The sequence below is a fragment of the Streptomyces sp. CY-1 genome (assembly GCF_047218265.1).
Classification (GTDB): domain Bacteria; phylum Actinomycetota; class Actinomycetes; order Streptomycetales; family Streptomycetaceae; genus Streptomyces; species Streptomyces niphimycinicus.
The window spans coordinates 3,314,004-3,543,472 of sequence record NZ_CP178393.1 but is presented as its reverse complement, the minus strand read 5'-3'; the positions used below and the strand labels follow the sequence as shown (position 1 = coordinate 3,543,472).

General features: G+C 71.5%; 198 protein-coding genes, 3 pseudogenes and 2 riboswitches (1 of these 203 only partly in view). Of the genes and pseudogenes, 106 read left to right on the top strand and 95 right to left on the bottom strand.

The window, feature by feature from the left end:
- Window positions 1-122 precede the first annotated feature (122 nt).
- The 5 genes from ACK1X7_RS15305 (at window position 123) to ACK1X7_RS15285 (ending at window position 7,206) form a co-directional block, all read left to right on the top strand.
- On the top strand, window positions 123-1,748 hold the full coding sequence (locus ACK1X7_RS15305) for an MFS transporter (protein WP_385138519.1): 1,626 nt from the start codon (window positions 123-125) through the stop codon (window positions 1,746-1,748).
- Window positions 1,745-2,353, top strand: coding sequence for a TetR/AcrR family transcriptional regulator (locus tag ACK1X7_RS15300; RefSeq protein ID WP_385138517.1), 609 nt, complete (start codon window positions 1,745-1,747; stop codon window positions 2,351-2,353). Before ACK1X7_RS15305 ends, ACK1X7_RS15300 begins: the two co-directional genes overlap by 4 nt.
- Before the next feature lie 173 nt (window positions 2,354-2,526).
- Window positions 2,527-3,552: an endonuclease/exonuclease/phosphatase family protein gene (locus tag ACK1X7_RS15295; protein ID WP_385138514.1), complete on the top strand. Its 1,026-nt coding sequence runs from the start codon at window positions 2,527-2,529 to the stop codon at window positions 3,550-3,552.
- 255 nt (window positions 3,553-3,807) lie between these two features.
- Window positions 3,808-5,013 (top strand): MFS transporter, encoded by a 1,206-nt coding sequence (locus tag ACK1X7_RS15290; protein WP_382946368.1) that lies wholly within the window; start codon window positions 3,808-3,810, stop codon window positions 5,011-5,013.
- 1,386 nt (window positions 5,014-6,399) lie between these two features.
- On the top strand, window positions 6,400-7,206 hold the full coding sequence (locus ACK1X7_RS15285; RefSeq protein WP_385138510.1) for an alpha/beta fold hydrolase: 807 nt from the start codon (window positions 6,400-6,402) through the stop codon (window positions 7,204-7,206).
- 16 nt (window positions 7,207-7,222) lie between these two features.
- Here the strand turns inward: ACK1X7_RS15285 and ACK1X7_RS15280 are convergent, their stop codons facing one another.
- Entirely contained in the window at window positions 7,223-8,977 is a 1,755-nt protein-coding gene (locus ACK1X7_RS15280) for an NAD+ synthase (RefSeq protein WP_385138507.1), read from the bottom strand.
- 144 nt (window positions 8,978-9,121) lie between these two features.
- On the bottom strand, window positions 9,122-10,771 hold the full coding sequence (locus ACK1X7_RS15275; RefSeq protein WP_413115189.1) for a multicopper oxidase family protein: 1,650 nt from the start codon (window positions 10,769-10,771) through the stop codon (window positions 9,122-9,124).
- Between the two features lie 428 nt (window positions 10,772-11,199).
- On the opposite strand from ACK1X7_RS15275, the gene glnA (ACK1X7_RS15270) reads away from it, so the two are divergent.
- Window positions 11,200-12,561, top strand: coding sequence for a type I glutamate--ammonia ligase (glnA, locus tag ACK1X7_RS15270; RefSeq protein ID WP_385138501.1), 1,362 nt, complete (start codon window positions 11,200-11,202; stop codon window positions 12,559-12,561).
- Window positions 12,562-12,636: 75 nt separating this feature from the next.
- Here glnA (ACK1X7_RS15270) and ACK1X7_RS15265 read toward each other — a convergent pair whose 3' ends face one another.
- The 21 genes and pseudogenes from ACK1X7_RS15265 to ACK1X7_RS15165 all read right to left on the bottom strand — a co-directional run bounded on the left by ACK1X7_RS15265 (window position 12,637) and on the right by ACK1X7_RS15165 (window position 29,097).
- A complete protein-coding gene (locus ACK1X7_RS15265; RefSeq protein ID WP_413115188.1) occupies window positions 12,637-13,902 on the bottom strand; it encodes a tyrosine-type recombinase/integrase in 1,266 nt (421 codons plus the stop codon).
- Between the two features lie 91 nt (window positions 13,903-13,993).
- On the bottom strand, window positions 13,994-14,239 hold the full coding sequence (locus ACK1X7_RS15260; RefSeq protein WP_413115187.1) for a helix-turn-helix domain-containing protein: 246 nt from the start codon (window positions 14,237-14,239) through the stop codon (window positions 13,994-13,996).
- A gap of 335 nt (window positions 14,240-14,574) precedes the next feature.
- Window positions 14,575-16,114 (bottom strand): annotated as a pseudogene (locus ACK1X7_RS15255) (YfjI family protein).
- Window positions 16,111-16,452 (bottom strand): hypothetical protein, encoded by a 342-nt coding sequence (locus tag ACK1X7_RS15250; RefSeq protein ID WP_413115186.1) that lies wholly within the window; start codon window positions 16,450-16,452, stop codon window positions 16,111-16,113. The pseudogene ACK1X7_RS15255 and the gene ACK1X7_RS15250 overlap by 4 nt, the downstream one beginning before the upstream one ends.
- On the bottom strand, window positions 16,449-17,351 hold the full coding sequence (locus ACK1X7_RS15245; RefSeq protein ID WP_413115185.1) for a DNA primase: 903 nt from the start codon (window positions 17,349-17,351) through the stop codon (window positions 16,449-16,451). The genes ACK1X7_RS15250 and ACK1X7_RS15245 overlap by 4 nt, the downstream gene beginning before the upstream one ends.
- Before the next feature lie 88 nt (window positions 17,352-17,439).
- Window positions 17,440-18,123 (bottom strand): hypothetical protein, encoded by a 684-nt coding sequence (locus tag ACK1X7_RS15240; protein ID WP_413115184.1) that lies wholly within the window; start codon window positions 18,121-18,123, stop codon window positions 17,440-17,442.
- Complete coding sequence (locus ACK1X7_RS15235) at window positions 18,120-18,608, bottom strand: AAA family ATPase (protein ID WP_413115183.1); 489 nt, start codon at window positions 18,606-18,608, stop codon at window positions 18,120-18,122. Before ACK1X7_RS15235 ends, ACK1X7_RS15240 begins: the two co-directional genes overlap by 4 nt.
- Before the next feature lie 11 nt (window positions 18,609-18,619).
- Window positions 18,620-18,934 carry a hypothetical protein gene (locus ACK1X7_RS15230; RefSeq protein ID WP_220047279.1) on the bottom strand — a complete coding sequence of 105 codons (315 nt, stop codon included), beginning with the start codon at window positions 18,932-18,934 and terminating at the stop codon, window positions 18,620-18,622.
- Between the two features lie 44 nt (window positions 18,935-18,978).
- Entirely contained in the window at window positions 18,979-19,170 is a 192-nt protein-coding gene (locus ACK1X7_RS15225; RefSeq protein ID WP_220047280.1) for a hypothetical protein, read from the bottom strand.
- Between the two features lie 238 nt (window positions 19,171-19,408).
- Window positions 19,409-21,760, bottom strand: a complete 2,352-nt coding sequence (locus ACK1X7_RS15220) for a hypothetical protein (protein ID WP_413115182.1) — start codon at window positions 21,758-21,760, stop codon at window positions 19,409-19,411.
- A gap of 75 nt (window positions 21,761-21,835) precedes the next feature.
- A complete protein-coding gene (locus ACK1X7_RS15215) occupies window positions 21,836-23,518 on the bottom strand; it encodes a hypothetical protein (RefSeq protein ID WP_413115181.1) in 1,683 nt (560 codons plus the stop codon).
- 74 nt (window positions 23,519-23,592) lie between these two features.
- The gene (locus ACK1X7_RS15210; RefSeq protein ID WP_220047283.1) at window positions 23,593-23,796 is read right to left on the bottom strand and encodes a hypothetical protein; all 204 of its coding nucleotides are present in this window, start codon (window positions 23,794-23,796) and stop codon (window positions 23,593-23,595) included.
- A 43-nt stretch (window positions 23,797-23,839) separates the two neighbouring features.
- Entirely contained in the window at window positions 23,840-24,133 is a 294-nt protein-coding gene (locus ACK1X7_RS15205) for a hypothetical protein (protein WP_220047284.1), read from the bottom strand.
- 51 nt (window positions 24,134-24,184) lie between these two features.
- Window positions 24,185-24,520 carry an RRQRL motif-containing zinc-binding protein gene (locus ACK1X7_RS15200; RefSeq protein ID WP_413115180.1) on the bottom strand — a complete coding sequence of 112 codons (336 nt, stop codon included), beginning with the start codon at window positions 24,518-24,520 and terminating at the stop codon, window positions 24,185-24,187.
- On the bottom strand, window positions 24,517-26,157 hold the full coding sequence (locus ACK1X7_RS15195; protein ID WP_413115179.1) for a hypothetical protein: 1,641 nt from the start codon (window positions 26,155-26,157) through the stop codon (window positions 24,517-24,519). The genes ACK1X7_RS15200 and ACK1X7_RS15195 overlap by 4 nt, the downstream gene beginning before the upstream one ends.
- Complete coding sequence (locus ACK1X7_RS15190; RefSeq protein ID WP_413115178.1) at window positions 26,138-26,653, bottom strand: hypothetical protein; 516 nt, start codon at window positions 26,651-26,653, stop codon at window positions 26,138-26,140. The genes ACK1X7_RS15195 and ACK1X7_RS15190 overlap by 20 nt, the downstream gene beginning before the upstream one ends.
- Window positions 26,650-27,312, bottom strand: coding sequence for a GGDEF domain-containing protein (locus ACK1X7_RS15185; RefSeq protein ID WP_413115177.1), 663 nt, complete (start codon window positions 27,310-27,312; stop codon window positions 26,650-26,652). Before ACK1X7_RS15185 ends, ACK1X7_RS15190 begins: the two co-directional genes overlap by 4 nt.
- Window positions 27,309-27,680, bottom strand: a complete 372-nt coding sequence (locus ACK1X7_RS15180) for a hypothetical protein (protein ID WP_413115176.1) — start codon at window positions 27,678-27,680, stop codon at window positions 27,309-27,311. The genes ACK1X7_RS15185 and ACK1X7_RS15180 overlap by 4 nt, the downstream gene beginning before the upstream one ends.
- A complete protein-coding gene (locus ACK1X7_RS15175) occupies window positions 27,677-27,979 on the bottom strand; it encodes a hypothetical protein (protein WP_413115175.1) in 303 nt (100 codons plus the stop codon). The genes ACK1X7_RS15180 and ACK1X7_RS15175 overlap by 4 nt, the downstream gene beginning before the upstream one ends.
- Before the next feature lie 96 nt (window positions 27,980-28,075).
- Entirely contained in the window at window positions 28,076-28,849 is a 774-nt protein-coding gene (locus ACK1X7_RS15170) for a DUF4097 family beta strand repeat-containing protein (protein ID WP_413115174.1), read from the bottom strand.
- Window positions 28,850-28,971: 122 nt separating this feature from the next.
- Window positions 28,972-29,097: a hypothetical protein gene (locus ACK1X7_RS15165; RefSeq protein WP_258407644.1), complete on the bottom strand. Its 126-nt coding sequence runs from the start codon at window positions 29,095-29,097 to the stop codon at window positions 28,972-28,974.
- 908 nt (window positions 29,098-30,005) lie between these two features.
- On the opposite strand from ACK1X7_RS15165, the gene ACK1X7_RS15160 reads away from it, so the two are divergent.
- Window positions 30,006-30,392 carry a GntR family transcriptional regulator gene (locus ACK1X7_RS15160; RefSeq protein ID WP_413115173.1) on the top strand — a complete coding sequence of 129 codons (387 nt, stop codon included), beginning with the start codon at window positions 30,006-30,008 and terminating at the stop codon, window positions 30,390-30,392.
- Between the two features lie 216 nt (window positions 30,393-30,608).
- Here ACK1X7_RS15160 and ACK1X7_RS15155 read toward each other — a convergent pair whose 3' ends face one another.
- The 3 genes from ACK1X7_RS15155 to ACK1X7_RS15145 all read right to left on the bottom strand — a co-directional run bounded on the left by ACK1X7_RS15155 (window position 30,609) and on the right by ACK1X7_RS15145 (window position 33,988).
- Entirely contained in the window at window positions 30,609-31,187 is a 579-nt protein-coding gene (locus ACK1X7_RS15155; protein WP_413115172.1) for a flavoprotein, read from the bottom strand.
- Window positions 31,169-32,404, bottom strand: coding sequence for a helix-turn-helix domain-containing protein (locus ACK1X7_RS15150; protein WP_413115171.1), 1,236 nt, complete (start codon window positions 32,402-32,404; stop codon window positions 31,169-31,171). Before ACK1X7_RS15150 ends, ACK1X7_RS15155 begins: the two co-directional genes overlap by 19 nt.
- Before the next feature lie 228 nt (window positions 32,405-32,632).
- Window positions 32,633-33,988: a hypothetical protein gene (locus tag ACK1X7_RS15145; RefSeq protein WP_413115170.1), complete on the bottom strand. Its 1,356-nt coding sequence runs from the start codon at window positions 33,986-33,988 to the stop codon at window positions 32,633-32,635.
- A 335-nt stretch (window positions 33,989-34,323) separates the two neighbouring features.
- Here ACK1X7_RS15145 and ACK1X7_RS15140 point away from each other — a divergent pair.
- From ACK1X7_RS15140 to ACK1X7_RS15130, 3 genes and pseudogenes are all read left to right on the top strand, one after another.
- A pseudogene (locus tag ACK1X7_RS15140) lies at window positions 34,324-34,410 on the top strand (glutamine synthetase); the annotation flags it as partial.
- A gap of 87 nt (window positions 34,411-34,497) precedes the next feature.
- The gene (locus tag ACK1X7_RS15135; RefSeq protein ID WP_385138432.1) at window positions 34,498-35,124 is read left to right on the top strand and encodes a maleylpyruvate isomerase family mycothiol-dependent enzyme; all 627 of its coding nucleotides are present in this window, start codon (window positions 34,498-34,500) and stop codon (window positions 35,122-35,124) included.
- A 119-nt stretch (window positions 35,125-35,243) separates the two neighbouring features.
- Window positions 35,244-38,480: a bifunctional [glutamine synthetase] adenylyltransferase/[glutamine synthetase]-adenylyl-L-tyrosine phosphorylase gene (locus ACK1X7_RS15130; protein ID WP_385138429.1), complete on the top strand. Its 3,237-nt coding sequence runs from the start codon at window positions 35,244-35,246 to the stop codon at window positions 38,478-38,480.
- Window positions 38,481-38,498: 18 nt separating this feature from the next.
- On the opposite strand, the gene ACK1X7_RS15125 is transcribed toward ACK1X7_RS15130, so the two are convergent.
- The 3 genes from ACK1X7_RS15125 to ACK1X7_RS15115 all read right to left on the bottom strand — a co-directional run bounded on the left by ACK1X7_RS15125 (window position 38,499) and on the right by ACK1X7_RS15115 (window position 41,229).
- Entirely contained in the window at window positions 38,499-39,674 is a 1,176-nt protein-coding gene (locus ACK1X7_RS15125; RefSeq protein WP_398159353.1) for a hypothetical protein, read from the bottom strand.
- The gene (locus ACK1X7_RS15120) at window positions 39,671-40,771 is read right to left on the bottom strand and encodes a hypothetical protein (protein ID WP_385138423.1); all 1,101 of its coding nucleotides are present in this window, start codon (window positions 40,769-40,771) and stop codon (window positions 39,671-39,673) included. The genes ACK1X7_RS15125 and ACK1X7_RS15120 overlap by 4 nt, the downstream gene beginning before the upstream one ends.
- A gap of 95 nt (window positions 40,772-40,866) precedes the next feature.
- On the bottom strand, window positions 40,867-41,229 hold the full coding sequence (locus ACK1X7_RS15115) for a hypothetical protein (RefSeq protein ID WP_385138420.1): 363 nt from the start codon (window positions 41,227-41,229) through the stop codon (window positions 40,867-40,869).
- 451 nt (window positions 41,230-41,680) lie between these two features.
- Between ACK1X7_RS15115 and ACK1X7_RS15110 the strand changes: the two genes are divergently transcribed.
- The gene (locus ACK1X7_RS15110; RefSeq protein ID WP_413115169.1) at window positions 41,681-42,412 is read left to right on the top strand and encodes a hypothetical protein; all 732 of its coding nucleotides are present in this window, start codon (window positions 41,681-41,683) and stop codon (window positions 42,410-42,412) included.
- A complete protein-coding gene (locus tag ACK1X7_RS15105) occupies window positions 42,364-42,813 on the top strand; it encodes a hypothetical protein (protein WP_413115168.1) in 450 nt (149 codons plus the stop codon). Before ACK1X7_RS15110 ends, ACK1X7_RS15105 begins: the two co-directional genes overlap by 49 nt.
- On the opposite strand, the gene ACK1X7_RS15100 is transcribed toward ACK1X7_RS15105, so the two are convergent.
- The 7 genes from ACK1X7_RS15100 to ACK1X7_RS15070 all read right to left on the bottom strand — a co-directional run bounded on the left by ACK1X7_RS15100 (window position 42,810) and on the right by ACK1X7_RS15070 (window position 50,417).
- A complete protein-coding gene (locus ACK1X7_RS15100; RefSeq protein WP_385138411.1) occupies window positions 42,810-43,736 on the bottom strand; it encodes an aminoglycoside phosphotransferase family protein in 927 nt (308 codons plus the stop codon). The two genes, ACK1X7_RS15105 and ACK1X7_RS15100, sit on opposite strands and share 4 nt — an antisense overlap.
- An 18-nt stretch (window positions 43,737-43,754) precedes the next feature.
- Window positions 43,755-44,426 (bottom strand): helix-turn-helix transcriptional regulator, encoded by a 672-nt coding sequence (locus tag ACK1X7_RS15095; RefSeq protein WP_385138408.1) that lies wholly within the window; start codon window positions 44,424-44,426, stop codon window positions 43,755-43,757.
- Window positions 44,423-45,565 carry a threonine synthase gene (locus ACK1X7_RS15090; RefSeq protein ID WP_413115167.1) on the bottom strand — a complete coding sequence of 381 codons (1,143 nt, stop codon included), beginning with the start codon at window positions 45,563-45,565 and terminating at the stop codon, window positions 44,423-44,425. Before ACK1X7_RS15090 ends, ACK1X7_RS15095 begins: the two co-directional genes overlap by 4 nt.
- A gap of 84 nt (window positions 45,566-45,649) precedes the next feature.
- Complete coding sequence (locus ACK1X7_RS15085) at window positions 45,650-46,513, bottom strand: HAD family hydrolase (protein WP_413115166.1); 864 nt, start codon at window positions 46,511-46,513, stop codon at window positions 45,650-45,652.
- A gap of 184 nt (window positions 46,514-46,697) precedes the next feature.
- Window positions 46,698-47,546, bottom strand: a complete 849-nt coding sequence (locus ACK1X7_RS15080) for a phosphatase PAP2 family protein (RefSeq protein WP_216343449.1) — start codon at window positions 47,544-47,546, stop codon at window positions 46,698-46,700.
- Window positions 47,547-47,668: 122 nt separating this feature from the next.
- Window positions 47,669-48,721, bottom strand: a complete 1,053-nt coding sequence (locus ACK1X7_RS15075; protein WP_385110964.1) for a LacI family DNA-binding transcriptional regulator — start codon at window positions 48,719-48,721, stop codon at window positions 47,669-47,671.
- A 25-nt stretch (window positions 48,722-48,746) separates the two neighbouring features.
- The gene (locus ACK1X7_RS15070) at window positions 48,747-50,417 is read right to left on the bottom strand and encodes a glycoside hydrolase family 13 protein (RefSeq protein ID WP_413115165.1); all 1,671 of its coding nucleotides are present in this window, start codon (window positions 50,415-50,417) and stop codon (window positions 48,747-48,749) included.
- Between the two features lie 263 nt (window positions 50,418-50,680).
- On the opposite strand from ACK1X7_RS15070, the gene ACK1X7_RS15065 reads away from it, so the two are divergent.
- The 6 genes from ACK1X7_RS15065 (at window position 50,681) to pulA (ending at window position 59,449) form a co-directional block, all read left to right on the top strand.
- Window positions 50,681-51,958 (top strand): extracellular solute-binding protein, encoded by a 1,278-nt coding sequence (locus tag ACK1X7_RS15065; protein ID WP_385138396.1) that lies wholly within the window; start codon window positions 50,681-50,683, stop codon window positions 51,956-51,958.
- A gap of 11 nt (window positions 51,959-51,969) precedes the next feature.
- Entirely contained in the window at window positions 51,970-52,992 is a 1,023-nt protein-coding gene (locus ACK1X7_RS15060) for a carbohydrate ABC transporter permease (RefSeq protein ID WP_390792890.1), read from the top strand.
- 2 nt (window positions 52,993-52,994) lie between these two features.
- Entirely contained in the window at window positions 52,995-53,825 is an 831-nt protein-coding gene (locus ACK1X7_RS15055) for a sugar ABC transporter permease (RefSeq protein ID WP_385156594.1), read from the top strand.
- Complete coding sequence (locus ACK1X7_RS15050) at window positions 53,822-54,853, top strand: LacI family DNA-binding transcriptional regulator (protein WP_385156591.1); 1,032 nt, start codon at window positions 53,822-53,824, stop codon at window positions 54,851-54,853. The genes ACK1X7_RS15055 and ACK1X7_RS15050 overlap by 4 nt, the downstream gene beginning before the upstream one ends.
- 309 nt (window positions 54,854-55,162) lie before the next feature.
- Window positions 55,163-56,554, top strand: a complete 1,392-nt coding sequence (locus ACK1X7_RS15045) for an alpha-amylase (protein WP_385156589.1) — start codon at window positions 55,163-55,165, stop codon at window positions 56,552-56,554.
- A 246-nt stretch (window positions 56,555-56,800) separates the two neighbouring features.
- Window positions 56,801-59,449, top strand: coding sequence for a pullulanase-type alpha-1,6-glucosidase (gene pulA / locus ACK1X7_RS15040; protein ID WP_413115164.1), 2,649 nt, complete (start codon window positions 56,801-56,803; stop codon window positions 59,447-59,449).
- Between the two features lie 271 nt (window positions 59,450-59,720).
- Here pulA and ACK1X7_RS15035 read toward each other — a convergent pair whose 3' ends face one another.
- The 3 genes from ACK1X7_RS15035 to ACK1X7_RS15025 all read right to left on the bottom strand — a co-directional run bounded on the left by ACK1X7_RS15035 (window position 59,721) and on the right by ACK1X7_RS15025 (window position 66,046).
- Window positions 59,721-61,661: a hypothetical protein gene (locus ACK1X7_RS15035; protein ID WP_398159347.1), complete on the bottom strand. Its 1,941-nt coding sequence runs from the start codon at window positions 61,659-61,661 to the stop codon at window positions 59,721-59,723.
- A gap of 487 nt (window positions 61,662-62,148) precedes the next feature.
- A complete protein-coding gene (locus ACK1X7_RS15030; RefSeq protein WP_413115163.1) occupies window positions 62,149-65,283 on the bottom strand; it encodes an alpha-N-acetylglucosaminidase TIM-barrel domain-containing protein in 3,135 nt (1,044 codons plus the stop codon).
- 115 nt (window positions 65,284-65,398) lie between these two features.
- Entirely contained in the window at window positions 65,399-66,046 is a 648-nt protein-coding gene (locus ACK1X7_RS15025) for a LuxR C-terminal-related transcriptional regulator (RefSeq protein WP_014060135.1), read from the bottom strand.
- 181 nt (window positions 66,047-66,227) lie between these two features.
- Here ACK1X7_RS15025 and ACK1X7_RS15020 point away from each other — a divergent pair, with 181 nt between their 5' ends.
- Window positions 66,228-67,631 (top strand): PT domain-containing protein, encoded by a 1,404-nt coding sequence (locus ACK1X7_RS15020; RefSeq protein ID WP_413115162.1) that lies wholly within the window; start codon window positions 66,228-66,230, stop codon window positions 67,629-67,631.
- Window positions 67,632-67,690: 59 nt separating this feature from the next.
- On the opposite strand, the gene ACK1X7_RS15015 is transcribed toward ACK1X7_RS15020, so the two are convergent.
- Window positions 67,691-68,965: a sensor histidine kinase gene (locus tag ACK1X7_RS15015; RefSeq protein WP_385148417.1), complete on the bottom strand. Its 1,275-nt coding sequence runs from the start codon at window positions 68,963-68,965 to the stop codon at window positions 67,691-67,693.
- Window positions 68,966-69,203: 238 nt separating this feature from the next.
- Here ACK1X7_RS15015 and ACK1X7_RS15010 point away from each other — a divergent pair, with 238 nt between their 5' ends.
- A complete protein-coding gene (locus ACK1X7_RS15010) occupies window positions 69,204-71,399 on the top strand; it encodes an MMPL family transporter (RefSeq protein WP_385148414.1) in 2,196 nt (731 codons plus the stop codon).
- Window positions 71,400-71,525: 126 nt separating this feature from the next.
- Here the strand turns inward: ACK1X7_RS15010 and ACK1X7_RS15005 are convergent, their stop codons facing one another.
- Window positions 71,526-72,125, bottom strand: a complete 600-nt coding sequence (locus ACK1X7_RS15005) for a winged helix-turn-helix domain-containing protein (RefSeq protein ID WP_385148411.1) — start codon at window positions 72,123-72,125, stop codon at window positions 71,526-71,528.
- 394 nt (window positions 72,126-72,519) lie between these two features.
- Between ACK1X7_RS15005 and ACK1X7_RS15000 the strand changes: the two genes are divergently transcribed.
- Window positions 72,520-72,891: a 5-carboxymethyl-2-hydroxymuconate Delta-isomerase gene (locus ACK1X7_RS15000; RefSeq protein ID WP_385148408.1), complete on the top strand. Its 372-nt coding sequence runs from the start codon at window positions 72,520-72,522 to the stop codon at window positions 72,889-72,891.
- A gap of 203 nt (window positions 72,892-73,094) precedes the next feature.
- A complete protein-coding gene (locus ACK1X7_RS14995) occupies window positions 73,095-73,535 on the top strand; it encodes an SPW repeat protein (protein WP_390792897.1) in 441 nt (146 codons plus the stop codon).
- 136 nt (window positions 73,536-73,671) lie between these two features.
- On the opposite strand, the gene ACK1X7_RS14990 is transcribed toward ACK1X7_RS14995, so the two are convergent.
- The gene (locus ACK1X7_RS14990; protein WP_385148402.1) at window positions 73,672-74,385 is read right to left on the bottom strand and encodes a DUF2848 domain-containing protein; all 714 of its coding nucleotides are present in this window, start codon (window positions 74,383-74,385) and stop codon (window positions 73,672-73,674) included.
- A gap of 224 nt (window positions 74,386-74,609) precedes the next feature.
- Between ACK1X7_RS14990 and ACK1X7_RS14985 the strand changes: the two genes are divergently transcribed.
- The 3 genes from ACK1X7_RS14985 to ACK1X7_RS14975 all read left to right on the top strand — a co-directional run bounded on the left by ACK1X7_RS14985 (window position 74,610) and on the right by ACK1X7_RS14975 (window position 77,321).
- On the top strand, window positions 74,610-75,968 hold the full coding sequence (locus ACK1X7_RS14985; RefSeq protein WP_385148399.1) for an MFS transporter: 1,359 nt from the start codon (window positions 74,610-74,612) through the stop codon (window positions 75,966-75,968).
- A gap of 166 nt (window positions 75,969-76,134) precedes the next feature.
- Window positions 76,135-76,944, top strand: a complete 810-nt coding sequence (locus ACK1X7_RS14980; protein ID WP_385148396.1) for a carbon-nitrogen hydrolase family protein — start codon at window positions 76,135-76,137, stop codon at window positions 76,942-76,944.
- Complete coding sequence (locus ACK1X7_RS14975; RefSeq protein ID WP_398159344.1) at window positions 76,941-77,321, top strand: cupin domain-containing protein; 381 nt, start codon at window positions 76,941-76,943, stop codon at window positions 77,319-77,321. Before ACK1X7_RS14980 ends, ACK1X7_RS14975 begins: the two co-directional genes overlap by 4 nt.
- Window positions 77,322-77,403: 82 nt before the next feature.
- On the opposite strand, the gene ACK1X7_RS14970 is transcribed toward ACK1X7_RS14975, so the two are convergent.
- From ACK1X7_RS14970 to ACK1X7_RS14960, 3 genes are read right to left on the bottom strand one after another with little or no spacing between them, the layout of a single operon-like run.
- A complete protein-coding gene (locus ACK1X7_RS14970) occupies window positions 77,404-78,036 on the bottom strand; it encodes a GntR family transcriptional regulator (RefSeq protein ID WP_385148390.1) in 633 nt (210 codons plus the stop codon).
- Between the two features lie 56 nt (window positions 78,037-78,092).
- Entirely contained in the window at window positions 78,093-79,520 is a 1,428-nt protein-coding gene (locus tag ACK1X7_RS14965) for a carotenoid oxygenase family protein (protein ID WP_385148387.1), read from the bottom strand.
- Window positions 79,517-80,572, bottom strand: coding sequence for a medium chain dehydrogenase/reductase family protein (locus ACK1X7_RS14960; protein WP_413115161.1), 1,056 nt, complete (start codon window positions 80,570-80,572; stop codon window positions 79,517-79,519). Before ACK1X7_RS14960 ends, ACK1X7_RS14965 begins: the two co-directional genes overlap by 4 nt.
- Window positions 80,573-80,692: 120 nt before the next feature.
- Here ACK1X7_RS14960 and ACK1X7_RS14955 point away from each other — a divergent pair, with 120 nt between their 5' ends.
- Window positions 80,693-81,403, top strand: a complete 711-nt coding sequence (locus ACK1X7_RS14955) for a TetR/AcrR family transcriptional regulator (protein ID WP_390792902.1) — start codon at window positions 80,693-80,695, stop codon at window positions 81,401-81,403.
- A gap of 83 nt (window positions 81,404-81,486) precedes the next feature.
- Window positions 81,487-81,996 (top strand): inorganic diphosphatase, encoded by a 510-nt coding sequence (locus ACK1X7_RS14950; protein ID WP_390792903.1) that lies wholly within the window; start codon window positions 81,487-81,489, stop codon window positions 81,994-81,996.
- Between the two features lie 65 nt (window positions 81,997-82,061).
- On the opposite strand, the gene ACK1X7_RS14945 is transcribed toward ACK1X7_RS14950, so the two are convergent.
- On the bottom strand, window positions 82,062-83,000 hold the full coding sequence (locus ACK1X7_RS14945; RefSeq protein ID WP_413115160.1) for an alpha/beta fold hydrolase: 939 nt from the start codon (window positions 82,998-83,000) through the stop codon (window positions 82,062-82,064).
- 303 nt (window positions 83,001-83,303) lie between these two features.
- On the opposite strand from ACK1X7_RS14945, the gene ACK1X7_RS14940 reads away from it, so the two are divergent.
- From ACK1X7_RS14940 to ACK1X7_RS14920, 5 genes are all read left to right on the top strand, one after another.
- On the top strand, window positions 83,304-83,894 hold the full coding sequence (locus ACK1X7_RS14940; RefSeq protein ID WP_390792905.1) for a TetR/AcrR family transcriptional regulator: 591 nt from the start codon (window positions 83,304-83,306) through the stop codon (window positions 83,892-83,894).
- Between the two features lie 94 nt (window positions 83,895-83,988).
- On the top strand, window positions 83,989-84,627 hold the full coding sequence (locus ACK1X7_RS14935) for a LysE family translocator (RefSeq protein ID WP_385148369.1): 639 nt from the start codon (window positions 83,989-83,991) through the stop codon (window positions 84,625-84,627).
- A 445-nt stretch (window positions 84,628-85,072) separates the two neighbouring features.
- Window positions 85,073-86,293: an Ig-like domain-containing protein gene (locus tag ACK1X7_RS14930; protein ID WP_413115159.1), complete on the top strand. Its 1,221-nt coding sequence runs from the start codon at window positions 85,073-85,075 to the stop codon at window positions 86,291-86,293.
- Between the two features lie 131 nt (window positions 86,294-86,424).
- Window positions 86,425-87,774: a hypothetical protein gene (locus ACK1X7_RS14925; protein ID WP_413115158.1), complete on the top strand. Its 1,350-nt coding sequence runs from the start codon at window positions 86,425-86,427 to the stop codon at window positions 87,772-87,774.
- A gap of 371 nt (window positions 87,775-88,145) precedes the next feature.
- Window positions 88,146-88,733 (top strand): Ig-like domain-containing protein, encoded by a 588-nt coding sequence (locus ACK1X7_RS14920; protein ID WP_385158356.1) that lies wholly within the window; start codon window positions 88,146-88,148, stop codon window positions 88,731-88,733.
- Between the two features lie 75 nt (window positions 88,734-88,808).
- Here the strand turns inward: ACK1X7_RS14920 and glnA (ACK1X7_RS14915) are convergent, their stop codons facing one another.
- Window positions 88,809-90,218, bottom strand: coding sequence for a type I glutamate--ammonia ligase (glnA, locus tag ACK1X7_RS14915; protein ID WP_078641009.1), 1,410 nt, complete (start codon window positions 90,216-90,218; stop codon window positions 88,809-88,811).
- A 254-nt stretch (window positions 90,219-90,472) separates the two neighbouring features.
- On the opposite strand from glnA (ACK1X7_RS14915), the gene ACK1X7_RS14910 reads away from it, so the two are divergent.
- Window positions 90,473-90,940, top strand: a complete 468-nt coding sequence (locus tag ACK1X7_RS14910; protein ID WP_078641008.1) for an RDD family protein — start codon at window positions 90,473-90,475, stop codon at window positions 90,938-90,940.
- 141 nt (window positions 90,941-91,081) lie between these two features.
- On the opposite strand, the gene ACK1X7_RS14905 is transcribed toward ACK1X7_RS14910, so the two are convergent.
- From ACK1X7_RS14905 to lipB, 4 genes are all read right to left on the bottom strand, one after another.
- Window positions 91,082-91,762, bottom strand: coding sequence for a DUF4191 domain-containing protein (locus ACK1X7_RS14905; RefSeq protein ID WP_216343982.1), 681 nt, complete (start codon window positions 91,760-91,762; stop codon window positions 91,082-91,084).
- Between the two features lie 10 nt (window positions 91,763-91,772).
- Window positions 91,773-91,970: a hypothetical protein gene (locus ACK1X7_RS14900; protein ID WP_216343983.1), complete on the bottom strand. Its 198-nt coding sequence runs from the start codon at window positions 91,968-91,970 to the stop codon at window positions 91,773-91,775.
- 246 nt (window positions 91,971-92,216) lie between these two features.
- Window positions 92,217-93,167 (bottom strand): lipoyl synthase, encoded by a 951-nt coding sequence (gene lipA, locus ACK1X7_RS14895; RefSeq protein ID WP_361502526.1) that lies wholly within the window; start codon window positions 93,165-93,167, stop codon window positions 92,217-92,219.
- A gap of 275 nt (window positions 93,168-93,442) precedes the next feature.
- Window positions 93,443-94,267: a lipoyl(octanoyl) transferase LipB gene (gene lipB / locus ACK1X7_RS14890; protein ID WP_413115157.1), complete on the bottom strand. Its 825-nt coding sequence runs from the start codon at window positions 94,265-94,267 to the stop codon at window positions 93,443-93,445.
- A gap of 204 nt (window positions 94,268-94,471) precedes the next feature.
- On the opposite strand from lipB, the gene ACK1X7_RS14885 reads away from it, so the two are divergent.
- Entirely contained in the window at window positions 94,472-96,127 is a 1,656-nt protein-coding gene (locus ACK1X7_RS14885; protein ID WP_413115156.1) for a regulator, read from the top strand.
- A gap of 593 nt (window positions 96,128-96,720) precedes the next feature.
- Here ACK1X7_RS14885 and ACK1X7_RS14880 read toward each other — a convergent pair.
- Window positions 96,721-97,482, bottom strand: a complete 762-nt coding sequence (locus ACK1X7_RS14880; RefSeq protein ID WP_413115155.1) for an ArsR/SmtB family transcription factor — start codon at window positions 97,480-97,482, stop codon at window positions 96,721-96,723.
- A 742-nt stretch (window positions 97,483-98,224) separates the two neighbouring features.
- Between ACK1X7_RS14880 and ACK1X7_RS14875 the strand changes: the two genes are divergently transcribed.
- Window positions 98,225-99,679, top strand: coding sequence for an MFS transporter (locus ACK1X7_RS14875; RefSeq protein WP_385151475.1), 1,455 nt, complete (start codon window positions 98,225-98,227; stop codon window positions 99,677-99,679).
- A 463-nt stretch (window positions 99,680-100,142) separates the two neighbouring features.
- Here the strand turns inward: ACK1X7_RS14875 and ACK1X7_RS14870 are convergent, their stop codons facing one another.
- Together ACK1X7_RS14870 and ACK1X7_RS14865 are read right to left on the bottom strand one after the other, a co-directional pair.
- Window positions 100,143-101,486, bottom strand: a complete 1,344-nt coding sequence (locus ACK1X7_RS14870; protein ID WP_385151478.1) for an NAD(P)/FAD-dependent oxidoreductase — start codon at window positions 101,484-101,486, stop codon at window positions 100,143-100,145.
- A gap of 285 nt (window positions 101,487-101,771) precedes the next feature.
- Window positions 101,772-102,662, bottom strand: a complete 891-nt coding sequence (locus ACK1X7_RS14865; RefSeq protein ID WP_390792909.1) for a TIGR01777 family oxidoreductase — start codon at window positions 102,660-102,662, stop codon at window positions 101,772-101,774.
- A 67-nt stretch (window positions 102,663-102,729) separates the two neighbouring features.
- On the opposite strand from ACK1X7_RS14865, the gene ACK1X7_RS14860 reads away from it, so the two are divergent.
- Window positions 102,730-103,314, top strand: coding sequence for a GNAT family N-acetyltransferase (locus tag ACK1X7_RS14860; RefSeq protein WP_413115154.1), 585 nt, complete (start codon window positions 102,730-102,732; stop codon window positions 103,312-103,314).
- A 33-nt stretch (window positions 103,315-103,347) separates the two neighbouring features.
- Here the strand turns inward: ACK1X7_RS14860 and ACK1X7_RS14855 are convergent, their stop codons facing one another.
- The gene (locus ACK1X7_RS14855; protein ID WP_385151503.1) at window positions 103,348-103,866 is read right to left on the bottom strand and encodes a DUF4240 domain-containing protein; all 519 of its coding nucleotides are present in this window, start codon (window positions 103,864-103,866) and stop codon (window positions 103,348-103,350) included.
- Window positions 103,867-104,075: 209 nt separating this feature from the next.
- On the opposite strand from ACK1X7_RS14855, the gene ACK1X7_RS14850 reads away from it, so the two are divergent.
- Window positions 104,076-105,002 (top strand): SDR family oxidoreductase, encoded by a 927-nt coding sequence (locus tag ACK1X7_RS14850; RefSeq protein WP_385151487.1) that lies wholly within the window; start codon window positions 104,076-104,078, stop codon window positions 105,000-105,002.
- A gap of 158 nt (window positions 105,003-105,160) precedes the next feature.
- On the opposite strand, the gene ACK1X7_RS14845 is transcribed toward ACK1X7_RS14850, so the two are convergent.
- On the bottom strand, window positions 105,161-105,748 hold the full coding sequence (locus ACK1X7_RS14845) for a TetR/AcrR family transcriptional regulator (RefSeq protein ID WP_413115153.1): 588 nt from the start codon (window positions 105,746-105,748) through the stop codon (window positions 105,161-105,163).
- Between the two features lie 99 nt (window positions 105,749-105,847).
- On the opposite strand from ACK1X7_RS14845, the gene ACK1X7_RS14840 reads away from it, so the two are divergent.
- Complete coding sequence (locus ACK1X7_RS14840; protein ID WP_413115152.1) at window positions 105,848-106,135, top strand: antibiotic biosynthesis monooxygenase; 288 nt, start codon at window positions 105,848-105,850, stop codon at window positions 106,133-106,135.
- 17 nt (window positions 106,136-106,152) lie between these two features.
- A complete protein-coding gene (locus tag ACK1X7_RS14835; RefSeq protein WP_385151497.1) occupies window positions 106,153-106,566 on the top strand; it encodes a hypothetical protein in 414 nt (137 codons plus the stop codon).
- Window positions 106,567-106,679: 113 nt separating this feature from the next.
- On the opposite strand, the gene ACK1X7_RS14830 is transcribed toward ACK1X7_RS14835, so the two are convergent.
- The 6 genes from ACK1X7_RS14830 to ACK1X7_RS14805 form a co-directional block, all read right to left on the bottom strand.
- Window positions 106,680-107,645, bottom strand: a complete 966-nt coding sequence (locus ACK1X7_RS14830) for a helix-turn-helix transcriptional regulator (RefSeq protein ID WP_385151500.1) — start codon at window positions 107,643-107,645, stop codon at window positions 106,680-106,682.
- Window positions 107,646-108,150: 505 nt separating this feature from the next.
- Window positions 108,151-110,826 (bottom strand): pyruvate dehydrogenase (acetyl-transferring), homodimeric type, encoded by a 2,676-nt coding sequence (gene aceE / locus ACK1X7_RS14825; RefSeq protein WP_385157793.1) that lies wholly within the window; start codon window positions 110,824-110,826, stop codon window positions 108,151-108,153.
- Between the two features lie 92 nt (window positions 110,827-110,918).
- The gene (locus ACK1X7_RS14820; protein WP_361500321.1) at window positions 110,919-111,542 is read right to left on the bottom strand and encodes a GntR family transcriptional regulator; all 624 of its coding nucleotides are present in this window, start codon (window positions 111,540-111,542) and stop codon (window positions 110,919-110,921) included.
- A 125-nt stretch (window positions 111,543-111,667) separates the two neighbouring features.
- Window positions 111,668-113,428: a 2-oxoglutarate dehydrogenase, E2 component, dihydrolipoamide succinyltransferase gene (gene sucB, locus ACK1X7_RS14815; protein WP_413115151.1), complete on the bottom strand. Its 1,761-nt coding sequence runs from the start codon at window positions 113,426-113,428 to the stop codon at window positions 111,668-111,670.
- 52 nt (window positions 113,429-113,480) lie between these two features.
- Window positions 113,481-114,869 (bottom strand): dihydrolipoyl dehydrogenase, encoded by a 1,389-nt coding sequence (lpdA, locus tag ACK1X7_RS14810; protein ID WP_361512319.1) that lies wholly within the window; start codon window positions 114,867-114,869, stop codon window positions 113,481-113,483.
- A gap of 346 nt (window positions 114,870-115,215) precedes the next feature.
- Window positions 115,216-116,781: a leucyl aminopeptidase gene (locus tag ACK1X7_RS14805; protein WP_385151908.1), complete on the bottom strand. Its 1,566-nt coding sequence runs from the start codon at window positions 116,779-116,781 to the stop codon at window positions 115,216-115,218.
- A gap of 420 nt (window positions 116,782-117,201) precedes the next feature.
- Here ACK1X7_RS14805 and ACK1X7_RS14800 point away from each other — a divergent pair, with 420 nt between their 5' ends.
- Complete coding sequence (locus tag ACK1X7_RS14800; protein ID WP_385151935.1) at window positions 117,202-117,957, top strand: adenosylcobinamide-GDP ribazoletransferase; 756 nt, start codon at window positions 117,202-117,204, stop codon at window positions 117,955-117,957.
- Between the two features lie 976 nt (window positions 117,958-118,933).
- Here ACK1X7_RS14800 and cobT read toward each other — a convergent pair.
- The gene (cobT, locus tag ACK1X7_RS14795) at window positions 118,934-120,064 is read right to left on the bottom strand and encodes a nicotinate-nucleotide--dimethylbenzimidazole phosphoribosyltransferase (RefSeq protein WP_385151911.1); all 1,131 of its coding nucleotides are present in this window, start codon (window positions 120,062-120,064) and stop codon (window positions 118,934-118,936) included.
- 45 nt (window positions 120,065-120,109) lie between these two features.
- Between cobT and ACK1X7_RS14790 the strand changes: the two genes are divergently transcribed.
- From ACK1X7_RS14790 to ACK1X7_RS14780, 3 genes are read left to right on the top strand one after another with little or no spacing between them, the layout of a single operon-like run.
- Window positions 120,110-120,241, top strand: coding sequence for a hypothetical protein (locus ACK1X7_RS14790; RefSeq protein ID WP_413115150.1), 132 nt, complete (start codon window positions 120,110-120,112; stop codon window positions 120,239-120,241).
- Between the two features lie 53 nt (window positions 120,242-120,294).
- Entirely contained in the window at window positions 120,295-123,669 is a 3,375-nt protein-coding gene (locus ACK1X7_RS14785; RefSeq protein ID WP_413115149.1) for a PQQ-binding-like beta-propeller repeat protein, read from the top strand.
- Window positions 123,670-123,683: 14 nt separating this feature from the next.
- The gene (locus ACK1X7_RS14780) at window positions 123,684-124,970 is read left to right on the top strand and encodes a hypothetical protein (protein WP_413115148.1); all 1,287 of its coding nucleotides are present in this window, start codon (window positions 123,684-123,686) and stop codon (window positions 124,968-124,970) included.
- 19 nt (window positions 124,971-124,989) lie between these two features.
- Here the strand turns inward: ACK1X7_RS14780 and ACK1X7_RS14775 are convergent, their stop codons facing one another.
- Window positions 124,990-126,204, bottom strand: a complete 1,215-nt coding sequence (locus ACK1X7_RS14775) for a bifunctional adenosylcobinamide kinase/adenosylcobinamide-phosphate guanylyltransferase (RefSeq protein ID WP_385151920.1) — start codon at window positions 126,202-126,204, stop codon at window positions 124,990-124,992.
- 140 nt (window positions 126,205-126,344) lie between these two features.
- Between ACK1X7_RS14775 and ACK1X7_RS14770 the strand changes: the two genes are divergently transcribed.
- Window positions 126,345-126,548, top strand: a complete 204-nt coding sequence (locus ACK1X7_RS14770; protein ID WP_059143388.1) for a hypothetical protein — start codon at window positions 126,345-126,347, stop codon at window positions 126,546-126,548.
- Between the two features lie 173 nt (window positions 126,549-126,721).
- On the opposite strand, the gene ACK1X7_RS14765 is transcribed toward ACK1X7_RS14770, so the two are convergent.
- Both ACK1X7_RS14765 and ACK1X7_RS14760 read right to left on the bottom strand, forming a co-directional pair.
- Window positions 126,722-127,432 carry a class I SAM-dependent methyltransferase gene (locus ACK1X7_RS14765; RefSeq protein WP_385151938.1) on the bottom strand — a complete coding sequence of 237 codons (711 nt, stop codon included), beginning with the start codon at window positions 127,430-127,432 and terminating at the stop codon, window positions 126,722-126,724.
- Between the two features lie 83 nt (window positions 127,433-127,515).
- Window positions 127,516-128,112 carry a DUF3043 domain-containing protein gene (locus ACK1X7_RS14760; RefSeq protein WP_385151923.1) on the bottom strand — a complete coding sequence of 199 codons (597 nt, stop codon included), beginning with the start codon at window positions 128,110-128,112 and terminating at the stop codon, window positions 127,516-127,518.
- Between the two features lie 260 nt (window positions 128,113-128,372).
- Between ACK1X7_RS14760 and ACK1X7_RS14755 the strand changes: the two genes are divergently transcribed.
- The 4 genes from ACK1X7_RS14755 to ACK1X7_RS14740 all read left to right on the top strand — a co-directional run bounded on the left by ACK1X7_RS14755 (window position 128,373) and on the right by ACK1X7_RS14740 (window position 131,523).
- On the top strand, window positions 128,373-129,146 hold the full coding sequence (locus tag ACK1X7_RS14755; protein WP_216346424.1) for a PspA/IM30 family protein: 774 nt from the start codon (window positions 128,373-128,375) through the stop codon (window positions 129,144-129,146).
- Window positions 129,147-129,185: 39 nt separating this feature from the next.
- Window positions 129,186-129,464 carry a PspA-associated protein PspAA gene (gene pspAA, locus ACK1X7_RS14750; RefSeq protein ID WP_385151926.1) on the top strand — a complete coding sequence of 93 codons (279 nt, stop codon included), beginning with the start codon at window positions 129,186-129,188 and terminating at the stop codon, window positions 129,462-129,464.
- Between the two features lie 104 nt (window positions 129,465-129,568).
- Window positions 129,569-130,846 (top strand): sensor histidine kinase, encoded by a 1,278-nt coding sequence (locus ACK1X7_RS14745; RefSeq protein WP_385151929.1) that lies wholly within the window; start codon window positions 129,569-129,571, stop codon window positions 130,844-130,846.
- Window positions 130,846-131,523 carry a response regulator gene (locus tag ACK1X7_RS14740; RefSeq protein ID WP_385151932.1) on the top strand — a complete coding sequence of 226 codons (678 nt, stop codon included), beginning with the start codon at window positions 130,846-130,848 and terminating at the stop codon, window positions 131,521-131,523. Before ACK1X7_RS14745 ends, ACK1X7_RS14740 begins: the two co-directional genes overlap by 1 nt.
- 463 nt (window positions 131,524-131,986) lie before the next feature.
- Here ACK1X7_RS14740 and nadA read toward each other — a convergent pair whose 3' ends face one another.
- Entirely contained in the window at window positions 131,987-133,165 is a 1,179-nt protein-coding gene (gene nadA, locus ACK1X7_RS14735) for a quinolinate synthase NadA (protein ID WP_361513306.1), read from the bottom strand.
- A 236-nt stretch (window positions 133,166-133,401) separates the two neighbouring features.
- Here nadA and ACK1X7_RS14730 point away from each other — a divergent pair, with 236 nt between their 5' ends.
- Window positions 133,402-133,755, top strand: coding sequence for a HesB/IscA family protein (locus tag ACK1X7_RS14730; protein WP_020871998.1), 354 nt, complete (start codon window positions 133,402-133,404; stop codon window positions 133,753-133,755).
- 94 nt (window positions 133,756-133,849) lie between these two features.
- Here the strand turns inward: ACK1X7_RS14730 and ACK1X7_RS14725 are convergent, their stop codons facing one another.
- The gene (locus ACK1X7_RS14725) at window positions 133,850-135,352 is read right to left on the bottom strand and encodes a hypothetical protein (RefSeq protein WP_398159332.1); all 1,503 of its coding nucleotides are present in this window, start codon (window positions 135,350-135,352) and stop codon (window positions 133,850-133,852) included.
- Window positions 135,353-135,443: 91 nt separating this feature from the next.
- Window positions 135,444-135,668, bottom strand: coding sequence for a hypothetical protein (locus tag ACK1X7_RS14720; protein WP_385155491.1), 225 nt, complete (start codon window positions 135,666-135,668; stop codon window positions 135,444-135,446).
- A 171-nt stretch (window positions 135,669-135,839) separates the two neighbouring features.
- Between ACK1X7_RS14720 and ACK1X7_RS14715 the strand changes: the two genes are divergently transcribed.
- Window positions 135,840-136,814, top strand: coding sequence for a carbohydrate kinase family protein (locus ACK1X7_RS14715; RefSeq protein WP_385155488.1), 975 nt, complete (start codon window positions 135,840-135,842; stop codon window positions 136,812-136,814).
- Between the two features lie 735 nt (window positions 136,815-137,549).
- On the opposite strand, the gene ACK1X7_RS14710 is transcribed toward ACK1X7_RS14715, so the two are convergent.
- Window positions 137,550-138,965: a cysteine desulfurase/sulfurtransferase TusA family protein gene (locus ACK1X7_RS14710; protein ID WP_385155485.1), complete on the bottom strand. Its 1,416-nt coding sequence runs from the start codon at window positions 138,963-138,965 to the stop codon at window positions 137,550-137,552.
- A 625-nt stretch (window positions 138,966-139,590) separates the two neighbouring features.
- Between ACK1X7_RS14710 and coxB the strand changes: the two genes are divergently transcribed.
- From coxB to ACK1X7_RS14690, 4 genes are all read left to right on the top strand, one after another.
- The gene (coxB, locus tag ACK1X7_RS14705) at window positions 139,591-140,553 is read left to right on the top strand and encodes a cytochrome c oxidase subunit II (RefSeq protein WP_216345742.1); all 963 of its coding nucleotides are present in this window, start codon (window positions 139,591-139,593) and stop codon (window positions 140,551-140,553) included.
- Window positions 140,550-142,289 carry a cytochrome c oxidase subunit I gene (gene ctaD / locus ACK1X7_RS14700; RefSeq protein WP_385155482.1) on the top strand — a complete coding sequence of 580 codons (1,740 nt, stop codon included), beginning with the start codon at window positions 140,550-140,552 and terminating at the stop codon, window positions 142,287-142,289. The genes coxB and ctaD overlap by 4 nt, the downstream gene beginning before the upstream one ends.
- Window positions 142,286-142,684: a cytochrome c oxidase subunit 4 gene (locus tag ACK1X7_RS14695; RefSeq protein WP_385155479.1), complete on the top strand. Its 399-nt coding sequence runs from the start codon at window positions 142,286-142,288 to the stop codon at window positions 142,682-142,684. Before ctaD ends, ACK1X7_RS14695 begins: the two co-directional genes overlap by 4 nt.
- A gap of 178 nt (window positions 142,685-142,862) precedes the next feature.
- A complete protein-coding gene (locus ACK1X7_RS14690) occupies window positions 142,863-144,110 on the top strand; it encodes a L,D-transpeptidase (RefSeq protein ID WP_385157155.1) in 1,248 nt (415 codons plus the stop codon).
- A gap of 21 nt (window positions 144,111-144,131) precedes the next feature.
- Here the strand turns inward: ACK1X7_RS14690 and ACK1X7_RS14685 are convergent, their stop codons facing one another.
- Window positions 144,132-144,533 carry a hypothetical protein gene (locus tag ACK1X7_RS14685; protein WP_014060073.1) on the bottom strand — a complete coding sequence of 134 codons (402 nt, stop codon included), beginning with the start codon at window positions 144,531-144,533 and terminating at the stop codon, window positions 144,132-144,134.
- Window positions 144,534-144,744: 211 nt separating this feature from the next.
- On the opposite strand from ACK1X7_RS14685, the gene ACK1X7_RS14680 reads away from it, so the two are divergent.
- The 6 genes from ACK1X7_RS14680 to ACK1X7_RS14655 all read left to right on the top strand — a co-directional run bounded on the left by ACK1X7_RS14680 (window position 144,745) and on the right by ACK1X7_RS14655 (window position 152,019).
- A complete protein-coding gene (locus tag ACK1X7_RS14680) occupies window positions 144,745-145,365 on the top strand; it encodes a cytochrome c oxidase subunit 3 (protein ID WP_059143403.1) in 621 nt (206 codons plus the stop codon).
- Between the two features lie 69 nt (window positions 145,366-145,434).
- Entirely contained in the window at window positions 145,435-146,244 is an 810-nt protein-coding gene (locus ACK1X7_RS14675) for a c-type cytochrome (RefSeq protein ID WP_385157158.1), read from the top strand.
- Complete coding sequence (locus tag ACK1X7_RS14670; protein WP_385157161.1) at window positions 146,241-147,296, top strand: ubiquinol-cytochrome c reductase iron-sulfur subunit; 1,056 nt, start codon at window positions 146,241-146,243, stop codon at window positions 147,294-147,296. Before ACK1X7_RS14675 ends, ACK1X7_RS14670 begins: the two co-directional genes overlap by 4 nt.
- Entirely contained in the window at window positions 147,293-148,933 is a 1,641-nt protein-coding gene (locus ACK1X7_RS14665) for a cytochrome b (protein WP_385157166.1), read from the top strand. The genes ACK1X7_RS14670 and ACK1X7_RS14665 overlap by 4 nt, the downstream gene beginning before the upstream one ends.
- A gap of 169 nt (window positions 148,934-149,102) precedes the next feature.
- Window positions 149,103-150,176: an anthranilate phosphoribosyltransferase gene (trpD, locus tag ACK1X7_RS14660; protein ID WP_385151826.1), complete on the top strand. Its 1,074-nt coding sequence runs from the start codon at window positions 149,103-149,105 to the stop codon at window positions 150,174-150,176.
- Window positions 150,177-150,290: 114 nt separating this feature from the next.
- Window positions 150,291-150,409, top strand: a riboswitch (SAM riboswitch).
- Between the two features lie 194 nt (window positions 150,410-150,603).
- Window positions 150,604-152,019 carry an aminotransferase class V-fold PLP-dependent enzyme gene (locus tag ACK1X7_RS14655; RefSeq protein ID WP_385151823.1) on the top strand — a complete coding sequence of 472 codons (1,416 nt, stop codon included), beginning with the start codon at window positions 150,604-150,606 and terminating at the stop codon, window positions 152,017-152,019.
- A 101-nt stretch (window positions 152,020-152,120) separates the two neighbouring features.
- On the opposite strand, the gene ACK1X7_RS14650 is transcribed toward ACK1X7_RS14655, so the two are convergent.
- Both ACK1X7_RS14650 and ACK1X7_RS14645 read right to left on the bottom strand, forming a co-directional pair.
- Window positions 152,121-152,402, bottom strand: coding sequence for an Lrp/AsnC family transcriptional regulator (locus ACK1X7_RS14650; protein WP_014060065.1), 282 nt, complete (start codon window positions 152,400-152,402; stop codon window positions 152,121-152,123).
- Window positions 152,399-153,133, bottom strand: coding sequence for a rhomboid family intramembrane serine protease (locus ACK1X7_RS14645; RefSeq protein ID WP_385151820.1), 735 nt, complete (start codon window positions 153,131-153,133; stop codon window positions 152,399-152,401). The genes ACK1X7_RS14650 and ACK1X7_RS14645 overlap by 4 nt, the downstream gene beginning before the upstream one ends.
- Before the next feature lie 153 nt (window positions 153,134-153,286).
- Between ACK1X7_RS14645 and ACK1X7_RS14640 the strand changes: the two genes are divergently transcribed.
- The 6 genes from ACK1X7_RS14640 (at window position 153,287) to ACK1X7_RS14615 (ending at window position 160,186) form a co-directional block, all read left to right on the top strand.
- Window positions 153,287-153,532 carry a hypothetical protein gene (locus ACK1X7_RS14640; protein WP_216345730.1) on the top strand — a complete coding sequence of 82 codons (246 nt, stop codon included), beginning with the start codon at window positions 153,287-153,289 and terminating at the stop codon, window positions 153,530-153,532.
- Between the two features lie 17 nt (window positions 153,533-153,549).
- Window positions 153,550-154,911 carry an NYN domain-containing protein gene (locus tag ACK1X7_RS14635; protein WP_385151817.1) on the top strand — a complete coding sequence of 454 codons (1,362 nt, stop codon included), beginning with the start codon at window positions 153,550-153,552 and terminating at the stop codon, window positions 154,909-154,911.
- Window positions 154,912-155,273: 362 nt separating this feature from the next.
- Complete coding sequence (locus ACK1X7_RS14630; RefSeq protein ID WP_385151814.1) at window positions 155,274-156,299, top strand: NlpC/P60 family protein; 1,026 nt, start codon at window positions 155,274-155,276, stop codon at window positions 156,297-156,299.
- Window positions 156,300-156,530: 231 nt separating this feature from the next.
- Window positions 156,531-157,667, top strand: coding sequence for an NlpC/P60 family protein (locus tag ACK1X7_RS14625; protein WP_390792919.1), 1,137 nt, complete (start codon window positions 156,531-156,533; stop codon window positions 157,665-157,667).
- A gap of 31 nt (window positions 157,668-157,698) precedes the next feature.
- Window positions 157,699-158,973 carry a hypothetical protein gene (locus ACK1X7_RS14620; RefSeq protein WP_390792920.1) on the top strand — a complete coding sequence of 425 codons (1,275 nt, stop codon included), beginning with the start codon at window positions 157,699-157,701 and terminating at the stop codon, window positions 158,971-158,973.
- 70 nt (window positions 158,974-159,043) lie between these two features.
- The gene (locus ACK1X7_RS14615) at window positions 159,044-160,186 is read left to right on the top strand and encodes a glycosyltransferase family 4 protein (RefSeq protein WP_385151805.1); all 1,143 of its coding nucleotides are present in this window, start codon (window positions 159,044-159,046) and stop codon (window positions 160,184-160,186) included.
- A 103-nt stretch (window positions 160,187-160,289) separates the two neighbouring features.
- Here ACK1X7_RS14615 and ACK1X7_RS14610 read toward each other — a convergent pair whose 3' ends face one another.
- Window positions 160,290-162,086, bottom strand: a complete 1,797-nt coding sequence (locus ACK1X7_RS14610) for an AMP-dependent synthetase/ligase (RefSeq protein ID WP_390792922.1) — start codon at window positions 162,084-162,086, stop codon at window positions 160,290-160,292.
- 252 nt (window positions 162,087-162,338) lie between these two features.
- Between ACK1X7_RS14610 and ACK1X7_RS14605 the strand changes: the two genes are divergently transcribed.
- From ACK1X7_RS14605 to ACK1X7_RS14580, 6 genes are all read left to right on the top strand, one after another.
- Window positions 162,339-163,100, top strand: coding sequence for a metallophosphoesterase family protein (locus tag ACK1X7_RS14605; protein WP_390792923.1), 762 nt, complete (start codon window positions 162,339-162,341; stop codon window positions 163,098-163,100).
- Window positions 163,101-163,166: 66 nt separating this feature from the next.
- Window positions 163,167-163,607, top strand: a complete 441-nt coding sequence (locus ACK1X7_RS14600; protein ID WP_385151799.1) for an SRPBCC family protein — start codon at window positions 163,167-163,169, stop codon at window positions 163,605-163,607.
- A gap of 127 nt (window positions 163,608-163,734) precedes the next feature.
- Window positions 163,735-165,060 carry an ArsA family ATPase gene (locus ACK1X7_RS14595; RefSeq protein ID WP_390792924.1) on the top strand — a complete coding sequence of 442 codons (1,326 nt, stop codon included), beginning with the start codon at window positions 163,735-163,737 and terminating at the stop codon, window positions 165,058-165,060.
- 167 nt (window positions 165,061-165,227) lie between these two features.
- Complete coding sequence (locus ACK1X7_RS14590) at window positions 165,228-165,701, top strand: DUF5304 domain-containing protein (RefSeq protein WP_390792925.1); 474 nt, start codon at window positions 165,228-165,230, stop codon at window positions 165,699-165,701.
- A gap of 57 nt (window positions 165,702-165,758) precedes the next feature.
- Window positions 165,759-166,700, top strand: a complete 942-nt coding sequence (locus ACK1X7_RS14585) for an ROK family glucokinase (RefSeq protein ID WP_216344823.1) — start codon at window positions 165,759-165,761, stop codon at window positions 166,698-166,700.
- 23 nt (window positions 166,701-166,723) lie between these two features.
- A complete protein-coding gene (locus ACK1X7_RS14580) occupies window positions 166,724-167,521 on the top strand; it encodes an endonuclease/exonuclease/phosphatase family protein (protein ID WP_385151786.1) in 798 nt (265 codons plus the stop codon).
- An 89-nt stretch (window positions 167,522-167,610) separates the two neighbouring features.
- On the opposite strand, the gene ACK1X7_RS14575 is transcribed toward ACK1X7_RS14580, so the two are convergent.
- Together ACK1X7_RS14575 and ACK1X7_RS14570 are read right to left on the bottom strand one after the other, a co-directional pair.
- Window positions 167,611-168,261, bottom strand: coding sequence for a hypothetical protein (locus ACK1X7_RS14575; protein WP_385156719.1), 651 nt, complete (start codon window positions 168,259-168,261; stop codon window positions 167,611-167,613).
- Window positions 168,254-169,075 carry an alpha/beta hydrolase gene (locus ACK1X7_RS14570; protein WP_382956373.1) on the bottom strand — a complete coding sequence of 274 codons (822 nt, stop codon included), beginning with the start codon at window positions 169,073-169,075 and terminating at the stop codon, window positions 168,254-168,256. The genes ACK1X7_RS14575 and ACK1X7_RS14570 overlap by 8 nt, the downstream gene beginning before the upstream one ends.
- A 126-nt stretch (window positions 169,076-169,201) precedes the next feature.
- Between ACK1X7_RS14570 and ACK1X7_RS14565 the strand changes: the two genes are divergently transcribed.
- The 4 genes from ACK1X7_RS14565 (at window position 169,202) to ACK1X7_RS14550 (ending at window position 173,126) form a co-directional block, all read left to right on the top strand.
- Window positions 169,202-169,927, top strand: coding sequence for a lysophospholipid acyltransferase family protein (locus tag ACK1X7_RS14565; RefSeq protein ID WP_059143424.1), 726 nt, complete (start codon window positions 169,202-169,204; stop codon window positions 169,925-169,927).
- Between the two features lie 78 nt (window positions 169,928-170,005).
- Window positions 170,006-171,241 (top strand): MacS family sensor histidine kinase, encoded by a 1,236-nt coding sequence (macS, locus tag ACK1X7_RS14560; RefSeq protein ID WP_385156722.1) that lies wholly within the window; start codon window positions 170,006-170,008, stop codon window positions 171,239-171,241.
- Window positions 171,238-171,918: a response regulator gene (locus ACK1X7_RS14555; RefSeq protein WP_385156714.1), complete on the top strand. Its 681-nt coding sequence runs from the start codon at window positions 171,238-171,240 to the stop codon at window positions 171,916-171,918. The genes macS and ACK1X7_RS14555 overlap by 4 nt, the downstream gene beginning before the upstream one ends.
- A gap of 179 nt (window positions 171,919-172,097) precedes the next feature.
- Window positions 172,098-173,126, top strand: coding sequence for a 6-phosphofructokinase (locus ACK1X7_RS14550; RefSeq protein WP_361498356.1), 1,029 nt, complete (start codon window positions 172,098-172,100; stop codon window positions 173,124-173,126).
- Between the two features lie 162 nt (window positions 173,127-173,288).
- Here ACK1X7_RS14550 and ACK1X7_RS14545 read toward each other — a convergent pair whose 3' ends face one another.
- The gene (locus tag ACK1X7_RS14545) at window positions 173,289-175,244 is read right to left on the bottom strand and encodes an anthranilate synthase family protein (protein WP_398159329.1); all 1,956 of its coding nucleotides are present in this window, start codon (window positions 175,242-175,244) and stop codon (window positions 173,289-173,291) included.
- Window positions 175,245-175,336: 92 nt separating this feature from the next.
- On the bottom strand, window positions 175,337-175,393 hold the full coding sequence (locus ACK1X7_RS14540) for a trp operon leader peptide (protein WP_107119202.1): 57 nt from the start codon (window positions 175,391-175,393) through the stop codon (window positions 175,337-175,339).
- Window positions 175,394-175,569: 176 nt separating this feature from the next.
- Here ACK1X7_RS14540 and ACK1X7_RS14535 point away from each other — a divergent pair, with 176 nt between their 5' ends.
- The gene (locus ACK1X7_RS14535; protein WP_216344830.1) at window positions 175,570-176,919 is read left to right on the top strand and encodes a class II 3-deoxy-7-phosphoheptulonate synthase; all 1,350 of its coding nucleotides are present in this window, start codon (window positions 175,570-175,572) and stop codon (window positions 176,917-176,919) included.
- A 140-nt stretch (window positions 176,920-177,059) separates the two neighbouring features.
- Window positions 177,060-177,317: a (2Fe-2S)-binding protein gene (locus ACK1X7_RS14530; RefSeq protein WP_413115147.1), complete on the top strand. Its 258-nt coding sequence runs from the start codon at window positions 177,060-177,062 to the stop codon at window positions 177,315-177,317.
- A gap of 43 nt (window positions 177,318-177,360) precedes the next feature.
- Here ACK1X7_RS14530 and bfr read toward each other — a convergent pair whose 3' ends face one another.
- Window positions 177,361-177,876 (bottom strand): bacterioferritin, encoded by a 516-nt coding sequence (bfr, locus tag ACK1X7_RS14525; protein WP_398159328.1) that lies wholly within the window; start codon window positions 177,874-177,876, stop codon window positions 177,361-177,363.
- A gap of 158 nt (window positions 177,877-178,034) precedes the next feature.
- Between bfr and ACK1X7_RS14520 the strand changes: the two genes are divergently transcribed.
- On the top strand, window positions 178,035-178,658 hold the full coding sequence (locus tag ACK1X7_RS14520; RefSeq protein ID WP_361498365.1) for a sulfite oxidase-like oxidoreductase: 624 nt from the start codon (window positions 178,035-178,037) through the stop codon (window positions 178,656-178,658).
- Window positions 178,659-178,706: 48 nt separating this feature from the next.
- Here the strand turns inward: ACK1X7_RS14520 and ACK1X7_RS14515 are convergent, their stop codons facing one another.
- Window positions 178,707-179,216: a DUF4396 domain-containing protein gene (locus ACK1X7_RS14515; RefSeq protein ID WP_390792929.1), complete on the bottom strand. Its 510-nt coding sequence runs from the start codon at window positions 179,214-179,216 to the stop codon at window positions 178,707-178,709.
- 81 nt (window positions 179,217-179,297) lie between these two features.
- Window positions 179,298-180,191, bottom strand: a complete 894-nt coding sequence (locus tag ACK1X7_RS14510) for a deoxyribonuclease IV (protein ID WP_413115146.1) — start codon at window positions 180,189-180,191, stop codon at window positions 179,298-179,300.
- A 14-nt stretch (window positions 180,192-180,205) separates the two neighbouring features.
- On the opposite strand from ACK1X7_RS14510, the pseudogene ACK1X7_RS14505 reads away from it, so the two are divergent.
- A pseudogene (locus ACK1X7_RS14505) lies at window positions 180,206-180,484 on the top strand (hypothetical protein); the annotation flags it as partial.
- 117 nt (window positions 180,485-180,601) lie between these two features.
- Here the strand turns inward: ACK1X7_RS14505 and pknB are convergent.
- From pknB to thiO, 5 genes are all read right to left on the bottom strand, one after another.
- A complete protein-coding gene (gene pknB, locus ACK1X7_RS14500) occupies window positions 180,602-182,542 on the bottom strand; it encodes a Stk1 family PASTA domain-containing Ser/Thr kinase (RefSeq protein ID WP_398159326.1) in 1,941 nt (646 codons plus the stop codon).
- Window positions 182,543-182,629: 87 nt separating this feature from the next.
- Window positions 182,630-183,088, bottom strand: a complete 459-nt coding sequence (locus ACK1X7_RS14495) for an SRPBCC domain-containing protein (RefSeq protein ID WP_361498371.1) — start codon at window positions 183,086-183,088, stop codon at window positions 182,630-182,632.
- Window positions 183,089-183,641: 553 nt separating this feature from the next.
- Window positions 183,642-184,532 carry a thiazole synthase gene (locus ACK1X7_RS14490; protein ID WP_413115145.1) on the bottom strand — a complete coding sequence of 297 codons (891 nt, stop codon included), beginning with the start codon at window positions 184,530-184,532 and terminating at the stop codon, window positions 183,642-183,644.
- Between the two features lie 8 nt (window positions 184,533-184,540).
- Window positions 184,541-184,741 (bottom strand): sulfur carrier protein ThiS, encoded by a 201-nt coding sequence (gene thiS / locus ACK1X7_RS14485; RefSeq protein WP_014060033.1) that lies wholly within the window; start codon window positions 184,739-184,741, stop codon window positions 184,541-184,543.
- Window positions 184,738-185,925, bottom strand: a complete 1,188-nt coding sequence (gene thiO / locus ACK1X7_RS14480) for a glycine oxidase ThiO (RefSeq protein WP_385153914.1) — start codon at window positions 185,923-185,925, stop codon at window positions 184,738-184,740. The genes thiS and thiO overlap by 4 nt, the downstream gene beginning before the upstream one ends.
- Window positions 185,926-185,982: 57 nt before the next feature.
- Window positions 185,983-186,096, bottom strand: a riboswitch (TPP riboswitch).
- A gap of 629 nt (window positions 186,097-186,725) precedes the next feature.
- Between thiO and ACK1X7_RS14475 the strand changes: the two genes are divergently transcribed.
- From ACK1X7_RS14475 to ACK1X7_RS14455, 5 genes are all read left to right on the top strand, one after another.
- Window positions 186,726-187,907 (top strand): NAD(P)/FAD-dependent oxidoreductase, encoded by a 1,182-nt coding sequence (locus tag ACK1X7_RS14475; protein ID WP_385153917.1) that lies wholly within the window; start codon window positions 186,726-186,728, stop codon window positions 187,905-187,907.
- A gap of 102 nt (window positions 187,908-188,009) precedes the next feature.
- Window positions 188,010-188,375: an Rv2175c family DNA-binding protein gene (locus ACK1X7_RS14470; protein ID WP_014060030.1), complete on the top strand. Its 366-nt coding sequence runs from the start codon at window positions 188,010-188,012 to the stop codon at window positions 188,373-188,375.
- Window positions 188,376-188,644: 269 nt separating this feature from the next.
- Entirely contained in the window at window positions 188,645-189,298 is a 654-nt protein-coding gene (gene thiE / locus ACK1X7_RS14465; protein ID WP_385157786.1) for a thiamine phosphate synthase, read from the top strand.
- A gap of 221 nt (window positions 189,299-189,519) precedes the next feature.
- Window positions 189,520-190,437 (top strand): methylenetetrahydrofolate reductase [NAD(P)H], encoded by a 918-nt coding sequence (gene metF, locus ACK1X7_RS14460; protein WP_385157783.1) that lies wholly within the window; start codon window positions 189,520-189,522, stop codon window positions 190,435-190,437.
- Between the two features lie 46 nt (window positions 190,438-190,483).
- Window positions 190,484-191,497 (top strand): hypothetical protein, encoded by a 1,014-nt coding sequence (locus tag ACK1X7_RS14455; protein WP_413115144.1) that lies wholly within the window; start codon window positions 190,484-190,486, stop codon window positions 191,495-191,497.
- 129 nt (window positions 191,498-191,626) lie between these two features.
- Here ACK1X7_RS14455 and ACK1X7_RS14450 read toward each other — a convergent pair whose 3' ends face one another.
- The 4 genes from ACK1X7_RS14450 to ACK1X7_RS14435 all read right to left on the bottom strand — a co-directional run bounded on the left by ACK1X7_RS14450 (window position 191,627) and on the right by ACK1X7_RS14435 (window position 197,165).
- The gene (locus ACK1X7_RS14450) at window positions 191,627-193,183 is read right to left on the bottom strand and encodes a phytoene desaturase family protein (protein ID WP_385157777.1); all 1,557 of its coding nucleotides are present in this window, start codon (window positions 193,181-193,183) and stop codon (window positions 191,627-191,629) included.
- 412 nt (window positions 193,184-193,595) lie between these two features.
- On the bottom strand, window positions 193,596-194,216 hold the full coding sequence (locus tag ACK1X7_RS14445; RefSeq protein WP_059143443.1) for a TetR/AcrR family transcriptional regulator: 621 nt from the start codon (window positions 194,214-194,216) through the stop codon (window positions 193,596-193,598).
- A gap of 35 nt (window positions 194,217-194,251) precedes the next feature.
- Window positions 194,252-196,336 carry a YhgE/Pip family protein gene (locus ACK1X7_RS14440; protein WP_413115143.1) on the bottom strand — a complete coding sequence of 695 codons (2,085 nt, stop codon included), beginning with the start codon at window positions 196,334-196,336 and terminating at the stop codon, window positions 194,252-194,254.
- Window positions 196,308-197,165 (bottom strand): ATP-binding cassette domain-containing protein, encoded by an 858-nt coding sequence (locus tag ACK1X7_RS14435; protein ID WP_390792937.1) that lies wholly within the window; start codon window positions 197,163-197,165, stop codon window positions 196,308-196,310. The genes ACK1X7_RS14440 and ACK1X7_RS14435 overlap by 29 nt, the downstream gene beginning before the upstream one ends.
- Window positions 197,166-197,356: 191 nt before the next feature.
- Between ACK1X7_RS14435 and ACK1X7_RS14430 the strand changes: the two genes are divergently transcribed.
- The 3 genes from ACK1X7_RS14430 (at window position 197,357) to ACK1X7_RS14420 (ending at window position 199,505) form a co-directional block, all read left to right on the top strand.
- Window positions 197,357-197,890 (top strand): SAV_6107 family HEPN domain-containing protein, encoded by a 534-nt coding sequence (locus ACK1X7_RS14430; protein ID WP_385111134.1) that lies wholly within the window; start codon window positions 197,357-197,359, stop codon window positions 197,888-197,890.
- A 167-nt stretch (window positions 197,891-198,057) separates the two neighbouring features.
- Complete coding sequence (locus ACK1X7_RS14425; RefSeq protein ID WP_385157315.1) at window positions 198,058-198,840, top strand: methyltransferase; 783 nt, start codon at window positions 198,058-198,060, stop codon at window positions 198,838-198,840.
- A gap of 272 nt (window positions 198,841-199,112) precedes the next feature.
- Entirely contained in the window at window positions 199,113-199,505 is a 393-nt protein-coding gene (locus ACK1X7_RS14420) for a DUF3040 domain-containing protein (RefSeq protein ID WP_078640935.1), read from the top strand.
- Window positions 199,506-199,846: 341 nt separating this feature from the next.
- On the opposite strand, the gene ACK1X7_RS14415 is transcribed toward ACK1X7_RS14420, so the two are convergent.
- The 4 genes from ACK1X7_RS14415 to ACK1X7_RS14400 all read right to left on the bottom strand — a co-directional run bounded on the left by ACK1X7_RS14415 (window position 199,847) and on the right by ACK1X7_RS14400 (window position 205,500).
- On the bottom strand, window positions 199,847-202,276 hold the full coding sequence (locus tag ACK1X7_RS14415; protein ID WP_385148942.1) for a transglutaminaseTgpA domain-containing protein: 2,430 nt from the start codon (window positions 202,274-202,276) through the stop codon (window positions 199,847-199,849).
- Window positions 202,273-203,661, bottom strand: a complete 1,389-nt coding sequence (locus tag ACK1X7_RS14410) for a DUF58 domain-containing protein (RefSeq protein WP_385148940.1) — start codon at window positions 203,659-203,661, stop codon at window positions 202,273-202,275. Before ACK1X7_RS14410 ends, ACK1X7_RS14415 begins: the two co-directional genes overlap by 4 nt.
- Window positions 203,661-204,716, bottom strand: coding sequence for an AAA family ATPase (locus tag ACK1X7_RS14405; RefSeq protein ID WP_216347298.1), 1,056 nt, complete (start codon window positions 204,714-204,716; stop codon window positions 203,661-203,663). The genes ACK1X7_RS14410 and ACK1X7_RS14405 overlap by 1 nt, the downstream gene beginning before the upstream one ends.
- Before the next feature lie 229 nt (window positions 204,717-204,945).
- Window positions 204,946-205,500 carry a beta-class carbonic anhydrase gene (locus tag ACK1X7_RS14400; RefSeq protein WP_385148937.1) on the bottom strand — a complete coding sequence of 185 codons (555 nt, stop codon included), beginning with the start codon at window positions 205,498-205,500 and terminating at the stop codon, window positions 204,946-204,948.
- Window positions 205,501-205,908: 408 nt separating this feature from the next.
- Between ACK1X7_RS14400 and rsmH the strand changes: the two genes are divergently transcribed.
- The 16 genes from rsmH (at window position 205,909) to ACK1X7_RS14320 (ending at window position 224,148) form a co-directional block, all read left to right on the top strand.
- Complete coding sequence (rsmH, locus tag ACK1X7_RS14395) at window positions 205,909-206,871, top strand: 16S rRNA (cytosine(1402)-N(4))-methyltransferase RsmH (protein ID WP_390792938.1); 963 nt, start codon at window positions 205,909-205,911, stop codon at window positions 206,869-206,871.
- A complete protein-coding gene (locus ACK1X7_RS14390; RefSeq protein ID WP_385148931.1) occupies window positions 206,868-207,452 on the top strand; it encodes a septum formation initiator family protein in 585 nt (194 codons plus the stop codon). Before rsmH ends, ACK1X7_RS14390 begins: the two co-directional genes overlap by 4 nt.
- Before the next feature lie 103 nt (window positions 207,453-207,555).
- On the top strand, window positions 207,556-209,565 hold the full coding sequence (locus tag ACK1X7_RS14385) for a peptidoglycan D,D-transpeptidase FtsI family protein (RefSeq protein ID WP_413115142.1): 2,010 nt from the start codon (window positions 207,556-207,558) through the stop codon (window positions 209,563-209,565).
- A gap of 12 nt (window positions 209,566-209,577) precedes the next feature.
- Window positions 209,578-211,335: a UDP-N-acetylmuramoyl-L-alanyl-D-glutamate--2,6-diaminopimelate ligase gene (locus ACK1X7_RS14380; RefSeq protein WP_390792940.1), complete on the top strand. Its 1,758-nt coding sequence runs from the start codon at window positions 209,578-209,580 to the stop codon at window positions 211,333-211,335.
- 62 nt (window positions 211,336-211,397) lie between these two features.
- The gene (locus tag ACK1X7_RS14375; RefSeq protein WP_385148923.1) at window positions 211,398-212,822 is read left to right on the top strand and encodes a UDP-N-acetylmuramoyl-tripeptide--D-alanyl-D-alanine ligase; all 1,425 of its coding nucleotides are present in this window, start codon (window positions 211,398-211,400) and stop codon (window positions 212,820-212,822) included.
- A gap of 8 nt (window positions 212,823-212,830) precedes the next feature.
- Window positions 212,831-213,898 carry a phospho-N-acetylmuramoyl-pentapeptide-transferase gene (mraY, locus tag ACK1X7_RS14370; RefSeq protein ID WP_385148921.1) on the top strand — a complete coding sequence of 356 codons (1,068 nt, stop codon included), beginning with the start codon at window positions 212,831-212,833 and terminating at the stop codon, window positions 213,896-213,898.
- Window positions 213,895-215,346, top strand: coding sequence for a UDP-N-acetylmuramoyl-L-alanine--D-glutamate ligase (gene murD, locus ACK1X7_RS14365; protein ID WP_413115141.1), 1,452 nt, complete (start codon window positions 213,895-213,897; stop codon window positions 215,344-215,346). The genes mraY and murD overlap by 4 nt, the downstream gene beginning before the upstream one ends.
- Before the next feature lie 56 nt (window positions 215,347-215,402).
- The gene (gene ftsW / locus ACK1X7_RS14360) at window positions 215,403-216,854 is read left to right on the top strand and encodes a putative lipid II flippase FtsW (RefSeq protein ID WP_413115140.1); all 1,452 of its coding nucleotides are present in this window, start codon (window positions 215,403-215,405) and stop codon (window positions 216,852-216,854) included.
- A gap of 6 nt (window positions 216,855-216,860) precedes the next feature.
- Window positions 216,861-217,955, top strand: coding sequence for an undecaprenyldiphospho-muramoylpentapeptide beta-N-acetylglucosaminyltransferase (gene murG / locus ACK1X7_RS14355; protein WP_216342994.1), 1,095 nt, complete (start codon window positions 216,861-216,863; stop codon window positions 217,953-217,955).
- Window positions 217,956-217,968: 13 nt separating this feature from the next.
- Window positions 217,969-218,766 carry a cell division protein FtsQ/DivIB gene (locus tag ACK1X7_RS14350; RefSeq protein ID WP_390792942.1) on the top strand — a complete coding sequence of 266 codons (798 nt, stop codon included), beginning with the start codon at window positions 217,969-217,971 and terminating at the stop codon, window positions 218,764-218,766.
- Between the two features lie 276 nt (window positions 218,767-219,042).
- Window positions 219,043-220,278 carry a cell division protein FtsZ gene (gene ftsZ / locus ACK1X7_RS14345; RefSeq protein ID WP_385148910.1) on the top strand — a complete coding sequence of 412 codons (1,236 nt, stop codon included), beginning with the start codon at window positions 219,043-219,045 and terminating at the stop codon, window positions 220,276-220,278.
- A gap of 43 nt (window positions 220,279-220,321) precedes the next feature.
- Window positions 220,322-221,062, top strand: coding sequence for a peptidoglycan editing factor PgeF (pgeF, locus tag ACK1X7_RS14340; protein ID WP_385148907.1), 741 nt, complete (start codon window positions 220,322-220,324; stop codon window positions 221,060-221,062).
- 3 nt (window positions 221,063-221,065) lie between these two features.
- Window positions 221,066-221,785: a YggS family pyridoxal phosphate-dependent enzyme gene (locus tag ACK1X7_RS14335; protein ID WP_385148904.1), complete on the top strand. Its 720-nt coding sequence runs from the start codon at window positions 221,066-221,068 to the stop codon at window positions 221,783-221,785.
- Window positions 221,786-221,908: 123 nt separating this feature from the next.
- The gene (locus ACK1X7_RS14330) at window positions 221,909-222,529 is read left to right on the top strand and encodes a cell division protein SepF (RefSeq protein WP_014060002.1); all 621 of its coding nucleotides are present in this window, start codon (window positions 221,909-221,911) and stop codon (window positions 222,527-222,529) included.
- Window positions 222,530-222,611: 82 nt separating this feature from the next.
- Window positions 222,612-222,908, top strand: coding sequence for a YggT family protein (locus ACK1X7_RS14325; RefSeq protein ID WP_014060001.1), 297 nt, complete (start codon window positions 222,612-222,614; stop codon window positions 222,906-222,908).
- 49 nt (window positions 222,909-222,957) lie between these two features.
- The gene (locus ACK1X7_RS14320) at window positions 222,958-224,148 is read left to right on the top strand and encodes a DivIVA domain-containing protein (RefSeq protein WP_078640920.1); all 1,191 of its coding nucleotides are present in this window, start codon (window positions 222,958-222,960) and stop codon (window positions 224,146-224,148) included.
- A 288-nt stretch (window positions 224,149-224,436) separates the two neighbouring features.
- Here ACK1X7_RS14320 and ileS read toward each other — a convergent pair whose 3' ends face one another.
- Window positions 224,437-227,574 carry an isoleucine--tRNA ligase gene (gene ileS, locus ACK1X7_RS14315; RefSeq protein ID WP_385154168.1) on the bottom strand — a complete coding sequence of 1,046 codons (3,138 nt, stop codon included), beginning with the start codon at window positions 227,572-227,574 and terminating at the stop codon, window positions 224,437-224,439.
- Between the two features lie 598 nt (window positions 227,575-228,172).
- Here ileS and ACK1X7_RS14310 point away from each other — a divergent pair.
- Both ACK1X7_RS14310 and lspA read left to right on the top strand, forming a co-directional pair.
- Entirely contained in the window at window positions 228,173-229,012 is an 840-nt protein-coding gene (locus ACK1X7_RS14310) for a TraR/DksA family transcriptional regulator (RefSeq protein WP_385154171.1), read from the top strand.
- A 71-nt stretch (window positions 229,013-229,083) separates the two neighbouring features.
- Window positions 229,084-229,469, top strand: partial view of a signal peptidase II gene (gene lspA / locus ACK1X7_RS14305; RefSeq protein ID WP_385154174.1) — the 5' portion only. The gene runs 202 nt beyond the window's last position; only the first 386 of its 588 coding nucleotides appear in the window; the start codon lies at window positions 229,084-229,086; the stop codon falls past the right edge of the window.

Genomic DNA, 229,469 nt, shown 5'->3' with positions numbered 1-229,469 from the left:
CCCCCGGGCGGTGGCCTTGACCACCTTTTCGCGGGGCCCGTTCCGGGCCGTCGGCCAAAAGCCTCGCAAAGATCTTCCAATACGATACGGTCTCGTATCGTAAGTCGCTTAGCCTGGGCGGCATGGCCTCTCCATCCAGCACCCAGGGCGCCCCGGACGGGTCCGGCGTCCCCGAGGCGATCTACCGCAGACGCTGGGCGATCCTCGTCGTCCTGATGTTCAGCGTCCTGGTCGTCGTCCTCGACAACTCGATACTCAACGTGGCGATGAAGACGATCGCCTCGCCGAAGCCCACCGGACTCGGGGCCACCCAGAGCCAGCTCGAATGGGCGATCAACTCCTACACGCTGGTCTTCGCCGGGCTGCTGTTCACCGCGGGCATCCTCGGCGACCGGATCGGCCGTAAGAAGGTCCTGCTCGGCGGGATGGTGGTGTTCGGCGCGGGCTCGGTGCTCGCCGCCTTCTCCGGTTCGCCCGGTGAACTCATCGGCTTCCGCGCGCTCATGGGGCTTGGCGCCGCCTTTGTGATGCCCGCGACCCTCGCCATCCTGGTCAATGTCTTCGAACGCGAGGAACAGGCCAAGGCGATCGGCATCTGGGTCGCCGCGGTGGGGCTGGCCATCGCCATCGGCCCGATCACCGGCGGACTGCTGCTGGAGCACTTCTGGTGGGGCTCGGTCTTCTTCGTCAATGTGCCGATCGTGATCGTCGGACTGATCGCGATGGTGGTGCTCGTCCCCGACTCCAGGGACCCGGCGCCCGGCCGGGTCGACCCGCCGGGCGTGCTGCTGTCCGTCGTCGGGCTCGTGCTGCTGGTCTACGGCATCATCAAGGGCGGCCAGCTCGCCGACTTCACCGACGCCCAGGTGCTGGGCTCCATCGGCGCCGGGCTCGCCGTCCTGGTGCTGTTCGTACTGCACGAGAAGCGCAGCCACCACCCGGCCATCGACATCGGCTACTTTCGCAACCCGGCCTTCTCCGCCGCCATCGCCGCCGTCGCCCTGGTCTTCTTCGCCCTCATGGGCGTGACCTTCTTCATGGTCTTCTACACCCAGAGCGTGCGCGGCTACAGCGCGCTGGAATCCGGGCTGCTGATCCTGCCGCTCGCCGTCGCGCAGTTGATCTTCGCCCCGCGCGCCCGGCTGGTCGTCGAGCGGTTCGGCGCCCGTGCGGTGTGCACCGGCGGCATGCTGCTGGTGGCCGCCACCATGTCGGGTTTCCTGCTGCTGGGCGTGGACACCCCGATCGTCGTGCTGGAGCTGCTGTTCTTCGCCCAGGGCGCCGGAATGGCGCATATCATGCCGCCGGTGACCACCGCGATCATGCAGGCGCTGCCGCGCCAGAAGGCCGGCTCCGGCTCGGCGCTCAACAACACCTTCCGGCAGGTCGGCGGCGCGCTCGGGGTCGCCGTGCTCGGCTCGGTGCTCTCCTCCACCTACCGCGAGGGCATCCGGGACACCCTGGCCGCCGTGCCCGGACTGCCCGACTCCGTACAGCACTCGGCGGGCGAGTCCGTCGAGGCCACCCTGGCGGTCGCCGAGAAGCTGGGGCCCAGGGGCCAGGAGCTGGTGGGCCCCGCGCAGGACGCCTTCGTCCACGCCATGCATGTCACCGCCCTCGGCTCGGCGGGCGTCGCCCTCTTCGGCGCGCTGGTCGTGCTGGCCTTCCTGCCCGGCAAGGGCGCCTCCGGCCAGGCCCCCGGCGGCGGGCGGCCGCACCCGCGGAAGGAGGCGTCGGCCGACCGATGACCGCACCGGAGAGCTCCGCGCCCAGACTCCGCGGCCGGCCCCGCAGCCCCGCCACCGACGCCGCGATCATCGAGGCCGCGCTGCGGCTGCTGGAGGAGGGCGCCTCGGTCGGCGGGCTGTCGATCGAGGGGATCGCCCGCGAGGCGGGCGTCGGCAAGGCCACCGTGTACCGCCGCTGGCCCGGCAAGGACGCGCTGATGCTCGATGTGCTGCGCTCCCTGGAGGAGCCCAGCCCCGAGCCGGCCGGGCTCTCGGTGCGCGACGACCTCGTCACCGTCCTGGAGTTCATGCGCCGCCGCGGGCTCGCCAAGCGCCACTCCGCCCTGCTGCGCAGCGTCATCACCCAGATGCACGCGCACAAGGAGCTGTGGCGGGCCTACGACGAGAACGTCATCGCGGCCCGCCGCGCGACCCTGCGCGCCGTGCTGCGGCGGGGGCGGGAGAGCGGTGAGATCCGCGCCGATGTGGATCTGGAGCTGCTCGCCGACCTCTTCACCGGCCCGATGCTGGCCCGCGCCATGCTCCACGAGTGGAAGGAACTCCCCGACGGGCTGGCCGAGCGGATCGTCGACACGGTCCTGGAGGGGGTCTCCCCACGCCGCTGAGCGGTTTGTGCCTGTTGTGTCACAACACCCCCTCCCGGGCCGGGATGTGGAACTCACGACCGCCGACCCTACGTCCTCGGACGGGAGAGGCCCCCGGGGGCGTCCGGAAAAGCCCTGGTCATCACCTAGGGTCGTAGCCAAGGCGCGGCAGTTGAGGCAGTGAGGGACGACGAATGACGCAGGCGTACACACAGGAGACACGACAGCTCGGGGACGCGCCCGGGCGATCGGGCTCCCGGATCGGCCGCCTGTTCCACCGGCTCCGGGACGATCGCGGCATCTGGCGGCGCGGACTGGTACTGGCGGCGATCGCGATCCTGCTCGCGCTGGTCATGATCTTCCACGCCGAGATCCCCAACCGGGTCGGCAACCTCGGCTCCCTGCTGGAGACCTTCCTGCCGTGGCTGGGCCTGGCCCTTCCGGTGCTGCTGGTGCTCGGCCTGGTGCGGCGGTCGGCGAGCGCCGTGCTCGCGCTGGTGCTGCCCGTCGCCGTCTGGCTGAACCTCTTCGGCGGGGCGATGTTCTCCGACAAGTCCGGCAGCGGCGGCGAGCTGACCGTCGTCACCCACAACGTCAACGCGGAGAACGCCGACCCGACGGGCACCGCCGAGGACGTGGCCGGATCGGGCGCCGATGTGGTGGCGCTGGAGGAGCTGACGGGCGATGCCGTGCCCACGTACGAGCGGGCCCTGGCGGGCACTTACCGCTACCACACCGTGCAGGGCACGGTGGGGCTGTGGAGCAAGTACCCGCTGTCCGGCACCAAGCCGGTGGACATCAAGCTCGGCTGGACCCGGGCGCTGCGCACCACCGTGGCCACACCGCACGGCGAGGTCGGTGTCTATGTGGCCCATCTGCCCTCGGTGCGGGTGAAGTTCAACGCGGGCTTCACCGCCGGGCAGCGCGACGCCAGCGCCGAGGTGCTGGGCCAGGCCATCTCCCGGGAGCCGCTCCGCAAGGTGATCCTGCTCGGCGATCTGAACGGCACCATGAACGACCGGGCGCTCGCCCCCGTCACCGCGCAGATGCGGTCCGCCCAGGGCGCGGCGGGCGACGGCTTCGGCTTTAGCTGGCCCGCCTCGTTCCCGATGGCGCGGATCGACCAGATCATGGTGCGGGGGATGGATCCGGTCGCGGCGTGGGCGCTGCCCAAGACCGGCAGCGATCATCTGCCGCTGGCGGCGTCGTTCGACTTCTGAACCCCGGCGGATGGACCCGGGTGGATGGACCCGGGCGGATGGACCCGGGTGGATGGACCCGGGTGGATGGACCCGGGCGGGGGAGCCCCCGCCTGGTGAACCTTGGCGGGTGACTCAGCTCACGGTCCGTCCGGCGAGATCTTACGTCCTGTTCATCTTGGGGATCTCCTCGGGAACATCCGGCGTGAGAGACTTTGTTCAGCTAGAGAACATACGCATCCTGTGCACGTTTCTCCTTCGTTTGAAAGGTCTCTCATGCCCCTGGCCCTGCTCGCCCTTGCTGTGAGCGCCTTCGGCATTGGTACTACCGAGTTCGTGATGATGGGCCTGCTGCCCAATGTCGCGAACGATCTCCACACCTCGGTGCCCACGGCCGGATACCTCGTCTCCGCCTATGCCATCGGCGTCGTGGTGGGCGCTCCGCTGCTGACCGCCCTCGGTTCCCGGATCCCGCGCAAGCGGATGCTCGTGTTGCTCATGGCGCTCTTCACGGTGGGCAACCTCGCCTCCGCCCTCGCCCCCAACTTCGGGCTGCTGATCGCGGGTCGGGTGCTCGCCGGGCTGCCCCACGGCGCGTTCTTCGGCGTCGGCGCGGTGGTCGCCTCGCGGCTGGTGTCCGAGGACCGGCGGGCCCGCGCGGTCGCCACCATGTTCCTCGGGCTGACCATAGCCAATATCGTCGGCGTCCCCGTGGCCACCCTGCTCGGCCAGAACCTCGGCTGGCGCGCGACCTTCCTGGTGGTCTCCGCGATCGGCGTGGTCGCGATGGGCGCGCTCGCCCGGCTCGTCCCGCAGGTCTCCCTCGAGCAGCACGGCGGCCTGCGCCAGGAGCTCGGCGCGCTGCGCGACCGGCAGGTCATCCTGGGACTGCTCACCGCCGTCTTCGGCTTCGCCGGCGTCTTCGCCGTCTACAGCTACCTCGCCTCGATGATGACCGAGGTCACCGGCTTCGGTGAGTCGACGGTCACCCTGGTGCTGGCGCTGTTCGGCATCGGCATGACGCTGGGCGCCCTGATCGCCGGTCCGCTGACCGACCGGGCGCTGCGGCCCACGCTCTACGGCTCGCTGGCGGCGCTGGCGGTCACGCTCGTGGCCTTCGACTTCACGGTGCATGTGAAGTGGGCGGCGCTGCTGTCGGTCGTGGTGCTCGGCGCGGTCGGCTTCATGACCACCACCCCGTTGCAGATGCTGGTGATGAACAAGGCCCAGCACGCCCCGACGCTGGCCTCCGCCTCCAACCACTCCGCGTTCAACCTGGCCAACGCGGGTGGCGCGTGGCTCGGCGGCGTCGCCATCGCGGCGGGCTGGGGCTGGACGTCCCCGACGCTGGTCGGCGCGGTGCTCGCGGTGATCGGGCTGGCGATCGCGTTGATCGCGGGGCGGAGTGACCGGGCTCCGGGGGGCGGGTCGCGGGTTGTTGCGAGCAGTGAGTCGATGCCGCACTTGTCCGAGGTGGGCTGAGCTACGAGGGTCCGGCGGGTCTGTCCCCTACCCGCCCCTTCCCGAAACCGGGGCCCGGCCCCGGCCCCCGCCGGGGCTCCGCCCCAGACCCCGGCCGGGCTCTGCCCCAGACCTCGGTTCCGGGGCTCTGCCCCAGACCTCGGTTCCGGGGCTCTGCCCCAGACCTCGGTTCCGGGGCTCTGCCCCAGACCTCGGTTCCGGGGCTCTGCCCCAGACCTCGGTTCCGGGGCTCTGCCCCAGACCTCGGTTCCGGGGCTCTGCCCCAGACCTCGGTTCCGGGGCTCTGCCCCAGACCTCGGTTCCGGGGCTCTGCCCCAGACCTCGGTTCCGGGGCTCTGCCCCAGACCTCGGTTCCGGGGCTCTGCCCCAGACCTCGGTTCCGGGGCTCTGCCCCAGACCTCGGTTCCGGGGCTCTGCCCCAGACCTCGGTTCCGGGGCTCTGCCCCAGACCTCGGTTCCGGGGCTCTGCCCCAGACCTCGGTTCCGGGGCTCTGCCCCAGACCTCGGTTCCGGGGCTCTGCCCCAGACCTCGGTTCCGGGGCTCTGCCCCAGACCTCGGTTCCGGGGCTCTGCCCCAGACCTCGGTTCCGGGGCTCTGCCCCAGACCTCGGTTCCGGGGCTCTGCCCCAGACCTCGGTTCCGGGGCTCTGCCCCAGACCTCGGTTCCGGGGCTCTGCCCCAGACCTCGGTTCCGGGGCTCTGCCCCAGACCTCGGTTCCGGGGCTCTGCCCCAGACCTCGGTTCCGGGGCTCTGCCCCAGACCTCGGTTCCGGGGCTCTGCCCCAGACCTCGGTTCCGGGGCTCCGCCTCAGACCTCGGTTCCGGGGCTCCGCTCCAGTCCCTGGCCGGGGCTTCGCTCCAGACCCGGTCTGGGACTCCGCCCTGGACTCCGATCGGGGCTCGGCCCAGACCTTGGTTCCGGGGCTCTGCCCCAGACCCGGAACCGGGGCTCCGCCACAGACCTCGGCCGGGGCTCCGCCGTAACCTCCGATCGGGGCTCGGCCCGGTCCCCGGAACTGGGGCTTCGCTCCAGACTCCGGCCGGGGCTCCGCCCCAGACCCGGAACCGGGGCTTCGCTCTAGACCTTGGCCGGGGCTCGGCCCGGACCCCGGAACCGGGGCTCCGCCCCAGGCCCCGTTACCAGGGGCTCCCCGACCCGGGGCCCGGGGGAAAGCCCCTGCCACGCGGCGGAGCCAATCCAGCCCCTCCGGCGTTTGAGGAGCGGGGTCCAGGGGCGGAGCCCCGGTCGGGGGCTGGGGCGGAGTCCCAGTTGTGGGAAGGGGCGGGGAGGGGAACAGCCCGCTCCGGACCCGGTGCGCTTGACTTTGACACCGATGTGAGGCTTTAGCGTCCCCGTCATCAGCCGCAAGACGAAGGACACCACTGATGACCAGCACCTCACCCCTGGGCCCCCTGGGACCCCTGGCCCGCATCGTCCGGGGCGCCGGCCCCGGGCTGCTGCTCGCCCACGGCGGGACCGGCTCCATCGACGGAAACTACGGCCCGATCCTGGACGGCCTCGCCGAGCGCCACCGCGTGGTCGGCCCCGACTACCCCGGCTCCGGCCGCACCCCGCGCGCCAGCGGGCCGTTGGACCTGGACACCCTCGCCGACCAGTTGGTGGCGGCCGCCGTCGAGGAGGGTCTGGACACCTTCGCCATCGCCGGATACTCCCTCGGCGGCCCGGTCGCCCTGCGCGCCGCCACCCGCCATCCGGAGCGGGTCACCGCCCTGGTCCTGACCGCGACCTTCGCCCACCCCAGCGCCCGGATGCGGCTCCTGGTCGAGGACTGGCTGCGCCATCTGCGCTCGGACGACCAGGCGGCGGCGGCCCGCTGGGCGGCCCTCATCGGCGCGGGCGCGCCCTATCTGGACCGGATGACGCCCGAGCAGCTCGCCATGGTGATCGAGGGTGCCCGGGCCTCCGTACCGCCCGGCGCGATCGATCAGGTCGAACTGGTCGGCCGCATCGACGTCCGCGAGGACCTGGGCCGGATCCGGGTGCCCACCCTGGTGATCTCCACGACGCTGGACACGATGGCGACGCCGTACCATCACCGCCAGGTCGCGGACGCGATCTCCGGCGCCCGCTTCGCCGAACTGGAGTCGGGCCACCTGCCGTTCGTGGAGGCGCCCGCTGAGTGGCTGGGCCTGATCAGGACGTTCCTGGACGCCCAGTACGCCCAGGCGTAGCCAAAGAGCCCCAGGTTCAGGTGCGCTCGCGCCAGCGGTTGGTGATGGGCAGCCGCCGGTCCTTGCCGAAGCCCTTCGCGGAGATCTTCGTGCCCGGCGGGTACTGCCGGCGCTTGTACTCGGCGGTGTCCACGAGCCGCAGGATCCGGGTCACCAGGCCATCGTCGTATCCCGCCGCCACGATGTCCTTACGCCCCTGGTCACGGTCGACGTACAGCTCCAGGATCCGGTCGAGGATCTCGTAGTCGGGGAGCGAGTCGGTGTCGACCTGGCCGGGGCGCAGCTCGGCGCTCGGCGGCTTGGTGATCGAGTTCTCGGGGATGGGCGGGGTCTGACCCCGTTCTTCCGCCGCCCGGTTACGCCATTTCGCCAGGCGGAAGACGGAGGTCTTGTAGACGTCCTTGATCGGGCCGTACGCGCCGACCGAGTCCCCGTAGAGCGTGGAGTAGCCGCAGGCCAGCTCGGACTTGTTGCCCGGGGCGAGGACGATATGGCCCTCCTGGTTGGAGATCGCCATCAGCATCGTGCCGCGCAGCCGCGACTGTAGGTTCTCCTCGGCCAGCCCGGTGAGCTGGAGGGACTCCATATAGGCGTCGAACATCGGGGCGATCGAGACCGTGCGGAAGTTGAGCCCGGTGCGGCGCGCCAGCTCGGTGGCGTCGGCGACGGAGTGCTCGGAGGAGTAGCGCGAGGGCATCGCGACGCCGTACACGTTCTGCGCGCCGACCGCGTCACAGGCGAGGGCGGCCACCAGCGCGGAGTCGATCCCGCCGGAGAGCCCGATCAGCACACTGCGGAAGCCGTTCTTCGCCGCATAGGCCCGCAGCCCCACGACCAGCGCCGTGTAGACCTCCTCGTCGTCGCCGAGCCGCTCGGCCTCGCCGCCCGCGAGCTCCGGCTCGTAACCAGGCAGCGGGTCGGCGGAGAGGGTGACATGGTCGATGCGCAGCCCGTCGTCCACGATCCCCTCGGGGACGGAGTCCGGGTCGGCGGCGGGCAGCTCGAGGTCGAGCAGTACACAGCCCTCGGCGAACTGCGGGGCGCGCGCGATGACTTCGCCGTCCCGGTCCACGACGATCGAGTCGCCGTCGAAGACCAGCTCGTCCTGGCCGCCGATCATCGCCAGATACGCGGTGGTGCAGCCCGCCTCCTGGGCCCGCTTGCGCACCAGGTCCAGCCGGGTGTCGTCCTTCTCCCGCTCGTACGGCGAGGCGTTGATCGACAGCAGCAGCCCGGCCCCGGCCGAGCAGCTCGCCGGCACCCGGCCGCCGTCCTGCCACAGGTCCTCGCAGATGGCGAGCGCGACGTCGATGCCGTGGACGCGCACCATGGGCAGGGTGTCGCCGGGCACGAAGTAGCGGAACTCGTCGAAGACGCCGTAGTTCGGCAGATGGTGCTTGGCGAAGGTCAGCGCGACCGTGCCCCGGTGCAGCACCGCGCCCGCGTTCTGCGGGGAGCCGGCCGGCTGGCCGTAGCGCCGGGCGCGCTCGCTGCGGTCGAGGTAGCCGACGACCACCGGCAGCTCGCCCAGCCCCTCGGCGTTCAGCCGCTCGGCGAGCGAGTGCAGGGCCGCACGCGACGCCTCGACGAAGGACGAGCGCAGCGCCAGGTCCTCGACGGGGTAGCCGGTCAGCACCATCTCGGGGAACGCCACCAGATGGGCGCCCTGCTCGGCGGAGTGCCGGGTCCAGTGGAGTATCGACTCGGTGTTGCCGTCGAGGTCTCCGACGGTCGAGTCGATCTGGTTCAGAGCGAGGCGAAGTTGAGGCACGCGCCCAGTGTAATCGTCTGTCTGACGCGATAGCCGGGGGTGTCTGCCTTCTCACGCCGGACGGCGGCGCCGGGGCGGAACCCGCCCGGCCCCTTCGCCTCCGGGGGCCGGGGGCCGGGGACCGGGCCTCCCCGGGCGCCGCGGCTACTTCTGGTAGCCGAGGATGGTCATCATCCCGGACTCCGAGTGGTAGACGTTGTGGCAGTGGACCATCCACAGCCCCGGATTGTCCGCGTCGAGGTCCACGTTCACCTTGTGGTGCGGCCGCAGGATCGTGGTGTCCTTGCGGGGGCCGCCGTCCGGCAGTCCGAAGGTGTGGCCGTGCAGATGCATCGGATGCCACATGTCGGTGCCGTTGATGAAGGTGATCCGCACCCGCTCACCGGCCCGCACCGGATAGCGCTGGGCGGGGTCGTACGGCCGGCCGTTGATCGCCCAGTCCCAGCGCCGCATCGAGCCCGTGAGCCGCATCCGGATGATCCGGTCGGGCTCCTTGGGCGTCAGGCGTACGTCCTCCGCCGCCTTCAGCCGGTCCGCGGTGAGCAGCTCGCCGTCCAGCTCCTTGGGACGCGGGAACTTCACGGGGCTCTTGCCGCGGGTGCGCAGCACCGCCATCGCGGAGCGCCCCTTGCCCTCGGCCAGGACGGCGAGCGGGAAGACCCCGTCCTTGACGGTCACCAGCACGTCGTAGCGCTCGCCCATGCCCAGCAGCAGCGCGTCCGTCTTGGCCGGTACGACGGGGTAGCCGTCGGTGTGGGTGACGGTCATCCGGTGGCCGCCGAGGGCGACGCGGAAGGCGGTGTCGCCGCCCGCGTTGATGAGGCGGATGCGGATCCGGTCGCCGCGCTTGGCGCGGAAGACCTGCGGGGACTCCGGGCTGCGCCCGTTGACCAGGTAGTAGGGGTAGGTGACATCGCCCGCGTGGCCGCCCAGCAGCTCGCTCTCCATAGGTGCGGCGGGCGCGGCCTTCTTCGGCGCCGCGGGCCGGGCCGCGCCGCGCTTCGCGGCGCCCTTGGCAGCTCGTTTGCTCTTGTTCCCCATGGAACCGTCCCCCATGGAGCCGTCCCCCATGGAGTGGCCGCCCTTGCCGCCGCCCAGCCGTTCGAGCTCCGCGTCCGGGGTGCGGCCGCCCACCCCGTCGAGCCAGTCGTCGAGGACGACGACCCACTCCTTGTCGTACTTCAGCGGCTCCTTCGGATCCTCCACGATCAGCGGTGCGTACAGCCCCCGGTCCAGTTGGACGCCCGAGTGCGGATGGACCCAGTAGGTGCCCGGGTAGTACGCGGTGAAGCGGTAGTCGAAGGCGGCGCCGGTCTTGACCGGCCGCTGGGTCACCCCCGGGACGCCGTCCATGTCGTTGCGCAGCCGGATGCCGTGCCAGTGCAGCGTGGTGGGCTGCGGCAGGTTGTTGGCGAGGGTGAGGGCGATCGTGTCGCCCGCGGTCACCCGGATCTCCTGGCCCGGCACCTGGTCCTCGTACGCCCAGGACGCCACCTTGCGGGCGCCGATGTCCAGGGTGGTGGCGGTGGCGGTGAGCCGGAACGTCCGCACCGGGCCGGGGCCCCGCCGCTGCTCGGTAGCGGCGACCTCCGGGCCGTGCGGGGAGACATACTCCGGCGGGTCGTCCTCCGCGGGCGCGCCGGCCCGGGCGGGGGCGCCCATCGTGTTGCTTTCCATACCGTTGTGGCCCGCGGCCCGGGGGTGGGGGCCGGGGGAGCCACAGGCCGTGAGCAGACCGCTGCCCGCGGCGGCGATGCCCGTGCCGAGCACGGCACGGCGAGTCTTTTCGTGCATGAGTCGGTACCCCAATGCTGATGTGTGCCGGATGCGTGAGGGGCGGCGCGTCCGCCGCCCCGCCGGAAGGGCGGGCGGCCGACGCGCCGCTCTATGCGACGCGGCATCAGCGGTCGGCTGTGGGGTGAGGGGCTCTGGTGCACTGCCGCCTCCATCTGACCGTTCAGATCATCTGACTGTTTGATCATCGTGATAGTCGGCACCCTACCCCCAAGGGGTATGGAGCTCCCGCAGGCGCCACGGTGCGCGCGGAACGCCCGGGGCCGGGACCGGCCGGGTGAAAGTACGATGCACACATCGAGGTGAGCTGAGGGGAGACCGGGAGAGCCCGGACGAAACCTCCGTGAAATCCCACCGCGTGATACTGGGCTGCGGAAGGTGCCCCGCGCCCGCGAAAAGAGCCGTTTGACCTGCAAGGATAGGGGACCATGGATAAGCAGCAGGAGTTCGTGCTCCGCACGCTCGAAGAGCGCGACATCCGGTTCGTGCGGCTCTGGTTCACCGATGTGCTCGGCTTCCTGAAGTCCGTGGCCGTCGCGCCGGCCGAACTCGAGGGAGCCTTCGACGAAGGCATCGGCTTCGACGGCTCCGCGATCGAGGGCTTCGCCCGGGTCTACGAATCCGACATGATCGCCAAGCCGGACCCCGGGACGTTCCAGATCCTGCCCTGGCGCGCCGAGGCCCCCGGGACCGCCCGGATGTTCTGCGACATCCTGATGCCGGACGGCTCACCGTCCTTCGCCGATCCCCGCTTCGTCCTCAAGCGCATCCTCGCCAAGACCTCCGACCTCGGCTTCACCTTCTACACCCACCCCGAGATCGAGTTCTTCCTGCTCAACCAGAAGCCGGTGGACGGCAGCCGCCCGGTGCCCGCCGACTCCTCCGGCTACTTCGACCACACCCCGCAGAACATCGGCATGGACTTCCGCCGCCAGGCGATCACCATGCTCGAATCGATGGGCATCTCGGTCGAGTTCTCCCATCACGAGGGCGCCCCCGGCCAGCAGGAGATCGATCTGCGCTACGCCGACGCGCTCTCCACCGCCGACAACATCATGACCTTCCGCCTGGTCATGAAGCAGGTCGCGCTGGAGCAGGGCGTACAGGCCACGTTCATGCCCAAGCCGTTCTCCGAATTCCCCGGCTCGGGCATGCACACCCACCTCTCCCTCTTCGAGGGCGACCGCAACGCCTTCTACGAGTCCGGCTCCGAGTTCCAGCTCTCCAAGGTGGGCCGCTCCTTCATCGCGGGGCTGCTCCGCCACGCCGGGGAGATCTCCGCCGTGACCAACCAGTGGGTCAACTCCTACAAGCGCATCTGGGGCGGCTCCAAGCGCACCGCCGGCGCGGGCGGCGAGGCCCCCTCCTATATCTGCTGGGGCCACAACAACCGCTCCGCCCTCGTCCGCGTCCCCCTCTACAAGCCCGGCAAGACCGGCTCCACCCGCATCGAGGTCCGCTCCCTGGACACCGGCGCCAACCCCTACCTGGCCTACGCGGTACTCCTCGCGGCCGGGCTCAAGGGCATCGAGGGCGGCTATGAACTCCCGGCCGGCGCCGACGACGACGTCTGGGCCCTCTCCGACGCCGAGCGCCGCTCCCTCGGCATCGAACCGCTGCCGCAGAACCTGGGCGAGGCCATCGATCTGATGGAGCGCAGCGAACTGGTCGCGGAGACGCTCGGGGAGCATGTCTTCGACTTCTTCCTCCGCAACAAGAAGCAGGAGTGGGAGGAGTACCGCTCCGAGGTCACCCCGTTCGAGCTGCGGAAGAACCTGCCGGTGCTGTAAGCGCAGGTCAGCGAGTATGTACCGCTAGACCGATGGTCCGGGCCAGCGTCGTCGCGACGCTGGCCCGGAGTCGTCTCATTCCTCCTGGGCCGTCTGTGGGCCGTCCGGCGCGGATTCGGCCCCCTCGTACAGCCGGTCCACGGCTTTCCGGGTACGCCCCTCACTGCTGGGCATCAGGTGCGTGTACGTCCGGAGAGTGAAGCCGGGATCAGTATGGCCGAGGTAGCCGCTCAGAGCCTTGATGTTCTCCCCGGCGTCCAGCAGGACCGAGGCGTAGAAGTGACGGAGCGCGTGCATGCCGTGCTCGCGGGCCGCCTCGTGCCGCTCACCCTTCTCGGGCTCGGGTATCACCCCGGCCGCGACGAGTGCGGGCTTCCACACCCGGGTGTTGAAGTCGGTCCGGCGGACCGCGCCGCCCCCTGAGAGGGAGAACAGCAGGCTCTTGGTTATGAGCGGGCCGTCCGGCCGCAGCCAGGGCAGCGTCACCTTCACGGGCGGGAAGTGCTTCCGGTGCTCCTTGAGCACGCGACCTACGCGCTCCGGCAGCGGCACGTCCCGTTCCTTGCCGCGTTTCGGCGGCGCGAAGACCAGGTGCCCGTTGACCACCTTCACCTGATAGGCGACGTGGAGCCATCCGGCTTCGCAGTCCACCTCATCATCCGGCAGGCCGAAGATTTCGCCCTGCCTGAGACCACAACCGCCCCCGATGTCGACCATTGCCTGATAGCGCTCGGGGAGCGCGGCCCGGACAGCGAAGACGCGTTCGGCGGGCCACGGACGTACGCGAGGGGCCCCGCGCTCAGGCGCACGAACTGAGCGAGCCTTGCACGGATTCTTGAGCAGCAGACTGTCGTCCACGGCAGCGTTCAGGACAGACGAGACGTTCGCGAAGATCACCCGGCGGTATGACGATGCCGGCACTGCTCGCTCCAACTCGGCCAGCCACTCTCGGATGTGTCCGGGTTGAAACGAGTCCAGTGGGCGTGAGCCTATGTACGGGAATGCGTGAAGCCTGAGCTGTACGCCCACCGGGACCCGCGTGTTTGGGTCTGTGGTCTGCGCGGCGAGCCACTTCTCACCGTACTCGCGGAAGGTGATCCGTCCGGCGCGTGGGTCGATGTACTGCCCGCGCGACATGTCGGCTTCGGTATGGGCCAGCCACTGGTCGGCGAGTCGCTTCTGTTTGTCGGGGAATGATTTGCTCTTCTCGGTTCCGTCCGGGCCGATGTACCGGGCCCGGTAGCGCATGCCGGTGCCGTAGCGGTCGGTCTTGACGCGGCGCCTTTTTCCGTCGGCGCCGATCTCGTTCTTGTACCAGCGGTCTTGGATGTGACCTGCCATTGAGGCTGTGGTCCCTTCGTGCATGCATGAGAGCGGGGCGGGACCATGTGGTCCCGCCCCGCTGTGTCGGGTGCTGGTTTGGTGGATGTTGTCAGGCGGCTGCGGTGTCGGCCTTGCGGCCCTTGACGTACTGCTGGACGTCGGAGGGGTCGTAGCGCAGGTACTTGCCGATACGGAAGCCGGGCGGGCCGACGCGCTTCTTACGCCACTGGTAGACGGTCTCCAGGGGGACCTCGAAGAGTTCGGCGATGTCGTCGGGGGTGAGGTAGCGGTCCGGGAGTCCGGCCCGAAGGGTGGTGCGGGGGTCGGGGGTCTGGACGGCTGTGGTTGGGCTCACCTGGCTCTCCTGGTGGGTGTGGGGATGGGCGGAGTAGGGCGGCGGGCTGTCCTTGGTCGGGGCCGCTGCCCTGGGTTTCGGTGACAGAACTGACAGAACCCGGGTGGTAGCGTTCTGACCTGCTGTTTTGGGCTCAGAGTCGGCTGTGACAGAACTCGCGAAAACTCTGACAGAACCTCCTGGCAGGGGGTTCTGTCACAGACGGCCCTTCCGGGTCGGTTGGGTTCTGTCAGAGTTTCCGGAGGTTTTGTCACGGGCGCCGATCCGGGTGTTTCTGCAGGTCAGGGGGTTCTGGGTGGGGTTCTGTCAGTTCTGTCGGTGGGTTGGGGGTTGTGTCAGCTTCGGGTGAGGCGGGGGTGGGTGTCGTAGCGGGGGGGAGGGGGGCCGGCCGCCGCGTCCGGAGCGTGGGGGCTGGGGCTGCTGGCGGATCCAGCCGTGTTCCTCCAGCAGGGCCAGGGCAGGGTCGAGGTCGGCGATGGCGGGGAAGTCGCCCCGGGGCAGGCCGCGGAAGAGGTCGCGTTTGGTGAAGCCGGTGAGGCGGGCGTCGGTGAGGTGGGTGAGAACCTGGTGGGCTGCTTCCTGGGCGGGGTCGGCGCCCATGGCGTCGAAGACGTGCTGCGCGTGGACGGTGAAGTAGTCCCCGAGGCGGGTGGCGGCGGCTAGCGTCGCGGCCTCGATGGGCCGGGTCCATCCGTGGTCGGGGTGGGTGGCCAGGTGGAGCAGCCCGGCGATGCGGGCCACGGCTCCGTCCCGCTTGCTGGCCCACTTCACGATCCCGGCCAGGGAACCGCCCTTGCCGATCCGGGATTCGGTGACCTTCTGGTAGGCGAGCATCACCTGGTCGGCCTCGGGGGTGAGGGTGAGGACGGCGGGGTCGGTCCATCCGGCCATGGCCAGCGCCAGGCCGCCGAGCCGCTGGGCGTAGGTATCGGCGACGTGGTCGGGGATGAGGTCGGGGGTGAGGTTGCGGCGGCCGACGAGGGATTCGGGCTGGGCGTACAGGAAGCGGGCGAGGAGCCCGCGGCCGTCGGCGCCCTTGATCTGGCCGATGGACTCCAGGACTTCGGGCTGGACGGCCAGGCCCATGGTGACGGCGGGGTGTTCGATGTGCTGGGCGTCTCGGCCCTGCCGGTTGACCCGCACCATGTCCCCGGCATGGCCCTTGAGGAAGACCTCCATGTTGGGGGTACCGCTGTAGCGCCCGGCGATGATGTCGAAGATGCCGCCCTCCGGGGAGAGGACCGAGATGCGGCCCTCCTGCTCAGCCAGGAGAGTGGCCAGGTTCTCCGGGGTCACGTCGTCGGCGACGAGCTGCGGCTTGCAGGGGACCTTGATGTCCTCGGCGGCCTGGGCAAGTTCGACGGCCTCGGCGGTGAGCTGGTCGCGCAGGCCGGGCTCGGCGTTCGCGGCTTTGGCGGCTGCCTTGTCGGCGGCGGCCTTGGCCAGGCGCGCGGTGGTCTCGGCCTCGGCGCGGGCCGGGCCGGAGAGTTCCACGAGCGTCTTCTCGGCTGCCATGAGGGGCTCGGTCATCAGGGCGAAGACGGCGGACTTGCGGTTGCCGGGGTCGAGGGCGACGGCGGTGTAGAGGTTGACCGGCTCGCGCCAGCGTCCCCGCACGCAGACCGTGGCCCGGCCGCCGGCCGCTGTGGCGATGACGGACAGAGCCAGGCATCCAGCCAGGTCGGCGGGGGTCTGGGTCTCCTCGGCGACGGCGTTGACCATGTCGGCCAGCCAGCCGGGCAGGGCGTCCACGGGGAACGTCGGAAGCGCACGGTGCGGGGCCAGGGGGACCGGTTCGTCCCACACGGGCCCGGTGACGGCCTCGGCCGCCAGTGGGTCGAAGCCCGCCCACAGATCGGTCTCGGGGGTGGTCATGCGGCGTTCTTCTCTTCCTGGGAGCTGCGGAGCGGGCAGACGGTCTTGTGGGCTTCGTGGTCGGCGATCAGGGCGAGCACCCGGCGGCGGCCGACCGCGCTGCGGTCGCGTCCGCACGCGCATGTCGAGGTGCCGGTGGGCGTGGCCTGCCAGTCCGGTGGTGCGGTGATGTGGAGCCACGCGATGGGGTACCGCCCGTCTCCCCGCTGTCCGTCAGAGCCAGGGACAGAAGGGACGCCCTGACGGGCGGCGCCTGCCGGGGCGCCTACGGCCGTCTTGGGCGGGGCCTGTACGGCGTCCTGGGGCCGGATTCCGGTGGTGTGGGGGCGGGAGGTCACTCGGCTGCCCCCATGCCGTTGAGGCCGTTGGTGACGGCTCGTTCCGCGTACGCCTCGGGGACGCCGACGGAGACGGCGGCAGCGATGATCTGCCGCCCGATGGCGTCCAGCCCGCACGGTCCGGGGCACGTGGCGTGCTGGGCTGCCAGGAATCGGGCCACCCCGAATGCCTGCGATCCGGCGCCCGATTCGGTGTGGGAGCGCACCATGGCCAGACCGCGCTGCAGCCCGGTGCGGATGTACCGCTCGGTGTGCCTGCACCCGGTGGCCACGGTCCGGTCCCACTCGGCGCGGCCGGGGGACGAAGAGACCACGGCCCCGCGGGCGGGGGTGGTCTCTTCCCTGCCCAAGAGCGCGCGGACGGCGGACGGCAGGTCGGCCAGGGGGCCGGTGCCGGGGCCGAGCCAGCGGGCGTAGGACATGCGCGACTTGATGTCCACACCGGGCCGGACCTGGTTGGCCGAGGGCATCACTCCCTGGTAGATCCAGTGCTCGCCGCGCGTGGTCGGCACGGTTCTGGTCGCGGGGAGGGTCTGGCGCGCCCATGCGACGGCGGCGGCGTTGTCCAGGTCCACGACGGTGAGCCCGGCGCCCCCCGGGTGGTACGCGACGGCTACGGCATGGCGCCATGCGAGGGCCCATGCGGGGGAGGCGAGCACGGCGGGGTCGATGGTAGCGGCGGCCCAGGCGTGGCAGACGGCGGGGCACTGGCAGGGGCCCGGGGTCTTCATGTTGGGCCTGCCGCCGCAGGCGAGGCCCGCACAGGTGCGGCAGTTCCCGAAGGGGACCTTGCCCTTGCGCAGGGGCAGTGTCGGCATGCCGACCTTGGCCAGCTCGAGCGCGGTCTGCAGGTGGGTGCGGGCGGGGCGGTCTCGCCGGGGAGGAGTGGGTTGGTGCATGCTGGGGGTCTCCTGTTCCGTTGTGGATGGGCAGGGGAAGCCGGGGCGGCGGGCTGTCCTTGGTCGGAGGCCGCCGCCCCGGGCCTAGCTATCGAGCCGACTGCTGACGGGCGTGCTGGGCCCGGGGCTCCAGCAGCGCGAAGCGCAACGCGGATTCGGCGAGCTGGCCATAGGCGTACGCGGCGTCCGGGACTCCGGTCGCGGTGTCGATGGCCTCGTGTAGTTCCCCGGCTTCGTGGTCGGAGAGCTGGGGCTGTTCGTCCAGGTACTCGGCGAACAGGCCCGCTTCCTCGCAGATGGCCCACCGGGCATGGGCGTGGACGAGCTTGTTGTAACCGTTCCAGCGCTCCAGGCCCGGCATCAGCGGCGGGAGCGGGGACAGCTCACCGGGGATGACGTAGAACCCTTCCCGGCTCCGGCCGAGCTGGACGGCATCGGGCTGCTGGCCCTCCAGGACACGCAGGATGGCCCACGCGGTGCCGTAGGCGTAGCCCTCGGCGGCCTGGGAGTAGAGCTTGCGCAGCTTGTGCGCCTGGTCCATGAGGACATCGCCGATGGTGAACAGGGCGGCGTCGTGCGGGCGGAACGGCACTCCGCCCGGGGCCCGGCCGTCGAGGCGGACCTCACCGTCCACCGGCCGAAGCCGGTCGAGGTCGTAGGCGTCGCGGGCGAGTTCGGCGGTGCGGGCGGCGCGCTGGGCTTCGCGGGCGGCGGCGCCGAGGGCGTACACGCTGTCGGTGAGGGTTTCGAACCAGGGCATGGGGCTGGTCATGGTGTAGTGCTCCCTTTGCAGGTCGGGTGGATGGTTCGGATGGTGGTGAATCCCTCGGCGGCCAACTGCTCGGCCGAAGGGGTCATCTGGTGCAGCTTGCGCACCACGTCCTGCGGGACTTGGCGGGTGCGGGCGGTGTTGCGTTTCTGGCAGATGTCCAGCGGCAGCTGGAAGAGGACGGCCACGGTGGGGCGCTGGTAGTAGCGGGCGCGGGCGAGGAGTCCGGCGCGGACGTGGGGCAGGACGTTGGTGCTGTCCACGACGGTGGTGAGGCCGCGGGCGAGCCGGGCCTCCAGCAGGAGGTTTTGGATCTGGGCTGCTGTGGGGGTGGCGGACTGGTCGGCGGCGTCGTCGGTCGCCATCTGGCGGAAGTCGTCCAGGCACAGGCGGCCGGTCGGGAAGTGACGGCGGGCGTAGGTGGACTTGCCCGCGCCGGGTGAGCCGACCAGGACGATGAGGCTTCCCGGGGTGTATGAGGCTTCCATGCGGGGCTTCCTCACTTGTTCTTGGACTGGAAGAGCTTCAGGGAGAGGCCGAGGCCGATGGGGCCGGTGGTGGAGCCGATGAAGGCGGCGGTGCGCGCGGCGTAGTCGAAGACCGCGACGGCGGCGGCGACCAGGCCGAGGACGCCGGCGGCTCCGGCGAGCCCGATGGCCAGCGGTATGGCCCACTTCCGTATGGAGCGGGTCGGGGCCGGGGCGGGGGTCTGGATGATGACGACGGGGCGGCTGTCTAACTGCCGGTACAGGTCGGCAGGGAGGTGTGGGGCGATGGTGCCGGGGATGGTGTGGCGGGGGTCGGGTTGCTGCATAGCTGCCTCCGGGGCCGGTTGGTGGGCGGGCGGTCGGGCGTGTGTCAGCCGATGCGGCCGAGGGAGTCCGCGAGGGACTGCAGGGCGTCGTTGATCGCGGGGGCGGCGCCGGTGGAGGCGAGGCAGAAGCCGAAGAGGGCGGCGACGGTGGCACCGCCGACGCCGAGGTTGCGGTTGCGGAGCATGAGACCCAGAACGGCTCCGAGGAGGAGCACGGTGGACAGGGAGACGATCACGGCAGGTCCTTACTGAACGTGACGAGTGAGGGTGTGCGGGTGTGGGGGTCCCACGGGATGTGGGGGAGGGAGTTGATGCCGCCTGAAACCGTCTGAGGGGCGGATTTGTGGGGGCCTGTGTGGGACTCCCACAGCCCCCACATACAGGTCACAGGCCCCCACAGGGTGTGGGACCCCCACAGGGCCTGTGGGGGTCGTTGTGGGGGGTGTGGGGGGCTGCGTGTGGGAGGGGTGCCGGTTACCGTGCGTCGCGGTAGCGGTGGATGGCTTCGGCGAGAGTCTCGGCGAGGTAGCCGGTGCGCGGCTCGCTCTTGCCCACCCGGACGGTGCCTTTGCCGGGGCGTTCGACGCCGACCGCGCGCAGGATGCGGCCCAGTTCGGTGCCCAGCTCGGTGGCACCGAGGCCGAGCTGCTCGGCGAGGTCGGCGGTGTGCATGCGCCCGCCCGCGGCCGTCACCGCTTCGTACGCGCGCTGCAGAAGGGGCGGTACGCGGTCGGGCCCGTCGCCGTCCTCGGGGGCGTCGTTGGTCTCCTGGGGCTCGGTGCGGCTGTAGGAGAGGTTGAGGCCGCGGGGCCGCTGGTGGTCGGTGCGGCGGGTGTGGTCGGGTTCCTCGGTGGTGCCGTAGGTCTGATCGATCTCGGCGAGGAACCGGGCAGCGAGTTCATCCGGGTCTTCCTCGGCCCGGCGTTGGTAGGACAGGTTCAGTGACCTGTGCCGATGCCCGCTGTCGTTACCACTTGCGGACGGTTCGGGTTTGTCCAGGACAGCGGTCGCTGTGACGGCCGTATCGGGGGCTTGGTCGTCGTCGGGGGTGTCGCCGTTCCTGGCGGCCTCGGCCGCTGTGGCCAGCCAGCCCGCTCGCTGCGGGCTCCACCGCTCACGGTAGTCCGCGCCCGCGGCCTCCACCGAGACCTGGTCCAGGGTGGGGCGGCGGTCGTTGGTGGCGAGCACGACGCGGCGGACCATGGAGGGCAGGGATTTCCAGCCCTTGAACTCGGTGGGGGCGAAGCCGTTGGCGCCGCTGTCGCCAATGATGCCGGCGCCCTTCTCGTTGAGCTGGGTGCTGTCGATGCGTGCCTTGGGGAAGAGCTTGCCGACGTTGTGGCCGGAGTTCTCGCCGGAGGTCAGCGCGAGGGACAGCGGGGAGAACCGCTTGACCACGGTGTCGCCGATGGTGTTGAGGTTGCCGTCCACGGCGGTGAGGACCTTGCGGATACCCATGGCGCGGGTGGTGCGCATGACTTCCTTGATGAGTTCGGCCAGCTCCCGCTTCTCCGGCTCGCGCCGGTTGTTGGCGTGCGCCAGGGCCTCGGCACCCTCGTCGATGACAATCTCGATCTGCGGCAGCTCCGGGGAGATGGGCAGCAGGGTCGTGTCCTGCTGTCGCATCAGCTTCTGGTAGCGGAGCTGGCGCGCCTTGTTGATGCGCAGCGCGGCTTTGAGCATCCGGATCGCTTCCTTCGGGGTGGCCGCGAGCCAGTCCACTCCGGGGCGGGTGCCGGCCGGGGCGGGGTGGTCGGGGTCGTCGGGCTCGATGAGGCCCTGTGCTTCCAGCCAGGGGGTGACCCAGGGGATGCCGATGGCGCCCTGTTTGAGGTCGATGACCCAGACCAGGACGTCGGTGCAGCGGGCGAATCCGGCGAGGATGACGTCCATGAACGTGGACTTGCCCGAGCCGGGCGGGCCGAGCAGCAGCGCGCACGCCTCCCTCAGGAAGACGCGGATTTCCTCGCCGTTGGGCCGCAGGCACCAGGGAATTCCGGTGAGGATCGACAGGGGGCTGTAGTCCTCGGGGTAGAGCCTCTCCTCCCGCATGATGTTCTTGGTCATCACGTCCAGAACGACCAGGCCCTGAGCGGCGCCCTCCTCGACATGGACGGTGCAGCCGAGCGGAAGGCGGGCGTCGGCGGCCAGAGCGCGGGAGCGGGAGCTGACGCGGTCCCAGGTCACCCCGCCGCCGGGCAGCTCGGCCTCGACCGAGAGTCCGGCGCCGGTCTCCCAGAACTCCACCGCGATGACCTTGACGTCCACCCCGCAGACCCGGCGGATGCGGTCCTGCCACTCGGCGGCGATCGCGCGTCGGCGGCCGTCCATCTCAGCGGCGGCGGCCCGCGCCTCGGCGGTGAACCGCTCCTCTTCGGCCACTTCTTCCCAGGCGGCGGTGTGGGCGGCGGCGGACCCGATGCCCACACCGAGGGCGGCCAGCGATCCGGCCGCTGCCCACGACAGCGGCCCATGGGCCATCGCCCAGGCGGTCCAGCCCCCGGCCACCAGCCAGGACGCGGCACGGGCGACGGCGGTGCGCACGGTGAGTTTGCGGCGGATGCTGTGGCCGATGCCGTGACCCGCGGCTCCGGCAGCGCCGATCAGCAGCGGCCAGCCCTCGGGCATCCCGGTCGCGGTGCCCAGCAGTGCGACCGCCGCCGCGCCAGTCGTCGCCGACAGGGCCCCGGTGATGGGGCCGTGGCTGCGGGCCCAGTCCAGCGGGGGCAGCGTGCTGCTCGCGCCCGGGGCCTTGGTCTTCTTGGTGCTGTTGAGGTTGAGTTCCTTGGGGCTGCGGCGTTCTCGGCTCATCGCTTCCTGCGTCATGTCCGGCTCCAGGCGGGAAAGAGGCCGGGCCCGCACACCAGCGGCGTGCGGGCCCGTGCGGGGATGGTGGCGGGGCTACTGGTTGTTGGTGGTGTCCCAGCCCTCCTCGGCGTTGTTGCGGGGGTCCTCGTGGCGCCGGATGTCCTGCTCGTGGACGACGCGGAAGGTCTTGAACGCCTCCTCGGCCTCATCGATGGCCAGCTGCAGCGCCTGGTAGATCGCGTCCAGTGAGGTGCCGACTTCCGGCTCCAGCGGGAACTCCTCGTCCGACTTCCGGGCGAGGATCGCGAAGGTGTTCGCCACGCTCGCCAGCGCTTCGGGGAAGCCCTTGATGGTGTCGTGGACGTGCATCATCCCGGCGGGGTCGTAGCTCTTCGCCGCGGCCTCCATCTCGGATGCCGACTCGTTGAACAGGAAGCCGGGCCCGGCGGGGGTGGACATGGTCGTGGAACCTCCTGTGCTGGTGCCTGCATAAGCGTGGTGACTGCGGGGAGCGCGGCGGACCGTGGACGCGATCGGCTCGCCCTCGTCAGCGGCTTCGAGCGTGGCCTTGTACTCGTCGCGGATGTAGGCGTCGCGGTTCTCCCGGGCCCGCCTCGCGGCTGCGGCCAACCGGGCGTACACGCGCTGGCCCGGCCACATCAACCAGCGCCAGCCGAACCGGACCCCGATCGGATGGGTGATCATCCCGATGGCGAAGAACGGCACGCTGATGGCCGCCGCCGCCATCGTGCGCCCGTAGTAGCGCAGCGCGGAGACCGTCAGCCGCCGCCACAGCCGCCACCGGGCCTGCGCCCGTTTCCGCTGCTCCCGCATTCCGGCCAGCTGTCGCGCGGTGCGCTCATCCTTAGCTGCACGCACGCGAGAGCGCAGCCGTCGCATCGCCTGCCGTACCCGCTCCCGAGCGGTACCGCCCCAAGCCCTGATGTCCCCGCCCCTGGCGCGTTGGCCACGGCCGCCAGCCGTCATCGACTTCGGGGACTTGGACAAGTCCAACCGCTTGCCGCCCGACCCCATCCGGCCGCTGGAGCCTTTGCCTTGGGCGGCCCGCTGCTCGGCTTTCCGGGCGGCCTTGGCTGCACGCCGGGCATCACTCAGGTTCCGCCGGTCGGCGGTGTCCTGACGGCGCCGCTCGGCGCGTGTGGGGGCAGCCGCTTGACGCTCCGCGCGGGCCGCCTTGACCGTGCTCAGAGTGCCCCTGACGCCTTTGCTCTTGGGGCTGCGGTCGGCCTCGGCCGCCCGGAGCTTGGCCGCCTGACCTGCGGCGCGCAGCGACCGGGCCCCACTTCGGCCCGCGCTTCCCGGAGCCGTACGGGCGGCGCTGCCTCGGCCCTGGCCTCCGGCTCGGCGAGTACCGGCGTGGCCCGTGCTGGAGCCATGACGGGTGCTGCTCGCTCTGAAGCCGGTACGACCGGCGCGAGGGCCGCCGGGGTGTCTACCGGCCCGGTTGGCGTCCTGCTTGGCCGTTGACCGTCGGCGCAGTGCTGCGGCACCGGCCGCGGTCGCCGCGATGCCGGCGGCGGCCAGGCCCGTGACCGGGGCTCCGGCGGTCAGGACGGAAGCGGATACGGCGGCAACGGTGCTGTTGGCGCCGATGACCGTCAGCGGAACAGCAGGAAGACCGCCCGGCGTATGCGCCAGCCCACTACCCGGAACGTCCGGCTCGGCCGCCGGGACGTGGTCGGGTGGGGGAGTGACGTCGGGGATCTCTTCGGCATCGATCGCGGTCTCGTCGGCGGTCAGGATGGTGTCGGACACTGGTCACACTCCTTTCCAGGAGCAAGGGGCGGCCCCGGCCGGGCCTGGACAGCGGGCCGGGGCCGCCTGGTGCGTCACTTCGAGTCGTTGAGGTAGGCCGCCAGGGCCAGGAGCGCGGTCGCCAGCTGCGTTTCGGCGGTCAGCGTGGCGGGGTCGTGGCTCTGGTGGGCGATCTGCGCGCTTTGGATGTGGTCGTACGCCTGAGCGGCCAGCTCATCGGGCCGCAGACGCTTCAGCTCGCGGACGGAGGTACGGCCGGAGAACAGCCGAGCAATCACCGCAGGGTCCTTCCCGTCAACAGGGCTGGTGGGGAACTGGAGATCAGGTGTGGCTGGGGTGGGCGGCGACGATCTCCTGCCACCGCCGGTTCTCGACCGCGTCAGCGCGGGTCAGGCGGACGGTGAACGCGCAGCCGGGGACCGGGCAGCGGTGCGTGACCGTGTGGGGCGCCTGCCTGAGCTGGTGCAGGCTCTCGCGGAAGGCGATGTACAGCGCCAGAGCGCAGGCCATGACGAGCAGCAGCGGGACGTCGTAGGTGGTGAGCTGGTACCCCAGGTAGCCGGCCATCGCTCCGGCGATGGCCTCGGCGAGCAGGGGGGAAAGACGCTGCATCATGAATGCCTCCCAAGGCATGAACAGGGTTCGGGAAATGGGGTGATCGCGGGGTCAGACAGCGAGACCGAGCGGATAGGCGCAGGTCACGCACGCCCCGAGTGAGGTCGGGATGACGTATCCGGCATCGCGTCGGCAGGTGGGGCAGGTGCGGCGGGCGGTGTTCGCCTTGGCCAGCGCTGCCCACTTCGCCGGGGTCATGGGCCGGACGGGCTTGGCCCGGTCGATGCGGTACAGATACGCGACTAGCGGCCCGCGCCCGCGTCTGGGCCGCTGGAGTTCCGCGACGACGTCCTGGCCGCCGGGGCGCAGGTTCATCGCGCGGAGCTGCCGGCGTGTAGCCAGTCCGTCCGGCGCCAGGTGCCACCGGTAGACCGGCAGGGCGGTCATGAGCGGTTCGTGCCGTTGACACCGGCCAGGGCGCGCGGCTGGCGCGCGGTGAGCTGCGCGGCACGCGCGGCACGGAAGTCCCTCAGCCAGTTCCTCGCGTTGCCCGGGTCCACCGAGCACCGCTCGGCCAGCTCCGCGGCGCTCGGCTCGGCCCCGTTGCCGGTGGTGACCGAGTCGAGGTAGAGCTGCCATCCGGCTTGCTTGGCCTCGGACTTGAACACCGGGTCCGGGTCGCTCGCGGCGTGCTCGGCGACATCACCCAGCAGCCGGTCCCGCAGCGTGGCAGCTTCCTCGATCTGGTCGCTGACCTGCTTCAACGTGGCCTGACCGGCTTGCCGCGCCGCGTCGAGGTCCTTCACCTGCTGGGTGAGGGTGTCGAGCAGGGCCTGCTGGTCGGCGACCTTCTGCTGGGCGTCCTTGAGGATCTCCTCCGCGCGCTGCCGCGCGGTCTCTTCCTCCTTCCGCGCGTCGTCCGCGCGCTGCCGCGCGGCCCGCTCCTCCTGCCGCGCGGCATCCACCTGCCCGGCCGCATCCTGGCGGCCCGCCAGCAGCTCGGCATGCTCGCGCCGGGCCTCTTCCAGTTCCTCCCGCGCGGCAGTCAGGGCCTCCTCCGCGCGCTGCCGCGCGCTCTCGGCCTCGGCCCGCGCGGCTTCCGCGCGCTGCCGCGCGGCCTGCGCCTGCTCGGCGAGCGCGGAGGCTTCCAACCGCTCCACCCCGGGGGTGACCGCCAGGTCCTCCATGAACGCCACCACGGCGGGGGTGTCGGAGTAGTCGAGCCGGGCGACGTCCTCCACCCGGGTCAGCTCGGCCATCCGCCGTCCCAGCGCGAGCGACTGCCCGCTGTCGATCGCCACATCCGCCCGCGCCAGCGCCTTCTGCGCCCGGCCGCGCAGCCGCTCGACCTGCCGCCGCGACCGGCGTAGCGAACGCGGCCGGTCTGCGGCGTCTTTGGCTTCCAGGGCCAGGCGGAGCCGGTAGACCCGCAGCGCGGCCCGCTGCGCGAGCGCGGCACGGGCGATCGCCGAGGACGACGTCCGCGCGTCCAGGCCCAGTACGGCGAAGAGGGCGGCCCAGGCGTGCTGCCACAGCAGCACCAGCAGCCGGACCGGCCCCGGCCGCCCACCCGCCTCGTCCTGGTCGGGCCGCTCGTGGTGGAGCTTGCTGCGCAGCTGCAGCTCGATCAGCCAGGCGGCCAGACCGGGGATGGCGGCCAGGACCGGGCGTGACCACCAGTTCGGGGCGTGGACGGCGTTCATCGCGGCCGAGAAGCCCACGAGCAGCCAGGCGGTGCGGTGCATCAGCCGCAGCTCCGGCGTCCACCCCTGCTCGGGGTCGGCCGCGCGGTACATCATCACCAGCAGGGTCATCTCGGCCGCGTCGAAGACGGCGATGAACGCCACCGCCAACGGGGCGGGCAGCCCGGCCGTCTCGGTGGCGAACCCCCACAGGCCGTACACGCTGACCGCGACACCGCCCAGCGCCACAACAGCCTGAGGCCCGATGCCGGACAGCCATGCCGACTTCCGCAACCGGGACAGGACCCACAGGGTGACTGCGAGAGCGGACACGGCGACCGCCACCGGCAGCGCCCAGGCCCATGTCCCGCTGGCCGGGAGGTCAGGGAGCCATGAAGTCATTGCGCCCCTCCTCCGCGGTGAAGACCAGGAGCCGCCAGGACAGCTCACAGACCGGCCGGTCATCCGTCGGCCCCCAGCCGTCCCGTGGGACACCACGCGTGGCCGCGTAGTCCTTGGCGGCTTCCAGGGTGTGGTGGATGCTGTGCGGCTCGCCGAAGTGCAGCAGCAGCACCAAAGACCGGCCCTCGAGCCGGGCGGCCTGCAGCTCCTTGCCCAGCACCGCGATCTGATCCGCGCGGTCCGCCAGCTCGGCGCGCGCCTGGTCCAGCTGTGCCGCCGCCTCGTTCACGGCGGCTTCGAGCCGGACGGCTTCCTCACGGATGATCGCGGCGTCGCTCTCGGCCTCTTCAGCCCGCGCGGTCACCTCGCTCAGCTGGCGGATGTAGCCGGAGTACGCCTGATCGGCCCGCTCCTGCACCTCTCGGGCGTGGGCCTGTGCCTGCTCGCACTGCGTGCTCAGCTTGCGCAGTCGGCGGCTTGTCACCAAGCGGATCACGACTCATCTCCTTGGGCGTCGAGGTCGGTGCCGCGGCGGCCGTCGCGGCGGCCGTTGACGGTCCGGTAGGCGGGGGTGGGGGTGTGGGTGATGCCCCAGCCGCCGCCGGTCTGCTTGACCCCGTACATCGCCTCGTCCGCCACCCGCAGCGCCGCCGACAGATCGACGGTCCCGGGACCGGGAGTGTGAGGGTAGGCGCCGATGGAGACGCCCAGGGGCAGCGGCAGCCCGTCGTAGGTGACCGGGGAGCACAGCCATTGGTGCAGGTGGGTCAGCTCTCCGCGCAGGGTGTCGGGGTCGGGGCAGCGGATGACGGCGGCGAATTCGTCCCCGCCCAGCCGTGCCACGGTGCCCAGGGGCTCGGCCCACTGGGCCAGGCGCCGGCCGGTCTCGCGGATCGCGGTGTCACCGGCCGCGTGCCCGTGGATGTCGTTGACCTGCTTGAAGCCGTCCAGGTCGATGACCAGGACCGCCACGACATCCCGCCCCGTTCGGCGCAGCATTCGGGCGGCGTTCTTCTCGAACGCGGCACGGCGCGGCAGGCCGGTCAACTCGTCGCGTTCGGCGCGGTCGATCAGGCGGTGCTGCCACAGGCCGTGAACGGTCCACGCGGCGGCCAGTGGGGCGGCGGTGGACAGGGCGGCGAGGGTGTGGCTCATGACCGGCTCCTGTTCTCCCGCCAGGCGGCGGCTTCGGCCTCGGACAGGACGCGGCAGTGCCAGACATGCACCCGGATGCCGTCGATCACCGTGTCGACGTCGGTGTGCCGGAAGGGGCCGTATCCGGGGTCGGCGGTGTGCTCGGTGACCTCGGCGTCCAGACGGGCCGCCCACGCCCTCACGTCCTCAGCCGTGGGGGCGTTCAGGTGGATCTGGCTGCCGTACTTCAGGCGGGCCCCGGTCAGGGGGAGGTCGGCGTGCCGGGCAAGGAGTTCCCGGGCGAGGTCGCCGATGCGCAGCAGGGCCCGCTCGTCAGCGGCGATCATCTCCAGCAGCGACTGGCTGGCTGTGGTGTTGGTCGTGTTCACGCTGCCGCCTTCGGCGCGGTCGCGCTACGGCCGGTGCTGTGGGCCGGGCGGGAGAGGCGGCTGAGGCCGTGGAAGAGCATCGGGGCGTGGGTCTCGATGGCCTCGGCGGCGATCCGGGTCACGCTGTCGATCAGCTCGGGGTTGTCGGTGAGGATGTCACGGGCCGCGTCCAGACGGGCCGCGCGCTCCTCGTCGCTCTCCCCCTCCTCGCCGAGCCACAGCTCGAGCGGGGTACCGAGGGCGAGTTCGAGGTAATCGGTGTCCGTGGCCACCTGGTGGTGGCCGATGAAGCTCTTCATGGGGAAGCTCCGAAGTCGCGGATGGGCAGGGGAAAAGCCGGGGCGGCGGGCTGTCGTTGGTCGGAGGCCGCCGCCCCGGGGCGTGGTGTGAAGGGGTCAGCGGGTGTAGACGTCGCCGCTGACGCTGTGCGCGCTCACGCGCAGGTTGCGGCTGCCGCCGACGCGGACGTCGCCGGAGACCGTCTGCGCCCGCAGGAAGCCGGAGGCGGCATCCGCGGCACGGACCAGGACGTCACCGGACGTGGTGTTCAGGTCGGCGTCACTGCCGCTGTAGAGGTCCACGGAGATGTCACCCGAGACGGTGCGGGCGGTGAGCCGGTCGGTGACGCGGACGATGCTCAGGTCACCGGAGGTGGTCTGCGCCCGCAGTTCGCGGGCGCCGTTGAGGTGCAGGTCGCCGGAGACGGAGCGGAACTCCATCCGGTCCACGTAGCCGTTGACCACGGCGTCGGCGGACCGGGAGACCACCGCGAGCGAGGAATGCGACGGCAGGAGCACCCGGGCCCGGAGTTCGCTCACCACCGGGCCCTGGAGACCGCCGCCGTGGATGACGCGGCCGTTGACGATGGTCACGCTGGTCATGGACCCGCTGACCACGCTCATGTGCTGCACGATCCGGTTGCCCCGGATGGTCTGCGTCATCACGTTGCCGGGGAGCTCGGGGACTTCGACGGCCAGGGTCTGCCCGTCCTGGCGGGCGTGGGCCCGGTGGATGGCGTCGGCGGCCGGGCCGGTGCTGTCCTGGGTGCTCAGGACCACCGAAGCGGTGGTGAGGCTGTCGATGACCTGGGCGTCAACGCTGCCCATCGGCAGGTGAAGGCCCAGCACCACCGGGCCGGGCAGGGTCATCTGAAACGTACGTTCCGTCATGCCGGAACTCCTTGGAAGAAGACGAAGGGGAAGCAAAGAAGGGAGCCGGGGCGGCGGGCTGTCCCTTGGTCGGAGGCCGCCGCCCCGGCGAGCAAGGTTCGCGGAGCGGGGGGAGCGGGGTTCTACTGCTGCCCGCTGCCGCCGCAGGAACCGCAGGGCTGGCGGGTCTGCGAACCGTTGCCGGTGATGACCCACTGGCCTTCACCGGTGCCGTTGCAGGTGGTGCAGCGGATCGGGATGTCGCCCATCACTTGACCCCGCTTCCGCCGCAGGAGCCGCAGGTCCGCCACGTCTGGCGGGTGACCCCGCCTTCCGAGGTGTCCTCGGTCCGACCGCCGGCGCCCCCGCAGGAGCCACACGTGGCCGCCATCAGCGTCCACCCCCCGACCGGACGCGCCGCAGCGCCTCGTCCATGTCCGGGTCGCTGTCACCGGGGTTCGCAGCGAGTAAGCCGCATGTCATGCTGGTGATCACAGGTTGCCTCTCATCCAGGTGCCTGTACGCGGTCCCCGGGGTGCCTCCCGGGGACCGCACTCGTGTTCTCATCAAGCAGACAGGCAGGCCGACGGCTCTGGGCCAGGTGCGACGTCCTGTCTGCATGACGAGCGGCAGTCGTGGTGGGGACATCACCCCCGGGCTGCCTCTCGCAGGTGCGGCATCCAGACAGGCCCTCTCCAGGTGCCCATGTGCCGCCCTTAGCGCGTGCGCGCGGTCGGCTGCCTCGGTCATCGCGCCCGTCTGCCCGGTGCCGGGTACGGGGATGATCCGCTCGCTCAGCGCAGCCGCCCCGGTGTCACCCAAGACGGCCACCGGCCGCACGTCCGGGGATGTTCCGGCCTCCCCGGCCGCCGTTCTGACCTGCCCTGCTCGCCCCGGACTCGACCTAGCGGGTCCGCGGACTCAGCCGCTGTCACCTCCCGGATCACTTCCGGGGTCGTCACCAGCGAGTCGCAACAGGTCTTCAGTTCTCAAGCAACGGGCGCTGCCCTTGGGCCCGTTTCACAGGGCCCTCTGGGCGCGTTTGTGCAGGTCAAACAGCACTTCCGGCCCTTGGCGCTTGGGCCGTCGCGAAGTGATTACAGATTGACCTAGGTCAATCTGTAAGTCAAGCCGGTCCACCGATCTCGGATTGACCTAGGACAGCTACGCTCGTGACATGGAGCTAAGCCCCGATGTGCCCAAGCCGACGGCCAAGGAGATTGCCGCGAAGTTCCGCGAGGACATCGCGAACGAGGTCTACGGGCCGGGGGACCGGCTGCCTGCGGCCCGTGGGCTCGCGAAGCAGCTCGGTGTCCAGCTCATGACCGTGCAGAGTGCTTACGGACAGCTCCGGACCGAGGGGCTGGTCATCACCCAGCAGGGGCGCGGAACGTTCGTTCGCGATCCTGCTGTGCCACTCGGCACCGAATCCGGCAGTAGCCCCGCGTTCACCGCGTTGGCGTCGGAACTCAGCACGATTCACGAGACGCTCCGACAGCTTGGTGACCGGCTTGACCGCCTGGAGCGGCTTGTCGAGGGCAACGGGTCTCCGCCCGCTCAATGAGCGTGTCGGCGCGGCTCAGCAGATTTTCCGCTGTCGCTCGCGCTGTGCGCAGACTCGCTTTGATCAAGGCGAATTCGGCGGCGGACATACCCAGTTCAGTGGTGCGGTGCTCGTTGCTCCCTGACATGTCAACGAGCATGTGGGTGCCAACGAAAGAGGACCCGGACAGACTGTCCGGGTCCTCTTTCGTTGCAGGTCAGGCGGGTTGACGAGGTCTCAGGTAGCGGTATCGTCCACCGCGTCCAGCACGGCCGTCCAGGGCAGCTCACGGCCGGACGGCGCCTCACGCGGCTCGTACAGCGGCCAGACGTCCGGTCCATACACGAGCCGTACGCCTGCCTCGCGGAGCGTGGCGAGGTGCCCACGCCAGGCGGGATGCCGGGCGTGCGCCGCGTTGACGCGGGGGAAGACGACGACCGAAAGGCCGGCGGTGCCGATCGCCTCGCAGACCTGCGTGAGCGCCTGATTGTCGGCGATGCCGGTCGCCAGCTTGGCCACGGTGTTCGCGCTCGCAGGGGCCACCACGTAACAGTCCACCTGGGGGTGTGGCCGAGCCTCGCCCGGTAGCCGGGGAGTGTCCCGTACGGGCAGCCCGGTCACCTTCTCCAGCCGCTCAACTTCGCCGATGGACCGCAGCCACTCACCCGCGGTCGGCGTCAGCGTCACGGCCACCTGCCAGCCGCGTGTCAGGGCGGGCTCGACCAGCCCCGTGCGCAGCGACTCCACCCCGCCGGCACCCGTGCCGACGACTCCGAGGACTCCGCGTCCTTCCGTACTCACTGCACCGCCTTGCATCGCTGGGCCATCGCGAACAGCTCGGACGAGCGAGCGCCCCCGGTGACCGGGGCCTGTTTGATCAGGTCTCGCAGCGTCTCCCGCACACGAGGATTGTTGCGCACGAGCTGCGGCGACGTGCCTTCGGCGGCCCGCAACTCGGTGAAGGCGTCGTCCCCCTTGCCCGCCAGCGTGAGCGCGCGGGCGAAGTCGATGCGGTGGGACACGCCGCGTTCCGGCGGCATGTGGTCCACGTCGATGTTTCCGCGCTCGACGACGTAGGAGACGTTCTCAAGGTCCAGTTCTGCCGACAGCCTGTGCAGCACGACGTTCGTCGGCCCGAAGCTGGTCTGCCAGTGGTTCTCATCCGAGCCCAGCCGGTTGGCCAGTGTCTCGGCCCGGCCGAGCAGGTTCATCGCGGTCGCTCGGTCCTGGTGCCGCGCTGCCGCGATGGCTGCCCGCAGGTGGATCATCCCCAGCAGACTCAACGCGGCCGGGTCGTCCTCCTCTATGCGTGACGACAGCCACACCGCCGTGGTCTCGCCGAGCTCCATGGCGTCGTCGTATCGGCCGTTGGCCAACAGCGCATGTGTACCCGATCGGGCCGCAGACGCCAGCACGAGGGGATCACCCGACTCGTCCGCTGCCCGCATGGCCCGCTCGGCCGCGAGCCACGAGATATCGGATTCGCCGATCTTCGCGAGCGTCGTCGCGGCGAGGTGGTGAGTGCGGGCGGAGACCGCCCAGCAGTTGCGCCGCTCTTCCGGTGAGCGCGCGGCCCGGTCCTCCAGCTCCTGGGCGGTCTGGAGGAGACCAGGGAGCGCGGCCACCACCTTCCCGAGGTGACCGGTCTGGTAGTCGTTCCAGTGCTGCTCCACGATCGGGACGACGGGGCCCGGCACCGGTAGCTGTGCCTCGGCTTCTGGGCCGAACAGCAGTCGAGAGAGACGGCGCGGGCTCATGAGCGCGTCGCGCACGGCGGGGACGTCGTCCTGCTGCTTCTCGTCCTCCAGCAGCGTGGGCTGCCCGATCAGGTCTCCGAGCGGCACCCGCAGGACGCGCGCCAGCTCGCCGAGCTTGTCGATGCGGGGCGGCTTTCGGCGGCCCCGCTCCACCTTGGCCAGCCAGTCGGTGCTGTGGCCGACCAGCCCGGCCAAGACCTCTTGGGTGTAGCCGCGGCGGTTGCGGTAGAAGGCGATCCGTTCCCCGATGCTGAGGTGATCTCCAAGACCACGCATTGCGTGCTGCCTCCTGGCGTCTAAGGCTTCCCTCACGGTACCGATCCGCCTACGGGATCTACGGGATCGGACAGGGCGTTCTTCGGTGTGGGCTTAGCATGAGCGGTCCGTTGGTCAGAGAGCCGGACAGTCCGTCCGGGTCCTTGCAAGCCCACCTGTTGCATGGCAGATATGACCGTGATGTGCTCATTTGCCGGAGCGGGCAGGGAGGTGAGCCAACCGGCGAATTTAGTCCTGAGTGTCGATGATGGTTTCGAGCGCCAAGAAACGAGCGAGGAGGATATCTGGATCCAGGGAATTTGCTTCGATGCTGCGAGGCAGCAGTTGAGGTGTGTCCGAGTATTTTGGGTCATCTTTGGCATGGACAATGCGGTTGCGCAAAGCGTAAACTCTCTTAGCCACTTGAACCGCAATAGTCTCATTGGTGGCGTTTAGGTTGATTGCGGGCACGCCCCCGATTGGGCCTTTGCGCGAGAAGTGCTGTGTGGAGGTTTCTGACCTCAAAAACTCGATTAGTCTGTCCTCTCGCACGCAGTCGCGCACCAGTATTTTAAGTGCCTCTTCCTCGCTGAGTCCTTTCGCCCTCTCGGCTGCGTTCAGGACCCTCAGTACGGAAGTGTCGTCGGAAATGTCAAATGAGAAGTCGCGAATCTCGCGACGTATGCGCTTCAAGGCATCTCGTCGCGACGTTAGCGGCATGTAGTACTCAAGTATCTGATAGTAGGAGAGGAATGCGAATGGAGGATTTTCTGTTGCCTCGGCGGCGAACGAAAACAGGGCTGCTACCTCGCGTGGCAGGATTGTAGAGGGAAAGGAAATGGTTTGTTTCAGGCGCCGAGACACCTTCTTCTCCGTGGTGCGCCGGTACTCGCGCGGGATAAGGTTTAGTGTGATGCCGCGTTTGGCATCTAGTTCAAACAGTATGCCGTCTGCTATCTGTTGCGCGGTTTTTATGTTCGCGTCAAATGTTCCTGGTGACGTAAGCATCACTTTAAAGGTGTACTCAGTGTAGTCCGAAGGTGAGTGCCTCCCGCCGAGGAGTATCAAGAACTTCGCAATCGCGCTAATTTCCGATAGCTCGATGCAGGCGTGCCCTCTCGGGGATTCGAGGTGAAATCCTGTTTTATATTCCCTTGAGCGTATCTTGATCGTCCGCGGGTTGAAAACGTGATCACATGTCGGCTCTTGGTAGTCCCACTCTCGACGTTCAATGGCTCGTCCAGATCGAGACAGGGACCCGGGTGCCTGAAGCAAGAACTCGACGTATGCGCCGTCTTTTGTGGTGACGCCACTATATTCTTCGTGCTCTTGGTGAGTTTCCAGGCCGGAGGCTACGGATTGTAGGTCGGCAACGCCTACCGTGAAGCGCCTATGGGGTGACTCCTTGGGCTTCCCTGCTCTATCTCGCGTCTCCGCAAAACGCAAAATGTCGTCGAAATGTCCAATTTGACGAAACCCTGCAGATTGAATCGTCCTGACGGCGGCCTCCTGGGCCTCCGTCAAGGTAGTCGGCTCTACCTCCAGGTCTGGATAAAGAGTTGCTGGGGCTTCTTCTAACTCGAAATCATCCTCATCTTTAGTCACTGGCTGGCACTCCTCTCCGCCGTTGCCCTCTAATCCATCGTTTGAGTGGGGGAAACACATGACGTATAGCAGAATTCGTAATTCGGTATATCTTCTCGTTTCCTCGTTGGCTTGCGCCGCGTGTGCTGAGGGTTGGGAGCCAGAGGCCCACTATAGGGCTGTTGTCGGGGTGTCAGGCGGGCAGAGGACACTGGGCTCGCGTGTGCGTGACGGGCCGTCTGTGGGCCGTCCGAGGGTGCCCAAGGATGACCAACGACGACCAACGACGACCGCGCCGCCCCTGCTAAGAAGCGGCGCCGGAAGGGTCTCTCGGGGTGGCGCATCCGCCGCATGACTTCCTCCGCAACAAGAAGCAGGAGTGGGAGGAGTACCGCTCCGAGGTCACCCCCTTCGAGCTGCGGAAGATGCTGCCCGTTCTCTGATCTCCCCACCTCCGATAACTGTCGCTTCTGGTTGCGAGAACCATGAGCTCTTGGACTTATGGCAGGACAGCCGAAACCCTTGAGCTCATGGATCTCGTGGACATCAGAAGAGCGATCGCGGCCGAACGCCGGGAGCTGGCGGACCTGTTGGACACTCTGACGGCCGAGCAGTGGGACGCGCCCAGCCTGTGTGCGGGGTGGCGGGTGCGGGAGGTCGCGGCGCATATGTCCATGGGGTTCCGGTATCCGCTCCCCGCGGTGCTGTGGGAGCTGACCAAGGCGCGCGGCGGCCTTCACCGGATGACCGACCGGCTCGCCCGTAGGGACGCGGCCACCGCCTCGACCAGCGAACTGGCCGCGTTCCTCAGGGACCACGCCGACCACCCTTGGAAGCCGCCGGTCGGCGGGATCGAGGCGGCGCTGGGCCACGATGTGATTCACGGCCTGGACATCACCGTCGCGCTCGGGATCGACCGCCGGGTCCCCGAGGAGCGGCTTCGCGTCCTGCTGGGGACGGTCAACCCCAAGAGCCTGAAGTTCTTCGGGGCCGACCTCGACGGGGTCCGGCTCCGCGCCGACGACCTCGACTGGTCCTACGGCGCCGGCGCCGAGCTGACCGGAGCCGCCCAGGACCTTCTCCTGGTCGCCTACGGCCGCAGGCTCCCGACGGGCCGTCTCCACGGTGAGCCGCGGGCCCGTTTCGTCGTCGCCTGACCCCGCCCGGACCTGCCGCTTCGCCCTCGGGGTCGCTTAGGCTCATCAGCGGCGCCTGTGATCACCGGTGTGTGCGTGGTCGAACGGCGCGGAGTCGACCAGGGACGGGAGGCGGCGGGATGTCCGTACCGCAGGGACGCAGGAGCAGCAATGTCACCCGGCTGCTGCGGCACGGTTTCACCGACGCCACGGCCGCCCAGCGGCTGCTGGACGCGCCCGAGCTGGCCGCGGTGCGCAGCGATTCGGTGCTGCTCGAGGCGCTCGGGGCGACCGCCGACCCGGATCTGGCGCTGCTCGGGCTCGTACGGCTGGTCGAGGCGCTGCCGGAGGACGAGGGGGAGGCGGGGGAGCCGAACGGCGGGCAGCGGGCCGGTTCGCGGCAGGCGCTGCTGGACACGCTCGTCACCGCCAAACCGCTGCGCGACCGGCTGCTCGGGGTGCTCGGCGCGTCCGAGGCGCTGGGTGACCACCTCGCCCGCCATCCGGGGGACTGGCACGCCCTGGTGACCTATGAGTCGGCCGATCTGCACCCGGCCACCCCCGAGTTCGAGCGGGCCCTGGCCGAGGGCGTCTGGGGCGCGCCCGGGGCCGGGCTGTCCCGGGCCGACGCGCTGCGCGTCGCCTATCGCCGGGCGCTGCTGGCCATCGCGGCCCGCGATGTGTGCGGCACCATCGACATCACCCAGACGGCCGCCGAACTCGCCGACCTGGCGACCGCCACGGTGCGGGCCGCGCTGGAGATCGCCGCCGAGGAGCAGCCGCAGGACGCCGCCGCCTGCAAGCTGGCCGTGATCGGCATGGGCAAATGCGGTGGCCGCGAGCTCAATTACGTCTCCGATGTGGACGTGATCTTCGTGGCGGAGGCGGTCGATGGGGTCCAGGAGGACGAGGCGGTGCGGGCCGCCACCCGGCTCGCCTCCCGGCTGATGCGCGTCTGCTCCGATGTCACCGTCGAGGGCACCATCTGGCCCGTGGACGCCAACCTCCGCCCCGAGGGGCGCAACGGCCCGCTGGTGCGGACCCTCTCCAGCCATCTGGCGTACTACCAGCGCTGGGCCAAGACCTGGGAGTTCCAGGCGCTGCTGAAGGCCCGTCCGATGGCGGGCGACGCCGCGCTCGGCCAGGCGTATGTGGACGCCCTCGCGCCCATGGTCTGGCAGGCCGTCGAGCGCGAGAACTTCATCCCCGATGTGCAGCAGATGCGCCGCCGGGTGGTCGAGAACATCCCCGTCGCCGAGATCGACCGCGAGCTCAAGCTGGGCCCCGGGGGGCTGCGCGACGTCGAGTTCGCCGTCCAGTTGCTCCAGTTGGTGCACGGACGGTCCGATGAGTCGCTGCGCAGCGGTACGACGCTGGACGCGCTCGCGGCGCTGGCCGCCGGCGGCTATGTGGGGCGCACCGACGCCGCCGCGCTGGATGCCGCGTACCGCTTTCTGCGCACCATGGAGCACCGCCTCCAGCTCTACCGGCTGCGCCGCACCCATCTGATGCCCGAGGGCGAGGCCGACCAGCGCCGCCTCGGCCGGTCGCTGGGATTCCGCACCGAGCCGGTGACCGAACTGGGCACCGCCTGGCGGCGGCACGCCCGCGAAGTGCGGCGGCTGCACGAGAAGCTCTTCTACCGGCCGCTGCTGGACGCCGTCGCCCAGCTCCAGCCAGGCGAGATCCGGCTCAGCCCCAAGGCGGCCGGTCAGCGCCTCACCGCCCTGGGGTACGCGGACCCGGCCGGTGCGCTACGCCATCTGGAGGCCCTGGCCTCCGGTGTGACCCGCAAAGCCGCGATTCAGCGTACGTTGCTGCCTGTGCTGCTGGGCTGGTTCGCCGATTCCGCCGACCCGGATGCCGGGCTGCTGGGCTTCCGCAAGGTCTCCGACGCGCTCGGCAAGACGCCCTGGTATCTGCGGCTGCTGCGCGACGAGGGCGCCGCCGCCGAGAACCTGGCCCGGGTGCTCTCCGCCGGGCGGCTCGCCCCCGATCTGCTGCTGCGCGCCCCCGAGGCGGTCGCCCTGCTCGGCGACCCCGAGGGGCTGCGCCCGCGCGGCCGGGCCCATCTGGAGCAGGAGGTGCTGGCCGCAGTGGGCCGCGCCGACGGCGCCGAACAGGCGGTCGCGGTGGCCCGCGGGGTGCGGCGGCGCGAGATGTTCCGTACGGCGGCCGCGGACGTCATCGAAAGCGCCCGGCTGGCCAACGGCGAGGTGCGCCCCACCGTGAGCTGGCCGCTGTCGGACGAGCGGACGCCGGGCCGGGCCACGGGATCGACGGTCACGGCGCCCGCCCCCGCGCCGGGCAGGACCCCCGAGGTCCCCAGCGCCCTGCGGGAATCCGAACCCCATATGCCGGCCCGGCCCGCCGTCCCCGCCGCCGAACCGCCCGTGGACGCCGCCGCGCTGATCGACATGGTCGGCGACGCCCTCTCCGATCTGAACGCCGCGACCCTCGCCGGCGCCCTGCGCGCCGCCGTCCGCGACACCTGGGGCGATGAGCTGCCCACCCGCTTCGCCGTCATCGGCCTCGGCCGCTTCGGCGGCCATGAGCTCAGCTACGGCTCCGACGCGGATGTGCTCTTCGTCCATGAGCCGCGCGAGGGGGCCGACGACCAGGAGGCCGCCCGTGCCGCCTTCGCCGTGGCCAACGAGATGCGCCGGCTGCTCCAGCTTCCCACCGCCGACCCGCCCCTGCTCATCGACGCCGATCTGCGCCCCGAGGGCAAGTCCGGGCCACTGGTGCGCACGCTGGGCTCCTACGCCGCCTACTACCGCCGCTGGTCGCTGGTGTGGGAGAGCCAGGCGCTGCTGCGCGCCGAGCCGGTGGCGGGCGACCCCGGGCTCGGCCGGCGGTTCATCGAGCTGATCGATCCGCTGCGGTATCCGGCCGAGGGGCTGGGCGAGGACGCGATCCGCGAGATCCGGCGGCTCAAGGCCCGGATGGAGTCCGAGCGGCTGCCGCGCGGTGCCGACCCCACCACCCACGCCAAGCTGGGCCGGGGCGGTCTCAGCGATGTCGAGTGGACCGTCCAACTGCTCCAGATGCGGCACGGCTGGGCCGAACCCGGGCTGCGCACCACCCGCACCCGCGAGGCCCTGGCCGCCGCCCACGCCGCCGAGCTGATCTCCACCGAGGACGCCCAGACCCTGGATGAGGCATGGGTCCTCGCCAGCCGCGTCCGCAACGCCGTCATGCTGGTCCGCGGCCGCGCGGGCGACACCTTCCCGACGGACGTCCGCGAACTGGCCGCCGTGGGCCGCTACCTGGGCTACGGCCCCGGCCACGTCGGCGAGATGCTGGACGACTACCGCCGCACCACCCGCCGGGCGCGGGCGGTGGTGGAGCGGCTCTTCTACGACTACGAGAGCTGACGACGGTGAGGCGGTGCCTCAGCCGTCCGCGGGCACCGTGATGTGCAGGGGCCCGCAGCCGATGCGATCCGCCTCCGCCGCGACAAAGCGGGGGAGGAGCGTACGGATGTCGGCGGGGCGCCGGGCGCTGTCCGCCCGGATCAGGAAGGTGACCGGGCCGGTCTGGCACTCGGCCTGGAACAGCCCCATGTCGTCGCGGACGAAGCCGTATCCGTCCTGGTCACCGGCCTTGACCAGTTCCTTGGCGCCGTCCCTGGACAGCCGTTCGTAGAGCATCGCGAGCCGGGGATCCTCGACCGTCATCAGCCGCAGTTCGGGATGGTGGAAGAGCACCCGGCGGTCGCAGGTGCGCACCGGCCCCGCGCCCCTGGTCACCAGGGTGCGGCCCAGCGAGTCACGCCCGTACCCGCGGGGGAGCGGCAGCCCCTTGACGCCGCACATGGCGTCCTTCCGCTCGTCCAGGAATCGCGGCGGCTCCGGCATCCGGCCGGTCGGATCGGCGATGGTGCCCGTGCACCCCTTCTCGGTCATGTAGTGGTTGACCAGCCTGACCACGGCACGCGCCAGTCGATCGCGGGACTCCGTGCTGACCTCGTCGTCGTAGATCGTCCAGCCGGTCGCCACGTCGATCACGGTCGGACCGCCGTTGACGTCCGCGTCATCCGGCCGGCCGATGCAGCCGTCGGGCACCGCGAGCCAGGCCCGGGTGTCGGAGGCCATGCCCAGCAGTCCGCCGCCCAGCGGGGTGAGCCGCGCGGACAGGAACTCATCGGCCCACTGATCGCCCGCGCCGCCGAACCGGGTGTCCAACTGATGCGCCTGGACGGTGATCCGCGAGCCGTCCGAGGTCAGCAGGCATTGGCCGGACGAGCCCGCGGCGCCGGTGCGATCGCTGGTGATGGGCACCTCGGAGCTTTCGACGTCGGCCTTGCCACCGGTTCTGCCCTCGAACAGCGCCGCCGCATCGCCTTGGCCGAAGGCCCCCCAGCAGGCCCGGTCGTCCGCGAACGGACCCGCCTCGGCCTGCCAGGCCATGGCCGCGCCACCGAGCAGCGCCCCGGCGACAACCCCGATGACGCCCGTGGTCACGGCCAGCCGCGGCCGACTGCCGGTCAGACGCTGCCAGTGCCACCAGGGGCGGCGCCGCTCGTGCAGGGGCACGGAAGTCTCGTTCTCGTTCTCGGAGTCGGTCATCGGCCGGAACCCCCAGGTGCGACGGGTGCGCAACCGACGCGTCGCGCAACGGCGTTGGCGAAGGCGGCGAAGTACGGTCTCGTCTCGTGCAGCGACGGGGCGAGCATCAGCACGGTGAACGGGCGCCCCGCGCAGTCGGCCCGTACGACCTTGTAGGTGTCGGCGAAGACCCCCGTACCGCGCCAGCCGCGCGCGGGCGCCTTGCTGCCGGTGGCCCCGTCGAACAGCGCGGAGAGCCGTGGCTCGGCGATCATCAGGGCGTCGAAGTACCGCCCGTCACCGCGTACCTGCCGCACCGAGCAGGACTGGAGATCGCGGGTGACCGGGCCGACCTGGTAGGCGAGATCCTCCGCCTCCTTGCCCAGCTCCAGCCCCCTGATCCGGCAGGCGCGGGTGAAGAACGTTTCACGGCTCTCGGGCAGCGTGAGCACGGGCGAGTCGACTTTGAGCGGTTTATCCGGGGCGCAACCCGCCTTCTCCATCGCGTGGTTGGCGGCCGCGACGAGCAGCCGGGCCACCGATGGGGAGCCGCCGAGCCCGGCGTCGCCGGGCATGGTGGAGTCGCTGTAGACGCTCTCCGCCGCCGAGTCGAGCGTGACCGCGGTCGGCCGCCCGTCGTGGGTGTCGCACCCCTTGGGCAGCACCAGCAGCCCGCTTCGGCCGTCGCTGACGCCCGGCAGCGAGTCGGGCAGCGGCATCGCCCGGTCGCCGAGATATCCGCCGATCCACTCCATACGCCGCGCGGCGCTCTCCGGCGCGGGGCCGTAGTCGACCGTGACCTCGGTCTTCTCGACGACCTTGTCGCCATCGCTGCTGAAACGCTCGGAGCGGAGCGCCACGGTGCACCGCCCGCGTGGCTGCCGCGGTGTCGGCGCGGTCTCCTTGGACGTACGGCTCGCGTTGTCCTCGTCCAGCGCCTCGCCGCTCAGGAACTCCGGACCGCTGTCCTCTTTCCAGGCGCCCCAGCAGTAGCTGTCCTTCCCGTCGAACGGCCAGGTGTCCGTGGCCCAAGTGCCGAACCCGGCCGCCACCAGCACCACGACGGCGCCCCCGACCAGAGCCGCCCGGCGGCGCGCGCCGCCCAACAACTTCTTCATTGATGCCCTTCCCCCGTGTGGCCGTCGATCCTACTCAGCGGCTCCGCACGCGGTGTGAAGGGGCCATGGCAATTCCGCAGACGTCAGCGGCCGTTCTACGCGGGCGGCCCGTCGAGCCGCACCGTGATGGTGACGCGCCCCTTCCCATCGACCCGAGCAACCCCGTGCCCGGCCCGCTCGCCCCCGTCCAGATCCAGCGCCATCGGCCCGCCCTCACCGGTGAAGTTCCGCCACCACAGCTTCCGTTCGGGCATGGCGACGCGGATCGTGACGACATCGGCGGCACGCTCATAGGCGACCGGCGTACTGAAACTGCGCCCCGACCGGCGCCCCGTATACGTCACCACCGTCAGCCGCCCACTCACCCACCGCCCCCACCGCGGAGAGGACCGCAGCCCGACCATCCAGGCATTGAACCGGCCGGTGACCCGCTTCGGAAGCGGCCCTTTGTACCGCACACAAACCTCCAGGTGCCGAGGGACAGGGCAACGTGGCGTCACCGTAGCCCCGCGGACGGCGCACACCCCCGAAGTGAGACAGCCGAGCGCCGAACCCTCTCGGAACCACACCGCCTTCCCGGGCCCCGGGCCGTGGTGGCGGGACCCGGCGGCGGGTCCTGTGGCCCTGAGTTGAGACCCGTCCGGACTGACGGCCCCTCCGGGTACCCCTTCCGAAAACGCTTGATCTGAAGCAACTAATGTGTCAAACGTTTTCCGGGGGGGTACCCCACCCCCCCGGCGGTCCGGCATTGGGGATCCCAGCAGTTCTCGCCGAAAAAACAACGCTAGCCGTGCGGCATCGCCTGATCTGGGCTGATTTCCGGAGAAACGGCCCGAGGGCCTTGGAAGGCTCGATAGCGTCACGAGTCGGGGACTCAGTTGGGATGTAACGACTTAAGGGGTTCAGGGCATGGCGACAGATGTCCTCGACGGATCGGTTCCGGCAGCAGCCGAACGCGGGCAGCGTGTCCTCGACCTCCTGGACAAGGCAATCGCCGGCCAGAGCCCACTGGCGCGCAAGAACATCGCCCGGGCCCGCGAGAGGAACCCAGAGGCGACACCGGCGCAGGTGATCCGCAATCTGGAGCGGATGCACGTCAGAGCCTTGACCGGGACGGGTGCCGCAGTTGGAGGAGTGGCGGCCGCGCCCGGCGTCGGCACGGGAGTCGCACTGGCACTGTCGGCAGGCGGGACTCTCTCATCTCTTGAACTGGGTGCCCTCTTCGCGCTCTCGATCGCCGAAGTCCACGGAGTCTCCATCGACGAGATCGAGCGTCGCCGAACGATCGTGATGGGAATCATGCTCGGCGGGTCCGGCTCCGCCACCATTGGCAAGGTCGCCGAGCGTACGGGGCAACACTGGGGACGTCAGGCGGTCGCCAAGGTGCCTGCCGAGACGTTGCGTCAGATCAACAGGATCTTGGGGAAGAACTTCGTCACGAAGTACGGGACCAAGCAGGGAATCATCGTTCTCGGTCGAGTGGCACCGTTCGGTATCGGCGCTGTGATTGGTGGTGGAGCCAACGCTGCCCTCGCCACTCTGGCAGTGAGGGCCGGTCGTCGCGCATTTGGTCCACCCCCGACGTCGTGGCCATGGCTGACGCACAGCGCATCGCCAGCGTCCGAGAACTCGCACGGCTGAACCTTGGTGCACTGAAGCCCGGCGCGGGAGCCGTCACCGGCCCTGCCGCTCACGGCCCGCCGCCCGGCGACGAAATCACGAGCCCGGCACCGCCGGACCCATTCTTGCGTATCCCCCTCGCACCAGATGTGCAAGGGGCGGACTGGGACATATTCGGCGAACTCGACCGGATTCGCGTCCCCACCCTCGTGCTGGGCGGGGAATTCGACGAATGCGTTCCCGCGCACCTCGCCGATATCGCCGACCGCATACCGGACGCCGAACATATGACCCAGCCCGGGGCGGCTCATATGGGATATCTGGAGGAACCACCTCTGCGCCGTGCCTATGTCGGATTGATCCGGGACTACATGGCACGCGTCGAAGCCCGGACGCACCAGAGTCCGCCGGAATCCGCCTAACGGTGGTTCAGCAGGGCCGTGGCGATGGTGACCTGGGCCGGTTCCAGAGTGGTCTTGCCGTCCTCGATGTCCCAGAGGGCGTTCTGGAGGACGCGGCCGAGGGTCCAGCCGGTGGCCCGCCGCCGGTCCAGGCCGAGGGCCTCGGTCAGCAGATCGAAGCGCCGGAGCACCGCGCGGGTGGGGTCGGCGGTGGCCAGGATCTCGTCCCAGCGGTTGTCCAGCGCCGGCAGGAGCTCGAAGCCGGGGTCGCCGGTGAGCGGTTCGGGGTCGATGGCCAGCCAGGGCTCGCGTTCACCGGCGAGGATGTTGTCGTAGTGGAGGTCCCAGTGCAGTAGCCGGTCGCCCGGTTCGTCGAGGAGTTCGGCCACGGCGGAGGCACAGACGCGGACCAGCCGCTGTTCGGCCGGGTCGCGCAGGGCCGGTACGGCGTCGGGCGTCTGCTCGAGCATGGCGGTGGCGATGTCGGACAGCCGGCGCAGGCCGCCGGGGGCGGGTACCGAGGTCAGGCGGGCCAGGAGGTCGGCCAGGATGCGCATCGCGGCGGTGTCGTCGGGCACCGAGGAGAGCGGACGGGTCGCGTCCAGCCGTTCCAGCAGCATGGTGCCGGTGTCCGGGTCGTGGTCGAGCAGGAGCGCTACGCCGTTGCCGTTCCAGGTCCGCAGGCCCAGCGGAACGCCTTCGGTCTCCTCCCTGACCTGCTGGAGCTTGAGGACCGCCGGGGTTCCGTCCGCGTCGGTCACCGGGAGGACGAGCGAGGCCATGCCATGTGCGGCGGGACCGGCCGGGCGCAGTCCCCAGCGGTCGAGGAACTCCGCGGCCAGGCGGGGGAGCGCGGCGAGCCAGGCGCGGCCGGTGGCGTCGTGCTCGCCGAACGACGCGGCGAAGGCGTCGGGGATGTCGATGCGGCGGATCGGTGGGGTCATCGGGGGAGGTCTTCCTTGTCAGGGCGAGCGCAGGTAGTTGTAGACCGTGGCCCGTGAGACGCCGAGCAGTTCGGTGACCACCTGGACGGAGTGCTTCACCTGGAGGAAGCCGCTGGTCTTGAGGGTGCGGACGAGTTCCTTCTTGGCGGGGGTGCCCAGGCTGCGCGGGGTCTGGCCGCGGGCGGCGGCGAATTCCTCGATGACGGTGCGCAGCTCCGCTGCGCTGCGCGCGCGGAGGGTTTCGGTGAGCGGCTGCTGCTGCTCATCGGTCCGGACGAGGTTGTTGAGACTGCGGGCGACGCTTCCGAAGAGGGAGACGTCCAGGTTGAGGCAGATGGCGGCGACGTACTGGCCCGCGCCGTTCTTGATGCCGATCGAGGTGCTCTTGGCCGGGCGGCCGTCCGGGAAGCGGTTGGCATAGTTCTGGACGATGTCGGGGAAGCCGGGGTCCTGGATCCGGGCCAGGCCCAGCTCGGTGGTGGGCTGGCCCACCTCGCGGCCGGAGAGATTGCTCTCGATGGCGCGGATGGACTGGTCGGGGTTGCGCAGATCGTGCAGGACCACCTCGCACAGCCCGGGGAACATCCGGCCGATGGCGACCACGATCTTCTCGGCCTCGCGGAGCAGCAGCTCGTCCTCGGGCGTTCCCGTCGTCTCCTGACGCTTCTTCTCGGCCATCCGATCGGTCATCCGAACAGCTCCGTCATCGTCGGCGTCGCCTTCAGCCCCGACCCGGTCAGCAGCACCACCGTGGTCTCCCCGGGGCGGATCGCGCCCCGCGCCCGGAAGACCTCGATCGCCGCGGCGGCCGTCGCGCTGGTCGGCTCCGCGTACAGCCCCGTCGCGGCCAGCCGGCGGACCGCCGCGGCGATCGCGTCCTCCGGGATGGCCGCCATGTCGCCGTCCGAGCGGCGGATGGCACGCAGCACCTCGGGGAAGCGGACGGGCTCCCGGATGGCCGTGCCCTCGGCGATGGTCGGGGCGTGGTCGAACGGCACCGGGGCCTCCGTGCCCGCGCGGAACGCGGCGTGGAGCGGTGCGCAGTGGGCGGGCTGGGCCACGAGCAGCCGGGGGCGGCAGGCGATCTGGCCCGCGGCGAGCAGCTCGGAGAAGCCGAGGTCGCAGCCGAGTACGGTGCTGCCCGCGCCCGCCACGGTCACCACGGCGTCCGGTGCGGTGAAGCCCAGGTCCTCCCACAGCTCGTACGCCAGGGTCTTGGTGCCCTGGAGGAAGAAGGGGTGCCAGTTGTGGCTGGCGTAGTACGTATGGGCCGACTGGCGCAGGGCCTCCGCCGCCGTGGCGTCCCGGTCGCCGGGCACCAGCTCGACCTCGGCGCCGTACGCCCGGCTCTGGAGGATCTTCGCGGGGGAGGTGGTGGCGGGGGCGAGGATCCTGGCCCGGATGCCGGCCGCGGCGCAGTACGCCGAGACGGAGGCCCCGCCGTTGCCGGAGCTGTCCTCGATGACCTCCCGTACGCCCCGTTGGGCGAGGAGCGAGATCATCACGCTGGTGCCGCGGTCCTTGAAGCTGCCGGTGGGGCTGAACCACTCCAGCTTGAAGAGAATCCGATCCTCCCCCCAGTCCTTCTCGACCAGCGGGGTGCACCCTTCACCCAGTGACACCGGGGCGTCGATGCGCACCGGGAGGGCCGCTCGGTAGCGCCAGAGTGACCGGGCCCCGGTGTCCACCTGCTCGCGGGTGATGCCGGGCAGAGCGGAGACGGTGAGGGGAGCCCCGTCGTCACCGCACCAGCGGGGATCGTCGATGGAGTAGGTGGCTCCGGAGCGCTCGTCGACGTAGTGGGCTTCGGATCGTGGTTCAGCTCGCACCTTGGATATTTTGTTTAGTTCTATATGCTCAGTCAAGGAGTGACGGGCGGCTCCAGCGGGTCGCGAGTGGGGTGCGAGAGCCGCTCAAGGGTGGGCGAACAGCCGTTCAAGCACCACCGCGACCCCGTCCTCTTCATGGGACGGCGCCACCTCATCGGCTATCGCCATCAGCTCCGGATGCGCGTTGCCCATCGCGACCCCGTATCCGGCCCAGCCCAGCAGCGGGATGTCATTGGGCATGTCGCCGAAGGCGATCGTCTCCGCGGGGGTGAACCCCATCCGGTCGGCGGCCAGTTGCAGCCCCACCGCCTTGTCCGTCCCGGCCGGGAGCACCTCGATCATGCCCTTCTCGGAGTGGGTCACCGCCACCTCGCCCGCGCCCACCCGCTCCGCGGCCTCGGCGACCAGCCCGTCCGCCACCGTCCGGTGGCGCATCAGCACCTTCTCGATCGGCGCCGCCCACAGCTCCTCCCGCTCGGCCAGCCCCCACTCCGGGCGCTTCCGGTCGGTGAAGTGAGCGGTGACGACGAAGCGGTTCTCGGGCGCCGCCGTCACCACGGCCAGCTCCAGCGGCCCCGCGCCCAGCGCCTCCTCCGTGCGCTCCACCACCGACCGGGCCAGCTCCCGGTCCAGCGACGCCGAGACCAGCAGCCGGTCCGCGGAGGCGTCGTACAACTGCGCGCCCTGTCCGCACACCGCGAGCCCCCGGTAGCCGATCGCGACCAGGAACTCCCGGCAGGACGCGGCCGGCCGCCCGGTGGCCACCAGATGCCGCGCCCCGGCCGCCCGGACGAGGGCGAGCGCCTCACGGGTGCGGGGCGAGACCGTCAGATCCTTGCGCAGCAGGGTGCCGTCGAGGTCGGTGGCCACCAGCGGGAAGCGCGGCCGCCCGGCGGTACGGGGCCGGGGGAGCAGCACGCCCGGCGCGGCGATGGCCCCGGTGCGCATGGAGGGGGGTACAGAAGCGTCAGCGGTATCGGCGGTGTGCACGGTGGCCGGTGGTCCCTTTCGTCACGCTCATCGTGCTCATTCCGCGTCGATCAGCGCGACACATGGAGCCCCTGAACTCATGTCGACCCTTGACCTCATGTCGACCTTGCGGAACAGAGAATGGCGGCTCCGCCGGGGACGATCAAGCCGTGCAGATCACGGCCACCTGCTTCGGCAGCCGGTACGGCAGCGAGCCGTACCACGCGCACGACAGCACGAAACCGAAGGAGAGACAGACGACCCCGCCGACCGCGTCCATCCAGAAGTGGTTGGCGGTGGCGACGATCACCAGCAGCGTGGCCGAGGGGTAGAGCAGCCCCAGCACCTTCACCCACACCGGACGGGCCAGCGTGGCGATGGTCAGACCGCACCACAGCGACCAGCCGATGTGCATCGAGGGCATCGCCGCGTACTGGTTCGACATATCGGCGAGGTTTCCCGAGGCCATCGAGCCCCAGGTGTTGTGCGCCACCACGGTGTCGATGAAATGGCCGCCGCTCATCAGCCGGGGCGGGGCCAGCGGAAAGAAGTAGTAGCCGAGCAGGGCCACGCCCGTGGTCGCGAAGAGCGCCAGCCGGGTGGCGGCGTAACGGCCCGGATGCCAGTGGTAGAGCCACACCAGCACGCCGAGCGTCACGATGAAGTGGAGCGTCGCGTAGTAGTAGTTCATGCCCACGATCAGCCAGCTCACCGAGTCGATCGCATGGTTGACGCCCCGTTCGAAGGCCAAGCCGAGCCGGTGCTCCCACTCCCAGATCCAGCCCGCGTTGCGCAGCGCCTCCGGCCGCTGCTCCGGGACGGCGTTGCGAATCAGCGAATACGTCCAGTAACTGACGGCGATGAGGACGATCTCGAACCAGAGCCGGGGTCTTCTGGGCGTACGCAACCGGTCCATCAGGGTGTGGTGCGGCGCCCGTGCCGCATCGGTGTCCGCGAGAGGTGCCGGGGTGGCCATTCGGCCCGCCGTCGTCCTGATAGTCGCTCCACCCATAGGGCAACAGTCTGCCAGACGACGTCCACCCGCAGATCAACCGCGGCATCGGGTCTTGATTGCTTATGTCCTGGTCCGGGGGTCCTCTATGGGGCGTATATACGCCTACGTCCCCGGGCCGGCTAGGCCGCGCCCCCGGCCGCCCGGCCCCGCGCCTCCACCCCATGGGCCGACGCCGTGGAGCCGCGCACCACCAGTTCGGGGAGGAAGACGAACTCGCTGGGCGGGGCCGGAGTGCCGCCGATCTCCTCCAGCAGCGCCCGCACCGCCGCCTGCCCCATCGACTGCACCGGCTTACGGATCGTGGTCAGCGGCGGATCGGTGAAGGCGATCAGCGGGGAGTCGTCGAAGCCGACCACCGAGACGTTCTGCGGGACCCCCAGGCCCCGCTGCCGGGCCGCCCGGATGGCGCCCAGCGCCATCATGTCGCTCGCGCAGACCACCGCCGTACAGCCCCGGTCGATCAGCGCGCTCGCCGCCGCCTGGCCGCCCTCCAGGGTGTACAGCGAATGCTGGATCAGTTGCTCGGACTCCTCCGGGGAGAGCCCCAGCCGATCCCGCATCGCCTGCTGGAAGCCTTCGATCTTGCGCAGTACGGGAACGAATCGCTTCGGCCCGAGCGCGAGACCGATCCGGGTGTGCCCGAGCGAGACCAGATGGGTGACCGCCAGCCCCATCGCCGCCCGGTCGTCGGGGGAGATGAACGGCGCCCGCACCTTCGGCGAGAAGCCGTCCACCAGCACGAACGGCACACCTTGGCCGCGCAACTGGTCATAGCGCTGCATATCGGCCGAGGTGTCCGCGTGCAGCCCCGAGACGAAGATGATCCCGGCCACGCCCCGGTCCACCAGCATCTCGGTCAGCTCGTCCTCCGTCGAGCCGCCGGGAGTCTGGGTGGCCAGCACCGGGGTGTAGCCCTGCCGGGTGAGTGCCTGCCCGATGACCTGGGCCAGCGCGGGGAAGATCGGGTTCTCCAGCTCGGGGGTGATCAGTCCCACCAGCCCGGCGCTGCGCTGCCGCAACCGCACGGGCCGTTCATAGCCGAGGACGTCCAGGGCGGCGAGGACGGACTCGCGGGTGGCCGTGGCCACCCCCGGCCTGCCGTTGAGGACGCGGCTGACGGTGGCTTCGCTGACCCCCGCCTGGGCTGCGATGTCAGCAAGCCGTGCGGTCATGGAGTGGGACTGTACCGGTCGCGTGTCAGATTGCCCACCACGCGCACGAATCAGGCGGAATGCGTACGGTTCCGGCCCCGTGCGAAAGCGGCGCCGACGACAGCAGGGCACGCCCCGGGACCGGCAGTTCGACCTCCTCCGCGAGCGTGTTGAGGGTGCACACCAGGCCCGGCCGGGACAGCGCGAGCACCCCCGCCGGGGCCTCCAGCCAGCTCATCGGCCCGTCCCCCAGACCCGGCAGCTCACGGCGGAGCGCGAGCGCGCCGCGGTACAGCTCCAGCGTGGAGCCGGGGTCGCCGGTCTGCGCCTCCACCGACAGCCCGGACCAGCCGTCCGGCTGGGGCAGCCAGCTCCCACCTGGGCCGAAGCCGTAGCTCTCGCCGGAGCGGGTCCAGGGCAACGGCACCCGGCAGCCGTCGCGGAAGCCGTCCTGCCCGCTCTGGCCGTCCTGCCCGTCGGGGGAGGTGCGGAAGAAGGCCGGGTCCTGGCGCAGCTCGTCCGGCAGGTCGGTCACCTCGGGGAGGCCCAGCTCCTCGCCCTGGTAGAGATAGGACGAGCCGGGCAGCGCGAGGGTGAGCAGGGCCGCGGCGCGGGCGCGGGCGAGCCCCTGCTCCGGGCCGCCGTCGGCTCCGTCGGCGTAACGGGTGGTGTGCCGGACCACGTCGTGGTTGGAGAGCACCCAGGTGGTGGGGGCGCCGACGGAGCCGGTCGCGGCCAGCGACTCGTCGATCACCTCGCGCATCGCGGCCGCGTCCCACGGGCACTTGAGGAACTGGAAGTTGAACGCCTGGTGCAGCTCGTCGGGGCGTACGTAGAGGGCCAGCCGCTCGGCGGTGGGCGCCCATGCCTCGGCGACGCCGATCCGGTCACCGGGGTAGGAGTCCAGCAGCCGGCGCCAGGAGCGGTGGATCTCGTGCACCCCGTCCTGGTCGAAGAACGGCAGCACCTGGGAGCCGATCAGCTTGGCCTGTTCGGTACGGCCGATGTCGGGCAGCCCGGCGGCCTTGACCATGCCGTGCGCGACATCGATCCGGAAGCCGTCCACGCCCAGGTCCAGCCAGAAGCGCAGCACCGAGTCGAATTCGGCACGCACCTCGGGGGAGTCCCAGTTGAGGTCGGGCTGCTCGGGGGCGAAGAGATGCAGATACCACTCACCGGGGGTGCCGTCCGGATCGGTGGTACGGGTCCAGGCGGGGCCGCCGAAGACCGACTCCCAGTCGTTCGGCGGCAGTTCGCCGTGCGCACCGCGGCCGCGGCGGAAGTGGTACCGGGTGCGGGCCGCGCCGCCGGGCCGGTCGGCGAGCGCCTCGCGGAACCATGGGTGCTGGTTGGAGCTGTGGTTCGGGACGATGTCCACGATCACCCGCAGCCCCAGCTCATGGGCGGTCCGCACCAGGTCGTCGGCATCGCCGAGGGTGCCGAAGAGCGGGTCCACGGTGCGATAGTCGGCCACGTCGTAGCCGCCGTCGGCCTGCGGGGAGGCGTAGAAGGGGGTCAGCCAGACGGCGTCCACACCCAGCCCGGCGAGGTGCGGCAGCCGCTCCCGCGCTCCGCGCAGATCGCCGATCCCGTCGCCGTCGCTGTCGGCGAAGGACCGTACGTACACCTGGTAGATGACGGCGTCGCGCCACCATCCGGGGCTCTCGGCCGGTCGCACCGGCTCGGTGGGAAGGGAGGTCGTGAGCTCCTGGGTCATGGCGGGAACGTAACAGCTCTGCAATGCCTTGCGGAAGAGCTTGCAGGGCGTGCTGGTGCCCTTGAAGGGGGCTCCGGTCGTGTTGTGGGCGCATGTCAAGCGGCTGAAGGGAAGCGGAGCGGCTACCGCGGGGACACGCGGACGTAACGATGCCGAGCGCCTTGCAGAAATTTGCCGCAAGCTCTTTCGGCGGGCTTGCGGCCCTGTTACGTTCCTCCGCAACCCGGGGCCGCGACGGAGCGGCCGGCTTTGGAGGAGTTCAGATGCGACGTGGCATAGCGGCCACCGCACTCGTCGCGGCCATGGCGCTCGCGGCGACGGCATGCGGCGGTGACGACGGCGGCAGCGGCGACAAGAAGTCCGGCGGCAAGCTCTCCGGCACCGTGACCTACTGGGACACGTCGAACGAGGCGGAGAAGGGCACCTACAAGGAGCTCGCCCTCGGCTTCGCCAAGAAGCACCCCGACGTCAAGGTCAACTACGTCAATGTGCCCTTCGGCGAGGCCCTGGCCAAGTTCAAGAACGCCGCGGGCTCCGGCGGCTCCGGCGCGCCCGATGTGCTGCGCACCGAGGTCGCCTGGACCCAGGACCTCGCCAACATCGGCTATCTCGCGCCGCTGGACGGCACCCCCGCCCTCGCGAACCAGTCCGACTATCTGCCCAAGGCCCTGGCCGGCGCCAAGTTCAAGGGCAAGACCTACGCCGTACCGCAGGTCATCGACACCCTCGGCCTCTTCTACAACAAGAAGATGCTGAAGGACGCCGGGGTCCAGCCGCCCAAGGACTGGACCGAGCTGAAGGCCGCCGCCAAGAAGATCAAGGAGAAGACCGGCAAGACGGGTCTGTATCTGCGCGGCGACGACGCCTACTGGTACCTGCCCTTCATCTACGGCGAGGGCGGCGATCTCCTCGACACCGGCGCCAAGAAGGTCACCATCGACGACGAGCCCGGCGTCAAGGCGTTCGCGGCCGCCCGGGACCTGGTCACCTCCAAGGCGGCGGAGACCGACGCCACCGACGGCTGGGACAATATGCAGAACGCCATCAAGAACGGCGACGTCGCGATGACGATCAACGGGCCGTGGGCGATCGAGGACACCCTGGCGGGCAAGGCGTTCAAGGACAAGTCCAACCTCGGTGTGGTCCCCGTCCCGGCCGGCAGCAAGGGCCAGGGCGCCCCGCAGGGCGGCCAGAACCTCACCGTCTACGCCGGATCGAAGAACCTGGCCGCCTCCTACGCCTTCGCCCAGTACATGAGCTCGGCCGAGGTCCAGGCCAAGACCACCGAGAAGCTCTCCCTGCTGCCCACCCGCACCTCCGTCTACTCCGACAAGTCGGTGGCCGCGAACCCCAATGTGAAGTTCTTCAAGGCCGCCGTCGACAAGGCCGTCGAGCGCCCCTGGATCCCCGAGGGCAACAGCCTCTTCCAGGCGATCCTGGTGCAGTTCCCGAACGTGCTCACCGGCAAGACCTCACCCGAGAAGGCCGCGAAGTCGGCCGGTGACGCGTACCGCAAGCTCCTCAAGGGCGACTGGAAGTAGGGCCGGCGACGATGGCTGTCGACACCAGCCGGCCGCTGGACCCGGCCGCGGGCGCGAAGGGCGCCCGCGGCCGGGGCGGCCGGGTTCACAAGGATGGCACCCCGCCGCGGAGCCGGATCCGCAACGCACTGGCCCGCCACTGGTACGCCTGGGCCATGGTCGCGCCCGTCGTGATCGTCATCGGGCTGATCATCGGCTATCCGCTGGGCCGCGGCCTGTATCTGTCGCTGACCGACGCCAACGAGGCCAACGTCGAGCGCACCATCGGGATCAACCACATCCCCGCCACCTACCAGACGGTCGGCCTCGACAACTTCAAGGCCATCCTGGAGGACCAGGTCTTCTGGGACCGGCTCGGCTGGACCGTCACCTGGACCGTCTGCTGTGTGGCGCTCACCTTCTCGATCGGCCTGGGCCTGGCCGTACTGCTCAACCGGCGGTTCGCCGGGCGCACCCTCTACCGGTCGCTGCTGATCCTGCCCTGGGCCGTCCCCGCCTTCGTCTCCGTCTTCGCCTGGCGGCTGCTCTACAACGAGAAGAACGGCATCCTCAACAAGGTGCTGGACGGCGGCGGAATCGACGCGGTGCCCTGGCTCAACGACCCCACCATGGCCAAGGCGTCGGTGATCGCCGTGAACATCTGGCTCGGGGTGCCGTTCATGCTGGTCGCGCTGCTCGGCGGATTGCAGTCCATCCCCGGTGAGCTGTACGAGGCCGCCGAGATGGACGGGGCGAGCCCCTGGCAGCGGTTCCGCCACATCACCCTGCCCGGGCTGCGCTCGGTCAGCTCCACCGTGATCCTGCTGTCCACCATCTGGACGTTCAACATGTTCCCGGTGATCTTCCTGCTGACCCGCGGCGGACCCGGCGACGCCACCGAGATCCTGGTGACGTACGCCTACCGGCTCTCCTTCGTCAACAGCCCGCGCGACTTCGCCGGCGCCTCGGCCTGGGGTGTGCTGATCCTGCTCATCCTGATGCTCTTCGCGGTGGTCTACCGCCGTTCGCTCCGCAAGCAGGGAGAGGTGTGGTAGCCATGCGCGACCAACGACGCGGCCCGCTCGCCTCCGTCGGGCTGCATACGACGCTCGTCATCGCCTCCGCGATCGCGGTCTTCCCGCCGCTGTGGCTGGTGGTGACCTCGTTCAAGCCCAAGAGCGAGGCGTTCAGCACCGATGTGGTGAAGAACCCGACGCTGCGGAACTATCAACACGTCCTGGGCGACACCGAGTTCCTGACCTGGTTCGGCAACTCGCTGTTCATCGTGGTCATCACCACGATCCTGGGCGTCTTCGTCGCGGCCACCACCGGGTACGCCGTCAGCCGCTTCCGCTTCCCCGGGATGCGCCCGCTGATGTGGCTGCTGCTGATCACCCAGATGTTCCCGGTGGCCATCCTCATCGTGCCGCTCTACAACATCATGTCGACGCTGGGCTGGCTCAACCAGCCGATCTCGCTCATCGTCACCTACCTCACCGTGGCCGTGCCGTTCTGCGCCTGGATGATGAAGGGCTTCTTCGACACCATCCCGGTGGAGATCGACGAATCGGGCCGGGTCGACGGCCTCAACCCGTTCGGCACCTTCTGGCGCCTCGTCGTCCCGCTGGCCAAGCCGGGACTCGCGGTGACCGCGTTCTACACCTTCATCACCGCCTGGGCCGAGGTGGCCTACGCCTCCGCCTTCATGACGGGCGAGGACAACCTCACCCTCGCCGCCGGACTCCAGACCTTCGTCAACCAGTACACCTCCGACTGGGGCTCCATGACGGCCGCGGCCGTCATGATCGCCATCCCGGCGGCGCTGGTGTTCTCCTGGGCCCAGCGGCATCTGGTCGCGGGGCTCACTGCCGGAGCGACCAAGTCGTGACGAGCCCACCCGCGGCAGGGCCGCGGCTTGCCGATATCGCCGTACAGGCCAAGGTCAGCGAGGCCACCGTCAGCCGGGTGCTCAACGGCAAGGCGGGGGTGGCGGATGCCACCCGGCAGCGGGTGCTCGCCGCCCTCGACATCCTCGGCTACGAGCGGCCGGTGCGGCTGCGGCGGCGCAGCGCCGGGCTGGTCGGCCTGGTGATCCCGGAGCTGACCAACCCGGTCTTCCCCGCCTTCGCGCAGATCATCGAGCAGGTGCTGGCCGGGCATGGGTACACCCCGATCCTGTGCACCCAGATGCCCGGCGGCGCCACCGAGGACGAGCTGGTGGAGCAGTTGGAGGAGCGCGATGTGGCGGGCATCGTCTTCATGTCAGGACTGCACGCCGACACCACGGCCGACCCCGCCCGCTATGCCCGGCTGGCCGGCCGCAGGGTGCCGTTCGTGCTGATCAACGGCTATAACGAGCACATCCAGGCCACCTTCGTCTCACCCGATGACCGGGCGGCGGCGCGGATGGCCGTCCGCCATCTGTCCGCGCTCGGCCACCACCGCATCGGCCTCGCGGTGGGGCCCGCCCGCTACGTCCCCGCGCAGCGCAAGGTCGAGGGGTTCCTCGCGGCGAGCACCGAGCTGCTCGGCCGATCGCCCGGCGAGGCGGGGGAGTTGGTGCGGCATACACTCTTCAGTGTCGAGGGCGGGCAGGTGGCGGCGGCCACCCTGCTGGACCAGGGCTGTACGGGCATCGTGTGCGGCAGCGATCTGATGGCGCTCGGGGTGATCCGGGAGGCGGCCCGGCGCGGGCTGCGGGTGCCGCACGAGGTGTCCGTGGTCGGCTTCGACGACTCCCCGCTGATCGCCTTCACCGATCCACCGCTGACCACCGTGCGGCAGCCGGTGCAGTCGATGGCGACGGCGGCGGTGGGGGCGCTGCTGGAGGAGATGGCCGGAAACCCGGTGCAGCACACGGAGTTCGTCTTCCAGCCGGACCTGGTCGTCCGCGGCTCGACGGCCAGACTGCGCTAGCGGTGCGCGACGGCCTGGCAGCGGGAAGAGGGGAAAGGTCCGCGGACACCCCGGGGAAGGCCGATCCGACCGGCCGGGCGCGTGAGGCCCGTCGAACGGGCCCCCGGCCGATCGGACCGTGACCGGGAACGTAACACCGCCGCAATCGCTTGCGAAAGGTCTTGCAACGAGGAGAACTCGCGAGTACGGTCCGGTCACCACCCCAGGACTGACGTCTTGCAGCAAGAACCTTCAACTGGCCTTACGGGCATGGCGCGTTGCCGCATGAGGCTCAATCGTCACCCCAGCTCTTCCCCCCACGGAGGAACGATGGCCGGCAACCGCACCTTCCTTGCCACCGCACTCGCCCTCGCGGCAGGCTCGGTGGCCCTTCTCGCGCTGCCCCCGCAGACGGCTCAGGCGACACCGCCCGGCACCAAGGACGTCACCGCCGAACTCTTCGAGTGGCGTTACGACTCCGTCGCCAAGGAGTGCACCAGCACCCTCGGCCCCGCCGGATACGGCTATGTCGAGGTGTCACCTGCCACCGAGCACATCCAGGGCGGCCAGTGGTGGACCTCCTACCAGCCCGTCAGCTACAAGATCGCCGGACGGCTCGGCGACCGCACCGCCTTCAAGAACATGATCGACACCTGTCACTCGGCGGGCGTCAAGGTGGTCGCCGACGCCGTCATCAACCACATGTCCGCCGGATCCGGCACCGGCACCGGCGGCTCCTCGTACACCAAGTACGACTATCCCGGGATCTACCAGGCCCAGGACATGGACGACTGCACCTCGCAGATCAGCAACTACCAGGACCGCTGGAATGTGCAGCACTGCGAGCTGGTGGGCCTCGCCGACCTGGACACCGGCGAGAGTTACGTCCGCACCCGGCTCGCGCAGTACCTGAACGACCTGCTCTCGCTCGGTGTGGACGGCTTCCGCGTCGACGGCGCCAAGCACATCCCGGCCGAGGACCTGGCCGCCATCAAGAGCCAGTTGAGCGACCCCGGCGTCTACTGGAAGCAGGAGGTCATCCACGGCGAGGGCGAGGCGGTCTCCCCGACGGAGTATCTGGGCAACGGCGATGTGCAGGAGTTCCGCTACGGCCGTGACCTCAAGCGGGTGTTCCAGGGCGAGAAGCTGGCGTATCTGAAGAACTTCGGCGAGGGCTGGGGCTATATGGCGAGCGGCCAGTCCGGTGTCTTCGTCGACAACTGGGACACCGAGCGCAACGGCTCCACGCTGACGTACAAGAACGGCGCCGACTACACCCTCGCCAACGTCTTCATGCTGGCCTGGCCCTACGGCTCCCCGGACGTCCACTCCGGCTACGAGTTCAGCGACAACGACGCGGGCCCGCCGAACGGCGGCGCGGTGGGCGCCTGTTACCAGGACGGCTGGAAGTGCCAGCACAAGTGGCCCGAGATCATGAGCATGGTCGCCCTCCGCAACACCGCCCGCGGCGCATCGGTGACCAATTGGTGGGACAACGGCAACAACGCCATCGCCTTCGGACGCGGCGACAAGGCGTACGTGGCCATCAACCACGAAAGCGGCTCCCTCACCCAGACCTTCCAGACCTCGCTCCCGGCCGGCGGCTACTGCGATGTGCAGAGCGGCAAGTCCGTGACGGTCGACTCCGCGGGGAAGTTCACGGCCACGCTGGGCGCGAATACGGCGGTGGCACTGCATGTGGGCGCTCGTAACTGCGGGTAGGCCGCTGCCCGCACCGGCGGGCCCGGAGGCAAGGGGCTCCGCCCCCGCCCCGGGTCCGGGGTCCCGGTTTCGGCCCTGGGTTCCGCCCCTGCCTAGGGCTCGGGGCTCGCCTCGGGCTCCGCCCCTGCCCGGGCATCGCCCCGCAGTCCTCCCCGCTACGCGGGCGGGCCGGGGCGGCCTCGGTCCCGCCCGGGGACGTGGGCGCGGCGCCCACATCCACACACACTTCAAGGAGCCACCAGCCCCGTGAAACCCCCGAGAGTCCCCCTGTTCCGTACGGCCGCCGCGCTCGCCGCCCTGGCGCTGGGCGCGGCGGCCGTGCCCGCCGTCTCGCAGACCGCCCGGGCCACGGCAGCGACCGCTGCCACCGCCGAGGCGCAGTGGATCGACCGCGCCACCGTCGTCTGGCAGGCCGAGCACACCGCCGCGACCGTCGAGGAGCTGAGCTACGCCGACGGCGGCACCCTGCGGCTGACCCCGGCCGCCCTGACCGACGCCCAGAAGGCCGCCTACCCCCATCTGGCCGGGCGCCCCGCCTATCGCCTCGACCCGCGCGACCGCGACAAGGCCGCCATCGCGCTGCGCGGCCCGCTCGCCGCCGTTCAGCGTGCGGCCGACGACCACGGCCAGGTACTGCACCGCACCGGGGTGCAGATCCCCGGCGTCCTGGACGACCTCTACGCCGATCGGGCGCGCCGGGCCCGACTCGGCCCGGTCTTCCACGGGGACCGCCCCACCCTCTCCGTCTGGGCGCCGACCGCCCGGTCCGTGTCGCTCGACCTCGCCGGGCACACCGTCGCCATGCGGCGGGACCCCGGCAGCGGAGTGTGGAGCGTGACCGGCGGCCCCGACTGGCGGGACAAGCCCTACCGCTACCGGGTCGAGGTCTGGGCGCCGAGCGTCGGGAAGACCGTCACCAACGAGGTCACCGACCCCTACTCGACCGCCCTGACCGCCGACTCCGCCCGCAGCCTGGTCACCGACCTGGCCGACCCCCGGCTCGCCCCCGCCGGCTGGGCGTCGCTGAAGAAACCCGCGGCCGTCCCGCTGCGCGACGCCCGCATCCAGGAGCTGCACATCCGCGACTTCTCGATCGCGGACCCCACCAGCGCCCACCCCGGCCAGTACCTCGCCTTCACCGACCGCGACTCGGACGGGATGCGGCACCTCGGGCGGCTGGCCCGGTCCGGCACCTCGTACGTCCATCTGCTGCCCGCCTTCGACTTCGGCACCGTCCCGGAGCGGCGGTCCGACCAGGCCCGGCCCGGCTGCGAGCTGGCCGCCCTGCCCGCCGACTCCGACCGCCAGCAGAAGTGCGTGGCCGAGACGGCCGCGAAGGACGGCTTCAACTGGGGCTACGACCCGCTGCACTACACGGTGCCGGAGGGGTCCTACGCGAGCGACCCGGACGGCCCGGCCCGCACCCGCGAGTTCCGGCAGATGGTGCGGGGCCTGGCCCACGCCGGGCTGCGCACCGTCATGGACGTGGTCTACAACCACACCGTGGCCGCCGGACAGGACGGGAAGTCGGTGCTCGACCGGATCGTGCCCGGCTACTACCAGCGGCTGCTGGACGACGGCAGTGTGGCCACCTCCACCTGCTGCCCCGGCACCGCACCCGAGCACGCGATGATGGGCAAGCTGGTGGTGGACTCGATCGTCACCTGGGCCAGGCAGTACAAGGTCGACGGCTTCCGCTTCGACCTCATGGGCCACCACCCCAAGGCCAACATCCTGGCCGTACGCAAGGCCCTCGACGCACTGACCCCCGCCAAGGACGGGGTGGACGGCAAGTCGATCATCCTCTACGGCGAGGGCTGGAACTTCGGCGAAGTGGCCGACGACGCCCGCTTCGTCCAGGCCACCCAGCGCAATATGGCCGGCACCGGCATCGCCACCTTCAGCGACCGGGCGCGGGACGCGGTGCGCGGCGGCGGGCCGTTCGACGAGGACCCCCGCGTCCAGGGCTTCGCCTCCGGGCTCTTCACCGACCCCAACGGGTCGCCCGCCAACGGGAGCCCGGACGAGCAGCGGGCCCGGCTGCTGCACGCCCAGGACCTGATCAAGGTCGGGCTCTCCGGCAACCTCGCCGACTACGCCTTCACCGACACCGGCGGACGCAAGGTCAAGGGCTCCGAGGTCGACTACAACGGCTCCCCGGCCGGTTACGCCGCCGCCCCCGGCGACGCGCTCGCCTACGCCGACGCCCATGACAACGAGACCCTCTACGACGCGCTCGCCTACAAGCTCCCCGCCGCCACCTCGGCCGCCGACCGGGCCCGGGCGCAGGTACTGGCCCTGGCCACCGCCACCCTCTCCCAGGGCCCGGCGCTCAGCCAGGCCGGGACCGACCTGCTGCGCTCGAAGTCCCTGGACCGCAACTCCTTCGACAGCGGCGACTGGTTCAACGCCATCCACTGGGACTGCGCGTCCGGCAACGGCTTCGGGCGCGGACTGCCCCCGGCGGCGGACAACCAGCCCAAGTGGCCTTACGCCAAGCCCCTGTTGACCAATCCCGCGGCACGCCCCGGCTGCCCCGAGATCACGGGCGCCTCGGCGGCCTACCGGGACCTGCTGCGGATCCGCACCACGGAGGCGGCGTTCAGCCAGGGCACGGCGGAGGGGGTGCAGAGGGCGCTGTCCTTCCCGCTGTCCGGGACCGGGGAGACGCCGGGGGTCATCACCATGCGGCTCGGTGGGTTGGTCGTGGTCTTCAACGCGACCCCGTCCCGGCAGTCGCAGACCGTCCCCGGCCTGGCCGGGAGCCCGTACGCCCTCCACCCGGTCCAGGCGCATGGCGCCGACGCCACGGTGAGGACGTCCCGGTACGAGCGCGCGACCGGCACCTTCGCGGTGCCCGGGCGTACGGTGGCCGTCTTCGCGGGCGGGGGCTAGCGGCCGGGGGCTGGGCGGGGCGCCCGGCGGACCACGCGGGCGCGCCGCATAGCGATGCTTTCCCCTCCCCGCCCCTTCCCGATACCAGAGGCCCCGCCCCCGGCCCCCCCGCCGGGGCCCCGCCCCGGACCCCGCTCCTCAAGCGCCGGAGGGGCTGGATTGGCGTGGGCCCCGCCCCCGGAGTTCGGGGTCCAGGGGCGAAGCCCTTGGTATCGGGAAGGGGCGGGGAGGGGAACAGCCCGCCGCAGGCGTCAAGCCTGCCGGACACCCCCTAGCGCAATGGGCTCAGACGGCCGCCATCCGCCAGCCGGGCCCTGAGGTCGGCGCGGGCGCCCGCCTTCGCGGGGAGGGTCAGGCCGCGGCCGTAACCGCGGCCCCGGACGCCGCCGGTGGCGACGATCCCGGTGACCTGGCGGCTTCCGGCGGCCAGCAGATACCACCGGCCGGACCGCGCCTTCCACAGCACCCCCGCCAGGACCCGCGGCTCGCGCGGGCCGCAGGCGGGGGAGTTGTCGGCGCTGGAGACGACCGCGCCCGTCGCGCCCCGGCGGGTGTCCCACGGCTGGAACTGGGCCAGGACCTTGCTGCCCGTGTCCCGCCAGGTGTCGGCGCGGGTGCACAGCCAGGCCGCGTGGCCGCCCGCCTCCGGCAGGGCCTGGGCGGCGAACCGCCAGGCGTTGACCGAGCGCACCCCCCGCCCGCGCATCATCGCCAGCCGGCACCCGGTCCTGGCCCAGCTCGCACGGGCCGCCCGCCCCGCCACATCGCGGACACCGGCACCGGGGGTGCCGTACGTGAGCCGGGCCGGGGCCAGTTCGCCCAGGTCGGCGACGAGCCGGGAGCCGAACTGTAGGGCGGGCCAGCCACGGCAGGGCCGCAGTTGCGGAACGGTGCGCACCGGGTCGGTCACCCCGTGCCCGGTGCGGTGCAGCGGACGTGGCGCCCCGGCCGGGTGGAGCAGATCCCGCACCCAGGCATGGCGCACCCAAGGGGCGGTCAGATAGCGGACGTTGCCGTCCGTGCGGCTGAGGACCAGCGCGGTCGAGGTGGCCGCGTCGGCCGCGTCCAGCCGGGCGAAGTCCAGCGCGGCGGCACTGCCCTCGCCCGCCTCCGCGTACCGCGCCACCCGCAGTCCGTCGTACAGCAGCACCACCGTGGCCTGGTCCACCTCGCCCGCGAACAGCAGTTGCGGCGGCCCCGAGGGCGGCCCGGACTGCGTGCCCAGGGTGGCCGACACCCGCACCGAACGGCCCGGCCGCGCCCACACGGCCAGCGCGCGGCGCAGCAGCGCGGTGTCCCGTACGCGGTCGCCGCGCGCGGGCCAGGAGGAGAACCCGGCGCGGGACGCGTTGCGCCAGGCGTCGGGCGCGGCCCGCGTCAACCGAGCCGGATCCAGGGCCCGTTCGGAGGACGGATTACGGGCGTACGAGGGCGCGGCCGCACCGGTCGGCCCCCAGCCCCGCCCCGGCACACCCAGCAGCGTTCCGCACACCACCAGCGCCACCACGGCCACCAGCACCGCCCGCACATGCTGACGGCGGCGCATCAGATCGGTGGGCCGCGCCTGGAGCGAACACGGGTCGAACTCCGCGGACTCCAGCAGCGATTCGTCCCGGCTGCCGGCCTGCTCCGGCACCGAATCCGCCTCGTCCAGCGCGGCCCGCGCGTCGTCGACCCCCGCGGCGCGCAGCAGGGTGCGCGCCTCGTGCTCACCGAGCCGCTCCAGCTCCCGCAGTACGTACGCGGCGCGGCCGGGGCCGGACAGCTCCGACAGGGCTCGCTCCAGGGCGAGTTCATCGGCCCCGCCGGAGCGCGGGAACAGCCGCAGCCCGAACACCTGCGGCAGCGCCGGGGGCCGCTGCCACCAGCGCCGCGGCCGGGCGGCGCGCAGCGCCAGGCGCAGCACCCGCAGCCGCACATAGGCATAGCCGGTGTCGGCCCCCGGGCCCTTCGTCCCGCGCTGCCAGGGCAGTTCGACATCGGGGTGCGGGTCCGGGCCCGTGCCGTAGCCGCGGTTGCGCGGCAGCGCGCGCTGGGCGAGGGCATGCGCCGCGAGCACCCGGCGGGTGCGCCCGATGCCCGGCGGCAGGATGAGATACGCGAGCCGCACCAGCCGCGGATAGTGCTCGACGATGGCGGCCTCGGCCTGCTCGACGTCGATCAGGCCGGTGGTTTCGTCGTCGGGGGCGACTGTCGCCTGGTGCTGGTCCACGTGTCGTGAACGAGTGGCGGGCCGGGTAGGTCACCTACGGGTGTCCGGCGGGACTCGGCGCCTGCGGCGGGCTGCTTTCCCCTCCCCGCCCCTTCCCACAACTGGGGCTCCGCCCCAGACCCCGGCGTCCAGGGGGCCGCGGCGGAGCCCCACCACGCGGCGGAGCCGCAAATCGATGCTTTCCCGTCCCCGCCCCTTCCCGCGGCATCGGTATGTGCTCCGGCACGTGGCAGGGGCTCCGCCCCTGGCCCCTCGCGTCGACGAGCCGACCGTCGCCGCCGTGAACTCCCGCACCGGCGGGCTGATCGCGGTCGGCACGCCGACGCGGCGGATGACCGGGCGGACGCCCGTGCACATCCGGGTCGTCCGGCCGGGGCCTGGGGCGGAGCCCCAGTTGAGGGAAGGGGCGGGGAGGGGAACAGCCCGCCGCAGGCGTCACCACCCGCCGGACACCCCCGAGCCCCGCCCCGCCACCGGCGCCACCCCGCTACGGCGTACCGCTCTTCCAGCCGCTGAACTCGACCGTCCCCCGCACCCCCGTGCCTCCGTTCGCCGCCGTCATGAAGATTCCGGCGTCCTGCGCGGCCGCCCCGCCCGGTGCCGTGACCGTGGCCACCTTCCGCCAGGTCGCACCGTCGTCGGTGGACAGCTCGCCGGTGTAGGAGGTGGCCGCGGTGCGGGTCAGCCGGAGCAGGACGGGTGCCTTGACGCCGGTGATCCGCTGGTAGGTGTCCAGCGTGCCGTCGCCGCTCGAGTCGTAGGACAGGACGACCCCGTTGGCCGGGGTGACGGAGAGGTTCACAAAGCCGGGGGAGCCCGCCGTGGCGAGGTCGTCGCGGACGATGATCCCGGCCCGCGCCCAGGGCCCGGTGGCCGCCTGGGCGGTCACCTTCACGGTGATGGCCGTGCCCACCGTGAGGACGCCATCGCGGTAGACGGAGCCGAATTCGGCGGTGCCCTTCCACAGGTCCTGGCCCGCGCCGTCGATCGCGAACCGCTCGTCCAACTGCCCGAAGACCGCACCGCTGTTGGTGACCGTCCGCAGGCCGTCCGCCAGCGGTCCGGCGATCCACAGCGTCCCGGTGCGCACGGCCCGCACCCGGTCCTCGCCCCGTGGCCCGTAGGTGACGCCCAGCTCGTACGGCAGCGGCTTGAGCGGGTGCTCCAGCGGCTCGTTTGGCGCGGTCGCGCGCCAGCGGACCTCGCCCGTGCCGCCCGCGGGGACGCCGGGCAGCCGGGTCGGCCCGTCCGGGGCCGGGTCCAGGCCGGTCACGGTGAGGTCGAAGTCGACGCGGCCGGTGGGACGCAGCCCGTTGACGTTGCGCAGGGCGGCGGTGAGGGACGCGGTGCCGCCGGGCGGCAGGGCGGCGGGCTCGGCGGTGACGGTCAGTGTGCCCTGGTAGGGGGCCTTGGCCAGCGCCTCGTACACCCGCTGGGCGGTGCGATGGGCGTCCGCCGTCGGCCGCACGGGATAGCTTGTGCGCTCCCGGGTCCACGGCTGCTCGACGGCGAACCAGTCGAAGGAGCGCGGGGGGCGGTTCTCGGCCAGCGCGTCCTCCAGCTCGTCCAGATAGGACTGCCACTGGGGGAGGTGGAAGTCGGCGATGAGGCCGCTCCAGTCGCGGTTGGCGTAGTTGGCCAGCTTGCCGCCGTCCGCCGTGGCGCGGTCCGCCCAGGTGGTGATGAGGGTGCGCGCGGCCCGCTCCAGTTGGGCCGACTCCTCCTCGCCCGACGCCATCCGCTTGGCGTCCTCGAGCCACGGGCCCAGCAGGAACCGCCGGTGGGCGCCGGTCATGTCGTCGCTGAGCCGCATCAGTTTGAGCCACAGCCGGGCCAGCGTCCGGAAGGCCGTGCGGTCCTTACGGCCGTAGGCGTCCTGGAGTTGGGGGATGAGCTGCCAGGAGCGGTTGGCGAGCGCCTGCCGGGCGATGTCGGTGAGGTCATGGCGGTAGGCGTCGCTGTCGCGCAGCCCGGTCCGTACGCCCAGCAGCGCCGCGAAGGCCACATCGAAACCGGCCGGGTCGAAGGCGGGGGTGTGGGTCGCGTAGTTGGTGCCCGAACGTGCGGTCAGGGAGGGGCGGGCGGCGAAGACCGAGTCATGCGGGCGGCCGTCCTTGCTGCTGATCTCGTACGCGGTGTCGCGCAGCGCGGCGAACGCCTCCCGGGCCTTGCCGTCCCGTCCGCCGTAGCGCACATCGGCGTACGAGCGGAACCACTCGGCCCGGTCCACCGCCTCCTCCCGCCACGCCAGCTCGCTGAACAGCTCGAACGCGGCCGGATCCCGCTCGGCCGCCTCCGGCATATAGGCCGTGCCGACCAGCTTGCTGCCCGGCTTGTCGCGCCATACGGTGAACCGCTTCGTCCACATATGGGTCTTGGCGCCGATCGTGGTGCGGCCGCCGAAGTTGGGGATGGTGCCGAACGCGTACGGCACCGCGCCCCAGTCCTTCTCCCGGTCGGTGACGGTGTCCAGGTCCGAAAGACCGTCCACCACGAGCATCCGGTCGTGGTCGACGGCGTCCAGCAGATCGCGGCGGGGGTTCTCCTGCCAGCCGAGGATCACCCAGATGGCGCCGGGGCGGGCGGTCCGCAGCGCGGTCTCCACCGCGCGGGCGGCGTCGGGCACCGGGACGTCGCCGGGGTCGCCGCCCTCGTGCAGCAGATCCATCTTGAACAGCTCGGCCTCGCCGAACAGTTCGCGCTGATGGTGGTAGAAGGCGGCGGCCACCTTCCGGAAGGACTCGGTGCGCGGATCGAGCCAGTCGGGCCGCCTGAGCCCGTTCCAGTCGCCCTGCGGGACCGTACGGGCCTCCGGGTTGTGGTCCGCGAAGCCGTCGGGGACGGTGCCGAAGTAGCCGGGGAACACCGGCCGCATGCCCAGCTCCCGCAGCCGGTCGGCGATCCGCCGCCCCAGCTCGGTGCGCTTGGCCAGGAGCGCGGTGGAGACCGGGCCGCCGTATTCGCTCATGTTCTGAAGCAGCCACCACGGCTGGTGGGAGGGGGCGGGAAGCCAGGTGCGCGCCTCGGTCTCGGTGTAGCCGAACTCCTGGAGCAGCCGGTGGTAGACGGCCTCCTGACCGGCGGTGACCAGCAGTTCGTTGCAGCCGTGCAGGGCCGCGACGTCGATCAGGTGCTCCCAGCGGTCCCAGTCGGCGAACGGCGCGGTGTAGCCGTCATGCGTGTCGTTGAACGCGAAGCGGTGCGGCAGCGCGGTGGAGTGGGTGAGACGCCGGGCGGGCGCGGGCAGCTTCTCCGGCAGGTTGAGCTGATCGCCGGACCAGGTGAGCTGGGCGTGGCAGGTGTACTTGAGATACCAGTGCACGCCCGTGAGCAGCACCGCCGGGCTGGTGCCGGAGACGGTCACCCGCCCCGCGGACCCGTCGACCTCGAACCGCTCCTCATCGCCCCGCTTGGTCAGCGCCACCAGCCGGAACTGCCCGGCGTGGGCCGGAAGCAGCCGTCGCAGGGCGGCCCGTGCGGGGGCGGTGTCGAATGCGGTCACGGCGGTGTCCTGTGCGTTGTGCGGCTCATCGGCCACCGCGGGGATGCGGCTCCCCAGCGTGGCCCCGGCCCCGAGTGCTCCGGCGGTTCCGATCAGCGTGCGTCTGCTCAGGTCGCTCATGCGCCCCCCATCGGACAACGGCCAATGCGTCGTATGAAGAAGGCACTTAACCAGCGTTATGGGGTGGGAGCAATGGGGCGCACGGGAAGGTGCCGGTTCCCGGGGCCATGGACCATCAGCCCCGGTCCAGGTAGGCCAGCACCGCCAGCACCCGGCGGTTGTTGTCGTCCGACGGCGGCAGCCCGAGCTTTCCGAAGATGTTGGAGGTGTGCTTGGCCACCGCCCGCTCGGTGACGAAGAGCTGCGCCGCGATCGCCGTATTCGACCGCCCCTCCGCCATCAGCTCCATCACCTCCAGCTCCCGCGGCGTCAGCCGTCCCAGCGGCTTGTCCTGGGCGCGCCGGTCCAGCAACTGCGAGATCACCTGCGGATCCATCGCCGTACCCCCGGCGGCGACCCGCCGCACCGCGTCGATGAACTGATCGGCGTCGAAGACCCGGTCCTTGAGCAGATATCCGATGCCGCCGCTGCCGTCCGCGAGCAGCTCCCGCGCGTACAACTGCTCCACATGCTGGGACAGCACCAGCACCGGCAACCCCGGCCGCGCCCGCCGGGCCTGTAGCGCGCACTGGAGCCCCTCATCGCTGAACGACGGCGGCAGCCGCACATCCACCACCGCGACATCCGGCTCCAGCTCCGCCAGCGCCTTGCTCAGCTCGGGCCCGCTCTCCACGGCCGCCACGACCTCGAAGTCGTACGCCTCCAGCATGCGGACCAGTCCGTCCCGCAGGAGGAAGAGGTCTTCGGCGAGGACAACGCGCACGGCGGCTCCAAGACTTCGTCGGGCCCCTGGGGTGGGGGACGTGACCGAATCCGACGAATGTACCGCTGTGCCGTGAGCGGGAGGGGATCAGCGGCCCGGGCGGGGAACCGGTCTGCCGGATTCTGCGTAATGTCCTCTTGACACGCTGCCGGCTGGTGGCGGGCGAACGAAGGGGGAGCCGGTGCTGGGTCGGGTGCGGGTGATGGTGGGCGTGGCGGTGTCGCTTTCGGTGGCGCTGGTGGCGTGCGGGCCGGAGAAGGAGAAGGAGTGGACGGGGGCGGCGCCTTCGAAGGGGTCCGCGGCCGAGGCCGCGCGGTTCGCGCCGTTGGTGCGGCTGGCCAAGGGGGAGTCGCTGTTGCCGATGGACGCGACGCGGTTCATCGGGCGGTCCGCGCTGCGCTTCGACCACGACGGCTTCTGCCGTGACGAGGGACCGGTGGCCGATCCGCCCGACCCGCGGCGGTTGGGGAGTAAGGACAGTCCCTACAAGCACGCGGACGTGCAGCCGGGGAAGTCCTCGTCCAAGCCGGTGTCCTGCCCCGGACACGGGGACAAGTGGCACACCTCGACCGAGGCCGACGGCGGTTTCTATCTCGACCCGCCGAAGGAGGTGCGGAAGGGCGAGGGCACCGACGCGCCGGTCTACTGGGAGTACCACAACCACAAGACCGACCCCAAGCGCGCGGCGTACGTCTACTGGTTCTTCTACGCCTACAACAGCCTGACCCCGGGCAACCGGCACGAGGGCGACTGGGAGCGCGTCGCGGTCCAGATGCGCGACGGCAAGCCGGAGGCGGTGACGTTCGCGAAGCACGGCAAGGACACGTGCAGCGTGAAGTGGTCGGAACTGGATCCGCGGGACGGGCATCCGACGGTGTACTCGGCGCGTGGTTCACACGGCTCCTATCCGACCGATAAGAACCAGTGGGTGAACGGCACGCTCGATCGGCCCTCGAAGGGCGGCGCCGAGTGGCGCACTTGGGAGCACGCCCGCCCTGTCGACCGCGAGCCCTGGTGGGGGTACGCCGGGTGGTGGGGGTCGCAGCAGCATGTGAGCGGGTTCAACGGGCCGATGGGCCCGCGCCCGGGGCGTCTGCTGTCGGGCATCTTCACCAACGACAGTTGCGGGCCCGCCGACAAGAAGCCGACGGATCCGCCCAAGGACCAGCCCACGGAACAGCCCACGGGCCGGCCCACGGGTCAGCCCACGGAACAGCCCACGGACCAGGCCGCGCCCAGGACGAAGGAGGGGGCGATCCGGCGGTACGAGGAGTATCTGCACGCCGTGGGCCGGGAGGACATCAAGACGGTCTGCGAGGTGGCCGGGCCCGCGGCGAAGCAGGCGGAGGACCAGGGGTTCGGTCCGTGCACGTCCACGTTCCTCGTCACGTTCCAGATGATCTCGCCTACGCAGAAGAAGGCTCTGCGGACCGCGACGGTCGACCCGCAGAAGGTCGCCGTACGAAGCCCCGCCAAGATCGACATTCCGGCCGATGCGGTCAAGGCCACCGTCACCTTCTCCGAAAGCGAGATCGGCACCAGCACCCTGGAGTACATGAAGGACGACTGGTACATCACTGACTGAGTGCGCGCGGCGCTCCGGATTCCCCCCGCCCGAGCGCCCCTCGTGATCCGCGCGGCGGGTCACCTGGTGGCGCCCTGCGCCGAGAGTGCGCAGGGGATCTCCATCGTCACCATGGTCGGCCCGCCGCTCGGGCTGCTGACCGCGAGGACCCCGTCGAAGGTGCCCAGCCGCCGCTCGACCCCGCTCAGCCCGCCCTCCGGGGTGATCTGGGCGCCGCCGCGGCCGTCGTCGGTCACGGTGATGCGCAGCATGCCTTCCGCGTGGTGCACATCCAGCCACATCCGCGAGGCGCCCGCGTGCTTCGCCGCGTTGGTCAGCACCTCGCTGACCGCGAAGTAGGCGGCCGACTCGACCGGTTCATCGGCCCGGCCCGCCAGCTCCACGTCCACCTCCACGGGCACCGCCATCCGCAGCGCCAGTGCGCGCACCGCGTCCCCCAGGCCACGCTCGGCCAGGACGGGCGGATGGATGCCGCGGACCAGGTCGCGCAGCTCGGCCAGGGCCTCGGCGGAGTTCGTACGGGCCGCGGCGAGCAGTTCCTTGGCCTTGGCCGGGTCCTTCTCGATCAGGGCCTCCACGGTGCCCAGGCTCATGCCCATGGCGACGAGCCGGGCCTGGGCGCCGTCGTGCAGATCGCGCTCGATGCGGCGCAGTTCGGCGGCGGAGGTGTCCACGGCGTCATGCCGGGTCTCGGTGAGCCGCCGTACCCGCTGCTCGAGCGCCATCTGCGGGGTCGGGTCCAGGAAGGCGCGCGCCAGCAGGAAGTGGCCGCGCAGCAGGAGGGGGGAGACGGTGGCCCCGAGCGCCATGAAGCCGATGCCGAGCGGTACGGCGAGGAGGGCCGTCCCCTGGGAGTCGATGGGGAGGAACGCGTACCAGTAGGTGCCGCCCGCGTCCACGATCGGCTGCCACACCCCGGCGGCCAGGACGAACCCCTCGATCCCGTACGGCACGAGGGCGAAGGCCAGCAGCGAGATGGCGTATCCGGCCGTCATGTCGACCTGAAGCCACAGCAGATCGCGCCAGGTGGCCGGGTCCTTCAGCAGGAAGGTGCACAGCTCCACCTGCCCGGTGATCCCGGCGCGCCGGTCGGTGGGCAGCGGGCGGTACGGCGCCCGGATGGTGACGCCGGACCAGGTGGCGGCCAGGAGCCGGCGCCGGTTGGCGTGTGCGCGCACCGCCTTGATCAGGGGAGGGGTGGTGAGGACGCCCAGGCCCAGCGTGATGAAGGCGATCGACACGATCGTCAGCACGGACAGGATGATCGACACCAGCGCGAGCCAGGAGACGGCGAACCCCCGTGCGCAGGCCGTCAGCGCTCTGCGTCCGTTCATCCTGAGTCCCCCTCGCTGGTCGGATCCTCGTGCCCGTGTCGTCGGGCCACCTCAGTGTGTCAGCGCCCCGCGGCCCGGACACGGGGGCAGGGCTCCGTCCCGGGGTGTACCTGGCACCACCTCCCTGCCTCGCCCTATGGCTCGGCGACTGGGTGGCTGCCCGGCTGGGGCGCGGACCTGCGGTTTTCTAGCTTCGTGGCATGACCTGTTCCGTCCGTACCGCACGGGGAGAGACGCCATGAGCGCAACGAGGAAGGGCCTGGCCGTGCGGCTGGGTGGGTGGAGCACTCGCCACCGCAAGACCGCGATCGTCGGATGGCTGCTGTTCGTCGTGGTCGTCGCCGTGGTCGGCGGAATGTCGGGGTCCCGGCAGATGACCAACTCCGAGAACGGTACGGGCGATTCCGCACGTGCGGAGAAGATCCTGGAGGACGCCGGCCTCCAGACCCCGGCCGGGGAGATGGTGATGCTGCGCGGCGACCGCCCGGACGGCTGGCGGGACGCGGCCCGCGACCTTGTGGCGCGACTGGAGCGGACGGGTGAGGCGGTGCGCATCCAGCCGCCGGTGCGCTCGGAGAGCGGACGGGAGGCCCTGATCAGTTTTGAGATGAAGGGCGACCCGGACACCGCCGGGAAGCGGGTGGAGCCGGTCGTCGAGGCGGTGCAGAAGACCGAGTCGGCCCATCGGGGCATCGTGGTCCACGAGTTCGGCGACGCCACCGCCCAGCACCGGCTCGACGACATGCTCACCAACGACTTCAAGAAGGCGGAACTGACCGCCGTGCCGCTGGCGCTGGGCATTCTGCTGGTGGTCTTCGGGGCGCTGGTGGCCGCCCTGCTGCCGGTGCTGCTCGCGGTGACCGCCTGCGTCGGCACCTTCGGACTGCTCGCCCTCGTCAGCCACAAGCTGCCCATGTTCGACTCCACCACCTCGGTGATGTTCCTGGTGGGCCTGGCCGTCGGCGTCGACTACTCGCTGTTCTATCTGCGGCGGGAGCGCGATGAGCGGGCCGCGGGCCGGGACGCGGAGACCGCGCTGCGGATCGCGGCCGCCACCAGCGGCCGGGCGGTGCTGATCTCCGGGGTCACGGTCATGCTGGCGATGTCCGGGATGTTCCTGTCCGGGCTGCTGCTGTTCCACGGCTTCGCGGTCGCCACCATCCTGGTCGTCCTGATGGCGATGCTCGGCTCGGTGACCGTACTGCCCGCGATGCTGTCCTGGCTGGGCGACCGGATCGACGCCGGGCGGGTGCCGCTGCTGAACCGCCGCCGGAAGAAGGGCGTGCACAGCAGCGGTGGCGTCACCGTCAAGCTGATGCGGCCCGTCCTGGCCAGGCCGAAGCTGTTCGCCGTCGTATCGGGCGCGCTGCTGCTGGCGCTGTCCGCGCCCGCCCTCGGGATGAAGACCGAACAGCTCGGCATGGACAAGCAGTTCGGCTCCGACGCCCCGATCACCGTGGCCTACCAGGAGATCACCGGCGCCTTCCCCGGCGGCCCCGCCCCGGCCGAGGTGGTGCTGCGCTCCGACGAGATCGCCTCGCCCCGCTTCGAGACGGCCGTCGCGGACTTCAAGAAGGAACTCGCCGCCTCCGGGCGGTTCGGCAGGACGGTCGACGTCGAGGCGCACCGTACGAAGGGGGTGGCCCGGATCGAGGTGCCGCTGGCCGGGGACGGTCAGGACGCCACTTCCCGGCGCGCCCTGGACACCCTCCGGGACGATCTGGTGCCGAAGATCCTCGGACCGGTCTCCGACCAGGTGTATGTGAGCGGTGAACTCGCCGGGAGCCGCGACTTCAACGACCAGCTCAAGACCGATATCGCACCGGTCTTCCTCTTCATCGCCGCCGTGACCTTCGTTCTGATGCTGCTCTGCTTCCGGTCGTTGCCGATCGCCCTCGTCTCGATCGTGCTCAACCTGCTGTCGGTGGGCGCCGCGTACGGCACCATGACCGCCGTCTTCCAGCACGGTTGGGGCGCGGAGCTGCTGGGGATGGAGCCGGCCGGGGCGATCGAATCGTGGATGCCGCTGTTCGTCCTCGTCATCCTCTTCGGGCTGTCGATGGACTACCACGTCTTCGTGGTCTCGCGGATCCGGGAGGCCCATGAACGGGGCCTCGCCACCCGGGACGCGATCCGCGAGGGCATCCGGACGACGGCGGGCTCGGTCACCGGGGCGGCCACCATCATGGTCGCCGTGTTCGCGGTCTTCGCGCTGCTGCGGATGCAGGACATGCAGCAGATGGGTGTCGGGCTCGCGGTCGCGGTGCTGGTGGACGCCACGCTGGTGCGGATGGTGCTGCTGCCCTCGGTGATGGCGCTGCTGGGGGAGCGCAACTGGTATCTGCCGCGCGCCCTGCGGTGGCTGCCGAGCATCGACCACGGCGAGGAGCCGGTGGAGCGGCCGCGGCCGCCGCTGGTGGGGGCGGGCCGCTGAGCGGGGGTCCGCATCCGGGTCCGCATCCGGGTACGGATCCGGGTATGCGTCCGGATACGCGTCCGCCGTGCCGGACAGGCTTCTGGTCTGTCCGGCACGGCGGGCGTCATGGGTTCATGGATACGGTCAGACGGTGGGCACGTACTTGTACCCCACCCGCCGCACCGTCACGATCGTCCCCCGGTGCTCGGGGCCCATCTTGCGGCGCAGCCGGGCCACATGGACATCGACGGTCCGGCCGTCGCCGACATGGCCGTACCCCCACACCGTGGTCACGAGCTGATCGCGGGAGTGCACCCGGTGCGGATGGGCGACGAGATGGCTCAGCAGCTCGAACTCGAGGTAGGTCAGCTCCAGCGGCCGCCCCGCGACCTCGGCGGTCCGGTGGTCGGGGTCGATCCGGATCAGCTCGTCACCCGTCTCGCCCGTCTCGCTCGTTTCGCCCGTCACCGCCGGTATTCCCTCCGGGGGCGGCCCCGCCGCCTGGGACCGCTGTCGGTCGGCCGGGACCAGCACCAGATAGCCGACCATCGGCGGATGGCCGGGGAGCGTGGGCAGGGTGTGCGGGGGAGCGGGCAGCCAGGTGGCGCCGGGGTGCAGCAGATCGGCGACCGGCGGCACCTCGTCCGGTGCGACGGCTCGCAGCCGCTGGCGGTTCGCCGGAGCGGACGTTGCCGAAGGGGTGGCGGGAGCGGAGGCGGACGACAGGCTACGGAGGTTCGTCATGAGGTCGGCTCTTTCGCGCGAGAAGGCGTCAATGGACGTCGTGCGCGCGGGCTGGGCGGCCGGGCGGAGAGGTCAGCGGCCGAGCGAGCGGGCCCGCGCATCGGATGCGCGGCAACACTCGCGGTCGAAGTGGTGCGCCTGCCGGGACGGCCAGAACGGCTCGAGGTCGTAACGACCCGTCGCGGTGTCATGGAGGCTGGCCATGGGCCTATTGAAGCAGATACCGGGGTCGGGGCTGAAGTGGAACCGAGGCGGATACGGGGCTGGGGCCGAAGCGGATGGCGGGCCCGGGGTGCTCGGCCGTGGAGTGGGAAGAGGTGCGACGATGCCCGCGTAAGAGGCCCCACGCGGCAGCGCCACCGGCCGCCGCGTACCCCTGGAGGAGCGCAAGCCCATGCCGCACATCATCGTCGAATACTCCGACACCCTGACCGACGCGTTCGACCGCCCCGGCTTCGGTGCCGCCCTGCATCCGGTGGTCGCCAAGACCGTCGACACGGCGGTGGCGGGCTGCAAGACCCGCTTCCGGCGGATAGAGGAGGCCCATCTCGCGGACGGCGCCGCGGACCTCGCCATGATCCATATCGAGGTGTCCATCCTGTCCGGGCGCGACGCCGGGACCAAGCGGGAGCTGTCCGCCGCCGTGCTGGAGGTGGCCCGTGCCCATATGGCGCCCGTGCCGGGGCTGACCGTGCAGACCACCGTCGATGTCCGCGACCTCGACCGTGACTGCTACGAGAAGCACGAGGCGGTCCATCCGGCCTGACGCTCCCCCTGCCTCCCGCCGCGGCCCCCTGCCTGCCGTGCCTCCCGTGCGACGCATGTCGTACGGCGGCCGATCGCGAACTGTACGTCATTCGATGCGAATCCGACATCTACCTATATAGCAACGCGAGGCGCACAATGGGGGTGCGGTGTTTTTACCGCACTGCGCGGTCGGACTTGCATGGATCGAAGGAGGCGAGTCGCATGGCCGACGTCTCACGTGCGAAAGGTGATCTTACGGGCCACCCCGACGTGTCCGAGATGCGGGAGCGCTACGCGCGCATGATGGACGCTCGGGATGTTGTCTTCCTCGACGGGCCGGTGCTTCTCGCCGGTCTGTACTTCGCCATATCTCCCTGGGTGGTGCACTTCTCGGGCACCAGCCCCAACCTCATGGTCAACAACCTCGTCCTCGGTATCGCGATCGCCCTGCTGGGCATCGGCCTCACCACGGCGCCGAGGAGGATGTACAGCCTGTGCTGGGCCATGTCCGCGATCGGTGTATGGATGATCATCTCCCCCTGGGTGGTGGCCCGGGGTCCCGATATCGGAATGATCGTGAACAATGTCGTCGTGGGTGCCGTCACCTGCCTGTTCGGCCTGATCGCAGCCGGCATGGTGATGCGGAAGGGCAGGGAGACCTGACCGGACGCTGAATCACTGAACGGTCTGCGTATCGGCGAAGGCCGTCCACCGCACGCCTCTCGGGGTCGTGCGGTGGGCGGCCTTCGCGCGTTACCGGTGCTTTTCGCGCGTTGCCGGTGACCGGGGGCGGGCCGTCTCAGCCGATCGGCTCGGGCAGCGGGACCACGTTGTAGGAGCAGTCGATGGTCCGGCCGGTGGCCGGGTCGCCCAGCTCCACCCGCCAGCGCCCGGCGAACTGGTCCACGTCCTCGGCCATCGGGATGGTGCCGGAGATCAGCACGGTGCCGGGCACCAGGTCGCCGCGTTCGCGCAGCACCTCGACCCAGTAGGACGGCGGCAGCAGCTCGGCCAGGGTGCCGCTCTGCACCTCGGTCTCCTCACCGTCGTGAGTGACCCAGGCACGGAGCGTCAGATCGTCCAGGCGGGACTCCACATCGGAGAGCCGCCAGGCGCGGGTGGCCAGCACATCGGGGGCCGCGTTCTTGCTCCAGGCCACGCCGTGCACCTCCAGCGCCCGGTCGGTGTGGTCACAGGCCGCCGTCAGCAGCAGCTCCCCGTCCGCGGCCACGACCAGCGCCCACTCGGCCTCGCCCGAGGTGCGGGCGTGCTGGACGCTGACCTGGCCGGTCTGCTGGGCGAGGTAGGGGGAGACGGGGTAGAGGGCGGGCGTCACGGAGGGGGCGGGTACGCCCAGCTCGGCGAGCTCGGCGACATGGGCGGCCACATCGTCCTGGCTGCGTCCCGCGTAGCCCGCGTTGAGCACCTGGACGACCTCCACATGGTGGAGGGAGCCATCGGGGAGTTCGAAGGTGAGCGAGGACCGGGCGGGCTGGGTGGGCTGCGACGTCATGGGCTGTGCTCTCCAAGGCGCGGTGGGGCGATGTGCTCTTCGGCGATCTGCTGTTTCTGCGATTTCGAAGCGGTTAACTTCCCCCGGAGGGGTTGCGCATACGCTTGGTATACAACAAGTATGCCGGAAGGTCGACCCACGCACACCCCCGACCATCTCATCGCACCACCGTGCAAACGCCACGTACCATCACGTAAGCCTCACGCACCATTCGAGGACGGAACATGCAGCCCACCGCATCGAGCGCACCGCCCCGGGCCGACCGGTCCGGGGTCCGCCGCGCCTTCGTCGCCAGCCTCACCGGCACCGCCCTGGAGTGGTATGACTTCGCCGTCTACTCCGCCGCCGCGGCCCTGGTCTTCGGCGACCTCTTCTTCCCCTCCAAGGACCCCTTCACCGGGACCCTGCTGGCGTTCTCCACCTACGCCGTCGGCTATGTGTCCCGGCCGCTCGGCGGCTTTGTCTTCGGCCGCCTCGGCGATGTCATCGGCCGCAAAAAGGTGCTCATCGCGACGCTCGTGCTCATCGGCAGCGCCACGCTGCTGATCGGGCTGCTGCCCACCTATGCCACGGTCGGCGTCGCGGCCCCCGCCGCGCTGGTGCTGCTGCGCTTCGCCCAGGGCGTCGGCGTCGGCGGTGAGTGGGGCGGTGCGGTGCTGCTGTCCAGCGAGTTCGGCGATCCGCGGCGACGCGGCTTCTACGCCTCCGCCGCGCAGGTCGGCCCTCCGGCGGGCAATCTGCTGGCCAACGGCGTCCTGGCCGCGCTGGGCGCGCTGCTGACGGAGGACCAGTTCCTGAACTGGGGCTGGCGGGTGGCGTTCCTGCTCTCCGGCGCCCTGGTGGGATTCGGCCTGTGGGTCCGCGCCAAGCTGGAGGAAACCCCGGTCTTCAAGGCGATGGAGGCCGCGCAGGACCGCCCGGAGGCGCCGGTGCGCGAGGTGTTCACCACCCAGCCGAGGGCGCTGACCGCCGCGATCCTCTGCCGGGTCGCCCCCGATGTGCTGTACGCGATGTTCACCGTCTTCGTGCTCACCTACGCCACCGAGGAACTCGACATGTCACGCGGCTCGGCGCTCACCGCCGTGCTGATCGGCTCCTCGCTACAGATCGTGCTCATCCCGCTGGCCGGGGCGCTCTCGGACCGCGTCAACCGGCGGTGGCTGTACGCGGGCTCCGCCGTCGCCGCCGGTGTCTGGCCGTTTCTGTTCTTCCCGCTGGTCGCGGACGGCAGTTGGGCGCTGCTCACCCTCGGGGTCGTCGGCGCGCTGGTGATCCACTCGCTGATGTACGGGCCGCAGGCGGCCTTCGTCGCCGAGCAGTTCTCCCCGCGGCTGCGCTACACCGGCTCCTCGCTCGCCTACACCCTCGCCGGGATCATCGGCGGCGCGGTCGCGCCACTGCTCTTCACCGCGCTGCTGGGGACCTATCACACCTGGGTGCCGCTGGCCGTCTACATCGCGCTCACCGCCGCGGTCACGGTGACGGGTCTCTGGCTGGGCCGGGACCCCTCCGCCGCCGAAGAGGAGGAGCCGGAGCCGCTTCCCGTCGGCCGCGCCACCTCCTCCACCACCACCGTGTCCTGACTGTTCCGTCCTGTCCTGTCCGTCCCTCCGTGGAGCTGTAAAGCGAGCCGTGCCGGGGAAGGGGCGGGATGGGATCACATACGCGGGACGGACCGCGTATCCCCGCCACCCCGGTACCCCGCCTACACTCCGACCCTCCCGACCAGGAAATGAGGCAGCACCCGCCATGCCCCTCCGCATCGCACTGAGCCAGCTCACCACGGGCCCGGACCCGGCCTCGAACCTCGCCCTGCTGCGCCAGGAGACACGGCGGGCGGCGGAGGCCGGGGCGCGGCTGGTCGTCTTCCCGGAGGCGGCCATGGCCTGCTTCGGCACCCAGCTCGGCCCGATCGCCGAACCGCTGGACGGGCCCTGGGCCACCGAGGTCCGGCAGCTCGCGAAGGACGCCGGGCTGGTGATCGTGGCCGGGATGTTCACCCCGGCGCCCGATGGCCGGGTGACCAACACCCTGCTGGCCACCGGCCCGGGGGTGGAGACCTCCTACGACAAGATCCATCTCTATGACGCCTTCGGCTTCGCCGAGTCCAAGACCGTGGCACCGGGCTCCGAGGTGGTGACCTTCGACCTCGACGGCGTCCGGATCGGCCTGGCCACCTGCTACGACGTACGGTTCCCCGAGCTCTTCCGGGCCCACGCCGACGCGGGCGCGGTGCTCTCCGTGCTGCCCGCCTCCTGGGGCGCGGGTCCCGGCAAGCGCGAGCAGTGGGAGCTGCTGACCCGCGCGCGGGCGCTCGACGCCACCATCTGGCTGGCGGCCGTGGGCCAGGCCGACCCGGCGGCGTCCGGCGTGACCCCTGCGGCCTCCGCCCCCACCGGGATCGGCCACAGCGCCCTGATCGGCCCCGACGGCACCGTACGGGAGCGGCTGGACGCGGGGCCCGGGATGCTGGTGGGGGACGTGGACACCGATGAGGTCACGGCGGTGCGCCGCACGGTGTCCGTGCTGGCCAACCGCAGGCTGGGGGTAAACCCGTGAGCGGCGCCAACGAGGCCGAAGGGGCCAAACCGGAGCTCGAATTCCATCTGCCCTCCGGGCCCTGGCAGCGGCCGCCGGGCGCGGGCGCGGGGGTCAGCGAACAGATCCTGGCCGTGGACGGGAGCGGCACCCACGCCACCGCCCTGGTGCGCTGGGAGCCGGGAACGGACACCTCCCCGTCCGGGGTCGCCCGCCACGACGGCTGGGAGGAGGTCTATCTCCTGGAGGGCAGCATGCGCGATCTGACCCTGGGGAAGACCTTCTCGCGCGGCTTCTACGCCTGTCGCCCCCCGGGGATGCCGCATGGCCCCTGGATCTCCGAGGAGGGCGTCACCATGCTGGTGATCACCTATCCGGAGGCCCCCGCCGAGCGGTGACGCACCGGTCCGGGCGCCGGGCGGTGACTTACCCGTCCGGCCGCCGGGCGGTGGCTCACTCGTCCGGCCGCCGGGCCGGGAGTCACCCGGTGAGCAGCACCTTCAGGGTCGACTCCAGATGGGCGCTGATCGCCGTGCGGGCCGCCTGCATGTCCCCGGAGGCCACCGCGTCCAGGATCGCCCGGTGCTCGCCGAGCACCTCCTCCTGGCGGCCGGTCTGGTTGTACAGGGCCACCACTCCGGCCCGGATCTGGCGGCTGCGCAGCCCCTCGTAGTGCCGGCTGAGGAGTTCATTGCCCACCGCGGCGACCATGGTCGCGTGGAAGAGGTGGTCGATGGCGATGAACTCCTTGGCCTGGTCCGGCCCCATCAGCTCGCGCTGCCGGTCCAGCAGCTCCACCAGCTTCGCGACCGGCACCGTGCCCGCCTCGATGGTGTGCTCGGCGGCGTAGCGCTCGACGATCCCGCGCAGCTCCATCAGCTCGGTGATCTCCCGGCCGGAGAGCGGGGCGATATGCGCACCCCGCTTGGGGACGAGCTGGACCAGGTCCTCGGCCGCCAGCAGGAGCAGGGCCTCACGGATCGGGGTCCGGGAGATGCCGATCCGGTCGGCGATCTCCTGCTCGGTGAGGAATCGGCCCTGCATGTCAGGATCGGTCAGCACGGTTTCCTTGAGGAACGCGTACGCCTTTTCTCGTCCGGACTGCGCTGGCACTGGGCCCCCATGCTGCTTCGCAAACAACTTCGCATACAACTCGTATACGAAAATTATCACGGACCGGTGGCCGGGTCGGGGATCCAGGAGCCGTGGATCCCCGCGGGGACGCGGTGGGGCAGCTCCACGGTGGCGACGGGGGCGGCCGTGATGTCCCGGGCGTCCAGGACGATCAGTTCGGAGGCGTCCCGGCGGAGGTCGCTGACGAGGGTCAGAAGATAGCCGTCGTCCTCGCCTCCTCCTCCGCCCACTCCGCCGCCCCCATCCGCGGGCACGAACACCGCCTCCCCGGGCATCCGGCCCGGTCCGGTCGGCGCTATCTGCCGGGCTCCGGTGGCCGCGTCGTACTTGACCAGGGCGTACTCCTCCAGTCCGCTGCCGGGGAAGGCGACGGCGTAGCCATAGCGGCTGGGCCGCCCCAGCACACCGTCGTTGATCGTGGGGAACTCGGTGACCAGGTCGTCCAGCGGCTCCTCCCGTGCCGTGCCCGAGGAGGGGTCGAGGATCCAGCGGTGGTGCAGGGAGCCGACCAGCGGGACCGCGGCGTGGCCCGGGGCGCCGGTCCACCACTTCCAGGAGGTCTGCCAGGCGGCCCGGTCATAGCGCGGCCCCTCGACGACGATGCGGCCCGCCGGATCCTCATAGGCGTTGGCGATATGCAGCAGGGCGCCGGGCTCCACCTCGCACCAGGTGACATGGGGCGGCCCGGTGCGCGGCATGAGCCCGATGCGCGGCCGGTAGCCATCGGACCAGCGGTAGGGGATCCCGGAGCGCTCGGCGGGGTCGAAGACCACCGGCAGATCCAGCCACACCACATAGCGCTCGGTCAGCCCGAAGTCGTGCATCAGCGAGGGCCCCGCGCCCTCGATGGTCTCCTCGCGGACGATATGGCCGTCGGGGGACGCGACGTAATAGACGAGATGGGGCGCTGACGGGGAGTACGAGAAGAAGTGCAGCTCCCCGCTGACCGGATCCTCCTTGGGGTGCGCCGTCATGGCCCGGGTCAGCCTTCCCCCGAAGTCGTAGGCGCCGACCGTGGCCAGCTCGGCGGTCAACTCATAGGGGAGATTGGCCTCCTGGAGGGCCAGCACCCGGCCCGCGTGCTCGATCACATGGGTGCCGGCGACGCTGGCGATGAGATCCGCCGCGCCGTCCGCCCCTTCGCCGCCCGAGTCCATTCCCTCGCCGCCGGGGGCGGCCCCTTCGCCGCCCGTGGCCGTCTCCATGGCGCTGTGCAGGGCCGGTGTCCGCACCCAGCGATTGCGGTACCACTCCGCTCTTCCGTCGCGCAGCCGCAGCCCATGGACCATGCCGCTGCCCTTGAACCAGTGTGACGGCACCACCCCGGGCGGGGGGTTATGGCCGTTGCGCAGATAGCGGCCGGTCAGCTCGGGAGGCAGGGAGCCGTGGACGGTGAGGCCCCAGACGGTCGACTCCACCGCCATCGGGGCGTAGTGACCGCTGACATAGGGCTTGCCGCTCATCGCGTGCCCTCCTCGCCGCCCCGGCGGGCGTCCTGGTCCGCGACCAGGACGACCTTTCCGGTGACGGTGCCGGACTCGGCCAGCCGCATCGCCTCCGCGGCATCGGAGAGCGGTATCCGCGCCGCCACCAGTGCGGTGAACTCACCGCTCGCCAGCAGCGCCAGCACCTGCCCCAGATCGGCGCGGATCCGCGCCTGGTAGGCGGCCGGCCGCCGCCGTCCGGCCCAGAGGTTGTAGAAGTGCGCCCCCCGTCCGTTGGGCAGCAGATTCCACAGGGCCAGCCGGGCGAACAGCTTGAGCACCGGGGTCCGGGACGATCCGGGGACGTCCCGGGTGGCCGCCGTGCCGTAGGAGACCAGCGTGCCGCCGCGGGCGAGCAGCCGGTAGGAGTCGACGATGCCCTCGCCGCCGATGTGGTCGAAGACCGCGTCGACCCCGCCCGGCGCCAGCGCGCGCACCCGGCCGGGCAGATCCGGATCGCGGTAGTCGAGCGGGGTGGCGCCGAGGGCGCGCACCGCGTCGTGATGGCGGGGCGAGGCGGTGCCGATGACCTTGACGCCCGCATGGCGGGCGAGCTGGACCAGTGTGGTGCCCACTCCGCCGTTGGCCCCGTGGACCAGCACGGTTGCCCCGGGGCGCACCTTGGCCACACGGTGGAGCATCTGCCAGGCGGTGATCCCGTTGACCACCACCGTCTCGGCCTCGGCCGGGTCCACCCCCTCGGGGACCTCCACCAGATCGCCTGCTTCGACGAGGGCGTGGCTGGCCCAGCCGCCGATCTTCGTGAGCGCCGCGAACCGGCGTCCCCGCAGGGCCGGATCCACCCCGGGGCCGGTCGAGACCACCCTGCCCACCAGGTCATAGCCGGGCACGAAGGGGAACGGCGGCTGGTCGTAGTACTTCCCCCGGCGCATCTGCTGCTCGGCGAAGGAGACCCCCGACGCCTCGACGGCCAACAGCGCCTGCCCGGGACCGGGCTCGGGCAGCGGACGGGTGCGGAGCTGGAGCCCCTCCGGCTCCACCTGGCCCGGCAGAACGACTTCGGTGATCATGGCGGATCTCGCTTTCCTGTGAGGCGTTCTCGTTGTTGTGAGAGCTTCTAACCAAACAATGAACCTGTTACTCTCGAAGTGTCAAGTCCGAGATCGACGACCCGTACGAGAGGCCCGCCCATGGCGACACCACGGCGAGAGCGCTACCGCAAACAGACCCGGGAGGAGGCCAAGGCCGTGGCCCTGGCCCAGCTCTCCGAGTCGGGCACCGCCGGCATCTCGGTGAACGCGATCGCGAAGGCGATGGGCATGACCGGCCCCGCGCTCTACCGCTATTTCGCGAGCCGGGACGAGCTGCTGACCGAGCTGATCATCGACGCCTACCGCGATCTGGCCGAGACCCTCGCCCGGGCCGTCGCCGACGCCGTCCCCGCCGACCGCTTCCGCGCCCTGGCCCTCGCCCTGCGCGACTGGGCGAAGCGGCAGCCCGACCGCTATCTGCTCATCTACGGCACCCCGGTGCCCGGTTACCACGCGCCGCCGGAGACCACCGAGATCTCGGCCGGGCTGATGCGGACCATCGTCGACGCCTGCGCCACCGTCGGCGGCGCCGGTGCCGGTGGCGGCGTCGCCGAGGGGAGTGGCGCCGCCATGAGCGGCCGGCAGCCCCTCACCGAGCTCGAGGCCGAGCTGGCTCGCCATCTGGAGGGCGCGGGCCCTTGGACGGTCGGGGAGGAGCCCGGTGGCGAGCTGAAGGGCCGTGCGCTGCGCACCTGGACCCGGCTCCACGGCGTGATCAGCCTTGATGTGCAAGGCCAGTTCACGGGCATGGGCTTCGATCCCTCGGTCCTCTTCGAGGCCGAGATCGACGCCCTCGTGCGGGGTGGCTGAGATGCCCAGGTCCGAGCTGCCCGCCCTGCCGGCCGGGCGCACACTGGAAGGACAGCGGAGCGCACGGGTGACCGGAGGCCGCGATGGAGCACGGTGAGTTCGATGTGGTCGTGGAGATCCCGGAGGGGTCCCGCAACAAGTACGAGATGGACCATGACACCGGCCGGATCCGGCTGGACCGGATGCTGTTCACCTCGACGAAGTACCCGGCCGACTACGGCTTCGTCGACCTCACCCTCGGCCGGGACGGCGATCCGCTGGACGCCCTCGTCACCGTCGCCGAGCCGACCTTCCCCGGCTGTGTCATCCTCTGCCGCGCCATCGGCATGTTCTGCATGAGCGATGAGCAGGGCCCGGACGAGAAGATCCTCTGCGTCCCGGCCCATGACCCGCGCTATGTCGGCGTCCAGGACATCGAGGACGTCCCCGAATTCGACCGGCGGGAGATCACCCACTTCTTCGAGGTCTACAAGGACCTCGAGCCCGGCAAGTCCGTCGAGGGCTCCCACTGGGAGGGCCGTGACCGGGCCTACGCCGAAATAGCCGCCTCCCGCGCCCGCGCCGCCGAAACCGGCTGGTTCCCGAGTCCCTGACCACCAGGACCGGCGTGCCTTCGCGCGGACTGGGGTGGTGTGCGGTCGGGCAGGTCCGACCGGTGTCAGTCGCCGTCGAGGATGAAATCGGCTACAGCGGCAGCGACGGCCTCGGGCTGCTCATCGGGGATGAAGTGGCCGGCGTCGGGCACGACGACTCCGGTGACGTCGTCGGCCCATGGGCCGATGGAGGACGCCATGTCCGGGATGGAGCCGTGGCTGCTGGAGATTCCGAGTATGGGCACGGTCAGGTGCTGTCGCTTGAGCGCCTCGTGGTTCTTGCGCGCCGACTCGGCGGAGTCTCGGTAGTAGGCGAGGGAAGCACGGAGGCCACCGTCGACGGCGACGGCCGCTGCGTAGTGGTCGAGTTCGGCGTCCTCGAACGTGTCGGGAGAGAGGGCCTTCACTTTCAGGAACCAGCCGACGTAGTCCCGTTCGCGGCCGGCAAGCAGGGTCTCGGGCAGGTCGGGCACGAGGTGGAACGCGAAATGCCAGGTCTTCCACGCCCGATCCGGGTCGGTGGGAATCGCCTCGGGGAGGGTGATGCCGGGAATTCCGGCGTCGAGCAAGGCAACCCCGCGCAGTTGGCTTTCGAATTTGAGTGCGAGGGAGAAAGCGACCCAGGCGCCGATGTCGTGGGCGACCAGCCAGTAAGTCGACACTCCGAGAGCCTTCACGGCGGCGTGGACATGCGCGGCGACCGTGTGCGTGTCGTAACTGCGCTCCGGACGCTCGGAGTGGCCCTGACCCGGCAGGTCGATCGCGATGACGTGGAACCGGTCGGTGAGGCTGGGCATGACCTTCCGCCATGACCACCAGGTTTGCGGGAATCCGGCGAGCAGGACAATGGCTGGGCCGGTCGGCCGTCCGACTTCGACGGCATGAAGGCGGACGCCGTCGGCGTCAACCCAGCGGTGAGTGAATCCCGCCAGGTCGTGCAGGGGCAGATCGGGGACAGGGTTGTTTTCGCGGACGTGCCGAGCGCTGGTCGCAGGGTCAGTCACGGGGATCCTCCGTCGGTGTTGGGTGTCCTGGTCCGGAGCTTCGCCCCAGGGTTGGGCCCACGAGTGCGGTGCGGATGCCGGGAACGGCCGGCGCGCTGCTCGACGTCCGGGGCCCGACGGCCTGACCGGTGAGGACCAGTAGCGGGACAGGGGTGACGAGCCCGGGCTGGACGAACAATGTCGCGCTGTGGGCGACGCCCGGCCATGACCGTGCTTGGACGCTAGCACATCTTGAACCGACTGGTTCAAGATAGGATGGTCGACGCAGCACGGAACATCGACACACCGGCAAGGAAGTGCCACGTGGCAGGCAAGAAGCAATTCGACATGGACACGGCACTTGACGCCGCGATGATCCAGTTCTGGCGCGCCGGCTACGCCGATACCTCAGTGGACGATCTGTCCCGGGCGACCGGCCTGAACCGCAGCTCCATCTACTCCTCGCTCGGCGACAAGGACACGCTCTTCCTGCGCTGCCTGGATCGCTATGCCGCGCGCTACGGCGACAAGTACGACGCCGCCCTGTCGTGTGCGGCCTCCGAGCCTCTTACGGCCGTTCGTGCGTTCTTCGACGTCACCCTCGCGCGCATCGCCGATCCCGAACTGCCGGACGGGTGCCTGGTCGCCCAATCGGCCATGGCAATTCCGGTGCTGAGCCAGAGCGTCGCGGCACGCGCGAAGGAGGCGCTGGGCTTCCAGCGCTTGCGTCTGCGCGCCGCACTGAAGGCAGGCCGATTCACCGACCAGGACGCCGAGACCTTCGCTGAACACGTGGCCGCCGTGAACCAGTCTCTCGCCGTCATGAGCAGAGCCGGGGCCGGCCCGGCGCAACTCCTGTCCATCGTGGGGGTAACCATCGACGCGCTCTCACAGGCGTCGCGCACCCGCAAGTAGCGCTGCGGACCGGACCGGACGAGACCTCATCCGGCCTCGGATGACCGGAAAAAGGGCTGGAGTCGCGCCCCGCTCGCGTGCTTCGATGCGCCCTATGGTGTCCACCGACCGGCTGCTCGCCTTCGCCGTCATGTCCTTTCTGCTGATCGTGATCCCCGGCCCCAGCGTGCTCTTCGTGGTCGGCCGGGCACTGGCTCAGGGCCGCCGCGCGGCGCTGACCACGGTCATCGGCAATGCGCTCGGGGCGTATGTGCTGGTCGTAGCCGTGGCGCTGGGCGTCGGCTCCGTGGTGGAGCGCTCGGTCGTCGTCTTCACCACGCTGAAGCTGGTGGGCGCCGCGTATCTGATCCACCTGGGCGTCAAGGCCGTGCGGCAGCGCCGCTCCCTGCACGCCGCCTTCACCGGCGAGGGCCCCACCCGCGGGGGCCTGCGCACCCTGTGGGAGGGGTTCGCGGTCGGTGTGGCCAACCCCAAGACGATCGTGTTCTTCGCCGCCGTACTGCCCCAGTTCGTCGACCGTGACCAGGGGCATGTCGCCCTCCAAATGCTGCTGCTCGGCCTGGTCTTCAACGTCATCGCGGTGGTCTCCGACAGCGTCTGGGGCCTGGCCGCGGCCACCGCCCGCACTTGGTTCGCCCGCTCCCCGCGACGCCTCGCCCTGGTCGGCGGCGTCGGCGGACTCTCCATGATCGGCCTCGGTGTCACCGTCGCCGCGACCGGCCGCACCGACTAGCCGCCGACCAGCCGCACATGGGCTCATCCGTCGTCCGGCGGCGGATCGCCCGTTTCCCCCGTTTTCCCCGGTTCTCTCGTTTTCCCCGGGTCCCTCGCTTTCCCCGTTCCGTATGCTTCGGCGCCACGCGTGCGCGGGGGGCCGGGAGACGGGACGCGCGCCGTGCGCGGGGTGGGGGGTGTGCGCCGAGGGAAGAGGCGAGCGCTGGGCTGTATGGGGTAATTCGGGGTGCTTCCCTGGAGTTTGCGGTGTGTCGCGCGCCTACTGGTGCTACAGACCGGTGGGTTCCCCATCTGCCGGGGGACGGCGACCCGGGAATGTTCCCGTGCGGATCGCCGCAAGTGCGCACCCCCGCACCCCCAGCCTCCGATGCACCGCCCCGCGCGCTCGCAGTCGCGCATGGCGAGTAACGGCCCACCATTCCAACCGCTTTGGAGGGCCCGTCATGGCTACACCCACTGTCACCCTGGTCACGGCGTCACCCAACCCCGCGGTCTCCGGGCAGTCGGTCACGCTCACCGCCACCGTCATCCCGCTCGGCACCGGAACCCCCACCGGCACCGTCACCTTCGTGGTCAGCGGTGGCCCCACCCTGACCGGGACGCTGTCGGGCGGGACCGCCTCGGTCACCGTGAGCGGCCTGAGCGGCGGCACCCACATCGTCACCGCCACCTACAACGGCGACGCCAACTTCACCTCGTCCACCGGCACCACGGCCGTCCTGGTGATCCCGGCGTCGACGACGACCACGGTGACCTCGGCGCCGGACCCCTCGACGCTGGGGCAGCCGGTGACGTTCACCGCCACGGTCACCCCGGTCGCGCCGGGCGCGGGCACCCCGGCCGGCACGGTCACCTTCATCATCGGCGGCAGCGGAGGCGGTACGTTCACCCAGCCGCTGTCCGGCGGCATGGCGACACTCAGCCTCAGCACCCTCGGCGTCGGCACCCACACCGTGGTCGCCCTCTACAACGGCAGCACGGACTTCCTGCCGTCCACCGGCACCGACACCCACACCGTGAACCCCGGCCCCGCGGCCACGACCACCACACTGACGTCCTCGGCCAACCCGTCCGTCTTCGGTCAGCCGGTCACGTACACCGCCACGGTCACGCCGACCCCGCCCGCGACCGGCACCCCGACCGGCACGGTCACCTTCACGATCACCGGCACCGGCGGCGGCACATCCACCCAACCGCTGACGGGCGGCACGGCGACGTTCACCACCAGCGCCCCGGGTACGGGGTCGCACACCGTGACGGCCACCTACAGCGGTGACACCAACTTCGCCACGTCGACATCGGCGCCGCTCACACAGGTGGTGAACTTCGCGAACTCCAGGACCTCGATCAGCTCCAACCCCAACCCGTCCGAGGCGGGCACATCCGTCGACTTCGTCGCCTTCGTGGAAGCCATCCCGCCCGGCGACGGCACCCCGACGGGCCTGGTCACCTTCATCCTCACCAACGGTGTGGACACGATCACCACGATCTCCACCCTGGACGCCAATGGATTCGCCTTCCTCGAACGGGCGCTGACGGCAGGCAACTGGGACGTCAGCGCCGTCTACGAGGGGGACGCCAATTTCGGCGCCTCCGGCGTCTCCGAGTACATCCAGGTCGTCACGGAGCCGGACAGCGGCACAGTGACCACCACCATGAGCTGATCCCCACAGCACTGGGCCCCGCCACCGCCGAAAGGGGCAGTGGCCGGGCTCAGCCACGTACATCGGATGTCGACCCGAGCGGAAAAGCCGGATCCACGCATATCTGAACCTTATGCGGGTAATCGCGAGATGTGTCCGTCAAGACGCCGCGATGGGGCACGCTGCTGCTGGCCGTCCTCGTCGCCCTGACGGCGGTGCTGCTCACCGCCGGGGGCGCGGCTGCCGAAACGGATGTGCACAAGATCGGCAAGGCGCTGCGGAACAGCCCCGTATACGTCGATCCCGGCGCCTCCGACGCACTGAGCGCCGGACAGGCGCGCCGCCTGGTGGCACATATCCGCGACGCGGGCGTGCCCGTCTACGTCGCCGTCCTGCCGGACAATCCCGCGTACGGGGGCGAGCGCGTCTTCGGACGGCTGCGGGCCGCCGTCGACCGTCCCGGCATCTACGCGGTGGCCCTCGGCTCCTCCTTCGGGGCCGCCTCCGACACCTCGGTGCTGCCGGGACGCACCTCGCGGGCGCTGGCGGCGCAGAACCTGCGGCAGCACCCGCGCGACCTCGCGGCGGTCCTGAACGGCTTCGTGACCGACGCGGCCAAGGCGGCCCACGACCAGCGCGGCCAGGGGACCGGCGGCGACCAGGGCGCGCGGGACTCCACCGGTATGTCGGTGGGGGACACCGTGGTGGTGCTGATCATTCTGGCCGCCGTCGGCGGAGGCGGTCTCTACCTGCTGCGGCGCACCCGCAAGCAGCTCCGCGAGCGCGAGCGGGCCGAACTGGAGCAGGTGCGCGGCGCGGTCGAGGAGGACATCACCGCGTACGGCGAGAAGCTCGGCCGGACCGGCTTCGACCCGGCCGACCCCGCGTCCACCCCCGAGATGGCGGACGACTACGGCCGCGCCCTGGACGCCTATGAGGAGGCCAAGGCCAAGTCGGCCGCCGCCCGGCGCCCCGAGGACATACGGCCGGTGACCGAGGCGCTGGAGGAGGGCCGCTTCGCGCTGGCGGTGCTCGATGCCCGCCGCGAGGGCGGGCCGCTGCCCGAGCGCCGCCCGCCGTGCTTCTTCGACCCGCGGCACGGCCCCTCGGTCCGGGACGTCCAATGGGCGCCCCCGGGCGGCACCCAGCGCTCCGTCCCCGCCTGCGCCGCGGACGCCACTCGCATCGACGACGGCCTCGATCCGGACTCCCGCACCGTCCCGGTCGGCGGCGACCGGCGGCGCCCGTACTGGGAGGCCGGTCCGGCCTACGGGCCCTGGGCCGGCGGGTACTTCGGCGAATACGGCTCGATGCTGCTGCCCGGACTGCTGATCGGCACACTGCTGGGCGGGTCCCTCGACCCCGGCTACGACACGGGCGACTTCGGTGGTGGCTTCGGTGACGGCGGGGGCGGCGGTGACGCCGGGGGCGGCGACTTCGGCGGTGGTTTCGGCGACGGCGGTGGCTTCGGCGGTGGCTTCGGGGGCGACTTCGGCGGCTGACCCCGGCCCGACGCGCCCGCGGCAGGCCCCGGCACGGCCCCCGGCACACGCGTATGCGCGGTGCGTACGCGGTGCTCCGACCGTGCGGAACGCGCGCCGCACGAAGCGGATGGTGTGCGCGGGGAAGCCCGTCGAGCGCTGCGCTATCCGGGGTAATTAGGCGGCAACTCTCTGGCGGTGGCGGCGAGTCGCGCGCCTACTGGTGCTACAGACCGGTGGGTTCCACATCTGCCGGGGGACGGCGACGCGGGGATCTTCCCGCGTGGATCGCCGTAAGTGCGCACCCCCTAGCCTCCGATGCACCGCCGCGCCGTGTTCCCGCATGCGTGGCGAGCAGCGGCCCACCACCCCACACCACTTGGAGGGCCACCATGGCTACGCCCACGATCACCCTGGTCACGGTCTCACCCCAACCCGCGACGTCCGGCCAGTCGGTCACGCTCACCGCCACCGTCATCCCGCTCGGCACCGGAACTCCCACCGGCACCGTCACCTTCGTCGTCACCGGCGGCCCGACCCTGACCGGGACGCTGACGGGCGGCACCACCTCGGTCACCGTCCCCAGCTTGAGCGTCGGCGCCTACGCCGTCCTCGCCAACTACAACGGTGACACCAACTTCTCCCCCTCCACCGGCGCCAACGTCATCCTCGTCGTCCAGTCGGCGACCACCACATCGGTGTCCTCGGCGCCGGATCCGTCCACGCTGGGGCAGTCGGTGACGTTCACCGCCACCGTCACCCCGGTCGCACCCGGTGCGGGCGTCCCGACCGGAACGGTCACCTTCATCATCGGCGGCTCCGGCGGCGGCGCCTTCGTCCAGCCCCTGTCGGCGGGCACCGCGACGCTGTCCCTCAACACCCTCGGCGTCGGCACCAACCCCGTGGTCGCCCTCTACAACGGCGACACCGGCTTCCTGCCGTCCTCCGGCACCGACACCCAGACGGTCAACGCCACCTGACCCCTCCGCACAAACGCCGAGCCCCCGCCCCGCCCATCGGGGCGGCGGCGGGGGCTCGGCCGGAGCCGGCACGGATCACACGTCGAAGTAGAGCTCGAACTCGTGCGGGTGCGGGCGGAGCTGGAGCGGGGCGATCTCGTTGGTGCGCTTGTAGTCGATCCAGGTCTCGATCAGGTCGGAGGTGAAGACCCCGCCCTGGAGGAGGAACTCGTGGTCGGCCTCGAGGGAGTCGAGGACGGCCGGGAGGGAGGTCGGGACCTGCGGGACGCCCGCGTGCTCCTCGGGGGCGAGCTCGTAGAGGTCCTTGTCGATCGGCTCGGCCGGCTCGATCTTGTTCTTGATGCCGTCCAGACCCGCGAGGAGCAGGGCGGAGAAGGCCAGGTACGGGTTGCCGGAGGAGTCCGGGGCGCGGAACTCGACGCGCTTGGCCTTCGGGTTGGAGCCGGTGATCGGGATACGCATCGCGGCGGAGCGGTTACGCTGCGAGTACACCAGGTTGACCGGCGCCTCGAAGCCCGGGACCAGGCGGTGGTAGGAGTTCACCGTCGGGTTGGTGAAGGCCAGCAGCGACGGGGCGTGCCGGAGGATGCCGCCGATGTAGTAGCGGGCGGTGTCCGACAGGCCCGCGTAGCCCTGCTCGTCGTAGAAGAGCGGGGAGCCGCCCTGCCACAGCGACTGGTGGACGTGCATGCCCGAGCCGTTGTCACCGAAGATCGGCTTCGGCATGAAGGTCGCGGTCTTGCCGTTCTTCCACGCCACGTTCTTGACGATGTACTTGAACAGCATCAGATCGTCGGCCGCGGCCAGCAGCGTGTTGAACTTGTAGTTGATCTCGGCCTGGCCGGCGGTGCCCACCTCGTGGTGCTGGCGCTCGACCTGGAGACCGGCCTTGTCCAGCTCCAGGCTGATCTCGGCGCGCAGGTCGGCGAAGTGGTCGACCGGCGGGGTCGGGAAGTAGCCGCCCTTGTAGCGGACCTTGTAGCCACGGTTGTCCTGAAGCGCGCCGGTGTTCCAGGCGCCCGCCTCGGAGTCGATGTGGTAGAAGGACTCGTTCGCCTTGGTGTCGAAGCGCACGCTGTCGAAGACGTAGAACTCCGCCTCCGGGCCGAAGTACGCGGTGTCCGCGATGCCGGTGGAGGCGAGGTACGCCTCGGCCTTCTTGGCGATGTTCCGCGGGTCGCGGCTGTACTGCTCACCCGTGATCGGGTCATGGATGAAGAAGTTGATGTTGAGGGTCTTGTCCCGGCGGAACGGGTCGACACGCGCCGTGGAGAGGTCCGCGCGCAGGGCCATGTCCGACTCGTGGATGGCCTGGAAGCCGCGGATCGACGAGCCGTCGAAGGCCAGCTCCTCGTTCGGGTCGAACGCCTCCGCCGGTACGGTGAAGTGCTGCATGACGCCGGGAAGGTCGCAGAAGCGGACGTCGACGAACTTGACGTCCTCGTCCGAGATGTACTTCCGAGCGTCGTCGGCGTTCTGGAACATCCAACTCCTCCTAGCCCGGCCGCGGTGGGACGGGGATTTGTCCGGTCGCGCGGTCCATGTGCGGTGGCGCGCTGTCGCCGACCATAGGCAGACGGGATTTCCCGGGCATGACCCATTTGTTTCACCCAGGTTAACCGGCCCGAGGGGGGTTGCGGGGACCTCGTGGCCTCGGAAAAGGCATCGAACGGCCGGCCCGGAACCAGCGGGCGGGGGCCAGGCCCGGGGAACGTATGCGGTCGCAGTAACGTAGACGGGTGGACAAGAGGCAAGCAATCGGATCGTGGCTTTCCGGGCCCCGCGCGGCCGCCGAGGACATGGGCGTCGACTTCGGCTACCGGGGCCAGGGGCTCGGGCTCCCCGAGAGCGGACCGGGCGCCATAGCGCCGCTGGGACGCCGTTTCGGGGCGCTCTTCATCGACTGGGCCCTGTGCCTGCTCGTCTCCTACGCCCTGCTGTCCGGCCGCGACGCCCAGGCCGCCGGGAACTGGGCGCTGCTGGTCTTCCTGGTGCTGAGCCTGGTCACGGTGGGCACCGTCGGCGCCACCCCCGGCAAGCTGCTGCTGAAGCTGCGGGTCATCGGGGAGGGCGGGGTGCGGCTGAGCCTGCCGAAGGCCGTGCTGCGCAGTGTGCTGGTGGTGCTGGTCATCCCGGCGGTGGTCTGGGACCGCGACACCCGCGGGCTGCACGACCGGCTCTCCCGCGCCGTGCAGATCAGGGTCTGAGCCCCGGGATCACACCGGATGACGCGCGGCGGGTTGATGACGCGCGGCGGATTGCGTACAACGGCGTAACGCACGAAACGGCGGCCCGGACTCCATGTCCGGGCCGCCGTCGCGTATCCGTTCCGGTGGTGCGGGGAGGGCTCAGCGCCCCTTCGGCATCCGCATCCCCTTGGGCATCGGGCCCTTCGGAATCGGCATGTTGCTCATCAGGTCGCCCAGCGCGCGCAGCCGGTCGTTGACCACCGTGACCTGTGCGCCGGGCAGCACCCGCGGAAGCTTCAGCAGCGTGGTGCGGAGCTTCTTGATCTCGACCTGGCCCTCGCCGGAGCCCACGATCACATCGTGGACCGGGACCTCCGCGACGATGCGCGCCATCTTCTTCTTCTCGGCGGCCAGCATGCCCTTGAGCCGGTTCGGGTTGCCCTCGGCGACCAGCACGACGCCCGCCTTGCCCACCGCGCGGTGGATGACGTCCTGGCTCCGGTTCATCGCCACCGCGGGGGTCACCGACCAGCCGCGGCCCACGTTCTCCAGCACCGCCGCCGCCGCGCCCGGCTGGCCCTCCATCTGTCCGAAGGCGGCCCGCTCGGCACGGCGGCCGAAAATGATCGCCATCGCGAGGAACGCCAGGACGAAGCCCAGGATGCCGGTGAAGATCGGGTGACCGATCAGGAAGCCGATCGCGAGAAGGACACCGAAGGTGACAATCCCCACGCCGGCGACGACAAGAGTGACCTTGGGGTCGACCCGTTTGGTCATCTTGTAGGTCAGGGCGATCTGCTTCAGCCGCCCGGGGTTCTCGGATGTTTCCTTCCTCGCCATACAGCGAAGTTTACGTGGCCTGGGAGGCGCTGGTGGACACGGCCTCCAGCACGTGTTCGGCCTCGTCCCGGTCCTTGGCCCGACGGCGGTCCTCGAGCACGGCCGTCCAGGCGTTGCGGCGGGCGGTGCGCTGCCCGCCCCGCAGCAGCAGACCCTCCAGGACGAGGAGCGCGTCGGTGACGGACGGGCGTACGGGCGCAGCCGGCATGGATACCCCTCGGAAGCGGCGGATGATCGCTACGCACAACGTATAAGCAGTGCGTGGCTCAATCGTTACCCATTGGTGTTACCAGTGCGTGACTGGCCGGTCAAACACCGATGAAGCCCTGCTGCGGCCCGCATCCCGCCCTTGACCTGCGGCGTTTTCGGAGCCCTCGGATATGTGTGTGCTCGCAATCACACAGCGTGTTGCTCACACGGCCGATCGGAGCACAGTATGTGACGGAGTGTGAACTCAGACCGCCGGGGAGGCCGCGGCGACATTGCGCCGCTCGATGGCCTGCTGGTACAGCCGGCCGGCCCGGTACGAGGAACGGACCAGCGGGCCGGACATGACGCCCGCGTAGCCGATCTCCTCGGCCTCCTCCTTGAGCTCCACGAACTCCTGGGGCTTGACCCAGCGCTCCACCGGATGGTGCCGGGCGGACGGCCGCAGGTACTGGGTGATGGTGATCAGCTCACAGCCCGCGTCATGGAGGTCCTGGAGCGCCTGGCTGATCTCCTCGCGCTCCTCGCCCATGCCCAGGATCAGGTTGGACTTGGTGACCAGACCCGCCTCGCGCGCCTTGGTGATCACCTCGAGCGAGCGCTCGTAGCGGAAGCCGGGGCGGATGCGCTTGAAGATCCGCGGCACCGTCTCGACGTTGTGCGCGAGCACCTCGGGGCGGGACGAGAAGACCTCGGCGAGCTGCTCGGGGACCGCGTTGAAGTCCGGGATCAGCAGCTCCACACCGGTGTCCGGCATCAGGGAGTGGATCTGGCGGACGGTCTCCGCGTAGAGCCACGCGCCGCCGTCCTCCAGGTCGTCACGGGCCACACCGGTGATGGTCGCGTACTTCAGCTCCATCGTGCGTACGGATTCGGCCACCCGGCGCGGTTCGTCGCGGTCCAGAGGCTCCGGCTTGCCGGTGTCGATCAGGCAGAAGTCACAGCGTCGGGTGCACTGCTCCCCACCGACGAGGAACGTCGCCTCGCGGTCCTCCCAGCACTCGAAGATGTTCGGACAGCCTGCCTCCTGGCACACCGTGTGCAGGCCCTCGCGCTTCACCAGGCCGTGCAGTTCGGTGTACTCGGGGCCCATTTTCGCCCGGGTCTTGATCCACTCGGGCTTGCGCTCGATGGGGGTCTGGCTGTTCCGGACCTCCAGGCGCAGCATCTTGCGTCCGTCGGGTGCGACTGCGGACACGTCCGGCACTCCTCTTTGCTTGGCTCTGCTTGGCGGCTCGGCGTGGCGAGTTTGCCGGCGGGCTTTCGAATCGTCGGCGGTCACCAGAGTACGCCCGTGGTTCGTACGCATTTACGTCCAGGGCAACCGATAGCGGTGAGGGCGCATTCCCGGCAGGGCCGGACCTGGAAGGGCTGGGCTGCTGGGGTCGCCGGGGCCCGGCCGGTGGGCCCGATCGTTGGGCCCGATCGTTGGGTTCGATCGGTGGGCTCGATCGGTGGGCCCGCCCGGGAGGGTCAGACCGCCCGGGGCAGCGGGACGGTGGACTCCAGGACCTCCCGCAGATGCCGCTCGACGACCGGCAGCACCTCGGCGATCGGCACATCCCGGCCCAGCTCCTCCGAGAGCGAGGTCACACCCGCGTCCCGGATCCCGCACGGCACGATCCGGTCGAACCAGGTGTTGTCCGGATTGCAGTTGAGCGAGAAGCCGTGCATCGTCACGCCCTTGGCGATCCGCACCCCGATCGCGGCCAGCTTGCGGTCCTCACGGCGCTGCCCGGCGTTGGACGGGGCGTACTCCGGCCCGTTCAGCCGTGCGTCGAACTCCTCGTCCGCCACCCGCGGGTCGAAGTCCAGCTTCAGCCCGCCGAGCGCGGGGCGCTGGTCCACCGGGTCGCCCAGCACCCACACCCCGCTGCGGCCCTCCACCCGGGTGGTCTCCACGCCGAACTCCGCGCAGGTGCGCAGCAGCGCCTCCTCCAGGCGGCGGACATGCGCGATGACGTCCACCGGGCGCGGCAGCTTGAGGATCGGATAGCCGACGAGCTGGCCCGGGCCATGCCAGGTGATCTTGCCGCCGCGGTCCACGTCCACCACGGGGGTGCCGTCCAGGGGGCGCTCGCTGTCGGCCGTGCGCCGCCCCGCCGTGTAGACCGGGGGGTGCTCCAGCAGCAGGCAGGTGTCGGGGATCTCGTCCGCGAAGCGGGCGGCGTGCACCCGGCGCTGCTCCTGCCACGCCTCCTCGTAGTCCACGGCGTCCGCGCCGAAGCCCAGGTGGACGTAGCGCAGCGCCGGTGAACCGGGGACCGACCCCGGTGAAGCAGTGGTCACGGCGGTCACGGCAAGCTCCTTCTCGGCCCACGTGCGATTGGGGGCGGAGCCTCGCGGCGGCGCCCCCGCCACTGTACGACCGTGTCCCCTTACGTCCTCACCCGGCCCGTTCTCACACGATCGGATGAATGCCGCCCGACGGCCGCGATCAGCCCTCGAGCGGCAGTTACATTCGCGCCGTTCCACAGAGCGATCAGGGAGACCGGCAAGCTGATGACGGAACGACCCCCACAGCGCATTCCCAATCGTCAGCTCGCCGCGCTCATCGCCGAGGCTGGCTTCTCCAACGCTGGGCTGGCCCGGCGGGTGGACCAGCTCGGGCTGGAGCACGGTCTGGACTTGCGGTACGACAAGACATCGGTGACGCGGTGGCTGCGCGGACAGCAGCCACGCGGCACCACCCCGGCGCTGATCGCCGAGGTGTTCACCCGGCGGCTGGGGCGACGGCTGACCGCCCAGGACCTGGGCCTGGACGCCTGTGCGCCCGTCTACGCGGGGCTGGAGTTCGCCGCCACGCCGCAGGAGGCGGTGGACATCGTCAGCGGGCTGTGGCGGAAGGACTCCGGCAGCCATGCGGAGCTGCGGAAGATCGCCTTCACCCCGGCGGGGCTGGTCGTCCCCAGCCGCGACTGGCTGATCGGGCGGCCCGACGACCGGGTGGCGCGCGGTGAGCCACCGGCGGGCGGCGTCCCGGCGGGGGCGGGCGTGGGAGCGGGGACGGGGCCCGGGGGCGGCGCGGCGGGTGCCGGGGCCGGGGCTGGGACCTCGGGTGCGCGGCTGCCCGCGCAGGGTGGCCGGGCGGGTGGCCCTGCGGGCGGCCCGGCGGGGGTGGCCGGGGTGGCACCGGGGCGTGCGGCCCTCCAGGGCGCGCACGGCGCCTATGGCGGCCATGGCGCTCACGGTGCCCAGGGGCGGGCGCCATTGCCCCGTCAGCGTCGGCACGACCGCGACCGGCGCGCCCCGGGCTACCGGGTGACCTCGGGCGACATCGCGGCCCTGCGCTCGGTCGGCGAGCTGTTCGCGGCGCTGGACCAGACGTACGGCGGCGGCCACGCCCGCCAGGCCCTGGTGCGCTATCTCGAGCACGAGGGCGAGCCGATGCTGCGCGGTTCGTACAACGAGGCGACCGGGCGGCGGCTGTTCGGCGCGGTCGCCGATCTGACCCGGCTGGCCGGATGGACCTCGTTCGACATCGCCGCCCACGGTCTGGCACAGCGCTACTTCGTCCAGGCGCTACGGCTGGCACAGGCGGCCGGGGACCGTTCGTACGGCAGCTATGTGCTGGTGACGATGAGCCGCCAGGCCGTCTACCTCGGCCATGGGCGGGAGGCCGTGCAGTTGGCCCGGGTGGCCCAGCAGGGGGTCGGCGGCGGCGCCCCGCCGGTGCTCCAGTCGCTGCTGCACGCGATCGAGGCGCGCGGCCATGGCGTCCTGGGCGAGGTGCGCGCGTGCACCGCCTCGCTCGCCCGCGCCGAGCGGGCGCTGGAGACGGCCCGGCCGGGCGACGAGGCGCCGTACTGGGCGCGGCTCTTCGACGAGGCGCAGTTGGCCGACGAGTTCGGCCACTGCCACCGCGATCTACAGCAGTACCGGGCCGCCGCCCAGCACGCGGAGCGCTCCCTGCAACTGCACGGCGCCGGTTTCGCGCGCAGCCGCCTGTTCTGCCGGGTGGTGCTGGCGAGCGCACGACTGGGCCTGGGCGAGCTGGAACAGGCGTGCCAGCTCGCGGCGGAGGCGGCACAACAGGCTTCGGAGATGCGGTCGGTGCGGGCCGTCGAGTACGTACGGGACTTCGAGCGCCGCCTGGAGCCCTACCGAGACGCGGCCCCGGCCCGGGGCTACCGGGAGCGGGTGGCGGCGCTGGGGTAGGGGCGGGCGTGTGGGCGTGTGGGGCGCCCGGGCGGGACGGTGGCTGCTCGGGTGGCGGGGGCGTGGGGGCGTGGGGGCGCGGGGTCGGCGGGGCGGGGCGGTCGCTGTTCAGGTGGCGGGGGCGCGGGGCGGGCGGTCCGCTGGCCAGGCGGCGGGGGCGCGGGGTGGACGGTCGCTGATCAGGCGGCGGAGCGCGTGCCCAGGCGTCCAGGACGGATGCCGGGGCCGGGTGTGGTCGGGCGTCCAGGAGGGGCGTCCGGGGCGGATGTGGTCACGTCCACGACGGGCGTGCCCGGGGCCGGGTGGTGCCCGGGGCCGGGTTTGGTCGGGCGTCCGGGACGGTGCCGGGGCCGGACGGGGTCGGGCGTCCAGGACGGTTGTGTCCGGGGCCGGGTGGGTCAGGCGTCGACGACGGGTGTGCCCAGGGGCGGACGAGGTCGGGCGTCCACGACGGGCGTGCCCAGGGTCGGGCGGTGTCGAGTGCTGGGGTTGGGCCACTGGGCGTGGTCAGGTGTCCACGATGACGTCGAGGGTGGGCGTGCCCAGGGTCGGGCGGTGTCGAGTGCTGGGGGTGGTTGGGCCACTGGGTGTGGTCAGGCGTCCACGACGACGCCGAAGGTGCGTTCCAGGCCGGTGCGGCCCGCGTCGGTCAGGTGGATCACACGGCGGCGGCTGCCACGGCGGGTCCAGTCCAGCGCGAACAGCCGGTCCGTCAGGGCGGCCCCCAGCGCCCCGGCCAGATGGTGGCGCTGCTCGGTCCAGTCCACGCAGTAGCGGATCAGCGGGCGGCGCGCGGGGAGCCCGTCCGCGTCCACGCCGAACGCCGCCAGCTCCGCGCGCCCCGGGTCCGTCAGCCGGTACGTGGTGTCGTTGCCCGGGGCGGACAGCCGGTCGCTCTCCGCCGCCTCGGGGTGGAAGCGTCCGTCGCCGCCTTCCAGGACGCCGCGTTCCAGCAGCGCCGCCATCAGGGCCACCCCGAGGGCGCCCGCGACGTGGTCGTAACAGGTACGCGCCCGGCGCAGGGCGTGGGCGTGGGTGCTCTGGCGCAGCGAGGTGACCGGCAGCGGCGGGGCGATCCGGGCGAGCGCCTCGAGGGCCTCGCCGACGGCGGGGCCGGTGAGCCGGTAGTAGCGGTGCCGCCCGTGCGGCTCGACCCGCACCACCCCGGCCTCCAGCAACTTGGCCAGATGCCCGCTCACCGTGGAGGCGCTGACCCCGGCCTCGGTGGCCAGCACGCTCGCGGGGAGGGCGCGGCCCTCCAACAGCGCTTGCAGGACGCGGGCACGAGACGGATCGGCGATCGCGGCGGCCGCGCGGGCGATGTCGGCGTCACGGGCGTCCGTGGTGGTGGCCATGCGTCCAGCGTAGGCCGGGGTCGCTTCGGCAGCGGCCGAAGCGTGCGCGGACGCCCGCGCACACCTCGGCGATACGACCCGCAGCGCGGGGCTTGCGCCGCGCGCTGCGGGCGGGGCCGGGAGCCGAGGGCCGGGGGCCGCCCGATGTGGCCCCGGCCCCGCCCGTTCCCCGCATGCCTGGCCCTGTTGGCGGCCGACCCTGGGGCGCCGCGCATTCCAGCCTCCGGCCTGTGGCGCGCCCGCGCCTTGGGCAGAGCGGGGCGGTGCGCGATGTGACCCACGGCCGTGCCCGTTCTGTGCGCGCCACGCCTCGGCCTGCGTGCCTTGCCGCTGCGCGCTTGGGGCTGGATGCCTGGCCCCATGAATCTCCGCCTGCGCCGTGTGCTCCGGCGTGCCGGTGCTTCGGGCTCGGCAAGGCCGGGGCGCGGGGCCAGGGGCCGGAGGCTGTGCGATGTGGTCCGTGGCCTCCGCCCGCGCCCGGTGGGCCTTGCCCCGTTCCCTGCGCGCCCTACGCGCGCCGCGCCTCGGCCCGGGCGCCTTGCGCCGTGTGCTTCGGGCTGGACACCCCGCCGTACGAGCCTCCGGCCGTAGGCCGTAGGCCGTAGGCCGTGTGCCGCGGTGTGCGCACGCGGTTCGGGGCGGGCCCGGAGGCGTCCTCTGCGGTTCGTGGCCCCGCTCCCCGCGCGCCTGGGCGCGCCACGTTTCGGTCTGGGGCGAAGGGATTCGGGGCGAGGGTGGAGGCATGAGGACGTACCGCTCCACGCATCGGATCTCGGAATCCTCGGCTCCGCCCGTGGCGGCCGCCGTGCGGCGGGTGCCGTTGGTCGCCATCTGCCTCGGGTACTTCCTGGTCATCCTCGACGTCACCGTCGTCAATGTGGCCGTGCCCCGTATCGGTGCCGGGCTGGCGGCAGGGCAGGGGGCGCTTCAGTGGGTCGTGGACGGGTACACGCTGGTCTTCGCCGGGCTGCTGCTGTTCTGCGGCGGGCTGGGGGACCGGCTGGGCCATCGGCGGGTGTTTCTCGCCGGGCTCGGGCTGTTCACGGTGGCCTCCGCCGGGTGCGCGCTCGCGCCGACCGCCGCCGTTCTGGTCGGCGCGCGGCTGGCACAGGGGGCCGGGGCCGCGACCATGGTGCCCGCCTCGCTCGCGCTGCTCGGGGCGCTGCACCCCGAACCGGCCGCGCGGGCCAGGGCGTTCGGGGTGTGGGGCGGTATCGCGGGGGTCGCCGCGGCGGCCGGTCCGGTGCTCGGCGGGGTGCTGGTGTGGGGCGTGGGCTGGCGGACCGTGTTCCTCGTCAACGTCCCGCTGGGCGTGCTCGCCGTCCGGCTCACCATCCGTCATGTGCCCGCCGCGCGCCCGCGTCCACGCCCGCGCGGGGAGCGTCCGCCACTGGACCTCGCCGCCCAGCTCACCGGCGTCCTCGCGGTGGCCGCCCTCACGGCCGGGCTGAACGAGGCGGGAGGGCGCGGCTGGACCGATCCGCTGGTGCTCGGCACCCTGGCGGCCGCGCCGCTCGCGGGGGCGCTGTTCCTGTGGCTGGAGCGGCGCGCGGTGGCGCCCGCGCTGCCGCCGCGGCTGCTGACCGGTTTCCGGTTCCCGGCCGCCCTGGCCGTGGGGGTGCTGCTCAACCTCGGCTTCTACGGGCTGCTCTTCCTCACCACCCTCTACTTCCAGCGCCACCGGGGCTGGGACCCGCTCTCCACCGGTCTGGCGCTGCTTCCGATGGGCGCGCTGGTGGCGGTCGCCTCGCCGCTGTCCGGGCGGGTCGCGGCGCGCGTCGGCACCCATGTCCCGGCCGTGGCCGGGCTGCTGACGGGCGCGGTGGGGCTGCTCGGCTGGGCGGCCGTGGGGCCGCATACGCCGTATGCGCTGCTGGTCGTACCGCTGTTGCTGGCCGGGTTCGGCACCTCGTTCACCATGCCGTCGGCGACGATCGCGGCGATGGAGGCCGCGCCGCACGAGGTGCGCGGCGCGGCGTCGGGCGCGTTCAACGCGGCCCGGCAGTTGGGCAGCGCCATCGGCGTGGCGCTGTTCGGAACCCTCGCCGCGGCGTCCGCGAGCTCCGCCTTCTACGCCGGGATGCGGCTGTCCGCCGTGATCGCGGCCGGATGCTTCCTCGGGGGCGCGGCGCTCGCGGCGATCTCAAGGCCCGCCGCAAGCGCGGCGCGCAACCCCTCTGCCACTGATGCCTCTTGATGCGTACGCCAGGGGCGCGGCCGCCGAGGCGCGGGCCGTCGAGCGGCACGCGCTCGTCGGCGCCGCGCCGTGAAAGGCACGGCCCCGGCCCCAGGCCGGGCGGCAGGCGCGGCGGTGGGTGCCGGTTTGTCCCGGGCCGCGAGCCGTACGGGGGCCTGAGCCCTGGCGAGCCCGCCGGGCACCGCAGGATGACGTGGATCAAGCCGCAGTGACGCGGCTGCCGGTCTTCACCGAACCGCGAGCCGTACGGGAGCCTGGGCCTCAGCGGCTGGGCACTGCGGGATGTCGCGCGTCAGGTTGCCGCAGCGGCTGGTGCCCGTTGTCCTGAGCCGTGAGCCGTGAGCCGTGAGCCGTGAGCCGTGAGCCGTGAGCCGTGAGCCGTGAGCCGTGAGCCGTGAGCCGTGAGCCGCGTGACCGGGGCCTGAGCCTCAGCCGCGCCCTGCCCCGGCAGGCATGCCGCTGCTCAAGCCGCCGCCGGGTAGGACCCCGTGCCCGTGTTGCGGGCGTTCGTGTCGGAGCCGGCGTCCGGTGGGGCGCCGAAGTCGCTGAGGACCGCTCGGGCGGCTCGGCGGCCGGAGGCCAGGGCGCCCTGGACCGTGCTGGAGTCGCGGTGGTCGCCGCAGACGTACAGCCCCGACAGCAGCCGCACCGGGCGGCGTGGGTCGTGGGGGGCGGGCATGGCCGGGACCGCGTGCGGGTCGTGGTGTGTGGCCAGCAGCTCCCAGTCCGCGGTCGATGTGCCGTACACCGTCGCCAGTTGGGCCCTGACGGCTCGGTCGAGTTCGGCGGCGGGCAGTGCGGCGGAGGCGCCCAGCACCGTGGAGGTGATCAGCACCCGGCCGGGCGGGGTGCGCGAGGGGTCGACCTCGCTGGCCACCATGGTGTGGGCGACCGGGCCCCGGCCGCCCGCCGCGAGTATCAGCGCGGGCTCGCGCAGTGGCGGCCGGTCGGCGGTGTGGTGTGTCACGGTCACCGGGTGGAAGGCCGGTACCCGCAGCCCGGGCAGGAGTTCGGCCGCGTCATGCGCCCCGGTGGCCACCAGCACCGCACGGCAGCCGATCTCGCCGTGTTCGGCGGTGGCGACGGCGGTGGTGGAGGCCGATACGGCCCGGACGCCCGTACGGACCGTCCCCGGCGGCAGCGCGGCCGCGAGCAGCTCGGGGACGGTGGACGCGCCGCCTGCCGGGAGGCAGAGGCGGCCGCGTGCGTAGCCGCGCAGCGCGAGGTCGGCGCAGCGGCTGGAGGTGGTGAGGTCCGGGTCGCTCAGCAGCGAGACGAGCAGTGGACGCAGCACCCCCTCGACCGTACGAGCAGGTAGGCCCCGCCCCCCCAGGGTCTCGGAGACCGGCCGGTCGGGGCGGGCGAGCAGGCGGTCCGCGGGCAGGGCGGCGAGCCTGCCGAGCGCGGCACCGAGTCGGGCCTGGTCGAGCCCGCTGCCGAGCGGCGCGCGGGCGGCGTTGGCGAGGGCGCGTGCCGTGGTGAATGCGCCCCTCATGCTCCGGGGGGTGTCCACCCGGTGCGTACGCCCCTCGTTGTGGACCAGCACCCCCTGGGCGAAGGGGCGCAGGGCGAGGGCGCCGAGCCCCGGAGTGCGCCGCAACTCCGGGAAGGAGGTGTTCATCAGGTGACCGGTACGGTCCAGCCGGAAGCCGTCGACGGTGTCGGTCGTCATCCGTCCGCCCACGCGGGGCGCGGCCTCGAGCACCGTGACCGCCACTCCCGCGTCGGTCAGCCGATGAGCCGCGGCCAGTCCCGCGAGCCCGGCGCCGACGATGACGACGTCCGTGCGGTGCGCGCGCTTTAGCACGTGTCCTCCCCGAAGTCGGTGCGTCCGTCACGGGGGCTGCTGCCCCGGTCGGCGGCCCGGATGCGTGGGTCCCGCGTGACGGCTCGCGAGACGGTCTTGACAGTACGGACAAAAACGGTCGATGCCAGACGCGCATCGACCGGGCACGGGCGCACACCGGTCGCACACGTCATCGAGCGATGCGCGACCGGGGGAGTGCGAGGGGCGTCAACGGGGCGCCAAGCGGACGCCGGCCAAGCGGACCCAAGTGGATGCCGAGCGGGCGCCGACGGGGCGCCAACTCTCCTACCGCAGCGCCGCCTTGATGGCCTCGTCCACATGCGGGTAGGTGAAGGTGAAGCCGGAGTCCAGGAGGCGGCGGGGGATGGCCCGGACGCTGCCGAGGACGTCGCCGGACATCTCGCCCAGGGCGATCCGGAGCGCGGGGGCGGGGACCGTGAAGAGCGTGGGACGGCGCAGCACACGGCCCATGGCCGCCGTGATCTCACGGTTGGTGGCCGGTGCCGGTGCGGTGAGGTTGACCGGGCCGGTGAGCTCGGGCGTGTCGAGGATATGGCGCAGCGCGGCGATATGGTCCCGCAGCGCGATGAAGCTCCAGTACTGCCGACCGCTGCCCATCCGCCCGCCGAGGCCCAGCTTGAACAACGGGAAGAGCCGTCCCCACGCCCCGCCCTCGGAGGAGATCACCAGCCCGGTCCGGGTGAAGACCGTACGGACGCCCGCCTCCTGCGCCGCGGCCGCCGCCGCCTCCCAGTCCTGGCAGAGATCCGGAAGAAAACCGTGACCGGGGGGCGCACTCTCATCGACCGCGCGCTCCCCGGTGTCACCGTAGAACCCGACCGCGCTTCCGCTCACCAGCACCCGCGGCGGAGTGTCCAGCGAGGCGATCGCCTCGGCGAGGGCGGCGGTGCCCAGCACCCGGCTGTCCCGGATCTCCTTCTTGTACGCGTCGGTCCAGCGCCGGTCGCCCACGCCCGCGCCCGCGAGATGGACCACGGCCGCACAGCCCATCAGCCCCTTCGTGTCCACCCACTCCCGCCGCGGGTCCCACTCCACCTCGTCCTCCGCACGCGGCGGACGCCGCACCAGGCGCACCACCTGGTGGCCGTCCTCGCGCAGCGAGCGGACGAGTGCCGTGCCGATGAGCCCTGAGGAGCCGGTGACCGCGATACGCATGGCCCCATCCTGCCCTCGATCAGGGGAGGGATGTCGGACAACAGGCGGGCGTGGCACAGTGACTCGCATGTCCCAGCCCTCCGACCCGCCCCAGCCCTCCGACCCGCCCCAGCCCTCCGGCCCGCCCCAGCCGTCTGGCCCGCACCGCGCGTCCCGGCAGCCCGAGCTGATCATCCGCCCCGCCGTGCTCGACGACGAGACGGCGCTGGCCGAGCTGGACCGCCGCACCTGGTCGGTGCTGCATTCCGTACAGCCGCGGCCCGAGCCGCCTTACGACCCCTTCTTCACCCAGCACAACCGCGTCGAGCACATCCTCGTGGCCGAGCTCGGCGGATGCCCCGTCGGCTATATACGGCTCGTGCCGTCGACCCCGCTGGCCTGCAACACGCATGTCCGCCAGATCCAGGGGCTCGCGGTGGATGAGCGGACGCGGGGGAAGGGCGTGGCGCGGGCGCTGCTCGGCGCCGCGTGCGAGGAGGCACGGCGGCAGGGCGCGACCCGCATCACGCTGCGGGTGCTGGGCCACAACACCCCGGCACGGCGGCTGTACGCGTCGGAGGGGTTCGCGGTGGAGGGCGTGCTGCCGGGGGAGTTCCTGCTGGCGGGGGAGTACGTGGACGATGTGCTGATGGGGCGCTCGCTGGACCGCTGAGGCGCTGGGGAGGTGCCCGAGGCGTTGTGAGCGTCAGCCCCTGAAGCGCTCCCACAGCCGGGGATACCGCTCCGCCAGCACCGCCTCGCTCTCGAAGTCGAGGGCCTCCCCGATCGGTTCCCGGGGCGCGGGGGCGAGCCCCAGCTCGGGCAGGGGCGCCCCGGTCAGCCGCTCGTACGCCTCGTCCGCCGCGTACCCCAGGTCCTCGCAGTCGCCGTCCACCTGCTCATCGAAGTCCTCGAGCAGGTCGGCGAGCGCGTCCGGATCGTGCAGCGCGCCCTCGAAGATCTCCCGGCCCTGGCCGATCAGCCAGAAGCGGAACGCCTCGAAGGCATCGTCGCTGACCCCGCCGAGCAGCACCCAGGCGGCGCCCCACACATCCCAGCGGTAGGCCCGGTTGGAGCGGGCCTCGAAGTGCCGGGCGAAGTCCAGCACCGCGTCGGGGTCGAGTTGTGAGAGCTGATCGACGAGCAGGTCGGACTGGTCCTCGGGGTCGCCATCCGCGATCTCCCGGGCGCTGTCGACCAGCCCCCAGAACTCCGTTTCGTCCATCATCGCGGGACCTCGTCCATCATCACGGGACCAGGATCGGCCCTCCCGCGCACCCCCGCACGCGGAACGCGCCGGATGCGGCCGCTTCGTAATACCAGACAGCAGGTGTCGGATTTCCCTGCGAAGGTCGACCTGGGTCGACCCGGACCGCCTCGGGCTGACGCGGGTCGACCCAGGTCACCCACACGGCATTCCCACCGGGAGGACATATGGACGTGAGCACACAGGGCGCACTGGCGGGCAGGGTCGCGCTCGTCGCGGGGGCGACGCGCGGCGCGGGCCGGGCGATGGCCGTCGAACTGGGGGCGGCCGGGGCCACCGTCTACGCGACGGGGCGCACCACTCGGGAGCGCGTCAGCGAGGTGGGGCGGGCCACGGAGACCATCGAGGAGACGGCGGAGCTGATCACGGCCGCGGGCGGCACGGGCATCGCGGTGCCGACCGACCACCTTGAGCCCGAGCAGGTCCGGGCGCTGGTGGAGCGGATCGACCGGGAGCAGGGCCGGCTGGACGTCCTGGTCAACGACGTATGGGGCGGTGAGGCGCTGATCGAGTTCGGCAAGAAGACCTGGGAGACCGATCTGGCGGGCGGGCTGCGGATGCTCCGGCTCGGCGTCGAGACCCACCTCATCACCAGCTACTACGCGCTGCCGCTGCTGATCCGGCACCCGGGCGGACTGGTGGTCGAGGTGACCGACGGCAACGAGGAGTTCAACAAGACCTACCGCGAGAACCTCTTCTTCGACCTCACCAAGAACGCCCCGATCCGGACGGCCTTCGGGCTCGCGGAGGAGCTCAAGGAGTTCGACGGCACGGCGGTGAGCATCTCGCCGGGCTTTCTGCGCTCCGAGCAGATGCTGGACCACTTCGGGGTGACGGAGGAGAACTGGCGCGACGCGGTGGAGAAGGAGCCGCACTTCGCCATCGCCGAGTCGCCGTACTTCGTCGGACGGGCGGTCGCCGCGCTCGCCGCCGACCCGGACCGGGCGCGCTGGAACGGGAAGTCCGTCTTCAGCGGCGATCTGGCCAAGATCTACGGCTTCACCGACCGGGACGGCTCCCGGCCCGATGTCCTCGGTTACTTCCGGGACGTGGTCTTCGGCGGCAAGGCGGGCACGGCCGCCGACTATCGGTAGGGCGCGCCGCCTTACCGGCGGAGCTCTGCCGTCACGGGCGGGGCTCCGCGGCCACCGGCAGCGGCCTTGGGCCACCGGCAGCGGCCTTGGTGCCGGTGAGCTCGTGTATTCGACTGTGGCCGGTTTCCTGGGGAGCCCGGCCGGCTGGTGACCGTGTCTCAGGGGCCTGAGGAGGGGCCGTCCGCCGGGCTGTCATGCGGGAGGCCGAGGATGAGGTCGGCGGCGCGGGCGTGGACGTCGGCGCGGGCGCGGCCAGGGTGCTCGGCGGCCAGGAAGTGGTGGCCGATGGCCAGGCAGAAGGCGAGCAGGCTGCGGGCCTCGACCTCGTCGGGGTCGGAGCAGAACGTGCCGATCATCTCCCGCGCCAGATGCATCCGCTGGTTGTCGACCCGGCGCAGGCGTTCGGCGACTCCCTCGTCGCGCCGGGCCCAGTCGCGGATCGCCAGCTCGATGAGCAGGCGGTCGTCGGAGAAGGTCAGCCGCCCGGCCAGCCGGATCCGGTCCCGGGCATCGCCGCCGACGTGCTCGACCTGTTGCAGCACCGCGTCGATACTTTCGTGCTCCCAGGTGTCGAGCATGTTCTCCAGCAGTGCGTTGCGGTCGGCGAAATAGCCGTAGAAGCCGCCCTTGGTCACCCCCAGCGCCTTGGCCAGTGCTTCGACCCGCACGGCGTCCACACCGCCTGCGGACAGCGCCCGCAATCCCTCCTCGATCCACTTCTCCCGCGGTGTGCGCAAGGCACCCATCTGTGGCCCACCTCATCTTCGTTATCGACTATACGGTGCCGTACAACACGTCTAGCCTCGACTTATACGGCAGCGTATAAAACGAGAGGGGACACCGCCATGTCATTCGGCTTCATCGCCTTCCACTACCCGGCCCCCGAGCACGTCGAGGAGTTCGTCGACCGGTGCCACCACGTCGCCGAGGCGACGCGGACGCAGCCGGGCTTCCTGTCCGTCGGGGTCTGGGCCACCCCGGACGGCGCGGCCGTCGTCACCACCGGCGCGTTCGAGTCCGAGGAGACTTTCCGGGCGGCGGCCGACGTCGCCCGCGGGCTGGGCGCGACGCCCGACGGTTTGAGCGATCTGGAGGTCAGGCCCCGCGAGGTCCACTTCCTTCTGTCGCGATAGGAAGGGGGGAGACTCAGATGATCAAATGGGCTGGCCGGCTCATGGTGTTCTTCGGGGCCGCGCACACGATCGGCGCCCTGACGGTGGAGGGCGCCGCGCACCATGCGGGGGCGTGGTTCAGCGGGGCGTTGTGGGATGACGACCTGGCCGCGATGGGCCCGGCGAACAGCGCGTACTGGCTGAGTCTGGCCAGCTTCGGCGTGCCGCTCACCGTGGTCGGCCTGATGGTGCTGTGGCTGGACCGCCGCGGCATCGTGCCGCCGACGTTCATCGCGTGGATGCTGGGGATCTGGATCATGGTCGGCGCCGTGGTCCTCGTATTCACGCCCTGGCCGATCCTCCTGCTCGCGAACGTCCTGCTGCTGGTCGGAACCCGACGCGCGGCCCGTACGGCACCCCTGCGCCCCACGCCGACAACGCGGACTCCGTAAGGGCTCGCGGGCCCTCCGGCACGGCTACGGTCCGTTCGTGAGGCCGGGTGTCCTAAGACGTACCCGCCCGGAACGGCCGACCTACTCGGCGGCCACCCGCATCGGCTCCCCCGTCACTCGTAGCGTTCCGCCGTGCGGCGTGCCGTCTCGGCGAAGAGCGCTCGCAGCTCCGGCGGCTCCAGCACCTCCGCCTCCGGGCCGAGGGCGAGCAACTGGGCGAGGGCGACCTCGTACGACTCGATGGGCAGGGTGACGGTGAGCCGCCCGTGCCCGTCGGGCTCCCCGGCCTCGCGTATGGCCTCCTCGGCCGCCGTACGGTCCGTGACATGCGGCAGCCCCCGGGCACCGGCCGGGGTCAGCCGTACGACGGCCTTCTCCCGCAGGATCGAGCGGGCGAACTGATCGGCCCGCTCCCCCCAGAAGCCGGGCAGGTCGAAGTCCTCGTCCCGGGTGAAGTGGGTGCCGTCCGGCTCCACGGCCGTGAAGCGGTCCACCCGGTAGACCCGGAAGCCGCCCTCCGCGCGGGCCGCGAGATACCAGACGCCCGCCTTGAGGACGAGCCCGTACGGTTCGAGCTCGCGCCGGACCTCCGCGTCCCGGCGCCGGTAGCGCACGGTGATCCGCAGATCGTCCCAGACCGCGTCGGCGATCCTCGGCAGCAGCTCCGGCGTCTCCGGCTCCCGCCACCAGCCCGGGGCGTCGAGATGGAACCGCTGGGCCACCGTGTGCGAGGCGTCCCGCAGCTCGGGGAGCAGCGCGGCGGACACCTTCAGCCGGGCGGCGGAGGCGGCGTCCGCGAGCCCCATCTCGCGCAGCGCGGAGGGGACGCCGGACAGGAACAGCGCCTCGGCCTCGGTCCGCCCGAGGCCGGTCAGCCGGGTGCGGTAGCCGCCGATGAGCCGGTAGCCCCCGGCCCGGCCCCGGTCCGCGTAGACCGGGATCCCCGCCTCGGAGAGCGCGGCGGCGTCCCGGGTCACGGTGCGCTCCGAGACCTCCAGCTCCCGCGCCAGCTCGGCCCCCGTGATCGAGGGCCGGGCCTGGAGCAGAAGCACCATCTTGATGAGCCGGGCAGCACGCACCGCCCCATGATGCCGTGCTCTTTGGGCGAGCGGCGGATCGTGGCGGGTTCGGGCCGGAGCGCGCCCGGCCGCTCCGGGGGCGGGGCTCCGGCCTTGGGCGGCCCGGCGGCAATGCCGCCAGGGAGTGGCGCGGCTCGGAAGCGGGGCGGGCTATGGGGTGTGCGGCGCTTTCCCCTACCCGCCCCTTCCCGAAACCGGGGGCCGCGCCCCCGGCCCCCGCCGGGGCTCCGCCCCTGGACCCCGCTCCTCAAACGCCGGAGGGGCTGGGATCGCATCGATATGCGGCTCCGCCGCGTGGCAGGGGCTCCGCCCCTGGACCCCGGGGTCTGGGACGGAGCTCCGCACACGCGGAGCCCGCACGCGGCGGAGCCGCATATCGTCAGGTGCCGGGTAGGGGCGGGGAGGGAAGCGGCTCGCCGCAGGCGTCGCCGGGCCTCCGCGACCGGGCGACGGCAGAGCGCGCAGTGGCCCGGGCCACGCGGCCCGGGCCACTGCGCCGGCGTCGTCAGATGCCGTACCGCTCCGCGGCCTCCTTGGGCGCGGTGGCCCGTACCGCGCCCTGCCGGGCCAGCCGGGACAGCGCGGCCACCACGATGGCCGGGGCGTCCACGCCGAAGTGGCGGCGGGCGGCCTCGCGGGTGTCGGAGAGGCCGAAGCCGTCGGTGCCCAGCGAGTACCAGTCCTGCTCGACCCACTGGCTGATCTGGTCGGGGACGGCCCGCATCCAGTCGCTGACGGCGAGGACCGGGCCCGGTGCGCCTGCCAGGGCACGGGTGACGTACGGGACCCGGTCTTCGCCACTGAGCTGCGCCGCGTCACAGGACAGGGCGTCACGGCGCAGCTCGCTCCAGGAGGTGGCGGACCACACGTCGGCGGCCACGCCCCACTCGTCGGCGAGGAGTTTCTGGGCCTCCAGCACCCAGTGGATGGCGGTGCCGGAGGCGAGAAGCTGGATACGGGGGGAGTCCGCGGCCGGGGCCGTGGCCTCCTGGTAGCGGTACAGGCCCTTGAGGATGCCCTCCTCGACGCCTTCGCCCGCGGGCATCGGCGGTTGGACCTTGGTCTCGTTGTAGACGGTCAGGTAGTAGAAGACGTCCTCGGCCTCGGGGCCGTACATCCGCCGCAGCCCGTCCCGCACGATCACGCCGATCTCGTACGCGAAGGCCGGGTCGTAGGCGAGCGCCGCCGGGTTGGTGGAGGCGATCAGCGGGGAGTGGCCGTCGGCGTGCTGTAGGCCCTCGCCGGTCATCGTCGTACGGCCGGCGGTGGCGCCGATGAGGAAGCCGCGGCCGAGCTGGTCGGCGAGCGCCCACATCTGGTCGGCGGTGCGCTGCCAGCCGAACATCGAGTAGAAGATGTAGAAGGGGATCATCGGCTCGCCGTGGGTCGCGTACGACGTCGCGGCGGCGGTGAAGTCGGCCATCGAACCGGCCTCGGTGATCCCCTCGTTGAGGATCTGACCGTTCTGGGCTTCCTTGTAGTACAGGAGCTGATCGCGATCGACCGGGTCGTAGGTCTGGCCGAGCGGGGAGTAGATCCCGGCGGTGGGGAAGAGCGACTCCATGCCGAAGGTCCGCGCCTCGTCCGGCACGATCGGCACCCAGCGCCGCCCGGTCTCCTTGTCCCGCATCAGGTCCTTGACCAGCCGGACGAACGCCATGGTGGTGGCGATCTCCTGGCTGCCGGAGCCCTTGGCGAGCGTCTCGAACGGCTTCGCGGACGGCTCGGGCAGGGCCACCGCGTGGACCTTGCGGGCCGGGGCGGGGCCGCCGAGGGCCGCGCGGCGCTCCTGGAGGTAGCGGACCTCGGGGGAGTCGGGGCCGGGGTGGACGTAGGGGACGAGGCCGTCGTCCAGCTTGCTGTCCGGGATGGGGAGTTCGAGGAGGTCCCGCATGGCGCGGAACTCCTTGCCGGTCAGCTTCTTCATCTGGTGGTTGGCGTTGCGCGACTCGAAGCCGGGGCCCAGCGTCCAGCCCTTGACGGTCTGGGCGAGCACGACGGTCGGGGCGCCCTTGTGCGCCATGGCCGCGCGGTAGGCCGCGTACACCTTGCGCGGCTCATGGCCCGCGCGCGAGGTGTGGAAGCACTCGGTGAGCTTGGCGTCCGTGAGCTGCTGGGCCAGCCGGGCCAGCTCCGGCTCGGCGCCGAAGAAGTGCTCGCGGATGTAGGCCGCGTCGCGGGTCGCGTACGTCTGGAACTGGCCGTCCGGGACCTCGCGCAGCCGGCGGACCAGCGCACCCGAGGTGTCCAGCGCGAACAGCTCGTCCCAGGCGGAGCCCCACAGCGACTTGACCACGTTCCAGCCCGCCGCGCGGAACTGGGCCTCCAGCTCCTGCACGATCTTGAAGTTGGCGCGCACCGGGCCGTCGAGCCGCTGGAGATTGCAGTTGATGACGAAGGTGAGGTTGTCCAGGCCCTCGCGCCCGGCCAGCGCCAGCGCGGCCGTCGACTCCGGCTCGTCCATCTCGCCGTCGCCGAGGAAGGCCCAGACGTGGGAGTCGGCGGTGTCCTTGATGCCGCGCGCCGCCAGATAGCGGTTGAAGCGCGCCTGGTAGATCGCGGAGATCGGGCCGAGACCCATCGAGACGGTGGGGAACTCCCACAGCCACGGCATCCGCCGCGGATGCGGATAGGACGGCAGACCCGCACCGCCCGCCTCGCGGCGGAAGTGGTCCAGGTGGTGCTCGGTCAGCCGACCGTCGAGGAAGGCGCGGGCGTAGATACCGGGGGAGGCATGGCCCTGGATGTAGAGCTGGTCGCCGGATCCGTCCGCTTCCTTGCCGCGGAAGAAGTGCTGGAAGCCCGTCTCGTAGAGCCAGGCGGCGGAGGCGAAGGTGGCGATGTGGCCGCCGAGGCCGTCACGGCTGCCGCGGGTGACCATCGCCGCCGCGTTCCACCGGTTCCAGGCGGTGATGCGGCTCTCCATGGCCTCGTCGCCCGGAAACGCGGGCTCGGCGGCGGTCGGGATGGTGTTGACGTAGTCCGACTCCAGCAGGGGCGGCAGGGCGAGCCCGGTGCTCTCGGCGCGCTCCAGGGTGCGGCGCATGAGGTACGAGGCGCGGTGGGACCCGGCCGCCTGTGCGACGGCGTCCAGGGAGGCGCCCCATTCGGCGGTCTCCTCGGGGTCACGATCGGGAAGCTGGTCGAGCGCACTCGGCCGCGTGCGTGCGAGATCGGTCATGAAACCGACTGTAAGTCTGATCGATGATCGATCAAAGATCTGCCAAGGAAAAAGTGCTCCGTAAGGCGAAATTGGCATTCCGTGCCGCGAAACTAGGCACGCGGTGCACAGCCGAGGACATGTTCCTTGACCAGTTCGCCGACCCTCGGATCCCGCCGCTTGAAGGCGTCCACCACCGCCTGGTGCTCCTCGGCGTACGACTCCTGGACGGTGCCCAGCCAGCGGATCGACAGCGTCGTCCAGATCTCGATGCCCAGCGACTCCCAGGTGTGCAGCAGCACGCTGTTCCCCGACGCCCGCACCAGCTCGCGGTGGAACGCCACGGTGTGCCGGACCTGCGCCTCCGCGTCGGCCTTGCGGTCCGCCTCGTACAGCCCCCGCACCTCGGGCTCCAGGGCGGAGGTGTCCTCGGCCAGCACGGGCGCGGCCAGCTCCGCCGCGATCTGCTCCAGCCCGGCCCGCACCGGATAGATCTCCTCCAGGTCGGAGGCGGTCAGATTCCGCACCCGGACGCCCTTGTTGGGGGCCGACTCGATCAGCCGCAGCGACTCCAGCTCCCGCAGCGCCTCCCGTACGGGCGTCTGGCTGACCTCCAGCTCCGTGGCGATCCTGCGCTCCACGATCCGCTCGCCCGGCTTCCAGCGGCCGCTGACGATGCCCTCCACGATGTGCTCGCGGATCTGCTCGCGCAGCGAGTGGACGACGGGCGGGGCCATGGGGAGCTCCTTAGAACCAGCGGTGAACAGTAGCCATTATCCCGGTACTGCGGTAACGAAAACCGCGCCCCGCACGGAAAGCCCGTGCGGGGCGCGGCAATGCCTCGGAGGATTCCTCGGAAGGCTCAGAGACCGAGGTCCACCTCGAACTCACCGGTCTCAAGGATCTCCTTGACGGCCGTCAGGTAGCGGGCCGCGTCGGCACCGTCCACCAGGCGGTGGTCGTAGGAGAGCGCCACATACGTCATGTTGCGCACCGCGATGGTCTCGCCCAGCTCCGGGTGGTCGATGACCACCGGGCGCTTGACGGTCGCGCCGATGCCCAGGATGGCGACCTGGTTCGGGGGCACGATGATCGTGTCGAACAGCGCACCGCGCGAGCCGGTGTTGCTGATCGTGAAGGTGGCGCCGGACACCTCGTCCGGGGTGATCTTGCTGGAGCGGACCTTGCCCGCCAGCTCCGCCGTCTTCTTGGCGATACCGGCGATGTTGAGGTCGCCCGCGTTCTTGATGACCGGGGTCATCAGGCCCTTCTCGGCGTCCACCGCGATGCCGACGTTCTCCACGTCGAAGTACGTGATGGTGCCGTCGTCGTTGATCCGGGCGTTGACGGCCGGGTGGGCCTTCAGCGCCTGGACGGCGGCCTTCACGAAGAACGGCATCGGCGAGAGCTTGACGCCCTCGCGCTGTGCGAACGCCTCCTTGGCCTGCGCGCGCAGCCGCATGACCTTGGTGACATCCACCTCGATCACGCTGGTGAGCTGCGCCTGCTCGTGCAGGGCCTTCATCATGTTGTCGCCGATGACCTTGCGCATCCGCGGCATCTTGACGGTCTGGCCACGCAGCGGGGACACCGCCTGCGGGGCGGCCTTCGGCGCGGCGGCGGCCGGGGCGGCCTGGGCCTGGGCGGCGGCCTTGGCGGCCTCGGCGGCGGCGATGACGTCCTGCTTGCGGACGCGGCCGCCGACGCCGGTGCCCTTGACCGTGGACAGGTCCACGTTGTTCTCGGCCGCCAGCTTGCGCACCAGCGGGGTGACGTAGGCGCCCTCGGCCTCGGGGGCCGCGGGAGCGGGGATGGCCGGGGCCGGGGCCGCCGCGGCCGGAGCCGGGGCGGGGGCCGGGGCCGGGGCCGGGGCGGGCGCCGGAGCGGCCGGGGCCGGAGCGGGGGCGGGGGCGACCGGCTCCGGGGCCGGGGCGGGGGCGGGGGCGGGGGCCTCCTGGACCGGCGCGGGGGCCGGGGCGGGCGCGGCGGCCGGAGCGGCGGCACCCTGACTGGCCGTACCGATCACGGCCAGCTTGGCGCCGACCTCGGCGGTCTCGTCCTCGCCGACCAGGATCTCCAGCAGAGTGCCCGCGGTCGGGGCCGGGATCTCGGTGTCGACCTTGTCGGTGGAGACCTCGAGCAGCGGCTCATCGGCCTCGACGGACTCGCCGACCTCCTTGAGCCAGCGGGTCACGGTGCCCTCGGTCACCGACTCGCCCAGCGCGGGCAGGACCACATCGGTGCCCTGGGCGCCACCGGCCGGAGCGGCGGCGGCAGGGGCGGGTGCGGGGGCAGGGGCCTCGGCGGCGGGCGCCGGGGCGGGCTCGGGCTGAGCCGCCGGAGCGGGCTCGGCCGCGGGGGCGGGGGCCTCGGCCGGAGCCGCGCCACCGTCGTCGATAACGGCCAGCTCGGCGCCGACCTCGACCGTCTCGTCCTCGGCCACCTTGATGGACGTCAGCACACCGGCCGAAGGGGCCGGGATCTCGGTGTCGACCTTGTCGGTCGACACCTCGAGCAGGGGCTCGTCGGCCTCGACGCGCTCACCTTCGGCCTTGAGCCAGCGGGTGACGGTGCCCTCGGTCACGCTCTCGCCGAGCGCCGGCAGGGTTACGGAAACCGCCATGGTGTTCGGTTGCTCCTTAACGATCTTTGCGGATGGTTCGCGCTCGGGATGATCAGTCGTGGGAGTGCAGCGGCTTGCCGGCCAGGGCCAGGTGGGCCTCGCCGAGCGCCTCGTTCTGAGTGGGGTGGGCGTGGACGAGCTGCGCGACCTCGGCGGGCAGCGCCTCCCAGTTGTAGATGAGCTGAGCCTCGCCGACCTGCTCGCCCATCCGGTCACCGACCATGTGGACGCCGACGACGGCACCGTCCCGGACCTGCACGAGCTTGATCTCGCCCGCGGTCTTGAGGATCTTGCTCTTGCCGTTGCCCGCGAGGTTGTACTTCAGGGCGACGACCTTGTCCGCACCGTACAGCTCCTTGGCCTTGGCCTCGGTGATGCCGACGGAGGCGACCTCGGGGTGGCAGTAGGTGACCCGCGGCACGCCGTCGTAGTCGATCGGAACGGGGTTCTGGCCCGCCAGCCGCTCGGCCACCAGCATGCCCTCGGCAAAGCCTACGTGGGCGAGCTGGAGGGTGGGGACCAGGTCGCCCACGGCGGAGATGGTCGGCACGTTGGTCCGCATGTACTCGTCGACCAGGACATAGCCGCGGTCCATGGCGACCCCGGCCTCCTCGTAGCCCAGGCCCTGCGAGACCGGGCCACGGCCGACGGCCACCAGCAGCAGCTCGGCCTCGAAGGTCTTGCCGTTCTCCAGCGAGACCTTGACGCCGTCGGCGGTGTACTCGACGCCGGAGAAGCGGGAGCCGAGGGAGAAGTTGATGCCGCGCTTGCGGAAGGCGCGCTCCAGCAGCTTGGAGCTGCTCTCGTCCTCGACCGGGACGAGGTGGGGAAGCGCCTCGACGATGGTGATGTCGGCCCCGAAGGACTTCCACGCGGAGGCGAACTCGACGCCGATGACGCCGCCGCCCAGTACGACCGCGGACTTCGGCACGCGGTCCAGCACCAGGGCGTGGTCGGAGGAGATGACGCGGTTGCCGTCGATCTCCAGGCCGGGCAGGGACTTGGGCACCGAACCGGTGGCCAGCAGGATGTGGCGGCCGGTGTAGCGCTCGCCGTTCACATCGACAGAGGTCGGGGAGGACAGCCGGCCCTCACCCGTCACATAGGTGACCTTGCGGGAGGCGACCAGACCCTGGAGACCCTTGTACAGGCCCGAGATCACGCCGTCCTTGTACTTGTGCACACCCTCGATGTCGATGCCCTCGAAGGTGGTCTTCACGCCGAATTCCGAGCCCTCGCGGGCCTGATCGGCGAGCTCACCGGCGTGCAGCAGAGCCTTGGTGGGGATGCAGCCACGGTGCAGACAGGTGCCGCCCAGCTTGTCCTTCTCGATCAGGGCGACGTCCAGACCGAGCTGCGCCCCGCGCAGGGCAGCGGCGTAACCGCCGCTACCGCCTCCGAGGATCACTAGGTCGAAAACGGTGCTGGCGTCGTTCGCCACGTCACGTCCTCCATGCATGGTGCGCCGGGGCCGGCCTTGGTCGGCCGGGCGGCGGCGTGTGTTCGGCCGCTTCTTACGTCGGCGGCCCTGGTGTCGGGGGCCCTGTCCTGCCGGGACAACATCTTCGCACTTGTTGGAAGGAGACGGGACGCGGGGCCGCTGTGTGAGAAATCTCCAGACCCCAGTTCAGGGGTTACTCCTGCGTATCCGGAACGCGGAGCCCCGTCGATTTCGTTGAGGGCGAAATCGACGGGACTTTCGGCCCTATGGGCCGGCGGTCGCGATGCGTTGTCGCGGGGCGCCGCTGCGTTGCGGTGCTGCGTCGTGCCGCCGCGCTGCGCTCGGCTCAGCCGAGATCGCCGTCGGCGGCGCGCTCGGCCAGCCGCACCAGGGTGCGGACCGCGGCGCCCGTGCCGCCCTTGGGGGTGTAGCCGAACGGACCGGACTCGTTGAAGGCCGGACCCGCGATGTCCAGGTGGCCCCAGGTGATCCCGTCCGCCACGAACTCCTTCAGGAAGATGCCGGCCACCAGACCGCCGCCCATGCGCTCACCCATGTTCGCGAGATCCGCGACCGGGGAGTCGATGCCCTTGCGGAGGTGGGTGGGCAGCGGCATCGGCCAGGACTGCTCACCGGCCTCCTCCGCGATCTCGTGCAGCGAGGTGCGGAACGCCTCGTCGTTCGTCATGATCCCGAACGTGCGGTTGCCCAGCGCGAGAACCATGGCGCCGGTCAGCGTCGCCACGTCCACGATCGCGTCCGGCTTCTCCTCACCGGCGCGGGTGATCGCGTCGGCGAGCACCAGCCGGCCCTCGGCGTCGGTGTTCAGCACCTCGACGGTCTTGCCGCCGTACATCGACAGCACATCGCCGGGGCGGGTGGCCGAACCCGACGGCATGTTCTCGGCCAGCGCCAGCCAGCCCGTGAGGTTGACCCGCAGGCCCAGCCTGGCGGCGGCGACGACGGTGGCGAACACGGCGGCGGCACCGCTCATGTCGCACTTCATCGTCTCGTTGTGACCGGCCGGCTTGAGGGAGATACCGCCCGAGTCATAGGTGATGCCCTTGCCGACCAGGGCGAGCGTCTTCTCCGCCTTGGGGTGGGTGTACGCGATCCGCACCAGCCGCGGCGGGGCGTCCGAGCCCTGGCCCACGCCGAGGATGCCGCCGTACCCGCCCTTCTTGAGCGCCTTCTCGTCCAGCACCTCGGTCTTGAGACCGTGCTCCTTGGCGGCCGCGACCGCCTCGGCCGCGAAGTCGGCCGGGTTGAGGAGGTTGGACGGGGTGTTGATCAGGTCGCGGGCGCGGTTGATCTCCTCGACCAGGGCGGTGGCGCGCTCGACGGCCGCCTTGTACGCCTTGTCGCGCGGCTTGCCGCCGACCAGGGCGACCTCGGCGAGCGGGCCGTTGTTCTTCTTGTCGGTGTTCGCGGCGTTCTTGGCGCTCTTGGCGCTCTTGCCGTCCTTGGCGCCGCCGTTGCCGTTGCCCTTGTCGTACGTGTACGCCCCGAGCAGTGCGCCCTCGGCCACGGCGGCGGCGCCCGCCACGTCCTCGATCGGCAGCGCGAAGGCGCCCTTCTTCGAACCGGACAGCGCGCGGGAGGCCGCGCCCGCGGCCCGGCGCAGCGTCTCGGCGTCATAGCCGTCGTCCTTGGCCGGGACATCGCCCAGCCCGACCGCCAGCACGACCGGGGCCTTGAGGCCGGACGCGGCGGGCAGCTTGGTCACCTCGCCCTCGGCGCCGGTCGCGCCGAGCGTCTCCAGAACGTCGGCCAGCTTTCCGCCGAACGCCTTGTCCACGGCCTCGGCGCCGGTGGCGACGACGGGGCCCTTGGCCCCCTTCGCCACGCCGACGACGACGGCGTCCGCGCGCAGTGCCGCGGCGGACGAGGTGCTGAGAGTCAGAGCAGTCACAGTGGTCGGGTCCCTCTTCCGATAGTTCGTCGGCCGATATGGGTTGTAGGCCGCGCCCCTCCGCATCGTATGCCTAGGCCCCATTTGGGGCTCGGTTCTCCCCCGGCTAACGCTGGGAGGTGCCCAACAGGGGTGTGCCCTCGGGCTTACCGGATGGAGGTGGCCGGGATAGCCTTCCGCGCGATGGACACCACGCCGGAGCCGCCGCAGCCGCGATCGCAGCCGTCCGCAAGCCCGCCGGAGGCCGAACCCGAGTGCGCGGAGAGCACGGAGAGCAGGGAGAGCGCGGAAAGCCCCGAGCCTTCCGCCCCCTCCGGGTCCTCCGAGGGGTCGGAGCGCCCGGAACGGCCCGAGCATCCGCCGCGCCCCGCCTACGATCCGCCGCCCGCACACGCTCCGCGTGCCCCCTGGGCCGACGGGATCCGCTTCGCCTTCGGCACGCTCACGGTGCTGCCCGTACGGGGCACGCGCTGGGACCGGGAGGCGGCGCACACGGGGATGCTGTGCGCGCCGTTGGCCGGGCTGACGGTGGGGCTGTGCGCGGCCGCGGTGGGTGGGGTGTTGCTGTTCCTGGGCGGTGGCGCGCTGCTGGCGGCCGTCGCCACCGCCGCGATACCCGCCGTACTGACCCGCGGCCTCCATCTCGACGGACTCGCCGACACCGCGGACGGGCTCGGCAGCGGCAAACCCGCCGAGGACGCGCTGCGCATCATGAAGCGGTCGGACATCGGGCCGTTCGGCGTGATCACGCTGCTGTTCGTCCTGCTCGGCCAAGTGGCGGCGCTGGCCCAGTTGTACGGGCAGAGCTGGGCGCACGGCGCGGTCGGGGCGGCCGTGGCCGGTGTCACCGCGCGCTGCGCCCTGACACTCGCGGCCCGCGTGGGCGTTCCGGCCGCCCGTCCGGAGGGGCTGGGCGCGGCGGTCGCGGGCGCCGTGCCGTGGCGTTCCGCCGGTGTGGTGGCGGCGGTGGTGGTGCTCGGCTGCGCGGCGGCGGCCATCCCCTTCGGCCCGTACGCCGTCGTCCGCCACGCCTTCGCGGCCCTGGCCGCGCTGGCGGCGGCCGAACTCCTGCTGCACCACTGCCGCCGCCGTCTCGGCGGGGTGACCGGCGATGTCTTCGGCGCGCTGGCGGAGACGGCCGCGACGATGGCCCTGGTGGTCCTGACCTTCGGGTAGGGCCCTGCGGCTAGGGGATGCCGACGGACCGTGACGCCTGCGGCGGGCTGTCCCCTCCCCGCCCCTTCCCACAACTGGGGCTCAGCCCCAGCCCCCGGGCTCCAAGGGCGAGCCCCTGACAACGGTCGCGCGGGCAGGCCGCACGCTTCCTCGCGGCATGGAGTGCGGTTCGGCCGTGTGGTGGGGCTCTGCCCCAGGCCCCGGGCTCCGGGGGCGGAGCTCCTGGCGACGGGTGCGGGTGGGCTGTTCCCTTCCCCGTCCCTTCCCGCAGCATCGATATGCGGCTTCGCCGTGTGGTGGGGCTCTGCCCCAGACCCCGGGTTCGGGGGCGGAGCCTCTGGTGACGGGCGTGGGCGGGCGGGCCGCTCGCTTCCCTGTGCCTTCTCGCGGCATGGAGTGCGGTTCGGCCGTGTGGTGGGGCTCTGCCCCAGGCCCCGGGCTCCGGGGGCGGAGCTCCTGGCGACGGGTGCGGGTGGGCTGTTCCCTTCCCCGTCCCTTCCCGCAGCATCGATATGCGGCTTCGCCGTGTGGTGGGGCTCTGCCCCAGACCCCGGGTTCGGGGGCGGAGCCTCTGGTGACGGGCGTGGGCGGGCGGGCCGCTCGCTTCCCTGTGCCTTCTCGCGGCATGGAGTGCGGTTCGGCCGTGTGGTGGGGCTCTGCCCCAGGCCCCGGGCTCCGGGGGCGGAGCTCCTGGCGACGGGTGCGGGTGGGCTGTTCCCTTCCCCGTCCCTTCCCGCAGCATCGATATGCGGCTTCGCCGTGTGGTGGGGCTCTGCCCCAGACCCCGGGTCCGGGGGCGAAGCCCCTGGTAGCGGGCCGAGCTGGCGGGCTGCTCGTCTCCCGTGCCTTCCGGCAGCGGTGTGCGGCTTCGTCGCGTGGTGGGGCGGAGTCCAGGGGCGGAGCCTCTGCCATGTGGCGGAGCCGCACACCGCTGCTGCGGGAAGGGGCGGGGTGGGGGAAGATCCGCCGGGGGGTCCTAGCCGTTGGGCTCCGGGTTCTCCGGGTTCTCCGGGTCCTCGGACGTCGCCGGGTGGTCCGAGGGCCCCGCGCCCTCGGAGTCCTCCGGGCGCTCCGGGAGTTCCGCGTGCAGCGCCGCCGCCGCCTGTACCAGCGGCAGCGCGAGCAGCGCCCCCGTGCCCTCGCCCACCGTGACGCCGTGGTCCAGCAGCGGCGTGAGGGCGATGCGGTCGAGGGCCTTTTCCTGGCCGGGTTCGCCGCTGGCCTGACCGGCCAGCCACCAGTCGGGGGCGCGGAACGCCACCCGCTGGGCGACCAGTGCGCAGGCCGCCGAGACGACGCCGTCGAGGATCACGGGGGTGCGGCGTACGGCGCTCTGTAGCAGGAAGCCGGTGATCGCGGCGAGGTCGGCGCCGCCGACCGTGGCCAGCAACTGGAGCTGATCGCCGAGCACCGGGCGGGCCCGGCGCAGCCCGTCGCGGATCGCGGCGCATTTGCGCATCCAGGCGAGGTCGTCGATGGCGGCCCCGCCGCGGCCGGTGACCACGGACGCGTCCGTACCGCACAGCGCGGCGATCAGCGTGGCGGCGGCCGTGGTGCCGCCGACGCTGAGGTCACCGAGGACGAGCAGGTCGGTGCCGGAGTCCACTTCCTCGTCGGCGATGGCCATCCCGGTGCGGAAGGCCCGTTCGGCCTCGTCCAGGGTGAGCGCGTCCTCGACGTCGAGCCGGCCGGAGCCGCGGCGTACGCGGTGGCGGGTGACCTCCGCCGGGAGGTCCTCGGGATCGCAGTCCAGCGCCATGTCGATGACGCGGACGGACGCGCCGAGGCGGGCGGCGAGGATGGCGGCCGGGCTCTCGCCGTCGAGCACGGCGCGGACCAGGCGGTGGGCGCTCCTGGCGGGGCGGGCGGAGACGCCGAGGTCGGCGATGCCGTGGTCGCCCGCGAAGAGGATGACCCGGGGCCGTTCGATGGGCTTGACCGGCACCCGCTGCTGCGCGGCGGACAGCCATTCGCCCAGTTCGTCCAGCCGCCCGAGCGCGCCCGGCGGCAACGCGAGCCGCTCACGGCGCTCCTCGGCGTCACGCCGGATGCCCCCGTCGGGGCGTTCGATCAGGTCGACGAAGTCATCGAGATTCAGGCCGCTCACGGGCGGAACCCTACCGGGCGAAGCCGCATCTGGATGAGCGAGGCCATGGGCGAGGTCGTGGTCGGGGCCATGAGCGAGGTCGTGGTCGAGGTCATGATCGCGGTCGTGATCGAGGTCATCGGAATGCCGGTGGCCGGGCGACGCTTCGTTGCTGAACTCTTGGGGTCCACTGGCTGAAGTCCACCCGATCTTGGCTGAAAGCAGATGGGTGCCGCTTAGCGTCCGTCCTTATGAAAAACATACGTGCGGTGATCGGGCTCTGTCTCGCACTGCTCTTCCTTGTGCTGGGCATCGGCGCCCAGCCCGCTGCGGCGCATGTTTCGCGCCAACATGCCGAACTGGTCGTCGCCACAGGCGACAAGGCCACAAGTGGCCGTCTGATAGTCCATCGCGACCTGGTGTCCCCGGAGCGGGCCGGCGCCTGGGCCACCGGGCTGCTGTCGGCCGGCTGCCCGGCCACCGGCTCCGGCGTTCCCGGTGACGACGGCGGGGTGCCCGGCGGGGTCGTCATCGAGCTGGCGTGGAGCTGCCACGTCAACTCGCTCGACCTGAGGCCGCTGCTCCAGCAGGGCGGACTGACCCAGGTCGTCGTCGAGTTCGACGGCACCGCGGTCGACGCCTCCGCCGATGCGCCGCTCGTCGACGCCAAGGGCGCGCACGCCCTGCCCGGCTTCCCCTGGCTCACCGTCATCCTCGCCTCGGCGGCCGGTCTGGTGCTCGTACTGGCCGCACTGCGACTGCCCACCCTGCTGCGGGTGTCGCGACGGCTGCTGCGCACCGGCCGCAGGTGGCGGATCGCCGCCGCGAGCGCGGTCGCGGTCTCCTTCCTCGTGCCCCAGGCCGCCCTCGCCGACGACCCGGCGCCGGAGAGCGCCACCGTCAAGGGCACCGTCTTCAAGGACGGCAACGGCAACGGCGAGCGGGACCAGGGGGAGCGGGCCATGGCCGGCGTCGATGTCACCGACGGCGCCGTGTGGACCACGACCGGCGCGGACGGTTCGTACTCGCTCACCATCGATCCGAACCGGCGCGAGACCGACATCGTCAGCATCGTCTCGCCCGATGGCTATACGCCGGTGCTGCGCAAGGACTACATCCCCGAGTTCTTCCACAAGGTCCCCGAGACCGGCGGCAGCGGCGTCGACTTCGCGCTGGTGCCGGACCGCCACGCCGCCGATCCGACCGAGACCTGGGTCATGAACTCCGACCCCGAGGTCGGCAACCGCACCGACGACGAGGCGCGTACGGCGCTGCCCCAGTGGACGGGGCAGGTCCAGGCGATGTCCGAGGTCGACGGCGCCACGATGCAGATCTCGACCGGCGACCTGACGGTCACCGACTACGCGGACGAGCCGCGCAGGCAGGGCGCGTACGACCTGTTCAGCAAGGGGCTGGAGCAGGGGCGGCTCGGCCACCCCTTCTATCCGGTCATGGGCAACCACGACTTCGGCGGCACGGCCACCTCCCAGGGCTACGCCGGCAGCATGGAGTACTACCGCCGCAACCTGGCTCCCGAGTGGTACAGCTTCGACCGCAACGGCCGCCATGTCGTCGTGCTCGAGGACAACTACGACGCGAGCGGGCTGAAGCCGCAGTTGGACTGGCTGCGCAGGGACCTGGCCCAGCACGCGGTCGGCAAGCAGGTGCTCGTCTTCGCGCACCGCTCGCTGTTCACCCAGTGGGGCCCCGGCGCGGGCATGCAGCCGACCATCGACGAGCTGGCCAAGTACGACGTGCGGATGGTCGCCGCGGGCCACAACCAGCAGGCGGAATACCGCCGTGGCGCGTTCAGGCGCTCCGTCGAGATCAACAACCAGGGCACCTACGGAATCGACGGAGCCCACCCCGACTACAAGGTGCTCGACTTCAGCGGCATCACCGATGATCCGCACACCCGCCGCAACGAGGACACCGGCCAGGTGACCGGCATCCACCGGCAGTTCGACATCGACGACGACAGCGCGCTGGTCAGCCCCGCGCAGGGCAGTGTGCACGGCTCGGCCGCCGGAGTCCCCGTCGAGGTGTACGCCGAGGACGACGGCCGCACCCCCAGCCGGGCCTCGCTGACCGTACGGGACAGCCGCGGACATGTGGTGCGGCGCACGGGCTTGCGCTTCGGAGCCGGAGCCGCCAAGCCCGGCATCGAGAACTGCTACACCCCGCCGGGGGGCAAGCCCGAACCATGCCCCGACGCACGCGGGGCATGGACCCGGGCGAGTGGCGCGCTGAACGGGCTGCGGCCCGGCACCTACACCGCCGAGACAAAGGTGGACGACACCCGGGGCAAGGCGTTCCCCGCGCTCCCCGCGCTGAAGAGCACCTTCAAGGTCGTACCGGATTCCGAGCTTCCGCAGCCGAGGGCCGGGCACAACTGGCTGCGGCAGGGCGGCGACGAGGCCGGGCGGTCCGCGAGCCCCGACGAGCCGGGCGCCCAGCTCGACCTGAAGTGGGTCCGGCACACCGGCGAGCAGTTCAACCTGAACGGCTCGGTGGTCACGGACGGCAAGCTGATCGTCTCGTCCCGCGCCTTCGACTCGCCGTACAGCATGATGCTCGCCTACGACATCGCCTCCGGGCGGGAGATCTGGCGCACCTATCTGGACGGCGACGCCGAATCGGTGCCGACGCTCCATGACGGACGGGTGTATCTGACCACCGGCGTCGGCCGGATCTACGCCCTGGACACCGGGAACGGCCAGATCGCCTGGGAGTCGATCGACCGCGAGGAGAAGCACGGCGAGACGGTGCGCCGCTACGGCCGCGCGGGCGGACCGGTCAGTGTCTTCGCGCTCACCGGACAGGACCGTTCGGTCGCCGTCTACCAGGACTGGGACACCATCCGCTGCCGTGACGCGAAGACCGGCACCCCGCTGCCCGGCGGCTTCGGCGCCGCGGCCTCCTGGGGGCAGTCCCACAGCACGGCGGTGCGCGAGCCCGGCTCCAACACCGCCTATCTGCACTCCTCGTCGAGCAACACGGTCATCGCCATGGACCTGGCGAGCTGCAAGCAGCTCTGGGTGAAGGACACCGGCGGCGGCATCGACAGCCACTCCTCGCCCGTGCTCACCGACCCCGCGTCGGGCCCGGCCAAGCTGGTGACCTTCACCGCCGCCGGAGCCCGCGGGCACGACCCGAAGACGGGCGAGGTGACCTGGGAGTCCAAGCTCGGCGGCAGCGGCACCTGCGAGCCGGGACCGGCCCCGCTCACCAGCCCGGCCGTCCGGGGCGACATCGCCTATATCGCGGGACGTGACGGTGTCGTCCGTGCCTACGACACGAGCGCGGCCGATCCCTCGAAGCCGGTGTGGGAGTCGAAGTCCGGCTATCTGCCGGGGAAGAGCCCGCTGGACGACAAGTGGCGGGTCGCCATGGGCTGCAAGGCCGGTGCGGGCTCGCCGACGATGCATCCGCTGGTGACCAAGACCCTCGTCTACGTGGGGACCTGGGACGGGCGGCTGCTCGTCCTCGACCGTGCCACCGGTCGGCAGTCGGCCGCGTACAACCTTGGCGCGGGCGTCGCGTCGGCCCTCTCCGTCAGCGGTGACCGGATCTTCGTCCTCACGGACGACGGCACGGTCCACACGCTGGCCGCGCGCCGGGACTGAGAGGAAGCACCACCGTGCGAACACTCCGCACCGGGGTGCTGCTCGTGCTGGCCGCCGTGTCCGCGCTGCTCTTCGGCAGCGCGGGCACGGCCCAGGCGCACCCCTTCGGCGCACCACCGGTCGTCAGGGTCGAAGCGGCGGGCTCCGCCGTGGAGACGACCTGGTCCGCGCAGCGGGACGACGTCGCCGCCCTGCGCGAGAAGGCCGACGGCGATGTGGCGGGCTATCTGCGCGCGCATATCGCCGTACGCCAGGACGGCGGCCCGTGCCGGGCGGACCGGGCCGACGGCATGACGCTCCACTTCGTCTGCCCGCGCCCGGTGGACCGGATCACCCTTACGGTCACCGTGTTGACGGACGTCCACCCCGCCTACCGGACGCTGTCGGTGACCGATCAGGGCGGCGGGGGGCTGCACACGGCGAAGGAGCCGACCCGTACGCTCGCGCTGACCGCGGCGGCAGCGGCCAACTCGCCGTCCTCGCGGGGCGGCTGGACCAGTTGGACCACCGATCTGGTCTCGCTGCTGGACCACGGGGCCGCCGTCCCGGTGGCACTGCTCGTGGCGGCGGCCGTGGGCGCGCTGCACGCCTGTGCTCCCGGGCATGGCAAATCGCTGGCCGCCGGGTATCTGGTGGGCGGCCGGGGCAGGCCGCGGGACGCGGTGTGGCTGGGCGGCATCGTCGCCGTGATGCATACGCTCTCGGTCGCGGTCCTCGCGGTCGGCTGGTGGCTGGCGGCGAAGAACGCGCCGGACATGAAGCTGCTGACGGGGTGGCTGCAACTGGTCGCGGCGCTGGTGGTGGCGGGGGTGGGGGTGAGCCTGCTGTGGCGGCATCTGCGGCACCGCGGGCACCAGCACCCGCACCACCACGGTCACGGTCACTCGCACCACGGTCATTCGCATCCCGATCACTCGCATCACGGTCACGGCCACGGGCATAGCCACCACATCCCCGACGCACCCTCGCTGCTCACCTGGCGAGGTCTGGTCGTGCTCGGCACCTCCGGCGGTCTGCTGCCCTCGCCATCCGCCTTCCTGGTGCTGCTCACCGGGCTGCTCACCGGCAGAACCGGCATCGCCCTGGCGATGGTGGCCGCCTTCGGCGCAGGCATGGCGCTCACCCTCATGAGCGTCGGCCTGATCGTGCTGCGCGGGCGTGACGCGCTGCTGGACCGGGCCTCCCGGTCCGCGCTGCTGCGCACCTGGGTGCCGAGGATTCCGCTGTTCGCCGCCTCGGCGGTGGCGGCCGGAGGCGCGGTGGCGGCGGCGCTCGCCGCGGGACAGCTCCTGGCACCGTAGAGGGAGGGCCGGGGCGCGCTCAGCCCCGGAGGGGGAGGGCCTGCCCGGCCACCACCAGCAGCACCTGCTCGCACTCCTCGGCGAACATCGCGTTCAACCGGCCCAGTTCATCGCGGAAGCGGCGGCCGGAGGCGGTCGCGGGGACGACGCCGGAGCCGACCTCGTTGCTCACCGCGACCACCGTACGGCTGGTGGCGCGGACCCCGGCGACGAGGGCGGACACCCGCTCGCGGAGGGCGCGTTCACCGCCGTTCGCCCACTTCTCGTCGTCCCAGGCGTTCACGGAGTCCAGCGCGTCGGTGAGCCACAGCGCCAGGCAGTCGATGAGCAGCGGTGGGCCGTCCTCGGCGAGCAGCGGTGTCAGATCGCAGGTCTCGGCGGTGCGCCAGGAGCCGGGGCGGCGCTCGCGGTGGGCGGCGACGCGGGCGGCCCATTCGGGGTCGCCTTCGCGGGTGCCGCCCGTGGCGACGTACAGGACGTCGGGGAAGGCGGCCAGCCGCCGTTCCGCCTCCAGGGACTTGCCGGACCTGGCGCCGCCCAGCACCAGCGTGCGGCGCGGCAGATCCGGTACCGCGGAGTACTCGCCGACGATCAGCGTCCGCCCGTCCGGCACCGTACGCGCGCCCGCCGCGGCGAGGCGGCGGTGCAGCTCCCGGCCGGGCGGGGTGGCGTGGTCGAGGTGGACGGCCAGGACGTCGGTGGTGGCGCCCACGGCGCCCGAGGCGCGCAGGGCGGCCAGGGCGTCGGGGCGGCCCAGCACATCGAGCAGCACCATGTCGTACGGCTCGGCCGGGTCGGGGAGGTCCGCGGTGGCGAGGCCCGCGGCGGCGGCGCCCGGCGGGAGGTACAGCAGCCGGGTGCCGTCGGGGCCGGTGACCTCGTAGCCGGTACCGGGGGAGTCCAGCGCGACCGCCCGCACCCGGTGGCCGCTGATCAGGGACAGCGTGCGGCCGTCCGGCACCCGCCCCGGCGCCGGTAGTCCGGCCGGGAACTCGACGGCCGGGCCCGCGTGCGGATGGGAGAGCAGCACCTGCCGGACGCCCGCCAGCGAGTGGCCGGCCCGTGCGGCGGCGAAGGCGGCCCCCGGGGTGAGGTCGATCAGCAGCGCGCCGTCGATCAGCAGCGAGGTGGCGGCCCGTGCCTCCTCGCCGACGGCGGCGGCACAGGAGGCGCAGGGACAGCCGTGGCGCGGCAGCCCGTCGGGGGCTCCGGTGCCCAGAAGAGTGAGTTCCACGCCCCGATCGTCTCGCGTCCGATCCCACGGGTCGCGCGGGGCCACCCCGTACGGAGTGATCAGTCACCTAGGCTGCGGGCAGACATCACCTGTGGACCGGCGGGTATCACCTGTGGGCCGGCGGGATGGAGGAGGCTGGAATGGCGTGGACATGGCGGTTCGAGAAGTCCGACGGGGCGGAGACGAAGCCCGCGGTGCAGCCGGAGGAGTTCCCGACCCAGGGGGACGCGGAGTCATGGATCGGTGAGGAGTGGCGGGCGCTCCTCGAAGGAGGCGCGGAGCAGGTGACCCTCTTCGAGGACGGTACGAAGATCTACGGTCCGATGAGCCTGCGCGGCGAGTAGCCAAGGCGCCTGACGGACCACCGCGCCTGACGGGCCGGCGGGCCGAGGTGCGGGCCGGCGGGCCGAGGTGCGGGCCGGCGGGCCGAGGTGCGGGCCGGCGGGCCGAAGTGCGGACGGGCGCGCCGGGCAGGACCCGCGCGGGGTGGCGGTCACACCGCCACCCCGTCGCCGGATCAGCCGCGTACCCCGCACAGATGGAGCAGCGCCGCCACCGCGCGGTACGGATCGGTGCGCCCGGCCCGCTCCTCGGCGGCCAGCAGCCGTTCCCACTCCGGGGAGCCGGGCGGCTCCGCGTCGTCCGGGGCGAGGTCGGTGAAGACCCGCACGCCGTACCAGACGCGCAGCGGCGCGCCGATCGCGGTCAGGGTCTCGGTCAGCTCCTCGCGCCGGTCGGCGCGGACCGGCAGCCCGATCCGGTTGGTGTACGAGGGGGTGTCGAAGGCGGTCAGCGCCGTGTCCCAGTCCCCGGCCAGCCCCGGCCGCAGCGCCAGCGCGTCACCGTTGCGCACCAGCAGGGAGAGCAGACCGCCGGGGGCCAGCACCCGGGCCAGCCCGGCGAGCAGCGGATCCGGTTCGGGCAGATACATCAGCACCCCGTGGCACAGCACCACGTCGAAGGCGCCGGGCAGGAAGTGTGCCCCGGTCTCCCGGCCGTCGCCCTCGAGGAGCCGTACGCGTCTGCGGATGCCCTCGGGCTCGTCGGCGAGCGCGGTGCGGGCCGTCTCCAGCATGGTGGGGTCGGACTCCAGCCCGGTGACCTCATGGCCCGCGCGGGCCAACCGCAGGGCCTGGGTGCCCTGGCCGACGCCCACGTCGAGCACCCGCAGCCGCTGTCCCACCGGGAAGCGGGCGGTGATCTGCTCATCGAGCTGGCGGGCGACCAGCGCCTGCCGGACGGTGTTCCGCAGGCCCCCGAGGTGGCTCAGCCAGCCGGGCGCCCCGCCGGTGAAGCCGGAGGGTCTGCCGCTCAGGGCCGCTCTCCGCGCTTGACCTGCGGCTTGGGCAGCCGCAGCCGACGCATCTGGAGGGTGCGCATCAGGGCGTACGCCACCGCGCCGCGCAGATTCTCGTCCGGGAAGCGCCGGCGGAGCTGCCGCTTGAGCTGGAAGCCGAAGAAGATGGAGTTGATCACGATCAGGACGATGACCACCATCCACAGCAGCAGCACATAGCTCTGCATGGCCCCGGCCTGGATCATGCTCAGGATCAGGATGACCACCGCGAGCGGCAGGAAGTACTCGGCGACGGAGAACCGCGAGTCCACGAAGTCGCGGGCGAAGCGCCGCACCGGACCCTTGTCGCGGGCCGGCAGATACCGCTCGTCGCCCCCGGCCAGCGCCTCGCGCTGCTTGGCCAGATCGGCGCGGCGGGCCTCGCGGGCACGCTTGGAGGCGTCCTTGCGGTTGGCCGGCGTCTTCGCCAGGCTGCGGCGCTGCGACTGGGCCTCGCTCCGCTTGGGAGTGGGGCGGCCCTTGGGCGCCTGCGGGTCACGGGTCTGCTGCGGCTGGTCCGCGGTCACCTTGGTGGTTGCGGCCTGCTCATCCTTGGAACGGCTTCGGAACACAAGGCCCAAGGGTACGGGTTGCGGAGTGTGCGCCCCAGCCTCAGAGGGAACGATCAGGCAACGGAGTCCCGCCGTATCGGGACACAGGGGACACACTCCTCCTTGCGCCGGAGGCTCCGGCGCTCCGATCGTCCTGGAGGAGGAGCGCGAGCGGGCTCGAACAGTGCGGTAATGGAAGCAGGGCCCGTAGGCTGGGTCTGTTGGAGTGCCGGAGTCACACGTCCGTCAGAAGGGGGCGCGCGAGGCCCATGAGCGGTGTCATGAAGCGTATGGGGATGATCTTCCGCGCGAAGGCCAACAAGGCCCTGGACCGGGCCGAGGACCCGCGCGAGACCCTTGACTACTCGTACCAGAAACAGCTTGAGCTGCTCCAGAAGGTGCGGCGCGGCGTTGCCGACGTGGCGACCTCGCGCAAGCGCCTCGAGCTCCAGCTCAACCAGTTGCAGGGGCAGTCCACCAAGCTGGAGGACCAGGGGCGCAAGGCGCTCGCGCTCGGCCGCGAGGACCTGGCCCGTGAGGCGCTCTCCCGCCGCGCCGCGCTTCAGCAGCAGGTCACCGACCTGGAGACGCAGCACCAGACGCTCCAGGGCGAGGAGGAGAAGCTGACCCTGGCCGCCCAGCGGCTCCAGGCCAAGGTCGACGCCTTCCGCACGCGTAAGGAGACCATCAAGGCCACCTACACCGCGGCCCAGGCGCAGACCCGGATCGGCGAGGCGTTCTCCGGCATCTCCGAGGAGATGGGCGACGTCGGCATGGCGATCCAGCGTGCCGAGGACAAGACGGCGCAGCTCCAGGCCCGCGCGGGCGCGATCGACGAGCTGCTGGCCTCCGGCGCCCTGGACGACCAGTCCGGTATGGCCAAGGACGACATCGCGGCCGAGCTCGACCGGATCTCCGGCGGTACGGACGTGGAGCTGGAGCTCCAGCGGATGAAGGCCGAGCTGGCCGGCGGCAGCCCGCAGCAGGCGATCGAGGGCGGCAAGACGGACCAGGGCCAGCAGTCCCAGACCCCGCACAAGTTCGACAAGCAGTAGCCCGCGCCCCGCCTGGGCGAGGTCTCCAAGGAGGTCGTCATGATCGTACGGATCATGGGGGAGGGCCAGGTGCGGGTGGCCGAAAGCCATCTGCCCGGACTGAACAGGCTGGACGACGAGCTGCTCACCGAGATCGAGGGCGGCGATCACGAGGGCTTCCGGAAGACCCTGGGCGCGCTGCTGGACGCGGTGCGCTCGGCCGGTGAGCCCCTGCCCGACGACGCGCTCCAGCCGTCCGAGCTGATCCTCCCCGCGGCCGGCGCGACCCTCGAGGAAGTCAAGGCGATGCTCAAGGACGACGGCCTCATTCCGGGCTAGTGCGGCGCACCCCCGGACCACACTCCAACACAGGTCCTGCCTCCCCTCACCGGCCGGGCACGGGCCGCCCATCGAGCCCGGGCGGCCCGCGGCGGCCCCTACCGTTGGATTCCGTGACTCCCCTCGCCGTCGGGCCGGGTCTGGCCCGTCCGCACCGCTGGCTGTGTGCCCACCCCCGCGCCCTGGACACCCTGGTGGCGATCGGGGTCCTCGCGCTGATCCTGATCGGCGCCGTGGCCAGTCCGCGCATGCGCCACCAGCCGCTGGGCCCCTTCTTCGTACTGCTGGCCGTGCTCGCCGCCGCCTCGCTGGTGTTCCGCCGCGATCTGCCCCGCGGGGTGCTCGCCTTCACCGTCGCCCTCACCCTCGTCGAGATCGTCACCAATGACGAGGGCCCGCCGCGCACCTCGATCGTGTTCGGGGTCGTGGTGGCGCTCTACACCGCCGCCACCCGCACCGACCGGCCCACCACCTGGCGGCTCGGCGCCGCCACGGCCGTGCTGCTCACCGGGGCCGGGATGCTCTTCGCGCTCAACCCCTGGTACTCGCAGGAGAACTGGGGCCTGTTCGCCTGGGCCGGGCTGGCCGCGGCCACCGGCGACGCGGTGCGCAGCCGGCGCGCCTATGTCGCCGCCATCGAGGAGCGGGCGGTGCGCGCCGAGCGCACCCGGGAGGAGGAGGCGCGCCGCCGGGTCGCCGAGGAGCGGCTGCGGATCGCCCGTGAGCTGCACGATGTCGTGGCCCATCACATCGCGCTGGTCAATGTCCAGGCCGGGGTCGCCTCCCATGTCATGGACAACCGCCCGGACCAGGCCAAGGAGGCGCTCGCCCACGTACGGCAGGCGAGCCGCTCGGCACTGGAGGAGCTGCGCGCCACGGTCGGCCTGCTGCGGCAGTACGGCGACCCCGCCGCCCCCACCGAACCGGCCCCCGGCCTCGCCGTCCTGGACCAGCTCGTGGACGGCTTCGTACGGGCCGGGATGCGGGTCCGGGTCCGGGCGGCGCCGCCCGAGGCGCTGGGCCCGCTGCCGGGCTCGGTGGACCTCACGGCGTACCGGGTCGTCCAGGAGGCGCTGACCAATGTGCACAAGCACGCCGGGCCCGGGGCCACCGCCGAGATCCGCATCGCCCGTGTCGGGGGCGCCGCCGGGAGCGCCCTGGAGGTCACGGTCGAGGACGACGGGGCGGGGACGCGGCCCGAGGGGCCGGAGGGGGAGCCCCCGGCGCCCGGGGAGGAGACCGGCGGCGGCGGACACGGCCTGCTGGGCATGCGTGAGCGGGTGTCCGCGCTGCGCGGCAGTTGCGAGGCGGCCCCCCTGCCCGAGGGCGGTTTCCGGGTGCGGGTGAGACTTCCTCTTCAGCCGCGTAGGGGAGGGGACTGATGACGATCAAGGTACTGCTCGCGGACGATCAGGCGCTGCTGCGCAGCGCGTTCCGCGTCCTGGTGGACTCCGAGGCGGATATGGAGGTGGTGGGGGAGGCGTCCGACGGTGCGCAGGCGGTGGAGATCGCCCGGGCCCGGGGCGCCGATGTCGTCCTGATGGACATCCGGATGCCCGGTACGGACGGGCTGGCCGCGACCCGCATGATCACCGAGGATCCGCAGCTCGCGGACGTCCGGGTGGTCATGCTGACGACCTTCGAGGTCGACGAGTACGTGGTGGACTCGCTGCGGGCGGGGGCCAGCGGCTTCCTCGGCAAGGGCGCCGAACCCGATGAGCTGCTCGCGGCGATCCGCATCGCGGCCGCGGGCGAGGCGCTGCTGTCCCCGACCGCGACCAAGGGGCTGATCGCCCGCTTCCTGGCCCAGGGCGACGGGAGCGGCGACGAGGGCGCCTATGACGCCTCCCGGCTGGACGCCCTCACCGTCCGCGAGCGCGAGGTCCTGGTCCAGGTCGGGGGCGGGCTGTCCAACGACGAGATCGCCGCCCGGCTGGAGGTCAGCCCGCTCACGGTCAAGACGCATGTCAACCGCGCGATGGCCAAGCTGGGCGCCCGCGATCGGGCCCAGCTCGTGGTGATCGCCTACGAGACGGGGCTGGTCCGCGCGGGCGCGTAGGGCTGTCCGGCAGGTGCTGTTCCCCTCCCCGCCCCTTCCCAAAACTGGGGCTGGTCCCAGACCCCGCGGGGCGCGTAGGGGGTTCTGTCCGGCAGGTCCGGGGGTTCCCTCCCCCGCCCCTCAGGCCCCGGACTGGGGGTTCTCTGCCCCAGACGGGGGTTCTGCCTCAGGCCCCGGACCGGGGCTCTGCCCGGGGTCCCGGTCTGGGGGTCTGTCCCGGGCCCCGGACGGGGGTTCTGCCTCAGACTCCGGACCGGGGCTCTGCCCGGGGTCCCGGTCCGGGGGTCTGTCCCAGACCCCGGACGGGGGGCTCTGCCTCAGACTCCGGACCGGGCTCCGCCCCAGACCCCAGACCCCGGGGGCTGGGGCGGAGCCCCAGTTGTGGGAAGGGGCGGGGAGGGGAAAGCAGCCCGCCGCGGGCGCCACGATCGTGCGCCCCGCCCCCATCGCCGAACAACGCCGCCTACGGCAGCGCCAGCATCCGCTCCAGGGCCAGCTTGGCGAAGTGCTCGGTCTCCTGGTCGACCTGGATGCGGTTGACCACCTTGCCGGCCGCCAGCGACTCCAGCGCCCAGACCAGATGCGGCAGATCGATCCGGTTCATGGTCGAGCAGAAGCAGACCGTCTTGTCGAGGAAGACGATCTCCTTGCCCTGGTCGGCGAAACGATTGGCCAGGCGACGTACGAGGTTCAGCTCGGTGCCGATCGCCCACTTCGAACCGGCGGGGGCGGCCTCCAGGGCCTTGATGATGTACTCGGTCGAGCCCACGTAGTCGGCCGCGGCCACGACCTCGTGCTTGCACTCGGGGTGCACCAGCACGTTCACACCCGGTATCCGTTCGCGCACATCGTTGACCGAGTCCAGCGAGAAGCGGCCGTGCACCGAGCAGTGGCCGCGCCACAGGATCATCGTCGCGGCGCGGAGCTGCTCGGGGGTGAGCCCGCCGTTCGGCTTGTGCGGGTTGTAGACGACGCAGTCCTCCAGCGACATGCCCATGTCGCGGACCGCCGTATTGCGCCCGAGATGCTGATCGGGCAGGAACAGCACCTTCTGCCCCTGCTGGAACGCCCACTCCAGGGCCCGCTCGGCATTGGAGGAGGTGCAGATCGTGCCGCCGTGCTTGCCGGTGAACGCCTTGATGTCGGCCGAGGAGTTCATGTACGAGACCGGCACCGTGGCCTCCGCGACGCCCGCCTCGGTCAGCACCTCCCAGCACTCGGCGACCTGCTCGGCCGTGGCCATGTCGGCCATCGAGCAGCCGGCCGCCAGATCGGGGAGGACGACCTGCTGGGCCTCGGTGGTGAGGATGTCGGCGGACTCGGCCATGAAGTGCACACCGCAGAAGACGATGTACTCGGCGTCCGGCCGCGCGGCCGCGTCCCGGGCCAGCTTGAAGGAGTCACCGGTGACATCGGCGAACTCGATGACCTCGTCGCGCTGGTAGTGGTGGCCGAGGACGAAGACCTTGTCCCCGAGCTTCTCCTTGGCCGCGCGGGCGCGGGCCACCAGATCCGGGTCGGAGGGCGCCGGAAGGTCTCCCGGGCACTCCACGCCGCGCTCGCTGCGGGGGTCGGCCTCCCGGCCGAGAAGCAGCAGAGCGAGCGGGGTCGGCTGCACATCGAGGGGCTGGGCGGTGGTCACGTCACGCACCCTTCTTTCTTCACTGGGAACCCTAATCGTCAGAATGACGCTATCTATCATAGCCGCTTCACGTCACTTTGACGAGAGACATTGTGTCGATGTGACGCATTCCGGTGTGTCCAGCCGTATGCGAGCATGAAGGGCAACAAGAGATAAACGCTGGGCCCGGAATGAATCCGGGGCGCCGTTGGTTGGTTCCAACGGCAAGTAGTCCGTACGACCCGGGAGAGAAGCAGATGACCGTTCAGGACGAGACCACCGCGAGCGAGGGCATCATCCTGTCCGACGCCGCCGCGTCGAAGGTCAAGAGCCTGCTGGAGCAGGAGGGCCGCGACGACCTCGCGCTGCGCGTCGCCGTCCAGCCCGGCGGCTGCTCCGGCCTGCGCTACCAGCTCTTCTTCGACGAGCGCTCGCTCGACGGCGACGTCGTCAAGGACTTCGGCGGCGTCAAGGTCGTGACCGACCGCATGAGCGCCCCGTACCTGGGCGGTGCCTCGATCGACTTCGTCGACACCATCGAGAAGCAGGGCTTCACCATCGACAACCCGAACGCCACGGGCTCCTGCGCCTGCGGCGACTCCTTTAGCTGAGCCCTGGGCACGGCGGAAGACAGCGAAACGGAAGGGGGCGGGCCCACCGGGCCCGCCCCCTTCCGCATGTCCCGCCGCGGCTCCCGCGGCCCGCTCACTTCCGCAGCGGCACCGTCTCACCGGTGGATCCGTCCACGACCTTCCGGCCGTCCAGCGGCTCCTTCAGCGTCACCTTCCGGTCCAACTGCTTGGCGATGAGGATGCAGGCCCGCCCCGGATGCTTCGGCTTGCTCTCGAGCTCCAGCGTCACCTGCTTCGAGGTCTCCTTCGCGGAGACCGAATAGGTGTTGCAGACACCGCCCCAGAAGCGCAGCGTCAGGGTCTTGCCGTCCACGCTGTACGAGGTGATGTCATCCGGCTTGGAGGTCTGCTCCCCCTTGCCCGGCCGGGTCGACGGGGAGTGGCCCGGCTCCTTGGCCTTCTTGATGAACTCCGGCTTCACCGCGGGGTAGGGCAGGGTGACCGCCACCCGGTTGGTCCCGGTCGGCTTGGTCTCGAAGATCCACGACGGCACCAGCGCCCGCCGGCCGTCCACCATGTGCGAGGCCAGGCCGAACGTCACCTTGCGCACGTCCACCTTGCCCGAGGGGCCATCGCCCTTGGCCGACGTCGAGTTGAGCCGCTCCAGCGCCTGCTCCGCGCTGAGCAGCGGATAGCTGTCGTCCTCCTTGGGCTTGGCCAGTGTGCCGCTGCCGCCGACCAACTGGCCGTCGGCGCCGACCTGGAGACTGGTCCCCCAGCCGTAGGTGGGCAGATCGCCCACCTTCGGATCGGCGTTCACCATCCGCACGGCGCCGTAGAGGCCACTCGCGTCCAGCTTCGCGTCCGACAGCCCGAGTGCCTCGAGCACCGGCTCGGCGGCGCGCTGGGCCTTCTCCTCGGATACGGCCTTGTCGCGGCCCTCGGTGGCGCCGTTGTCACCGCGCTTGTCGCCGTCGCGGTAGGACGGGCAGCTCTTGTCGGGCTTCTCCGCCCCATCGCCCTTGTCGGTCCGCACGGTCTTCTTCGCGTCCGGTTTCCCGTCCGGCTTTCCGTCCGGTTTCCCGTCCGGGTGGACGCAGGACGTACCGCCCGGCGACCCATAGCGCGAATACGACCAGCTTCCCGGTCCGGTCCGGCTCACCCGCAGCGTCGGGCCGCTCGCGTCCGGGGTGCCGCCGACCTTCCAATACCCGTGGTCGGCGCGCGGGCTGCCGGAGACGTCCAGCGCCTTCGCCAGCCGCGCCACATCGGCCTTGGTGACCTTCGGATCGGTCAGATAGACCGGGGCCTCCTTCGGCCCGTCCGGCAGCTTGCCCGTGACGACGTAGCGGCCGCCATGTGGATCGGGCTCACCGGGCGCGATGCCCTCATTCCCGCCTCGCTCACCGCCCGGGGTGGCGTAGGCGTCCAGCGCGAGGGGCTTGGGCGCTCCGTCCTCGCCCGCCGCGCCCGGACCGCGGGTCCCGCCGTCCGCCGCGGTGGAGGCCCAGTAGGCGCCGCCACCACCGGCGACCAGCACCGCGGCCGCCACCGAAACGACGGCCAGCGGCGAGCGCCGGCGCGGCCGGGGAGTGTCGTCGGGGGTCTGCGGGGTGTCGGTGTCCTCGGTGCTCACCGTTTCGCTCCTTTGGCTCCGCTCACGTTCTACGGTCCCATCCCTCGCGAGGAGATGCCGATGAGACGGAGCCGGGGCGCGCCCGGTTCCTTCAGTCGCCGTAGTCCGACATGCCGGCCAGCAGATCGGCCGATGCCGGAGGCACCGTGATCCCCCGGATGCGGGAGTGGGCGACCGGTGAAACATGCCTGGCCGTAGGCGATACGGTGGCCGCCCAGTGCGGCGCCATCCGGGCCCCGTCGCCGCGCAGCTCCTCCAGATACTCGGGCTCGATGGCTCCGGTGGCGGGAAGGGCGGGGCTGAGGTGCTGGGGCATGATGCCTCCTGGTCCATGGGGGTCGCCGACGCGTACCCCCGTGCACGCACCGTATTCAGCGGGTGTCGGTGAAGAAAGCCCTACTATTGGGTAGTTTCTTCCGTTCGTATGGGCCGGGCTGAGCAGATAGCGTGAAGCGTCCGATCTCTCCGCCCCCGCAGGAGCGACTCCGTGCGTATTGCCGTAACCGGCTCCATCGCCACCGACCATCTGATGTCCTTCCCCGGCCGTTTCGCCGATCAGCTCGTCGCCGATCAGCTTCATACGGTCTCCCTCTCCTTCCTGGTGGACACCCTCGATGTCCGCCGTGGAGGAGTCGGCCCCAACATCTGTTTCGGCATGGGCGTGCTCGGCCTGAGCCCGATCCTGGTCGGCGCGGCCGGTGAGGACTTCGCCGACTACCGCGCCTGGCTGGACCGGCACGGTGTGGACACCGCGTCCGTCCATATCTCCGAGGTCAAGCACACCGCGCGCTTCGTCTGCACCACCGACGCCGATCACAACCAGATCGCGTCCTTCTACACCGGCGCCATGAGCGAGGCCCGCCAGATCGAGCTCCAGCCGATCGCGGAGCGCGCCGGCGGCCTCGACCTCGTGCTGATCAGCGCGGACGACCCGGAGGCCATGGTCCGCCACACCGAGGAGTGCCGCTCGCGCAGCATCCCCTTCGCGGCCGACCCCTCCCAGCAGCTCGCCCGCATGGAGGGGGAGGACATCCGGCTGCTGATCGGCGGCGCGGAATACCTCTTCACCAATGAGTACGAGGCCGCGCTGATCGAGACCAAGACCGGCTGGACCGCGGACCAGATCCTCGCCAAGATCGGCACCCGGGTCACCACGCTGGGCGCGCAGGGCGTGCGCATCGACCGCGAGGGCGAGGAGCCCGTCGTCGTCGGCTGCCCGGAGGAGGACCAGAAGGCCGACCCGACCGGCGTCGGCGACGCCTTCCGCGCGGGCTTCCTCTCCGGTCTGTCCTGGAACCTCTCGCTCGAGCGCGCCGCCCAGGTGGGCTGCATGCTGGCGACGCTGGTCATCGAGACGATCGGCACCCAGGAGTACGAGCTGCGCCGGGGCCACTTCATGGAGCGCTTCGCCAAGGCGTACGGACATGAGGCCGCGGGCGAGATCGCACCCCACCTCCCCTGAACCCCACCGGGCGCCCAGGGGGCAGCCGCCCCCTGGGCCCCGCCGCGACGGTGACTCCGCGCGGCTCCGGCTGTGGTCCTTGGACCCCGCGTGGCTGCCCGCGGCTTGGCCGTAGCCCCTGGTGGCAAGCCACGCGCGTCCCACTGCCCCTGATCCCGCTGGGCGCCCGGGGGGCTCCCGGCCCCCTGGGGTCCGCCGCGACCGCGGCTCCGCTGTGATCCCATGGGCCCCGCCTGGCTGCCCGCGGCTGTGCCGTAGCGCGGCTCCGTTGCAGTCGCCCGAGCCCCGCCGTGGCTCCCCGCGACTTCGCCGTGGCTCCCCCCGGCTCCGTGCAGTTCCCTGGGCCCTGCCCGCCTGGCTGCCCGCGATTCCGCTGTAGTCGCCTGGGCCCGCTGGTGCCCAAGGGGCCCCGCTGGTGCCCAAGGGGCCCCGCTGGGGCCTAGGCGCGGCGGCGGATCCGGTAGGCCATGACCACCCCACCTCCCCTGGACCCCGAAGGGCGCCGAGGGGCCTGCCGCTCCCTAGGGCCTGCCGCTCCCTAGGGCCCGCCGCGGCCGTGGCTCCTACGGATCCGCCGTAGCCCTTGGGCCCCGCCTGGCTCCCTTGCGACTTCGCCGTAGCTCCTGAATCCCGACTGGCTCCCGCGGCTTCGCCGTAGCTCTGTGGGCCCCGCCAGGCTACCCGCGGCTCCGCCGTGGTCGCCTGGGCCCACCAGTGCTCAAGGGCCCCCGGGGCCTAGGCGCGGCGGCGGATCCGATAGGCCGTGCCTCGGTCGGCCGGTCGCTCGCCCTCGTAGGTCTGGCCTCGCATCTCGCACCAGGCCGGGATGTCCAGCCGGGCCGCCTCGTCGTCGGACAGCACCACCACCACACCGCCCACGGGCACCTCGCCGATCACCTTGGCCAGTTCGATCACCGGGATCGGGCACCGCTTGCCGAGCGAGTCGACCACCAGCTCGACCTCGGGCTCGCGTTCGGGCTCGGGGTCCGGGGCGACGGCGGCCCCGGAAGGCGTCGGCGCGCCCAAGCCCTCCCGCACCCGCGCCACTACCCCCGGCAGTACCTCCAGGAACCGGTCCACCTCCGCCTCGGCCGTACCGCGCGGAAGCGAGACCCGGACATTGCCCTCGGACAGCACCCCCATGGCCCGCAGCACATGGCTCGGGGTCAGCGTGGACGAGGTGCAGGAGGAGCCGGACGAGACCGAGAACTCCGCGCGGTCCAGCTCATGGAGAAGCGCCTCTCCGTCGACATAGAGACAGGAGAAGGTCACCAGATGCGGCAGCCGCCGCTCCGGATCGCCGACCACCTCGACGTCCGGCACCAGCTCCGGCACCCGCGCCCGGATCCGGTCCACCAGCCCCCGCAGCCGCTCCGCCTCCGCGGCGGCCTCCGCCCGGACGGCCCGCAGCGAGGCGGCCGCGGCGACGATGGCGGGGAGGTTCTCGAACCCGGGGGAGCGACCCGACTCCCGCTCGTCGGTGGGCGGGACCGTACGGAAGCGCACCCCCTTGCGCACCGCGAGCAGTCCCACTCCCGCAGGGCCGCCCCATTTGTGGGCACTTGCCGTCAAGAGCGACCAATTGCCCTCCGTGGGGCCCCAGCCGAGCGACTGCGCCGCGTCCACCAGCAGCGGTACGCCCGCCGCCGCGCACTCCTCGGCCGCTTCGGCGACCGGCTGCCGGGTGCCGACCTCGTGGTTGGCGGACTGTAGACAGGCCAGGGCCACCCCGTCCGGGGCCTCCCGCAGGGCCGCCCTGTACGCACCCGGCGCGACCCGCCCCGTACGGTCCACCGGGACCTCGGTGACCGTGCCTCCGTCCGCCTCGTGCGCGGCCGCCGTGTGCAGCACCGAGGAGTGCTCCACGGCGGAGACGACCAGACGGCGTCCCGCGCGCCGCCGGCCCGCGAGCGCCCCCGCGATGCCGTCGTACACCGCGCGTGTCCCCGAAGAAGTGAAGACCAGCTCGTCCGGGCGGCACCCGACGGCCTCGGCCGCCGCCTCCCGCGCGGCGTCCAGCAGCAGCCGGGCCCGCCGCCCTTCCCGGTAGAGACGTGCGGGGTCGGCCCACCCCTCGTCGAGCGCGGCGAGGAGCGCCTGCCGGGCGACGGGGTGCAGAGGAGCGGACGAGGCCATGTCGAAGTAGGGCACATACGGAACGCTAGTCGCCGCGACAACCAAACGGACGGGCACGCCCCACGAGGGGCGCCTCCGGCGCCGCAACGGGGTCCGCACCGTCGCCCGGAGCGTGGGTCGCGCCGCGACCGAGACCGCACCGCGCCCGGAGCCACGTCCGCACCGCGGCCGGAGCCGAGGTCGCACCGTCGCGCCCGGAGCGGGGTCCGCGCCGCCACCGGAACCGAGACCGCACCGCGCCCGGGGCCAGGACCGCACCGCGACCAGACCCGAGGTCGCACCGGGGCCGGACCAGGGACCACACCCGGCGGCAGCCGGGCCCGTAGCCGGACCCGCAACCGGGGCCGGAGCAGGGGGCACCCCCGGCCGCGGTCGGGCCCGTGGTCGGGCCCGCGGGCAGGCCCCCAACCAGGGCCGGAGTTCGGGGTGACACCGCACCGGAAATCGTGGCCGGAGCCCGGGATTCCACCCCTTCGTGGAGCGCCCCGGCGCGTTGGGCACCCTCCCCGCGCGACCCCAAATGGCGTCCAGTAGGGTTTGGTCCGCATAAACATCCAAACCCCTGCCCGCACTGGGCCGGCGACCGACCAGAAGACGGCCGCGGCCGACCGCGCGGGCGAGACTCTCGGGAAGGCGCTACGTGAGTCCCAACGGCTCCGACCGCTCGTCGCGGCGCCCGGTGCGGCGGAAGCTGCTGCAGGCGCTGGCCGCGGGCTTGGTCCTGGCGACCGCCACCGGTTGCACATCAAAGGACTTCCCCCGCCTCGGAATGCCTACCCCCGTCACGGAGGAGGCGCCGCGGATCCTCTCCCTGTGGCAGGGCTCGTGGGCGGCGGCGCTCGCCACGGGCGTCCTGGTCTGGGGCCTGATCATCTGGGCGGTCATCTTCCACCGTCGCAGCAGGACCAAGATCGAGGTTCCCGCGCAGACCCGGTACAACATGCCGATCGAGGCGCTGTACACCGTGGTCCCGATCATCATCGTCTCGGTGTTGTTCTACTTCACCGCACGCGATGAGAACGCGCTGCTCAAGACCTCCAAGAAGCCCGACCACGTGGTCAACGTGGTGGGCTATCAGTGGAGCTGGGGCTTCAACTACATGGAGAACGTGGACGGGAGCACCGCCAGTCCGAAGCAGGAAGCCAAGGAGATCTCCTCGATCCCCAAGCGCATGCTCAAGGCCGTCCCCAAGGGCGCCGAGGGCGTCTACGAGGCCGGCACCCCCGGTGAGCGGAACCCGCAGACCGGCAACCCGGGTCCGACCCTGTGGCTGCCCAAGGGCGAGTCGGTCCAGTTCATCCTGACGTCCCGCGATGTCATCCACTCGTTCTGGGTGATCCCCTTCCTGATGAAGATGGACGTCATCCCGGGGCACACCAACCGTTTCGAGGTCACCCCGAACCGCGAGGGCACCTTCATGGGCAAGTGCGCCGAGCTGTGCGGCGTCGACCACTCCCGGATGCTCTTCAACGTCAAGGTCGTGTCGCCGGAGCGTTACCAGCAGCACCTCAAGGACCTGGCGAAGAAGGGCCAGACCGGCTACATCCCGGCGGGCATTGCGCAGACGGACGCCGCCAAGAACGCGGAGACCAAGATCCAGTGAGCATCCTCAACGAACCCCAGGGTGCCGGTACTACCGCCTCGCAAGAGCGGGAGATTCCGGTGCGTCGGAAGCAGCCGGGCAATGTCGTCGTCAAGTGGCTGACCACCACCGACCACAAGACGATCGGCACGCTCTACCTCGTCACGTCGTTCGCGTTCTTCTGCATCGGCGGCCTGATGGCGCTCTTCATGCGCGCCGAGCTGGCCCGTCCGGGCACGCAGATCATGTCGAACGAGCAGTTCAACCAGGCGTTCACCATGCATGGCACGATCATGCTGCTGATGTTCGCCACCCCGCTGTTCGCGGGCTTCACGAACTGGATCATGCCGCTTCAGATCGGTGCGCCCGATGTGGCGTTCCCGCGGCTGAACATGTTCGCGTACTGGCTGTATCTCTTCGGCTCGCTGATCGCGGTGGGCGGGTTCCTGACCCCGCAGGGCGCGGCCGACTTCGGCTGGTTCGCCTACTCCCCGCTGTCGGACGCGGTCCGTTCGCCGGGTGTGGGCGCGGACATGTGGATCATGGGTCTGGCCCTCTCCGGCTTCGGCACGATCCTCGGTGCGGTCAACTTCATCACCACGATCATCTGCATGCGCGCTCCGGGCATGACGATGTTCCGCATGCCGATCTTCACCTGGAACGTGCTGCTGACCGCGGTGCTGGTGCTGCTCGCCTTCCCGGTGCTGGCCGCCGCGCTGTTCGCCCTGGAGGCGGACCGAAAATTCGGGGCACATGTCTTCGACGCGGCCAATGGCGGCGCGTTGCTCTGGCAACACCTCTTCTGGTTCTTCGGCCATCCAGAGGTGTACATCATCGCGCTACCGTTCTTCGGCATCATTTCCGAGGTCATTCCGGTCTTCTCCCGGAAGCCGATGTTCGGTTACATCTCCCTGATCGCCGCGACGATTTCGATCGCCGGTCTCTCGGTGACGGTGTGGGCCCACCACATGTATGTCACCGGCGGAGTGCTGTTGCCGTTCTTCTCGTTCATGACGTTCCTCATCGCGGTGCCGACCGGAATCAAGTTCTTCAACTGGATCGGCACGATGTGGAAGGGGTCGCTGAGCTTCGAGACCCCGATGCTCTGGGCGATCGGCTTCCTGATCACCTTCACCTTCGGTGGTCTGACCGGTGTGATCCTGGCGTCGCCGCCGATGGACTTCCACGTCTCGGACACCTACTTCGTGGTGGCCCACTTCCACTACGTGGTGTTCGGCACCGTGGTCTTCGCGATGTTCGCCGGATTCCACTTCTGGTGGCCCAAGTTCACCGGCAAGATGCTGGACGAGCGGCTCGGCAAGATCACCTTCTGGACGCTGTTCGTGGGCTTCCACGGCACGTTCCTGGTGCAGCACTGGCTGGGCGCCGAGGGCATGCCCCGCCGGTACGCCGACTACCTGGCGGCCGACGGCATCACCACGCTGAACACCATCTCGACCATCAGCTCCTTCCTGCTGGGCCTGTCGATCCTGCCGTTCCTCTACAACGTCTGGAAGACCGCCAAGTACGGCAAGAAGGTCGAGGTCGACGACCCCTGGGGCTACGGCCGTTCGCTGGAGTGGGCGACCTCCTGCCCGCCCCCGCGGCACAACTTCCTCACCCTGCCGCGGATCCGCTCCGAATCCCCGGCGTTCGACCTGCACCACCCGGAGATCGCGGCGCTCGACCAGCTCCAGAACCACGGTGCGCCCGACGAGGACAAGGCCCTCGCGGGTGGTAAGGAGGCCGGCAAGTGAAGGTCCAAGGCCGGATGTTCGTCTGGCTGGCCGTCTTCATCCTCGTCATGGCGATCGTCTATGGCGTGTGGTCGAAGGAGCCGGCCGGCACCACCGCGCTCTTCCTGGCCTTCGGGCTGAGCATCATGATCGGCTTCTACCTGGCCTTCACGGCACGCCGGGTGGATGTCGGAGCGCAGGACAACAAGGACGCGGATGTCGCGGACGACGCCGGCGAGCTGGGATTCTTCTCCCCGCATAGCTGGCAGCCGCTCTCCCTGGGCGTCGGTGGCGCCCTGGCCTTCCTGGGCGTCATCTTCGGCTGGTGGCTGCTCTTCTTCTCGGCCCCGATCATCATGGTCGGTCTCTTCGGCTGGGTCTTCGAGTACTACCGCGGCGAGAACGCCAACCAGTAACCGGCCAGTCGGCCGACGCGACCGGCGAAACGAGCGGGGCCCGGACACCTCCCCAGGTGTCCGGGCCCCGCTCGGCGTCCCGGGCCGGGCGCCGGGCCGTGGCCCCCGGTGGGCCGCCGGTTCACCCCGCTGCCTCACTCCGCGCGCCGTTCATGGACGCCGTTCTTAGGTTGGCTCCATGAGCCACACACCTCGATCACTCCGAAGCCGGGCGGTGCTGACCTGCGCCCTGCTGGTGGCGCCGCTGATAGCGGGTGTGAGCGGATGCGCGGGATCTCCCGACCCCCTGTCCGCCAAGCCGTACGACGCCGCCGACCAGATCTCGTTCAGCGGTGACGGCGACGGCCGCAAGGCCGATCCGGACAAGCCGCTCGAAGTCACCGCCAAGGGCGACGACAGCCGGATCACGGACGTCACGGCCACCGACGCGGCGGGCCGCTACGTCCGCGGCGAGCTGGCGGATGACGGCAGGCACTGGCGCAGTACCGTGCCGCTGGCCGCGGGCGCCCACTACACGCTGAAGGTGTCCACAGAGGACTCCAACGGCGCTCCTGGCCGCCGTACCGTCGACTTCACCACCAGCTCCGCCCGCCGGCTGCTGAAGGTCACCTTCGGCCCCAAGGCGGGGGAGTACGGGGTGGGGCAGCCCATCACGGCCAAGCTGAGCCGGCCCGTCAAGGACCCCTCGGCCCGCGCCGTGATCGAGCGTGCCCTGAAGGTGGACTCACGGCCCGCCGTGGAGGGCGTCTGGCACTGGGTGGACAGCCGCAACCTGCACTACCGCCCGCAGGAGTACTGGCCCGCCCACGCCACCATCACGGCCCACTCCAACCTCAAGGGCATCAGGATCGGCGGTGGGCTCTACGGCGGCGATGCCAAGTCGCTGCGGCTGACCACCGGCGACCGCCTGGAGGCGCTCACCGACTCCGGCACCCACCAGATGACGGTGAAGCGCAACGGGGTCCCGATCCGGACCATCCCGATCACCACCGGTATGCCCGGATTCGACACTCGGAACGGCATCAAGGTGGTGCTGGCCAAGGAATCCGCCGTACGGATGACGGGCGCCAGCATCGGGCTCGGCGCCGGCTCCTACGACCTGATGGTCTACTGGGCCGCCCGGGTGACCAAGAGCGGCGAATACGTCCATGCCGCGCCCTGGTCCACCGGTTCGCAGGGCTACGCCAACGTCAGCCACGGCTGTACGGGTATGAGCACGGCGAACGCCGAGTGGTTCTTCAACACCGTGCGCCTGGGCGACATCGTCCAGGTCGTACACAGCAACGGAGACGATATGGCGCCGTTCAGCAACGGCTACGGCGACTGGAACATGGCCTGGGCGGACTGGCGCAAGGGCAGCGCCGTCTCCGGCGGCCAGTCCGACGCCACGACCGCCGACTCCGCCCGGCTCCGCCCCCAGGTCTGAGCAGGGGTGCGGACGGTGCGGTCAGGCGCCCACGGAGAGCCGCCGGCGGAGCAGCCCGGCCAGTGCGTCCGCCAGGGCCACCGGGTCCACCGGATGCGTGACGGCGGCCTCCGCGCGGCTCCAGGTGGCCAGCCAGGCGTCCTGCGGGCGGCCGATGAGCAGCAGCACCGGCGGGCACTGGAAGATCTCGTCCTTGATCTGCCGGCAGACGCCCATCCCGCCCGCGGGCGCCGTCTCACCGTCGAGCACACAGGCGTCGATGCCGCCCTCCTCCAGCGCCGAGAGAACGGCCGGGAGGGTGGCGCACTCCAGAAATTCCACCGGTGGCACATCGGCGGCGGGCCGCCGCCCGGCCGCGAGGCGCACCTGTTCGCGGGTGCTCGCGTCATCGCTGTAGACCAGCACCGTTGCGATCGGCCGCATCATGACCTCCGGGCGAAGTAAGTGATCTGCCGGGCTCCTGTGGCGGATGCTACTCCCGTACAGCCGTCCGGAGGAGGGGGCGTACGGATCTCTCCCTCCTTCGGGGGACGGTCCCGAACAACCCCGACGAGCAGGGTCGATGCCCCCGCCACGGTCCTTGACACTCCGAACGGGACCCCCGGGAGTGAGCGCTGGATAAGCGACCGACATAATGTCGGTCGTGGCGACAGCAACAGCAGTAGAAACCGGGCACGCGCACCCGTCGGTCAACCGGCCGAACCTCACCAGCGTCGGAACCATCATCTGGCTGAGTTCCGAGCTGATGTTCTTCGCGGCCCTCTTCGCGATGTACTTCACCCTGCGATCGGTGACCGGAGCCGAGCACTGGAAGGAAATGGCGTCCGCGCTGAACTTCCCGTTCTCCGCGACGAACACCACGATCCTGGTGCTCTCCTCCCTCACCTGCCAGCTCGGCGTCTTCGCCGCCGAGCGCGGCGACGTGAAGAAGCTGCGCACCTGGTTCGTGATCACCTTCATCATGGGCGCGATCTTCATCGGCGGTCAGATCTTCGAATACACCGAGCTGGTCAAGAAGGATGGGCTCTCGCTCTCCTCCGACCCGTACGGCTCGGTGTTCTACCTGACCACCGGCTTCCACGGCATGCATGTGACGGGCGGCCTGATCGCCTTCCTGTTTGTCCTGGGCAGGACGTACGCGGCCAAGAGGTTCACCCACCAGCAGGCGACGGCGGCCATCGTCGTGTCCTACTACTGGCACTTCGTCGATGTCGTCTGGATCGGCCTCTTCGCCACGATCTACATGATCAAGTAAGCCGGTCACCGCACCGGAACCACGTCCTTAACAGCATCGACGCAGAAGATCCTGACACCGGGGTAATCCGTGAAAAAGCTCTCCGCACGACGGCGCCATCCGCTGGCTGCGCTCGTCGTCCTACTCTTCGCGCTGGCGGTCACTGGGGGGCTGTACGCCGCGTTTTCGCCGAGCGAGGCGAAGGCCGACGACAGCTCCGCCCAGTCCCTCGCCATCGAGGAGGGCAAGAAGCTCTATGCCGTCGGCTGCGCAAGCTGCCATGGCACGGGCGGTCAGGGGACCTCTGACGGCCCGAGCCTGGTCGGCGTCGGCTCCGCCGCCGTGGACTTCCAGGTCGGCACCGGCCGGATGCCCGCGCAGCAGCCGGGCGCTCAGGTGCCGAAGAAGAAGAAGATCTACTCGGACGCCGAGATCGAGCAGCTCGCCGCCTACATCGCCTCGCTCGGTGCGGGTCCGGTGACGCCCACCAAGAGCGAGTACAGCCCGGAAGGCGCGGATGTCGCGAAGGGCGGGGAGCTCTTCCGTACGAACTGCGCGCAGTGCCACAACTTCGCCGGTAAGGGTGGTGCCCTCACCAACGGCAAGTACGCACCGGGTCTGGACGGGGTCAGCCCCAAGCACCTCTACGAGGCCATGCAGACCGGCCCGCAGAACATGCCCAACTTCCCCGACACCGTGATGCCGGCGAAGAACAAGCAGGACATCATCGCCTACCTCGACACGGTCAACAGCGACAAGAGCAAGACCCCCGGTGGCCTCGAGCTCGGCGGGCTCGGCCCGGTGAGCGAGGGTCTGTTCGGCTGGGTCTTCGGTATGGGCGCGATGATCGTCCTCACCATCTGGGTCGCCGCCCGGACCGCAAAGGCCAAGAAGTCATGAGTAGCCACGAGATTTCAGAAGCAGAAGACAAGCTGCCGGAAGAGCGAGGGACCGAGAGCGCCGTAAGGCCGGTCGAGGACCCGTTCGCCGACCCGGGGCTGCCCCCGCACGAGCACCGTGTGCAGGACATCGACGAGCGGGCCGCACGGCGTTCCGAGCGCACCGTCGCCCTGCTCTTCACGGTCTCGATGGTGGCCACGATCGCCTTCATCGCCGCGTATGTGGCGCTCCCGGTCGACAAGTACATCTATGTCTTCCCGATCGGGCACATCAGCGCGCTCAACTTCGCGCTCGGTGTGACGCTCGGCATCGCGCTGTTCTCCATCGGCGCGGGCGCGGTCCACTGGGCCCGCACCCTGATGTCCGACGAGGAGATCGCCGACGAGCGGCACCCCATCGAGGCCAGCCCCGAGGTGAAGTCGAAGGTCCTCGAGGACTTCGCGGCCGGTGCCAAGGAGTCCGGCTTCGGCCGGCGCAAGCTGGCCCGCAACACCCTCTTCGGCGCGCTCGCGCTGGTGCCGCTCTCCGGCGTCGTGCTGCTGCGCGACCTCGGTCCGCTGCCGGGCACCAAGCTGCGGCACACCAAGTGGGCCAAGGGCAAGCGGCTGATGAACTACAACACCATGCAGCCGCTGCGCCCCGAGGACATCTCCGTCGGTTCGCTCACCTTCGCCATGCCCGAGGGCATGAGCGAGGACCAGCACGACTTCCAGACGGAGATCGCCAAGGCGGCCCTGATGCTGGTCCGGCTTCAGCCGGAGAACATCAAGGACAAGCGCGAGCTGGACTGGTCGCACGAGGGCATCGTCGCGTTCTCCAAGGTCTGCACCCACGTCGGCTGCCCGATCAACCTCTATGAGCAGCAGACGCACCACGTCCTGTGCCCCTGCCACCAGTCGACCTTCGACCTCTCCGACGGTGGCCGAGTGATCTTCGGTCCGGCCGGTCACGCGCTGCCGCAGTTGCGGATCCGGGCCAACGACCAGGGGTACCTCGAAGCCATGGGCGACTTCCCGGAGCCCGTCGGTCCTGCTTACTGGGAGCGCGGATGAGTACTACAAGCGACAGCGGTGCGCAGCAGCGCCGCGGCAAAGCGCCCGCGGGCGAGCGTGTCGCCGACTGGGCCGATGGCCGGCTGGGCGTCTACAGCCTGGCCAAGGCCAATATGCGCAAGATCTTCCCGGACCACTGGTCCTTCATGCTGGGCGAGGTCTGCCTCTACAGCTTCATCATCATCATCCTCACGGGTGTGTATCTGACGCTGTTCTTCCACCCCAGCATGGAAGAGGTCGTGTACCACGGCCCGTACGTCCCGATGCAGGGCGTGCGGATGTCCGAGGCGTTCGCCTCGACGCTGGACATCAGCTTCGAGGTGCGGGGCGGTCTGCTGATCCGGCAGATCCACCACTGGGCCGCGCTGGTCTTCCTGTGCGGCATGTTCACGCACATGATGCGCGTGTTCTTCACCGGTGCGTTCCGCAAGCCGCGTGAGATCAACTGGCTCTTCGGCTTCCTGCTGTTCTTCCTCGGCATGCTGACCGGCTTCACCGGCTACTCGCTCCCCGACGACCTGCTCTCCGGCACCGGTCTGCGGTTCATCGAGGGCGTGTTCCTGTCGATCCCGGTGGTCGGCACCTACATCTCGATGTTCGTCTTCGGCGGCGAGTTCCCCGGGATGGACCTCATCCCGAGGCTCTACCCGGTCCACGTCCTGCTGCTGCCGGGCATCATGCTCGGCCTGCTGGTGGCGCACCTGATCCTGGTCTTCTACCACAAGCACACGCAGTACCCCGGGGCCGGAAAGACCGAGAAGAACGTCGTCGGCATGCCCCTGCTGCCGGTCTACATGGCCAAGGCGGGCGGCTTCTTCTTCCTGGTCTTCGGTGTGATCGCGGTCCTGTCCGCGGTCGCGACCATCAACCCGGTGTGGACCATCGGTCCCTACCGGCCCGACCAGGTGTCCACCGGCGCCCAGCCCGACTGGTACATGGGCTTCGCCGAGGGTCTGGTCCGGGTGATGCCCGGCTGGGAGATCACCGCCTGGGGCCACACGCTCGTCCTGGGCGTGTTCATCCCGATCGTGCTCTTCCCGCTGGTCCTCTTCGCGATCGGGCTCTACCCGTTCATCGAGTCCTGGATCACCGGCGACAAGCGCGAGCACCACATCCTGGACCGCCCGCGCAACGCCCCGACCCGTACGGCCTTCGGCGTCGCCTGGCTGACCGCGTACTTCGTGATGCTGATCGGTGGCGGTAACGACCTGTGGGCCACCCACTTCCACCTGTCGATCAACTCGATCACGTGGTTCGTGCGGATCGGCTTCTTCGCCGGCCCGGTCCTGGCCTTCATCGCCACCAAGCGGATCTGCCTCGGCCTCCAGCGGCGCGACCGCGACAAGGTGCTGCACGGCCGTGAGACCGGCATCATCAAGCGGCTGCCGCACGGTGAGTTCGTCGAGGTCCACGAGCCGCTCGCGCCGGAGCAGTTGCACATGCTGACCCAGCACGAGCAGCCCGAGCCCTATGAGATCGGCCCCGAGACCGACGAGAACGGGGTCAAGCGGAAGGTGACGCCCGCGCAGCGGATCCGTTCCAAGCTCTCCAAGGGCTACTACGGCGAGGACAACGTCATTCCGAAGCCGACCCGCGAGGAGTACCACGAGATCACCAGCGGCCACGGCCACCACTGATCTCCGCCGTACCGCTCTCGCACGCAAGCTGAACGCCACAGACCAGGGCCCCGGCCCGGACCACACGGTCCGGCCGGGGCCCTGGCCGTGCTCCCGATAGGCTGGCGGCGGGCCGCTGACGTGCGCGGCCCCTTCCCTGCCCACCCCCCCACGGATCCAGGAGCGGACCATGGACGTTGTGACCCCCGCCGGAGGCGACAGCACCGCGACGGCCCGCACCTGGCCGGACGTACTCAGCTCGCTGATCGCCGGCCTGGACCTCGACGCCGACGACACCGCCTGGGCCATGGACCGGATCATGCGGGGCGAGGCCACCGACGCCCAGATCGCCGGTTTCGCGATCGCGCTGCGCGCCAAGGGCGAGACGGTCTCCGAGGTGGCCGGTCTGGTGCGGGCCATGTACGAGCACGCCAAGGTGATCGAGGTGCCCGGGGCGACCGTGGACATCGTCGGCACCGGCGGCGACCGCGCCAGGACCGTCAATATCTCCACCATGTCCGCGCTGGTCGTCGCCGGTACCGGCGCGCGGGTCGTCAAGCACGGCAACCGCGCCTCGTCCTCCGCCAGCGGCGCCTCCGACGTACTGGAGAAGCTCGGCGTCAACCTGGACATCACCCCGGAGCGGGTGGTCGAGGTCGCGGAGGAGGCGGGGATCACCTTCTGCTTCGCGGTGAAGTTCCACCCGTCGCTGCGGCATGTCGCCTCGGCCCGCCGCGAGCTGGGCGTGGCCACCCCGTTCAACCTGCTCGGCCCGCTGACCAACCCGGCGCGGGTGAAGTGCCAGGCGACCGGGGTCGCGGATGCCCGGATGGCGCCCATCATCGCCGGGGTGCTGGCCGAGCGGGGCTCCTCCGCGCTGGTCGTACGCGGCGACGACGGGCTGGACGAGCTCACCGTGACCACGACCTCCCAGGTGTGGGAGGTCCGGGGCGGCGCCGTGCGCCAGGAGACCCTCGACCCGCGGGACGTGGGCATCGAGCGGGCCCCTGTGGAGGCCCTGCGCGGCGCGGACGCCTCGTACAACGCCGATGTGGCCCGCCGGCTGCTGGCGGGCGAGCGGGGCCCGGTCCGGGACGCGGTGCTGCTGAACTCGGCGGCGGCGCTGGTGGCGCTCGAGCCGGAGCCGGGGGACAAGCCCCTGGCGGACCGGATCGCGGCGGGTGTCGCGCGGGCCGCCGAGTCCATCGACTCGGGCGCGGCGCGCGACGTCCTGGAGCGGTGGGTACGGGCCACCCACGCCTAGGCGTCGCGCTTACGGTTGGGCGTTGCCCTTACGGCGCCCATGTTCCGTCCGTGTCCTGTCCGGGATGCGGACAGGACATGGGCGTCGGCGTCCGGCATGGCATACTCCTGACCAGGTCACGAGTGACAGCGACTACGGCCCCGGCCCGCTGTCCGGCAACCCTCCGTCCGTGGCGGGGTGCCCCGGGTGATGACCAGGCCGCCAGGCAGCGAGGCCGGCGGCAAGCGCGGACCCCTCGCACTAGGGGTCCTGGTGGTCGAGGGAGTTCTTCCGTGATGCAGCGAATGCGCTAGGGCCGAGCGGCCCGTTTCCCCGCCAGTGCTCCGCGCGGTGCCGCCGTGCGTCGAGCGACTTTCCGCGCCCTGATGGCCGCCTTACCGCCGTCTTTGTGCGCGTCACGCCTTCGACCCTCCCGGGAGACTTCGCCATGTCCGCGCGCCCTGCTGCCACCACCTCCGCTGCCTCCGCTGCCGATTCCGCCGCCTCCGCCGATTCCTCCGTCGCCGCCTGTGCGCCGCTGCCCGTGCTGGGCGGCGATGTCCTGGTGCCCCTGGTCACCGGGGGCGAGGTGACCTACGCGGCGCTCGACTACGCCGCCAGCGCCCCCGCGCTGCGGCGGGTCTGGGACGACATCGCCGCCTACGCGCCGTACTACGGCAGCGTGCACCGCGGGGCGGGCTACCTCTCGCAGCTCTCCACCGACCTCTTCGAGAACAGCCGTAAGGACGTCGCCGCCTTCCTCGGCTGCCGCGCGGACGACCAGGTCGTCTTCACCCGCTCCACCACCGATTCGCTCAACCTCCTGGCCGCCGTGGCGCCGCGCGGCACCGAGGTCTTCGTCTTCGAGACCGAGCACCACGCCTCGCTGCTGCCGTGGGAGCAGCGGGAGGACGTCACCGTCCGCTACCTCAGCGCCCCGCGCTCCCCGCGGCAGGCGGTGGAGACGCTGGAGAAGGCGCTCGCGGGGCGCGCCGAGGGCCCGGCGCTGGTCTGCGTGACCGGCGCGTCCAATGTGACCGGTGAGCTGTGGCCGGTGCGCGAGCTGGCCGCCGCCGCGCACGCCCACGGCGCCCGTATCGTCCTGGACGCCGCGCAGCTTGCCCCGCACCACCCGGTGGACATCGCGGAGGCGGACGTCGACTGGGTGGCCTTCTCCGGGCACAAGCTGTACGCGCCCTTCGGCGCCGGTGTGCTGGCCGGGCGGGCGGACTGGCTGCGCGAGGCCCGGCCGTATCTGGCGGGCGGTGGCGCCAGCCGTAAGGTGACGCGCAGGGACGACGGCGGTGTCGACGTGGAGTGGCACACCACCGCCGCCCGGCACGAGGCGGGCTCGCCGAACGTCATCGGCGTCTACGCGATCGCGTCGGCGTGCAGGGCGCTGACCGAGGCCGGTTTCGAGGGCCTGGTCGCCCGTGAGCGGGAGCTGATCGAGAAGGTGCGGGCGGGGCTGGCCGAGGTGCCCGAGGTGCGGGTGCTCTCGCTGTTCGGCGACGACGCCCCCCGGGTCGGTGTGCTGTCGTTCGTGGTGGAGGGATGGAACAGCTCCCACTTCGCGGCGGCGCTCTCCGCGGAGTACGGCATCGGCGTACGGGACGGGCTCTTCTGCGCGCATCCGCTGGTCCGCACCCTGCTGGACAGCGAGCCCGACGAGCCGGGCGAATGCGGTGCGCCGGAGGCCGCGCCGGGGGAGCGCTCGCTGAACGCGATCCGGGTCAGCTTCGGGGCGGGCACCCCGGATGAGCATGTGGAGCGGTTCGTCGGGGCGGTGAAGGAGCTGGTGCGCGAGGGCGCGCGCTGGAGCTACCGCACCGAGGACGGCCGCTGCGTCCCGGACCGTGGCTGAGCCCCTGGGCCCGGGGCTCAGCCCCTGGGCCCAGGGCGTCGGGGGCCGAGGGAGCCTCTGGGCCCAGGAAGTGCCGGGGCCCGGGGCCCCGGGGCGTGGTGCTAGCCGTCCAGGCCGATCGCGAACGCCGCCTCGAGGTCGTGCTGCGAGTATGTCCGGAAGGCGATGTGCGTCTCGGTGGAGGCCACCCCGGGCAGCTTGCTGATCTGGCCGGTGATGATGTCCGCGAGGTCGTCGTGCCGGGCCACCCGCACCATCGCGATCAGATCGTGCGCGCCGGTGACCGAGTAGACCTCGCTCACGTTCTCCAGCGCGGCGATCTTCTCGGCGGTCTCCGGAATCCGGTCCACGCTGGTCTTGATGAGCACGATCGAAGTGATCACGGCTGGCTTTCTCCCTCACTGGCCCTGGCTGCGCCGCCCACTCTAGTCGCCCGCCCGAACCGCCCCCACGCGTAGAGAAAGCCGAGAGTGAAGCCCACGAGATGGGCGAGATAGGCGACACCGGGGCTGTCGTCGGCCTGCCGGGCGGCCAGCCACTGGAGGGCCACCCAGAAGATCAGCACCGCCCAGGCCGGAAAGCGCAGCGGCAGAAAGAACAGAAACGGAAAGAGACTGGTCACCCGGGCACGGGGAAACAGCCACAAGAAGGCGCCGAGCACACCGGAAATGGACCCGGAGGCGCCCACCAGGGTCTGGGCCGAGTCGGCGTGCGCGGCGGCGTAGCCGAGCAGCGCCAGATAGCCCGTGACGAGGTAGAAGACGGCGAACTGGACTCGTCCCATCCGCTCCTCGGTCATCGCCCCGAAGACGTAGAGAAACAGCATGTTGCCGAGCAGATGCAGCCAGTTTCCGTGTACGAACAGCGCGGTCAGCGGGGCGAGCGGCTGATCGGGGGCGCCGCTCCACAGAGCGCTGGGCACCACTCCCCAGCGCTCGAAGTACGTGGACTGGGCCTCCACCAGCCGCCCGCCCGTGCCATAGCCGGGGTTGAGCCCCGAGGCCGGTCCGATGACGAAGAGCAGGCAGCAGCTCACGATCAGGCCGTATGTCACCCACGGGCGGCCGGGCCCCGCCATCCAGGGGCGGCCGCGCCCCGACGACGTCTCGATCATGGTCAGATCATTCCGTACCGGGCGCAACCTCCACAGAGCGCCTCGCCGCGCTGCCGCCCGGGACGCGGGCGGGACGGGCCCGGCGCGGGGCAAGGCTCAGGCCGTAGGGTTACAGGACGCCGCCGACGAGCCGAGAAGCGAGGACCCGCAACCATGGCCGTGCCCCTGCCGACCGACCGGACCCGCTGGCGTTGCACACTGTGCGGCAACCTCACCCGGTTCGATGTGACCCGCGCGACCAGAGCCGTGGAGTATGTGCATCTCGACTTGGCCGGGGAACCCAGTGTCGAGGAACGCGAGGTGCTCAGTGAGACCATTGAGTCAGTGCGCTGCCGCTGGTGCAACGCGGTCGACCAGGTTGAACTCGTGGACCGTCCGAGCACCGGCCTGAGCGCCTGAGAACGGAGCGATGACAGGTGGTGGAGCGGACCGGCGACCCCGGGGCGGCCGGTGACGCCGAGGGCGTCACCGAGGCGCTGGACCGCCCGCTGCCGGAAGGGGTGCGGCGGCGGGTGGTGGCGCTGGTCGCGGACGCCTTCGGCGGCCTGACGGTCACCGAGCTGCCCACCCAGTTGCGGCAGTACGCCCGTTTCACCCCGACCCGCCGCGCCAAGTTCGCGGGCAACGCGATGGCCGTCGCGGTGGAGAGCGACCCCGTCTTCCGGCAGCGGATCGCGGGACGGCTGCGGGAGACCCAGCGGGAGCTGGCCGAGGCCATCGAGGGCGGATCGCCGCCCGCCGCGGCCGATCCGGTGGATGTGGCGGCGGTGGCGTATGTGCTGCGGCCGGTGGGCTGGGTCAAGCTGGTCGAGGCGGCGGGCGAGGAGGCCCAGCGGGCCTCCGCCGAGCGGGCCGGTGAGGAGGCGGCGCGCGAGCTTCAGCGGCTGCGCGACGAACTCGCCGAGGCCAAGGCGGCCACCAAGCATGAGACGGAGCGGACGCGCGGCGAGCTGGAGGCGGCCCGCAAGGAGAACGACGGGCTGCACCGCAAGCTGCGCAGCGCGCAGAGCGATGTGCGGCGGGGCGCGGCCGCGGTGCGCAAGGCCGAGGCGGAGCTGGAGTCCGTACGGGCGGAGGCGGCGGCCCGTCAGGCCACCGCGGACAGCGAGGCGCGGCGGCTGCGGGCCCGGCTCGCGGAGGCGGAGTCGGCGCTGGAGGCCAGCCGGCGGGCGGTGCGCGAGGGGCGCAGCGTGGAGGACATGCGGCTGCGGCTGCTGCTGGACACGGTGCTGGACGCGGCGCAGGGGCTGCGGCGCGAACTGGCCCTGCCGCCCGCGTCGATGCGCCCGGCGGACATGGTGGACGCCGTGGAGCCGGGGAAGATGACGCCGAAGGACATAGCGACCAGGGCGCTGTCGGAGATGGACCCGGCCCTGCTGGACCAGTTGCTCGCGCTGCCGCAGGCGCATCTGGTGGTGGACGGCTACAACGTCACCAAGACCGGCTATCCCACGATGCCGTTGGAGAAGCAGCGGCTGCGGCTGCTGGGCGGTCTCGCGGTGCTCGCGGCCCAGACGGGCGCGGAGATGACCTGTGTCTTCGACGGGGCCGAGCTGGCCGCGCCGGTGCTGCTCGCGCCGCCGCGCGGGGTGCGGGTGCTGTTCAGCAAGCCGGGGGTGACGGCGGACGAGTTGATCCGCCAGATCGTGCGCGCGGAGCCGCCGGGCCGGCCGGTGGTGGTGGTGTCCACCGACCGCGAGGTGGCCGACGGGGTGGCGCGCGCCGGAGCGCGCCCCGTGGCATCCGCGTTGCTGCTGAAGCGACTTGCCCGTACCTGAGGCGTCGTAGCCGGTATCTCCGTTATTCCCGTCTCCACGGATTCCGCGTTTCTGTGGGCTCCGTGTGCGAACTCTCTTCAGAGGTCGGCCTCGAACCGCTTCTGATGTCAGCGGAGCGTCGATCGACCATCACTGCCCGTGTGAGATTCGTAAAAGATGCGCTTCCGGAGCGACTTTTTTGCCGTTGGGATTTGAACGGATCACGGCGGGGTCACTAAGGTCGGCTCGAACCTTCGCGCGGTTGATCACCCATCCGGGGTGACAGCGGAGGTACCGCCGAGTCCGCGCCCTGTCGCGGAGCCGGGGCTTCACAACCCCACCAACTCCCGGTAGGCGGCTGGAGGAAGAAGGAGCTCGCCTTCGTGGCGTCCCACCGTCGACCCAAGCAGCCGAGCCGCACTCGGGTAACCGTCCTCACCGCGACCGCGGCCGCCGCCGTCGCTCTCACTTCCCAGGCCGCCCAGGCCGCTCCGAAGCAGGACAAGAAGGACGTCAAGGAGCAGGTCGACAAGCTCTACGAAGAGGCGGAGCAGGCGACCGAGAAGTACAACGGCGCCAAGGAGAAGCAGCAGAAGCTGGAGAAGCAGGTCGGAGATCTCCAGGACAAGGTGGCGCGCGGCCAGGAGGACCTGAACAAGCTGCGCAACGGCCTGGGTTCGATGGCCACCGCCCAGTACCGCTCCGGCGGCATCGACCCCTCGGTGCAGCTCCTCCTCTCCTCCGACCCGGACACCTACCTCGAGAAGGCGTCCACCCTCAGCCAGTTGAGCGGCAAGCAGGCCGAGTCCCTGCGGAAGATCGCCGACAAGCAGCGCACCCTCAAGCAGCAGCGCGAGGAGGCGTCCACCAAGCTTCAGGACCTGGCGGACACCCGTAAGGCGCTCGGCAAGAAGAAGGACGAGATCCAGGGCAAGCTGTCCAAGGCCCGGAACCTCCTCAACACCCTGACCGCCAAGGAGCGGGCCAAGATGGCCGCCCAGGACGCGGAGCGCGCCAACCGCTCCAGCAGCCGGGTCGACCTGGGCAACGAGGTGCCGGAGTCGGGGCGTGCCGCGGCCGCGCTCGCCGCCGCCAAGACGAAGATCGGCCTCCCGTACGTCTGGGGCGCGACCGGTCCGTCCTCCTTCGACTGCTCCGGACTCACCGGCTGGGCCTACCAGCAGGCCGGGGTGCAGTTGCCGCGCATCTCCCAGGACCAGGCGAACGCCGGCAGCCGCATCGGCCGCGGTGAGCTCAAGCCGGGCGACCTGGTGCTCTTCTACGGCGACCTGCACCACATAGGTCTCTACGCGGGCAACGGCCAGGTGCTGCACGCGCCCAAGCCCGGTGCCGGTGTGCGCTACGAGTCGATGGACAACATGCCGTTCCAGTTCGGCGTCCGGGTCTGACCCGGAAGGTCCGATCAGAAACTGGAAAACGGGTCTCAAACCGCCCCAAGAGCCATCCTTTAGGGCGAATCTCCAGCGCGCTCGCTGATCCCCCGCCCCGCCGGTGACCTGCGTCACTCGGCGGGGCGTCAGTTTCTCCGCACCTCACGGCCGTTGGACCGTGGGTAGCCCCACGGCTACTGTCTGCCCGCAGTTCTCAGCCCGACACTGCGGAAGGGAGTGCGGCTACCCATGGCGTCCTGTCGTCGCGTCGCGAAACCCGGGTCCGGCCGGGCCGCCGTCAAGGCCGCCGCCTCGGCGGCCGCGGTGGCCTCCGTCGCCGCGCTGTCCGCCGTGGCGGCCGGCGCCGAACCGCATGACCCGGCGGGCCGTCCGGCCGCCCGGTCCGCCGGCGACCGGGTCGCCACGCTCTACGCCCAGGCGGAGCGGGCCACCGAGCGCTACAACGCGGCGCAGACGCGCACCCGGACCCTGCGCCGCGAGGTCGACCGGATCCAGGACCGGGTCGCCCGCGGCCAGGGGCGGGTCAACCGGATGCGGGTGGCGCTCGGCGCCCTCGCGGGCGGGCAGTACCGCACCGGCGGGATCGACCCCGGCCTCGCCCTGCTGCTGTCCGGCGACCCGGCCCAGTACCTCGACCGGGCCGCCACCCTGGAGCGGATCACCAGCCGTCAGGCCGCACAGTTGCGGGTGGTGCAGAGCGCCCAGCGCACCCTGCGGCAGGAGCGCGCGGAGGCCGCGGCCAAGCTGGTGAAGCTGGAGCACAGCCGCCGGGCCGTGGCCCGCCACAAGCGGGCGGTCCAGCACCGGTTGGCCACCGCGCGGCGGCTGGTGAACGCGCTGCCGCCCAGGGAGCGGCAGACCTATGGGCAGCACCGCGCCTCGCGGGCGGGCGGCCGGGAGCCCGGCGTCCTCGCTGGGCTGCCGCCGGGCACCCTTCCCGGCACCGGAATCGGCACCGGAACCGGCCCCGGTGAGCTTCCCGGTGGCCGCACCGTCGGGCGGCATGCCGCGCCGTTCTCGGGGCGGGCCGCCGCGGCGTTCGGTGCGGCACGGGCGGCCCTCGGGCTGCCGTACGCCTGGGGCCACGCCGGCCCCACCGCCTTCGACTGCTCCGGGCTGACCCAATGGGCCTACGCCCACGCCGGGGTGGCCATTCCGCGCACCTCACAGGCCCAGGCGCACGCCGGGCAGCCGGTGCCGCTGTCCCAGGCCCGCCCCGGCGATCTGGTGGTCTACCGCTCGGATGCCAGCCATGTCGCCATGTACGCGGGCAACGGACAGGTGATCCACGCCCCCTACCCCGGGGCGCGGGTCCGCTACGACCCCGTGGACATGTTGCCGATCTCTTCCATCACTCGCGTCTGAAGCCGGCGCGCGGGCTCGTACGATCTAAGACGTGGCGGGTCGGTGGAGATCGGGCGGATGGCGGGCGCTGTTGTGCCTGCCGCTGGTGGGCACGTTCACCCTGACCGCGCTGGGCGGCTGCGCCCCCGCCCCCGCGCCCGACGACCCCGAGGGGCGCGACGGCCGGGCCGTGCAGCGCCTGCTGGACCAGCGGGCCGCCGCGGTCCGGGAGCGGGACGCGGACGCCTTCCTCGCCACCGTGGACCGCGGCTCCGCCCGCTATGTGGCCGAGCAGCGGCGGGTGTTCCGGCAGATGTCCGCCGTACCGCTGCGCTCCTGGACCTACCGGCTGGTGCGCACCGGCGGTTTCGCCCCCGCGCCGGTCGGCGGCCGCAGCCTCGCCGCACAGGTCGAACTCCGGTACCGGCTGACGGGATACGACACCGCGCCGGTCGTCTCCGCCCAGTACCTGACCCTCGCCCGGCGCGACGGGCGGTGGTACGTGGCCTCCGACGACGGCGTGGTGGACGGCAAGCGCGGTACGGAACAGCTCTGGGACCAGGGCACGGTCGACGTCGTCCGCGGCGCCCACAGCCTCGTCCTGGGCGTCGGCCAGGACCGGCGGGTGCTGCGCGCGGTCGCCGGTATCGCGGACCGGGCGGTGCCCGTCCTCGGCCGGGTCTGGCCCCATGAGTGGGCCGGACGCGTGGTGGTCGAGGTCCCCGGCTCCCTGGACCGGATGGCGGCCCTGCTCGGCGCCTCCGCGGACGGCTACCGCGGGATCGCCGCCGTCACCACGGGCGAGGTCGGCGGGGCCGGTGACGAGGCGCCCGCCGACCGGGTGATCGTCAACCCCGAGGCGTACCAGGTCCTCGGCGACTTCGGCCGGCGCGTCGTGATCACCCATGAGACGGCCCATGTCGCCACCCGCACCGCCACCAGCGCCGCCACCCCGCTGTGGCTCTCCGAGGGCTTCGCCGACTGGGTGGGCTACCGCACCCCGGGCCGCACCCCCCGCCAGGTCGCCCCCGAACTCACCGACGCCGTCGTCGCCGGGCATCTGCCCACCTCGCTGCCGCGCGACGACGACTTCCGCTTCGGCAGTGACCCCGACCGCCTCTCCCGCGCCTATGAACAGGGCTGGCTCGCCTGCCGCCTGATCGCGGACCGGTGGGGCGAGAAGAAGCTGGTCGACTTCTACCGCGCGGTGGGCCGGGCCCCCGAGCGCTCGGGGGCGGTGGAGTCGGCGCTGCGGAAGGTGCTGGGGGTGAGCCTGACGGAGTTCACGGAGCTGTGGCGGAAGTACGTGGCGACCGAGCTGGGCTGAGCGCCGCCCCGGCCCCCGGCCCGGGTGGGCCGCGGCGGGCCCGCCGCGGCACCCGGTACTGTCGGCCACGATGGACAAGACCCTGCTCGTGACCAACGACTTTCCGCCCCGCCCCGGCGGCATCCAGGCGTTTCTGCACAACATCGCGCTGCGCCTCGACCCGGACCGGATCGTCGTCTACGCCTCCACCTGGAAGCGCGGCCAGGAGGGCGCCGAGGCCACCGCACGCTTCGACGCCGAGCAGCCGTACCAGGTCGTCCGCGACCGGACGACCATGCTGCTGCCCACCCCGAGGGTCACCCGCCGCGCGACCGCGCTGCTGCGGGAGCACGGCTGCACCGCGGTGTGGTTCGGCGCCGCCGCGCCGCTCGGGCTGATGGCCCCCGCGCTGCGCGCCGCGGGGGCGCGGCGGCTGGTGGCCACGACGCACGGCCACGAGGCGGCCTGGGCGCAGTTGCCCGCCGCCCGGCGGCTGCTGCGGCGGATCGGCGGGTCCACGGACACCATCACCTATCTCGGTGAGTACACCCGCTCCCGTATCGCCGCCGCGCTCGACCCCCGGGACGCCGCCCGGATGGTGCAACTGCCGCCCGGTGTGGACGAGAAGACCTTCCACCCCGGCTCGGGCGGCGACGAGATCCGGGCCCGCCTCGGCCTCGCCGAGCGGCCCGTCGTGGTGTGCGTCTCCCGGCTGGTGCCGCGCAAGGGGCAGGACACGCTGATCCGGGCCATGCCGCGGATCCTGAAGCGGGTGCCGGACGCGGTGCTGCTGATCGTCGGCGGCGGGCCGTACGCGAAGGATCTGCGCCGGCTCGCGGAGACCGAGGGCGTGGCCGACTCCGTACGGTTCACCGGCCCCGTGCCCTGGGAGGAGCTGCCCGCCCACTACGGCGCGGGCGACGTCTTCGCCATGCCCTGCCGCACCCGGCGCGGCGGGCTGGACGTCGAGGGCCTCGGCATCGTCTATCTGGAGGCGTCCGCGACCGGGCTGCCGGTCGTCGCCGGGGACTCGGGCGGGGCGCCGGACGCGGTGCTGGACGGGGAGACCGGGTGGGTGGTCCGGGGCGACTCGGCCGAGCAGAGCGCCGAGCGCGTCGTGACCCTGCTGGAGGACGCCGCGCTGCGCCGCCGCATGGGCGAGCGGGGCCGGGCCTGGGTGGAGGAGCGCTGGCGCTGGGACCTGCTGGCCGACCGCCTGAAGTCGCTGCTGTGACCGGCCCCTACGGCGTGCTGTCACGGTCCCCGACGCCGCGCCGTGCCGGTCCCTGAAGTCGTGACGGTCCGGGCCCGGGGCATCGCCCCGGGCCCCGGCGTCGTCAGCCGCGGTAGATGGCCTCGATCTCGGACGCGAAGTCCTTCGCCACCACGTTCCGCTTCAGCTTCAGCGAGGGGGTCACATGCCCGGAGTCCTCGGTGAACTGTGTCGCGAGGACGCGGAACTTGCGCACCGACTCCGCCTTGGACACCGCCGCGTTGCCGTCCTCCACCGCCTGCTGGATCTCGGCCAGCAGCTCCGGGTCCTCGCGCAGCTCGGCCACCGTCACGCCCTCGGGCTTGCCGTGCTCGGCCGCCCAGCGCGGCAGGAACTCCTCGTCCACCGTGATCAGCGCGCCCACGAAGGGACGACCGTCGCCGACGACCATGCACTCGGCGACCAGGGCATGGGCGCGGATCCGGTCCTCGATCACCGCCGGGGCGACGTTCTTGCCGCCCGCGGTGACGATGATCTCCTTCTTGCGGCCCGTGATGGTGAGGTAGCCGTCCTCGTCGAGGGTGCCCACGTCCCCGGTGTGGAACCAGCCGTCCGACAGCGCGTCCGCGGTGGCCGTCTCGTTGTTCCAGTACTCGGTGAAGAGGTGCTCACCGTGCAGCAGCACCTCGCCGTCGTCGGCGATGCGCACCACCGTGCCCGGCATCGGCTGCCCGACCGAGCCGATCTTCTGCCGGTCCCAGGGGTTGAAGGTGGTCGCCGCGCAGGACTCCGTCAGGCCGTACCCCTCCAGCACCGTGAAGCCGATGCCCCGGTAGAAGTGGCCCAGCCGCGCGCCCAGCGGCGCACCGCCGGAGATGGCGTGGGTGGCCCGGCCGCCCAGCACGGCCCGCAGCTTGCTGTAGACCAGCCGGTCGAAGACCTTGTGCTTGAACCGGAGCCCGAAGGACGGCCCGCCCGGGGCGTCCAGCGCCTGGCTGTACTCGATGGCGGTGTCGGCCGCCTTGTCGAAGATCTTGCCCTTGCCCTCGGACTGGGCCTTCGCCCGCGCCGAGTTGTAGACCTTCTCGAAGACGCGCGGCACGCCCAGCACCAAGGTGGGCCGGAACGCGGCCAGTTCCTCGGTCAGGGACTTCACATCGGGCACATGGCCGAGCTTGATCGGCGCCAGCACCGCCGCGATCTCCACCAGCCGCCCGAAGACATGGGCCTCGGGGAGGAACAGCAGCACCGACGACTCACCGGTGTGGAAGATCGGCTTGAGCCGCGCCACCGCGTTGCCGCATTCGGCGAAGAAGCTGCGGTGGGAGAGCACACAGCCCTTGGGGCGGCCCGTGGTGCCCGAGGTGTAGACGATGGTGGCGGGGGAGTCGGCGTTGGCGATCGAGGAGCGCTCGTCCACCTTCTCCTCGGGCACGTCCGCGCCCAGCTTCCGCAGCGTCCCGATGGCATCGCCCTCGATCCGCCAGACCTGCTTCAGGTTGGGCAGGGTGTCCCGTACGGCCTCGACGGCGGCCTCGTGGATCCCGGTCTCGACCAGCGCGGCCACCGCGCCCGAATCGCTGAGGATCCACTGGATCTGCTCCGGTGAACTCGTCTCGTACACCGGCACGGTGATCCCGCCGGCGCTCCAGATGGCGAAGTCCAGCAGCGTCCATTCGTAGCGGGTCCGCGACATCAGGCCGACCCGGTCGCCCGGTTCGACCCCGGCCGCGATCAGGCCCTTGGCGGCGGCCCGCACTTCGGCCAGGAACGCGGTCGCGGTCACGTCCTCCCACTGGCCGTCGACCTTGCGGCCGACCACGGCGACATCGGGATGCTGTGCGGCATTGCGGCGGATGAGATCCGTCAGATTGCCGTCGGCCGGAACCTCGTACAGGGCCGGAAGGCTGAACTCGCGCAAGACTGCTGCTCCTCATGGGGCGCCGGCGCCGCTACAGGGCATGGGGGGTGGTGGACGGCCCGGACGTTACCCATCGGTACGCTTCCGGGATAGGGGTTCCTGCCCAGATGTTTGATGCGTCACACACCGCCTTCATGCTGCCCGCACACTAGTCGACGGACGCCGCGGCCGCTGAGGAACCGCAGGTGGACGCGGGTCGCTACGGGCAGAACACCTTACGAGCAGGGGTCCTTACCTCTTAGGGTGACATGCATGCGAGTCCACGTGGTGAGTGACGTGCACGGCAACAGTGAGGACCTCGAGAAGGCCGGTGCCGGGGCGGACGCCCTGATCTGCCTCGGCGACCTCGTGCTCTTCCTCGACTACGCCGATCACGCCCGTGGCATCTTCCCCGACCTCTTCGGGGTCGAGAACGCCGACCGCCTCGTCGAGCTGCGCACCGCCCGCCGGTTCGAGGAGGCCCGGGTCTTCGGCGACCGGCTGTGGGCGGGGATCGACCGCCATACGGCGATAGAGTCCGCGGTCCGCCGCCAGTACGCCGAGCTCTTCGCCGCGTTCCCCACCCCGACGTACGCCACCTACGGAAATGTCGACATGCCGTCACTGTGGCCGGAGTACGCCCAGTCCGGTACCACCGTCCTCGACGGCGAGCGCGCCGAGATCGGCGGACTGGTCTTCGGCTTCGTGGGCGGCGGGCTGCGCACTCCGATGCGCACCCCCTACGAGGTCGACGACGAGACCTACGCGGCGAAGATCGCGGCGCTCGGCGAGGTGGATGTGCTCTGCACCCACATCCCGCCGGAGGTGCCCGACCTCTGCTACGACACCGTCGCCCGCCGCTTCGAGCGCGGCAGCACCGCCCTGCTGGAGGCGATCCACACCGTCCGCCCCAAGTACTCCCTGTTCGGCCATGTCCATCAGCCGCTCGTCCGCCGTATGCGGATCGGCGCCACCGAGTGCGTCAATGTCGGACACTTCGCCTCTTCCGGCACCCCCTGGGCCCTGGAGTGGTGACGCGCGCGCGGTAGCCTTCAGCGGCAGAGAGCTCATGCGGCGGACCGGTACGGAGGAGCCACGGCGATGGCGGAACACACCAGCTCGAGCATCACGATCGAGGCGGCCCCGGCCGACGTGATGGAGGTGATCGCCGACTTCGACCGCTACCCGGAGTGGTCCGGTGAGGTGAAGGAGGCCGACATCCTCACCAAGGACGACCGGGGGCGCGCCGAGCAGGTGCGGATGCTGCTCGACGCCGGGGCGATCAAGGACGACTACACCCTCCAGTACTCCTGGACCGGCGACGACCAGGTCAACTGGTCCCTGGTCAAGTCCCAGATGCTGCGCACCCTTGACGGCTCCTACCGGCTCTCGGCGCGCGACGGCGGCAAGAGCACCGAGGTGACGTACCAGCTCACGGTCGACGTCAAGATCCCCATGCTGGGCATGATCAAGCGCAAGGCCGAGAAGGTCATCATCGACCGCGCGCTCGCGGGCCTGAAGAAGCGCGTCGAGGGCGCCTGACCCGGGCGGACCAGCCCGGGCCCCGACGGTGCCCGGGGTGGTCCGCGGCGCGGGGTACGCTCCGGCCGGGCGGATCATCCAACCCGCGCCGCGCATCTGACGCACCACCCTGCCGGAGGCTCCCTTCATGCGTACGGTCCTCGTCACCGGTACCGGCGGCGCGGGCCGCACCACCGTGGCCGCCGCGACCGCCCTCGCCGCCGCCCGTGAGGGGCAGCGGACGCTGCTGCTCACCGCCGACCCGGACGGCACCCCCGAGGCACTGCTCGGCATCCGCTCGCTGCGGTCCGCCCCCGGGCGGTCGGCGGACCGGCTGCCGTGGTCCGTGCCCGTCGAGTTCGCCCCCGGGGTGTGGGCCGCGCGGATCATCACCGACGAGTGGTTCCGCGGTGAGCTTTCCGCCTTGCAGGACCGCGGCCACGGCCTGCTCGACCTGCTCGGCGCCACCCCGCTGGACGGCGAGGAGCTGACCGCCCTCCCCGGAGTGGAGTCCATCGCGCTGCTGCGCGCCCTGCGCGCCGCCCAGACCGCCCCGCCCGGCACCGGCTGGGACGTCCTCGTCGTCGATATGCCGCCCGCGCCGGACACCGTCGCGCTGCTCGCGCTGCCCGAGCAGTTGCGGCGCTATCTGCGACGGCTGCTGCCCGCCGAACGGCAGGCGGCCCGCGCGCTGCGGCCGATGCTGGCCCAGTTGGCGGGGGTGCCGATGCCCGCACAGAAGCTGTACGAGACGGCCGAGCGCTGGGAGCGGGAGCTGGCCGCCGTCCAGGGGGTGGTCGAGTCCGAGGCCACGACGGTACGGCTGGTCGTGGAGCCCGGGCCGCTCGCCGACCGGGCGCTGCGCACCGCCCGCGCCGGGCTGGCGCTGCACGGCTGCCGGGTGGAGGCGGTGATCGCGAACCGGCTGCTGCCCACCGGCACCTCCGACCCGTGGCTCGCCGCGCTCTCCGGCCAGCAGCAGGACGCGCTCAAGGAGCTGTACGAGCAGTGGGCGCCCGCCGTCCCGGTCCGTGAGCTGCCGCATCTGGGCCGCGATCCGCATGGCGTCGGCGACCCGCGGGGCGCGGAGCCGCGGCCCGGTGCGGACGGCGAGGACGGTGTGGACGGTGTGGACGGCCGGCGCGCCCCGGCCGGGCTCGCCGCGCTCGCCGGGGCCGTCGGGGCCCCCGCGGCGCGGCCCGACCGGCCCGCCCCCGACCCCTGGACCGTCGAGGACCGGCTGGCCGACGACGGGGTGCTGCTGTGGCGGCTGCCGCTGCCCGGTGCCGACCGCGACGGGCTCGGGCTGGTGCGCCGGGGCGACGAACTGATCGTCAGCGTCGGCCCGTTCCACCGGGTGCTGCCGCTGCCGTCCGCCCTGCGCCGCTGCACCGTCTCCGGCGCCGGGCTGCGCGACGGATGGCTCCAGGTGCGCTTCACCCCCGACCCCGATCTATGGCCGAAGCGGCTCTGAACCCGGCTCCGGACCGGGGCGGTCCGGGGCTCGGTCGCCGGCCGGTCCCCGGCTCCGGTCCTGGCCGGTCCCGGGCTCTGACCCCGCCCCCCTCCTTCGGGTAACGTCGGTCACAAGCCCGGATGAACGTCACCGGGCAGTCAGCATCCCCGCCGCAGGAGTTCGCCATGAGCGATGCCACCGAGCGCCCCGCAGAGCCTCCGCTCACCGATGTACCGGTCACCGAGATGGACCCCGACGCCTGGGAGCGGGCGTGTGCCGAGGACCTCGCCGCCGAGCGGGCCAGGCGGCGGACCCGGCAGACCGCCGAGGAGCCGGGCAGCGTCGCCGAGGAGTTCCGCAAGCTGGCCGACGCGCTCGCCGACAAGGTCGCCGGTCTCCAGGCGCCGCTCGCCGGGACGGCGGTTCAGGGGGCCGTACAACAATTGATCGAACAGGCGAAGGCCGCCGCGGAACCGGTCATAGAGCGCAATCCCGATGTTTTCGAACACCTCGCCAGTGCCGGATCCGAGCTGCTCGCCGCCTATCGCGCCGCCGTGACCGGCCAGGAGCGGCGCTGGAGCCAGGGCGCCGAGGGCAGCCCGAAGGATCGCGGCGAGCAATCGGAGAGTTCGAGTAGTGAACACATCGACCTCGACTGAGCGCCACCTCCGGTACCGTTAGCGTCGGCGGGGTTCGACCAAATAACTGAGGGACTCATGGGACTCACCATCGGCGTCGACATCGGCGGTACGAAGATCGCGGCCGGCGTGGTCGACGAAGAGGGCTCGATTCTCGAGACGAGCCAGGTTTCGACCCCGCAGACTCCCGAGGGAGTCGTCGACGCCATCGCGGACGCGGTGCGCATCGTCAGCGAGGGACACGAGATCGAGGCCGTCGGCATCGGCGCGGCCGGATATGTGGACGACAAGCGCGCCACCGTGCTCTTCGCACCCAACATCAACTGGCGGCACGAGGCGCTCAAGGACAAGGTCGAGCAGCGTGTCGGCCTGCCCGTGGTGGTGGAGAACGACGCCAACGCCGCGGCCTGGGGCGAATACCGCTTCGGCGCCGGGGTCGGCCATGACGACGTCGTATGCATCACCCTCGGCACCGGCCTCGGCGGCGGCATCATCATCGGCGGCAGGCTGCACCGCGGGCGCTTCGGCGTCGCGGCCGAGTTCGGCCACATAAGGGTCGTCCCCGACGGCCTGCTGTGCGGCTGCGGCAGCCAGGGCTGCTGGGAGCAGTACGCCTCCGGCCGTGCGCTGGTCCGCTACGCCAGGCAGCGCGCCGCCGCCACCCCGGAGAACGCCACGATCCTCCTGGGCCTCGGCGACGGCACCTCCGAGGGCATCGAGGGCAAGCACATCAGCGACGCCGCCCGCCAGGGCGACCCGGTGGCCATCGACTCCTTCCGTGAGCTGGCCCGCTGGGCCGGGGCCGGGCTGGCCGACCTCGCCTCGCTCTTCGACCCCTCGGCGTTCATCGTCGGCGGCGGGGTCTCCGACGAGGGCGATCTGGTCCTGGAGCCGATCCGCAAGTCCTTCCGGCGCTGGCTGGTCGGCAATCAGTGGCGTCCGCACGCCCAGGTGCTCGCCGCCCGGCTCGGCGGCAAGGCCGGGCTCGTCGGCGCCGCCGACCTGGCCCGCCAGGGCTGAGCGGCGAGGGGGGAACCGTCATCGTGCCGCTCGCGGACCTGCCCGGATCCACCACCGGCCCGGACGCGGCCGTGGTGCGGGTGCTCAGCTACAACATCCGCTCGATGCGTGACGACCGCGAGGCGCTGGCCCGGGTGATCCGGGCCTGCTCCCCCGATGTCGTCTGCGTCCAGGAGGCGCCGCGCTTCTTCCGCTGGCGCAAGGCCGCCGCCTGGCTGGCCCGGGAGACCGGCCTCGTCTACACCACGGGCGGGGCCACCGCCGCCGGCCCGATGATCCTCACCTCGCTGCGCGCCCATGTGGAGCACGCCGAGGACACCCTGCTGCCCCGTGTGCCCGGGCTGCACCGGCGCGGTTTCGCGACCGCCGTGCTGCGCTTCGGCGGCGGCCACCGCGACCCCGGCGGCCGGGAGGGCGGCGACGGCGTCCGGCTCGGCGTGGTCAGTTGCCATCTGAGCCTCGCGGAGGCCGAGCGCTACGAGCAGGCCGGGCTGCTGCTGGACCATCTGGCCGCGCTGGACGTCCCGTACGCCATCGCGGCCGGAGACATCAACGACCGGCCGGACGGCCTCGCCTTCCGCCGGATCGCGGGCAAGCTGCGGGACGGCTGGGCCACCGAGCCCTGGGGGAGCGAGGCCACCTCGAACCCCAAGGACCCGCATCAGCGCATCGACGCCGTCTTCGCCTCCGAGGGCGTCGAGATCATCGGCTGTGGCGTTCCGGCCGGGCTGCCCGGTGTCACCGACGCGGACCTCCTGGCGGCCACCGACCACCTTCCGGTCCTGGCCGCGCTCCGGCTGCCCCGCGTCGCCCCGGCCTGAGGCCGATCGCCCCCGTGCGGAGCCGGAGCCGGAACGTCCGGCTCCGGAGCGCCGGGGGCGTCTGACGGCCTCAGGCCGCAGACCCCGGGTCAGACGACGGCGCCGCGCCCCGGGTCCTCGTCCTCTTCCTCGTCGTCGTCCTTCATCCGCATCACCAGCGTGACGAAGCCGCCCAGGAAGCCCCCGACGCCCAGCGTCGCGATCCACCAGACCATCTCCACCTGGAACAGCACCACACCGAGCAGCAGCAGTGGCCCGCCCAGCACACCCAGCCAGGCGAAGCGGGAGGTGGTGTCGGACTCGGGGAGCGGCGGCGGCTCGGGCGGGACGAAATGGCCCTCGTCGGTCTCGTCGAAGTCGTCCTCGGACGGTTCCTCGGGCTCCCAGTCGCGGGGGCCGACCCCCGGGGCGTAGACGATGAAGCCGCCCACCGGCTTCCCGGTCTTGTCGGTCTTGGTCAGCCCGCCCGTCGCCGCCCCGCCGACGGCCTCGCCGTCACCGGGGCCGTCGCGGTCGGTATCGGTGACGGTGTCGGTGTCGGAGCCGGTGTCGTCGTCCGCCGCGGAGGGGCGGTCCTGGTCCCGCTCCCGCTCCTCGTCGAGGTTCTCGGCGGCGGGCCATCGCTCGGCGCCCGGGGGGTCCTGCGGCTCCTCCCCGTACGCGGCGACGATGGCGGCGAAGGCGGCGTCGTCATCGCGCCGCGCGTCCGCCTCGTTCTCATTCGAGTCGCGCTCAGCCACTGGCCGCCGCCCCCTCCTTCCCGCTTCCCTTCCCGAGGTCGGTCCGGGTGTCGGTGTCCTCACCCATACCCGCCGTCAGCCGGGTGATGAACGTGTCCGTCTCCTCGAAGATGAACTCGGCGTCATGGTCCAGGGTCGCCACGTGGAAGCTGCGCTCCAGCAGCCGCTCGGTGACGTCCCGCGAGGACACCTGGCTCAGGATGCGCTCGGAGTCGGCCGGCGGCACCACATGGTCCTGGGGGCTGTGCATCACCAGCAGCGGCTGGGTCACCTGGGGCAGTTCGGCGTCGACCACCCGGTAGAGGCGGCGCATCGAGTGCACGGCGTGCAGCGGCATCCGGTCGTAGCCCGACTCCCGCGCCCCCGGCTTGGCGATATCGCTCGCGATGCCCTTCACCGAGGGCACCAGATGACGCAGCACCGGAAGGGCCACGGCCAGCGGATCGTGGATGCGGTTGGCCGGATTCACCAGGGCCAGGCCGCTGATGGCCGCGCCGTGCTGGGCGGCCAGCCGCAGCGCGAGCGCCCCGCCCATCGAAAGACCGCAGACGAACACCCGCTCACAGGCGCGGCTCAGCGACCGCAGCTCGCGGTCCACCTCCGCGTACCAGTCCTGCCAGCCGGTGACCGCGAGGTCCTGCCAGCGGGTGCCATGGCCGGGCAGCAGCGGTAGTGAGACGGTCAGACCACGGGCCGCGAGATGGTCGGCCCAGGGCCGCACGGACTGCGGGGAACCGGTGAAGCCGTGACAGACGAGGACGCCGATCTCTCCGCCGTCATGGCGGAACGGCTCGGCTCCGGGCAGGAGCGGCACCACGGATCTCCGTTCACTGGGGAAGCGGGTATCGAGGTCCTCAGCGTACGCGGCGCGCCGCATAGGGGGTAGGCAGGTTAAGGTCTCCTCGTCGGATACAGGAGGTCCCGGTTGTTCTACGGCGCTATGAAGCTGTCGGTGGGTGGCGCGTTGAAGCTCACCTTCCGGCCCTGGGTCGAGGGGTTGGAGAACGTCCCCGCCGAGGGGCCGGCCATCCTCGCGAGCAACCACCTCTCCTTCTCCGATTCCTTCTTCCTGCCCGCGATGCTCGACCGGAAGGTCACCTTCATCGCCAAGCAGGAGTACTTCACCACCCCCGGGGTCAAGGGGCGGCTGACGGCGGCCTTCTTCAAGGGCGTCGGTCAACTCCCGGTGGACCGCTCGGGTTCGCGCGGCGCGGGCGAGGCCGCCATCAAGGCGGGCATCGAGGTGATCAAGCGGGGTGAGCTCTTCGGCATCTACCCCGAGGGCACCCGCTCGCCCGACGGACGGCTCTACCGGGGCAAGCCGGGCGGCCTGGCCCGGGTCGCGCTCGCGACCGGTGCGCCGGTGCTCCCCGTGGCGATGATCGACACCGAGAAGATCCAGCCCCCCGGCAAGGTCATGCCCAAGCTGATGCGGCCCGGTATCCGGATCGGCAAGCCGCTGGACTTCAGCCGCTACCACGGCATGGACGGCGACCGCTTCATCCTGCGCTCGGTGACCGACGAGGTCATGTACGAGATCATGAAGCTCTCCGGCCAGGAGTACGTGGACGTCTACGCGACCGCCGCCAAGCGGCAGATCGCGGATGCCGAAGCGGCCCGTAAGGCGGCCGAGAAGGAGAAGGACAAACACAAGTCCGGCGCCTAGCCGCGCCGCACCGGGGGGTGGGGGACGTTGACGGAGCGGTCCAGAGGTGAGCGCGCCGGGGGCGAGCGCGTGGTGCGGATGTCCGTCGAGCAGCCGCTGTGGCAGGCGCTGACCGCCTACCGGGTGCTCACCCTGCTCTACGCGCTCGGCCTGTGCGTCTACTCCTTCGACGACTACGACCACCCGCTCGGCGCCGTCGTCTATCTGGCGGTGCTCACGCTGTGGACGGCGCTCACCTTCCGGATGGTCGCCTCGGCCGAGCGCTGCACCCGGCAGTTCCTCGTCGGCGACCTCGGCATCGCGGTGACCGGCATTCTGCTCACCCCGCTCGTGGACAGCCACGACCGGATCGCCGACGGCACGCCCACCCTGCCCTCCATATGGACGATGGGCGCGGTCCTCGGCTTCGCGATCAAGGGCGGCTGGCGCTGGGGCGCCTCGGCCTCCACCGTGGTCTGCGCCGCCAATGTGATCGAGCGCGGCGGCTTCGCCCAGGACACCGTCCATATGCTGTCGTTGGTGTGGGTGGCGAGCGTGGGCATCGGCTACGTCGTCGAGGTGGCCCGCGCCAGTGAGCGCACCCTCGCGCGGGCGCTGCGCATCGAGGCGGCGACCCGGGAGCGGGAGCGGCTGGCCCGCGACATCCACGACAGCGTCCTCCAGGTGCTCGCCATGGTGCAGCGGCGCGGCGCCGCGATCGGTGGCGAGGCGGCCGAACTGGGGCGGATGGCGGGGGAGCAGGAGATCGCGCTGCGCACCCTGGTCTCCACCGGTCTGGTGACCCCGCCGCGCGGGGCGGACGCCGCACCCGACCCGGACGGCCCGACGGACGAGGCGGGCCCGCCGGCCCCGCCCTGTCCGCCCGACCCCGAGCGCTCCGACGGCGGCCCCTGCGATCTGCGGGCCCTGCTGGCGCCGCACGCGGGATCCCGGGTCACCTTCTCCGAACCGGGCGCCCCGGTGCTCCTCCCGGCGGGTGTCGCCGGGGAGTTGGCCGCCGCCGTGGGCGCCGCCCTGGACAACGTGCGGGTCCACGCCGGGGAGGACGCCCACGCCTGGATCCTGCTGGAGGACGAGCCGGACGCGGTGATGGTGACCGTACGGGACGACGGCCCCGGCATCCCCGAGGGGCGGCTGGCGGACGCGGAGGCGGAGGGCCGTCTGGGGGTGGCCCTGTCGATCCGGGGACGGCTGCGCGACCTCGGCGGCACCGCCGCGTGGATCTCGGCGCCGGGGCAGGGCACCGAGGTGGAGTTGACGGTTCCGAAGGCGCCTGCGAAGAAGGCGAAGGCAAAGGGGGAAGCGGCACGATGACCGCTCAGCACGACGGCCGCCCGATGACGGTGATGGTGGTCGACGACCATCCGATGTGGCGCGACGCGGTGGCCCGGGACCTGGCCGAGGCCGGGTTCGACGTGGTGGCCACGGCCGGGGACGGACCGCAGGCGGTCCGCCGGGCCAAGGCCGCCGGGCCCGATGTCCTGGTGCTCGACCTCAACCTGCCCGGGCTGCCGGGGGTCGAGGTGTGCAAGGAGGTCCTCGCCGACCGCCCCGAGCTGCGGGTGCTGGTGCTCTCCGCGAGCGGTGAGCACGGGGACGTCCTGGAGGCGGTCAAGTCCGGGGCCACCGGCTATCTGCTGAAGTCGGCCAGCACCGAGGAGCTGCTGGACGCGGTGCGCCGTACGGCGTCCGGCGACCCGGTGTTCACCCCCGGCCTCGCGGGCCTGGTGCTCGGCGAGTACCGGCGGCTCGCGGGCGAGCCCGCCCCCACCGCCGCCGACCAGCCGGCCGTCCCGCAGCTCACCGAGCGTGAGACGGAGGTGCTGCGGCTGGTGGCCAAGGGGCTGTCGTACAAGCAGATCGCCGAGCGGCTGGTCATCTCGCATCGCACGGTGCAGAACCACGTCCAGAACACCCTCGGCAAACTCCAGTTGCACAACCGCGTGGAGCTGGTCCGCTACGCCATCGAGCGCGGCCTGGACGACGCCTGAGGCCGTCCGACTGACCCCGTAGCGCCGCCGCACCCCTCGTACGGGTGAAGTTCAAAACCAACTCCCCTGATCCGCACGGGAATCGACTGACGCCCCATCCCGTGTGACCTGGATCACCGTTAGCGTGGCTCTCCGTACCGGGCCCAATCACGGGATTCCATGGGAGAAGGGAAGAAACGATGCGGGTCGGAGTGCTGACCGGCGGCGGTGACTGCCCCGGGCTCAACGCGGTCATCCGCGCCGTCGTGCGCAAGGGCGTACAGGAATACGGCTATGACTTCATCGGCTTCCGGGACGGCTGGCGCGGCCCTCTCGAGAACGACACCGTTCCCCTCGACATCCGCGCGGTGCGCGGCATCCTGCCGCGCGGCGGCACCATCCTCGGCTCCTCCCGCACCAACCCCCTCAAGAGCGAGGACGGCATCCGACGGGTCAAGGAGACCCTGGTCAAGCAGGAGGTCGACGCGCTGATCGCGATCGGCGGCGAGGACACCCTCGGCGTCGCCGCCCGGCTCTCCGGCGAATACGGGATCGCCTGCGTCGGCGTCCCCAAGACCATCGACAACGACCTGTCCGCCACCGACTACACCTTCGGCTTCGACACCGCCGTCAACATCGCCACCGAGGCCATCGACCGGCTCCACACCACCGCCGAATCGCATATGCGCGTGCTCGTCGTCGAGGTGATGGGCCGTCACGCCGGATGGATCGCCCTGCACTCGGGGCTCGCCGGTGGCGCCAATGTCATCCTCCTCCCCGAACAGCGCTTCGACGTCGACCAGGTCTGCGCCTGGGTCGAATCCCGCTTCAAGATCCGCTACGCCCCGATCGTGGTCATCGCCGAGGGCGCCATGCCCAAGGACGGCGACGCGGTCCTCAAGGACGACTCGACGGACTCCTTCGGGCATGTCCGGCTCTCCGGGGTCGGCGAATGGCTGGCCAAGGAGATCGAGAAGCGCACCGGCAAGGAGGCCCGCACCACCGTCCTCGGCCATGTCCAGCGCGGAGGCACGCCCAGCGCCTTCGACCGCTGGCTGGCCACCCGCTTCGGGCTGCACGCCATCGACGCGGTACGGGACGAGGACTTCGGGAAGATGGTGGCGCTGCGCGGCACCGATATCGTCCGGGTTCCGCTTGCCGAGGCGACCGCACGGCTCAAGACCGTCGATCCCTCGCTCTACGCCGAGGCCGAGGTCTTCTTCGGCTGAGGCCGTCTGGGTGCAGTACGGCGATGGGCCGGGCGCGTTCACCGCACCCGGCCCATCGTCACGCCCATCGTCATGCCGCCAGGACGGGCGGGCCGTCCGGATCAGCAGCCTCGCGGGCCGGTGGGCCGTCCGGATCAGCAGCCTCGCGGACCCGTGGGCCCTTCAGACCAGCACGGCCGCCAGCAGCTCCGCCACCAGCGCCGCCCCGTCCCGCGACAGCACCGACTCCGGGTGGAACTGCACCCCGGCGAAGCCCGGTCCGCGCAGCGCGTGCACCTCGCCGGTCACCGGATCCCGGCTCAGCTCCACGCGGTGCATGGCCAGCTCCGTCTCCGCCGCCTCGTCGCAGCGCGCCGTGAAGGTGTTGTAGAAGCCGACGGTCTCCTCGCGCCCGAAGAAGTCGATCCGCTCCTGCGCGCCCTGGAACGGCACGTCCTTGCGCACGATCTCCAGCCCCAGCTCGGCCGCGATCAGCTCGTTCCCCAGGCACACCCCCAGCAGCCCGTGCCGGTGCCCGGCCACCAGCTCGGCGGTCAGCGACCGCAGGAACCGCATCTTGGGGTCGGCCGCATCGCCGGGGTCGCCCGGCCCCGGGCCGAGCACCACGGGCCCCCGATGCGCCAGCGCCGCCTCCCGCACCCCCGGCTCGTCGTACCGCCGCACGGTCACGGTCAGCCCCGAGGTGCGCAGCAGATGCGCGAGCATCGCGGTGAAGGTGTCCTCGGCGTCGATCACCAGGGCATGCCCGGACAGCCCCCCGGCCGCGGGCCCGTCCGCCGGCGGCGGGGTCTGCTGCATCCGCAGCCAGAACGGCGCCAGGTCGGCCCGCCGCGCGTCCAGCGCCGCCCGCACCCGCGGATCGTCCGCGAGCCGGGGCCGCGGGCCCTGCCCCTGCGGCCGTACGGGCGCCGGCCGCGCGCCCAGCGCGGTCAGCACCCCGGCCGCCTTGGCATGCGTCTCGGCCACTTCGCCGTGCGGGTCCGAGTGGCGGACGAGCGTCGCGCCGACCGCCACCTTCAGCGATCCCCCGGGGTCGATATCGGCGGTGCGGATCAGGATCGGCGAGTCCAGGGTCTGCGCGCCGCCGCCGTCCCGTCCGATCAGCGCGAGCGCCCCGGCGTAGTAGCCGCGCCCGGCCCCGTCCGGCCCGAGGGGCTCATAGCGCTCGATCACCCGGCAGGCGTTCTGCACCGGCGACCCGGTGACCGTCGCGGCGAACATCGTCTCGCGGAGCACCTCCCGGACGTCGAGCGAGGAACGGCCGCGCAACTCGTACTCGGTGTGCGCGAGATGCGCCATCTCCCTGAGCCGGGGCCCGATCACCGTCCCGCCCATGTCGCCGACGGTGCACATCATCTTCAGCTCCTCGTCCACGACCATGGACAGCTCCTCCACCTCCTTGCGGTCGTGCAGGAACTCCAGCAGCCCCTCCGCGCTCGCCCCGCTCTCGGGGTAGCGGTACGTCCCGCTGATCGGGTTCATCACGACCGTCCCCCCGGACATCCGCACATGCACCTCGGGGCTGGCCCCCACCAGCGTCCGCCCGTCCGCCAGCCGCACCACATACGTCCAGTAGGCGCCCCGCTCACCGGCCAGCAGCCGCCGGAAGAGCGCGAGCGCGTCGCCGCGGCCGAAGCCCGGGATCTCGCCCCGGAACGTCCGCCGGATGACGAAGTTGGCGCCCTCGCCGGTGCCGATCTCGTCCTCGAGGACCCGGCTCACGATCGACGCGTACGCCTCGTCGTCCACGTCGAACGCCCCGTCCTCGACCCGCACCCGGTGCGCGGGCAGCGCCTCAAGCGCCTCGGCGAGCGGCAGCTCGTAGCTCTCCCGGGGGCGCAGCACGGCCAGCGGCGTCCCGTCGTCGCGCACCTCGAACCCCCGCTCGCGGATCTGCCGGAACGGCACCAGCGCGAGGGCGTCCGCCACCGGCGCGCCGTCCTCCGGCGCGCCGGTCGGCAGCGGGATGTCGGTCAGCCGCGCCACCTCGCCGACCGGGCCGAGCAGCACCTCGACGGTGTCGGGTGCCCGGCCCGGGGTGCGTCGGTGCAGCAGGGCGAAGGGCGGCGCGTCGTCGGCGAGCAGCCGGGCGACGACGGCCTCAGCGGTGTGGTGCATGGCGGATGGTTCCTTCCGAAATGAGGAACGACCCGCGGAAACGCCGAAGGCCGCCCCTCGGGCGGCCTTCGCGAGATCTTGGAGTGCGCGATTCAGCGGGCCGCCGGATGAGCGGTCCACCACCAGGTCATGGTCAGTCGCGCGAACATGCGGTGGACTTTACCTCAGCGACGGGGCACGGGGTCAGCCGGCGCGGCCGAGCCGAGGTTTTCGAATGCGGTGGGACGAGGGCGGGGGCGCGGGTCGCGTCCATGGCGTGGTGGAAGATGTCTCACCCTGTGGGCAACCGGCTGGACGCCCGTGGAGACCCCGTAACCTTGTGCGGGTGACCGTGAACGCTGAAACCCACGCCGGTGGCCACACCTGGCAGTCTCTTCCCGCGGCGCAGCAGCCCGACTGGCCGGACCGAGCGGCTCTGCGCGATGTGATCGCTGAGCTTGAGTCCTATCCGCCGCTCGTCTTCGCGGGCGAGTGCGACGCGCTGCGGCACCGCCTGGGGGCCGTGGCGCGGGGCGAGGCGTTTCTGCTCCAGGGCGGGGACTGCGCCGAGGCATTCGACGGCGTGGGCGCCGACCAGATCCGTAACAAGCTGAAGACCCTCCTCCAGATGGGCGCCGTGCTGACCTACGCCGGGTCCGTCCCGGTGGTGAAGGTGGGCCGGATCGCCGGGCAGTACAGCAAGCCGCGCTCGAAGCCGACCGAGACCCGCGACGGGGTGACCCTGCCCACATACCGTGGCGACTCCGTCAATGGCTTCGAGTTCACCCCCGAGGCGCGGATCCCGGATCCGCAGCGGCTGAAGCGGATGTACCAGGCGTCGGCCTCGACGCTGAACCTGGTGCGTGCCTTCACCACCGGCGGCTATGCCGACCTGCGCCAGGTGCACGCCTGGAACCAGGACTTCGTGAAGTCGTCGCCGTCGGGCCAGCGCTACGAGGCGCTGGCGCGCGAGATCGACCGGGCGCTGTCCTTCATGAACGCCTGCGGGGTGGACCCGGAGGAGTTCAAGACCGTCGAGTTCTTCTCCTCGCACGAGGCGCTGATCCTGGACTACGAGACGGCGCTGACCCGCACCGACTCCCGCACCGGTGAGCTGTACGACGTGTCCGGCCATATGGTCTGGATCGGTGAGCGCACCCGGCAGCTCGACGGGGCGCATATCGAGTTCGCCTCGAAGGTCCGCAACCCGGTGGGCGTGAAGCTGGGCCCGACGACCACGCCGGAAGAGGCGCTGTCGCTGATCGAGCGGATCGACCCGGACCGCGAGCCGGGCCGGCTGACCTTCATCACCCGGATGGGCGCGGACAAGGTCCGCGACAAGCTGCCCAACCTGGTGGAGAAGGTGACCGCCTCCGGTGCCCAGGTCGTCTGGGTCTGCGACCCGATGCACGGCAACACCTTCGAGGCGGCCTCCGGGCACAAGACCCGCCGCTTCGACGATGTGCTGGACGAGGTCAAGGGCTTCTTCGAGGTCCACAAGGAGCTCGGCACCCACCCGGGCGGCATCCATGTGGAGCTGACCGGCGACGATGTCACCGAGTGCGTGGGTGGCGGCGACGAGATCTTCGTCGACGATCTGCACCAGCGCTACGAGACGGCGTGCGACCCGCGGCTCAACCGCAGCCAGTCGCTGGACCTGGCGTTCCTGGTGGCGGAGATGTACCGGGACCAGTGAGGGCCATCCGGTAGAGATCATAAAGACGCAGGTGGGGCGCGGATCACAACGATTCGCGCCCCTTGTCCGTTGTGGGGCTCCGGTGCGACAGGTAAGGTAAGGGTTACCTCACTGATCAACGCCACCGCTGGAGAGAGCCCGTGTACGTCTGCTCATGCTTCGGCATCACCGAGCAGCAGGTGCGTCAGCACGCGGAAACGGGCGCGTGCACCCCGCGCCAGATCGCCGGTGCCTGCAAGGCGGGCACGGACTGCGGATCGTGCGTGCGGAAGATCCAGGCGCTGCTGGGCCGCGGCGCGTGCCCCCGGCGCGAGGCGCTGGACCCGGTCGTCCTGACGACGGCCGCGGCGAAGGCTGCCGCTTCCGTCCCGGCGCCTACGGCGGCCGAGGCGGCCTGACCAACGGCCCGGCCCGGTCGCTCCGGGCTCAGTGGTTCCGGGCTCAGTGGCCCTTCCCGGAGTAGTTGCCCTCGCCGTGACCGTCGCTGGGCTGCTCGATCTGCTGGGCGATATAGAGGGCCTCACCGAGCTTTTCGATCAGTTCGAGCTGGGTGTCGAGATAGTCGATGTGGAGTTCCTCGTCGGCGAGGATGTACTCGAAGAGATTGGCCGAGGTGATGTCGCCCTTGGACCGCATCAGCTCGATGCCCCGCTTGAGGCGATCGATCGCCTCGACCTCCACCTGCCGGTCGGCCTGGAACATCTCGGTCGCCGTCTGGCCCACCCGGACATGGAAGAGCCGCTGGTAATTGGGCAGGCCATCGAGGAGGAGGATCCGGTCGGTGAGAAGCTCCGCATGCTTCATCTCATCGAAGGACTCCGACCGGGTGTATTTGGCAAGCCGAGTCCAGCCAAAGTGGTCCTGCATCTTGGAGTGCAGAAAGTACTGATTGATCGCGGTCAGCTCGCCGGTTAGCTGCTCGTTGAGGAACTCGAGGACCTCGGGGTCACCCTGCATCGGAGGGGCTCCTTCCAATCCGATCGGGAACGGCAGGTTCCGCGCATCGTGTCACCGCGCCTGTTGGGGCGTCCAGTAAGTGCACGCTTAGTACGAGTTGTGCCCGTCCCTGATGCCCTGGTCATGACCACCCCCGGCGGTCTGAGACCATGGAGCCCATGGGTCAGTCGGAAAGCCGCGAGGGGGAGCTCGCGAAGCTGCCCCCTGGGCAGCGACTCCAGCGCGGTTGGCCGGTTACGCACTATGGGCCGGTCCCGAAGTTCAGGCCGGAGCGATGGGAGTTCCGGGTCTTCGGCGCCACGGCGGACGGCGATAAACACTGCTGGACACATGAAGAGTTTTCGGCACTGCCGTACTCGACGGTCGTGGCCGATCTGCACTGCGTCACCAAATTCAGCATGCTCGGCGCCGAATGGGGCGGGGTTTCCGCGCTGGAGATCATGGGGCTGGCGCCCCCGGCACCCGATGTCACCCACGTGATGGTGTGGGCGGAATACGGCTTCAGCTCGAATCTGCGGCTGACGGACTTCATGGCGGAGACCACGATTTTCGCGACCCACAAGGACGGGGAGCCGCTCACCGCCGAGCACGGTTTTCCGGTGCGGCTGGTGGTGCCCCATCTCTATGCCTGGAAGGGCCCGAAATGGGTGCGCGGCGTGGAGTACATGACCGCCGACCGCCGCGGCTTCTGGGAGGAGCGCGGCTACCACAACGTCGGCGACCCGTGGGCGGAGCAGCGCTACTCCTACCAGGAGGAGCCGGGCGACGGCCCGGAGTTCTAGTCCGGGCCGCCGCCGGGCGGTGGTGTTCACGGCGTCTCCGCGTCGCGGTCAGTGGTGCTGGTGGACCACCGCATGCCCCTTGCCCCGCGCGATCATCCACTTGTTGACCGGCGTGGTGAGCAGGAATGCCACCACGAACGACAGGGCCAGGCTGAGCCAGAAGAGCGCGTCCGACAGCGTCGCGTCCATCGCGCCGGGGAAGAGGGCGATCGTTCCGTTGTCGGCCAGTTCCATGATCGTGATCGATACGGTGTCGGCCGCCAGGGCCACCCGCAGCGCGCTGCGCACATCGAGCCCCGCCCGCAGCACGCCCCGCATGGTCAGGGAGTAGCCGAAGACGAAGGCGAGCGCGATCGCCAGGATCATGGTCGGGACGTTGTGCCAGGCCAGGGCCGTGCCGATGGCCATGCCCGCGATCTCGCCGATGGCGCAGCCGGTGAGGCAGTGCAGGGTGGCCCGGGCGGCCATCGACCAGCTCGTCGCGCCCTTACGGTGCTCATGGTGTTCATGGCGCTCGTAAGGTTCGCTCCGTGTGTGCTCATGCTGCCGCATGTTCATACCCCCAGCGGTGATCGGTGATCGGTCGACCCCGTCAACGCCATACCCCCTAGGGGTATTCCTCCATGTGTCGGGCTTCTTTCAGGCCACCCCCGCGCCCCTGGTGCGCAACTCCTTCAGCCGGGCCACATCCGCCGCATGCCCCTCCGTACCGTCCGGTCCGCCCGGCGTCTCGATCACCAGCGGCACACCGTCCGTCGCGGGGTGGCTGAACAGCTCGCGGAACGGCTCCGCCCCGATATGCCCGGCCCCGATATTGGCGTGCCGGTCCTTGTGGGCGCCGACCACGTCCTTGGAGTCATTGGCGTGGATCAGCTTGAGCCGCCCCTCACCGGCGACGGCCACCAGCTCGTCCAGGGTCTGCTTCATACCGCCCGGGGCGGCGAGGTCATGGCCCGCCGCGAACACATGGCAGGTGTCCAGGCAGACACCGAGCCGGGGGTGCCGGTCGAGCGCCTCGACGTACGGGCCCAGGTCCTCCACCAGCGCGCACAGCGAGGTGCCCTGCCCGGCGGTCGGCTCCAGCAGCAACCAGGGGTCGTCGTCCCGGGTCAGCTCGTCCAGCAGCGGCAGCATCCGCTCCCGCACCTGCGCGATCGCGGTGGCCCGCGCGCGTCCCCCGGTCGCCGAGCCGGTGTGGACGACGACGCCGAGCGCACCGATCTCCCGGCCGCGCCGGAGCGAATGGCGCAGGGACTCCACGGAGCGGTCGGCCGTGGTCTCGGTGTGCGAACCGAAGTTGATCAAGTAGGGGGCGTGGACGTAGGCAGGTATCGACCGCTCGGCGCAGGCGGCGCGGAACGCCTCGTCCTGGGCGGGCGCACCGGCCGGGGTGGCCCAGCCGCGCGGATTGGCGACGAAGACCTGGACGGTCTCGGCGCCGATGTCGGCGGCGTGCGCCAGACCGACGGTGGCGAGGCCACCGGCCACACGGATATGGCCACCGATGGGATTGCGGATGCGATGCGTACTCACGTAATCAAGGTTCCCAGGTGAGGAGGGCCCGCATGATCGGGCCCGGCCGCACCCTCCACTTCCACGCGACCGACACCGCACCGGAGGTGGCGGCGGAGTGGGTGGTCGACCTCACCGGCGACGCGATCACCTGGCGCCGGGCGCATGAGAAGGCCGCGGTCGCGGTACGCGGGCCGCTGACCGATCTACTGCTGACCATCTACCAGCGGCGCCCGGCCCGGTGCGTGGCCGTCGAGATCGTGGGGGATGAGAAGCTGCTCGACTTCCGGCTGGAGCGGGTCAGCTTCGGCTGACCGGCCGGAGCCAGGGGCCGGGGCCGGCTGCCGGACGGATCGCGGATCGCGCTCGCCGTCCGGCAGCCGCAAGGCCGCTGGGCCGGAGCCCTGGAAGGCCCCCAGAAGCAGGGAGCCCTAGAACACGCCGCCCTTGATCTTGATGGTGATCGTGCTCCCCTTGGGCGCCTCGTCCCCGCCGGCCACCGACTGGTCCTGCACCTTGTCCCCGGGGAACAGCAGCGCCTTCTCGACGTCCACCTTGAAGCCGGCCCCCTCGAGCTGCGCCTTGGCGTCGTCGGCCGTCATACCCGTGACGTCCGGCACCTCGATCATCTGCACGCCCTTGGAGACGGTCAGCGTGACCGTATCGCCCTTGGCGCCCTGTTGGTCGCCGTCTCCCGAGGGGGACTGCTCGGCGACCGAACCCTTGTCCTCCTCCGAGAACACCTGCCGGTCGGCGATCTTCACCTTGAAGCCCTGGTCCTCCAGCTCGGACCGGGCCTCGTCGACCGATTCGCCCACCACGTCCGGGATGTCGACCGGCTGGCCCTTGCTGACCACGATCGACACCGGTGTCTCGGGGCGGCGCACGGAGCCGGAGACCGGGCTGGTGGAGAGGACCGAGTCCTGGGCCGTCTCACTGCTGAAGCGGCGGATGACCTTGCCGACCCGCAGCCCCTGGTCCGCGATCTTCCGCTTGGCCTCGGCCAGCGGCATGCCCACCACATTGGGCACCTCGGCCCGCGGCGGCCCCTGGGAGACCCGGATGGTCACGGTGCCGGTGTCGCGGACGCGCTCGCCCGGGCCCGGCTTGGAGCCGATGACCTTGCCCTTGGGGATGACATCGCTGAACTCGTTGACGACCTTCACATCGAGCCCGGCGCCGTGCAGCTTCTTCTCCGCCTCCGCCCGGGTCTTCCGCAGCACCGGCGGGACCTCGGTGAACTGGCCGACGCTGATGTACCAGATACCGGCGGCGAGGGCGATCGCCAGCACCACCGCGGCGGCGATCGTCATGATCCCGCGGCGCGACATCCGGCCCCGGCCGCTCCGGCCTTGCCCCTGCCGGCGGGGCGGTTCCGGCGGCAGCTCCAGCCGGCTGGTGAGGTTGAGCCGCTCCTGCTCGTCGTCGACGGCCGCCGCCGGGCGCGGAATCACCGTCGTACGGTTCTCGGCACCGGCCGAGGTGTCCTCCCTGGCCTGCGGGGGCACCGCGTCCAACTGGTCATCGGTCAGCGCGGACCGCACCGCGCGGGTCGCGCTCAGCAGCGCGACGGCGTCGGCGGGGCGCCCCTCGGCCGCGCGCGCGGTGGCCGAGGCGACCAGCTCGTCCAGCTCGGGGGCGACCCCGGGCGCGAGGTCGGACGGCGGCGGGACGTCCTCGTTGAGGTGCTGGTAGAGGACCTGCGCCGGGGTGCTGCCGCCGTGCGGCTTGGCGCCGGTCAGCATCTCGTACAGCACCACACCGCAGGCGTAGACATCGGCGCGGGGGTCGGCCGTGCCGTGCTCGATCTGCTCGGGCGCGAGATAGGACACGGTGCCGAGGACGGTGCCGGTGGAGGCGCTGGTGTTGGTGTCCACCGCCCGGACCAGGCCGAAGTCGGCGACCTTGACCCGGCCGTCGTCCCCGATCAGCACATTCTCGGGCTTCATGTCGCGGTGGACGAAACCGGCGCGGTGGGCCGCCCCGAGCGCGGCCAGCACCGGCTCCAGGATGTCCAGCGCGGCGCGTGGATGCAGGGCCCCGCGCCCGCGGAGCACATCGCGCAGGGTGCAGCCCGCGACGTATTCCATGGCCAGATAGACATGGCCGCCGTCCGCTCCCTGGTCGTAGACGGCGACCACATTGGCGTGCGCGAGTCTCGCGACGGACTTCGCCTCACGGATGAAGCGGTCGACGAAGGCGGCGTCGGAGGCGAGGCTCTGGTGCATCACCTTCAGGGCGAGCACACGGTCCAGCCGGGTGTCGACGGCCCGGTAGACCGTCGCCATCCCGCCGACGGCGATCCGCGCCTCAACGCGGTAGCGGCCGTCGAGCTCCTGCCCGACGAGGGGGTCCTGGAGGGTCGTATCCACGGGGGAAGTCTACGAGGCGTCGATCTGAGCCATGACCGCCCGCCCCAGGTGGGACGGGTACTGGAGCGGAACGGTGACAACGGCGGGTCAGTTGTGCGACGCGGCGGCGATCGCGGCCAGCTCCTCGAGCGCGGAGGTCCAGGACAGCGTGGCGTACTCGGCGTGCTTGGCCTTGGCGGCCTCGGGGACGGCCAGGGCACGGATACCGCTCTCCGCCAGCCGCAGCCGGGTGCCCCGCCCCTCGGGGGAGAGCGCGAACTCCACCAGGGTCGCCTCCCCGGGGTCCGAGGGCGCGTGATCGGGCTCCAGGGCCAGCCGGAAGCGGAAGAGCGTGTCGGGGACCGCCCGCTCGACCTGACCATGGAACTCTCCGTGTTCGTCCCACCGGAACCGGAGCCTCCCACCCGGGTGCGGATCGATCTCGCAGCCACCGGGGGCGTACCAGACGCGGATGTGCTCGGGCGTCGTCAGCACCCGCCACACCCGGTCGATCGGCGCCGCTACGTACACCTCGCGCTCGATCCGGTCGTCCACGGTCACGGACACGGCGACCACCTCCGCGCTGCGCGCTGCTCCCTCAATCCACGGTAGAGGGCCGCACCGGGCCGTCAATCCAGCCTCTGCGGCGCTTCCGCAATCCAGCCCCTGCGGTGCTCCCTCAACCCAGCCCCTCCGGCGCGGTCCGTCAATCCAGCCCCTGCGGTGCTTCCGCATTCCAGCCCCTGCGGTGCTCCCTCAACCCAGCCCCTCCGGCGCTCCCTCAATCCAGCCCCTGCGGTGCTTCCGCATTCCAGCCCCTCCGGCGTTTGAGGAGCGGGGTCCGGGGCGGAGCCCCGGCGGGGGCCGAGGGGGCGGAGCCCCGCCCCACGCGGCGGAGCCGCAAATCGATGCTGCGGGAAGGGGCGGGGTGGGGGACTACCGCCGAAGGCGCCCACAGGCCGGACGCCGGGCCCGGGCGGAGTCTGGCCGGGGGCCGCGGGCCGGGGGCCGGGGGCCGGGCGGCTCGGACGCGGGGCTGGCCGAACGCCCTGCCCGGACGGCGGGTGGCCGGACGGCGGCCCCGGACAGCGGGTGGCCGAGCGCCGGGCCCGCACGGGCCCTAGCCGAAGGCCGGGCGCTCGGGGTCCAGGGCCGCCAGGCCCTCCGCCGGGCTGGACGCCTCGGCGAAGTGGCGGCGCGGGATCCGGCCCGCCCGGTGGGCCAGCCGACCCGCCTCCACCGCATGCCGCATCGCCCCCGCCATCAGCTCCGGCTCCTGGGCCCGGGTGACGGCCGAGGCGAGCATCACCGCCGCGCACCCCAGCTCCATGGCCAGCGCGGCGTCCGACGCCGTGCCCGCGCCCGCGTCCAGGATCACCGGCACGGTGGCGCGCTCGGTGATGAGCTGGAAGTTGTGCGGATTGCGGATGCCGAGACCGGAGCCGATCGGGGAGCCGAGCGGCATGATCGCGGCGCAGCCGACGTCCTCCAGCTTCCGGGCCAGGATCGGGTCGTCATTGGTGTACGGGAGGACCGTGAACCCGTCGTCGACCAGTGCCTCGGCGGCGTCCAGCAGCTCGATCGGATCGGGGAGCAGGGTGCGCTCGTCGGCGACCACCTCCAGCTTGACCCAGTCCGTGCCCAGGGCCTCCCGGGCGAGGCGGGCGGTGAGCACGGCCTCACCCGCGGTGAAACACCCGGCGGTGTTGGGGAGCGGGCGGATGCCGTGCCGGTTGAGGACGGAGAGCACCGACCCCTGCACCGTGGGGTCGAGCCGCCGCATCGCGACGGTCGTCAGCTCGGTGCCGGAGGCCAGCAGCGAGCGTTCCAGGATCTCCAGGCTGGGAGCGCCGCCGGTGCCCATGATCAGGCGGGAGCCGAAGTCGGTTCCGGCGATGGTGAGCGGGTCGGGGGTGGCGAGGGGCGCGCGGCCCGGGGCGTTCGGGGCAGTGGTGACGGGTGTGGCGGCCGTGGTGTTCGTGGCGGCCGCAGCGGCCGTGGTGGGAGCCATGGGTGGGATCAGCCTCCTTGGACCGCGGTGAGGACCTCGACGCGATCACCGTCGCCGAGCGGGGTCGCGGGCCATTGGGTGCGTGGGACGACCGTCTCGTTGACGGCGGCGGCGACGCCCGAGGGCGCCTGGGTGAGGGTCGCGACAAGCCGGTCGAGGGTGGTCCCGTCCGGGACCTCGCGGGGCTCGCCGTTGACGGAGACGGTCATGGGTGCTGCTCCTGTGCTGGGGTGAGTGTGGCTGCGGGGGCCGCGAAGCGCAGCGGGGTGAACGGCCGGGCCACCGGCGGGAGTTCTCCGCTCGTCAGCGCCTCGGTCATGACATCGCCGGTGATCGGGGTGAGCAGGACGCCGTTGCGGTGGTGGCCGGTGGCCAGCAGCAGCCCCGGAAGCGCGGTCGGGCCGAGCATCGGGGCGTTGTCGGGGGAGCCGGGGCGCAGCCCGGCGCAGGTCTCCACCAGCGGCAGTTCGGTGATGCCGGGCACCACCTCATGGGCGTCCCGCAGCAGTTCGTACACCCCGCCCGCGGTGACCGTGGTGTCCCAGCCCAGCTCCTCGCTGGTCGCGCCGATGACCAGTTCGCCGTTCTCGCGCGGCACCAGGTAGACCGGCCCGCCGCGCACCACGGCCCGTACGGTCCGGGAGAGGAACGGCGCGTACCGCTCGGGCACCGACAGCCGCAGCACCTGCCCCTTGACGGGGCGTACGGGCGGCAGCACGTCGTCCGGGACGCCCGCGAGCCGTCCGCTGAGGCTGCCTGCGGCCAGTACGGTCCGCTCGGCGGCCAGGCGCGTGCCCCCGGTCAGCTCGATCCCGATGGCGCGGTCGCCGTCCACCAACAGCCGCTCCGCGCGGGCGCGGTGAAAGGCGACCCCGGCCCGCTCGCACGCGGTGAGCAGCGCCGCCGTCAGCCGCCGCGGGTCCACCTGGTCGTCGCCGGAGACCCGCAGCCCGCCGTGCACGCCCGGCGCGAGCATCGGTTCCAGACGGCGGCATTCACGCCCCGTCAGCCACTCGGACTCCAGCCCGAGCCCCTGCTGGAACGTATGCAGCTCGCGCAGATGGGCACGGTCGTCGGCGTCGAACGCCACGGCGAGCGTGCCGCACACGCGGTGCCCCACGTCCTGGCCGCTCGCCTCCTCCAGCTCGGCCACGAAGTCCGGATAGCGGCGCGCGGAGGCCAAGTTGAGCCCGAGGAGGGTCTGCTCACCGTAATGAAGCTCGGTGACCGCGGCCAGCATCCCCGCCGCCACCCAGGCGGCTCCGCCGCCGGGCGCGGGGTCGGCGAGGACGGTACGCAGCCCCCGCTGGGCCGCCCGCCAGGCCGTGACCAGGCCGATGATGCCGCCCCCGATGACGAGGACGTCGTAGCGCCCGTCGGGCGGCCCGCCCACGGATGGTCGGCCGCCAAGCCCAGAGGTGTGTGGTCCGTCGTAGTGACCTGGTGCGTGCGTGGACACGCTGCCCCTCCCTTCGCCGGCATGACCCGGATCAGGTTCGTACGGTCGGAGGCCGTCTCAGCCTCCCTCTCAGCCCGGTCCGCCCGGGCTCCCGCGAGTGCTCTGCCCCGCCACCCTAGTACGCCCCCGAATCCCCCGAAACCCCGACCACCCGCCATGCAACAGGGCCCCACCGGGTCCCGACCCAACCCCTCCGACGCCTTTACGCAGCCGCTCCGACGCCTCAACTCAGCCCTGACGTTTCCGTAACCCGCCCCCTCCGACACCCCGCCCGAGCCCCTCCGGCGTCCCACCCACCCCCTCCGGCGCGGGCCGTCAATCCAGCCCCTCCGGCGTTTGAGGAGCGGGGTCCGGGGCGGAGCCCCGGCGGGGGCCGAGGGGGCGGAGCCCCTTCGTTTCGGGAAGGGGCGGGGTGGGGGACCACCGCCGAAGGCGCCCACAAGCCCGCACCCGCCATCCGGCCCCCGCCCCAGCCCCCCGCCCCAGCTCTCGCCAGAACCCCCAGAGCGGGGCCGGGCCCGAGAGGGCCGAGCCACACCCCGCCGAAAGCCAAGCCACCCCCCACCAGAAGCCAACCACCCCCACGCCCCACCCCTCTGTGCCCGAGATCTCCCCTCGTCCTCTCCGGTCCGCCCCACCAGCCGCAATACAGTGATCGTGTGAGCGATGAGACGACGACGAAGCCGTCCTCGAGCGGCGGCGGCGAACAGCGGGTGGTGATCGTCGGAGCGGGCATGGCGGGGGTGCAGACCGCCGTCGCGCTACGCGAACAGGGCTGGACGGGGGAGATCGTCCTGCTGGGCGCGGAGCCCCACCAGCCCTACGACCGGCCGCCGCTGTCCAAGGCCGTGCTGCTCGGCAAGGCCGAGGGCTCGACGCTCGACGTGGACTTCGCCGGGCTCGGCATCACGCTGCGGCTGGGCGTCCAGGTCACCGGGCTCCGCACGGACAAGCGGCTGGTCGAGACCGCGACCGGACAGCTCCCGTACGACGTCCTGGTGATCGCCACCGGCGCCGAGCCGATCCCGCTGCCGGGCAGCGAGGGCGTACCTGGCGTCCATCTGCTGCGCACCCTGGACGACGCGGTGCGGCTGCGCCCGGTGCTCGCCCGGCAGCGCGAGATCGCGGTCGTCGGGGCGGGCTGGATCGGCGCGGAGTTCGCCACGGCGGCGCGCGAGGCGGGCTGCGCCGTGACCGTCGTCGAGGCCGCGGACCGGCCGCTGGCGGGCGCCCTCCCGGCCGAGGTCGCGGCCCCCATGGCGGCCTGGTACGAGGACTCCGGCGCCCGGCTGGTGACCGGCGCCCGAGTGGCCTCCGTGGACGAGAGCGGGCTGGTGCTCGGCGACGGCACCCGGCTGCGGGCGGGCGCGGTGGTCGTCGGGATCGGGGCCCGGCCGGCCACGGACTGGCTGGCGGGCTCGGGCGTGGAGCTGGCCGAGGACCGCTCGGTCGCCGCCGACAACCGGCTGCGCAGCTCGGCGCCGGATGTCTACGCGGTCGGCGACTGTGCCTCCTTCCCGTCCGCCCGCTACGGCACCCGGCTGCTGGTGCACCACTGGGACAACGCGCTCCAGGGGCCGCGCACCGTCGCCGCCAATGTGGTGGGGAGCCGGACGGCGGCCCACTTCCCCGGCGTGGTCTACGACCCGGTGCCGTATTTCTGGTCCGAGCAGTTCGGGCGCTTCGTGCAGTACGCCGGGCACCATTCGGAGGCCGACGAACTGGTCTGGCGCGGCGATCCGGCCGGTGCCGCCTGGTCGGTGTGCTGGCTGCGCGAGGGCGCCCTGGTCGCCCTGCTGGCCGTCGGCCGTCCGCGCGATCTGGCCCAGGGGCGCAAGCTGATCGAGCGCGGCGCCCGGCTGGACCGGACGCGGGCCGAGGACCCGTCGGTGCCGCTGAAGTCGGCCGTGTGCTGACCGGCCGGTCGGCCGCTGGGCGGGACGTCCGGGACGGGCCGGGCGGCCCGCGCGGCGGGCGCCCGGCTACCCACTGTCAGTCCCAGATGGCAGGCTTGTTCCGTGACCGAGATTGACGCAAAGATCGATGCTCTCGTCCCCGCCTGGCTCACCCTCCCCGACGTCGCCGAACGACTCGGGGTCGAGGTGACGCGCGTCCGGCAGTTGGTCAAGGAGGGCCAGCTAATCGCGGTGCGCCGTGGGGAGAACAGGGTGCTTCAGGTGCCCGAGGAGTTCATCGCCGACGGAAAGGTCGTCAAGGGCCTCGTGGGGACCTTGACGCTGTTGAAGGACGACGGCTTCAGTGACGAAGAGATGCTGGAGTGGCTCTTCACCCCCGACCCGAGCCTGCCCGGCACCCCGGCACGGGCCCTGGGCGAGAATCGCGGTACGGAAGTGAAGCGGCGCGCGCAGGCGCTCGCCGTCTGACGCCGCTTCCGTCCAGCCTTCCGCCGCCTGCCGTACGGGGCTCGTACAGAGTCCGTACGGGGCGTGCCCAGGGCTGGTCGCTCTCGCGTTTCCGCCGCCGTTGTCGCATCTAACCGCATGCAACCGCACGCAACCGCATGTAGCTGCAACCGCATGTAGCCGCACGCAACCGCATGTAGCCGCACGTCATCGCATGTTGTCGCACACGGCGTACGGGCCGGGCTCCACGCACGGCCCGTACGCCGCCGACCCTCCGGGGGTACCGAACCATGTCCACCACCGCCACCACGCATGAGCAACTGGCCGACGCCCGCCTCTATCTGTGCACCGACGCACGGAAGCGCCAGGGCGACCTGCCGGAGTTCCTGGACGCCGTCCTGGCGGCGGGGGTGGACATCGTCCAGTTGCGGGACAAGGAGATGGAGGCCGCCGAGGAGCTGGAGCAGCTCCAGGTCTTCGCGGACGCCTGCCGCCGCCACGGAAAGCTGCTGGCCGTCAACGACCGGGCCGATGTCGCGCATGCCATCGGCTCGGATGTGCTCCATCTGGGCCAGGGCGATCTGCCGGTGCCCGCGGCGCGCGCGATCCTCGGCGCGGATGTGCTGATCGGGCGCTCCACCCATGCGGAGGCGGAGGTGGACGCGGCGGCCGTCCAGCCCGGTGTGGACTACTTCTGCACCGGCCCCTGCTGGCCCACCCCCACCAAGCCGGGCCGCCCCGCCCCGGGGCTGTCCCTGGTGCGCCACGCCGCCGCGCTGGGCACCGAGCGGCCGTGGTTCGCCATCGGTGGAATCGACGCCTCCAACCTGGATCAGGTCCTGGAGGCCGGCGCCCGCCGCATCGTCGTGGTCCGGGCGATCACGGCCGCCGATGACCCTGCGGGGGCGACGGCGGAGCTGGCCAAGCGGGTGCGCGCGGCCTGACCGCCGACCGGCCCCGGCTTGCCACCCGACTTGTCCCCCGGTTTGTCGCCCGACCTGTCACCCCGTTTGTCACCGGGCTTTCACCCGGTTTTCATCCGGCTCGGCTCGTCCGCCGGTCGAGGGCGCGCCGAGCTGTCCGCACTGCGGACAGAAAGCTGGCAAAACCCCCAAATCTCCGAGGTCGGGTGGGCGTAGCCGAGCCGGGTGGATAGCCTGCACGTATGGCCCTAGGCACCGCTTCCACCAGGACCGATCGCGCCCGGACCGTGCGCGATCTGCTCGCATCGGGCGAGCAGTCGTATTCCTTCGAGTTCTTCGCCCCCAAGACGGCGAAGGGCGAGCAGACGCTGTGGAACGCCATCCGCAAGCTGGAAGCAGTCTCGCCCACCTTCGTCTCCGTGACCTACGGAGCCGGCGGTTCCTCCCGCGAGGGCACCGTGCGCGTCACCGAGCGCATCGCGACGGACACCACGCTCACCCCCGTCGCCCATCTGACCGCCGTCAACCACTCCCGGGCCGAGCTGCGCAACATCATCGGGCAGTACGCCGACGCCGGGATCCGGAACATGCTGGCCCTGCGCGGCGACCCGCCCGGCGACCCCACGGGCGAGTGGATCCGGCACCCCGACGGCCTCGACTACGCCGTCGAGCTGGTCCAGTTGATCAAGGAGTCCGGGGACTTCTGCGTCGGCGTGGCCGCGTTCCCCGAGATGCACCCCCGCTCGACGGACTGGGACACCGACATCCGTCACTTCATCGACAAGTGCCGCGCGGGCGCCGACTTCGCCATCACGCAGATGTTCTTCTACCCCGAGGACTATCTGCGGCTGCGCGACCGGGTCGCGGCAGCGGGCTGTACGACTCCGATCATCCCTGAGATCATGCCCGTCACGAACGTCAAGCAGATCGAGCGGTTCGCTCAGCTCAGCAATGCCGCGTTCCCGCCCGAACTGGCTGAACGGATCCTGGCGGTGAAAGACGACCCGGCGGCTGTACGCTCGATCGGAATCGACTACGCCACAGAGGTGTGTGCGCGGTTGATGGCCGAGGAGATCCCCGGGCTGCACTTCATCACCCTGAACCACTCCCCGGCGACGCTGGAAATCTACGAGAATCTGGGACTGCATCAGCGGTCCTGATCCTGATGACGGCAGCCGACGGGCGGCCGCATTGAGAGGGGCGGGCATGGGCTGGACGGTCCTCTACATCGCATTCGGCGTCGTCGCGCTGTGGCTGCTGGGGGAGGTCCTCCTCCAGTACAAGGCGCGGCTGCGCTGGCGGCTGCTGGCGTTCGTCGGCTTTCTGGGCGTGGTCGTCGGCGTGCTGATGCCGTCGGTTCCGGTGATCGGGGTGGGGGCGATCGCCTTCGCCATAGGCCAGACGTATGTGACGCTCTCCTTCCGGCGCGGCTTCGCCGCGGGCTGGGCGCTGAGCGGCGGGCTGCCCGGGCTGCTCGGCCGCGGGGAGCGCGGCCCCCGGCCGGACGACTCGGACAAGGAGCCGATCCTCGAGGTGTCCGACCTGGAGGCGGTCCCGGCGGCGCAGCCGGAGCCGCCCACGTACCAGCCGCAGCCGCTGCCCGACGACACCGGCGAGTACGGCGTCTACGAGGAGCCGTCGGCCTTCACCCCGGCCGCGGGCGCGTACAGCGGCGAGGCGGCGGGTGGCTACAGCGCGTACGAGACGTACGGCGGCTACGGCTCGCAGCAGGACCACGGCCAGGACCACAGCCAGGGGAACGGCCAGAACTACGGCCAGGACGTCTACGCGGACCAGATGGGCCAGGGTGGGCGCGGCGGGCAGTACGGCTACGGGAACGAGGCGTACGCGGCCTACGGCCAGGACCCCTACGGCGGCGCCCAGCCCCAGCCCCAGGCCCAGTCCTATGAGCAGCAGGCATACGACCAGCAGGCTTACGGCCAGCAGCAGTACGCCGACCAGTACGCGGCCTACGGCCAGCAGGATCCGTACGGCGGGGCCGGGGCCTACGGTGGCGACCACTGGGCGGCCGACGCCTCCTACCCCTCGCCGGACCCGGCGTACGACGTGACGCAGTCCGGCGGGCCCTGGGTGCCGCAGCAGCGCGAAGGCGACGCCGCGCCCCCGGCCGACCAGCAGGGGTACCCGTACCAGCAGCAACAGGGCCAGGCCCAGGGCCAGGGCTACCCCCAGGGCTTCGACGAGCAGTACCGCTACTGAGCCCGGCACCGCCTCGGAGCCCGCTGCCAGGTGAGCCCGCTCCCCGGGGGCGGGCTCACGTGTTTCCCAGGAGCGCTGGGAGCTCTGGGACTTCCGGGAGCCCTGGGAGCCGCTCAACTGGGAGCCGCTCTACTGGGAGCCGCGCCAGTCCTCGCCCTCGACGATCAGCCCGGCCACCAGCGCGCCCGACATCCCGGCGTGGGCGAGCCCACCGCCCGGATGGGCCCAGCCGCCCGCCAGATACAGGCCCGGGAGCCGGGTGACATTGGCGGGCCGCAGAAACGCGCCGTCCGCCCCGGCGAGCACCGGGCCCGGCACGGCGCCGCCCCTGGCGCCCGTCTCCGCCTGGGTGTCGGCGGGGGTGCGGACCTCGTGCCACAGCATCCGGCCCCGCAGTCCCGGTATCGCGGCCTCGGCGGCCGTGATCAGCCGCTGGGCGGCCTGCTCCGCCGCCGTGCCGTCCGTCCAGTCCACCGGGCCGTGCGGGGCGGCGACGGAGGTAAGGGTGACGGCCTCGTGCTCCTCGTCCGGGCGCACCGTGGGGTCGTCCGGGCGCAGCACGGTCACCGTGGGGTGGGGGCGGGGCTCGCGGAGCCCGTGGCCGTCGCCGAAGACGGCGGCCAACTCCGCCTCCCGGTCCGGGGCGTGGACCACGGTGCGGTGCGTGGCGTCCTCGGGGCGGGTGCCGCGCAGCGCCAGAAGGACGGTCAGCCGCCCCGGCGTGCCGCCGCCCGCGCCGGGCTCCGGCCGCACGTCCCCCTCCCGCCAGGGCGCCTGCCCGCCGAGCAGCGGGGGCAGCAGCGCGGGGTCGATGCCCGAGACCACCGCGTCGGCCTCCGCGACGGTGCCGTCGGCCAGCTCCACGCCCGCCGCACGGCCGTCCTTCTCCACGATGCCGGTGACCTCGGCGTCGAAGTGGAACTCGACCTTCCGCTGACGGCAGCGCTCATGGAGGGCATCGGCGAGCGCCCGCATACCCCCGCGGACGTACCAGGTGCCGAACGTCTGCTCGATATAGGGCAGCACGGTGGTCGCGGCGGGGGCGGAGCGCGGGTCGAGGCCGTGCGCCAGCGCATGGCTCTCCAGGAGGGCCACGGCGCGCGGATCCTTCAGCTCGCGGCGGGCCACGGCGGCGAGCGTGGGCGGGCCGTCGGCACCGCCCCGGCCGAACAGGCCGCTGAGCCGTCCGCGCCGCACGGGGGCGGCCGGATAGGGATCGCGGCCCAGGACCCGCCAGTCGGCGCGCAGCGGCTCCTCCAGAAGCGGTCTGCGGGTGGCGTCCCATACCTCGCGCGCCCGGTTGACCAGATCGCTCCAGCGCTCGCCCGCGCCCGCGCCGAAGGCGCCGTCCAGCGCCTGGAGCACTCCGGCCCGTGACGCGTTGGGCAGCCGGACGTCCGTGCCGTCGGCGAACAGATGCCGGCTCGCCGGGTCGACCTGGCCGAGCTCGACGCTCTGCTCCAGGGTCTGCTTGCCGGTCTTCACGAACAGATCCCGGTAGACGGCGGGCAGGTGCAGCAGCCCCGGGCCGGTGTCGAAGCGGAATCCGTCCCGCGCGAAGCGGCCGACCCCGCCGCCATGGGTCCGCCCGCGCTCGTACACCACCACCCGGTGGCCCGCCACGGCCAGCCGGGCCGCCGCCGCCATGGCGCCCATCCCGGAGCCGATCACCACAATCCGTGCCATGACCGCGACTTTATCCGCCCCCACCGACAGCCGGGGCACCACGCCTGGGGACGAGTGCGCAGACCTGAGTACGCGTACTCAGCCGGGGAGATGAGTAGTCGCGCGGATGGGCCGCCACCTGCTCGGACGAGAGAGTGGTGCATACGGAAGGGCCGCGCGCCGGACCGCCGGCACGGGGCGGCGGAACGGCGCGGCGGCCCGGACGAAAGGTGGGAGTCACCGGGAGTCTCCGGACCAGGAGCCTCCAACGGGGGAAGTACGGGGGAGTTACGGGGGGAGGCGCTGTTCCGGTCAGCTCGATGAAAGTCGATCTGCCGGAACAGCGCCTTCTACGTGTACCCGGGGGAGCCGATCCGCCCCCCATGCCGGGCTCTCCGAAGGCCGCGGTCGGCCATCCGAAGGCCGCGGCCGGCTATCCGGAGGCCACGGTCCCGCCCACGCGGCCCTGAAGCAGCCGTGAGAGCGCCGCGTGCACATCCTCCAGCGACCGCTCCGGCTGATAGGACTGCCAGTCCAGCGCGGCCACCAGCACCATCCCGAACAGCGCCGACGCCGTCAGCGGGATGTCGATCTCCCCGCTGAACTCGTGCGCGGCGACCCCGGCCCGCAGCTCGGCCTCGATCACCGCTATGGCCCGCTGCCGCACCATCATCAAGGTGGACTGCCAGGCCCGGTTGGTGCGCCACAGCTCGGCCACATAGAGCTGGGTCAGCGACGGATAGCGGGAGATGAAGTCCAGCCCGGCCCGGACCATGGCGTCCAGCGCGTCCACATGGCTGCCACCGCGCTCGGCGTTCTCGTCGGCGGCGCTCTGGAGCGATGCGGTCAGCAGCTCGATGCCGTGCTGTAGCAGCTCCTCGAAGAGCACGGTCTTACTGGCGAAGTTGTAGTAGACCGTGCCCTTGGCCACCCCGGCCCGCTCGGCGATCTCGTCCACGGTGGTGGAGGAGAAGCCCTGTTCCGCGATGAGGGTGACCGCTGCCTCGAAGAGTTTCTGGCGTGTGGCCTGGCGGCGCGTGCTGCTGCTGTCCATGGCGCCGATTCTGCCCGTTGTCGATGTTATGCCGCTCATAGGCTCAGCTCCGGATGGAGCCGGTCCACCGACCACACCTGCTTTCGCCGCGCCGACCACGCGGTGAGCGCCAGGGCCGCCACGCTGAATCCGAGGAGCACCCCGCAGGCCAGCCAGACCGGGCCGAGCCCGCCGCCGGTGATGAGCCGGCGCAGTCCGTCCACCACGTAGGTCATGGGCAGGAAGGGATGGATGGCGTTGAAGAAGCGCGGGCTGGTCTGCACCGGATAGGTGCCGCCCGCGGAGGTCAGTTGGAGCATCAGCAGGGCCAGCACCAGGATCCGGCCGGCCGGTCCGAAGCGGGCGTTCAGCCACTGCACGATCGCCGCGAAACAGGCCGTGACCAGCATCAGGAAGCCGAGGGTGCCCGCGGCCCGGGCCATCTGGAGGCCGATCGCCCAGTGCAATACCGCCATCAGGGCCAGCGTCTGGCACACACCGATCGCGGCGACCGGCAGCCAGCCCGCGAACGCGATCCGCCAGGAGGAGGCACCCACCGCGAGCGCGCGCCTGTTGAGCGGCTGGATCAGCATGTAGGCCACCATCGCGCCGACCCACAGGGACAGCGGGATGAAGTACGGGGCGAAGCCCGTGCCGTAGTTGGGCGCCTTGTGCAGTGCCTGGTCGACCAGCCGGACCGGATCCGCCATCACCTCGGTCCGGGCGTCCCGGTCCTGCTTGCCGTAGTCGGGGATCTTGTCGGCGCCGTCGTGCAGCCCGCCGGAGAGCTTGCCGGTGCCGTCGACGAGCCGGAACATCCCGCCGCCCAGGGTGTCCGCGCCGCCGCGCGCCTTACCGACGCCGCTGTCGAGGTCGGATGCGCCGGTCTTGGCGGTGCTCAGCCCGGTGTGCAGGGTTCCGGCGCCCTTGGCGACCTTCTGCGCCCCGGAGTTGAGGGCGTTCACCTTCCGTACGGCGGTGTCGAGGTCGGTGTCCAGGTGTGGGGCGTTCCGCGCGAGCCAGAGCGCCTGGTCGTGCAGATCGTCCAGATGGCCGCCGAGGGCGTCGAGTTGGGTGGTGTGGTCCCGCACCAGCTTGTTGACGTCCTCGGCCACATCGGCGGCGGTGTCGGCCGCCGCCACCGACTTCTTGAGCGCGGGACAGTCCGGGTCGGCGGGCACCGCCCGCTCGCAGCGGGTCCGGTGGTCGGCGGCGAGCTCGTCGGACGCCTTACGGGCCTTGGTGGCCGCCGTGGAGGTCGTCTCGGGCAGGGTGTCGAGGCTGTCGGACGCCTTCTGGGAGGCGTCGGCGACCAGTTGGGAGACGTCCCCGATCTCCTTGCCGTGCTCCTTGAGGAACGGGCGGACCTTGGCCGCCACGTCGTTGACCTTGTCGGACAGCGACCGGGTGCCGTCGGCGACGCCGCCCGCGCCGGTCTTGAGCGTCCCCGAGCCCTGGTAGAGCGTGCCGAGCCCGGACTTCAGATCGCGGCTGCCCTCCTTGGCCTTGGCCAGGCCCTTGGCGAGGTCGTCCGCGCCCTTCTTGGCCTTGCCGATGCCCTTACCGAGCTTGTCGGCGCTCTTGGCGGCCTTCTCCGTCTCGCCGTGGATATCGGCGAAGGAGATGAAGATGTTGTCGTAGAAACCGCGGGACGCCTTGGTGGAGGCCGCGGCGCGCACCTCGGAGAAGACCGAGCGGGAGATCTGGCCGACGATGTAGTTGTTGGCGTCGTTGGTGCGCACCTCGAGGGCGCCGGTCTCCGGGGACTTGCCGGAGCTGGTGGCGATCTGCCGGCTGAAGTCCGAGGGCACGGTCAGCGACAGGTAGTACGTGCCGTCCGCGACGCCCTTACGGGCCTCGGCGGCGCTGGTGCGGTGCCAGTCGAAGGTCTTGCTGTCGAGCAGCTTGCCGCTGATGTCGTCGCCCGCGGTGAGGCGCTCGCCCTTCACGGTGGCGCCGTTGTCCGAGTTGACGAGGGCGACCGGGATCTTGTCCAGCTTGCCGTACGGGTCCCAGAAGGACCACAGGTACAGCGCGCCGTAGAGCAGCGGCAGCAGAAGCAGGGCGGCGAGCGCCGCCCGTGGCAGCTTTCCCCTCCCGAACCGCTTCAGCTCAAGCGCGGCGAGTTTCGGCGAGCGCATCCGCCGCCCCCTTCTCGTTCTCGTCGTGTCCGGCCTTGTGGGCGGCCTCGTGTCCGGCCTTGTGGGCGGCGGGAGCGTCGGAGTCGTCCGCGTCGGCCCGCCGGCTGTCTTCGGCGGGGCTCTTCCGCGCGGTCCGGACCACGACCGCGTCGGCCGGGGCCTGGCTGCACACCGCGAGGACCGTGGTGCCGCCCTCCGCGATCTCCCGCAGCAGCGCCCAGGCGCGCTCGCGTTCGGCGTCCGAGAGCTTCAGGTCGGCGTCGTCGACGGCCAGCAGCCGCGGCCGGGCGATGAGCGCGAGCGCGATCGACAGCCGCAGCGCCTCCAGCCGCTCCAGGTCCCGTACGGCCGTACGCGGCCCCTTGGGCAGCGTGTCCAGGTCCAGCCCGGCGGCCGTGAGGGCCGCGTCGATCCCGGCCCGGGACGCGGCGGTCCGCTCACGGCGCGGGCGCAGCAGCCCGCGCGGGGAGTCGCCGAACCGGCGCCGCAGCAGGGCCCGCTCCCGCAGATGCTCGGCGACCGTGAGCACCGGATCGAGCTCGATGACGCCCGGTACGTGCGCGAGCGCGCTGATCCGGCGTATGCGCGCCATCTGTTGGGGAACCCGGAGGCCCCCGACCACGCCGTGTCCCTCGGTGGGGCGCATCCGTCCGGTGAGCGTGAGCAGCAGGGAGGTGCGGCCCGAGCCGGACGGGCCCTCGATCGCGATCAGCGCACCGGAGCCGGCGGCGATATCGGCACCGCGGAACGCCCAGCCGTGCGACCCCCTGACGCCGAGCCCCTCGGCCGTCACCGCCGCCCCGGTCTCCGCTTCTGGGGTGCCCCCCACACAGATCACTTCCTTGATTTTTGAACTGACTGGTCAGTGCAAAAACAGTATGGAGTATGGCGGGGCGAGGCATGGCCTCGGGGTCGTTCGCGCTGGTCGGAGCCGATTGTCAGTGGTGTGCCCCACGATGGCCCCATACGGCGGTCGCTCTACCACACGACCGGCCGCCACGCGACGACAGGAGGTTCGTCATGGCCAGTACCGCCGCAGCGCGCCGGCACCGTGCCGCCGCCCCTGCCCCCTCGTTGACCGGCCCCGCGACCGATGTCCACCCCGTGCTGCGCCGCGCGTCCGCCCCGCCCGCCGCGGCCGGTCTGCTCACCCAGGCCCATCAGGGCCTGGAAGAGGCCGCCGCCCTCGAAACCGCCAACGAGCGCTTTGCGACCGCACATCTGGCCGCCCTGCGCACGGCCGCGGCCGTGCTCGCCGTGCGCGGCCGCCCCGAGCCCACCGCGCGCCGCCGCGCCCGGATCCGCAGCGCCTGGGAGGTCCTGCCGGAGGTCGCTCCCGAACTGGCCGAGTGGAGCGCCCTGTTCGCCTCCGGCGCCGACCGCCGGGCCCGCGCCGAGGCGGGGATACAGGGCGCCGCGAGCCCGCGGGACGCGGACGATCTGCTGCGCGCCACCGCGATGTTCCTGCGGCTGGTGGAGCGCATGCTGATGCTTCAGCCGACCCTGCCCCACCAGGCCCCGCCGGGTGACGAGCCGGGTCCGCCGGGAGCCTGAGCGGTGGCCCGGCCGCTGTTCCCCCGGTAGCCACCGGGGGGCCGGTGGCCCCGCCCGCCTCGGCGCACCCCGCCCCACGGAGGCAATAGGCTGGGAGCGCCGACGTCAGTAAGCCGTCGTCACCGCCTCCGGGCGGTGGCGGCACCCGCGCCGAGGAGCCACCCGCCGTGTCAGACCCGCAGCGCCCCCGTGCGTCCCTCCGTACCGCCGTGGTCTGGGAGGTCCTGAAAGACGCCCTGGAACGGCGGGCCAAGGCCACGGGCCGGGAGGCCGCCGAGGGCGGGGCCGTGCACGGCGCGCTCGACGTCCTGGACACCGGCGGCGGCAGCGGCAATTTCGCCGTCCCGGTGGCCGGTCTCGGCCATCGCGTCACCGTGGTCGACCCGAGTCCGAACGCCCTGTTCGCGCTGGAGCGGCGGGCCGCCGAGGCCGGGGTGGCCGACCGGGTGCGCGGAGTCCAGGGCGATGTCCACGGACTGTTCGACGTGGTCGAGCGGGGCGGCTACGACGTGGTGCTCTGCCATGGCGTGCTGGAGTACGTGGACGACCCCGCCGAGGGCCTGCGGAACGCGGCGGCGGCCCTGCGTCCCGCCGGCACCCTCAGCGTGCTCGCGGCGGGCCTGGGCGGCGCCGTGCTGGCCCGCGCCCTGGCCGGTCATTTCACCGAGGCCCGGCAAGCGCTTACCGACCCCGAGGGCCGCTGGGGCTCCGGAGACCCGATGCCGCGCCGGTTCACCGCCGACCAGCTCTCCGAGCTGGTGGCGGCGGCCGGTCTGGAGATCGCCGCGGTGCACGGGGTGCGGGTCTTCGCCGATCTGGTCCCCGGCGTGCTCGTGGACACCGAGCCCGGGGCGCTGGACGCCCTGTTGCAGCTCGAGGAGGCCGCCGCCGGGCTGCCCGCCTTCCGCTCCGTCGCCACTCAGCTCCACGTTCTCGCCGAGCGGGACTGAGCGGGCTCCTCCCGCCCCACCCGACGACGGGCGGCGCAGGTGGAGTCGGCCACAGGAGACCCGCTCGGCCGTCCGGCCCCGTATGATCGGGGTACACCGTCCGGCATGGCCAATCGGCGGGAGGGGAATGGACGTCTCAGCGTCAACTTTCGCCACGCCCGTGGGGGTGGGCGAATTGGCGTTGAGGGGCGGGTTTCACGGGGGCGATTCCCTGCCTATCCTGAAAGGGTCGCACCCGGTCGCCCCCCGCGACCGACGAGTAGGAGGACTCCGTGCCGCTCTCGGAGCACGAGCAGCGCATGCTCGAGCAAATGGAGCGAGCGTTGTACGCCGAAGATCCCAAGTTCGCGACAGCGCTTGAGGGAAGCGGCCTGCGCACGTACACCCGGCGACGGGTCTACCAGGCGGTCGCGGGTTTTCTGGTGGGCATCGCACTCCTCATGGTCGGAGTGATCGTTCCCCAGATCTGGATCAGCGTGGTGGGCTTCCTGATCATGCTGGGCTGTGCGGTGCTCGCGGTGACCGGCTGGCGCAAGGCTCCCAAACCCGGCGAGGCGCAGGGCGGTGGCGGGGCGGCTCCCCGCCGTCAGGGCCGCCAGCGCCGTTCGATGATGGCGCGTATCGAGGAGCGGTGGCAGCGCCGCCGCGATGAGCAGGGTCACTGAGAATAATTCTTGGATGAGTGGTTGAGGGGCGGTCGCCGACTGGCGACCGCCCCTCAACCATGCGGTAGCCCTTCCGCGCCCCAGCCCTTCAGCCGCGCCCCACAGCCCCGCAACGGCGTCCCAGCCCCGCAACCGCGTCCGGGATCCCGGGCCCCGGCCCTGGCCCCGTGGAGGGCCCTGGAGCGAGCCCGGGTGGTCCTGAGCCCCCGTGGCGTGCCCTCGAAGCGGCCTGAGCCCCCGCGCCGCCTGAGCCCCCGCACGCCGCAGGGGCTCAGTCGCGGGGGCTCAGGCAGGGTTCAGCCGCGGAGGCTCAGTCGCCAGGGCTCAGGGCCGCCCCGAGGTCAGCTCCCCTGGCCGCGCGGGGGCCGGAGCTGGGAGGCCCAGCGGGTCCAGCGGGGGGCTCCCCACCGCTGGACCAGCGCGGACCAGCGCTGTCCCCACGCCCACACCAACTGAGCCGCCGACCGTGGGGCCAGCAGCGCCCGCAGCCGCTCCCGCCGCCCCGCCTTGGCCCGGAAGCCGGCCAGCACCTGCCGGACGTCGTCGGCGACGCCCGCGAACGGGCGCGGCTGCGGTGCGTACAGCACCTGCTCGACCGCCTCGGCCACCCGCTGCGCCGCCCGGGCCGAGTCGTCGTCGAGGCCGGCGATCCGCACCATGCGGGCCACCGCTCTGCGCGAGGTCAGCGAGTCGTCCGGCAGCACGCCGAAGTCCCAGGCCGAATCGGTGAGTTCACGCCATGCGGCGAGAATCCGGTCGGCCGCGTCCTGCTCGGTGCGCCCGCCCGAGCCGTCGAGTCTGCGGGCCCGTATCCGCCGCCGCCACAGCATGGGCAGCAGGGGCACCACGACCAGCAGCACCGCCAGCGAACTCCAGCTCGTGACCTTGGTCGCCGACCAGCCCCCGCCCGAGGCGCCGTTGTCCGGCTGCTGGGCCGCGGCGCCTCCACAGGTGCCCAGCTTCTTCATCTCCGGGGGGCAACTGTCGGAGGCGGTCGGGGCGGCCGTCGGCTCGGAGGTCGTGCTGGGCTCGCTCGTCGGCTCGTCGGACGGGGTGCCCGAGGGCGTCTGCTCCATCGTGTAGTCGGGCTGGGTGCCGCGGCTCGGGGTGGGCTCGAAACGCGTCCAGCCCACGCCCTCGAAGTACAGCTCGGGCCAGGCGTGCGCGTCCTTCAGGCCCACCGACACCGAGCCGTCCGCCTGGGCGGTGCCGGGGGTGAACCCGACCGCGACCCGCGCCGGAATGCCCAGCGTCCGGGCCATCGCCGCCATCGAGAAGGAGAAGTGGACGCAGAAGCCCTCCTTCTGCTTCAGGAACCGGACGATGGCGGCCGAGCCGCTGCCGGACTGCACCTCGGTGTCGTAACGGAATCCTCCGTTCACCGCGAACCAGTCCTGGAGCTTGACCGCCTTCTCGTACGCGTTCGCCGCGCCGGCGGTCACCTCCCGTGCCGTACTGGCCACCACGGACGGCAGCGAGTCCGGCACCTCGGTGTACTCCTTCCGCAGCCGCGAGGGCGGTGCGGGCGCGGCCGCGAGCTGCTCGGCCGTGGGCTCCACCAGCAGGCTGGTGACCCGGTAGCGCGCGCCCCGGGTGGTCTGGCCGCGGTCGCCGACGAGTGTGCGGCCCTCCGGCTCATAGCGCCAGCGTCCGTCGATCTCGACCCTGGACACGGGGTAGGGGAGGGGCAGCCAGTTCTGCGCGTACCAGTCGGCGGCCGAGATCGAGGTGTCGATGGAGGAGACCCGGACCGAGGGTCCGAGCCCGGCGGGCGACGGAAGCTGCCCGGGCACATCGGTGACATGCCGCTCGGACGACTTCCACGAGGTGCCGTCGAACCGATCCAGCGCCACGATCCGCAAGTACAGGTCCTGCGTGGTCTGTGAGGAGGTGCGATAGCGCAGCACCTCCTTGTTCTCCGGCTGGTTCAGGCTGTCCTGGAGCGACACCAGCGGATTGACCGCCGAGATCGTGCCGCCGCCACTGCCCGACCCGCCGCCGCTGCCCTGCCGGTCCAGCAGCCCGCCGTCCAGGGACGGCAGCGCCGCGGGCACCACCAGCGCGATGCCGAGCGCCAGCACGCCGATCCTGCGGCCGGTGCGGACCGGGGCGAGCGCCGGGGCGCCTCCGGCCCCGGCCAGACCCGAGGGCGGCATTCCCCCCGGATGCGGCGCGCCGCCGCTGAACACCCGGCCCCACTGGGACAGCCGGTCCCGGCCCTCGGCCAGGAGCAGCACCAGATAGCCGGCCGCCGCCAGCAGGAACCACAGCCAGTCGCTCCCGTCGTCGGACAGCCCGGCCGCGACCGAGTACAGCGCGAGCAGCGGCAGCCCGGCGGGGGCCGCGCTGCGGTACGTCACCGCGAGCGCGTCGACCACCAGGCCGATCACCAGCACGCCGGCCACCAGCATCAGCCGGATGCCATCGGTGAGCGGCGCGGGGATCGCGTACTGCCCCACGTCGTCGGTGCCGTCGCGCAGCAGCAGCGCGAACTCCTGGAGGGCCTGCGGGCCCGGCAGCACCCCGCCCAGCGCCTGCTCATGCGCGAAGACCACGGTGAGCAGCAGCAGCGTCACCACAGCCTGCGCGGCCACCGTCAGCGGGCGGGCCAGCGGCACCCGGCGGGCCGCCACGCCCGTCCCGCTCTGGACCGCCAGCAACAGGGTGGCCTGCAACAGCCAGCTCGCCGGGTCCACCAGCGGCAGCAGCGCACAGGCCGCCGCCACCGTGGCCAGCGCCGCACATATCGCGAGCCGAACGCTCCCACTCATGCCCAGCTCCCTGTCATGCCGCCGACCGTGGGACCTCCGGCGTCCGCCCCTGAGGCGCCCTGGGCGTCGGCCTGCCGCCACAGCTCTGCCAGCGAGGCCCCCGGGCCGACCGGCAGCGCCGTCCACCCCGCCTCGCGCAGCCGCCGCAGCCGCTCCTCCAGCTCCCGTGTGCCCCCGAACTCGGCCCCGCGCGACCAGGCCGCGCCGTCCAGCACGAACGCCACCGCGGCCGTGGTGCGGTGCCGCATCCGGGCGGCCGTAGCCGCCTGCTCCTCGTCCAGATCGCCCAGGAAGGCCACCAGCAGCCCCTCGCCGCCGCCGCGCAGCACCTCGAAGGCGGGCGAGAGCCCTCCGCCGTCGGAGTGGTCCACCACGGCGAGGGTGTCCAGCATCAGCCCGGCGGTCTCCGCCGAGTCATGGGTGGAGCCGGTGAAGCCGCCTCCGCCGTCCGGGCCCGGCACCGAGCTTCCGGAGTCGGTCAGCAGCCGGACCGCATAGCCCCGCTCCAGCAGATGGACCGCCGTCGAGGCCGCCCCGGAGACCGCCCATTCGAAGGCCGAGTCGGGCCCTGAGCCGTAGTGCGCCGTACGCCGGGTGTCCAGCAGCACCGTGCAGTGGGCCCGCTGCGGCTGCTCCTCCCGGCGGACCATGAGCTCCCCGTAGCGCGCGGTGGACCGCCAGTGCACCCGGCGCAGATCGTCGCCTATGCGATAGCCGCGCGGGATGACGTCGTCCTCACCGGCCAGGGCCAGCGAGCGGTGCCGCCCGTCCCCGTACCCCGCGGCCTCGCCGGTCAGGCGCACCGGGGGCAGCGGCTCGACCCGGGGCACCACCGTGAGCGTGTCATAGGCGCTGAAGGCGCGGGTGAGCTCGCACATCCCGAACGGATCGCTCAGCCGCAGTTGCAGCGGGCCCAGCGGATAGCGGCCGCGCAGATCCGAGCGGACCCGGTAGGACACCTCGCGCCGGCCGCCCGGCTCCACCCGGTCCAGCACGAACCGGGGGCGGGGCCCCAGCACATAGGGCACCCGGTCCTGGAGCATCAGCAGCCCGGTGGGCAGCCGCGAGACATTGTCCATCCGCAGATGCACCCGGGCCTCGGAGCCCGCGGGCACCCGCGCGGGCGCGAGCCGTCTGCTGCCCGCCACCCGGTACCGGGTGCGGTAGACCACGGCCACACAGACCAGCGGCAGCGCGGCCAGCAGCAGCCCGACCCGCAGCAGATCCGCCTGGCCCAGGACATAGCTGCATACCGCGGCGGCCACCCCGGCGGCCAGGAAGGAACGGCCGCGGGTGGTCAGACCGGCGAGGGCGGCCCGCAGCCCGCCCGAGTCCTCGCCGGCGCCGGGGCCCTCGGGGCCCATGTCCGTCCCCCCTGCGGCCATCACAGCCTCCGCGCGCCCGGCTGCTGCCGGCCGAAGTCGGCCGGGGGCATGGGCGGCATGGGCGGCATCCCGCCACCCGCGCCGCGCGAGCCGGAGGTGGGCACCGGGGTGCGCTGAAGGATGTCCGCGACGACCTGCTCCGCGGTGCGCCGGTTGAGCTGGGCCTGCGCGGTGGGCAGCAGCCGGTGCGCCAGCACCGCCACGGCGAGGGACTGCACATCGTCCGGCAGCGCGAACTCCCGCCCGGCCAGCGCGGCCGACGCCTTGGCGGCCCGCAGCAGATGCAGCGTGGCCCGGGGTGAGGCGCCCAGCCGCAGATCGGGGTGGTTGCGGGTGGCGGCCACCAGGTCCACCGCGTAACGCCGGACGGCCTCGGCGACATGCACCGAGCGCACCGCCTCGACCAGCTTGACGATCTCATGGGCGTGCGCGACGGGTTGCAGGTCGTCCAGCGGCGAGACGCCACCGTGGATGTCCAGCATTTGCAGCTCGGCCTGCGGGCTGGGGTATCCGATGGAGACACGGGCCATGAAGCGGTCGCGCTGCGCCTCGGGCAGCGGATAGGTGCCCTCCATCTCGACCGGGTTCTGCGTGGCCACCACCATGAAGGGGTTGGGCAGCTCGTAGCTCTCCCCGTCGATGGTGACCTGGCGCTCCTCCATCGACTCCAGCAGCGCGGACTGGGTCTTGGGCGAGGCGCGGTTGATCTCGTCGCCGATCACGATCTGGGCGAAGATGGCGCCCGGCTTGAACTCGAACTCCTTGCGCTGCTGGTCGAAGATGCTCACGCCGGTGATGTCGGACGGCAACAGGTCCGGGGTGAACTGGATCCGCCGCACGGAGCAGTCGATGGACCGCGCGAGCGCCTTGGCCAGCATGGTCTTGCCCACGCCCGGGACGTCCTCGATCAGCAGATGCCCCTCGGCGAGCAGCACGGTCAGCGAAAGCCGTACGACCTCGGGCTTGCCCTCGATCACACCCTCCACCGACCGGCGGATCCGCTCCGCTGTGGTGGTCAGATCGCTGAGGCTCGCTCGCTCGTCATAGGTCGTCACCCGGCCCTCCTCGGCCCGTTCTCAGGGCCGTTGCCCTCGGAACGGACCGGCCCACCGCAAACGCTGGCATCGGTCCCCCGCGTGGTTGCGGGGGACGATGTCACCTATGCATTCTTGCGGTCTCCGCGGCCTCGCGTCACTCGGCTGTGGATAACCCGGGGTTATTTGTCACGCTTGTACGAGTTCGGGTGCTGAATCCCTTCAGCGACCTCAGCAACCTCAGCAACCCTCAGGCGCGCGGCGTGACCTCCCGCAGCAGACCGGTCGTCACATCGAAGACGAAACCGCGGACGTCGTCGGTGTGCACCAGGAACGGCGAGGTGCGCACCCGCTGCATCGACTGGCGGACATCGGCGTCGAGGTCCTTGAACGCCTCGACCGCCCACGACGGACGCTGGCCCACCTCCTCCTCCAGCTCATGCCGGAAGTCCTCGGTGAGGTTCAGCAGACCGCAGCCGGTGTGGTGGATGAGCACCACGCTGCGGGTCCCGAGCGCGCGCTGGCTGATGGTCAGGGACCGGATGATGTCGTCGGTGACCACACCGCCGGCGTTACGGATGGTGTGGCAGTCGCCCAGCTCCAGGCCGAGCGCCTCGTGCAGGTCCAGACGGGCGTCCATGCATGCGACGACGGCGACGCGCTGCACGGGCCGCGCGTCCATTCCGGGGTCGGTGAACTTCTCGGCGTAGGTGCGGTTGGCCTCCACGAGGCGGTCGGTGACCGTGTCTCCCGTACGGGCGTCGCGGTCGGTGGACGGATTCGGCTGCGGCGCTGATATCGACATGATGACGACGCTACCTCTCACCAGGAAACTTTGTCTTCTCTTTAGGTAGGGCAAACGAGGGCAACGGGGTGGGCCGAGCGGGTGATGTGAGGCAACCCACAGCCCCCTGTGCCCCTCGGTGTGGTGTCTGAGGGAGGTGATGCCCCCCGCGGGCGGGACGCGCTGGCCGGTTGGTTGACCGAAGGGACGAGTGGACTAAAGTGGCGCGAAGTGGGAGGCGTGACGCTCCCCTCGGATCCCGGAATTTCGCGTGAGCGCGGTGCGTACGCACCCCTCGGCCTCCTCCCGCTCCGGTCTCCTGACGTCACTTCCCCGGCGCCAGTAGGCCACTTCCCCTTCAGAGCGGGCGGGGACCCGGAGGTGCGTACCATCCTCGCCCGATCCTCAGAAGGGCGCACCAGCAGCGCAATGAGCAGCAACGCTCTCCATGTTCCCGTCATGCTCCAGCGCTGCCTGGACATGCTGGCCCCCGCTCTCGCCCGGCCCGGCGCGGTCGTGGTCGACTGCACTCTGGGCCTCGGCGGCCACAGCGAGGCGCTGTTGCGCGACTTCCCCGAGGCCCGGCTCATCGCCCTGGACCGGGACCCGTCCGCGCTGCGACTCGCCGGTGAGCGGCTCGCCCCGTACGGCGATCGGGCCACGCTGGTCCACGCGGTCTACGACGAGCTGCCCGAGGTCCTCGACCGGCTCGGCGTCCCGCGCGTCCAGGGGATCCTCTTCGACCTCGGCGTGTCCTCCATGCAGCTCGACGAGGCCGAGCGCGGTTTCGCCTACGCCCAGGACGCCCCGCTGGACATGCGGATGGACCAGACCACCGGAGTCAGCGCGGCGGAGGTGCTCAACACCTATCCGCCGGGCGAGCTGGTGCGCATCCTGCGGGCGTACGGCGAGGAGAAGTTCGCCAAGAAGATCGTGGACGCGGTGGTGCGCGAGCGCGCCAAGGAGCCGTTCACCAACAGCGCCCGGCTCGTCGAGCTGATCCGCGCGGCGCTGCCGCAGGCCGCCAAGCGCACCGGCGGCAATCCGGCCAAGCGCACCTTCCAGGCGCTGCGGATCGAGGTCAACGGCGAGCTCGCGGTCCTGGAGCGGGCCATTCCGGCGGCCGTGGGGACGCTCGCGGTCGGCGGGCGGATCGCCGTGCTGTCCTATCACTCACTGGAGGACCGCCTGGTCAAGCAGGTGTTCGCGGCCGGTGCCCGCAATACGGCGCCCCCCGGGCTGCCGGTCGTCCCCGAGCAGTACCAGCCCCGGCTGAAGCTGCTCACCCGCGGCGCGGAACTGCCCACCGAGGAGGAGATCACCGAGAACCGGCGGGCCGCCCCGGCCCGGTTCCGGGGGGCGGAGCGCATCCGGGAAGAGGTCGGTCCATGAGCACGAGGGGGACGGGGCCGAAAGGCCGGCCGGTGCCGGGGGGCGCCACGGCCAGGCGCACGCCCTTCGTGCTGCTCGTCGTGGTCCTGCTCGGCTCCGGCCTGATCGCGCTGCTGCTGCTGAACTCCTCCCTCAACCAGGGGTCGTTCGAGCTCAGCAGGCTCGAGAAGCAGACCGGGGAGCTCACCGACGAGCGCCAGGCGCTCCAGCAGGACGTCGACCAGCTCTCCGCGCCCGCCGAACTGGAGCGGCGCGCCCGGGAGCTGGGGATGGTGCCCGGCGGCAGCCCCGCCTTCCTCAACCCGGACGGCTCGGTCAGCGGGGTGCCCGCCCCCGCCTCGGGGCAGCCCTCGGTGCTCGGTGCCCCCGGCCCGGTGCTGCCGTCCCCGCTCGGCTCCGCGCCGTCCCAGGCGTCGCCCGCCCGGTCCGGGGCGTCGCCCACCCCGTCCGTCCTCGCGCCGCCGACCGCCACCCCGTCCGGTGCGGGCACGGGCACGGCGTCCGTGCCCCCGTGGGGGCTGCCCACCGCCCTCTCCGCAACCTCCTCCGCCTCCGCGCAGTCCACCCCGGCCCCTCAGTAGGTGACACGGTGACGCGATCCCCAGCCCGCGCCCAGCCCGGCCCGCCCGCGCGGAGCACCGCCCGCGCGCGGTGGGCGGCCGCCGAGCCGAGGGCGGCCGTCGCGTGAGCGCGCCCCAGGATCCCCGCCGCCGCGGCGTGCCGGGCCCGGCCGGTCCGCGCGGCGGCCGCCGCCCGCGCCAGGACGGGGCACGGCGCCCCGGTGAGCGTCAGGGACGCCCCGGTGAGCGCCAGGGAAGGCCGTCCGGCCGCCCGGCCCAGCGCCCGCGCCCGCGCCCCGGTGGTGCCCAGCCGCTGCGGCTGGGCAGCCCGCGCCCCCGGCTGCGGCTCATCAGCCTCGGCCTCACCCTCGTCATGCTGGTCTTCGTCGTACGGCTGCTTCAGGTGCAGGCCGTCGACGCCAGCGCCTACGCGGCCAAGGCCAACGTCAACCGCTACATCCCGGTGAAGCTGTCCGCCGAGCGCGGCTCCATCACCGACCGCGACGGCGTCGACCTGGCGACCACGGTGGACGCGTACGACATCACGGCCGCCCCCGACCTGCTCACCCCCAAGACGGCCAATACCCGTGACGCGCCGCGCCAGGCCGCGGCCCTCCTCGCGCCGATCCTCGGCAAGAACGAGGCGGACCTGGAGAAGAAGCTGAGCGACAACCCCAAGTCGCAGTACGTCGTGCTCGCCCGGCAGCAGTCCCCGCAGGTCTGGAACCAGATCAAGGACCTGAAGAGCGCCCTGGACGACTCGGCCGCCAAGGGCAAGGGCACCAATGTCCTGGCCGGGGTCAACCGCGAGGCGCACAGCAAGCGGGTCTATCCGAACGGGGATCTCGCCGCCGGGCTACTGGGATTCGTGGGCGCCGACGGCCGCGGCGCCGCCGGGCTCGAGCAGCAGCTCAACAAGAAGCTCGCGGGCAAGGACGGCAAGCGCGTCTACGCCCAGTCCGGTGGCCACCAGGTGCCCACCGGGGACCTCAAGGAGCAGCCCGCGGTCCCCGGCAGCGACTACGAGCTGACCATCGACCGGGACATCCAGTGGGCCGCCCAGAGCGCCATCACCGACCAGGTCCGCAAGTCCGGGGCCGACCGCGGCTATGTCATCGTCCAGGACACCCGCACCGGACAGCTCCTGGCGATGGCCAACGCCCCCGGCTTCGACCCCGGCGACATCACCACCACGGACGCCGACGACCTGGGCAACGCCGCGGTCTCCGACGCCTACGAGCCCGGCAGCGTCAGCAAGCTGATGTCCATGGCCGCCGTCCTCCAGGAGGGCGTGGCCCGCTGGGACACCCATGTGGTGGTCCCCAACCGGCTGCCGCGCGCCGACCGGGCCTTCGCCGACGACATCGACCACCCCACCTGGTACCTCACGCTCAACGGTGTGCTGGCCAAGTCCAGCAACATCGGCACGATCCTCGCCACCGAGCAGCTCGGGAAGACCAAGAAGCAGAAGAACGAGATCCTCTACTCCTATCTGCGGAAGTTCGGGATCGGCCGGCCCACCGGGCTCGGCCTCCCCGGCGAGACCTCGGGCATCCTGGCCCGGCCGCAGGACTGGAGCGCCTCGCAGCAGTACACCATCCCCTTCGGCCAGGGGCTGTCGCTCAACGCCGTCCAGGCGGCCTCCGTGTACTCCACCATCGCCAACGGCGGCGAGCGCGTCGCGCCCACCCTCGTCCGCGGCACCAGGGGCCCCGGCGGCGACTACACGGCCGCGCCCGCCCCCCGGAAGACCCGTGTCGTCAGTAAGGAGACCGCGAAGACGCTCGCCGAGATGCTCGAATCGGTCGTCGACGACCAGCAGGGCACCGGCGCCAAGGCGAAGATCCCCGGCTATCGTGTCGCGGGCAAGACCGGCACCTCCAACCGGGTGGACCCCAAGACCGGCCGCTACCGCGGCTACACCGCGTCCTTCGCCGGCTTCGCCCCGGCCGACAAACCGCGGCTGACCGTCTACTGTGCCGTTCAGAACCCGACGAAGGGCAGCTACTTCGGCGGTCAGGTCTGCGGGCCGGTCTACAAGAAGGTCATGGAGTTCGGGCTCAAGGCCCTCCAAGTCCCGCCGTCCGGGAAGCAGCCCAAACGGCTCCCCGTGAGCTACAACCCGGGCCAGTGAGCGGACCCAGCAGTGACGACGATCACGCCGGACTCCGGGAACCACGGTCCGGTACGGCCCCGCTTCGCCGCCTCATTTCGCGGGGGAGCGGGTGTCCCGGGTACGCTCACCGCCGTGCCCCACGCTGATCAGTCCCAAACCCCTCAGAAGGACGTTTCTGTGGAATACCCGGGAGCGCCCCGCCCTCTCCAGGTCCGCCCGATCCCGCTGGCGGAGCTGGCGGATCAGCTCGGCGTCGATGCCCCCGAAGCCTCGGAGGGGGCCGCGGTCACCGGGATCACCCATGACTCGCGCGCCGTACGCCCCGGCGATGTGTACGCCGCGCTGGCCGGCGCCCGCCTCCACGGCGCGGACTTCGCCGCCCAGGCCGCCGACCTCGGCGCGGTCGCGGTGCTGACCGACCCGGCCGGTGCCGAGCGCGCCGCCGCCACCGGGCTGCCGGTCCTGGCGGTGGACAATCCGCGCGGCCGGATGGGCGCGCTGGCCGCCACGATCTACGGCGAGCCGGGTGCGGACCTGCTCCAGATCGGCATCACCGGCACCTCCGGCAAGACCACGACCGCGTATCTCATCGAGGGCGGCCTGAAGGCCGCCGCGAAGCACGACGGCGGCCTTACGGGTCTCATCGGCACCGTGGAGACGCGGATCGGCGACGAGCGCATCAAGTCCGAGCGCACCACCCCCGAGGCCACCGATCTCCAGGCCCTGTTCGCGGTGATGCGCGAGCGCGACGTCCGCTCGGTCGTCATGGAGGTCTCCAGCCACGCCCTGGTCCTCGGCCGCGTCGACGGCTGCGTCTTCGACGTCGCGGTCTTCAACAACCTCAGCCCGGAGCACATGGAGTTCCACTCCGGCATGGAGGACTACTTCCAGGCCAAGGCCCAGCTCTTCACCAAGGCCCGCAGCCGCGCCGGAGTGATCAACTACGACGACGAGTACGGCCGGCGGCTGATCGAGCAGTCCGAGGTGCCCGTCACCACCTTCTCCGCCGAGGGCCACCCCGACGCCCACTGGCGGGCCGAGGACGTCGAGGTCGGCCCGCTCGGCTCGACCTTCACCGCCGTCGGCCCGGGCGGTGAGTCCGTACGGGCCGCAGCCCCCCTCCCGGGCCCCTTCAACGTGGCCAACGCGCTCGCCGCCGTCGTCGCCCTCGCCGTCGCCGGGATCGACCCGCAGACGGCCGCCGACGGCATCGCCGCCGTCCCCGGCGTACCGGGCCGGCTGGAGCGGGTCGACGTGGGCCAGCCCTACCTCGCGGTCGTCGACTACGCCCATAAGACCGACGCCGTGGAGTCGGTGCTGCGTGCCCTCCGTAAGGTGACCGACGGCAAGCTGCACGCCGTCCTCGGCTGCGGCGGGGACCGCGACCGGCTCAAGCGCGGCCCCATGGGCGCCGCGGTGGCCCGGTACTCCGACACGGCCGTCCTCACCTCCGACAACCCGCGCTCCGAGGACCCGCTCGCGATCCTCGCCGCCATGCTCGCGGGCGCCGCCGAGGTGCCCGCTCACGAGCGCGGTGATGTGCTGGTCGAGGAGGACCGGGCCAACGCCATCGCCGCCGCCGTCGCCCGCGCCGAGCCGGGTGACACCGTCATCGTGGCCGGCAAGGGCCATGAACTGGGCCAGGACATCGCCGGCGTGATCCGTGCCTTCGACGACCGCCAGGTACTCCGTGAAGCCATCGAGCTCAGTGAGCGAGCCCACAGGCGCGATGCCACGCGCCCCGCGGCGAGCCCACAACACCGGGACAATCACCAAGACCAGGGATGACAGACCGCCATGCGCGCACCAGCACCCTCAAGGCAGCTCTCCCGCACGGCCGGAGGTGATCAGTGATCGCACTGTCCCTCACCGAAATCGCCGGCCTAGTCGGTGGACAGCCGCACGACATACCGGACCCGGACCTGAAGGTCACGGGCCCTGTTGTGATCGACTCCCGTGAGGTGCGGCCCGGCAGCCTCTTCGCCGCGCTCCCCGGGGAGCGCGTGGACGGCCACGACTTCGCCCGGAAGGCGATCGAGGCCGGGGCCACGGCGGTCCTGGCCGCCCGCCCCGTGGGCACCGCGGACGCCCCCGTACCGGCGATCGTCGTGCCCGATGTCATCGCCGCCATGGGAGTGCTCGCGCGCGCCGTCGTGGAGCGCCTGGACGCCACCGTGGTCGCGCTCACCGGCTCCGCGGGCAAGACCAGCACCAAGGACCTCATCGCCCAGTTGCTCCAGCGCCGCGGCCCCACCGTATGGACGCCGGGTTCGCTCAACAACGAGATCGGCCTGCCGCTCACCGCGATGAGCGCCGATGAGGCCACCCTGCACCTGGTGCTGGAGATGGGTGCCCGCGGTAAGGGCCACATCCGGTATCTGACGGACCTCACCCCGCCCCGTATCGGACTCGTGCTCAACGTCGGCACCGCCCATATCGGAGAGTTCGGCGGCCGGGAGCAGATCGCCGAGGCCAAGGGCGAACTCGTGGAGGCCCTGCCTCCCGCCGAGGAGGGCGGGGTCGCGGTGCTCAACGCCGACGACCCCCTGGTGCGCGCCATGGCGTCGCGCACCAAGGCCCGTACCGTCCTGTTCGGCGAGGCCGAGGACGCCGATGTGCGTGCCGGGAATGTCCGGCTCGCCGAGGGCGGCCGCCCCGCCTTCACGCTTCACACCCCTACCGGGTGCAGCGAAGTGACCATGCGCCTGTACGGTGAGCACCACGTGTCGAACGCGCTCGCCGCGGCCGCCGTTGCCCACGAGTTGGGCCTGTCCGTCGACGAGATCGCCGTGGCGCTCTCCGAGGCGGGGCAGCTCTCCCGCTGGCGGATGGAGGTCACCGAGCGCTCGGACGGCGTGACGGTCGTCAACGACGCCTACAACGCGAACCCCGAGTCCATGCGAGCAGCGCTGCGCGCGCTGGTAGCCATGGGCGCTGCCACACCGGGGCGTCGCACGTGGGCGGTGCTCGGCCCGATGGCCGAGCTGGGCGAGGAGTCACTGGCCGAGCACGACGCGGTCGGGCGGCTGGCCGTCCGGCTCAACGTCAGCAAGCTCGTGGCGGTCGGCGGCCAGGAGGCCGCCTGGCTGGACATGGGCGCCAAGAACGAGGGTTCGTGGGGTGAGGAGTCGGTGCACGTGTCCGACGTGCGGGCAGCGGTCGATCTGCTGCGCAGCGAGCTGCGACCGGGGGACGTCGTGTTGGTGAAGGCATCCAGGTCGGTGGGGCTGGAGCGGGTCGCGCAGGCGTTGCTCGAGGGCGAGGGCGTCCGCTGATGGGTGGCATGAGGCAGATCCTCTTCTCGGGAGCCATCGGGCTCTTTCTGACCCTGATCGGCACCCCGCTGCTGATCAAGCTGCTGGCGCGCAAGGGCTACGGCCAGTTCATCCGGGATGACGGCCCGCGCACTCACGGCAGCAAGAAGGGCACGCCCACGATGGGCGGTATCTCCTTCATCCTGGCCACACTGATCGCCTACGCCCTGGCGAAGTTGATCACGGGCAGCCAGCCGACCTTCTCCGGTGTGCTGGTGCTCTTCCTGTTCGCGGGCATGGGCCTGGTCGGCTTCCTGGACGACTACATCAAGATCGTCAAGCAGCGGTCCCTGGGCCTGCGGGCCAAGGCCAAGATGGCCGGTCAGCTCATCGTCGGTATCGCCTTCGCGATCCTCGCGCTGAACTTCGCCGACGCGCGTCAGCAGACCCCCGCCTCCGACCGGCTCTCCTTCGTCCAGGACTTCGGCTGGTCCTTCGGCCCGGTGATCTTCGCGATCTGGGCGCTGTTCATGATCCTGGCGATGTCGAACGGCGTGAACCTCACCGACGGTCTCGACGGTCTGGCCACCGGCGCCTCCGTGATGGTCTTCGGCGCCTACACCTTCATCGGCGTCTGGCAGTACCAGGAGTCCTGCGCCAACGCGGAGACGCTCACCAACCCGTCGTCCTGTTTCGAGGTCCGTGATCCGCTCGATCTGGCCGTCGTCGCCTCCGCCCTGATGGGCGCCTGCTTCGGCTTCCTGTGGTGGAACACCTCACCCGCCAAGATCTTCATGGGCGACACCGGTTCGCTCGCGCTCGGCGGCGCGCTCGCGGGCCTGGCCATCTGCTCCCGTACGGAGCTGCTGCTGGCCCTCCTCGGCGGCCTGTTCGTGCTGATCACCATGTCCGTGGTCATCCAGGTCGGTTCGTTCCGGACGACCGGGCGACGGGTCTTCCGGATGGCGCCACTCCAGCACCACTTCGAACTCAAGGGGTGGAGCGAAGTCCTTGTGGTGGTCCGGTTCTGGATCATCCAGGGCATGTGCGTGATCGTCGGCCTCGGCCTGTTCTACGCGGGGTGGCGAGCTTCGTGACATCCGACGCCGTCGCCCTCGACGTGTCCGACCTCGCCGGACGGCAGGTCACCGTCGCCGGACTCGGCGTCTCCGGGGTCCCCGCGGCGCGTGCGCTGCGGGGCCTCGGGGCCTCGGTGACCGTGGTCAACGGCAGCGACGGCGAACCGCAGCGCGCCCAGGCGGCCGAGCTGGAGGCCCTGGGCATCACGGTCCGCCTCGGTGACGGCGAGACATTGCCGAAGGGCACCGAGCTGATCGTGACCACCCCCGGGTGGAAGCCCACCAGCCCGCTCTTCCTGGCCGCCGCCGAGGCGAACGTGCCCATCTGGGGCGATGTGGAGCTGGCGTGGCGGCTGCGCGGCGAGGACGCCCCGCCGTGGCTCGCGGTCACCGGCACCAACGGCAAGACGACCACCGTAAGGATGCTGGCGGCCATCCTGGAGGCGGCCGGGCTGCGCACCGCCGCCGTCGGCAACATCGGCGTCTCGCTCCTGGACATCGTGCTGGGCGATACGCCGTACGACGTGCTGGCCGTCGAGCTCTCCAGCTACCAGCTCCACTGGGCGCCCTCGCTGCGCGCCCACTCCGGGGCGGTGCTCAACCTCGCCCCCGACCACCTCGACTGGCACGGCTCCATGGCGGCGTACGCGGCCGACAAGGGACGGATCTACGAGGGCAATCAGGTGGCCTGCGTCTACAACGTGGCCGACCCGGCCACCGAGGACCTGGTGCGCGCGGCCGATGTCGAGGAGGGCTGCCGGGCGATCGGCTTCACCCTCGGCACCCCCGGCCCCTCCCAGCTCGGCGTCGTGGAGAACATCCTCGTCGACCGGGCCTTCGTGGCGGACCGGCAGAAGCAGGCGCAGGAGCTGGCCGAGGTCTCCGATGTGAACCCGCCGGCCCCGCACAACATCGCCAACGCCCTCGCGGCGGCGGCCCTGGCCCGAGCCTTCGGCGTCCCGCCGAAGGCCGTACGGGACGGGCTGCGCGCCTTCCGGCCGGATCCGCACCGGGTGGAGCATGTGGCGGACGTCGACGGTGTGGCCTATATCGACGACTCCAAGGCGACCAACACCCATGCCGCCGAGGCGTCGTTGGGCGCCTATGAGCACATCGTGTGGATCGCGGGCGGCCTCGCCAAGGGGGCCACCTTCGACGAGCTCGTCCTTACGGCGGCCGGGCGGCTGCGCGGGGTCGTGCTCATCGGCGCCGACCGCGCCCTGATCCGCGAAGCGCTCGCGCGACACGCAGCAGATGTCCCGGTCGTGGACCTCGACCGGACCGACACTGGGGCGATGGCGGCGGCTGTGCGCGAAGCGGCGCGGCTCGCCCGGCCGGGCGATACCGTCCTGATGGCCCCGGCCTGTGCCTCGATGGACATGTTCATCAACTACAACAAGCGGGGCGACGCCTTCGCCGCGGCGGTTCAGGACCTGGCCTCCGGCCGGGGCCCGGACGATCAGTAGCCCGCCGGTCCCCCGGCGAGGACCGCCCGCGCGGGGAAACCGGAGGGGATAAGAACATGACGCCTGACCAGCCCGCCGCCCCGCGCTCCCGGCCGGCCCGCCCCGGCACCGGCCGCCCCGCGCCGCGCTCGGGCGGCGCCCCCCGGCTGCGGGAGGCCGTACGGGCGAAGGGCAGGGCGCCGTCCCCGGCCCGTCCGCGCGGCACAGCGGGCGTCTCCCGCCCTCCGCGCCGCCCGTCGAGGGGAAACGCCTTGGACGCGCTGCGCGGGCTCCAGCAGCGCCTCCGGAGGGCCTGGGACCGTCCGCTGACCGCGTACTACCTGCTGCTCGGCGGCTCGCTGCTGATCCTGGTGCTCGGCCTGGTCATGGTCTACTCCGCCTCCCAGATCAAGGCGCTACAGTCCGGGCTCTCACCGTCGTACTTCTTCCGCAAACAGCTTTTCGCCGCCGCGCTCGGCGGCGCGCTGATGCTGCTCGCCGTGCGGATGCCCATCAAACTGCACCGCGCCTTCGCCTATCCGCTGCTCGCTGTCTCGGTCTTCCTGATGTGTCTGGTGCAGGTCCCGGGCATGGGCATCGCGGTCAACGGCAATCGGAACTGGATCTCCTTCGGCGGCCCGTTCCTGCTCCAGCCCAGTGAGTTCGGCAAGCTGGCGCTCGTCCTGTGGGGTGCCGATCTTCTCGCCCGCAAACAGGACAAGCGGCTGCTGGCCCAGTGGAAGCATCTGCTGGTCCCGCTGGTGCCCGCGGCCGGGATGCTGCTCGGCCTGATCATGCTGGGCGGGGACATGGGCACCGCGATCATTCTCACGGCGATCCTTTTCGGCCTGCTTTGGCTGGCGGGCGCCCCCACTCGGCTCTTCGTGGGCGTCCTCGCCTTCGCCGGGGTCATCGGCATGCTGCTGATCAAGACCAGCGCCAACCGGATGTCCCGGCTCGCCTGTATCGGCGCCACCGAGCCCGGTGCGCACGATCAGTGCTGGCAGGCCGTCCATGGGATCTACGCGCTCGCCAACGGCGGCTGGTTCGGATCCGGACTCGGGGCAAGCATGGAGAAATGGGGCGAACTACCCGAACCGCATACTGACTTCATCTTCGCGATTACCGGGGAGGAACTCGGACTGGCGGGGACGCTGTCGGTTCTCGTTCTCTTCGCGGCTCTAGGCTATGCGGGTATCCGCGTGGCCGGACGCACGGAGGACCCCTTCGTGAGGTACGCCGCGGGAGGTGTGACCACCTGGATCACGGCCCAGGCCGTGGTCAATATCGGCGCGGTGCTCGGTCTGCTGCCGATCGCCGGGGTTCCGCTCCCGCTGTTCTCCTACGGAGGGTCCGCCCTGCTGCCGACCATGTTCGCCGTCGGCCTGCTGATCGCCTTCGCACGGGCTGAGCCCGGTGCTCGAGCGGCGCTGGCCATGCGGCAGCCTGCTTTGCGGAAGAAGCTGGCTCGGGTGAGACGGAAGACGATGCGACGGCCCGTCAAGAGGCGGCCGTCCGGAGAGCGGTGAATTTCGGTGCATGTCGTACTCGCCGGTGGGGGGACCGCCGGCCACATCGAGCCCGCGCTCGCCCTCGCGGACGCCCTGCGGAGGCAGGACCCGACCGTGGGGATCACGGCGCTCGGAACGGAGCGTGGGCTCGAGACCCGGCTCGTACCGGAGCGTGGTTATGAACTCGGGCTCATCCCGGCCGTACCGCTGCCGCGTAAGCCCACCCCTGAGCTGATCACCGTCCCCGGGCGGCTGCGCGGCACGATCAAGGCCGCCGAGCAGATCCTGGAGCGCACCAAGGCCGACTGTGTCGTCGGCTTCGGCGGCTATGTGGCGCTGCCCGGATATCTGGCGGCCAAGCGGCTCGGGGTGCCGATCGTCGTCCACGAGGCCAACGCCCGCCCCGGGCTCGCCAACAAGATCGGCTCGCGCTACGCCAAGTACGTGGCGGTCTCCACCCCCGACAGCAAGCTCCGCAACGCCCGCTACGTCGGCATCCCGCTGCGCCGCTCCATCGCCACCCTCGACCGGGCGGCGGTCCGCCCCGAGGCCCGCGCGGCCTTCGGGCTCGACCAGAACCTGCCGACACTGCTGGTCTCCGGTGGATCACAGGGCGCGCGCCGGCTCAACGAGGTGGTCCAGGCGGTGGCGCCGTTTCTCCAGCGCGCCGGGATCCAGGTGCTGCACGCGGTCGGCCCGAAGAACGAATTGCCGCACGTGGACAACATGCCCGGAATGCCGCCGTATATCCCGGTATCGTACCTGGATCGGATGGACCTCGCGTATGCCGCGGCCGACATGATGCTCTGCCGCGCGGGCGCGATGACCGTCGCCGAACTGTCCGCCGTCGGGCTCCCGGCCGCCTACGTCCCCCTGCCGATCGGCAACGGCGAACAGCGGCTCAACGCCCAGCCGCTGGTCAAGGAGGGCGGCGGACTGCTGGTCGACGACGCCGAGCTGAGCCCCGAGTGGATCCAGGGCAATGTGCTGCCGGTGCTCGGCGACCCGCACCGGCTGTACGAGATGTCCCGCCGGGCCGCCGAGTTCGGCCGCAGGGACGCCGACGAGCTGCTGGTCGGCATGGTGTACGAGGCGATCAGCGCACGCCGCCAGGCGTGAGAAGGCAGGGAGCGTGGCCGGACCGTCGACCGCCGAGCGCGGCGCACGAGGGACGACTCCGTCCGGCCCGCCCCCACGCTTCCGCCGGGCGGGCGGCAGGTTCCGGCTGCCCGGCCGCCGCCCCCTGCTGATGACGGCGGTGGCGGTGACCCTGCTCGGCGCCGGCGCGGTCTGGCTCCTCTACGGCTCGAGCTGGCTGCGGGCCGAGCGGGTGCGGGTCACCGGCACCACCGTCCTCACCGCCGACGAGGTGCGCTCCGCCGCCGATGTTCCGCTGAACACCCCGATGGTGGCGGTGGACACGGCGGGGATCGAACACCGGTTGCGCGAGCGGCTGCCGCGGATTGCAAAAGTGGACGTATCCCGGTCATGGCCGCACACCATCAGTCTGGTAGTGACGGAACGCAGGCCCGAAGCCATTGTCGAAGAGGGCGGGAAGTTCCATGAAGTGGACGCCGCGGGAGTCCGGTTCTCGACCGTGAGCAAGCGTCCGAAGGGGGTTCCGGTGCTGGAAATGGAGCCGGACCGGTCGCCGAGTTCGCGCCATTTCGGCCCCACCGCACTGCGCCGCGAGGCGGTCCGGGTGGTCACCCAACTCCCCGAGAAGGTCCGCCAGGACACCCGTTCCCTCCGGGTCCGCTCGTACGATTCGATCACCCTTGAGCTGACCGGAGGCCGTACCATCGCCTGGGGGAGCGGAGAGCGAGGCGAGGCGAAGGCGAAGACGCTCACCGCACTGATGAAAGCGCAGCCGGACGCGGACCACTTCGACGTCAGTGCGCCGAGCGCTCCGGCGGTGTCTCGCAGTTGACCTGATAGCGGCAGGCCAGCACCCTGGTTGGCTAGCCCACTGGGTGATCACATAGGGTGAAAAGAAAAGCGGGAGGTTCGGCGTGTTCATTGAACGCGCGCCACTTGTCGACTTAGTGTCCTGTTCCGAAGAGTCCGGGAAACAGAGGCACTGGTAACCCTAAACTTCAGCGTTAGGGTTGGGGTCGGCAATCGGAACCGTCCCATTCGGCATCAGTCGGCGCACCGCGGCAACGGCGGAGTGACGACACGTAACTCGAGGCGAGAGGCCTTCGACGTGGCAGCACCGCAGAACTACCTCGCAGTCATCAAGGTCGTCGGCATCGGCGGCGGTGGCGTGAATGCCATCAACCGGATGATCGAGGTCGGGCTCAAGGGCGTCGAGTTCATCGCGATCAACACCGATGCACAGGCCCTGCTGATGAGTGACGCGGACGTCAAACTGGACGTCGGCCGTGAGCTCACCCGGGGCCTTGGAGCCGGCGCCAACCCGGATGTCGGCCGTAAGGCCGCCGAGGACCACCGCGAGGAGATCGAGGAGGTCCTCAAGGGGGCCGACATGGTCTTCGTGACCGCGGGTGAGGGCGGCGGCACGGGCACCGGCGGTGCGCCGGTGGTCGCCAATATCGCCCGCTCGCTCGGTGCCCTGACGATCGGTGTGGTCACCCGCCCGTTCACCTTCGAGGGCCGCCGCCGTGCCAATCAGGCCGAGGACGGCATCGCGGGTCTGCGCGACGAGGTCGACACCCTCATCGTGATCCCGAACGACCGGCTGCTGTCCATTTCGGACCGTCAGGTGAGCGTGCTCGACGCGTTCAAGTCGGCCGACCAGGTGCTGCTGTCGGGTGTTCAGGGCATCACCGATCTGATCACCACCCCGGGTCTGATCAACCTCGACTTCGCGGACGTCAAGTCCGTGATGTCCGAGGCCGGATCGGCGCTCATGGGCATCGGCTCGGCCCGCGGCGACGACCGCGCGGTGGCCGCCGCCGAGATGGCGATCTCCTCGCCGCTGCTGGAGGCGTCCATCGACGGCGCCCGGGGCGTGCTGCTCTCCATCTCCGGCGGTTCCGACCTCGGTCTGTTCGAGATCAACGAGGCCGCCCAGCTCGTGAGCGAGGCCGCCCACCCCGAGGCCAACATCATCTTCGGCGCGGTGATCGACGACGCGCTCGGCGACGAGGTCCGGGTCACCGTGATCGCGGCGGGCTTCGACGGCGGTCAGCCGCCTCCCAAGAACCGCGACAAGGTGCTGGGTTCCTACAGCGGCGGCCGCGAAGAGGGATCCGGCAATTCCTCGAGCCGTCCGTCCGGTCAGGAGAACAGCCGCCCGTCCTTCGGCGGGCTCGGCAGCGTCACCTCGCGTGACGAGGAGTCCGCCCCGGCGGACCCGGCCCCGGTCGCCGAGGTGCCGCCGCCCCCGGTGCCCACCCCGCACCCCCAGGTCCCGCCGGCCCGTCCCTACCCGGAGAGCCAGGCCGAGGAGCTGGACGTCCCGGACTTCCTGAAGTGAGCCGTCCGGCATGGCTCGACGGCGACTTTGAAGTGAATCAGACGTGATAGCGCAACAGCACGACGCGAGCGGCGCGCACTTCGCCTTCACCGACCGGTGGGGCGGGGTGAGCGCCGCTCCGTATGACGAGCTCAATCTCGGCGGGGCGGTCGGTGACGACCCCCAGGCCGTACGGACCAACCGCGAACTGGCCGCCAAGGCGATGGGCCTGGACCCGGCGGCCGTCGTATGGATGAACCAGGTGCACGGCCGGGACGTCGCGGTGGTCGACGGACCGTGGTCGGACGATGAGATTCCGGCGGTGGACGCGGTGGTGACCCGGCGTCCGGGGCTCGCCCTGGCCGTCCTGACCGCCGACTGCACCCCGGTGCTGCTGGCCGATCCGGTGGCCGGAGTCGTCGGCGCCGCCCACGCGGGCCGGCCGGGACTGGTCGCCGGAGTGGTCCCGGCGGTGGTCAAGGCGATGACCGAACAGGGCGCCGAGACCGCCCGGATCGTCGCCCGCACCGGCCCCGCGGTCTGCGGCCGCTGTTATGAGGTCCCCGCGGAGATGCGCGCCGATGTCGCGCAGAGCGTGCCGGAGGCGTGGGCCGAGACCCGGTGGGGTACCCCGGCGGTGGATGTGGCGGCGGGTGTTCGGGCCCAACTGGCCCGTGCCGGTGTGCGGATGGACGAGAAGGATGGACAATCTCACATCTGCACTCTGGAGTCGGCGGACCACTTCTCGTACCGGCGCGAGCACACCACGGGGCGGCTCGCGAGCTACGTCTGGTTGGGCGGCTGAGCTGTGACGGATCGCAAGAGTGAACTGGCCGCGAATCTGGCCCGGGTGACGGAACGTATCTCTGCCGCCTGTGCCGAGGCCGGTCGCAAGCGCGAAGAGGTGACCCTGATCGTGGTCACCAAGACCTATCCGGCGAGCGATGTCCGTTTGCTCGCGGAACTCGGTGTACGGCATGTCGCCGAGAACCGCGATCAGGAAGCCGCCCCCAAAGCCGCGGAATGCGCGGATCTGCCCTTGATCTGGCACTTTGTCGGGCAATTGCAGACCAATAAGGTGCGTTCCGTGTCGAGTTATGCCGATGTGGTGCAATCTGTCGACCGTAAGCGATTGGTCGACGCGCTCTCCCGTGCGGCTGTGGGGGCCGCGCGGGAGATGGGCGTACTGATTCAGGTCGCGCTCGACGCGGACTCCGATGAACGGGGAGCGCGCGGGGGCGTGGGACCGGGCGGAGTGGAACGGCTCGCGGAGTCCGTGGCCGAGGCCGAAGGACTCCGGCTCGACGGACTGATGACCGTCGCCCCGCTGACGGGCCTCTACGAGGGGCGGCCGCGGGCGGCGTTCGACCGGCTGCTGGAAATCTCATCCCGCCTGCGCGTGGCTCATCCGGCTGCGAACATGGTCTCGGCGGGGATGAGCTCGGATCTCGAGGAAGCCGTGGCGGCGGGAGCGACACATGTGCGCGTCGGCACTGCGGTACTCGGAGTCCGACCCAGCCTCCGGTAACGTCGCGAAGAAGTCGGACCACAGCAGAAAATATGGTCATTCCCGTCAAAAGGCGGGCTGGCCACGTGGATCCATGGCATCCGGTGGCGGAGCCGATCCACCACAGAGCGGAGGACGCAGAGAATGGCCGGCGCGATGCGCAAGATGGCGGTCTACCTCGGCCTCGTGGAGGACGATGGGTACGACGGCCGGGGATTCGACCCCGACGACGACTTCGAGCCCGAGCCGGAGCCCGAACGGGAGCGGGACCGTCGGCGGCATCAGGTAGTGGAGACCGAACCGCGGCCGGAAAGGGGCGAATCTGTGCGAGTCGTCCACCCTCCCGCACAACGTGAACCGGCTCCTCTTGCGGTGGAAACCGGGCGACCCGCGCGAATTGCCCCCGTGGCGTCCATCACACCTGAACGTCAGAACTTGGAGAAGAACGCGCCAGTGATCATGCCCAAGGTTGTGTCCGAGCGGGAGCCGTACCGCATCACCACACTGCACCCCCGGACCTACAACGAGGCCCGTACTATCGGGGAACACTTCCGTGAGGGCACTCCCGTGATCATGAATCTGACGGAGATGGACGACACGGATGCGAAGCGACTTGTCGACTTTGCCGCCGGTCTGGTGTTCGGTCTCCATGGGAGCATTGAGCGGGTGACGCAGAAGGTGTTCCTGTTGTCTCCTGCTAACGTCGATGTCACGGCGGAGGACAAGGCCCGTATCGCAGAGGGCGGGTTCTTCAACCAGAGCTGAGACGCAAAAACGGCAAACCGGCAACACCGAGTCATCCGAGGCCGAAAGGCCGGGTACGAACCAGGGGAGAGGGACGCGCGGGATGGGCATCGCACTACAGGTGATCTACATCGCGCTCTACTGCTACCTGATCGTGCTGATCTTCAGGCTCGTGATGGACTATGTCTTCCAGTTCGCGCGCTCGTGGCAACCCGGTAGGGCGATGGTGGTCATCCTCGAGGCCACCTACACTGTCACCGATCCGCCACTCAAGTTGCTACGGCGGTTCATTCCGCCGCTGCGTCTCGGGGGTGTGGCGCTCGACCTGTCCTTCTTCGTGCTGATGATCATCGTCTGGATCCTGATCACCGTCGTGAGCAATTTTGCGAGCAGGGTGTGAACGATACGGTCTTGCCGATTGCCGACGACTACGTTGAGGTGAAGTAGAGATGCCGTTGACCCCCGAGGACGTGCGGAACAAGCAGTTCACGACCGTCCGCCTCCGAGAAGGCTATGACGAGGACGAGGTCGATGCCTTCCTCGACGAGGTCGAAGCCGAACTGACCCGGCTGCTACGGGAGAACGAGGACCTGCGCGCCAAGCTGGCCGCGGCGACCCGTGCCGCCGCCCAGAGTCAGCAACAAGGTATGCGCAAGCCTCCCGAACAGCAGGAGAGGCCCGGCGCACCTGTGCCCGCCGCCATATCCGGACCGCAGCCGGTGCCGCCCGGCCAGCAGCAGATGGGTGGTCCGCCCCAACTCCCGGGCGGAGCCCCGCAACTGCCGGCGGGTCCGATGGGACAGAACGGTCCCGGACCGATGCAGCAGGGCGGACCCGGTCCGATGCAGCAGGGTGGCCCCGGCCCCATGCAGCAGGGTGGACCCGGCCCCATGGGCCAGAACGGTCCGATGGGCCAGAACGGCCCGATGGGCCCCGGCGGTCCCATGGGTGGCCCGATGGGCGGTCCCGGTGGCCCCGGCGGTCCTGGCGGCCCGCAGTTGCCGCAGCCGGGCCAGGGCCCGGGCGGCGACAGCGCCGCGCGTGTGCTCTCGCTCGCGCAGCAGACCGCCGACCAGGCGATCGCGGAGGCCCGTTCCGAGGCCAACAAGATCGTCGGCGAGGCCCGTAGCCGCGCCGAGGGCCTGGAGCGGGACGCCCGCGCCAAGGCCGACGCGCTGGAGCGGGACGCGCAGGAGAAGCACCGTGTCGCGATGGGCTCCTTGGAGTCCGCTCGTGCCACGCTCGAGCGCAAGGTCGAGGACCTGCGCGGCTTCGAGCGCGAGTACCGCACGCGGCTGAAGTCGTACCTGGAGAGCCAGCTCCGCCAGTTGGAGAACCAGGCCGACGACTCGCTCGCCCCGCCGCGCACCCCGGCGACCGCCTCGCTGCCGCCGTCCCCGTCGATGAGCGGTTCCATGGCCTCGGCCGGCGCCGGCTCGATGGGCGGCCACACCATGGGTGGCAACCAGACCATGGGCGGCCACAACCCGAACGGCGGAGCGCCGTCCTACGGTGGGCAGCAGCAGATGTCTCCCGCGATGACCCAGCCGATGGCACCGGTGCGGCCGCAGAGTCCGCAGCCGATGCAGCAGGCGCCCAGCCCGATGCGGGGCTTCCTCATCGACGAGGACGACAACTGATGCGGGCCGCCTAGCGCGGAGCGTTCGGCAATCACAAGGGCCGGGCCCGGGAGCGATGAGCTCCCGGGCCCGGCCCTTTGCCACGCCCGCGGCCGTGGGGGCTTTTCCCCTACCCGCCCCTTCCCACAACCGGGGCTCCGCCCCGGACCCCGGTCCTCAATCGCCGGACGGGCTGAAATCAGCCCGTCCGGCGATTGAGGACACGCCCGAAGGGCGTCCGGGGGCCCGGGGGCGAAGCCCCCGGTTCGGGAGAAGGGGCGGGTAGGGGAACAAACCCCCGGGTGGGGGTTACGCCTTGCGGAGGCGGAAGGTCAGGCCCAGGGGGGCGTCCTCGAAGGGGGCGCCGTACGCGGCATCCGCCTCGCCCGCCGCGAAGTCGGTCGCGAGGACCTCGTCCGCGATCAGGCCCGCGTGATCCGTGAGCGCCTGCCGCAGCTCCTCGTCCGCCGTCTCCCACCGCAGCGCGATCCGGTCGGCCACGTCCAGCCCGCTGTTCTTACGGGCCTCCTGGATCAGCCGGATCGCGTCACGGGCGAGGCCCGCGCGGCGCAGCTCCGGGGTGATCTCCAGGTCGAGGGCGACCGTGGCGCCCGCGTCGGAGGCGACCGACCAGCCCTCGCGCGGGGTCTCGGTGATGATGACCTCGTCGGGGGAGAGGGCCACCGTCTCGCCGTCCACCAGGACCGACGCGTTCCCCTCGCGCAGCGCGAGCGACAGCGCGGCGGCTTCCGCCTCCGCGATCGCCTTGGCTACCGGCTGGGTGCCCTTGCCGAACCGCTTGCCCAGGGCGCGGAAGTTGGCCTTCGCGGTCGTGTCGACCAGAGAGCCGCCGACCTCGCTCAGCGAGGCGAGCGAGGAGACGTTCAGCTCCTCCTCGATCTGGGCGCGCAGTTCGGCGCCGAGGGTTTCGAAGCCGGCCGCCGCGACCAGGGCGCGCGAGAGCGGCTGGCGCGTCTTCACGCCGGACTCCGCGCGGGTCGCGCGCCCCAGCTCCACCAGGCGCCGCACCAGCGCCATCTGCGCCGAGAGGGCCGGGTCGATCATCGACCGGTCCGGCTCCGGCCAGGTGGTCAGGTGCACGGAGGCGGGGGCCTCCGGGACCACCGGGACGACCAGGTCCTGCCAGACCCGCTCGGTGATGAAGGGCACCAGGGGCGCCATCAGCCGGGTGACCGTCTCGATGACATCGTGCAGGGTGCGCAGCGCGGCGGCGTCGCCCTGCCAGAAGCGGCGGCGGGAGCGGCGCACGTACCAGTTGGACAGATCGTCGACGAAGGCCGACAGCAGCTTTCCGGCGCGCTGGGTGTCGTACGCCTCCAGGGCCTCGGTGACCTGCTCGGTGAGCGTGCCCAGCTCGCCCAGCAGCCAGCGGTCCAGCAGCGGCCGCTCGGCCGGGGCCGGGTCGGCCGCGGACGGCGCCCAGCCCGAGGTGCGGGCGTACAGCGCCTGGAAGGCGACCGTGTTCCAGTAGGTGAGCAGCGTCTTGCGCACGACCTCCTGGATGGTGCCGTGGCCCACCCGCCGGGCCGCCCACGGCGAGCCGCCCGCGGCCATGAACCAGCGGACCGCGTCGGCGCCGTGCTGATCCATCAGCGGGATCGGCTGAAGGATGTTGCCCAGGTGCTTGGACATCTTGCGGCCGTCCTCGGCCAGGATGTGACCGAGGCAGACCACGTTCTCGTACGAGGACTTGTCGAAGACGAGCGTGCCGACCGCCATCAGCGTGTAGAACCAGCCGCGGGTCTGGTCGATGGCCTCGGAGATGAACTGTGCCGGGTAGCGGCTCTCGAAGAGCTCCTTGTTCCGGTACGGGTAGCCGTACTGCGCGAACGGCATCGAGCCCGAGTCGTACCAGGCGTCGATGACCTCGGGCACCCGCTCGGCCGTCAGCGAGCAGCCGTCGGCGGTGCAGGTGAAGGTGATGTCGTCGATGTACGGGCGGTGCGGGTCAAGATCGCTCTGGTCGGTGCCGGTCAGCTCGGAGAGCTCGGCGAGGGAGCCGACGCAGGTGAGATGGGACTCGGCGCAGCGCCAGATGGGCAGCGGGGTGCCCCAGTAGCGATTGCGCGACAGCGCCCAGTCGATGTTGTTATTGAGCCAGTCGCCATAGCGACCGGTCTTGACCGATTCCGGATACCAGTTGGTCTTCTCGTTCTCCCGCAGCAGCGCGTCCTTGATCGCGGTGGTGCGGATGTACCAGGACGGCTGGGCGTAGTAGAGCAGCGCGGTGTGGCAGCGCCAGCAGTGCGGGTAGCTGTGCTCGTACGGAACATGCCGGAACAGCAGCCCGCGCTCTTTGAGGTCCGCCGTGAGCGCCTCGTCGGCCTTCTTGAAGAACTGGCCGCCGATCAGCTCCAGTCCTTCCTCGAAGGTGCCGTCCGGGCGGACCGGGTTGACCACCGGCAGACCGTAGGCCCGGCAGGTCAGCAGGTCGTCCTCGCCGAAGGCGGGGGACTGGTGGACCAGACCGGTGCCGTCCTCGGTCGTCACATACTCGGCGTTGACGACGAAGTGCGCGTCCGGGATCTCCACCAGCTCGAAGGGGCGCCGATAGGTCCAGCGCTCCATCTCGGCCCCGGTGAAGGACTCCCCGGTGACGGTCCAGTCCTCGCCGAGCGCCTGCCCGACCAGCGGCTCGGCGACGACCAGCTTCTCCTCGCCGTTGGTGGCGACCACATAGCGCACCTGCGGATGCGCGGCCACGGCGGTGTTGGAGACCAGGGTCCACGGTGTCGTCGTCCACACCAGCAGCGCCGCCTCGCCCGCCAGCGGGCCCGAGGTCAGCGGGAAGCGGACGAAGACCGAGGGGTCGACGACCGTCTCATAGCCCTGGGCCAGCTCATGGTCGGACAGCCCGGTGCCGCAGCGCGGGCACCAGGGGGCGACCCGGTGGTCCTGGACCAGCAGCCCCTTGTCGAAGATCTCCTTCAGGGACCACCACACCGACTCGATATAGCCGGGGTTCATGGTCCAGTACGCGCCGTCGAGGTCGGTCCAGAAGCCCATCCGCGTGGTGAGCTCGGCGAAGGCGTCGGTGTGCCGGGTGACGGACTCCCGGCACTTGGCGTTGAACTCGGCGATGCCGTACGCCTCGATGTCCTTCTTGCCGTTGAAGCCCAGCTCCTTCTCGACCGCCAGCTCGACCGGCAGGCCATGGCAGTCCCAGCCCGCCTTACGGTCGACGTGGTAGCCCCGCATGGTGCGGAAGCGCGGGAAGACGTCCTTGAAGACGCGGGCCTCGATGTGGTGGGCGCCCGGCATGCCGTTCGCGGTCGGGGGGCCCTCGTAGAAGACCCACTCGGGCCGGCCCTCGGACTGCTCGAGGCTACGGGCGAAGATCTTGTTCTCCCGCCAGAAGTCGAGCACGGCGTGCTCGAGGGCGGGCAGGTCGACCTGGGCGGGCACCTGGCGGTACTGCGGCGTCATCGGGGCTCTTCTTCCTCCGGCGGACACGTGCTCTTCCGTTTCCGTCGGAGGGACGAGAGCCGTGCGCTCCCGCGGTACCACCCTCCTTGACCGGTAGCTGGTCGGCTTCCGGCCCCCTCATTGGGATCGCGATGCCGGTTCTACTGACCCACTGCGGGCGTTCTTCCGGCGGCTCCGGGGTGATCCTTCACATCGCGCTCGCCCCCGGGCTCACACCGTCCCCGGGTCGCTCTGGGCCGCCTACGACGCTACTCGTCCCCATCCACGCCTCTCGCTGCGCCCCAGTGTACGGGGCCGAGGAGGCCGGGGCCGACCGGAATACCCACTGCGCCGAGTGAGGGACGGCCGGCTCCGGGGATTGACCCGAATGGCGATACGCCGGGTGTTGTGGCCGCGGTCGTCACGCTGGGTCACCAGAGGGTGCCGGATTCCGGACGGATTACCGGACGCGGAGTGGGGCACAAAGGTGGGGACCGGGTTGTCGAACGGGCAAGCCGGGCGAATCGGGCGGCGTGCCCCGTTGCCGCCCGCCCGGAGTCGATTTATCGTTCCGGAACGATTCGCGCGCAAGATCACAATATGTGAAGGGGCCGCGGCCATGGTGGCGAGAAAGACCGCCGTGCAGAAGAGCACGGCGAAGGCGACGAAGGCCGCGCCCGGCAAGAAGAGCGCCTCGGGCAAGAAGGCCGTCAACAACACGACCGCGGCCCCCGCCGGAGCCGCCGCGCAAGGCGCCGCCAAGGCGTCCGGGAAGAGCGCCCCGAGGAAGAACTCGGAGACGCCCACCAGGAAGCACGCATCCGCCAAGACGGTCGCGCCGACCGAGGAGGGCGCGGCCGGGGAGACCGTGGCCGGGCAGACCACGGCCGGTAAGACCACGGCCAGGAAGGCCGCGCCCGCCGACAAGGCGGTGCCCGCGAAGAAGACGGGAGCCAGGAAAGTGGTTGCGAAGAAGACTCCGGGTGGTGCGCCGACCGGCAAGAAGGCCACGACGACCGCACCCCCCCTGCCCAAGGCCCGTGCGGCGGGCGCGCCCGTCGACCCCAGCGACCTCGCGGTCCGCCCCGGCGAGGACCCCTGGTCCGCCGAGGAGGTGGACGAGGCGCGCGCCGGGCTGCTGACCGAGGCCGGCCGGCTGCGCACCGAGATCCTCGCCTCCGAGCAGGCGATCACCGGGCTGATGCGCGACTCCGGTGACGGTGCCGGTGACGACCAGGCCGACACCGGCACCAAGAACATCACCCGCGAGCATGAGATGGCCCTGGCCGGAAACGCCCGCGAGATGCTGCTCCAGACCGAGCGGGCCCTGGACCGGCTGGACACCGGCACCTACGGGCTGTGCGAGAACTGCGGCAATGCGATCGGCAAGGCCCGGATGCAGGCGTTCCCCAGGGCCACACTGTGCGTCGAGTGCAAGCAGCGCCAGGAGCGGCGCTGACGCCCGTACGCATGTGCCGTACCCTCGTCCCTCACAGGGGGAGACTGGCCCGGACGAGTTGAGGGACTCACGTGACAGAGGCGGAGCAGGCCATCGGTACGCCGGATGCGGGGAAGGCAGAGGAGGGTGCCGGGACCAGCGCCGCCGGAGCCGATGAGGCCGCGGCGGGCAGGGGGAAGCGGCGCGTCGGCGTGCTCCTCACGGTCGCGGCGCTGGCCTATCTGATCGATCTGGTCAGCAAGCTGGCCGTGGTCGCGAAGCTGGAGCACCACGCTCCGGTCGAGGTGATCGGCACCTGGCTTCAGTTCGAGGTGATCCGCAACCGGGGTGCGGCCTTCGGCTTCGGCGAGGCCATGACCATCGTCTTCACGGTGATCGCGGTCGGCGTCATCGTGGTGATCGCCCGGCTGGCCCGCAAGCTCCACAGCCTGCCCTGGGCCATCGCGCTCGGTCTGCT

Coding starts and splice junctions, on each gene's coding strand:
- ACK1X7_RS15305 (WP_385138519.1), top strand. CDS start 123: ATGGCCTCTCCATCCAGCACCCAGGGCGCCCCGGACGGGTCCGGCGTC.
- ACK1X7_RS15300 (WP_385138517.1), top strand. CDS start 1,745: ATGACCGCACCGGAGAGCTCCGCGCCCAGACTCCGCGGCCGGCCCCGC.
- ACK1X7_RS15295 (WP_385138514.1), top strand. CDS start 2,527: ATGACGCAGGCGTACACACAGGAGACACGACAGCTCGGGGACGCGCCC.
- ACK1X7_RS15290 (WP_382946368.1), top strand. CDS start 3,808: ATGCCCCTGGCCCTGCTCGCCCTTGCTGTGAGCGCCTTCGGCATTGGT.
- ACK1X7_RS15285 (WP_385138510.1), top strand. CDS start 6,400: ATGACCAGCACCTCACCCCTGGGCCCCCTGGGACCCCTGGCCCGCATC.
- ACK1X7_RS15275 (WP_413115189.1), bottom strand. CDS start 10,771: ATGCACGAAAAGACTCGCCGTGCCGTGCTCGGCACGGGCATCGCCGCC.
- glnA (WP_385138501.1), top strand. CDS start 11,200: ATGGATAAGCAGCAGGAGTTCGTGCTCCGCACGCTCGAAGAGCGCGAC.
- ACK1X7_RS15265 (WP_413115188.1), bottom strand. CDS start 13,902: ATGGCAGGTCACATCCAAGACCGCTGGTACAAGAACGAGATCGGCGCC.
- ACK1X7_RS15245 (WP_413115185.1), bottom strand. CDS start 17,351: ATGCACCAACCCACTCCTCCCCGGCGAGACCGCCCCGCCCGCACCCAC.
- ACK1X7_RS15240 (WP_413115184.1), bottom strand. CDS start 18,123: ATGACCAGCCCCATGCCCTGGTTCGAAACCCTCACCGACAGCGTGTAC.
- ACK1X7_RS15235 (WP_413115183.1), bottom strand. CDS start 18,608: ATGGAAGCCTCATACACCCCGGGAAGCCTCATCGTCCTGGTCGGCTCA.
- ACK1X7_RS15230 (WP_220047279.1), bottom strand. CDS start 18,934: ATGCAGCAACCCGACCCCCGCCACACCATCCCCGGCACCATCGCCCCA.
- ACK1X7_RS15220 (WP_413115182.1), bottom strand. CDS start 21,760: ATGACGCAGGAAGCGATGAGCCGAGAACGCCGCAGCCCCAAGGAACTC.
- ACK1X7_RS15205 (WP_220047284.1), bottom strand. CDS start 24,133: ATGATGCAGCGTCTTTCCCCCCTGCTCGCCGAGGCCATCGCCGGAGCG.
- ACK1X7_RS15200 (WP_413115180.1), bottom strand. CDS start 24,520: ATGACCGCCCTGCCGGTCTACCGGTGGCACCTGGCGCCGGACGGACTG.
- ACK1X7_RS15195 (WP_413115179.1), bottom strand. CDS start 26,157: ATGACTTCATGGCTCCCTGACCTCCCGGCCAGCGGGACATGGGCCTGG.
- ACK1X7_RS15185 (WP_413115177.1), bottom strand. CDS start 27,312: ATGAGCCACACCCTCGCCGCCCTGTCCACCGCCGCCCCACTGGCCGCC.
- ACK1X7_RS15175 (WP_413115175.1), bottom strand. CDS start 27,979: ATGAAGAGCTTCATCGGCCACCACCAGGTGGCCACGGACACCGATTAC.
- ACK1X7_RS15170 (WP_413115174.1), bottom strand. CDS start 28,849: ATGACGGAACGTACGTTTCAGATGACCCTGCCCGGCCCGGTGGTGCTG.
- ACK1X7_RS15165 (WP_258407644.1), bottom strand. CDS start 29,097: ATGGGCGACATCCCGATCCGCTGCACCACCTGCAACGGCACCGGTGAA.
- ACK1X7_RS15160 (WP_413115173.1), top strand. CDS start 30,006: ATGGAGCTAAGCCCCGATGTGCCCAAGCCGACGGCCAAGGAGATTGCC.
- ACK1X7_RS15155 (WP_413115172.1), bottom strand. CDS start 31,187: ATGCAAGGCGGTGCAGTGAGTACGGAAGGACGCGGAGTCCTCGGAGTC.
- ACK1X7_RS15150 (WP_413115171.1), bottom strand. CDS start 32,404: ATGCGTGGTCTTGGAGATCACCTCAGCATCGGGGAACGGATCGCCTTC.
- ACK1X7_RS15135 (WP_385138432.1), top strand. CDS start 34,498: ATGGATCTCGTGGACATCAGAAGAGCGATCGCGGCCGAACGCCGGGAG.
- ACK1X7_RS15130 (WP_385138429.1), top strand. CDS start 35,244: ATGTCCGTACCGCAGGGACGCAGGAGCAGCAATGTCACCCGGCTGCTG.
- ACK1X7_RS15125 (WP_398159353.1), bottom strand. CDS start 39,674: ATGACCGACTCCGAGAACGAGAACGAGACTTCCGTGCCCCTGCACGAG.
- ACK1X7_RS15120 (WP_385138423.1), bottom strand. CDS start 40,771: ATGAAGAAGTTGTTGGGCGGCGCGCGCCGCCGGGCGGCTCTGGTCGGG.
- ACK1X7_RS15110 (WP_413115169.1), top strand. CDS start 41,681: ATGGCGACAGATGTCCTCGACGGATCGGTTCCGGCAGCAGCCGAACGC.
- ACK1X7_RS15105 (WP_413115168.1), top strand. CDS start 42,364: ATGGCTGACGCACAGCGCATCGCCAGCGTCCGAGAACTCGCACGGCTG.
- ACK1X7_RS15100 (WP_385138411.1), bottom strand. CDS start 43,736: ATGACCCCACCGATCCGCCGCATCGACATCCCCGACGCCTTCGCCGCG.
- ACK1X7_RS15095 (WP_385138408.1), bottom strand. CDS start 44,426: ATGACCGATCGGATGGCCGAGAAGAAGCGTCAGGAGACGACGGGAACG.
- ACK1X7_RS15085 (WP_413115166.1), bottom strand. CDS start 46,513: ATGCGCACCGGGGCCATCGCCGCGCCGGGCGTGCTGCTCCCCCGGCCC.
- ACK1X7_RS15080 (WP_216343449.1), bottom strand. CDS start 47,546: ATGGGTGGAGCGACTATCAGGACGACGGCGGGCCGAATGGCCACCCCG.
- ACK1X7_RS15075 (WP_385110964.1), bottom strand. CDS start 48,721: ATGACCGCACGGCTTGCTGACATCGCAGCCCAGGCGGGGGTCAGCGAA.
- ACK1X7_RS15070 (WP_413115165.1), bottom strand. CDS start 50,417: ATGACCCAGGAGCTCACGACCTCCCTTCCCACCGAGCCGGTGCGACCG.
- ACK1X7_RS15065 (WP_385138396.1), top strand. CDS start 50,681: ATGCGACGTGGCATAGCGGCCACCGCACTCGTCGCGGCCATGGCGCTC.
- ACK1X7_RS15060 (WP_390792890.1), top strand. CDS start 51,970: ATGGCTGTCGACACCAGCCGGCCGCTGGACCCGGCCGCGGGCGCGAAG.
- ACK1X7_RS15055 (WP_385156594.1), top strand. CDS start 52,995: ATGCGCGACCAACGACGCGGCCCGCTCGCCTCCGTCGGGCTGCATACG.
- ACK1X7_RS15045 (WP_385156589.1), top strand. CDS start 55,163: ATGGCCGGCAACCGCACCTTCCTTGCCACCGCACTCGCCCTCGCGGCA.
- ACK1X7_RS15030 (WP_413115163.1), bottom strand. CDS start 65,283: ATGAGCGACCTGAGCAGACGCACGCTGATCGGAACCGCCGGAGCACTC.
- ACK1X7_RS15015 (WP_385148417.1), bottom strand. CDS start 68,965: ATGAACGGACGCAGAGCGCTGACGGCCTGCGCACGGGGGTTCGCCGTC.
- ACK1X7_RS15010 (WP_385148414.1), top strand. CDS start 69,204: ATGAGCGCAACGAGGAAGGGCCTGGCCGTGCGGCTGGGTGGGTGGAGC.
- ACK1X7_RS15005 (WP_385148411.1), bottom strand. CDS start 72,125: ATGACGAACCTCCGTAGCCTGTCGTCCGCCTCCGCTCCCGCCACCCCT.
- ACK1X7_RS15000 (WP_385148408.1), top strand. CDS start 72,520: ATGCCGCACATCATCGTCGAATACTCCGACACCCTGACCGACGCGTTC.
- ACK1X7_RS14995 (WP_390792897.1), top strand. CDS start 73,095: ATGGCCGACGTCTCACGTGCGAAAGGTGATCTTACGGGCCACCCCGAC.
- ACK1X7_RS14990 (WP_385148402.1), bottom strand. CDS start 74,385: ATGACGTCGCAGCCCACCCAGCCCGCCCGGTCCTCGCTCACCTTCGAA.
- ACK1X7_RS14985 (WP_385148399.1), top strand. CDS start 74,610: ATGCAGCCCACCGCATCGAGCGCACCGCCCCGGGCCGACCGGTCCGGG.
- ACK1X7_RS14980 (WP_385148396.1), top strand. CDS start 76,135: ATGCCCCTCCGCATCGCACTGAGCCAGCTCACCACGGGCCCGGACCCG.
- ACK1X7_RS14965 (WP_385148387.1), bottom strand. CDS start 79,520: ATGAGCGGCAAGCCCTATGTCAGCGGTCACTACGCCCCGATGGCGGTG.
- ACK1X7_RS14960 (WP_413115161.1), bottom strand. CDS start 80,572: ATGATCACCGAAGTCGTTCTGCCGGGCCAGGTGGAGCCGGAGGGGCTC.
- ACK1X7_RS14955 (WP_390792902.1), top strand. CDS start 80,693: ATGGCGACACCACGGCGAGAGCGCTACCGCAAACAGACCCGGGAGGAG.
- ACK1X7_RS14950 (WP_390792903.1), top strand. CDS start 81,487: ATGGAGCACGGTGAGTTCGATGTGGTCGTGGAGATCCCGGAGGGGTCC.
- ACK1X7_RS14935 (WP_385148369.1), top strand. CDS start 83,989: ATGGTGTCCACCGACCGGCTGCTCGCCTTCGCCGTCATGTCCTTTCTG.
- ACK1X7_RS14930 (WP_413115159.1), top strand. CDS start 85,073: ATGGCTACACCCACTGTCACCCTGGTCACGGCGTCACCCAACCCCGCG.
- ACK1X7_RS14920 (WP_385158356.1), top strand. CDS start 88,146: ATGGCTACGCCCACGATCACCCTGGTCACGGTCTCACCCCAACCCGCG.
- glnA (WP_078641009.1), bottom strand. CDS start 90,218: ATGTTCCAGAACGCCGACGACGCTCGGAAGTACATCTCGGACGAGGAC.
- ACK1X7_RS14905 (WP_216343982.1), bottom strand. CDS start 91,762: ATGGCGAGGAAGGAAACATCCGAGAACCCCGGGCGGCTGAAGCAGATC.
- ACK1X7_RS14900 (WP_216343983.1), bottom strand. CDS start 91,970: ATGCCGGCTGCGCCCGTACGCCCGTCCGTCACCGACGCGCTCCTCGTC.
- ACK1X7_RS14885 (WP_413115156.1), top strand. CDS start 94,472: ATGACGGAACGACCCCCACAGCGCATTCCCAATCGTCAGCTCGCCGCG.
- ACK1X7_RS14880 (WP_413115155.1), bottom strand. CDS start 97,482: ATGGCCACCACCACGGACGCCCGTGACGCCGACATCGCCCGCGCGGCC.
- ACK1X7_RS14875 (WP_385151475.1), top strand. CDS start 98,225: ATGAGGACGTACCGCTCCACGCATCGGATCTCGGAATCCTCGGCTCCG.
- ACK1X7_RS14865 (WP_390792909.1), bottom strand. CDS start 102,662: ATGCGTATCGCGGTCACCGGCTCCTCAGGGCTCATCGGCACGGCACTC.
- ACK1X7_RS14860 (WP_413115154.1), top strand. CDS start 102,730: ATGTCCCAGCCCTCCGACCCGCCCCAGCCCTCCGACCCGCCCCAGCCC.
- ACK1X7_RS14855 (WP_385151503.1), bottom strand. CDS start 103,866: ATGGACGAAACGGAGTTCTGGGGGCTGGTCGACAGCGCCCGGGAGATC.
- ACK1X7_RS14850 (WP_385151487.1), top strand. CDS start 104,076: ATGGACGTGAGCACACAGGGCGCACTGGCGGGCAGGGTCGCGCTCGTC.
- ACK1X7_RS14845 (WP_413115153.1), bottom strand. CDS start 105,748: ATGGGTGCCTTGCGCACACCGCGGGAGAAGTGGATCGAGGAGGGATTG.
- ACK1X7_RS14840 (WP_413115152.1), top strand. CDS start 105,848: ATGTCATTCGGCTTCATCGCCTTCCACTACCCGGCCCCCGAGCACGTC.
- ACK1X7_RS14835 (WP_385151497.1), top strand. CDS start 106,153: ATGATCAAATGGGCTGGCCGGCTCATGGTGTTCTTCGGGGCCGCGCAC.
- aceE (WP_385157793.1), bottom strand. CDS start 110,826: ATGACCGATCTCGCACGCACGCGGCCGAGTGCGCTCGACCAGCTTCCC.
- ACK1X7_RS14820 (WP_361500321.1), bottom strand. CDS start 111,542: ATGGCCCCGCCCGTCGTCCACTCGCTGCGCGAGCAGATCCGCGAGCAC.
- sucB (WP_413115151.1), bottom strand. CDS start 113,428: ATGGCGGTTTCCGTAACCCTGCCGGCGCTCGGCGAGAGCGTGACCGAG.
- ACK1X7_RS14790 (WP_413115150.1), top strand. CDS start 120,110: ATGGGCGAGGTCGTGGTCGGGGCCATGAGCGAGGTCGTGGTCGAGGTC.
- ACK1X7_RS14785 (WP_413115149.1), top strand. CDS start 120,295: ATGAAAAACATACGTGCGGTGATCGGGCTCTGTCTCGCACTGCTCTTC.
- ACK1X7_RS14770 (WP_059143388.1), top strand. CDS start 126,345: ATGGCGTGGACATGGCGGTTCGAGAAGTCCGACGGGGCGGAGACGAAG.
- ACK1X7_RS14755 (WP_216346424.1), top strand. CDS start 128,373: ATGAAGCGTATGGGGATGATCTTCCGCGCGAAGGCCAACAAGGCCCTG.
- pspAA (WP_385151926.1), top strand. CDS start 129,186: ATGATCGTACGGATCATGGGGGAGGGCCAGGTGCGGGTGGCCGAAAGC.
- ACK1X7_RS14740 (WP_385151932.1), top strand. CDS start 130,846: ATGACGATCAAGGTACTGCTCGCGGACGATCAGGCGCTGCTGCGCAGC.
- ACK1X7_RS14730 (WP_020871998.1), top strand. CDS start 133,402: ATGACCGTTCAGGACGAGACCACCGCGAGCGAGGGCATCATCCTGTCC.
- ACK1X7_RS14720 (WP_385155491.1), bottom strand. CDS start 135,668: ATGCCCCAGCACCTCAGCCCCGCCCTTCCCGCCACCGGAGCCATCGAG.
- ACK1X7_RS14690 (WP_385157155.1), top strand. CDS start 142,863: ATGAGCCACACACCTCGATCACTCCGAAGCCGGGCGGTGCTGACCTGC.
- ACK1X7_RS14685 (WP_014060073.1), bottom strand. CDS start 144,533: ATGCGGCCGATCGCAACGGTGCTGGTCTACAGCGATGACGCGAGCACC.
- ACK1X7_RS14680 (WP_059143403.1), top strand. CDS start 144,745: ATGTCGGTCGTGGCGACAGCAACAGCAGTAGAAACCGGGCACGCGCAC.
- ACK1X7_RS14670 (WP_385157161.1), top strand. CDS start 146,241: ATGAGTAGCCACGAGATTTCAGAAGCAGAAGACAAGCTGCCGGAAGAG.
- ACK1X7_RS14665 (WP_385157166.1), top strand. CDS start 147,293: ATGAGTACTACAAGCGACAGCGGTGCGCAGCAGCGCCGCGGCAAAGCG.
- trpD (WP_385151826.1), top strand. CDS start 149,103: ATGGACGTTGTGACCCCCGCCGGAGGCGACAGCACCGCGACGGCCCGC.
- ACK1X7_RS14655 (WP_385151823.1), top strand. CDS start 150,604: ATGTCCGCGCGCCCTGCTGCCACCACCTCCGCTGCCTCCGCTGCCGAT.
- ACK1X7_RS14645 (WP_385151820.1), bottom strand. CDS start 153,133: ATGATCGAGACGTCGTCGGGGCGCGGCCGCCCCTGGATGGCGGGGCCC.
- ACK1X7_RS14640 (WP_216345730.1), top strand. CDS start 153,287: ATGGCCGTGCCCCTGCCGACCGACCGGACCCGCTGGCGTTGCACACTG.
- ACK1X7_RS14625 (WP_390792919.1), top strand. CDS start 156,531: ATGGCGTCCTGTCGTCGCGTCGCGAAACCCGGGTCCGGCCGGGCCGCC.
- ACK1X7_RS14615 (WP_385151805.1), top strand. CDS start 159,044: ATGGACAAGACCCTGCTCGTGACCAACGACTTTCCGCCCCGCCCCGGC.
- ACK1X7_RS14605 (WP_390792923.1), top strand. CDS start 162,339: ATGCGAGTCCACGTGGTGAGTGACGTGCACGGCAACAGTGAGGACCTC.
- ACK1X7_RS14600 (WP_385151799.1), top strand. CDS start 163,167: ATGGCGGAACACACCAGCTCGAGCATCACGATCGAGGCGGCCCCGGCC.
- ACK1X7_RS14595 (WP_390792924.1), top strand. CDS start 163,735: ATGCGTACGGTCCTCGTCACCGGTACCGGCGGCGCGGGCCGCACCACC.
- ACK1X7_RS14590 (WP_390792925.1), top strand. CDS start 165,228: ATGAGCGATGCCACCGAGCGCCCCGCAGAGCCTCCGCTCACCGATGTA.
- ACK1X7_RS14585 (WP_216344823.1), top strand. CDS start 165,759: ATGGGACTCACCATCGGCGTCGACATCGGCGGTACGAAGATCGCGGCC.
- ACK1X7_RS14565 (WP_059143424.1), top strand. CDS start 169,202: ATGAAGCTGTCGGTGGGTGGCGCGTTGAAGCTCACCTTCCGGCCCTGG.
- macS (WP_385156722.1), top strand. CDS start 170,006: ATGTCCGTCGAGCAGCCGCTGTGGCAGGCGCTGACCGCCTACCGGGTG.
- ACK1X7_RS14555 (WP_385156714.1), top strand. CDS start 171,238: ATGACCGCTCAGCACGACGGCCGCCCGATGACGGTGATGGTGGTCGAC.
- ACK1X7_RS14550 (WP_361498356.1), top strand. CDS start 172,098: ATGCGGGTCGGAGTGCTGACCGGCGGCGGTGACTGCCCCGGGCTCAAC.
- ACK1X7_RS14545 (WP_398159329.1), bottom strand. CDS start 175,244: ATGCACCACACCGCTGAGGCCGTCGTCGCCCGGCTGCTCGCCGACGAC.
- bfr (WP_398159328.1), bottom strand. CDS start 177,876: ATGCAGGGTGACCCCGAGGTCCTCGAGTTCCTCAACGAGCAGCTAACC.
- ACK1X7_RS14520 (WP_361498365.1), top strand. CDS start 178,035: ATGGGTCAGTCGGAAAGCCGCGAGGGGGAGCTCGCGAAGCTGCCCCCT.
- ACK1X7_RS14515 (WP_390792929.1), bottom strand. CDS start 179,216: ATGAACATGCGGCAGCATGAGCACACACGGAGCGAACCTTACGAGCGC.
- ACK1X7_RS14490 (WP_413115145.1), bottom strand. CDS start 184,532: ATGGCTCCCACCACGGCCGCTGCGGCCGCCACGAACACCACGGCCGCC.
- thiS (WP_014060033.1), bottom strand. CDS start 184,741: ATGACCGTCTCCGTCAACGGCGAGCCCCGCGAGGTCCCGGACGGGACC.
- ACK1X7_RS14475 (WP_385153917.1), top strand. CDS start 186,726: ATGGCGGGGGTGCAGACCGCCGTCGCGCTACGCGAACAGGGCTGGACG.
- thiE (WP_385157786.1), top strand. CDS start 188,645: ATGTCCACCACCGCCACCACGCATGAGCAACTGGCCGACGCCCGCCTC.
- metF (WP_385157783.1), top strand. CDS start 189,520: ATGGCCCTAGGCACCGCTTCCACCAGGACCGATCGCGCCCGGACCGTG.
- ACK1X7_RS14455 (WP_413115144.1), top strand. CDS start 190,484: ATGGGCTGGACGGTCCTCTACATCGCATTCGGCGTCGTCGCGCTGTGG.
- ACK1X7_RS14450 (WP_385157777.1), bottom strand. CDS start 193,183: ATGGCACGGATTGTGGTGATCGGCTCCGGGATGGGCGCCATGGCGGCG.
- ACK1X7_RS14445 (WP_059143443.1), bottom strand. CDS start 194,216: ATGGACAGCAGCAGCACGCGCCGCCAGGCCACACGCCAGAAACTCTTC.
- ACK1X7_RS14440 (WP_413115143.1), bottom strand. CDS start 196,336: ATGCGCTCGCCGAAACTCGCCGCGCTTGAGCTGAAGCGGTTCGGGAGG.
- ACK1X7_RS14430 (WP_385111134.1), top strand. CDS start 197,357: ATGGCCAGTACCGCCGCAGCGCGCCGGCACCGTGCCGCCGCCCCTGCC.
- ACK1X7_RS14415 (WP_385148942.1), bottom strand. CDS start 202,276: ATGAGTGGGAGCGTTCGGCTCGCGATATGTGCGGCGCTGGCCACGGTG.
- ACK1X7_RS14410 (WP_385148940.1), bottom strand. CDS start 203,661: ATGGCCGCAGGGGGGACGGACATGGGCCCCGAGGGCCCCGGCGCCGGC.
- ACK1X7_RS14400 (WP_385148937.1), bottom strand. CDS start 205,500: ATGTCGATATCAGCGCCGCAGCCGAATCCGTCCACCGACCGCGACGCC.
- rsmH (WP_390792938.1), top strand. CDS start 205,909: ATGAGCAGCAACGCTCTCCATGTTCCCGTCATGCTCCAGCGCTGCCTG.
- ACK1X7_RS14390 (WP_385148931.1), top strand. CDS start 206,868: ATGAGCACGAGGGGGACGGGGCCGAAAGGCCGGCCGGTGCCGGGGGGC.
- mraY (WP_385148921.1), top strand. CDS start 212,831: ATGAGGCAGATCCTCTTCTCGGGAGCCATCGGGCTCTTTCTGACCCTG.
- ftsW (WP_413115140.1), top strand. CDS start 215,403: ATGACGCCTGACCAGCCCGCCGCCCCGCGCTCCCGGCCGGCCCGCCCC.
- ACK1X7_RS14330 (WP_014060002.1), top strand. CDS start 221,909: ATGGCCGGCGCGATGCGCAAGATGGCGGTCTACCTCGGCCTCGTGGAG.
- ACK1X7_RS14325 (WP_014060001.1), top strand. CDS start 222,612: ATGGGCATCGCACTACAGGTGATCTACATCGCGCTCTACTGCTACCTG.
- ACK1X7_RS14320 (WP_078640920.1), top strand. CDS start 222,958: ATGCCGTTGACCCCCGAGGACGTGCGGAACAAGCAGTTCACGACCGTC.
- ileS (WP_385154168.1), bottom strand. CDS start 227,574: ATGACGCCGCAGTACCGCCAGGTGCCCGCCCAGGTCGACCTGCCCGCC.
- ACK1X7_RS14310 (WP_385154171.1), top strand. CDS start 228,173: ATGGTGGCGAGAAAGACCGCCGTGCAGAAGAGCACGGCGAAGGCGACG.